The organism is Rhizobium sp. NFR03, assembly GCF_900111275.1.
Classification (GTDB): Bacteria; Pseudomonadota; Alphaproteobacteria; order Rhizobiales; family Rhizobiaceae; genus Ferranicluibacter.
In genome coordinates this window covers 1-176,470 of record NZ_FOGR01000008.1, presented here as the reverse complement: position 1 = coordinate 176,470, position 176,470 = coordinate 1, and the positions used below count along the sequence as shown (strand labels likewise).

Here is a 176,470-nt window from a genome sequence, read left to right as displayed (position 1 = left end):
AGTCCGATCGATAACAACATTCTGGAGCGTGACATCAGGGTCTTTGCGACAGGAAGAAAAACGTGGTTGTTCAGCGACACCGCTGACGGAGCCAAGGCCAGCGCAGTGGTCTACAGTTTGATGCTGACTTGCCGCGCATGTGGCGTCGACCCACTCACCTGGCTGCGCTATGTGCTCACTGAGTTGCCGCAGCGGGACGAAGCGGCCGAAATCGACGACCTGCTGCCGTTCAACTACGCCACGACCACTGCGGCGTAATAGAGCTGGATATCAAAATCGGTGTGACGGCGGTTCAGCGCTGCCGCAGCCGTCAAGGTGCATCGAAAATTGCGCTTACCATGCGTCGAAGCGCAATGTCAGAGGGTCTTTTGGCGCATTACTCTTTGGACGTCCAAGTCCGCGTCGCGCAGCTTTGACGCCCTAGAAATGATGACGCCAAGACTTTTTTCTCTGGACGCATTTTCGAAGGCTCCGGAGCCATTAGTTCAGGGCTATGCGTTAGTGCCAAGAGTTCTTGCTTAAGATCGTCAGTTATTTCTGTCTCTATCGTTCACGCTGATGTGTTTGGTACACATGTGACCAAAGAGCGCGGCTCGGCTGTGGGTCGTCGCTGATGGGACTAGGTTCGTTTAGCAGCAAACCCTTTTTGGTAACCCCACGAAGGTTGTGCCAGTTGAGCAAGCAGTCGGGAAACTCAAACGCTTCAAGCGCATAGCGCTAACTAAGATGCGAGAAGTCTAAAGGAACTTCGCCTCCATCGTCGCAATCGCCGTAGGATTCACATTGATCAAATCCGTCCACACTGCTTAGCCTTCCTCGCTCAAAAGCCCACCGACTCCTAGAAGTCGCTCCACCGTGTCATGCTCCCCGGCAAGCGCCTTTGGCGTTCCGCTCCAAGCCAGCCTGCCGCGTTCGAGAATGATCAGCTGCTCGGCGAAGTCCAGCGCGCTCTGGATACGTTGCTCGACCAGAAGGATTGTCATGTCGCCCGTTTTCGCTAGATCGGCGAAGGCCAGCATCAGTTCCTCGCAGATCACCGGAGCCAGCCCTTCCAGCGGTTCGTCCAGCAGCAGAACTGATGGGCGACCTAGGATGGAGCGGGCGGTGGAAAGCATTTGCTGTTCACCCCCCGACAACTGGTTGCCAAGATTGCGGCGGCGCTCCTTGAGGCGCGGAAACATCTGGTAAGCCTCTTCCAACCCCGATTTCGGCCGTCCTTTCAGGCCAACGAACAGATTTTCCTCCACAGTGAGCGTCGGAAACACGCAACGCGCCTGCGGCACATAACCAAGGCCCGCATGGGCTCTAGAAGCGCTCGGCGAGGTCGTGATGTCCGTGCTACCAAGTCGGATGCGTCCGTCATAGCGTTTGGTCTGGCCGGCGAGCGTGGCGAGCAATGTCGTCTTGCCCATACCGTTACGGCCAAGCACGGCAAGACGCTGGCCAGCAGGCACAGAGAAGGAAACGTCTTCCAGCACCTTCGTCTGGCCGTATCCGGCAGAGAGGTTTTCGACCTCAAGCGACGTGGCTGGCATCGGCATAGCTCCCTAGATACGCTTCCCGCACGCGGGCATCCTTGGTGACATCAGCGGGCAGGCCATCGAAGATAACGGCTCCCGTTGCCAGAACGATAACGCGTTTCGCAAATCGGAAGACCAGATCCATGTCATGCTCGATCATCAGCACCGCAAGATCGGTTGGCAGGTCCGCAAGCGCCTGTTCGATACGGCCGGTATCACTTTGCGGCACGCCAGCAGCCGGTTCGTCGAGAAGCAGGACTTTCGGCTTTAGCGCCAGCGCCATGGCAAGTTCCAGAAGGCGTTGCTGCCCGTAGGCAATCTCGCTGACCCTGCGGTGCGCAAGATCGGCCAGACCGAGCTTTCCAAGCAGCGCCGCGACTTCGGCCATGACATCGGGCATCGTCAGAAAATTGCCGAACAAGCGAGTAGCGCGTCCGTCGCGTTGCAGCACTGCAAGTGCCACATGTTCAGCAGGCGTCATGTCCTGAAACAGCCGGGTGACCTGAAAGGAGCGCACGAGACCACGCCTGACGCGGCCCGTGGCGCCGATTTTCGTGACGTTCTCCCCGTTAAGGCGCACATCTCCGGAGTTTGGCTGAAGATTGCCGGCAACGAGGTTGACGAACGTGGTCTTGCCCGCGCCGTTAGGCCCGATCAGGGCGACACGGTCGCCCGGCATCATGGAAAGTGAGACGTTGTCGGTGACAGTCAGGCCACCAAACGTCTTCTTAAGGTTGCTGACCTCGAACACTGCGCTCATGGCTTTGCCTTCCGACGCAGCGCAAAGTAATCGGCAGCAGTTCCATAAATCCCCTTCGGCGCGAACAGGACAACGGCGATCAGCAACGCGCCAACCATCGTCAGCCAGTGAAAGGGATTGGCGGCCGAAACGTAATCCTCAAACAGCATGAAGATCAGCGTTCCGGTCAATGCGCCGAACAGCGATCCGGTCCCGCCGAGCACCAGCATGACCAGCGCTTCGGCAGACTGGGTGAAGGACAGCGTGTCGAGCGCGACGACCTGCGTCGAGATGGCGTTCAACGCGCCGCCGAGGCCTGCGACCGCGCCCGAGATGACATACATTCTGATCAGCACGGAGCTTGGGGATGCGCCCATGGCACGGACGCGCAGCTTATCCTGGCGAATACCGCGGCTGAGCATACCGAAAGGCGAACGAACGAGAATCCTTAGAGAAAGAAATACTATCAACAGAAGAGCCACGCCGAAAACATAGGCAGTCTGGCCATAGAGGTCGAACTCGAACATGCCGAACACCGGGTCTGGCGCAATACCTGCAAGTCCGTCGCTGCCGCCGGTCCAGGACGACATCTTGTTGGCAAGCTCGTGAAACAGATGGATCAGCGCAATCGACAGGACGAGCTGCGGCAATCCATGGGCGCGCAGCATGATCGCTCCACAAAGCAGACCAGAAGCGGCACCGCCGACGAGACCGGCCAATGTCATCAGAAACGGATCATTTATTCCGTAATGAGCCGAGAGAATACCCGCCGCATAGGCGCCCGCGCCGAACAGCGCGGCGTGACCAAGCGTCGCAACCCCGCAATATCCAGTGACAAGATCAAGTGCCAGAACGAGAAGAGCAATGGCGAGGATGCGCGTCAGGAGCGCCAGATTGTCCGGGAAAAGCAGATAGCCGATCACGGCGGCAACCACGATAACTGCGATGCCGATCAGGTCGCGCACCAGAGAGCCACGCGCTTTCACGCCAAGCAAGATGTCGCTGTTCACGCTGGAGGTCATTTTGACATGTTCCTTCTTCATTTGGCTCTTCCGGCAAGGCCGCGCGGAAACACGCAGATGATCGCGATCACCGCGAGGTAGAAGAAGAATTCTCCGAATTCCGGCATCAGGTAACGTCCGGTCGTATCGATCGCACCCAGCAGCAGACACGCCGCAAGAGCGCCCGGAATGGATCCCGCGCCACCGACGGAGACGACAACGAGAAACGTCACCATGTAGCGAAGTGCGTAATAGGGTTCTACCGGCAAAAGTTCCGCGCCGACGACCCCGCCGAAAGCGGCAAGACCGACCGCGATTGCAAAGCTGATCGCGTAAATGACCTCAGTGCGGACACCGAGCGCGGACGCCATGGCGGCGTCGTCCACAGACGCCCGCACCTTGACGCCAAAACTGGTCCTTTCGATCGCGAACCACAGACCGAGCGCTACGACGAGACCGCAGACGATGGCAAACAGGCGATGGACGGAAATGCTGCGGAAGCCAAGGTTGGCGGCGCCTTGCAGCGGGCCCGCCAACGGGATGGTCTTCAGCGTCGGTCCCATGACATAGTTGGCAATGCCGATGACACAGAAGGTGATGCCAATCGTCATCAGAACCTGCGTCAATTCGGGAGCACCATAGATGCGCCGATAAAGAAACCGCTCGATCGGGATGGCGATGATGATCGTCAACACAACAGCCGCGATCACTGCGACCGAATAGCCGAGGCCGAGATCGCGCGCCACATAGGATGCGATGTAACCGCCGATCATGGCGAAGGCGCCATGCGCCAGGTTGACGACGCGCATCAATCCCATCGTCACCGAAAGACCGATGGAAATGACGAACAGCACCATGCCATAGGCAAGGGCATCGATGGCTATGCTGAAGACTGTCTGCATGGAATATCCTGCTCAAATCGGCAGGTCATGGACCCACCGATGCTTCGAGGTTCTTGAGGCTTATCTCACGGCAGCGAGGCCTGGATCGCCCTGCTTTTCGAAGGTGCGGATTTCCTTATTGATATAGGTGCCGTCATCAGCTTTCACGACTTCGCGAAGGTAGATGTTCTGCGTGATGTGCCGGCTTTCCGGATCAATCGACACTGGTCCGCGCGGGCTGGTCCAAGACAGGCCCTTTACCGCGTCGACAGCCTTTTCCGCGTCCTGCTTGCCGCCCGTCGCCTCGATCATCTTGTAGATGACGTGCATGCCATCGAACGCGCCGACTGCCGGAAAGGAAAGCTCCGCTTTGTTGCCAATCGCCTTGGTGGCCGCCTCGACGAATGCCTTGTTTTCCGGCGAGTCATGCGAAACCGCGTAGTGGAAGGTGGTCTGGATGCCAAGCGCCGCATCGCCAAGTGCCGGCAGGTCGGATTCCTGCGTCAGGTCTCCAGGCGCGAAGAACTTCACGCCAGCCGCTTTCAAGCCGTTGTCATTGTAAGCCTTGACGAAGCCGAGTGTGGTTGGGCCGGATGGAAGAAAGGCGAAGACACCATCTGCGCCCGAATCCTTGATGCGTTGCATGATCGGGCTGAAATCATTGGTCGTCAGTGGCATGCGGATTGACTGTACGACCTCGCCGCCGGCTTTCACGAAGCCCGCCTTGAAGGCATTTTCCGCGTCGATGCCAGGACCGTAATCGCTGACCACGGAGATCATCTTCTTGACGCCAGCCTCGAATGCCACGGTCGCGATCGGGGTCGACGTCTGCCAAGTGGTGAACGACGTGCGCACGACCAGCGGGCTTGTCTTCATGATCGCAGACGTCGCGGCATTCATGATGACCATCGGCACCTTTGCCTGCTTCAGGATCGGTGTCACCGCCATGGCATCCGGGGTGAAGTAGAACCCCGCCAGATATTGCACCTTCTCCTTGACGACCAATTCCTGACCAAGCGCCTTGGACTGGGCCGGATCTGCCTGCGGCACGTCGCGATAGATGATCTCAACCGTGTCATCACCGATCTTGTTGCCGTTGATCGCCATATAAGCGTCGATCCCGGCCTTGAAGTTCTTGCCCTGCAAGGCAAACGGACCCGAGAACGGACCCACCACGCCAACCTTGATGACGTCTGCATACGCCGTGCCGCTCAGTGCCGCGGCTGCGATAGCCGCGAGAATGATTTTCCTCATGATCTAGTCCTCCCATTTTGGTGCGCACCTCCCGGGCTTTGCACCGTTTCAAATTGCATTTTCAACGCATGTCGCTGGGTCCGCACACCATATTCACACTCCGTCAGTATGGCAGACCCACATAATTTTCGGCGAGCGCCGTGGATGCTGCCAGCGACTGCGTGAGATAATCGAGTTCTGCCTCCTGGATCTTCTGGTCGAAGTCACCGGTATCCGGAAACCGATGCATCATGGTGGTCATCCACCACGAGAAACGCACTGCCTTCCAGACGCGGGCGAGCGCCTTTTCTGAATAGGCATCAAGATCGGCATCCGAACGATCCCTGTAATGCTCTCTCAGTCCGCTGAAGAGATAATGTACGTCGCTGGCGGCTAGGTTAAGGCCCTTGGCACCGGTTGGCGGCACTATATGGGCGGCGTCACCGACAAGAAACAGCGTACCGAACCGCATCGGTTCGGCGACAAAGGAGCGCAGAGGCGCAATTGATTTCTCAAACGACGGCGCCGTCAGCAGAGCCTGCGCATGATGGACCGGCAAGCGGCGCCTCAATTCATCCCAGAAACGGTCGTCGCTCCAATCCTCGATCTTTTCCTCCAGAGGGCACTGAAGATAATAGCGGCTGCGGGTTTCTGAGCGCATGGAACAGAGCGCGAAGCCGCGCGGATGGTTGGCATAAACCAGTTCATGGCTCACCGGCGCGACATCGGCCAGAATACCCAACCAGCCAAAGGGATAGATTTTTTCGAATTTCTTAATCGCATTCGGTGGCACCGCCTTGCGGCTCGCGCCGTGGAACCCATCGCATCCAGCGATGAAATCGCAATCGAGCCGGTGGGTCGCACCATCTTTCTCGTAGATTATGAACGGCGACGCGGTGTCGAAACCCTGCGGTTGGACGTTAGAGGCATCGTAGATAGTAACCGCACCTCCTGCTTCGCGACACTCCATCAGGTCGCGGGTAACCTCGGTCTGGCCATAGACCATGACGCGCTTGCCGCCCGTCAGTGCCGCCAAGTCGATACGGTGGTCGCGACCATCGAATGCGAGCGAAAACCCACCATGCGGAAGCCCCTCCGCATGCATGCGCGCACCGGCTTTCGCCTTGTCGAGAAGATCGACCGTGCCCTCTTCCAGCACGCCAGCACGCACACGGCCGAGAATATATTCTTTCGAGACGCGATCGAGGATAACGTTATCGATGCCTACCTCGGTCAAAAGCTGACCGAGCAGAAGGCCGGATGGTCCGGATCCTATAATAGCAACCTGGGTTCTCAATGCTTTCCTCCCCGATCGCAGTTGATAGTGCAAGTGTGATGAGCTTCGACCCTGTCCGCAATGGACATTTCAGCCGGATGCTTGCACTATCTGAACATTCTGGCGGGAGAAGAAGTGCAGTGCAGTCCGTTCCTACATACATGCTCTACGGTGAGAATGCGCGCGAAGAGCCTGATTTTTGGGTGCATTGCGAAACAATCGAGACGCGAAGCAGCCGTTATGGATGGGAAATTCGGCTTCACCGACATGAATATTTCTTTCAGATATTGTACCTCGAAAGTGGATCGGGCGATGCCTTGCTCGACGATCGAATCGTGCCGATTTCCCCGCCCTCGGTGGTCATCGTACCAGCCCGGTTCAATCACGGGTTTCGCTTCTCGCGCAACGTAAAGGGCCTCGTGCTAACGATCCTCAACACCCATCTCGGCCATGGTCCTGGCGAACGCGGCGGAATGCTTTCGGCACCGCAGGTCACGCGGCTCGACATCAACCACGCGGACGCGGCCTATGTGGCGCAAACGCTGACAAGACTTGCCGACGAGTTCGACAATCGTCGCATTGGGCGCGGCAACCTTATGGCAGCCTATATCTCTTCGACATTACAGCTGCTCACCCGAATTTCATCTGCCCAGGATGCAAGCCCGCAATTCGCTGCGGACAAGCGACGCCGTATCGATGCGCTTCGAGCCCTGATACAGGAGCATTTCCGCGCGCATAAGCCAGTCGCCTTCTATGCGGAAGCGTTGGGCGTGTCGCCCACCCACCTCAATCGCATCGTCCGCTCGGCGCTGGGATGCACGGCGCATGACCTAATCGCGGAAAAACTGATGGAAGAATCGAAGGCGCAGCTGTTGTTTTCAACAGCGCCCGCCAGCGAGGTTGCGGCTCATCTGGGCTTTGCAGATCCAGCATATTTTTCCCGCTTCTTTTTCAGCCGCAGCGGTGAAGCACCACGCGCATGGCGCCTGCGCGAACAGGCACGTCTCGAGAATAGTTAAGCTGCGGAATTACCGGACCGTTAGGGGACCTCAGACCATGCAAAGCGAAACGTAGCGCGCCGCTCACCTTCCGATTTCCGCTCCGAAGCGTTATGCTTTGTGCGTCGCAGGTCGAAATGATCGGTGAAAAATCAAGTGGCCGCAGATGTGCTTCACAATGCGCTGCTTTAGGACGCCAAGGGCAACCCCATCCAGCAGGACCACAAAGTCATGTCTGACGACTGGGATGAGATCAAGGACTGGTCGACCAAGGTCTATGTGCCCTACGAAGTTACACTGATCGTTCGCTTCGACCGACCGGTGTCTACGATGCATTCCGCAAAGATCGGGCGGATCACCGTCAAACGTTTTGCATATGGCATTCCCGTTACTATTCAGTGAACCACCGCAAGAAATACAACGCTTCCGCGACACCTCAAGAAAAGCTCTCGAGCACAGCCAGAAACGTATGCCGATCACCCTGTCCTTCGGTCAGGCGAACGCGCGCTTCGATGTCGGCGAGGTGATGGTCCATAAGGTCCTGAGCTTTGCGAAGGTCCTTTGCCTTCAGGGCGGCGACGATGAGGCGATGGTGATCGGCGCCGCAGTCGTCCTTGCGTTCCTCCTCATAGAGCGACATGACGAGGGAGAGGCGGGCAACGATCTTGGCGAGCATTTCGGTAAGCACCGGGTTGCCGGATAGCTCCGCAAGGACAATGTGGAACTTGCCGGACAGGACGGTCTTCGACTTCTCGTCACCATGGTGATGGATATGCTCTTCCTCGTCGGTCAGTCTCTGCAATGCGTCTAGCTCCTCCGTCGTCGCACGCGTGATGACGAGGTCTAGGAGGAGGTGCTCCAGCTTGCGACGGGCCTCGAAAAGGTTCTTCGCCTGCTCGATGCTCGGCTCTGCAACGAAGGTGCCGCGGTTGCGCTTGCGCTCCAGCAAGTGGTCGCTTTCAAGGACTCCGAGGGCGCCGCGCACGACGGTGCGGCTCACGCCGAAGTGCTCGGCGATCGCCTCCTCAAGAATTTTGGTGCCAGGCTTCAGCGCGCCTTCGCCGATGGCGGCGGCCAGCGTGTTGCGGATGCGCTCCGATACGTCGTCGTTGCCGGTATCCAACGTTTCCACAATACCGCTGGTGCCCGACGGGACTTTCGTGTTTTGCCGGCGCGGCTTTCTCATGGTGGTCTCCATATTACCTTTGGAACAGCTTGCCGAAGTGCAACACCCTCCGTTCCCAGATATCTCTATGCCGTAATAATTTCCATATGAATGTTCCTGCGCATGTCGCGTCACACAGATGAACGTTGCAGGTGTCGGATAATGTTCGTGCGTCCGACACCCTCTCATGGATCAGGCCGCGTGCCGCTTCGCCTCCGAGAAAGCAAGCTCAATGCCCTTGTCCCGGCAGATCGAACGAATGTGATCGGCCGACTGCTGGATGAAGCCAATGGCAGCATCGAAGCCGTAGGACTGGTTCTTATAGGTCGGATAGCCGTACTGGCTGGCTTCATAGTCCTCCCAATCCGGCACGCCGCCCGACTTTACGCGTGCCTCGTAGGAAACCACCATCGCCATGTAAGCTGTGAGCTCATTCTCTGTCAGATCGGGATGGCCAGCACGCCAGGTCGGGTCATCGATCTCGATGCACTGACGCGGATTGGCGCGGCGCGGCTTGTCCTCCACCGATTGGGCGACTTCCAGCGAGAGGTTGAGGGTCGGGTTGGCTTTGCCGAGGATTGGCAAGATCGTGGCGAAATCGACAATGCCGCCGCCGCAGGGCCGTGTCTGGAAATCGAGGCCGCCGGGTGCCCGGCCGACATAGGCATCCTTGATGTGCGTCTGACGGATATACGGCGCAAGGCGTCGGGCGGCATAGACCGGATGCTCGCCACGCTGGAGGCCGTTTGCCGTGTCGAACACCACACCGACGCAGTCCTCGCCGACCTTCTCGATCAGTCGCAGGATCTCGAAGGACGTAATCTCGTCATGGGTCTCGATGTTCATGTGCGCGCCATAGGCGCGGGCGACGGGCGCGAGTTTCCGCAAAACCTTCTCCGTACCGTCCAACTGGTCCTGCCAGCTTACATCGGTGCGGAATCGGTCGTTCGCCAAGCGGCCGCGGTATTCGGATTTGAAGTTGCCCGGCGCGACCCAGAGCTCGAAACAACCGATCGCGGCGCTTGCCTCGATCATGCGCGTGAAGCCGGCGATGATGTCGCCGCCGCCGGCTGCCCGAAGGGCTGGTTCCTCCGCGCTGCAATAGGGGTTGATCTTGCCGATGCCGCTTTCGAGGTAAAGGCCGAGGTCGTCGGCCTTTGCGCGGATGTCGCGGAGCGCGCCGGGGTCGAGCGTCGGGCTCATGTCCAGCGCTGTGCTGAAGAAGATACCAGCAAGGCCCAGCTCCTTAACGTGATCGAGGCTGGCGAGCGGTCCGCGCGTCTTCGATTGTGGCAGCTTGATGCTGTCGATTCCCAGTTTCATGTCGAACGTCCTTTTCGTGTTTCCGGATATGACGCACTTCGCTGGCGTCTTGGGTGTCATGGATGAGGTAGGTTAAGGCGCTCGGCTCCGCACCGGCGCGGCTGTCGCGCTACGGTTCTTCGGCTGGAGGCTTTTCTCGAGGTAGTGCTGTCCCACCGACGCGACGGTGGTGATGGCGAGGTACCAGATGGAGGCGACGAACAGGAGCTCGATGACGAGAAAGGTGCGGGCGTAGATCGCCTGCGCCTGTGTCAGCAAGTCCTGCATGCCGATGACGGAGACGATAGCGCTCGCCTTCAGCATACCGATGGCCTGATTGCCGGTCGGTGGGACGATGAGGCGCGCCGCCTGTGGCAGGATGACAGTCTGGAACGTCTGACGGGGCTTCAGCCCGAGGGCGGTTGCCGCTTCGCGTTGCCCCTTGTCGACGGCGACCAGTCCTGCGCGGATGATCTCCGACATGTTGGCAGCCTCATGCAGGCCGAGCGCCAGAAAGCCGGCGAACGCAGGGGTGACGAGATCGTTGATCGAAATGCTGAAGTCGCCGATCCCGACCTGCGGGATGAAGAGAGCGATGTTGAACCAGAAGAAGATCTGCACGATCAGCGGCACGCCCCGGAACCACCAGACGAATGCCGCGGCGATGACCTTCAGAACGAGATTTCTGGAGGTCGCCATTAGCGCGAGGATGCAGCCAAGCGCGATGCCGAAGATCATAGCCCCCGCCGTCAGTTGCAACGTCAGCAGCACCCCCCGCAAAATCGAGGGGTGAACGAGGTAGCGCGGGATCTCGGCCCACTGGATGCTCTGGCTCTGCGCGACGATCATCGCGAAGAAGGCCAGAACGAGGATCGCGCTGGTCCCTGTGAGAAGCTGCCCCCATCGGATCGACCTGACGACCGGGGGTGCAAGGTGAAGGGATGTGGAGGGAGCGACAAACAGGGACATGGGCTCATTCCACCGGCATGTTGGCGGCATCGTTGACCTTGACGGTCTTCACCGCGAGAGGTCCGAGGCCCCATTTCGTCATGATGGACTGGTAGGCCCCGCTGTCGACCATCTGCTGCAGGGCCGCGACAACGGTGTCGCGCAGTTCCGGATTGTCCTTCGCCGTCAGCATGCCGAGATAGCCGACGGCGAGCCGGATGTCTGGAAGCGCCTGAAGACCCTTGCCTTTGCCGGTCTGGTTGGCCGTTGTATAGACGCTGGTGGCATAGCCGTTGACGGTCGCATCCGCCCGGCCAGTGCGCACCGCCTGGAGAACGTCCGGCATTTTGGGAATGGACATGATGTTCATCGGCGTTGCGCATTTTGCGGAGGCCGCCTCGACCAGCCTGCCCTGAAACGTGCCGACGGGAACCGCGACCTTCCTGCCGCAGAGATCGCTCATGTCCTTGATGCCGAGCGGGTTGTCCTTGATGGTCATGATCGTCGTCGCGTCGAACATGTAGTCGATGACATCGACCTGCTTCTGCAGTTCCGGATCGTCATTGATGCCGGAGATCGAGATGTCGAACCGCTTCGACAGGATCGACGGCACGATGGCCGCACCGGCACCCACATCCGTCATCTGGATCTCAACACCGAGGATAACGCCGAGAGCCGCCGCCAGATCCGCGTCTATGCCGACAAGCTTGCCTTCGTCGCTGTGGAAGCTGATCGGCGGGGTCAGGTCGGTCGCGACCTTGAGAACGCCGGACTTCTTGATACCTGACGGCAGACCATCAGCCAGTTTCTGTGAGAGGGCCACCCCCGGAAGTTTCGCGATGTCCGTCTCCGGCACCATCTTCACGGCCGCGCCTTCTGCGGCCAGCGCGGAGGCTGCTGTAAGCGACATCATCCCGCATGCCAGGCCTGCCTTCATAAGTCTCTGCACGTTCTTCATGGGATGCCCTTTGACGTTTCGTTGGGGGAAGTCTCGCCGGCATCTACGCAAGTGCCGTGCCAGTCTGGCTGTACGGACGCAAGGGATTGAATAAGCTAGGTATGTTCAAGGCTGATGCGCTTCCAAAACATCTGCGAAGGTTTATCCGCATATATTTCCGCATAAACTATGCGCATTTTTTGATCGGCAATGCTCTTTTTAGAGCAAGGCGGCATGTTCGCCGGCATCCGTGCATATTCCGTCTACTCACCTTCCTCTTTGATGGGCAAATCTGGGCATCCTGAACTTTTTCACTTCAGGTTAGCATGGCCGTCTTGCTGCTCACGAAATGCACAAACGCAGATTATTTGTGCGGATAGATATTCGCAAATTTATTCGAACATACATTTTTCGTGTTCTCGGAATGTGCATTCGCACGAAATAATAGAACGACCTCAGATAGATAAGCGATGCGCACTGCCATCCGCTTAAGTTGGCACACGCTTTGCAACAGCCCTTACATGAACATGATTGAAGCACAACGCCCGTCGCAGACGCCCTTATGCGCAGCGAGCGCGCGAAACAGCCTTTCGATCATCGAAACGCAAAAACAGGGAAGCCCGATGCCGGACATTGCAACAGTGGCAGATCGCAAAAGGCTCAGCGTTCGCGGGGTGACCCACAGCTATGGCGGCCAGAACGCCGTGAGCGAGATCTCGTTCGATGTCGAGGCAGGCGAGATTGTCGCTCTGCTCGGTCCCAGCGGCTGCGGTAAATCGACCGTACTGCGCGCCATTGCCGGGCTCATCCAGCCGAAGGCCGGCAGGATCGTTCTCGGCGATGACGATCTCGCCCATATCTCGGCGCGCTCGCGCGGCATTGGCATGGTCTTCCAGAACTACGCGCTCTTCCCGCACCTGACGGTCTCGGAAAACATAGCATACCCCCTGGCCTGCCAGAAGGTGCCACGCGGCGAGCGCAAGGCGCGCGTCGAGGAGATGCTGGCTTTGGTCCGGCTCGGTGATTACGGCAACCGGCTGCCGCGCGAGCTCTCAGGCGGTCAGCAGCAGCGCGTGGCGGTGGCCCGCGCAATCGCGGCGCGTCCCTCGCTGCTGCTGCTCGACGAGCCATTCGGCGCGCTCGACCGTGCCCTTCGCTTCGACCTGCAGGTCGAGCTTCTCCACCTGCAGAAGACGCTGGGTATCACGACACTTATCGTCACCCACGATCAGGAAGAGGCGCAGAGTCTCGCCAATCGTCTGGTGCTGATGAACAAGGGCAATGTCGAGCAGATCGACACGCCAATGGCAGTCTACGACCGGCCGAAAACCCTGTTCGTCAACACCTTTATCGGTCAGGCCAACATGCTTCACGGCACGTTCACGGAGTTGCAGACCGCCAGTACGAACATCGCCCTCGACAACGGTTTTCCGCTCAACCTGCCGCGCCGTCTGAACTTCACCGTCGGTTCCAAGGTCACGGTCACCGTCCGTCCGGAAGAGGTTCGTCTCTCGTCGCAGCCGGGCGAAAATACTCTGCCAGCGACCGTCACCGTTTCCGTGCCGCTGGGGCCGACACTGGTCCACGACATGGTGCTCGCTGACGGCTCAGGCCTTCGCGCTTCCGAAGTTCGCGGTCCTTCCACCCTCATCCCCGAGCCGGGGATGACGATCTTTGCCGAGATCGACACCGCAAGGTGTCACGTCTTTCCGGCGGTGCCGGAATCCATGCCGTCGACAGAACGATAATCAACAGAGGTGAACATCATGCATGACTTCAAACTCAGCCGCCGCCATTTTGGCATGCTTGCCGCGGGCGTTGCCGCATCCGCCGCCCTGCCGTTCTCCGCCCGCGCCGCGGGCGGTACGGCCATCGCGGCGACCTTTCCCGGCAACTGGGAAGACGCATATCGCAAAGCGCTGACGCCCATCCTCGAGGCGGAAGGCTTCGGCCTCACGATTGCTCCCGCCATGGCCCAGGACCAGCTCGCCAAGGTCATGGCAAGTCCCGGCAACCCACCTTTCGACACACTCCTGATGTCGCCGGGCCAGATGGCCATCGCCATCGAAAAGGACCTGATCCAGAAGATCGACCCCAGCCGGTTGAAGAACTGGAACATGCTCGACCCCGCTTTCCAGGGGGAATACGGGCCGACGGTCACCATCGAGGTCAACGGCATCGCCTACAATCCCGACATGGTGCCGAAGCCCAAGGGCTACCGTGACCTGTTCGAGAACCCGGCCTACCAGGGCAAGGTGTCGTGGACCGGCTTTGCCTCCAACACCGCCGTCATGGCCTATACCGAGATGGCAAAAATCTTCGGTTCGGGACCTGATGACATGGATGCCGTCTTCAAGCTCTTCAAGGAGCATCCCGAGCAGCTTCAGGGCGTGGTCGACAGCACCAACCACCAGATGACGCTCTTCCAGCAGGGGGAAATCGCCGTGTTCATGTGCTCGACTGGCAATGTCGCGCGACTGAAATCGCTCGGCATGAATGCGGAATTCGTGCAGCCCGAAACGGGTTCTCCGGCCGCCCCCGTCAACATCCACCTGACAAAGGGCGCCAAGAACCTCGACGCGGCTTATGCCTATATGGATGCCGCGATTTCCAAGGCCGCGCAAGATATCCTGAAGATGCCGCCGACGGAGATGTTCCCGACCAACAAGGACGTCGCCCTGACGCCGGGCATCGAAGCCTACGTCACCCGCGATCAGCTCTCCAAGATGGTCTACCCGGATTGGGCGGCAATCAACAAGAACCGCGCGGAATGGATCCGCGCGTTCGACGCTCTGGTTGCCGGCTGAGGAGCAAAGACCATGAAGGCGAGCGGTTTTCCTTATGTCGTGCCGATGCTCATGCTATCGGTGGCGTTCTTCGCAACGCCGCTCGCCGTCCTCGTGGGCTTCAGCTTTTCCGGGCCGGGAGGAGCGACCGTCGAACATTACGGGCGCTTCTTCGGCGACGCGTTCAATTTCCGGGTGCTCGTCTCCACGGCGCGGCTCGGGCTGGAAACAGTGGTGGGAACGACCTTGCTCGGCGTGCCCATCGCGCTCCTCTACTGGCACAGCGGCCGTACCACCCGCCAGGTCATCATCTTCCTGACACTCATTCCTATGCTCACGAGCAACGTCGTGCGCACTTTCGCATGGATCGTCATTCTGGGGCGACAGGGGCCGATCAGCGAGGCGTTGATGGCGCTGGGCCTGACCGGCAGCCCGATCAGCCTGATGTTCACGGAGTTCGGGCTGCTGTTGGCCATGTGCCAGATCGACCTGCCGCTGATCATTCTGCCGTTGGTCGCCATCCTCTCGCGCACACCCGTGCAGTTCACCGAGGCAGCGCAGGTCTCGGGCGCGGGTCCGTGGCGCATTCTCGTCACCGTGCTTCTGCCCTTGATGCTACCGGGTCTGCTTGCCGGGTGGATCCTGGTCTTTGCCAGCACCAGCAGCTCCTTCGTGACGCAGGCCGTCATCGGCGGGGCGCGAAATGTCTATGTGCCGCAGCTCATCTACCGCGAGGTCGGCACGCTGTTCGACTGGCCGCTTGCCTCTGCCATCGCGGTCGTCCTTCTCGTTTCCACCGGCTGCCTTCTGGTCGCCATGACGATGATATCCCGCCACAGGAGGCTGGTCGGCCATGCGTGACATGAAGGAAAATCCGGTCCCGGCTCTGCTCTACAAGGTCTTCGTGTTCGGCTTCGGCAGCCTGTGCGTTGTCTATCTGGTGGCGCCTATCGTCATCGCGCTGACGATGTCGTTCACCTCGGGACAGACGCTCAAATATCCGCCGGAAGGCTTTTCGTTCCGCTGGTACGAGGCACTGCTCGATCCGGTCCGCTCGGCGACCGAACACGCCGCCGCGTGGAACTCCCTTAAGATCGCCGGGCTTGCTGTCCTTGGTGCACTCCTCTTTGCCGTGCCTGCCACCATCGGCATGACGCGGATGCGGCGCAGCATGGTCGGCACCATCGAGCCTCTGCTGCTGGCGCCCCTCGTTCTGCCGAGCCTTGTCTATGGTCTGGCCGCCCTCATCGTCGCGAACTTCGTCGGCCTCCAGCCCTCCCTCTGGCTGACGGTGACCGGCCATGTCGTGGTATTCGGGCCGCTGATGTACCGCGCGGCATCCGTCGTGGCTCAAGGCCTCAACCCATCGCTCGCGGAAGCATCCACCGTGATGGGCGCGACGTGGTTCACGACGCTGCGCCGGGTGACGATCCCGCTTCTGATGCCGGGTATTCTCGCCGGCGCCTTCCTCGTCTTCATCCAGTCGCTCGACAACGTCTCAGTCTCGCTTTTTCTCGCCGACGCTCAGACGACTGTGCTGCCGCTCAGAATGTTCGCGCTCATCGAGGAATCTCTCGACGTCCGCGTCGCCGCCATCTCCGGCATCCTCATCGGCCTGACCCTCGTGGTGATGCTCGTTGCGCGGCGCGTGCTTGCGCCGCCGAAACAAGCCTGACCCAGCCCTCTCAAACTTTGCCAAACGCTCAAGGACATCGCTCATGAACATGCGTCCGACCCAGACAGGCGCCCACCGCATCGGATCGCTGCTTGCGGATTTCGCGCCCGATTTCGTTTTCTCAGCACCCCTGCCGCTGCCCGTCGAGGAGTTCGAAGAGCGCCTGCGCCGCATTCGCCGACAGGCCGTGGAAGCCGGCCACGATGCGCTCATCGTCCACACCGGCGGGGTTGGCTGGTTCCACACCTCGAATGCCTATCTCCGCTATATCTGCGACTGGATGCGTGAAGGTGTGCTCATCATCCCGACGGATGAAGACAAGCCGATGGTCCTCCTCTCGTTCTTCACCCAGTCCGTTCTTCTGCCCCCAGGCGGCGAGCCTGTCCTTGTCGAAGACATCTGGCAGATCGGTCCGATCGGCCGCGAATATGCCGACCGCCCCGGCGACAGCGTCATCAAGACGGCGGAGAAGTGCGCAGAATTGCTCGGCAGCCTTGGCCTGTCCAAAGGCCAGATCGGCCGCATCGGCGACCGGACCTCGCTGACATTTTGGGCCGGACTTGAGGACCTGCTGCCCAAGGCGAAGTTCATCGCCGACAACGCCATTCTCGATCGCCTGCAGAAAGTCCGCTCGCCCCGCGAGATCGAAATGTTTCGCGCCGCAGCCCAGCTTGCCAGCATCGGCACGCAGGCCGCCTATCATGTCGCGAGACCCGGCGTGACCGACCACGAAATCTACGCCGCCTTCAGCGTCGCGCAGATGGCGCTCGGCGGCGAAACAGGCGACGGCTACCAGATCGGCATCAATGAGTTCGGTACCCATTGCGGAAAGCCCTATGGCCATATCGTCCGCCCCGGCGACCTCATCAACCTCTACATCTCCAACGTCACCTATCGCGGCTATACCGCGCAGACGGCCCGCATGATCGCGGTCGGCGACATCACGCCTCGTCAGGAAGAAGTGCTTGCGGCCTGCACGGATGGTGTGAAGTGCGCGGAAAAGCTGATCCGTCCGGGCGCCCTGATGCGCGACATCAACAATGCCGCCTTCGAGCCGATGATCGAGCGCGGCATGCTAACTTCGCCTGAGGCGCGCGGCATGCCGTATAACTGGGCGCCGATGGAGGACGGGAGCGCCCGCCTCGTGCCCCGCCAGTACGTGAAGAATATCGACTGGGAGGCACAGGGGCGCACGCTCATGCACCTCTACCCGGCGACCGAAGGTCCGCACAATCCGAACCTCGGCCACTCCGTCGGCATGGCCGGCGGGCAGAACAGCTTCAACATCTCCTCCCACAATTACGACAGACTGGAAGAAGGCATGGTGTTCGTGATGCACACGCAATGGCTGGAGCCGCTTTCTGCCGGTTGCAACATCGGCGACATGTATGTCGTGACCAAGGATGGCTTCGAGAACCTCAGCCGCCACACGCCGCTCGAAACCCATCGCATCGGCGCAGGTGCCTGATATGACCGATAACAAGCACCACACGCATTTCGATTTCGCAAAGCTCACCGAGCGCGAGCGCTACAAGATCCTGATCGGCACGGTCATTCCGCGTCCGATCGCCTTGGTAACGACGGTGAACAAGGAATGCAGGCCGAATGCTGGCCCGTTCAGCTTCTTCAATGTGCTGACCCACGATCCTGCCATCGTCGCCATCGGCGTCGAGAACTATTCCGACATGCGCTTCAAGGACACCGCCCGCAACATCCGCGAGACGGGTGAGTTTACGGTTCATATCTGCGACGATGCCTTGGTTGCGCAAATGGAAATTTGCGCCATCAAGTTCGGTCCCGAGGTCGATGAGTTGACGGAAGCTGGCCTGGAAACGGTGCCGGGTAACATGGTCCGCAGTCCTCGCATCCTCGCCGCACCCGCAGCGCTGGAATGCCGCCGTCACACGACCCTCCAGGTCGGCCCGGCTCGTGAGATCATCCTCGGAGAGGTCGTCGGCGTCTTTGTCCGCAGCGATGCAGTCAATCCTGACAACCTCCACATCGACCAGCAAATGATGGATGCTGTCGGCCGCATGGGCGGACATACCTATGCCCGGACACGAGATCAGTTCGATATCAAAACGCGGACGCCCGATGAGTGGGCATCCGCGACGAAAGTCAGTCAGTCAGTCGCGCAGCGTTTGATAGTCGGAAGGGTGGTTTCCTCGTGCGGTAGATAGGCATGAAGATACCCCTCACTGCTGGTCGGATGACTCATTAACCGTTACCACCGAAGCCAGAACCGCCCCATCAAACCGCCGAGTGCCGTACACAGTACAATGCCGAGACTGTACCACAGGGCAACGAAGGGGAGGCCGTTTTCTATGCAACCCCAGCTATAGATCCATGCACCGAGCGCACCGGCGCTGAAGCCCGCGACGGTTCCGGCCAGGATGGGCGCGGTGGGCGCACCTTTGCGCAGGAACCAGAAGGTCGCCGCCATAGGCGGGATACCAGTCGCGAGTATGATTAGAGGGCAGAACCAGGCGGAAATGCCCATGACGAGCCGGTGGCTTTCCTCCGAAGAGGAGGCATCTCGCATTTGGAGTAAGGCAAGGGCTGCGAGCAGCGCATAGACGATCGTGACCTTCAGCACGCTGCCAAGCGGCCGGCCACCGGGCCGCGCGACGGCGAGCAGGGCACCGAGGCCGATGAGGCCGAGCAGCAGCGGATAGGCGGACTTGACCCAGAAGGCGGGAACGAAGACGGCCGCGCCGAGATCCGGCCGCAGCCCGTGGCCGAACAGAATGAGGCAAGCCGAGAGGGCCATTCCGGGCACCAACGCGCGGGCGAGAAGGCCTGCGAGCGCGTGCCTGCGCACCGGCCGGAGATCGCGCACGAGGTCCTCGATCAGTTCATTCGTCTTTGTCATGATCACCTCTCAATCTTGCCGCCAGCGCCTTGATCCCTCTGTGAATGCCGACCTTGACCATGCTTTCGGACCGTCCCGCATGCAGCGCGGCCTCGGTGATCGACCGGCCGTCGAGCCGCACCTGCCGGATCGCCTCCGCCTGCCAGGCGGGAAGACCGGCAAGCAGCCGCTGAATGTCCATCTGCGCGGACACCGCATCCTCGCGGTAGCCGTCCGGCATCTCGTCCACCGCCTCGAGCCCCACATGGCCGCGACCGCCCGTCCTGCGGTGATGATCCACCAGCTTGTGGCGGGCGATGGTGAAGAACCAGGCCGTGAACGGCCGGTCGCGATCATAGGTGATCCGCCGCTGGTGCAGCGCCAGCAGCGTCTCCTGCACCAGATCGTCCACTTCGCTCCTGTCCGACCGTCCGAGGCGCCGTCCGTAGTAGCGCTCCAGCAGGTCTCGCAGCACGTCGAGCAGGCAACGATAAGCCGCCTCGTCCCCGTCGAGGGACAAGAGCATCAGCACCTTCAGCTCGGACTCGGTCACATCTTGCATGTCTCTGATGGGCTTATACGAGGAAACGTCGAAACGGTTACAGCGCTTCTCAAATAAAGCGAGCGGAATAGCGGGTCGATCACGTCCGCGTGATGGCTGTAACCGGATCGGCTGCCGCCCGAATGAGCTTCCCGTGAGCATCGACGCAGCCCGCGTCCTGCACCCCAAGAGGAGATTCATCATGACCCATCGCATTTTTGCCACCACCGCCGCCGTCGTTCTTGGCCTCGCTCTCTCGTTCGGCGCGGCGCAGGCGCAGACCGCCAACGACGCCATGAAGAAGCCGGACGCGATGAAGACGGACAGCATGAAGACCGACCCGATGCAGCCCGATGCCATGAAACATGACGCCATGAAGGGGACCAAGGCCGACTGCGCCCATAAGGCCGGGATGGAGAAGAACAGCATGAAGAAGGCCGACATGATGAAGGGCTGCGACGCGATGTAGGCATCGCCGCCGCAGTGATCCTCGTCGTTTCCCGGTTCGTACAAGATATCGAGAGCCGGGGAACGACGGTTTTGGGTTCGCCTTCACATTCGCAAGGCAGGTCCCGGATATCGTCCCGATATCGCCGACCTCGGAGGGAACGTCATGTTCGGCTCATCTTCCACCCCATCCGGCCAGCGGACGCTGATCCGCCGTCACAGCCTCACCGTGCGCCTGTCGCACTGGCTGAACGTGCTCGCCATGACGGTGCTGCTCTTCAGCGGATTGCAGATCTTCAATGCGCATCCCTCGCTCTACTGGGGCCAGTACGGTGCCGACGACGATCCGGCCGTGCTCGCGCTGCAGGCCGTCGACGATAACGGCGCGCTGAAGGGCGTGACGCGCATCGGCAGTCTCTCGTTCGACACCACGGGCGTGCTCGGCGTGTCCACTGTCGATGGCGAGCCGATCGCGCGCGGTTTTCCGGCCTGGATCACGCTTCCGAGCTATCAGGATCTCGCGACCGGCCGGCGCTGGCATTTCTTCTTCGCATGGGCCTTCGTCATCAACGGTCTGGTCTATCTAGCCTATGGTCTCTTCTCGCGCCATTTCCGGCGCGACCTCGTGCCGACCAAAGCCGAGCTGGCGCCATCCCATCTCGGGCACGAGATCGCCGATCATGCCCGGCTGCGGTTTCCCAAGGGCGAAAACGCGCGGCATTACAATGCGCTTCAGAAGCTCACCTATCTCGCTGTCATTTTTGTGATGCTTCCGGGCATGATCCTGACCGGGCTGACCATGTCGCCGGGCTTCAACGCCTTTGCGCCATGGCTACTCGATCTCTTCGGCGGTCGGCAGTCCGCCCGCACGCTCCACTTCATCTTCGCCACCTCGCTTGTCGCCTTTGTTCTCGTCCATATCGCGATGGTGATGGCATCCGGCGTATTGAACAACATGCGCTCGATGATCACCGGCCGCTACGCGATCAGCACAGAACCATCGTCGGCATCCTCGTTAACGGCATCGGAGATCGCGCCATGACCAGCCTTCTGACGCGCCGCAGGTTTCTGATCGGCTCCACCCTGACCGCTTCGGCACTGGGCCTCACCGGCTGCGACGGGCTCGTGGAGAACGGAAACGTTCAATCCGTGATCAAGATGGCAGAAAGCTTAACTATGCGGACGCAGCGGCTTCTGATCGGTGACACGGCGCTCGCGAGGGAGTTTAGCGCGGGCGAGATCTCGCCGACGTTTCGTGCCAACGGCACCGCCATGCCGGACAGTGCCGAATACCAGTCGCTTCTCGCCGGCCGCTTTACGCAGTGGCAGTTGCAGGTCGGAGGCCTGGTCGAACGTCCCGCCAGCCTGTCTCTCGCCGCCTTGAAGGCGATGCCAGCGCGCACGCAGATCACCCGGCACGATTGCGTCGAGGGCTGGAGCGCCATCGGCCAGTGGACAGGTGTACCGCTTGGCAATGTCTTGAAGGCAGCGGGCCTGAAGAATGACGCCCGCTACATCGTCTTCCACTGCGCCGACGAGTACGAGAAGACGCTGGATGGCAGCGGCTGGTACTACGAGAGCATCGATCTGGTCGATGCCTTCCACCCCCAGACCATCCTTGCCTATGCCATGAACGGACGCGACCTCGAGGTGCCGCACGGTGCGCCTTTGCGGCTGAGGGTCGAGCGACAGCTCGGTTACAAGCAGGCGAAATATCTCATGCGCATCGAGGCCGTCGCCGATCTCTCGACCTTCCATGGCGGCAATGGCGGCTTCTGGGAGGATCGCGGCTACGAATGGTACGCCGGGATCTGAGGTTCGGTGGCCGGTCCTTAAAGATCGGCTCCGCAAAGACCGGCGGATTTCATCCCGCATTCGCCGGACGTGAACACAGGGTAATAAGCAAGGAAACACGCATGTCCTATCTTCTGAAAACCGGCATCATGGTGCTAACTGGCACCTTGATGGTCTCAACGCTCGGTACGGCCGTTCAGGCGGCTGACCAGATCCGGGTGCGCGGCACAGTGGAAAGCCTCGATGGAAACACGCTTTCGGTGAAGACCCGCGAGGGGACCGACGCGACGATCCTTTTGAAGGACGGCTGGAAGGTTTCGAGCGTCGCCAAGGCCTCGATCGACGACATCAAGACCGGCGACTTCGTCGGCATCGCCTCGCTGCCGACGGCCGAGGGCGGTGACGGCGCGCTGGAAGTGCTGATCTTCCCCGCAGCCATGAAGGGCACGGGCGAGGGGAGCTATGCCTGGGATCTCAAGCCGAACAGCTCAATGACCAATGCTACCGTTGCCAACGCGGTGAAGGCGGTCGATGGCCAGACGGTGACCGTGACCTACAAAGGCAAGGAAAAGAAGATTTCGATTCCCGCAGGCACGCCGGTCGTCACCTTTGCGCCGGCTGTGGAGGCGGACCTGAAGAGCGGAGCCACGGTGTTCGTGCCCTCCGAAAAAGCCGCTGACGGTACAATCTCCAGCAGCCGCGTCGTCGTCGGCACCAACGGTGTTCAGCCGCCGATGTGAAACAGGAAAATAGCCCGCCGCGAGTATTGCTGGCGACAGCCACCGGTAGTCGCGGGAACGACAAGGCGTAGCCTCGGTCTTTCTAAGCCGGAGCGCCGGTGGCCGTAGCTTTGGAAGGCGGACTGGGCGCAAGCTTCGTTGCAAATCGATCTTGTTGGCTGAAGGACGTTGTCGGACCTTGCAGTAGCTTTCGCCATAGTATTGGCGAAAGCTCGGCATTCACTCATGCCTGTAGCCAGCAGTTCAAAAACGATTGGACGCAACATCTCGTCGGACTTTTCTGTGACGCTCTTAAATCGCGTTACCGTCGGAAGATTTGAGACGAAAACTTCAAGCTGATTCCGCCATTGCCTTTGGCAGAAGAGCTGGCTTGCCGATGAGGTATCCCTGAATAGTGTCACAGCCTATCGAGCGCATGAGCTCTCGTTGCCCACTGGTCTCCACGCCCTCTGCGAGGATGGAGATTTGAAGATCATGGCCAATCTGCGCGACCCCCCGCAATACGGCAAGCGAGCTCCTGTCAGTTTCCGCCGAAGCTACGATCGATATCGATCCGGTACAGTGGAAATTTCGTCAGATGCACCAACGACGAGTAACCGGTGCCAAAGTCGTCCATTGCAATCTTCACGCCCATCTCATGTATTGAGGCACGTGTTTGGGCCACCTACCGATGCCCGCCCGAACCAGCACCGGGCGCGATGGTTCTCCGTTTCGAGCGAGTTTTTCCACGGCGCGATGTTGACGATGGGGCAGCACGCAGTCCCGTTGCCCTCCAGTCGATCTTTCAACGCGGGGTAAATGCAGTGAGGCACGGAACCCAAAGTTCGGGAGGAAGTTCGGCATCGAATTCTGGAAATGGAGGACATGATGTCATTCAATGCTCCACCGTTCGCGCCTCGCATCCCGCACCTTTCGGTCGCCGCCCATCGTACCATCGTTGTGGTGCGACAAGTACTGCAACTAACGTCCGTCGGCGTCACAAGACGATCCGAGCGGTACCATCTTTTATTGTTACGTGAGAACCAAACGACAGAGATTGGTCCTGAAACCGCTTCAAGATCCTCTCGGCGTCAGAGCCGTGAGCGAGATGCGGCATAAGACGTTCTTCCAACATGGTGCGTTGCCCGCTGGAGGTTGCGCCGATGACGACAGGATGGAAATCTATAGCGGTAAGCTCTCCGGCTTCATTGAAGGCGCATAACCCGATGATGCTCTCCCAGATCTCCGGTGCGGTCCACTGCGATGTCTCAGATTTCACATGAAAGATGAAGTTGCCAAGGCTGTAGAAGATCGGTCGGTTTCGATAGATCTCCACCGGCTGGAGAACCGGGGCGCCATGGCTGACGAACATCGCTGCGCCGGCATCGATGCAGGCTTTTGCGACATCCCCGACCCAGCTCGACACCTGATACCAGTCAGAGGCCCAATGGTGATGATGAAGGTAGGCGATGACGAGGCCACCGTCCTCGGTTGCGCTGCGGATCTCCGACAAATGTCTGGTTAGACTGGCCTGATCGATCTTGACACGTCTTCCGAAATGCTCGGCGCGTCTGAAGATTGCGCGGGCGATGCAAATTTCGTGCTCAGGATCGACAGGCGGTCGGTCGTCCGGCTGGCTGTCATTGCCGAGGTCCATGTCGGTGTAGCCGATGCGGTCGCGGATCAGGCGAAGGTAGTCGAATGCCTCTGCATCGACGTCAACGACCTTCGTCAGGTGTAGCCGGTTCACGCCCGGACGCTCCGGTCGATCCTTCGCTGCGTCCCCGGCGTACATGAAATCTGGTCCCGGCCCCGCATCCATGGCCACAAGTGCAACTTTCCGGCCGTTAAATGACCCCTTGCCTGCCCGAGCGGCCATGGTCTGGTTGCGCCCGATGCCGGCATGCAGGAACCCGCGCCTCTCCACTTCCTCCAGCGTCGAAAGGATCCCCGAGGGCCCAAGGTCGAAAGCGTGATTGTTCGACAGCGAAAGACCGTGAAAACCCAGGTCCTTCAAACTGTCGAGAACGACAGGCTGACTGCTGCCGAAGAAGGACCCCTTCAGCGGCCATCCCCCATGCTGACCATCGATCGTGCTCTCGAAGTTCGTGAAGGCGAAATCGGCCTTTCCAAGCAAGTCCCGTACACTCTGGAATGCCAGTTCGTCGGTGTTGCGAATGTCGTGCTTGATCAAGGACTGCCCGGTCACGGCGATCGTGAATGTCTTAGTCATGGGAATGCTCCTGCGCTCCGAAAGGTGCTCAGCTGACTGAGGAAAACGAGGGGATAGAAGGCTCTGTTGAGATACACCGCCGTCAGATGGTGAAACGCTCCGGGCGAGCGTCGATCAGGCAACGCGTGTAGGCATTCGTCGAACGGCCGAATATGAACTCCGGTGAACCGCCATCGACGACGCTGCCGTTCTGGAAAATGTAGATCGAACTGCAGAGGGCCTGCACGAGCGCAAGATCGTGCGATATGAACAACATGGAGATGCCATCCTGCGAGACGGCTTGCCCGAGGAGTTCCACGATCTCGGCCTGCACGGAGACATCAAGGGCTGATGTCGGTTCGTCAGCAATGATGATGCGCGGTTTGGCGAGAAGAGCGCGTGCAATGCAGACACGCTGTTTCTGTCCTCCCGACAGTTGGTGCGGGTATCGGGTCAAAAACGTCAACGGCAATCCCAGGCGATCCATGATGACGTTGATGGCCAATCTTTCGTCCATCGACGGCGCACTGCCAAACCTGACGCTCTCCGCCAAGGTGTCACCGATCGGCAGGCGGGGGTTGAGGGACATTGCAGGGTCCTGAAAGATCATCTGAACTCGCCCCAGCATGCCGCCAGGCTGTCTCCTGCGTGTCACGTCAACGTGCGCTCCGTCGATAACAATCTCGCCCTCGCATGCTATCTCAAGACCCGCAATGATCCGCCCAAGCGTGCTCTTGCCACTCCCGCTTTCGCCAACGACGCCGGTGATGGCGCCGGGCTCGAGTTCAAGCGAGATATCCTGCAAAGCAAGCTTGCGCGGTTTGCGGCTCCAGCCGAAGCTCGTCCTGCCGAAGGCTTTGGTTACGCCCGACACAACGAGGATCGCCGCGCGTTTCGCCGGTTCCTCATCATCATCCCCCGAAGCATTGTTCGCGCCAGCGAACGCTGGATCAGCGCGCTTCCCGCTCGATATGCGAAGTCTTGGAACGGCGGCGAGAAGGTCACGCGTATAGGGTTCCACCGGATGATCGAGGAGCGTCGCTGTCGAGCCTTGCTCCACGACGTTTCCGTCCCGCATGACGACCACCGTATCCGCAATCTCCGAAATCACACCCATGTCGTGGGTTACCAGAATGATCGAGACGCCGGTTTCCGCGACGAGTTCACGCAAGAGCTGCAGGATCTGCTTCTGGATTGTCGCGTCCAGAGCTGAGGTGGGTTCGTCCGCGACGATGATGTCGGGCGTTCCCGAAAGGGCGATCGCGATGACGACACGCTGCCGTTGGCCGCCGGATAACTGGTGGGGATAACTGTGATACCGTTCCCTCGGGCTTTCGATCCCGACACGGGTCAACAGTTCGATCGATCGACCGCGCGTCTGTTTGCCGGAAAGATCGGGGCAGGCGGCCCGGATCGCTTCCGTCAGCTGAGCACCGATGCTCATCAAGGGATCGAGCGACATCGTGTGGTCCTGAAAGATGGCAGCGATCCTGCGGCATCGAAGTGCGTCTCGCTCCTGCTCGTCCATCGCCTCCAGAGCACGACCCTTAAACAGGATCGATCCGGACGTTTGAACGAACTCCGGCGCGAGCAGCCCGATGATCGCGTTTCCGACTGTCGATTTGCCTGCGCCGGACTCGCCGATAAGCCCGAGGATCTCACCGTGGCGAAGGCTCAGATCGACGTTGCGCAAGACAGGCCTCGTCTGAGACCTTGACCGGTAGCTGATCGTCAGCTTCTTAAGCTCCAGTAGCGGTTTCTGCGTGATATCCTTGGTCATAGGGATCTGCTCCTTGGATCCAGTTTGGAACGCGTGTCTTCTCCGACGAAATTGATCGCGGCGATTAGGCCCAGAAGAGCGAGACCTGGGAACAGGCTGATCCAGTATTGGCCAGTCATAAGATATTGGAATCCGGCAGCCACTGTGGAGCCGAGGGACGGCTTGTCGATGGGAACGCCCAGCCCGAGAAAAGACAGGGTTGCCTCGAGCGCGATCGCGTGCCCGAGCTCGATGGGAATGAGAGTGAGTGCTGGAGCGATGCTGTTGGGCATAACGTGCCGAAGGAGAATGCGCCTCTTTGGGAGACGGAGAAGCCGGACCGCGTCCAGATAGGACTTTCCGATCTCGCTCAGCGCGACGGCTCGGGTGACTCTGGCATATGTCGCCCATTGAACGATGATGATCGCCAATATGATGCGATCGATCCCTGGCCCAAGGGTGACGATGGCGATCAGCGCGACAAGGATCGTCGGAAGGCTGAGCTGGAGGTCCACGATGCGCATGACGAGGGCATCGACCCAGCCGCCGAAATAGGCTGCAACGACGCCTGCCGTGACGCCGACCAAGGCTGCAATAGCTGTACTGACGATGGACACCAGCAAGCTGATGCGCAGGCCGTAGAGGATCGTGCTGACGATGTCTCGCCCAAGTCCGTCGGTTCCCAGCCAATAGATATAGCCATCGCCCCCGATCGTCCCTGGAGCCGCTGAGGCCTCCCATCCGCGGATCTGGAGGAGATCGTAGGGATTTTGAGGCGCGATAATCGGTGCCGCCAAGGCAACGAGGATGTAGGTGCCGAGCAACGCCTTGGAAATAGGGATGCTGCCCGTTGGCATGCGCCTTCGGAGCGTCTCGATGAAATCTGTCGACATGAAAGATCCTTACGTGGAGAGGCGCACGCGCGGGTCGAGCACGGCATAGAGAAGATCCACAACAGCGTTTAGCGCGATGAAGGCGATGGAGATGAAGGTGAGCGTGGCCATCACGACCGGGCGATCAAGAAGCTGGATGGAGTCGATGAGCAGCTTTCCGATGCCCGGCCATGCGAAGATCGTTTCCACAACGACCGCAAAGGCCAGCATGCCGCCGAACTGCATCCCGATAATCGTCACCAGGGGAATGCTGATGTTCGGCAATGTGTGGCGGAACAGAATACGTCTGCTCGAGAGGCCCTTGGCTCGACAGAACCTGATGAAGTCCTGCCGTTCGACCTCGATGGTTCCGGCTCGCGCAAGTCTTGCGATGAGCGCGACGTTGGGAAGAGCAAGGGCGAGCGCCGGTAGGAACACGTGCCGTAGGCCGTCGAGGGTCAGGACGCTCCAATCCTGTCCGGCAAACGAAAGCGTGGCACCGCGACCGCCCGATGGAAACCATCCCGTCAGCAGCGCGCCGGCCAGGATGAGCATCATGCTCAACCAGAAGGACGGAATGCTCAAGGCCAGAACACTGCCGCGCAGGATGGCGCGATCGGCTGCCCCGCCCTGATGTCGTCCAGCCCACAGGCCGAGCAGGACGCCTCCGGGAGCTGCCAGCGCCATAGCGATGACCGCAAGTTCCAGCGTTGCCGGCAGCTTGCTTATCAGCAGCTTGAAGGCCGGCTGATGGTAGACGTAGGAGGTGCCGAAATCGCCGGTGACGACGTTTCCCATAAAAAGCACGTACTGTCGCCATAGGGGCTGATCCAGCCCAAGGGCGATCGTCGCGTTTCGGATGTCCTCGACGGTCGCTGTTTCGATGTTGACGACATTGAAGACGGGGTTGCCGACGCTGTGGATTCCGACAAACCCGATCAATGACATGACGAGGAGAAGCAGAAGGGCTTGGGAGACCCTTCGGGTGACAATGCTCAACATCAGCCGATCCCTTACTCTGCAGAAGGCAGGGCCTGCATGGCAGTGGTCCATCCGCGCGGATGGACAGCGTAGGACGACACCCTTTGCCCGTGGCCGACGATCAGATGGAAATGGTAGAGAGGGATGATGGGATCGTCGGCCATGACGAACTCGGTGGCTTCTGCAAGAGCCGCCTCGCGAGCAGGCCCATCCTCAAGGGCGGTGGCTTTCGCGAGCATCGCATCGAACGCCGGATTTTGATATTGTCCGTAGTTGATCGAGCCCGTCCCAAGGTCTGGATCCGGAGACGCGAGCACGGCCTTTAGGCAGAACGTGACAGCTTCACCCGAGCAGCCTCCGTACCAGACCGGATAGGCGCCGTTGGATCGCTGTGTGGCGAAAACCGAGAAGGGCGCGACGACGGGTTGAGTGGCAACGCCGATCCTGGCCCAATTCTGCGCAACCGCTTGCAGGGACTCGCTGTCGCCGGGATACCGCCCGGTCGGGCCGGCGAGCACGACGTGAAAGCCATCTGGAAAACCTGCTTCCGAGAGGAGTGCTTTCGCGGCTTCGTAATTGGGCCGCTCGACAGCGAGCTTTTCGGATGTGCCCGACAAGCCCGCCGGAAAGAGCTGCGAAGCCGCCGTTCCAAATCCGAGCAAGATCTTGTCTGTGATAAAGGGCCGGTCGGTGGCCATCCGCAGGGCCTCGCGGACCCGCTTGTCCTTGAATGGATTCTTGATCGGGTTCCCAGCATTGTCGGTGACCCCCGGAAGCTGCTCGCGTCCGACGTCGAATTGCAGGAAGTTGGATCTGGCAGCGCTGGTGCTGTCGATCGTCAGGCCACGGCCTTTTAGACCGGCGACATCACGCGCCGGGATATAGTCTGCAATATCGAGGTCGCCCGTGCTCAATGCGGCAACGCGCGCGGCGGGGCTTTCGATCACCCGGAAGGAGACATCCGACCAGGCAGGTATTCCACCCCAGTATTGCGCGTTTCGCGTCAGCTTGAGCCCTTCGCCCGACTGCTAGCTCTGAAATTTGTAAGGCCCTGTGCCGACGGGCTGCGATCCGGAGTTCAGATTCTCGGTCGTTGCAAAGCCGTCCTTCTGTTCATGCATGATGAAAATGGACGTCAGAGACAGCGGCAGAGTTGGGGCGTCGTCGGTCGTCTCGATGACGACGGTGAGGGGATCCGGGGCCGTGACCGATTTGATGTTCTGGGTATAGTTCTGAAAGCCGCCGCTTGGAGGCTTCAGAAACGACTGGATACGATTGATCGAATAGATGACGTCCTGAGCTGTAAACGCCGCGCCGTCATGGAACCGAACGCCCTCCCGCAGCTTGAACGCCCAGCTGTTCTCTGAGATGCGCGTCCAGGAAACGGCCAGGCCAGGCTGCGGGTTCAATGACGCGTCCTGATTGACGAGACGCTCATAGATGTGAGCAAGCAACGAGTTGTTCTCGTTCAGGTCTGCATAGTGCGGGTCGAGCGTCATGAGTTTGAGCTGGGTGCCGATCCGCAGCTCGACCGCCGCAGCGGTTGTGCAAAATAATCCGGCCGACAGTGCGACTGCAATGCAGCTCGCGACGAGCCGTCTGCGAGGTTGATCGAGGACTGACATGATTTTCGTTCCCTTCGTTTTCTTGTTTTGCCATGCGGATTTATGACGAGCTCGATCACGAGGTCGTCGCACTGGTCGGTATGGCGGCCGCACAGATTGTCAGGCCGACGTGTCGCGGAAAACTGAGGGAGGGTTTCTTAGGGTGAATGCAGACAAAGTTCTGCTATTCTCAGAATCAGCCATGATCCGAGCTCCCAACAGCTTGATTGCGGTTAGGCTGTCCCCAATGCTCCAACATCGGGGATAGCCGCCCAAACAGTAATTTGAGCAAGCCACGACATATCAAACATTATCGAGATGATCAATTTGAAATCACATGATTTGAAAGAAATCACCGGCGCACAAATCAGAGCCGCTCGAGCTCTGGTGCGTTGGAGCGCGAAGGAACTTGCTCAAGCCGCGGAAATAGGAGTTGCAACCGTAAGCCGTGCGGAAGTGGACGAAGGCCGAGCCACTGTTACCACAGCGAATTTGAAGGCTATCCGATTAGCCTTGGAAGGCGCCGGTATAGAGTTCATTGCAGAAAACGGAGGTGGGGTCGGCGTCCGCTTTAAGGATCCGATGTGAAATGCCCCACAGCATGCCCAAAGTTTTCCGCGTAATGACGCACGCGCCTTGCGTCAGCTATCGGATTAGACCCAGCGCCATTCATCCTGATTGTGGATGCGTTCGCCGGACGCCAAGCGCCTCGATATCTCGGCCCAGATGGGGTCCCGGGTGAAAGCTGACAACTCGCCGCTGGTCTCGACAAGCGTTTTTTCGGCATAGCGTGCCAAAAGTGTCGTAGTGCTTTCAGCCGCCTCGATCTCTCGGTACGAGTCGCTCCCATCGGGTGCGATCACACGATGCCCCCACATGCCAGGTAAGGTGTCTCGCCTCATGTCATCGAGGAGGTCGTTCGCACCCGACAGCCGGAAGCCGACGGCGGCGAGGTGACGCATCAGAGGTAGATAAACGATCTGGCGGCATCCACCCAGCACCCGCACGCCCGGCAGGATCGACATCACCAGGAAGGCAGTCAGGAGGCTTGGAAGAATCTCGCGCTTTCGCAGCGCGCTTGCGAGATGAGACGGCGCGAACGTCAGCTGGAAGTCCGGGTCGCCGCCACTTCTGAGGACGCCCGCCTCAAGACGCAAGGGGATGATCCTGTCGCGTTCCAATCGCCAGAACAGATCGGTCGTCCGGCGGACCCATCCTGCCCACGGACCGCTGTTCAAGCGGTCGATTTCTCTCAGCACCGCCGCCGCAACGTCTGTATTCCCGGCAAATCCGGTCGCCAGCCATGAGTGTTCATCTTCGAAATGATCAGCCAGAAGGTCGGCGATGTCGAAGTCATCGAGTTGGAGCAGTTTTGCCTGACCCGAAAACCGGCCGTTCCAGAGGTGCTGATTGGCGACCTTGATGGCTTCGGCCGCCGACGAATAGGAGGCGGACGGCAGTTCACCCAACAGTCGAACTGCGGAAGCGTTCGGGGCGATGTTGCCTGCAGAATCTTTAAGAGCGAAGCGGTATGGCCCGTTGAGGCATCCGATACTGGATCTGTCGATCCGGCTGCGGGGAAGCCCGAAGAGATTGAGGGGTGTGCCGTCGAGGCGCAGCCATCCGGCACCCTTTTTGGCGCTCTCACTGAAACTCGTCGTCGAGACGCAATAGGTGATGTGCCAGTCTCGCTCGTGCGCCTGAAGACCCATTAGGCTGAACAAATGGGTGTAGAAGGCATCCGGTTCGAACAGCAGCAGGCAGTGTGGGCCTGTTTGCAGCACAGGCTTTTTCGTTAACTCCGCTGCAGCGGCCCTGGCCTCACAGGTATCATATCCGGACCGAAGCGCTGCAGCCTCCACCCGCCTTTGGAGGAGGGTCATCGCATGCGCGCGGATCGGATTGTTCGCAGCGAAGGGCGCAGTTCTGTAGGCGAAAGCGGCATAGTCTTTAATCGGGCGTGACCAGAAGCGCGCGGTGGACGGCATGAGGTTTGTCAAGCAACGCCGCACCTCATCTGCACTGGCGGCGGCGCGGGCGTCCTCTGCCGCTGTCGAGGTCATCTACGCTGCCGTCCTGTGAGATGCATGGCCGACGTCTCCACGCCAGTGAAGCACGGCTCCAATCGGATCGGAGCTCGTGTCGACGAGCACGAGAGGAAGTTCGGCATAGCAATAGGCCGGAGGCAGCGCAGGTCTTTTCAGGAGAGAGGTGAACGCGAGGATGGATGAGCGGGAATTCGACGAGACGATGGTATAGAAATTCCCGCTGTTCCATGTGGCGACCGAATAGCGGAAGAAGGACCTCAGCGCGTTCGTGGTTGCCTCAAGATCCACCTGAAAATCGACCATCGTGTCGAGGATCTCGCTTTTCTTTCCCGAGATATTCGCACGCGAGAAATAGCGCGGCTTGAAGAGGTCGTCTTTCTGTCGCTCGCGGGCGTCATAGAGATCACGGTCCGGGTGAGACAGCTTCTGGACCTGGATTAGCAGGCCCCCGTCGCGGATCCTCGGCATGATGAAGTCGAGTTGCTGCACCCTGTCAGAGCCGTACATCTGGAATGTCGTGTCCTCCAGAAGAATGTCGAAGCCTTCGCTAAAGGGCTCGAGGGCATCGTCGCTGGCATAGCGCGCGTCGTCAAGTTCGAAAAACGGTCCCAGGAAGAAGTGCGCATGCTCGCTGCCACGCCGCCTGTTGAATGCCGTCTGGTTGGCGGCCGTCGGGCTGCAGCAGAGCGTCTTGATACGCCCGCCGCCGAGGACGCCAAGCGTTCGGGCGAGGCACCCCGTTCCCGCGCCTAATGTGTAGAGCGTTGCGGGGGACGATTTCGACATCCAACGGTTCAGCGCGAAAGAGAGCGTCGCAGCGCCCAGTCTGCATTCCTCTTCCAGTCTGAAGGGAATGCTGGCGAAGTAGTGGCTGTCGAAGGCGCCCCACAAGGCCTTCTGGGTGTCGAAGAAAACAGCACACTCGACATCGAAATCCAGCATGCTCAGATCTGGCCGCGGAACTGCGACATCTGGCATGCCGTCGAGCCCGCCGGCGGTTCGGTCGAAGAACGCCGAAAAGGACGTCAGTCGTGGAGCCTGTCGCCAACCATCGATCGTGCTCGCGTTAGCCATCATCGCCTCCTTCAGAAGGGTTGGAAAGCTCGGCCGGCTGCAGACTTGGCTTCATACCATCGTTTCCGCCGTTGTTCGAACCTGTTGGACGGAGTTTCGCCTTGAAGCTGGACCGCGGCAATCTGACGGATTCTTCAGGTTGCACATCTGCCTCAAAGACCTTTTGATCGAGGCAGCCGGGTTCGTGATGGGGAGGGAGGTCCGCTAGATGTTGATCAGATCAAGGATCGTGGCTCGGGCAACCGCGTGATGGCTGGTGAGCGCGCCAAGCTTGTGCCGCGCCGTCCTCAAATACAAGCGGACGGAACTTTCCGAAATCTCCAAGCTGGCCGCGATCTGTTTGTGGATCTGTCCGGCTGCGAGCAGTTCAAGACACTGCTTTTCTCGCCGTGATAAAGCCTTGCTCCGGACCACCGGACGCAGGCCTGTAACGCCAAGGATCGTCTCGTGAAGGTAGTAGGATAGAACATGGAGGTCGTTAATGATCAGGGCCCTGAGGTCTGCCCAGTCCGGCTGCGTGAGATGGGAAGAAACGGAGAAAAATGCCCGTTCCCCGTAGGGGCCGCGAATAGGAAAGGTGAGGCCATTCGGACCGATACCGTGCGACAGGGCCTCTTCGAAAAAAAGAGACACTTTGCGGTCGGTTCGATCCACGGATTCCCAGTCGACCGGCAGAAGGCCGGCAAGACTGACCGCGATCAGTGGGTCGAGTTCGAAGAAATTACGAGCGACATAGGTGTCTACCCAAGCTTTGGGATAGGTTGTGAAGTAGAAGGGGTCGTGCTTCGACGACGATTTGGATCTCAACGCGAGAAACGTCGCGTGGGAGACGTCGTAACGCGCGCAGGTTACGCGCAGTAAGCTTTCGATTTCACCACGATGTTTTGTGTCTCTGATGTCCTCAAGCGATAGGTGAAGGCGCAATCTTACTCCGATCGAGACGAGGTCTTATGTCTCGTGACCATAGTCCAATTGGGCATGCACTGACAGCTTCGCATACCTGTCATATCCGACAATCCCGATGGTGGTTTGCCGATACAAGGTGAGAGAAATGGCAGAACCCGAAGCCAGCAAGGACCGTATTCCCCCGGGTGTGCTTCTCCTGACGGTGGGGACTGGTTTCGTAACCCTTACGCGCGCCATGACGCTTTCCTTCCTTGCCTTGAAACTTCAGCAGGCCTTTGGGTTGACGCCGATGATGATCGGATTCTTGCTCGGATTTGGTTCGCTTACGGGCGCGATCGCCGGACCTTTTGCTGGAGCGCTCTCGGATCGAACCGGTCGGAAGGTGATGTTGTCGCTCGTGCTGGGCACACTTTCCATCTCAACACTGGTTTTGGGACTGGCGGAAAGCGTTCTTCTGTTCAGCGTCGCGCAATGTGTCGCGGCGACGGCGATGTCCCTCTACGGCCCGCTCTCGCGGGCGTTGATGAGCGATCTCTGCCCCGAGCGGACACGGCTGAAATACTTCTCCTGGCGGTACACGGCATCGAATGCCGGTTGGGTTGTCGGTCCTCTCATCGGCATCGGTGCCGGCTTGGCGTCAACACCCCTCTTTATCGTCGGGGCATGCGTTTACGGGGCGATGGCGCTCCTTCTGTATCGCTCATATCGGCCAGCCACGGTCGATCCGGACGAGCCAAAAGCATTAAGGCCAAGTGTCATCGCGAGTATCCGGGAGGCGTTCGGCAACAGCGCTTTGGTCTATTTTACCTTAGGCAGCACGTTGTTCGTTGCCGTGTATGGCCAGTGGTCGGCAACGCTAGCTCCCTATCTCGTTGAAAACATGAAGGATGGTGCAACCATCTACGCATACCTGTTGTCCATCAATGGTCTCGTCGTGCTCACGGCAAGCGCTTTCACCCGACACATGATCGAGCGGGTCGGACCATTACGGGCACTGGTCCTGGGATCCGGCTTACTCGTCGTAAGTCAGCTTTGTTTTTCCGTATCGGATGGATTGGCGGGTTTTGCCGCCTCTATGGTGGTCTTCACCCTTGGCGAGATTCTCGTGGTGCCCGCCGAGTACATGCTCGTCGACAGCATATCATGCGCCAAGAACCGCGGACGCTCCTTCGGGACGCATTCCCTCTCGGCCGTCGGTGGCTTTATCGGGCCGACCTTCGGTGGCGCGGCCCTGGAACTGCTGGGAGGTTCAGCAATGTTTCTCCTCTTTGCAGCCTTCATAATTTTGGGGACATTTTTCTTATTTGCCGGCGTGGGAAAGCAGCGCTAATCACCCTTGAGTGTCGAAGTTCTGACAGCAGTGATACTCATCCATTCCGGCCTCCTGACAAGAGGCGGTCGCTTTGTCGTCCCGATGTCAAATCCGTCGAAGGAACAAGAAGCGGACCCGCTCGCCGGGGGCTGTCGGTCCCGGTTTCCGACGGTGTCGGCGCTATGCTAAACCTCCTGCGGCAACCCTTTATCCGGTCTCACGGGAGGCGAACGGCTTTCGCGCAAAGCGCTGCAGCTGGTATGCCCTCTTCTCGGCTGATCCTAAGACATGGGCGGTTGTGCTTGCTTCCCGCAACGATCAGTCCGATACCTGCCATCGTTGCCGAGACAATGCCACCGCGGTGTCGACTCGGCCTTCGCGCTGGCCGGGGTTGCGAGGACGATCTCCATCGTCGTGCCCGCATTTTGAGGAGAATGCTTCGCGCGTGCCCCGATCAATCGAGCGGCTCCGCTGACGCCAGCATCGGCCCGCAGACGTTCGACCTCATCCTTTTCATGTCTCGACATGACGATGAGATAGGCATCTGATCCGGCCAAGCCAACGCAACGAGTCTACACCTTCGATGGTGCCAGTTCACGCTGGTGTCTATACGTCGGCGGCATCGAGGAGAACAAGCCGATCATCCGGTAGCGAACGCTGCAGCGATTTTGCTTCCTGCCAGGGTAACGTCAGCCACGCCTCGACCTCATCTTGTGTCATCAGGATCACCGGCATCGCCTTGGGATGGATCGGCCCGACGACCGCATTCGGCGGGCAGGTAAGGAAGGCATAATAGTCCGCGGTGATCAGCCCTTCCTTGACCTTGCGCACGCTCGTCCAGTCCTTGACCCAGATCCCGGCGAAGAACATCAGCGGTTCGCTCACATCGCCAGCAAACCAGGCATTCGGCGTGCGTCCGCCTTCGACTTTCCCAGCGGGGTTCGGCTCGGCAAAGCGGGTCAGCGGCACAACGCAGCGGTTCTCGATGCCCAGCCAGCGCGTCCAGTGGCGACTTGCGGTATTGCGCACATTGGTCGTGCCACCGTCCGGCTCCTGTTTGAGGAGCGCGTCGAAGTCCACGTCCTTGCCCTTGGCCCGCAGCTTGTCCGCCCGCTTGGTCGCGGCCTCGTACAGCGCCTGGCTTGAGCTCGGCATGCCCCATCGCACCGACGCGAGCTCGCGCGCCCCGTCGGCTGCATTGCGCACGATCGGCGCCATCCGATCGGGGTAGACATCCAGCGACGGCTCCATGTTGCCGATGATGTCACGGGCAGCATTGGCAAAGGCGCGGATCGCTTCCTGGTTCGTCGTGATGTTGTAGAGGTTGCACATCTGTTGCTTCCCATGGGAACGGCTGGTCGAGAGGCCGGGTCGGACGATCCTAGCATGCGGACGCGATTTTGCGAGCAACCACCCCTGTGGAAGGTTGCGGCGACGCTCCTCCACAGGCCGACGCATTTCCTGTTGATGATCCGGAAGGTGGTCCGCGACTTACCATTCTGAATCAAAAGCGGATTCCTCACAGAACGTCCGCCTCCGACTATTTTCCTATCGGACGCGGACTTGACTCCTATCGCGAAAAGAACAAGTCATGAACATCAACTTCGTAAGCGGCATGATGCCGCGCTTGTAACCCGCAAATCTTGAGAGGAGTGCGTGATCGATGACGGCTGCCCGCGCACAGGTTCTCACCGAGCTTCGCGACCGGATCGCAACGCTGGAGCGCAGCGTTCCGCGTCAGGCCGGCTGGCTGCCCTTCGGCGTGGTGGCCATCGATGCCGTGCTGCCGGGCGGCGGTCTTGCCCGTGGCGCGCTGCACGAGATCGCCGGCGGCGGATCGGGCACGGTCGACGGCGCGGCGGCAGCCCTGTTTGCTGCGGGGATTGCCGCGCGCACGAAAGGCAAGGTCGTCTGGTGCCTCACGCGGCCGGACCTGTTCTTCCCGGCACTCGCCCAGGTCGGCCTCGATGCCAATCGTGTCGTGTTCGTCGAGGTCGATCGCGAGGAGGACGTACTGGCCTCCATGGAAGAAGGCCTGTCGCATGGCGGTCTCGGCGCCGTGGTCGGCGAGCTCGTGCGCCTGCCGATGACCGCCTCGCGCCGGCTCCAGCTTGCCGCCGAGAAGTCCGGCACGCTCGGCCTGGTGGTGCGGCGATGGCGACGTCAGACAGAGGCCAACGACTTCGGTCAACCGACGGCATCCACCACGCGGTGGCGGGTCAGCGTGCTGCCGTCGGTGGCGCTGCCGGTTCCCGGTGTCGGCCGACCGCAGTGGTTCCTGGAGCTGATGCGGGTCAAGTCGGGAGAATGCGCGGAATTTACTGTCGGAGCCTGTGATGCCCAGGGTCGTATCCATCTATCTGCCGACGCTGCCGACCGATCGCATCCGTCGCGACGATCCGGATATTCCGCCTGAGCAGCCGGTGGTGGTGATCGCGCGAAGCGGTGCCAGGCGCTGGGTGTCGTCAGCGGACACGGCAGCCGTTACGGCCGGCGTGCGCGTCGGCATGGCTGCCGCCAAGGCGCAGGCCTTGTTCTGCGGGCTGATGATGGTGGATGCCGATCCGGTTGCCGACGCGAAGGCTCTTCAGCGTCTGTCGCTCTGGGCGCTGAAGATCTACTCGCCCGTCGTTGCCGTGGATGGCGCGGATGGCATCGTCCTCGACACGGAAGGCGCCGATCATCTGCAGGGCGGCGAGGCGATGATGATCTCCGGCATCGCCAACCGCTTCCGCCCCAAGGGCCTCACCGCACGCGTCGCCATCGCCGACACATGGGGGGCAGCCCACGCCTGTGCCCGCACCATCTCGCGTGAGACGGTGATCGTGCCTGCGGGCCAGACGGTAAAGGCCGTCGAGCGTCTGCCGATCTCGCGGCTGCGACTGCCCGAGAAGACCGTGTCCGATCTTCGCACGCTCGGCTTCCGCACGCTCGGCGAACTCTCCGCCACGCCGCGGGCGCCGCTGGCGCTGCGCTTCGGCCCGGAGATCGGCCGCCGGCTCGACCAGATGTTCGGCCGGGTGTCGGAGCCGATCGATCCTGTCCGCACACCTGACCTCATCGTCGTCTCGCGATCCTTTGCCGAACCCATCGGGGCTGCCGAGACCATCGATAAATATGTCGGGCGTCTGGTCGTGGAGCTCGTGGAGAAGCTGCAGGAGAGGGGCCTCGGCATCCGGCGTGCCGATCTCCTTGTCGAGAAGGTGGACGGCACGAGGCAGGCAATCCGGGCCGGTACGGCAAAGCCCGCGCGCGACATCGCCTGGCTGACAAAGCTCTTCCGCGACCGCACCGAGAAGATCGAGCCGGGCTTCGGTATCGAGAAGCTGTCGTTGGCCGCCGTCATGGCGGAGCCGCTGGAGGAGACGCAGAGCGTATCAACGCTCGTCGATGACACCGATCGCGACATCACGCCTTTGATCGACATCTTCGGCAATCGCGGTCACAGGGTCTATCGCTACGCCGCTGTTGCAAGCGACGTTCCGGAACGCAGCGTGCGCCGGATAGCGGCCACTGCCGCCGATGTGCTGGAGACCTGGACCCTGCACTGGCCGCGCCCGACGCGTCTTCTGGCCCACCCCGACCCGATCGACGTCATCGCGCTCCTGCCCGACCAGCCACCGGTCTCTTTTACCTGGCGGGGCAAGCGGAGACGCGTCAAGCGGGCGGACGGGCCGGAGCGTGTGTTTGGCGAATGGTGGAAGCGCGACAGCGAGAGTGCGGCTGTGCGCGACTACTTCACGCTGGAGGACGAGGCAGGCGAGCGCTTCTGGGTGTTCCGCAGTGGCGACGGGGAAAACCTTGAGACCGGCTCGCACCGCTGGTTCCTGCACGGGATCTTCGCATGAGATGCGCCGCATGAGATATGCCGAGCTCCAGGTCACGACCCACTTCTCGTTCCTGCGCGGCGCGTCCTCAGCAGAAGAGCTGTTTGCAACCGCCCATGCGCTCGGCATCGAGGCGCTGGGCATCGTCGACCGCAACTCGCTCGCCGGCATCGTGCGGGCGCTCGAGGCCTCGCGCACAACCGGCATCCGCCTCGTGGTCGGCTGCCGGCTCGATCTCGCCGATGGCATGTCAGTGCTGGTCTATCCGACCGACCGCGCCGCCTATTCCCGTCTGACGCGTCTTCTAACGCTCGGCAAGGGCCGTGGCGGCAAGGGCAACTGCATCCTGTCGTTCGAGGATCTCGAACTCTATGCCGAGGGCCTCATCGCCGTGCTCGTGCCCGATCTGCCTGACGAGACCTGCGCGGTGCAGCTCCGCAAGCTGTCGGGTGCCTTCGGTGATCGTGCCTATCTCGCTCTGTCCCTGCGCCGCCGGCCGAACGACCAGATGCGGCTGCATGATCTGGAGATCCTTGCCCAGCGATATCGGGTGCGCACCGTGGTGACCAACGACGTGCTTTTCCACGAGCCGGGCCGTCGGCAGCTCCAGGACATCGTCACCTGCATCCGCAACAACACCACCATCGACGCGGTCGGCTTCGAACGCGAGCGCCATGCCGACCGCTACCTGAAGCCACCGCATGAGATGGAGCGTCTGTTCCCACGCCACCGCGAGGCACTCGCCCGAACGATGGAGATCGTGTCCCGCTGCACCTTCAGTCTGGAAGAGCTGACCTACCAATATCCGGAAGAAGCGATCATTCCGGGCAAGACACCGCAGGCATCGCTCGAGCAATATGTCTGGGAATGTATACCAGACCGCTATCCGGAAGGTCTGCCACCGAGTGTCCTGAAGACCTTGCGCCATGAGCTCGATCTCATCCGCACCATGCGCTATGCGCCCTACTTCCTCACCGTCTTCTCGATCGTGCGTTTTGCCCGCTCGCAAGGCATCCTCTGCCAGGGACGGGGATCGGCTGCCAACTCCGCCGTCTGCTACATCCTCGGCATCACCTCGATCGATCCGGAGACCAATGATCTCCTGTTCGAGCGCTTCGTCAGCCAGGAGCGGGACGAGCCGCCGGATATCGATGTCGACTTCGAGCATGAGCGGCGCGAAGAGGTTATCCAGTGGATCTACAAGACCTACACGCATCAGAAGGCAGCGCTCTGTTCCACCGTCACGCGCTATAGGGCAAAGGGCGCGATCCGCGATGTCGGCAAGGCGCTGGGCCTGCCGGAGGATCTGATCAAGGCGCTGTCGTCGGGCATGTGGTCATGGTCGGAGGCGGTGAGCGAGAGGAACGTCAAGGAGCTGAACCTCAACCCGGACGATCGGCGGCTGGTGCTGACGCTGTCGCTCGCCCAACAGCTCATGGGTGCGCCGCGACATCTCGGCCAGCATCCGGGTGGCTTCGTGCTGACCCATGATCGCCTGGATGATCTCGTGCCCATCGAGCCGGCGAGCATGGCCGACCGGCAGATCATCGAGTGGGACAAGGACGATGTCGAGGCGCTCAAGATGATGAAGGTCGACGTGCTCGCGCTTGGCATGCTCACCTGCATGTCCAAGGCCTTCGACCTCATCCGCGAGCACAAGCACGAAGACCTCGATCTCGGCAGCCTCCCTCAGGAGGATGCAGCGACCTATGCGATGATCCGCAAGGCCGACACGCTCGGCACCTTCCAGATCGAAAGCCGGGCGCAGATGGCCATGCTGCCACGGCTCAAGCCCCGGACGTTCTATGATCTTGTCGTCCAGGTGGCGATCGTGCGGCCCGGTCCCATCCAGGGCGACATGGTGCATCCCTATCTCCGGCGCCGGGAAGGCAAGGAGAAGGTCGAATACCCGACCCCCGAGCTCGAGTCCGTACTCGGCAAGACACTCGGCGTGCCGCTCTTCCAGGAAAGTGCCATGCGGGTCGCCATGGTCTGCGCGGGCTTTACCGGTGGCGAGGCCGATCAGCTCCGAAAGAGCATGGCCACATTTAAGTTCACCGGCGGAGTGAGCCGGTTCAAGGGCAAGCTGGTCTCGGGCATGGTGAAGAACGGCTACTCACCGGAGTTCGCCGAAAAGACCTTCAGCCAGCTCGAAGGCTTCGGCTCCTACGGCTTTCCCGAAAGCCATGCCGCGTCCTTTGCGCTCATCGCCTACGCCTCCAACTTCGTGAAGTGCCATCATCCCGACGCCTTCTGTGCGGCCCTCCTCAACTCCCAGCCGATGGGCTTCTATGCACCGGCGCAGATCGTCGGGGATGCGCGTACCCATGGGGTCGAGATCCGCCCGGTCTGCGTCAACCGCTCCCGTTGGGACTGCACGCTCGAAAAGGTGCCGGGGACGAAAATGCGGGCCGTGCGCCTCGGCATGCGGATGGTGCGGGGGCTCGCTGCCACCGATGCCGCCCGGATCGTTGCCGCCCGCATGGACGAGCCCTTCGAGAGCGTCGACGATATGTGGCGGCGCTCCGGCGTGCCGGCGGCATCTCTGGTCGAGTTGGCGGAGGCCGATGCCTTCCTGCCCAGTCTCAAGCTCGAGCGGCGGGACGCGCTCTGGGCGATCAAGGCGCTGCGCGACGAGCCGCTCCCGCTGTTTGCTGCCGCCGCCGAGCGCGAGATGAAGGCGATTGCCGAACAGCAGGAGCCGGAGGTGGCGCTGCGCCAGATGACGGAGGGGCACAATGTCGTTGAGGACTATGGCCATGTCGGGCTGACGCTGCGGGAACATCCGGTCGCGTTTCTGCGGAAAGAACTCACCAAGCGCAGCATGGTGACCTGTGAGGAAGCGATGGCAGGCCGGGACGGGCGCTGGGTCTATACCGCCGGCCTCGTGCTCGTCCGCCAGAAGCCTGGATCGGCGAAGGGCGTGATGTTCATCACCATCGAGGACGAGACGGGGGCGGCCAATATCGTGGTCTGGTCGAGCCTGTTTGAGAAGCGCCGGCGCGTGGTACTGGGGGCGTCCATGATGGCGATCAACGGGCGCATTCAGCGGGAAGGGGAGGTCGTTCACCTGGTGGCGCAGCAGCTCTTCGATCTCTCGGGCGACCTGTCCGCGCTGGCCGACATGGATGCGGCGTTCAAGGTCACTTCAGGCCGGGGCGACGAGTTCGCGCATGGGTCAGTGGGTGGCGGCGATGCGCGGGATCGGCCGAAGAAAGTGCCGCAGCCAAGGGACATCTTCGTACCCGATCTGCATATCGATACGCTGAAGGTGAAGGCGCGGAACTTCCAGTAACAGATTAAGGTACGCGAACGCCGGCAAATGAGACGATGAGTCCGTGGACGATTAGGACGCCTTGGCATCGAATTTAGCGATGCACAACTACCGCCAGATCGTAGCTCGTAACGTTCGGTCCGCCCGTCTGGCGCTGAAACTTTCCCAGGAAGCCTTTGCACACGAATGCAAAGTCGATCGGACATATATCTCGGGCATCGAACGTGGACTACGGAATCCGTCACTCGACATGATCGTCAAGATTGCGCTGAAGCTCAATCTGACGCCAGGCATGCTGTTCGATACCGCGGCCTCGAAAGCCCCGGTGAACCAACAAGACCATAAGCCTCCCACCGCGTCATGACCTTGGACAAGTTGGACCAACCGAACGCCTATCTTATCTATGAAACGGCTGTTGGTCACGTCGAGAAGGTGAGAGCGGAGGACGAGATTGCCGAGCTCTTTTCCAAGATCTCGATTTTGTATGATTTGAAGAATATCGCATATCTCGCGGTGAATATCCCCGGCATGCCGATCAATGATCCTTATCTTGCTGTTACATACTCATCGGAATGGGTGAAGCACTACCGGAAAAATCGCTACGTCGAGATTGACCCGACGATCCGTAAGGGGTTCTCGGAAATGTTGCCGTTTGACTGGCATCACCTCCCAACCTCACAGTCGCCGAGGCTTGAGCATTTCTTCGGAGAAGCGTCCGACTTCGGAGTCGGTCGGCAGGGATTAACGGTCCCCGTTCGGGGGCAGCTCGGCGAACGTGCCATCTTCTCGATCGCCAGTGATCTGCCGTTACGCGCCTGGGAGAACGTTCGCGGTCTCTACATGAGAGACTTCCAGGTACTGGCAACACATTTTCATCAGATGATGCTTCGTCTTCAGGGCATAGAGCGAGACGAGGCAATGCTCGCACGGCGTGAGATCGAGTGCCTGTTCTGGACATCGGAAGGAAAATCGGCCGAGGAATGCGCGATGATCCTGGGTCTATCAGCCCGGACCGTTCGGGCCTATCTCGAGAACGCGCGTCGAAAGCTCGACGTCGTCACAACAACGCAAGCCGTTGCCAAGGCGTTGAAACTGGATCTCCTGTCGCCCCAGCTGTAAACCCGGCAAATCCGCCGTATGTTCATCATCGCTCAATAAGATGTAACTTCTGTGCCGAACCATTTGGAGAGGCACTATGATCAGAATTGTAAACCCTTCTCAAAAAGACAAGCATCGAGACGAGCTCGATCAAATGCATCGTATTCGAGCAGCCGTTTTTCATGAACGGCTTGGATGGGATGTAACTGTCGTGGACGGCCGGGAAGTCGATCATTTCGACGATGAAGATCCTGTCTACGTCTTATCTATCGATCCTGTTACGGGAGCGGTCCAGGGCTCGGTCCGCCTCCTCATGACGACCGGCCCGAATATGCTCCGGGATGTATTTCCTCAGCTTCTTCCCCAGGGTCAGGTTGTTGACAGCCCGATCATTTGGGAGAGCTCACGGTTCTCCATCGACCCGCAGCTCGCAAACCGCAGCAGTCCGGAAAGCAGAAACAAACGTCTCAACATCGTTACGCTGGAGTTGCTCTGCGGGATCGTCGAGGTTTGCCAGGCAGCCGGTATTCAATTCGTCGTATCTGTCTACGACGCCAGAATGGCCCGGATCTTCAAGGCAGCCAACTGTGCCGCTGAGATCATTGGAGAGCCTCAGCGGATCGGAAAAGTCATGACCTACGCTGGACTGTTTGCAACTGATGACGAGATGCTTCAGCGACTTCGGCTGGCGGGTAACCTTCCCGTCTCTGTGCTTGAAGAAGCGCATGGCAAGATCGAAAAGGCCGCTTGATCCTGGTGGTGGCCGCCTTGAACGCCACCTTCCATAGCTGTCACTCGCCATCATCGTTAGCATTCTATGCCAGAGCATGTCATGAAAAATTACCGAGGCACGCTGCAGCCAGCCGGCGCCGATGATGGTTTCATGGCACCGCTGATCGACCTGATGCAACAGCGTCTTCCCAGCGATGTCGACCTTCCCGCCGTGCTCGGCCTCTTTCTGGTAATGATCGAACTGTCGCGAACGACAGGCACATTCACGCTGCTTGCATTGCAAGAAGTTGTTGGTCCCCTCGATCAAATCAGGGTGCATATTGATGCATTGGAGCGCTCGGGATTCATCTCGATCAGGGATGATGACGGGGGCTCCAGCCATGAGAATGGTGTTGTGATGATCTCAGATCGAGGTTTGCCGGAAGCTTGGCAGGAGGTGCGGAAGCCGCTTTAAACAGGCGAGCATGGCGTCCGATCTGGTCAGGCAGTAGCCCCGCGTTGCGCCGGAATGGGGCGAGCTCGGCGTGTCGATCCGAAAGAGCTTGTCCGGCTGCCGGGACGATGATGACAAGACAAAAACAGCGTTGGGCTGCTACAAACTCTCCGCGTCTTTGCGATCGGGAGAATGGCAGTATGCTGGGTTTCTTGAGAGAATGGAGGGCCAGGCGTCGCCTGAGACAACGCCGTATCCGTGTTGATGCCCAACGCCTTTCGGCATCTAACCCAAAAGACGCCTACTATGAGGCTCATCGTCACTTTGCCAAGGCTCGATCAGCAGGCGATCCCGCCGCAATGCTGCACTGGGCATCTGTTGCAGCCGAGGTTGCGCGGATCGAACCCAGAGCGGAAATGGACTTCGGTGTCGTGCTGGCCATCGACGATGCCGAAAAACAAGCGCACACGCGATTGTAACCCTCATCGAACACCGACACAGCAGCTTTGACAGTCCCCTGCGGGCGTGACGCCGTGCCGGAGATGCATATCGCGTTCGGCGTTCATCGGCGATACCGTGCCGGGACTGCGACCGGGAAAGGCGTGCAGCTGCATTGGACACCTCGCAAGCGAGCCCGACCCGCTCTTTGTGGATGGCTTTCCTGGTCCTTTCCCGGCCTTCCACGATCAACCCGCTTCGGGGTCCGCTACGCGAGCGTGCGGCCGCTTGGGGCTTCGCCGTCGCGGTGATCGCAGCCGGGCAAGAACACTGACGGAGCCATCGAGCGGGGATCGGCCTCGCTTTCCAAGGTGGAGCCCTCAGATGTCGCACGATCTCTCCCTCGCACAGTCCCACGCCCTCGCACTTGCCCGCATCCTCATGGTGCCGGTCACGCTCTTCAGGGTCGACGGCGAATTCGCCGTCCTGCCGAGCGACGAGCTCGGCAGCGCCGACGTCGATACGCTCGCCGAGTACGATCCTTTCGACTTCGGCCCGGCTCATTGAGCCGGGTTCGCCCTTCCGAGCGTATGCCGCGAGCGCCCGGACGGCCGCAAGGGAGGCTTCGCCGCGGGCCGGGCGGTTCCCGCCCGCCTTGCCTGCCCGCGCCCTTGCCCCCGTCCGCTCGCCGCGGCGGGAAGGAGCGGTTTCCGCGATCCTGCGGAAGGATAAGCTTTGAAGGAAAGGAGGCCGGGCCCGAAGAGCACCGGTAAACGCCATGGAGACAAGGGATATTGAAGATTTGCGCGGCCGGGTGGCCTGCGCTGCCGTGCTGGAGAAAGCCGGCTTCACCATCGATCTGAAGGAAAGCACCCGGCGCGCAGTCAAGCACCGGCGCGGCGGCGAGATTATCATTGTCATTCATGACGGGCGCGGCTGGTTCGACCCGTTGTCCGACGCCAAGGGCGACCTGTTCTCGCTGGTCATGCACCTCGATCGCATCGACTTCGCGGAGGCCGTGACGCGGGTCGTCGATCTCATCGGCTTCGTAGCGAGCGAGCCGGCCTGGACACGCCAGTCCCGAACGAGCGATCCTGAGGCCTCTGTTCCCGACCGCTGGAAGACACGTCGCAAGCCTTGGTCCGGTTCGGCGACCTGGCGCTACCTCTCGGAGACACGGCTTCTCCAGGATGCAATCATCCGCGCAGCGCTCACCCAGGACATCCTTCGCGAAGGACCCAAGGGTTCCATGTGGGCGGCACATACCGACGAGGCAGGCGGCGTGACCGGCTGGGAGGAGCGCGGTCCCGACTGGCGCGGCTTTGCGAGCGGCGGCGCAAAGACGCTGTTCCGGCTCGGTTCCCCTGACGTCGAGCGCTTCTGCGTGACGGAAGCGGCGATCGACGCCATGAGCCTTGCCGCGATCGAAGGGATGCGGGAGGGCACGCTCTATCTCAGCACGGGCGGCGGCTGGTCACCGGCGACGGATAGGGCCATTCGCGCGTTGGTCGCCCGGCCAGGCGCGCAGCTTGTGGCGGCCACCGACGCCAACAGCCAGGGCGAGGCCTTCGCCGCCCGCTGCCAAGAGATAGCGGAAAGCGCGGATCGCGGCTGGCTGCGGTTGCGGCCGTCGGGCGAGGACTGGAATGCGGTGCTGAAGACCAAAGGGCTCGAGGAGCGGGAAAGACGAGGGGAGGGGCGGGAAAGAAGGGGAGTGGAAACCCGGCTGCCGCATGCCCGCCGGCCGCGTCAAGGGTGACGCTTCGCCCGGCTGCGCCGGCCCTTGACCCGGCCGGACGGAATGGCGGCCGCGGGGGAGGGGTCCGGAAGGGCTGAAGAGGAATGAGCGGTCAGGTGGATCGCTTGGCGCTTCTAGCCCGGACAGGCCGAAGGAGCCGCTCCCGATGCAAAGCCCGTCTTCCCGTTCCATCAAGATCTTCCACGGCGTCGCGACGCGCCATGAGATGTACCGTCTGTTCGATCGCCATGCACAGGACCCGGATACGGAACGCCGTCGCTCGGGCGCGCTTCATGCTGGCGAATGGTTCGAGATCGGCGAGGACGAGCATGACCATATGTTCGAGATCCTGCCTCCGCTCTGGATGCGCGGCGACATGTTCGCGATGCGCGAGTTTCTGACGGGCGATGTTACCAGTGTCTTCTTCACATTTAGCATCGACGGCCGCATCCGGTGGTTCCACGGCTATTGCGACCTCTCCGACAGAACCTCGCCGGACCGCATGAAATCCGTGATCGTCGAGCGCGAGACGAGGCCGGTCCGGGCGATGACGCGCGAGGAACGCCTCGAGCATATCTGGAGCGCCACGCATGACGACTATCGCGGGTACGCTGGCGCGCGCTGGCCGGAAGCCCTGCGCGGGACACGCACCGTGCTGCTGTATGCCGGCCGCGAGGGCACGTTTCTGAAGCGTCTCGACGATCTGACCGAGACCGAGATCGCCGCCAAGCTGCCGGTGCAATTCCGGCATCTGCCCGACGCCGTCGCCGCGTGAGAGGAGGGCACCATGGCGGATCGTTTCCGGACCGAGGCATGCGCGCCGATGCTGCGGAAACCCGTGTCCCGTTGTTATCGCTCGCAGCGTCTGCCGGCGGGGTCGGGTTTGCCTTAATCCTCTGATTGTTGCTTGAGCCGACGGGCGTGGGTGCCCAGCGCTCGGCGGCTATCTCGATCAACGGGCCTTCGTCGGGGCCGGCTGAGCCTCACGACCTTTCGATCCATCACCTCCAACCATCGCGCTTATCGCCTGCCGGTCTTGTCCGGCGGGACGACGATGCGCGCCTTCATTCCAGGAGATACTCCATGTTGCACGACGATCCCTTTACGCTCGACCTCTTCGGTAGCTCGTCGCTGTCCTCCGGCTTCGACCTCGGTGTCACGGCCTTCGCGCCGGGCCCCGGTTCCGCACCCGACGACAACGATCCGCCACCCGCATCTCCGGCGGCGGCGCTCACGCCTCCGGCGAGCCGACCCACGACGGTTGCCGTCTCACGCGAGCGCGGCGAGAACTTCCACCTCGCCGGCGCACGTGGCCTTGCCCGCTCGTGGAAGGCGCGTGCCCGCGATGCGCTGGCCGCTATACGGCTTGCCGCCGAGATCGAGGGCGAGGCGCGTCCGGCCACCCGAGCGGAGCAGGAGAGGCTGATCCGGTTCACGGGCCTCGACGCCTCGGAGCTTGCCACCCGCATCTTCCGTCGCCCCGGCGAGGAGGCGTTTGCCAAGGGCTGGGAGGAGCTCGGTTCGGAACTGGAGACTGCGGTCTCGGCTGCGGACTATGCCTCGCTCGCCCGCTGCACCCAGTATGCCCATTTTACGCCGGAGTTCATCGTACGCGCGATCTGGGCTGGGCTCCAGCGGCTGGGATGGCGGGGAGGGCGGGTGCTGGAGCCGGGGATCGGCACGGGCCTCTTCCCGGCGCTGATGCCGAAAGAGCTACGATCGGTCAGCCACGTTACTGGCGTCGAACTCGATCCGGTGACCGCGCGGATCGCCCGGCTTCTCCAGCCGCGTGCGCGCATCCTTGCTGCCGACTTTGCCCGCATCGACCTGCCGGCGACGTTCGATCTCGCGATCGGCAACCCGCCCTTCTCCGACCGAACCGTTCGCAGCGACCCTGCCTTCCGGACGCTCGGCCTCCGGCTGCATGACTACTTCATCGTCAAGGCCATCGACCGGCTGAAACCCGGCGGGCTTGCCGCCTTCGTCACATCGAGTGGTACGATGGACAAGGCGGATGCCCGCGCTCACGAAGCGATCGCGTGCCAAGCCGATCTCGTCGGCGCGATCCGTCTGCCGGAAGGTGCGTTCCGGGCAGACGCCGGCACGGATGTCGTGGTGGACATCCTGTTCTTCCGCAAACGCCAGGCTGGTGAGCCCAAGGGCGATCAGACATGGCTCGACAGCGACGAGGTCCGCGCCGCGACCGGCGAAGAGGGCGCGATCCGCGTGAATCGCTGGTTTGCGCGGCATCCGGATTTCGTACTTGGCGACCACGCGCTGACGTCGGGTCCATTTGGCGAGACCTACACCTGCCAACCCCGACCGGACGCCGATCTGGCAACCATCCTCGACGTCGCGATCCTCTCTCTTCCGGAAGCCCTTTACGACGGCGAGCCCGAGCCCATCGATGCCGAAGACGCCGACGTCACCGAGCCCGTCCACATCGGCACGGTCGCCGATGGGGCGACGATCCGCGAGGGTAGCTACCTCGTCGATATCAGACACGGGCTGATGCAGATCGTCGACGGCATCCCCGTCGCCGTTCCCACACGCCGCGGCCGAAGCGGCGACGGCCTGCCGGAAAAGCATGTGCGGATCGTCCAGAAGCTGATCCCGATCCGCGACGCCGTGCGCGAGGTATTAAAAGCCCAGGAGCTGGATCGGCCATGGCGCGATGCGCAGGTCCGGCTTCGCATCGCCTGGAGTGCGTTCGTGCGCAGCTTCGGCCCGATCAACCTGACGGTGGTGTCGAGCAGCGAGGACGCGGAGACCGGCGAGGTGCGCGAGACGCACCGCCAGCCGAACCTCATACCCTTCCGCGACGATCCCGACTGCTGGCTGGTCGCCTCCATCGAGGAGTACGACCTCGAGACGAACACGGCCAAGCCCGGACCGATCTTCACCGAGCGGGTGATCGCGCCGCCCGCGCCGCCGGTCATCACGTCGGCCGCCGACGCGCTTGCCGTGGTGCTCAACGAACGCGGCCATGTCGATCCCGATCATATCGCCGAACTGCTGCATCGGCCCGTCGAGGACGTCGTCGCGGAGCTTGGAAGCGCCATCTTTCGCGACCCGTCTGGCGGACCCTGGCAGACGGCCGACGCGTATCTCTCTGGCCCCGTCCGCGACAAGCTGAAGACAGCGGAAGCCGCTGCGGCACTCGATCCGGACTTCGCGCGCAATGTAATGGCTCTCCAGGCCGTGCAGCCTGCGGACCTCCGGCCATCCGACATCACCGCCCGCCTCGGTGCGCCGTGGATACCGGCCGCCGACATCGTCACCTTCGTCACCGAGACGATGGGGGCGGACATCCGCATTCATCACATGCCGGAGCTTGCGTCCTGGACGGTCGATGCGCGGCAGCTCGGATACAGCGCCGCCGGCACGTCGGAATGGGGCACCGACCGCCGCCATGCCGGTCAGCTTCTTTCAGACGCACTGAACTCGTCCGTGCCGCAGATCTTCGACGTGGTGAGGGATGGCGACAGCGAGAAGCGGGTGCTGAACGTTGTTGATACCGAGGCGGCGAAGGAGAAGCTCTCGAAGATCAAGACGGCGTTCCAGTCCTGGGTCTGGTCCGATCCGGACCGGACCGACCGGCTTGCCCGGATCTACAACGACCGCTTTAACAACATCGCCCCGCGTGCCTTCGATGGGTCACATCTGCAGCTGCCCGGCGCCAGCGGCGCCTTCCAGCTCTACGGCCATCAGAAGCGCGGGATCTGGCGGATCGTCTCGGCGGGCTCGACCTATCTGGCGCATGCGGTCGGCGCGGGAAAGACGATGACGATGGCGGCCGCCATCATGGAGCAGCGTCGGCTCGGCCTGATCGCCAAGGCGATGCTGGTCGTGCCCGGCCATTGCCTGGCGCAGGCTGCCCGCGAGTTTCTGGCGCTTTATCCGAACGCCCGCATTCTCGTCGCCGACGAGACGAACTTCACGAAGGACAAGCGGGCGCGGTTCCTCAGCCGGGCGGCGACCGCCACCTGGGATGCGATCGTCATCACCCATTCGGCCTTCCGCTTCATCGCCGTTCCCTCCGCCTTCGAGCAACAGATGATCCAGGACGAGCTGGAGCTCTATGAAAGCCTGATGGCGAAGGTCGACAGCGAGGATCGCGTCTCACGCAAGCGCCTGGAGCGTCTGAAGGAAGGCCTGAAAGAGCGTCTGACCGATCTCGCCACGCGCAAGGACGATCTCCTGACCATCGGCGAGATCGGGGTCGACCAGATCATCGTCGACGAGGCGCAGGAGTTCCGCAAGCTCTCCTTCGCCACGAACATGTCGACGCTGAAGGGCGTCGATCCCGGCGGCTCGCAGCGCGCCTGGGACCTGTTCGTCAAATCCCGCTTCGTGGAAACGAAAAATCCCGGTCGGGCGCTGGTGCTCGCCTCCGGCACGCCGATCACCAACACGCTCGGCGAGATGTTCACGGCGCAGCGGCTGATGGACGGGCAGGCGCTCGCCGCGCGTGGCCTGCATGAGTTCGACGCCTGGGCGAGCACGTTCGGCGACACCGCGACCGAACTCGAGCTCCAGCCGTCCGGCAAGTACAAGCCCGTCACCCGCTTCAGCCAGTTCGTCAACGTGCCCGAGCTGATCGCCATGTTCCGCTCCTTCGCCGACGTGGTGATGCCGCAGGACCTGCGCCAGTATGTAAAGGTGCCTGATGTCTCGACCGGCAGCCGGCGGATCGTCACCGCGGAGGCGACACCGGCGTTCAGGGACTATCAGCGCCGGCTCGACGCGCGGATCACCGCCATCGAGGAGCGCGACCGGCCGCCACAGCCGGGCGACGATATCCTTCTCTCCGTCATCACCGACGGACGCCACGCGGCCATCGACCTCCGTCTGGTGGATCCCGATGAGGACAACGAGCCGGACAACAAGCTGAACCTGCTCGTCGCCAATACTTTCCGCATCTGGCAGGAGACGGCGGACAACGTCTACCTCCGAGCAGACGGCCGGTCTTACGACCTGCCCGGCGCGGCGCAGATGATCTTCTCCGATCTCGGCACGCTCGGCGTTGAGAAGAGCCGGGGCTTCTCGGCCTACCGCTGGATCCGTGACGAGCTCGTCCGGCTAGGCATCCCGGCATCCGAAATCGCGTTCATGCAGGACTTCAAGAAGTCCGAAGCCAAGCAGCGGCTGTTCGGCGATGTCAGGGCCGGCAGGGTGCGCGTGCTGATCGGCTCGTCCGAGACCATGGGCACCGGCGTCAACGCGCAACTTCGGCTGAAGGCACTGCATCATCTCGACGTGCCGTGGCTGCCCTCGCAGATCGAGCAGCGGGAAGGCCGCATCATCCGTCAGGGCAACCAGCATGAGGAGATCGACATCTTCGCCTATGCGACGCTCGGATCGATGGATGCGCAGATGTGGCAGAACAACGAGCGCAAGGCGCGCTTCATCGCGGCTGCCCTGTCCGGCGACACCTCGATCCGGCGGCTGGAGGACATGGGCGAGGGGCAGGCCAGCCAGTTCGCCATGGCCAAGGCCATTGCGTCGGGCGACAAGCGGTTAATGCGCAAGGCAGGGCTGGAGGCGGAGATCGCCCACCTCGAACGGCTACGTGCGGCCCATGACGACGACCAGTTCGCCATCCGCCGCCAGATCCGCGATGCGGAACGCGACATCGAGCATGCAACCCGGCGCATCGCCGAAATCGGCGAGGATCTCGAACGGCTGGTTCCGACCGCGGGCGATGCCTTCGCGATGACCGTGACGGGCAAGCGCTACACCGAGCGCAAGCTTGCCGGACGGGCGCTGATGAAGGAGATCCTGACGCTCGTGCAGCTTCAGCAGGAACGTGAGATCGTCATCGCCTCGGTCGGCGGCTTCGACCTCGTCTTTTCCGGCAAGCGGTTCGGGCGCGACGGCTATCGCTACGAGACGGTGCTGCGGCGCATCGGCGCGGATCATGAGGTTGATCTCGACATGACGATCACGCCGCTCGGCGCGATCTCGCGGCTGGAGCATGCCCTGTCGAACTTCGAGGGCGAACGTGAGGGCCATCGATCGCGGCTTGGCGAGGCGACGCGCCGGCTGTCGTCCTACCGAACCCGGATCGGGGAGGCCTTCGCCTATTCCGGGGAACTGAAGATGAAGCGAGAGCAGCTGGCAGAGGTCGAGACGTCTCTGGCGGATGAGACAGGCAATGCGACATCGGAGCCGCCGATGGCGGCCTGAGTCACAGGACATCGCCCTTGAAAGCCAAGCGGAGGCGATGCCCGGCTATCGGACCGTTTCGAGATCGGTCCGGGAAAAGTCTTGGCTGTGCAGCCGGCCCCCTTGCGATCCCGGCCCGTCGTCCAGCGCGGGGCGCTGCTCAGCTCAACTCCTCAATCAGTTCGGGATGCCTGTCCAGAATGCGGATCAACTTGCTGTTGGGCCCGCTTAGCTCGACCAGCCCCCGCTCGTATTCGAAGGCGTTCTCTTTCACCTTCAGCAGGCTACCCGCTTCCCGATGCGACAGCTATAGCTTGACCCTAATCCGCCGTATCGTTGCTGGCGACGGAGCCCCTCTACCGTTTCTTTCAAATGGCGCAGTGCCACATCCGCGACCGCCATGTCATCGCCGACATGAACACTGTCATTGCCTTCCGTCGAATAATAACCGAGTAGCGCAACGGTAATGGCCTCTTGTCTGTAACGACGAAAGGCAGCACAGCACGGTGCAAGGTCTCCCTAGTTTCCGGCGAGACCGTCGTCTCCGGCAAAACCTGTTTTGCGGCTGCCATATTCATTTCGGCCCCATTTCGATCTTCTCCGCGAGCCATGTCTTGATCAGGGATTGGTAGGGTACATCGCGCTTGTTGGCCGCAATCTTGATCCGTTCAAGCAATGCGTTGGGGAGCCTCAGCGATATCGACGTCGAGGAGGGTTTGAGGTTTGGAAGGCGCACAGCCTCGGCTTTGCTCCAATCGATGTGATCGGTGGAGTCATTTGATTCCCAGAACATCCGCTCTTCGGTTTCGCTTGCGAACGTGGGAGCAGGCTTGAACGTCTTAGTCATAGTAGCTCCGCTCCTTGCGGTTCATATCACGGGCCGAGATGACCCGAATCCTTGTTTCGTCGTGGCGAAGTGTGAACGTGACGTGGAGCCGGCGTCCGTCGTCTGTTCGACCCAATGCGTGGATCCTGCGCTCATTGGCGCTGTGTTTGTGGTCGGGAACGACCAGCAATGGTTCGTTGAAGAAGACCTGCTCTGCCTCGGCCTGACTGACATCGTGCTTTTCGGCATTCTTGCGCGCATTTCCACTATCCCAGTCGAAGCCGGATATTCGTTCCCAATCCATCATCGATGTATATTGCCATGATATACATCTTAGAGAAAGGGGACGGAAGTGGATAGAGAAGGAAAAAAGGAAACCTCCTCGCAGACCGGCTTCGCCGCCGCCGCTGACGCTCAACCGTCGGCCTCGCGATCCCGGCCCGTCGTCCGGCGCAGGGCTTTGGCCCCGCTGGTCCGGCCGGGCAGGGATGCTCGGTCTTCAGGTTGCGGCGGCGCATGCCGGCCTGCGGTTCGGGGGATGTCTTCGGAAAGAAGATAAGGAAGGGCCGCCAGAGGCGGTCCGGAAACCCCGGACAGGAGAGCAAGTCATGCATCTGATAAAGGTCGATCCGCGCGCGCTGAAGGAAAACCCCGACCGCGCCCGCCAGACGAAATCCAACCCGCAGGCCGACGCGCTGATGCTGGCGACGATCAAGGCCGTCGGCATCGTGCAGCCGCCGCTGATTTCGCCGGAAACCGGCGGCGGCAACGGCTACATCATCGATGCCGGCCACAGGCGCGTCAGACTGGCGATTGCCGCGGGCCTCGACGAGATCGAGGTCCTCGTCGCGGAGGCGGCCAACGACAACGGCGCGATGCGCTCGATGGTGGAGAACATCGCCCGCGAGCCGCTGAACCCGATCGACCAGTGGCGCGCGATCGAGCGGCTGGTCGCGCTTGGCTGGACCGAGGAGGCGATCGGCGTGGCGCTCGGCTTCCCTGTGCGCCAGATCCGCAAGTTGCTGCTTCTCGCCAACGTGCTGCCGGCGATGCTTGATCAGATGGCCAAGGGCGACATGCCGAACGAGCAGCAGCTTCGCACGATTGCCGCCGCCTCGCGCGAGGAGCAGGCCGAGGTCTGGAAGAAGCACAAGCCGAAGAAGGGCGATCCCCAGGTGACGTGGTGGAGCGTCGCGCAGGCACTGACGAAGACGCGCATGCTGGCGAAGGATGCGAGCTTCGACGAGGAGCTGGCGAAAGCCTACGGTATCACCTGGCAGGAGGACCTGTTCGCGCCTGCCGATCAGGACAGCCGCTACACGACCGACGTCGAAGCCTTCCTCGGCGCACAGAACGAGTGGATGGCGAACCATCTGCCCAAGCGCGGCGCGATCGCCGAGACGACGCAATGGGGTGAGGTGAAGCTGCCGCCCAAGGCCGAGCGTATTTACGGCAAGCCGGCCAAGGCCGACCACAGCGCCTGGTATCTCGACCGTGACGGCAAGGTCCAGTCGGTCGCCTACCGCCTGCCGGAGCCGAAGGCGTCGAAGGGCAAGGCGGCAAACGGCGGCGAAAATGCGGTGGCCGACGATCCTACCGCGACCAAGCCGCGGCCCGACGTGACGCAGAACGGCCGCAGCATGATCGGGGACTTCCAGACCGATGCGCTGCACGAGGCGCTGGCCCGCGCGCCGATCGAGGACGACACGCTGATGGGGCTGCTGGTGCTGGCCTTCACGGGCCTGAACGTCTCGGTCCAGTCGGGCTCGGGCGCCACGAGCTACGGCAGCAAGCGTCTCGCGCGCCACGCGGTGCAGCTGGTCGGGGAGGACGGTTCGCTCTCCTTCGATCCCGATACGCTGCGTGTCGCGGCACGGTCGATGCTGATCGACGTGCTTTCGGCCCGCGTGAACCAGACGAACAGTGGCATCGTCGCGCAGATCGCTGGCAATGCGATCGGGGCCGCATCGTTCCTGCCGAACATGGGCACGGAGGCGTTTCTGTCCTGCCTGTCGCGTGGCGCGCTCGAAGGCTCTTGCAAGGACACGCCTGTCCAGCCGCGTGCCCGGGTCCGCGACACGCGCGCGGCTCTGGTGGAGCATTTCGGGGAGGCGTCGTTCGTCCACCCGTCCGCGCTCTTTGCGCCGGACGCGGAGGCGCTCGCCGACTGGATGGCGCGGAACCCCGCATCGGACGACGGAGAGGACAGCGCGGGGGACGATGCCGACGGCCTGTCGGACGATCCGGCCGAAATCGACGGCATCGACGCTGCGGACGAGGAGGGCGCGAACGATGTCGGCATCGTCACCGACCACGACGAACAAGATGGCACGGAGGCATCCGGCGAGGATGAGGCCTTCCGGGAAGCCGCCGAGTAGGCGCGCGTTTCCTTCTCCTTCTTTCCGAACGAATACCCGCCGCCGGCCGCAAGCCGGCGGCGGTTTCGTTTCAACCGTCATCGACAGGAGGACCTCATGTCCGCACAGCACATCCACGACCTCGCGCCGCTCGGCGCGATCATCCGCTACGCCGACGGCACGGCAAGACCGCCCGCGCATCACAGGCGCAAGCTGGCGCTCTGGGAGAACACCAACAATGCCGGCCGTCTGATCCGCAAACAGCCAGGAGGTCGCCGCGGGATCGAGGGGTTTGCGGCGACGTTCACCCTCCACAAGGGCGATTTCGGTCAGGGCGGGGTCATCCTCGTCCGGGTGCACCAGACCTTCGACATCCGCAGCCGCCTGACCTTCACGATCATTGAGCGTCCCCGGATCGGTACGGTGCGCGTTCTTTCCGGCGAAGGCGACGATCGGGAGCTTCTGCATCTCGCCGACGATCTCATCGCGGCGGAGCGGTGGCACGAGCTCAATGGCTATCGCGATGCGGTGCTCGAGCCGGTCACGGCCGACGAGCATGCCGCCGATGTTGTCGAGGGGAGGGCGGTCGCATGACCGCCGCAACGTTGGACGCCGCTTCCGACGCGGTCGTTACCTTCGGGCAGACGGCCGACGGGCTGCTAGCCGCCCGCATCGGCGACGACGCCTTCGTCATGGCTCCCCGCCGGAACGGCGGCTTTTACCTTGCCACCGGCTGGCGGCTTTCCGGGGCCATCGAGACGTGGACACGGTCCGACGTCTATGGCCATGCCGGCGATCTCGCTGACGAAGCCGACTTCCGCCTTCATCTCGACCGGCATCTCGAAGATCGCCGCGAGCGCCTAGCGCTCGGTCGACGCGACGTTCGCACCCCGGCGAGCACGCCATGGGGCGCGTCGCAGGGCGCCACGATCTATGCCGAGGGCGTGATCTGCCATTCGACTGCAGGACATGGCGGTTTCCATCTCTCCGCCGAGCGCAATGGCAAAGTGCCGGCCGTGCTGCGCTCTTCCAGCGGATGGTATGAGCATGACTGCGAATGGGCGATCGTCGCCCTGGCCTTCCCGGATCTGTTCACGACCCGGGAGCGGCAGCTTGCCGACCGGACGGTGCGCGACCGTTGGCCGGACGCCTGGGAACGCCTCTCGGGACGAACCCTCCAGCCGGGAGAGTCCACCGTGAAGGACCGTCGTGCCTTCGAACGCTTGCATGCCGGAGATTGGATCGTGATCTCGGCAATCCGATCGGACCATGCGCCGGGGATGACCGAGGTGATCGCCACCATCGGCGGCAGGCGAACGTCGAACGTCCACGAGCGTCGGTTTCTCGTTCCGTCGGACGAGTACGGCGGAACCGGCGGACGCTTCGGCTTCGTCATCGATGAACAGCGCCATCGCGTCTATGACGGGCCGTCCGGATTCGTTGGATGGCAGGGGAGGTGCGCGCCATGATGCGGCACCATCCTCACCCCGGACGGTTCGATCCCGGCGCGCTCGCCCGAATGGAGGAGGCACGCCGGCAGACCCGGCGCCAGCTGGATGTGATCGAGCGACAGATCGCTCGCGCCATGACCGTAGCAGTGCCGGTGCTGCGCGACAGACGCCGGCGTTCCTGTCGCGACAGATCGCCCGATCCGTCCGCCTCCATGCGGCGCTATCGTGAAGTCCTCGCCGCCATCACGGCCGAGCGGCAACCCGAGATCGATGCGCTCTCCCGCAAGCTCGCCCGGCAGGAGCAAACCCACGAGCATTAGCGACGTCGCCTGCTGTCAGCGCAGCACGCCGCGTGAAGCCGTGCGATCTGACCTCCGTCGTTGGACAGATCCGACGGAAGGACATCACGCCGGTCCCGACGATCGAGACGACCGGTTGCCTTGTGCCAGAGCCGAGGCCGGTCAGCATCGGGCGGTGGGTGGCCTGCGCTGGCCTTGTCGGCGCCCTATCTTCCGACTCCACCATCTCGACCGGCATTGTGGAAGCGTCGCGTACGCCCGATCGCGGCGGGACAGCGGCCTCCGAGCGAGGCGGGTTGGCGCGAAGGTCAGATCGACTAGACCTTGATGACCTTTTTTGCGCGCGACTGCCCGAGGCGGCTGGCAGCGGCGAGCAGCGCCGTGACCACGCCTTGGTGTGATCCCTTCTCGATCCCGGCTTCCCGTTCCCGGCCCATGTCGGTCTCCCCTTCGGTTTGTTGCGGTCTGAACTGGCGGCCGTGGACTTCAAGGCCGCGTGCCGCGCCGCGGGGCGGCCGGGTCCCGCCGATCTCGCAAAGCGCACCCGCGTCCCGCGCGAAGGGCTCGAAGAGCCCTGCTTGGCCGCAAGCCCGCTTCGCTCGCTCAGGCAGAACCCGGACCCTGAAGCCCCCGTTTTCCGCCGGTTCCTGTTGACCGCACCGAAGGGAAGACCGGCAAGGGCCGGAGCCGCTTCGGAGACGACCCTCGAAAGGATCACACCATGGCCAAGGCCGCACGCTCCACAGCTTCTTCCAACGCCCGCGTCGTCCAGCTGCGCAAGGGCACGACCCTCGAAATGGTCCGGCTCGCCTGCCCGGACGCAAACCAAGCCAGCCTCATCTCGGAAAGCTTCGGCCTGCCTCTCCTCGACAGCGACGGCATCCGCGACCTGCACGAGCGCCTGCTGATCGAGACTGCCGAGGCGATGCGCGAGGGCATCAGCGACCGGGCGATGCAGATCCACCTCCAGCGCATCGTCGGCGCATATGTCGGCTCGGCCCACGGCGCCGGCCTTTTCTACTCCCGCGCCGTCACGGAGGCCCGCGACCTCACCGCCAAGCTCGCCAACGACACACGCGACGAGGATCTCGACGGTCCCGCCGGCTTCCAGAGCGCCGCCCAGCGCAAGCGTGAGTTCGCCGCCGACATGGCGCTTCAGTCCCACAGCCTGCGCATGGCCGCCGAGGGCGTGGTCGCGGCCTACGAGCAGATCGTCGGCGAGCGCTGGAAGCCCTTCGAGCGCCAGATCGAAAACGCCGGCGCGACCATCGATCGCAAGGCCGCCGATCTGCAGATGGCGGCGCTCGGCTGAACCAAGCTTGCGGGCGGGGCTTCGGCCTCGCCTGTCCGCCTTGCGTACCGTGCTGGAAAAGCCCGCAAGCTCCCGCATCCTTGGCAGTGTAGATGTGATCATCTACATTGAGCTATCCATTTATCTACATAGAGGGCTTGATGCCGATCAACGTCAACAATCTAGAGGCTGACGCGCAAATTCGCGCAGATGGCGGGCCTCAGCATCACAGAGGCGATCGTCATCGCCATGAAAGAGGCGATCGAGCGCCGACGCAACAGCGAGACGCCGCTTCAGACGGCCGCGCGGCTGCGCGAGAAGCATGGCGTCGCTCTGACGGACGAGGCACGCAAGCCGCTCGACAGCCAAGCCCTCGACGAGATGTGGGAGGGCCACTGATGTATGTCGACGCCTGCGCGATCATCGCGCTCCTGTCCGACGAGCCGGAGGCGGAGCGGGTGTCCGCCGCGCTGGCGAGCGCCGCCAAACGCGTCACATCGCCGGTCGCTATCCTCGAAGCCGTTCTCGGCCTCGCCCGTCCCGACAAGTTCGGCCTTGGTGCCGAGGCGGTGGAGACGATCGTCCTCGAGTTCCTGGAGGCGCGCGGCATCGAGATCCGGGACCTGCCGCCGGCCAGCGCACGGTCGCCTTGTCTCTTTCGGCCGCGCATCGCTATCGCGCCGGGTATGGTCTCAATCTCGGCGACTGCCTGCATTATGCCTGCGCCAAATACTATCGCGTGCCGATCCTGGCGACGGCCGACGCGTTCAGAAAGACCGATTTGGACGTCGTGCCGTAGACAGCAGCCCAGGTATCCTTGCGCTTTGCGGCTTATTGGCTCTCGTCGAAGGTCTGATCGGGACGTTGACGGGCTCGTGACGCGACCCGCGCGCTCCGCATCCTCCTCCAGCGAGGTATGGCGCGCTCCTGCAAGACGGACGGAAGCAACCGCATCCACCGTTTTCCTGCCGGCAGGTCTGACGCCGGCACTCTGCGCGTCTTCTGCGGCTTGCCCGGCTGCAGCGTTCCAGAAAGGGTGACGGTATCCTCCGTCACCTCCGATGCGGGAGCGTCTGTGACGGATGCGTCATCTGTCTTTACAGATACTGCTATCGCACTCGTGACCTCCTTCCCTTCCGGCAGCCAATGCTCGACCGGCCCCCGAGGGGCATCGGCCGTCTGGGACACAGCAGCCATGGGCGACAGCACCGGCAGGATACGTGCCTGTCCGGCGGTTCGTGGCGCAAATAGCCTTTCGGCCATGGCGCGGGTATCGTGATCCGACGATGCACCAGCTCGTGTTCCAAGGTCGTCGCGCGGCTCTGTCCCTTGGAGCGCGCTTTCCGTGATCCAGCTTGCCTTCGGTATCGCCGACCTGTTGAGCAGATGCCGTTTCGGCCGCTTCAATTCGACGGTGAAGCCTCCCTTCGCGCGTGACATTCGGTCCTGGAATTCCTGTTTGCAGACGTGGAGGTGGCGATCGTTTGAAATGTCGCCCTGGACGCCGCCGGGCCTGCCGCTCTGCCGTCCCCGATGGAACTTGGAGCGATGTTGGAGCCAGCGGGGACGGGACGGATGGAAGTAACGAACGGAACCACGGTGCTTTGCGGCGCGCGGCTTCGAGCGATTCACCTGAACGTAGTCGTCGCGTGTGCGTCCAGCAAGCATGTCTTTAGGCGATAGACCTGCATCCCAAGTAAAAATCAGAAGAGGAACAGAACGGAAAAGAAGCCGTGCCCGCTTCGCGGCCCCGTCCCGGCGGGCGGTCCTGCCGGGGCCGGCCGCCCTCGCAACGGCTTCGCCGTCCTCCTCTTCGTTCCGGCCCTTCGCGTCCTTCGTTGCGCTCGGCCGCGTTCGGATGCGTCATCTCCCTGAATGCCCCAGCTGACGGACCTCCGTGACGGGGCCGCGATCGGCGCGGCCTCCAGACGGAGGTTCAGGATATGAAGAAGAAACAGGATGAAGCCGGACGCGTCGATATTTACGCGCGGATCACCGACCGCATCGTCGCGGATCTGGAAAAGGGCGTCAAACCCTGGATGCAGCCGTGGAGCGCGGCGAACGCCTCTGGCCGCATCACCCGGCCGCTGCGCCACAACGGCGAGCCCTATTCGGGCATGAACGTTCTCCTGCTCTGGTCGGAGGCGATCGCACGCGGCTTCTCGTCGCCGATCTGGATGACGTTCAAGCAGGCGGTCGAACTCGGCGCTCATGTCCGCAAGGGCGAGAGCGGCGCGACCGTGGTTTTCGCCAGCCGGTTCAAAAAGACGGAAGGCGACGGCGACGGCGGCGAGGTGGAACGGGACATCCCGTTCATGCGCGCCTACACCGTCTTCAACGTCGAGCAGATCGACGGGCTGCCCGAGCGCTATCATGCCCTGGCCGAGCCTGTCCTCGATCCCGTCGCCCGGATCGCGCATGCCGATCGCTTCTTCGCCCAGACGGGCGCGGTGATCCGCCATGGCGGCACGAAGGCCTTCTTCGCGCCGGACACTGACACCATCCAGATGCCGCCCTTCGAGGCTTTCCAGGACGCGGCGTCTTTCGTCGCCGTCCTCAGCCATGAGGCCACCCACTGGACGGCGCCAGCTCACCGCGTCGGCCGTGATCTCTCGCGCTACCACAAGGACCGCAGCGAACGCGCGCGCGAGGAACTCGTGGCCGAGCTCGGAAGCTGCTTCCTCTGCGCCGATCTCGGCATCGTGCCGGAACTTGAACCTCGCGAGGATCATGCAAGCTACCTCGATAGCTGGCTGAAGGTTCTGTCCGGCGACCGAAAGGCGATCTTTCAGGCGGCCGCCCATGCGCAGCGCGCCGTCGCCTTCCTGCACGGGCTTCAGCCCGCCGTCGTCGAAGAGCGGGAGGCCGCCTGATGTCCATCGTCTCCTCCCGTCGCCTTCTCATTCTTGCCTGCTCGGCGACCAAGCGCGATGGTCCCGCGTATATGCCGGCGATCGAACGGTATGACGGGCCGTTATGGCGAACCTTACGCACGGTCGATCCCAACGGTTCCAAGGCAAAAGTGGCCTTCTTGTCGGCCCGGCTCGGCTTTCGGGCCGCCGATACGCCGATCGAAACCTATGACGTGCGCATGACCCCCGACGTCGCCGATGCGATGAAGGCCGGGGGGCTTGGAACGCGATGGCCGCGAGCAAAACCCAGCGCCGGGTCATGGCATCCGGAGAGCACCCGGGCATGCATATCCACTCGCTGCGCGAATGCGGCAGCCGGCTCGCGTTCGAGGACGTCGCCTTCGTCGGCGGCCGCCTCTACCTCGACGTCATGCGTCATTTCGTGCGCCTCTTTCGCGAGGACGGATACGTGACGACCGACGTCCGGGTCACCGAGATCAACGGTCCGATCGGGTATATGCGCCGCGATCTTCGGCTCTGGCTGAACGGCGGCGGGGAGGGGCGGTGATGCTGCATGTCTCCGCATTCGACAGCGATCCCGACGCGCACGCGACAAACCGCCTGCGCGTTCTCAGCCTCGGCGCCGGCGTGCAATCGACCACGCTCGCCCTGATGGCGGCTCATGGCGAGGTCGGGCCTATGCCCGATTGCGCCATCTTCGCCGATACCGGCTGGGAGCCCAAGGCGGTCTACGATCACCTCGCTTGGCTGATCTCGCCGAACGTCCTGCCGTTTCCAGTCCATATCGTCTCGGCCGGCAACATCCGCGACAGCCTCATGGAGGCAGCAACCGGCCGACGCTGGGCGTCGATCCCGGCCTTCACGAAGATCGTGACGCCGGCGGGAACCGAGGTGCCGGTCCTCGACGAGGACGAGGACGGCGAACTCGTCGAGGTTTCCACACGGCGCACGGCGACCGAGACGATTTCCATCGGCATGATCCGCCGCCAGTGCACGGGCGATCTCAAGATCGTGCCGATCCGCAGGAAGGTCCGCGAGCTTGCGGGCCTCACGCGCCGGCGCTCGCCCAGGCATCCCGTCGTCGAGCAGTGGCTCGGGATTTCGCAAGACGAGGTCGCGCGCATGAAACCGTCGCGCGAGGCCTGGCAGGTCAACCGATGGCCGCTGATAGAGCGACGCATGACCCGGCACGATTGCCTGCGCTGGCTCGACCGGCACGGTTATCCCCGCCCGCCGAAGAGCGCCTGCATCGGCTGACCGTTCCACTCCGACGCCGTCTGGCGGGCGATGCGCGATGAGGATCCCGAAGCCTGGCTCGATGCCGTCGCGGTCGATCGGGCGATCCGCACCGGCCTGCGCGGCATCCGTGGCGAGGTCTACCTCCACCGCTCGGCCGTACCCCTGGACGAGGCCGACCTGTCGACCGCCGCCGATCGCGGGCAACTCGATCTCTTGCCGAACGAATGCGAGGGCCTGTGCGGTGTCTAACCCCGTTCTTGCGAAATTACATGAATTATGTATAGTAGGTACTTTCTTGGAGGCTACATGAAGCAGTTCACCTTTTCCGATATGAACCGGGCGTCCGGTGAAATCCTCGAAGCCGCGCTCATCGAACCTGTCGCCCTGACCAAACATGGCAAGGAAAAGCTGGTGATCATGACGGCCGAGCGCTACGGCCAGCTCGTCGGGGATCCGCACACGGTCGCCTATGGATTGGACGACGCGCCTCAATCCGTTCACGACGAGCTCATGACCGGTCTCGACGCCCTGCTTGCCGGCGAAGACCGTCATGCTTGAGCCCGGCGACATCGTTCGTTTCTATTATCTCTGGAAGCGCCAAGCCGACATGGGCGAGGAATCTGGCCGCAAGGCTCGCCCCGTCTGCGTCGTCGTCCGCACACCGGATCGACCCGGAAAAGTCTTCCTGTTTCCGATCACGTCGCAGCATCCCGACCCTTCACGTGTGAGCCTTGCCATCAGCCCGATGGAGTGCCGCCGCGCCGGCCTCGGCTTTCCTTGCTGGATGATCCTCGACGAGTACAATCGTGTCGATCTCGACAAGGCCTTCGATTTCGAGTCCACCGCACCGGTCGGAGCTTTGAGTCATGCCTTTCTGAAAACCGTCGCGGCCGCGATCAGGCAAGCCGCCGCCAGCCGCTCCATATCCAGCGTCACTCGTTCCTGAACCACCCCACCCTGACGGCGGAGCCTCGCGCTGTCAGGCGCCCGGCTGGACCTTGGGAGCGAGCGACATCGTCGGTCTCGGCCTCGTTCACGGCCAGTCGATGATGGGCAGAAGACACGAATCCCGGCGAACGAGCTTGCGAGGCTGGCGCGCTCAAGGGCTTTCCGGGGCTTTGTTCTCGCCGGCGATTGTCCGAATTTCGGCGTCGGCGGTGCGATCGATGGGGGTTGAGGTCAACGGTCGTGCGACGGTAGCAACGGTCTGCACCAATATCGGTATTGCCGCTGGCTGCGTGTCAAACCATCGATGATAGGCACGCCATGGCCGGGATCCCTCCGATTTCCATGATCGGCGCGCCCCGGCACGTCCTCGATGTATGGGTGTGACCGCGGGACGACTTGCGTCTCGATCGCCTGACCGCAACGGCCTCCACGACTTTCTTCCCCTGCTCGCTGCGCTCCCATTCCGCGCGGTTCAAGAAAGCCGCTCCCGGCCGTCCTTCATGTCATTTCGGCCCCTTCGGGATGCGGTCGCGATCGCCAGCGGTCTTCGACACCCCATCGAGGTCGCGCAGGGGCGCGGCCCGAGGAAACCGAAAGGAAAACGACTATGGCAGTCATCGGCGAATTCACAACCAGCGGCAACACCATCCTAGGCACCGTCCGCACTCTCACCGTCGGCTTCAAGGCCCGCCTCAACCCCATCGATCGGACCTCGCGCGACGCGCCCGACTTCCGGGTCATGAGCGGCATGGCCGAGGTGGGCGCCGCCTGGAAGGCCACCTCGAGCGACGGCGAGCCCTACATCTCGGTCAAGCTGGACGATCCGAGCTTCCCGGCCCCGATCACCGCAGCCCTCTGGCCGGCAGAGACGGACGGTGACTACGCCCTCGTCTGGTCCCGCCAAAAGCGTGACGCCTGACATCGCAGAGGCCTCGCCCGCGAGGGCGGGGCCACCCTCTCAAGGACCGGCAACCGGAGCATCGACATGGCCGAACCATCCACATCCATCCGTACCCTGAACGCCGAGGACATCGCCTCCTGGCCCGATGGCGACTGGATCCTCATCTCACGGAGATCATGATCGAGTCTTTAAGTGGCGCCGCTTCGCGTCGCGGGGTGCTGACGGGTGCCACACTGGACCTTTCCCTCCCTGATAGAGCGGCAGTGTACGGCTCGGCGTCGCGCCTCAAGGACACACGGTTCCCCCAAAATGCTGCCGCATTTCGGCTCCCCCATGAGCCGGCTCCGCCGGTCGCGTGACCGCGATCCTTGACCCCCTTCCTTCTCACACGTCGCCGGACCTCCTTATCAACAAAGGAGCTTCCCATGACTTACGACATCTTCCTCGACATCGCTGAACTGCGCGCCGAACTGGCTTCCTGCTACCTTACCAAGCGCGAGCGCGCCGAGAGCCTGAAGCGCCTCGCGATCCTCATCGAACAGGCGAAGGAGGCGGAGGCGTAAGCCTCCCTTTCTCGGTGGGCGCTGGAGACGGGAACCGCGGCCCGGTTTCCTGGTTCGGCCTGCTCATTCGAGCGGAGCTGTTATGACCCACTCCTCCTTCCATATCCGCAGACATGACGTGCTTGAGCAGGACCTGGAAGGTGCCGAATTCAACGCCTTGGACGAGGCTTACGAGGAAGGTTGCAACGCTGTCACAGAGATCCTCGCTGGGATGCTGTTGGCCGATGACGTTGTTGACGGAAGCTGCTTCGAGATCACAACTGAGGATGGCATCGTTGTGCGCGAGGTTCCGTTCAAGTCCGTTATCCGGTTCACCTAAACCCCACGCATCAGCGTGGGCGAGGGTATTCCGACCCTGGAGAAGTGGCTCACCAATACCCGCGCCGGCGTTTGGCGTTCTCGATACGGCTGCGAGCACCGGCTGCGGCATCGCCGTCGTCGTAGGTCTCGATCTTTGCCTGTCCCTGAGTGCCGATCCGGCCCCAGTTGCGGATGACAGAGACGCCGCCGAACAGCGTCGGCTGCAGCGCGAGCATGTAGAAGCGCGCCATGTTGCGTGCGGGATCCACTCGGGTCAGGTGAAGCGGCGTGTCGTCGTGCTGGGTCATGAGCCCGAGTCTCGTTTTGTTCTCGTCTCGTGTCCAACGACAGTTTTGAATCGGTGATGGCGGATCGATTCAACCGCGTGAAGGATGGCATGGTGCCGCGAGCCCGCATTCCGGTCGTCAAATTCGCAGGCAGGTCGGGATAGGCTGTCAGAACAGCGACCGTGACGCCATCTCGATCCCGAGGAGTTGCAGGAAGACGAGGAACACGCGGCGGAAGACGAGCGGACTGATACGGGTCCGGATCACCTGACCGACCTGCATTCCGATGAGAGCCGGAATGACCGCGAGGCTGGAGGCAAGCCAGCCACCGCTTGCGATGCCGCCATTCCATCCAAGGCCGATCGCCAATGCAATCGTCGACACCGTGAAGGATAAGCCGAGCGCCTGGACCAGATCTTCCTTATCGAGCCCGAGGGATTGAAGGTAGGGAACGGCGGGAATGACGAAGACGCCGGTCCCCCCTGTCACGAGCCCGGTGATAAAGCCAATGATGGGCGAGACGATGCTTTCCAACCGTTCGGATATGCAAAGCGGACGGGCAAAGAGCGTGTAGGTCGCGTAGACGAAAAGGGCGATGCCGAGCGCCGTCGTCGTGACCTGAGTACTTCCCCCGGTCAGGAGCGACGAGCCCGAAACCGTCCCGATGACAATCGCCAGCATCATCGGCCAAAGGCGGCAGACCAGTGATCCGAAGCGCGGACCAGCAAGGAGCTGCAAGACGTTCGTTACGAAAGACGGCACGAGGAGAAGCGAGGCGGCCGCCAAGGGGGACAGGAAGGCGCCGAGCACCCCCATCGCCACGGTAGGCAGTCCCATGCCGGTCACGCCCTTGACAAGGCCGGCGGCGAAGAATGTTGCGGTGATCGCGGCAAGAAGCGGGAGGTTCTGGTTCATATGGCCATTCAACGCGTGGCGCTCGTCAAGGCAATTCGGAAGAAGGAGCATCATCCTTCGGCTGGTCCGAAGCCTCGGCCCATGTCACACTGGGTAATGCGCTTCGATCTTCCAGACCTGCGATTGTTCCTTGCCATTGTAGACGCCGGCAGCATCACGCATGGGGCAAGCGCGGCGAATCTGTCTCTCGCAGCGGCGAGCGAACGGCTGCGGGACATGGAGATCGCGTCCGGCGTTTCCCTTCTTCTGCGCAATCGGCGCGGTGTCGTTCCGACACGAGCGGGCGACACGCTTGCGCACCATGCACGTCTCGTCCTGCGACAGGTCGGCGCGATGCAGGCCGAATTGTCGGACCATGCGAGGGGGTTCAGGGGGTCTGTGCGTGTGCTGGCGAACTCGGCGGCTGCCGCCGGCCTGTTGCCGGAGCGTCTGGGTGCCTTCATGGCTCGGCATCCAGGCATGGACGTCGATCTGGCTGAGCGTCCGAGCCCCGAGATCGTCAAGGCGGTGGCGGCCGGGTTGGCGGAGATCGGTATCGTGTCGGATGCGGCCGATACGAGCGGAATCGAGACGTTGCCGTTCGCGACTGACCGGCTGGTCCTCGTCGTGGCTCGCGAGCATCCGCTTGCCGGCGCAAGACGTGTCGCGTACGCAGAGGTCGCCGGAGAACCGATGATCGGGTTCGACGGCGCCCTTCAGGCTCAACTCCGGGATCAGGCCGAGCACATCGGCATCCGCCTGCGTCCGCGCGTGCTTCTGCGGACCTTCGACAGCGTTGCCCGGGTGGTTGCAGATGGCGCGGGGATCGGCATCATGCCTGAGTTCGCCGCCCGTCAGGCCCGACGGTCCGTATCTCTGTCCTGTCTGAGATTGACGGATCAGTGGGCGACCCGGCGTCTGGTTCTCTGCACGGCCGAGCGAACCAGGCTTGAACCGTTGGCTTTAAGCCTCCTCCAACATCTGGCATCAGCCGTAGACCCGGCATGATCCGCAGAAAGGCTAGAGTGGGGACAGCCGGCTACTTTTGGACCTGCCAGCGGCGTCGTAAATGTGGGCATGGGTCGTGTCGTGCTGATCGGCGAGCGATCGCTACCCGGGCAGGTCCGGCATGGCGCCGTCCCTGACATTCCACACCCAGGATGCCATCCCGCTCTCTTCTGCAAGGGCGTCGCGAGCCCGGCCATAGGTCTCGTCCGCATCGTCGGGCGCGATGTACATGGCGATCGGCGGCGCGCGGTCGGGACGCAGCGCGAGGCTGGCCATCGGCGTGGAGCGCGGCTGGTTGTAGCGCAGGCTTTTCACGAAGCTCGCCCCGCGCAGCGTCAAGGCGTCGAGCAGTGCCAGATCGTAACGGCTATCGAACGGTATCCAACGATCAGTGACGACCATCAGCGCGATCTCCTCGACACTGGCAATGCCTGCGGCATCGACGCCGAAGGATGCCGCGGCGATCAGGTGACTACCTTCCGTCGCATTCCACAGGGCCAGTTCCGTTTCGAAGACCCGGTTCATGCGGCGATGAAGGTCGTCCGGCAGCATGAACGGGAAGCGCGGCGCGTGTTTAACCGTCATGCGGGCGCCGACCCGTGCCGCAGCGACCTCCTTCACCTCGCCGATCAGCAACGCCAGGGACCGGCGCTTGCCTTGCGACTGGACGGTCTTGCTGAGGAACGTGTCGCGGCGCGCGACGATCTCGGTCTCCTTCTCGGCGTCGAAGAACTCCGGGATGTAGAGCATGTCCCCCAGCCCCTTGCCCTTGGCGGTTTTGCCTTCGGCCGCCTGCAGGAGGTACTTCCGGACGACCGCCCAGTTGCGGCGTTTCTCCATGGCCGGCCGCCAGCGATTGAACTCCGCCTGCTCCCAGAGAAAGTGGAGGAGGGCGCGCAGGGACAGGCGCGAGCCGTCGGTCTTCACGCTGTCGGCTTCGACCGCATTGCGCGCAGCCTCGGATGCGTTGCGCCCGGTCAGCTTCGTCAAACTGAACCCGAGCTTCAACTGCGTCTCGCCGGTCTCCTCGCTCTCGACGATGGCCTTGCCATCGAGCTCGCCGAGCCCCGACAAAGCTGCCGGCACTTCGTAGGAGTCGCAGTCGATGCCATGACGGGCGCCGCTCCCCGGCATCCGCTTCAGGACATGAGCTTTGCCGCGGCGGGCGACATACATCGGCACGCCGTCCGGCTGGCAGAGGCAGAGAGGACGCTCGCCCTTGTCGAACGCTTCGCTCAGCCGCCTGGCGAAGTCGTTCGCGTCCGCCGTCACATCCGATCCCCCGATCCTGATATTTCTCATCCTCTTGCCCTTCTCCACGTCTTCACGATCCGCCACCGTCGCACCAACGGAATCCCGATCCGTCCCAACGCCGCGCCAGACCTTCCTCGACGAGCGTCTCCCCGAGCGACTTTTCCGAGCGAACGACATTGCGCAGCTTGCGTCCGTAGCGATCCTGATCCCGCCAGCCCGAGGTCATCGAGAACGGTCCGGCATTCAGCAGGGTAACGAGGCGGTCACGCGCTGCTTCCCCGGCCCGTCTTTCCTCCGGGCATTCCGGCTCGGAGATCTCCGGCACGTTGATATCCGCGATCCGGACTTTCTCCCCCTTGAACCAGAACGTATCGCCGTCGATGACGCAGTTGACGCGAACCGGACCGGCGCAGAGCGAGAAGGTCGCGGCGTACGGATCCGATCGCGCCAGTCGGATCGGGATCGTCTGAAACTCTTCCTCCCGTTCCACGATTTTGTGCGGCCGACCGAAGCCGTCGTCGTAGCTGATCCAGACGCCGCCGAGCGCGGCCAGGGTGACGACGGCGAAAGCGATAGACCTCGTTCTCATGATCTTCCTTCCGGATGGAATCTGTTGCGTCCGACGAGCGGTTTCATGTCCTTGCGGCGGAACCAGATCGCGCGCCCGCAGCGTAGCGGTCCGTGGCCCTGGATGATGACGATCTGCTCGTCCTTGCGCATGGACTGGGTGATCTCGTGCGGCATGATCAGGGGCCGGCGCTGGAAGTTGACGCTCTCGGACTTTCCCGATCCCTTGCCGGTGTTCCAGCCGACATTGCGCGAGCGGCCCTCGACCTCCACCGTCATCTCGCCGCATTGGGCCGAGACGTTGCGGGCTGTGTCGAGCGCCTTGATCGCGGCGTAGGATGCGAAGGCGCAGCCGTCGATCCAGGAGGTCGCACCGTCACGGCCGAAATGCTTTTCGAGCTGGCCGACGGACTGGTACATCAGCATCAGCGTGATGCCGTATTTGCGGCCGCGATCGCGCGCCTCCTCCAGAATGCGCATGTAGCCGAGGAGGTCGACCTCATCGAGCATGAAGAGCGCGCGGCGATCGAAATGCCCGTCGGCTTGCGTCATCGCGTTGATCAGCGAGCCGATGATGACGCGACCGATACCGGGATAGCTGCGCAGGATGGACGCCGGGATGTTGAGGAAGACATCGACGTTCTTCGTGACGATGTCGGAGGACCTGAAAGCTGCGCCGCAAACGAGCGCGGCGTAGTTCTCCAGCGACAGCCACTGGGTGTCCTTGGAGGCGGTCGAGTAGACGCCGGAGAAGGTCTGCTCGGTCATGTTGGTGAACACGCCGAGCGTCTCGCGAATGAACGCGCTTTGCGACGTTTCCTGGATGTCGCGCAGCATGGCAAGGACGGACGGCTCAGGCTCGGAGACGATCTGGCGCAGGCTTCGCAGTGTGCGTAGGCCGTCGTATTCCGGGGAGAGCATGACGTGCGCGAGAAGTCCGGTTAGGAGATTGTGCGCCTGGTTCTGGAAGTAGGAGCCGGTGGAGCTTTCGATGCGCGAGCTTTCCGAGAGCAGCATATGCGCGACGGCGACGATATCCTCCTCCTTGGTCTTCGACGTCTCGATCCAGTCGAGGACGTTGAAACCCATGACAGGGTTCGCGGGGTCGAGCACCTTGCAGTCGCGCTTGAGGGTGCGGTTTCGGTGTTCCACGACCATCGGCGCAACCTCGGTCGAGGGATCGAGGCAGATGACGGGGCCGGTGTAGCGTAGCGCCGTCGGCACGACGTTGCTCGTTGTCTTGAAACCGCCGGAGCCAGCGAAGAACAGCATGTGCGTGGAGTCGAAATCCTGTTTGAAGGTCAGCAGGCGCCCCGTGCCGCCCTTGCCCCAAGTCGCGCGATCCGCGGGATCGAACGGCACGTCACGGATGGTCTCGCGATCGACGCGGGCGCGTTCGCCGACGACGATCTCGCCATCGGGCGGGAACACGCGCGCGGCCTCGCGCAGGGTCATCCAGTCCGCATCGCCGAAGATGCCTCGACGGGCGCGTTTGACCGGGTCGGGAACGACGACGGAGAGACGGGTCGTCAGCGCGACGATCATGAACCCGGCGATGGTGCCTGTGACCGCGAAGGCATCGAGATAGGGAAGAACATCCGACCACGGCATGCCGCGGTCGATGACGGATGGTGAGAGTCGCCCGAACTCGCGAAGCGCATAGAAACCCGCAACACCCATCCAGCAAAGGAGCGTCACCATGGCGACGGCTCTGCGTCTGTGAAGCGGCAGAACGAGGACCGTCAGAAGACCGGCGATCGACCCGAACAGAAGGTTCGGCAGGGGCGCGGCTCGCTGGAACCAATAGGAGGTCTGTGGCTCGAACCCGGCTGACAACGTCTCCCATCGCGTCGCAGTGATGCCAAGCGTCGTGGCGGTCACCAGCAGCGGCACCAACGCGGTCGCAACGGCCACCAGCGCTTGTCGCTTGAGCCTCCAACGCCGCATCACACCCCTTCCTTTCCGGAAGCCTTCTTCTTTTCACTTTCCGCATTCTCCAGCGTGTCCGCGTGAAACGCTTTGCGCCCGACAGCCGAAAGCCGCCGATGCGCCGCCGTGTCCGTCCCGATGGCCGCGGCTTCCATGAGAACGCCGAGCAAAAAGGCGCGATCGGCCTCGCGCAATCCCGCTTTCACGACCAGTCCCCCGAGGGTGATCTTCTCGCGTGCATCGCGCTTGCGCTCGTCAGTCATCATGTGGCGGCGCTTGCGTTCGAGGTGGAGAATACGCCTCTCAATGCGGATCACCGGATACGGCGGGAGCCTTGGCTCCACCTTTGCGAAACCGTGCGGCCATCTCGGCGAAAGCGGCATCAAGCGCATCGTCTGGAATGTCGAGTTCGACCAGGCCCGCCTTGATGGCCGCCCGGGCAAAGCGCTCGTTGTCTTTCAAGATGACTTGTTTCCGACGTTCTCGAAGCCGTTCAATTTCTGCGTCGATATCGGAAACCTTTAATGCGCGGCGTGATGGCTTGGTCTGCATGGCAATTCTGTCCAGTTTTGTTGATTTTAAGAGACCGGAATGAGATAGTAAAAATCGGCGAAATCTGCAAGAGATTAGCTCGCTGCAGATGGTCGAGCCCGAACGGGCTCTTCCCGAGAGCGGCATCGGCCCTTCGGTCCGATCTGTTCGAGGGCGCAATATACGTCGGCGTGGCCGACATCTTTTGGAGGTGCGATCGCGTGGCGATCATGTTCGTCAGAGCACAGGTGATCGGACGGGGAACGGGACGCAGCGTCGTCTCGGCCGCCGCCTATCGTCACCGCACCCGGATGATGGACGAACGGGCCGGCACGCAGTTTCGCTACGAGGGCGGTGCGGCCGAGCTGATCCACGAGGAACTGGCGCTGCCGGCGGAGACGCCGGCCTGGCTGCGCAAGGCGATCGACGGGCGATCTGTTGCCGGTGCCAGCGAGGCGCTGTGGAATGCGGTCGAGGCGTTCGAGACACGCGTGGACGCGCAGCTAGCACGCGAGATGATCTTCGCTCTGCCGGAGGAGCTGTCACGGAAGGAGAACATCGCGCTGGTGCGCGAGTTCGTCGAACAGAACCTGACGCGTCACGGCATGGTCGCCGACTGGGTCTATCACGACAAGGACGCCAACCCGCATATCCATGTCATGACCACGCTACGGCCGCTGACAAAGGAGGGGTTCGGCGCGAAGAAGGTCGCTGTGACGGGCGAGGACGGCAAGCCGCTGCGGGTGGTCACGCCAGTTCGTCCGAACGGCAAGATCGTCTACCGGCTCTGGGCGGGCGATGCCGAGACGATGAAGGGGTGGAAACTCGCCTGGGCGGAAACCGCCAACCGGCATCTGGCGCTCGCCGGCCACGACATTCGCATCGACGGGCGTTCCTACAAGGAGCAGGGCCTGGAGGGTCTCGCCGGCAGGCATCTCGGTTCGGCGCGCGCGGTGCTGAAGCGCGACGGTCGTCTGGCCTTTTCCGCGCCCGCCGAGATGGCCCGACGCTTTGCGGTTGCCGATCAGATTGCCGCCGATCCTGGCATTCTTCTGAAGCAGCTTTCCGGCGAGCGCTCGACTTTCGACGAGCGCGACATCGCGCGTGCCTTGCATCGCCATATCGACGATCCCGCGACCTTCGCCAATGTCCGCGCCGGGCTGATGGCATCTGGCGATCTCGTGACCTTGCGTCCGGCCGAGCGTGAGCTGGAGACCGGCAAGGTCGTGACGCCTGCAGTGTTCACGACGAAGCATATGCTGCGCACCGAGTTCGAGATGGGGCGCTCGGCAGACACGCTGTCGAAGCGCGGCGGCTTCGCCGTCTCGAACAGGACGGTCGCGCGCGCGGTCGCGGAGGTCGAGACGCGCGATCCCGACCGTCCGTTCCGGTTCGATGCCGAACAGGTCGATGCCGTGCGTCACGTTACGGGCAAGGCTGCGATCGCCACCGTCGTCGGTCTTGCGGGCGCCGGCAAATCGACGCTTCTCGATGCCGCTCGGATCGCCTGGGAGGCCGATGGCGGGCGTGTCATCGGCGCGGCGCTGGCGGGCAAGGCGGCGGAGTCGCTGGAGCAGAGTTCGGGCATTGCCTCGCGCACGCTCGCCTCGTGGGAGCGGTCTTGGTCGAATGGCCGCGATCTTCTCGGTAAGGGCGATGTTCTCGTCATCGACGAGGCCGGCATGATCGCCTCCGAGCAGATGGCACGGTTCCTGAAGATCGCTGAGGAAGCACAGGCGAAGATCGTTCTCGTCGGCGACGCGATGCAGCTCCAGCCGATCCAGGCGGGAGCGGCATTCCGTGCCGTGGCGGCGCGTGTCGGACACACGGAGCTCAGCGGTGTCCACCGTCAACGCGAGGACTGGGCGCGTGAAGCGACCAGAGCGTTCGCGCGCGGCGATGTCGAGTGCGGGCTCGCCCATTATAGCGAGCAGGGCCATCTCATCGAGACCGATACGCGCGAAAATGCCGTCGCCCGGATCGTCGCGGACTGGTCGAGTGCCTGGGACGAGGCGAAGGCGAAAGCCGCGCGTGAGGACCGGCCGCCGACAGGCGATGCGCTTCTTGTTCTGGCCCATACCAACGACGAGGTGAAGGCGCTGAACGCCGCCATTCGCAATGTGCGGATCGAACAGGAGGAACTGACCGCATCTCGCACCTTCGCAACGGAGCGAGGCGCCCGCGACTTCGCGATCGGCGACCGGCTAATCTTCCTGGAGAATGCCCGCTTCCTTGAGCCGACCGTGCAACATCTGGGCTTGCAGACCGTCAAGAACGGCATGCTCGGGACGGTTCTGTCGACCGGTGACGACAAGCGCGCCGATCTCCTGACCGTGCGGCTCGACAGCGGGCGTGATGTGACCTTCTCGACGCAGACCTATCGCAACATCGACCACGGCTATGCCGCGACGGTTCACAAGAGCCAGGGCGCGACCGTCGATCGCACCTTCGTGCTGGCGACCGGCGGCATGGACAGGCATCTCGCCTATGTCGCGATGTCCAGGCACCGTGATCGCGCCGATCTCTACGCGGCGGTGGAGGACTTCCCGGCTGATGCGGTTCGAGGAGGAACACAGCGTCCCGATCACGCCGCTGGCGTTACCGGCGTTCTCGTCGAAACCGGCCTGGCAAAGTTCCGCGACGATCCCGACGTCGAACCGTCGTCCTATGCGGATCTGAAGCTCCCCGACGGACGCAGTAATCGTCTGTGGGGCGTTAGTTTGCCGGACGCCTTGGACAGGGAAGGCGTCGAGGTCGGCGACACCGTCACCCTCACCAAGGATGGCACGGAGACGGTCGTGAAGAACGTGCCGGTCACCGACGAAGAGACCGGCGCCAAGCGGTTCGAGAAGCGCACCGTCGAGCGAAACGTCTGGAGTGCGGTCCTCGTCGAGAAGGGATCGAAAGACGTCGTCCCCTCGACGGCTGCGGACGCCGTTGCGCATCCGAAAATCTTCCAGCCGCTCGTCGATCGTCTCGGTCGATCCGGCGAGAAGTCCACCACGCTCGACTTCGAGAACGAGGACACATATCGCGCCCTGATCCGCGACTATGCCGACCGGCGCGGCGTCGATCAGGTGATCGACCTCGCCCGTCATGTCGAGGACGGCATCCGGGTGCAGGTTGGTCGGCTCACGGTCGATCCCGGACAGGGGCCTGGAGAGTCCGCTGTCGTGTCACCGCTCGGCTCGGGATCGTCGATGCCAATATCGACGTCGGCATCTGCGTCAGCGCCGATCGGCGGGCCAGCGGCCAGCGGTGCGGTCGCGGCACTGTCGGCGAAAGGGCGTCCGGAAGGGGAGGGTGCGGAGATGACGGAAGGCGCCGCCTATCTGCTGGCGCCGATGATCCGCTTCGAGCGGAGCGTGGAAGACGATGCGCGCGCAGCGCAACGCGAGGCACCCGCCTGGAAGGAGCGGGAGGCTGTTCTGTTGCCGTTGCTCGCCCGGCTCTATGCCGAGCCGGAGGCGGCGCTCACCCGTCTGGGCGATCTGGCGGCGCGGCCGGAGACCGATCCGCGCGCGCTCGGCGAGCAGATGTCCGCCAAACCGGTGATCCTCGGTGTGCTTAGGACGGACGTGGCATCTAAGGAGCGCGCCTCGGTCGTTACAGACCTTGCGGTTTCGGCAAGGGCGCTCGCGACCACCTTCCGTGCCGACGAGGGGCGCTTCATCGCACGCGAGGAGCGTCGGCGCAGCCATATGGCGATCGGCGTGCCGGCGCTGTCCGAGGCAGCGGCCGACCGTCTTGACGAGATCGAGGCGATCGGTCGGGCTGGAGGTGCGGGCGCCTACCGGACTGCTTTCACACTTGCTACCGAGGATCGGCGTATCGTGCAGGAGATCAAGGCCGTCGCCGAGGCGCTGACCGCCCGTTTCGGCTGGAGCGCCTTCACCGACAAGGCCGACGAAACGTCGAAACGGGTCGTTGCCGAGCGCATGCCCGATTTGCCTGAAGCGGACAGGACCGAGCTCGAGGAGCGGTTCACTGCGGTTCGGCGTTTTGCGGCCGAGCAGCATTTTGCCGAGAAGCGCGACCCCTCCCGCGTCGTGGTGGCCGCTGCGCACGATCCTCGTGCTCTGCGTGACGACGGCAGCACCGCCGCGCTTCTCCTTCCGGCCGTCACCGCCTTCCCGGCGAGTGCCGAGGAGGAGGCGAGGGATCGTGTGTCGGCATCGCCGCTCTATCGTGCCGAGCGTGATGCCTTGGCCACGGCTGCCACTCGCATCTGGCGCGATCCGCAGGCGGCCGTCCTCGTCATCGAGGAGAAGGTGCGCGCAGGCACCAGCGCGACCGCGATAGAGACCGACATGGCCGCGCGCCCGGCGACGTTCGGCGCCTTGCGCGGTTCGGATCGCCTGATCGACCGGCTGACGGGGCAGGGACGAGAGCGCAAGATGGCCGTCGCTTGCGCGAAGGAGGATGCCTGGAAGGCTCGCTCGCTGGCCCAGGCCTTCACAACCGTGGTCGCCAGTGAGATTAAGGCGATCGAGTCCGAGCGGAGCCGCATGGGTGTGCCGGTTCCAGGTCTCACCCGTACGGCAGAGGCCGAGTTGAAGCGGCTTGTCACGCTCCTGTCCCGGCAGCCCAAGAGCTTCGATGCGGCGGTTCTGGCGTTGACGCCCACCATCAAGGTGGAGTTCGCCGCGGTTTCCAAGGCGCTCGACGCCCGCTTCGGCCGCGGCGCTATCGGCCGCGACGAGAAGACCGTGACCGCCACGGTTCCGCCGGCGCAGCAGGCTGCCTTCAAGGCTTTGCAGCCGCAGCTCAGGGCGATCCAGCGCGCGGTGGCCGCGGACATCGGGCAGGCGATCGCGAGCGAGCGGAGGCAGCGCGCGATCAATCAGGCGCGAGGCATCGATCGATGATCGGTGCCCCGAAAACCCTCGGCCAAGCCGAAGACCGTGAACTTAAACCAGGGACACACCCATGACGGAACAGGCAGCAGATTTCTACGCGATCGTGCGGGCTGACCTAGCGATCGAGATCATGAACCGGGGACGGAGCCTCCTATCGGTCCGGCTGCACGACATCGGCGACCGCGATCTGGTCGAAGCCGAGCGGCTAAGGTCGCGCCGGCGTGACCTGCTCGGGCTTCAGCACGGCGTTGTCGTCGGGATGCCCGAGACCGTCGAGCCGCTGATCGCGGAGTGGGGGCCGAAGGTCCGGGATGAGGAGCTGCTCTGGCGGGAGCTCTGAGCCATGTCGGAGCCTCGCGAAACCCATATCCTGACCCCGGTCGAAAACGAGCGCATATTTCGCGCCGACATCGCTCGGACTACCTGCCGGGCCATCTCGCGCGGGCGGCGCGGCCGACGCTGATCGTGGTCGGCGGGTAGCCCGGCGATTAGTCGGACTCAGTATCAACTGAGAGCCCGAGATCAGCGCACCTCTACGCCATCCGTTGGCGCGGGATTGGCGATTTCCGCAACCTCATATTGCAGACGTTTCAGCGTTTCGCGGCAATAGACGGCGTCGTGATGCGACAAGGACTGGTAGTTCAGCATGATGTCTTCGGCACCCGGCACCGTGATGACGAAATTGACACCTGCCGCACAGAGTAGCGTCAACAGCGTATCCATGTCTTCCTGGTCGGCATCCGCATGATTGGTGTAACAGACGTCGACCCGCATCGGCAGACCCAGAAGCTTGCCGCAGAAATGATCCTCGATGCCGGCACGGATGATCTGCTTGCCGTTGAACAGATATTCCGGGCCGAAGAACCCGACCACGGTATTGACCAGGAGCGGATCGAACTCGCGGGCCACGGCATAGGCGCGTGTCTCCATCGTCTGCTGATCGACGCCGAAATGCGCATCCGCCGAAAGTGCAGCGCCCTGTCCCGTCTCGAAATACATGACACTGGAGCCCGGCATGCCACGATTAAGCGATCTCCCCGCCTCATGCGCCTCTTTCAGCAGCGAAATATCGACGCCGAAACCGCGATTGGCCTTTTCCGATCCGGCCACCGACTGGAAGACGAGATCGACCGGCGCGCCGCGTTCGATCGCCTGGATCGCCGTCGTCACAGGGCCGAGGCAGCAAGTCTGGGTCGGGATCGCCAGTTTCTCGCGCGATTCGTCAAGCAGCGAAACGATGCGGATATAATCCTTGGTGCTGTCGGTTGCCGGATTGATGCCGATCACCGCGTCACCCGATCCCATCAACAGCCCGTCGATGGCGGACGCGATGATGCCGCGGCTGTCATCTGTCGGTTGGTTCCGCTGGTTGCGGGTGGAAATCCGGCCTGCGAGACCAATTGTATTGCGGAACCGGGTGACCACACGACGCTTGGTGGATACCGCTATCATGTCCTGCAGCGGCATGATCTTTGACACGGCCGCGACCATTTCCGGGGTCAGACCCCAGGTGACGGCCTCCAGCCGGTCATGAGCAGTTTCCGGGCGCAGCAGCCATTCGCGGAGTTCGCCGACCGTCAAAGATGAGATCGGTGCAAACGCTGCCGGGTCATGCCGGGCTGCAATCTGCCGCGAGACCTCGTCATCGTCCGATGAAATTAGCTCCTCTCCGAGAAACGCTTTCAGCGGCAAGTCGGCCAGCGCCATCTGCGCAGCCAGCCGCTCAAGCGGGCCATCAGCAGCAATGCCCGCCATCTGGTCCCGCTACCGCTCCGGCGTCGCCTTCGCCAGCAGATCCTTCAGGTCGGAAAACCGTCTGCTCGATCGTCGTCGTGTAGGACATGGTGCCTGTTACCGGTTGAGGAGCGACAGCGCTTCATCATGGAGTGCCCGTGTGGCAGACGCCAGCACTCGTCCGTCCGAATGAATCGATAACGCTTCCCCCTGCCAGTCGGTGATGCAGCCACCGGCACCTGTGACGACCGGCACAAGGGCCATGTAGTCATAGGGCTGCAAGCCGGTTTCGAGCGCGATGTCGCAATGGCCGGACGCGATCAAGCCATAGATATAACAATCTCCTCCGAAGCGCCGGAGCCTCGCCTTCCGTGACAGGAGGTCGAAATGATCGGCCTCGTCGCCGGAAAACATGTCAGGCGAGGTCGTATAGAAACGTGCCTCGGACAGGGTCCCGCAGGTGCTGGTGCGGGCAGCCTTGTCGGCAAAGAGTGTCGCTGCCGGCTTGCCAATCCAACGTTCGCCGGTTGCCGGGATATCGATCAGGCCGCAGAATGGCATTTCCTGATAAGCAAGCGAAATCAGCGTGCCGAACAGCGGAAAGCCGGTGATGAAGCTTTTGGTTCCGTCGATCGGGTCCAGCACCCAGGTGAAGGCATTGCCGTCTTTAACGCCGAACTCCTCGCCATGGATGCCGTGGTCGGGAAAGCGGTCTTCGATCACCTCGCGAAGCCGCTTTTCGATCGTCCGGTCGGCGATCGTCACCGGACTTTCGTCGAGTTTCGAAATCACCTCGAGCGGCGTCCTGAAATAGGAAAGCGCCAGCGGCCTTGCCACATCTGCAAGCTCGGCTGCAAAGGCGAGATAGGCCTCGGTCTCATGCGGTTGGATATCGGAAAGGGGCATTAGAGGGCTTTCAGGAACAGGGGCCAACGGGGATCGTGGATGATCGAGCGGGCGCGCATGTGCTTCCAAATCCCGTATTTGTAAAAGTCGAAATCCAGCGTCGAAATGCGGTTCTGCACCATCGCCCAGGTGCTCCACTTGATGTCGGCCAATGCCTTGTGGACGGTGAAGCGCGCGTGATGCGCCTTATCGTAGCGGCCGAAATATTCCTCGATGATCGCGCAGTCTGTGTCTTCCGAATAAAACATCTCGCCGCTCCAGATCGCGAGGTCGTAGAGCCTTTCATTGTTCGACGCATATTCGAAATCGATCAGCTTGATCGACTTGTCGGCGCCGATCAGAAAATTGCCCGGCATCGGATCGTTAAAGCAGGGGACGAGATCGAGCCCGGAGGCTTCCAGCGCTTCGCGCGCCTGCAGATAGGACCGATAGAGAAATGCGTGATCGAGCGGCCAGTAACCGCCGAGGTCCCGGACCTGGCCGAAATGTTCCTCGATCATGTCGAACACGGTTTTGGTCAGCGGTAGGGCAGGGGCCTCGTGAAACTGTCGGTAGACGCGCACCGCTTCGTTGCGGATGATGGGGTCGGCAAAATCCTCGTGGGTCGAGGGGCGGCGGCCATCGATAAATTCAGCAATCTCGATGTCGAGGTGATTGAGATAGTCGAATGTCTTCGGACCGACGCCGATCGCTTCCGCCTGCTTGCTGGCGGCGGCTGCAGCCTTGCGGTCGATGAACATCTCGGTGCCGCGGCCGGGGATCTTAAGGAAATATCCAAGATTGTGTCCTTCGACATCGATGCGGAAATTCGTGTTGCTGATACCGCCGGAAACCGGGCGGTAACGCAGCCGCCGTCCGCTCCAGGGTTCCACCTGGACGATCGCCGCTTCGACCGCCCGTTCGGCATCCGATCGTGCCATTCCCAGTTCGTTCATCGCCTTGTTCCCGTTTCTTTTTATGATCGTCTTCAGAGAGACCGCAACCGTGCCTCGAAGTCCGGATGGCTAAGAAGCATGCGGCATCGGAGGAATCGCCAGCTGGCATATTTCAAGAATTCCACGCCCTTCGGCGGCGAACGGAGCTCCAGCACGAGGCTGCGCAGCGCCCAGTAGAGATCATCTGCGGCGGCATAGGCGCGGCAGCGGTTGAAGGCCTTTTCGCTGAATGCGCCATCATGCATTTCGAGCAGCAGCCGCATCTGGGTTTCGAACTGGTAGAGTTCGTTCATCTGCACGCCGAGTTGGTAATATGGGTCGATATCGGCCGCCATGTCGAAATCGACAAGCTGAAGTGCGCCATCGGTCCCAAGCATCACGTTGGACGAATGCGGGTCGCCATGAGCAGGTCTCAGATCAATGCCGGCCGCTAAAATCGCCTCGCGGATCGGCACCATCCAGGACAGCATCCAGTCGGCATCGCCGGGCAGGCTTGTGTCGCCGGCGGCAACGATCGGCCACAATTGGACGATGCCGTCGAAGACGGACCAGGTCCGGCCGAACTTGGCGGAGGCTGCGATCGCCTTCTGCATGTCGATCAGACGGGCAACGGCTGCCGGCTGCATCAGATCGTCGATCTTTGCCGCCCGCCAACCGTCGCCGAGCCGGGCAAACAGGGTAGCGCCGTTCGCGGCATCGTAGCCAAAAGGCTGCGGTGAAAACCCGAGCTGGTGAAAACGTAGTGCTGCCGTAAAGGCCGCTTCTCCATCCACGAGATCGGCGACTTCATCGGCACCGAGACGCAGGAAGTAATCAGCCTCGCCACCAGCCGTCGCGACCGCGAAGCTGCAGGATTCGACGGCGTGATACGACGGCGATGCGACCGCTGCCGTCGCCGGCGCATAAGACGGCGTTTCACCGAGCACGGAAGAGAAGGCGACAAGCGCGGTCTCCGCGCGGGTTTCCATCGGGGTTTCTGGAGAGCCCGCTATCTTCATTCGGCAGCCTCGCTCACTTCCGCAGCCTGCAGCCCTTCGCAGGCAATCTTGTAAAGCATGTCCGCCAATATCTGTGTGCCGAGTGCCTGGTCTTCTGGGGAGGTATATTCGGTCGGATGATGGATCACGCCGTCGCGGCTCCGCACTGCCAGAACCACGGCCGGGCAGACATCGGAGACGGCGACCGCATCATGGCCGCCGATTGTATCGAGGCGGCGGGCGGTCTGGCCGAGACGCGCCGCGGCATTTTCTGCCAGCGCAATTAGGCCCGGCGCGAAAGGTCCTGCCTTGCGGCGGTCGATCGAGCGGACTTCCGAGGTTACACCGGCTTTTAGCGCCGCCTCGTCGATCTTGATCTTTATCTTGCGCTCCGCCTCGGCCAGGATTTCCGGCGAGCCCGAGCGCAGTTCGATAAAGAGCACGGCTTCGGCAGGCACGACATTCGGGGAGTTGGGATAGACTTCCAGGCGGCCGACGGACGTGTGCAGGTCGAGACCGTGTTCTGTCGAGATCTGCTTGAGATCGGCCATCAGATAGGCGGCGGCAAGCAGCGCATCCTTGCGGTCTGCCATCGGGGTGGCACCCGTATGGGCCTGCCGCCCCAAGAAGGCGAGGCGGTATTTCGTGGCACCCCAGAAGCGGGTGAAGATGCCGAACCTTTCGCCAGCGCGGCTCAACGTCGTATCGCCCTCGATATGCAGCTCGATCAGCGCGTCGGGGATCTCTACCTTGTCCTTCCCGGCATAACCGATCTCTTCCAGCGACTGGCGTACAGAAATGCCGTCGCCATCGGTGCGGTCCAGCGCCCATTCGAGGTCGGCCGCGCCGGTAAAGACGCTGCTGCCCAGAAGGCTCGGCTGGAAACGGGCACCTTCCTCGTTCGTCCAGTTGACGATCTGGAAATTGCAGGCGGACAGCCGATCTTCCGCCTTCAGTCTTTCGGTGACTGAGACGACCGCCTCGCAGGCCGCGACGACGCCGAGTGCGCCATCGAAGCGGCCGCCATTCGGCTGGCTGTCGATATGGGAGCCGACCATGACGACCGGCGCGTTGGCACCGGCCAGCGTCATCTTGCCGAACTGGTTGCCGATCGCATCGACGGCCTGCTCGAAACCGTTTTCGGCAAACCAGCGACCCAGCCAGTCGCGCGCCATGCCGTCTTCCCTGGACAGCGTGAGACGGGTCATCGAACCATCCGGCCCGCCGCCAAAGGTGGAGACCGCCTCCATCAGCGATTGAAGCCGTTCAGCGTTGATCGGGGCAGAAAAAGGGGTGGGGACGTCAGGCATTTATGATTTCCACATTGGATTGTTTGAATTGGTCTGAAAATTCTCGGGCGATCACGCCGCTCGTTACCACCGCGTCGATCTCGCTCAGGCCGAAAGTATGGATAGAGCCGAGGCGGCCGAACTTGGAACTGTCGGCGACGATGATCGACCGCTTGGCCTGGGCCTTGGCGACACGGCGCAGGACCGCCTCGTCCTCACCGAAATCCATGAAGCCGCGTTCCGAATGAATGGCGCTGATGGCAATGATCGCCAGATCGAAGAAATGCTCCTTCAGCGCCGCCACCGTTTCATGGCCGTAGGTCGCCTGGTAGTCGGAGCGCATGCGGCCGCCGAGAACCCGTACGCTTGCTTGCGGCAGATGGAAGAAATGCGCCGCCACGGCCAGCGAATTGCTGACGACGGTAATGTCCTTGCGGGTTTCAAGATGTCTCAGGCAGGCGATCGTCGTGGTGCCGGTATCGATGAAGACCTTCATCCCGTCCTTGACAAGCGCCGCAGCTGCCTCGCCGATTCTTGCCTTTTCGCGGGCGCTGACGCGCAGACGGTCGTTGAATGGCTGGTCGCTCTCTTGCTGATCGAGCACGGCGCCGCCATAGACGCGACGGGCATAGCCGCGTGTCTCAAGCTCCTTGAGGTCGCGCCGGATCGATTCCTGGCTGACCTGCAGATGATCGGCAAGCTCCTTCACATTGACGCGCTTGGTCTGTTTCAGCATGTCGAGGATGAGCTTGAGGCGATGTTCGGTGAAACTCATAAATGGACCTTGAATTATGGCGATCGTTACGGCCCCTTCGACAAGGGCCGCAACCATGTTCAGGCCAGCGCCATCTGGCGGGTTTCAGCCCCGCCGGAGGCGGGCGGCTGGATCAAATGGCAGGCAGCGAAATCCTGGCTACCGCGCACGGTAAGCGTCGGCTGCAGGCTGCCGCATTTCTCCATCGCATGCGGACAGCGCGACTTGAAGCTGCAACCGGGCGGAACGTCGATGGGGCTCGGCGGCTCACCTTCGAGCAGGCAATCCTCCGGCTGATAGCGCCGTTGTTCAAGGGTCGGCATCGCGCTCAAAAGCGCCATCGTGTAGGGGTGGCCGGGATCGAAGAACAGCCGCTCGTTGTCGGCAAGCTCAAAGACCTCGCCGAGATACATCACCGCCACTCGGTTGCAGACCTTTCGAACCATCGCAAGGTCATGGGAGATGAAGATATAGGTGAGGTCGTATTCCTTCTGCAGCTTCTGGAAGAGATCGAGAAGCTTGAACTGTTCCGTCTGGTCGAGGGCCGATAGCGTCTCGTCCATGATCAGGATTTCCGGTTCCAGAACCAACGCGCGGGCGACATTGATGCGCTGGCGCTGTCCGGCGCTGAGGCCCAGCGGCAATTCCTCGTAGAGATCGGCAGACAGGCCGACTTCGCCCATCACCTTCAGCACCCGCTCGCGGATCTTGGTACTGTCCTTCCAGCCATGGGTACGCAGCGGCCCTTCCAGCATCTTGCCGACTGCCGTGCGCGGCGGCAGGGAGCCGAACGGATCCTGCAGCACCATCTGCAGCTTCTTGCGGAAGGTCAAAAGGTTCTTACCGCCGAGCCTTGCGATATCATCGCCGCCGCACAGGACCTGACCCGAGCTTGGCAGTTCCAGCCGGCTCAAAAGCCGCATCAGTGTCGACTTGCCGCAACCGGATTCACCGACGATGCCAAAGCTGTCGCCGCGGCGGACATCGAAAGTGACGTTGCGCACGGCGCGCACCTGGTTGAAGCCACCGAAGCCGGTCTTTTTCTTCACTTTATAAATCTGTGAGGCGTCGCGCAGGCTCAACACGACATCGCGCTTGTCGTTGAGGCGCGGCATCTCGGTCTTCTCGATCCAGATTTTCGGCGTCTGCTCGACGAGTTCCTTCGTGTATGCGTGAATGGGGCTGGCGATCAGCCGCTCGGTTTCCTGCTCTTCGACGATACGGCCTTGCTCCATCACCAGAATGCGGTTGCAGGCTTCGCGGGCAATCGGCAGGGAGGAAGAAACGAACAGAACCGCCGTATCGAAGCTGGCGGTCAGCTCTTTCATTAGCCGGATGACCTGGGCGGCGACGGTGACGTCGAGCGGCTGGGTGACATTATCGGCGATCAAAAGCGCCGGATTGGTGACCAGCGCATCGACGATCAGCGCACGCTGCATCATGCCGCCGGAAAACTGCGACGGATAATCGCTGAACCGGCTGCGGGCGGAGGGAATGCGCACCGCCTCAAGCAGTTCGATCGTGCGTTTTTCGGCGTCCTTCCAGGATGTGCCCGGAATAACGGCACGCAGCTTTTCGACGATCTGTGCGCCGACGGGAAGCGTCGGATCAAGCGCGCCCATCGGGTTGGCACCGACATAGGCTACCCGGCGGCGCAAGGTGCGCATGTCGGTTTCGGACAGGCCGTATATGTCCTTGCCTTCGAACAGGACGCTGCCGGACCGCAAGGCGAGGGGAGCCTCCAGCCAGTTGACGACGGCCTTGGACAGCACCGTCTTGCCGGCACCACTGGCACCGACGACGCCGACGATTTCACGCGGGGCGAGGGCGAAGGAAATGTCGTTGAGGATGGTCTTCGCCGTATCCGTTCGTCCGGCGGTGACCGTCAGGTTTTTCAGTTGAAGAAGCGGCTGGCTCATCATTCGGACCCTCCGTGGATGGTATTGCGGGCACGCTCCAGCGAGGCACCGATGAGGTTGATGCTCGTCAGCGTCAGGCCGAGGAAAATGCCGGGCATGGTGGCGATCCACCAGGCATTGAGAAGATATTTGCGGCCATCGGCGATGATGTTGCCGAAGGTCGGCGTTGGCGGCTGAACCCCGAGACCGAGGAAGCCGAGAGTCGATTCGAAGATCATCATGCGCGCCACATCGAGTACCGAGGTGAAGATCACCGGCGGTAGGAGGAGCGGTAGCAGCAGGCTGATGATGATGCGGATATCTGTCGAGCCGCCGAGCTTTGCGGCGCGCACATATTCCCGCTGCCTTTCCGTCATCACGATGCTGCGCATGATGCGCGCATAGACCGGCCAGCTTGAAAGCCCGAGCACCAGCACAATGGCCGGAATGGTGGGGCGCGAGACACCGAGAACGGCGATCGCCAGAATGATCATCGGGATCGACAGCTGCGCATCTGTGAGGCGCATGATCAGCATGTCGATACGACCGCCGAAATAACCAGCGATGGTACCGAGTGCGCAGCCGATGATCAGCGTGACGGCGACCGACGCAATGCCGATCAGGAAGGAATAACGCAGGCCGACAAGCGAGCGCACCAACATGTCGCGGCCGATCTGGTCGGTGCCGAGCGGATGACCCCAGCTCCATTTTTCACCGAAAAAGAGCGGCGGCAAAAGGCGGGCCTTCACATCCATCTTGGTCGGGTCGATGCCGCTGATTTCAGGGTAGAGCGCTGCGGCGATCGCCAGCAGCAGGAAGATCGCAAGGCCGCTGCGGAAACCGGGTGTCGATGCGGCGCGATCGAAGATGCGCCTCGCAATCGAGCGGCTCGCCGCCTTCGAAACGATCGGGGTGTCGAGTGCGGATGTGATGGACATCAGTATTCAAGCCTCGGATCGATGGTGGTTGCGATGAGATCGACAACGATGTTGATCAGCACGAAGATGGCGCTGGTGACGATGGCGATCCCCTGAATTAGCGGAAAGTCGCGCTGCAGCACGGCATTGATGGTCAACAGGCCAAGGCCGGGATAATCGAAAATGTATTCGACGATGATGACCCCGCCGAGCAGGCTGGAGAACTGCACGCCGAGCAGGTTGAGGAGCGGTACCGATGCGTTGCGCAATGCGTGGTTGGAGATGATCCGCGAGCGGCTGAGGCCGCGCACGCGGCCGACGGACACGTATGGCTCCATCATCTGGGCGGACACGGAACTGACCAGCGTGCGGATGAGGACCGGTGACAGTTCTACCGCAAGCACGATGGCCGGCAGGATCGTGTAGGCGAAACCCTGATAACCGATTGCCGGCAGCCAGCCGAGCTTGACCGAAAACAGCAGCGCCAGCACGATGCCGAGCCAGAAATTCGGCAGCGAAATGAAGATCGAGGAAATGTAGAAGGCAAGCTTGTCAGGCCATCTGCCAATCGAGAGGCCACCGGCGATGCCAACGATCGCGGAAAAGACCAATGCGATGACCAGCGTGACGCCGGCCAGCTGAAGTGTCATCGGCAGGGCATCGAAGATCAGGTCGAAGACTTTTGCCCGTTCGCCGCGTGTCGTGTCGTTGAATGTCGAGCCGCCGGTCGAGGCGCCGTTTGCGGGCCTGACGAAGGACTGACCGAGGTCGCCGTGAACCACGCCTCCCATGTAGCGGCCGAATTGCACCAGGATCGGATCGCGCAGGCCCATATCGGTTGCGATCTTCTCGATCAGCGCTTCCGGTGCCATGCCGCCTGCCATCAGGCGAACCGGGTCACCCGGCACCACCCGCAGAAGGGTGAAGATCAGCAAGGACACGAGGAATATGATGATGACGCCCTGAACCAGGCGCCGCATCAGGAAATTCACGGCAAACATTCAGTCACTCCGCTGGGGTATGTCACGGGCAATCCGCACGCCGCTTGGGGGTAAACGGCGTGCGGCTGATCACGCTCAGGCGGCGGGTTTGGCTGCGTCGATCGATCCGTCGGGATAGATGTACATGCCCTCGAAATCCTTCTGCATGGCGTGGATCATCACGGATGTGAACAGCGAGAGTGCCGGCATCTTGGAGGCGATGAGCGGCATGGTCTCTTCCTGGAGGATCTTTTTGCGCTCCTCCAGCGTCGACGCGTTGCGTTCCTTGTCGAGGCTGGCATCGATCTCCTTGTCCTCGATGCCGCAGATGCGGTGCGAGGACGAATGGAAATGGGTGCGCAGGACAAGATCCGGTTCCGGCGAGGCAGTCGACCAGCCGCAATCGACCATGTGGCCGGGGCCGCCGCCGGGGCGATGGTAAAGCTGCTCATTCCAGGCGGCTGGCTCAAGCACCGTCAGGCTAATGTTGAAACCCTGTTCCTGAAGCATGGCGGTGACCATTTCGCCATATTCCTTGGTCTTCGGGTAGAAGCCGACGGAGGTTATGTATTCGAGCTGCGGCAAGCCCTTGCCGTTCGGGAAGCCGGCTTCGGCGAGTAGCGCCTGTGCTTTTTCCGGATCGAATTGCGGGTAGTTCGGCAGGTCCGTATAGCCGAATTTGACGGGCGACACGAAGTTCGACGAGGCATGGCCGGCCGATCCCATCAGTTCCATTATCATGTCGCGATCGATCGAATGGCAGGCGGCGAGGCGGATGCGCGGGTCGTCGAAGGGCGCCTTGGAGCAGCGGAACCACAGATACTTGTTTTCCACCGAAACCACATTGTTGATGTAGATCGCCGGATTATCCTTGATCGAATCCACCTGTTCCGGTTCCAGCCGCTCGACGATCGAGGCCTGGCCATTCATCAGCGACAGCATGCGGGTGGTGGAATCGCCGGTGAAGGTGAAATTGATGCCGGGGATCGCAGGCTTGCCCTTGAAGTAGCCGTCATAGGCCGCCATCACTGTGTCGTTGCCGCGCTGTTCGACGAACTTGAACGGGCCGGTGCCATTGAGGCGTTGAGAGAGTGGGCCGCCGGGCCCGCCGGCGACATCCTTGGCCGACATGATCGGCAGGAAGGATGCGAGGAAGATGAAGAGATGGGCCGGATAGCCGCCCTTCGACGTGTCGACGATGACGGTGTGATCGTCCGGTGTCTCAATCGTTAGCGTTTCAGTCGGGCCTGGATACCACTGGGCCGGGCGATCGGCCCTTGACCCGTATTCGAAGGTCGCCTTGACGTCCTCGGACTTGAATGGCTTGCCGTCGTGGAAAACAATGCCTTTGCGCAGCTTGATTTGCAGGCGATGCGCATCGAGAAGCTTGATGTCGGTCGCCAGTTCGTAGACGACCGCGCCGGGATCCTCGAGCTTCATCGGGGTACGGGTGAGGAATCCCATGACGAAGCCTTCAATATTCTTCTGCGACAGCGTCGTGTGGGCGGTCGGATCCCAGTTACCGGTGATGTTCTCGGCCGACAGGAAGGTCATGGTCTTGCCGGTCTGCGCGTAGGCCGACGAGATGAAGAAGTCAGGATTGATCTGCATGTAACCGGCAAGGGCGGCTGCGCCTGCGGATCCCTGCAGGAAGCGACGACGACTGAATTCCGAACCCATCGAGTTCCCCTTTTCTATATTGGACAAACCGTCAAATCAGGCAAAACGGTCACATCAGTCAAAAGCAAAGCGCGTGCCAGTTCTTAATACCTCGCTGAGGAAAGGCGTTTTTGGGTAATGTAGCTGTGGGATTTGACCATTTGTTGATCGAATGGGCACGAAATGAGCGAAGGGTGCCGCAATCATCGGCGAAACCCAACGTTTCAACTCGAGCAATCTGAGGCCGATATCTCCGGTTTGAACACTTTGTCGATGACCAGACTCCGCTCAAGAGGTAAAAAGCGCCTGCCAGCTCTCAGGCGCGCCTCTATTTCCGCACCTGAGAGGCAGTCTCGTTTGGTTTCATAAGCGGCTTCACAGACCTCGTTCACGATCTTAGCGGCGGGCGTCGAGGCTGTAACGACCCGCGCCGAACGCCACGACCTGCAGCAGACCGCCGGCCATTGCGATGTTCTTGAAGAAGTGGATGAACTGGTTCAGGTCGCTGAGGTTGTTGTGGAACGTCAGTGCCGTGGCAACGCTGAACAGGGCAAGGATCAGAGCGACGATGCGGGTCTGGAAACCGAGGATCAGGGCAATGCTGCCCAGGAGTTCAGTCACGACCGCTGCGCCATAGGACAGCTGCGGGAAGGGCAGGCCAACCATATTGATATAGCCGATCGTCCCAGCTGGATCAGAGATCTTGCTGATACCGGACAGAAGGAAGATTGCCGCCAGCAGGACACGGCCGGTGAGAGGCGTGACGCCGTTGATGAGGGCCGAATGGGAGAGAGTTTCAACGCGCTGGGCGATTGCATCGGAATAAGACATGGACGTTCTTCCTTAAGTTTGGGGCGTAGCCACCGTGGCTGCGTCGTGAGGAGAAATTGCCACCATCCGAGCGAACGAAAAAGCTGGATAATATCGCAGATTATCGTCGAAAAAATCGAACGGTGGAGGCAAAGAAAAACCCGCGCTTTTGAGGGCGCGGGTCCGACTGGAGGGTCGATAAATCAGATAACGGAGAGCAGTCCTCCATCCACGAGGAGCGCGGTACCAGACACATAGCTCGACAGGTCCGAGCCAAGGAAAGCCACGGCGTCTCCGACTTCCGCCGGTTTGCGAAGCCGGCGAAGCGGCGTCCTCTGGCGAAAGCCCTCGGAGGCCTGGGCGATACCGGGGCTCGTGCGAAGAAGCTCGGTGTCGATGGTGCCGGGTGCGACTGCATTGACGCGGATACGGTCGGGGCCAAGAGCGTCGGCCAATGATTTGGCCATCAGCACAACGCCGCCCTTGCTGGTCGAGTAGGCGACGGTGATGCCGGCGCCAGAGATCCCGCCCATGCTTGCCATGAGGACAATGCTGCCCTGCTTGTTGAGTGCTTTCATCTGACGCGCAGCTGCCTGCACGCCAAACAGCGGGCCATCGAGATTGACAGACATCAGGCGGCGGTAATCGTCTTCGGGAACCTCCGCCCCGTCTGTCTTCAGCGTAATGCCTGCATTTGCTACCATGACATCGACGCCGCCGAATTCTTCTGCCGCCGCAACGAGGGCGTCGTTGTCAGCCTTGCGGCTGACGTCTGCTTTCACGAAGACGGATTTGGCCCCCCGTTTTCTGATCTCGGAGGCAGTCGGTTCACCGCCTTCGCGCGGTGCTTCCACGACGTCCGAGACGATAACTGCTTTGGCGCCATGTTCGGCAGCCCGGATGGCAATCGCACGTCCAATGCCGCTCGATGCGCCGGTTACGATGACGACCTTGTCGTCGAGAATGTTACTGTTGCTCATTGTGGTGATCCCTAATGTTCCGGCACTTTGGGGGCCGAGGAGGGCAGGGCGTCGAGTTGCTGCAGAAGATAATAGAGGTTGGCGACACCCCAGTGTTCGGCGATTTTGCCGTTGCGAATGCGCATGGCATCGACAGTTTCGAACTTGATCTGGCGGCCCGTTGGTGCGATCCCAAGGACGACGCCCTTATGTGTGCCGTGATAGGTCTTGAAAGTCGTCACGATGTCGCCATCGACCGCTTGCCAGTGAATTTCCGCGCGGAAGTCGGGGAAGGCTTCGCGCAGCGCGTGGTAAAGACGACGCGCTCCTTCCTTGTCTGGCGTCCCGCCTGGCTGCGGTGTGTGGTCCAGAAAATCGTCGGCGAAAAGCTCGTCGAAAAGTTCGAAGTTGCCGCCGGACTGCACCTCGAGTGTGTTGCGGCGGACGATTGCTTTCAATGCTTCAGGTTGGTCTGACATGGGATTTTCCTTTCGAGGTTCGGTGTCAGAGTTCAAAACCACCGATGGTCATGCCGCCGTCGACGGTCAGCATGTGTCCGGTGACATAGGAGGCGGCGTCGGAGGCAAGCCAGATTGCCGCGGCCGCGATTTCCTCCGGCTTGCCGCCGCGTTTGGCAGGAATGGCGTTTTGAGCGAGTGCCACAAACGCCGGGTTCTGGTGGCTGTTTGCCGCGACCATTGGCGTTTCAGTCCAGCCAGGCGCGATCGCGTTGACGCGGATGCCGTGCGCTGCATTCTCCATCGCGACAACCCGGGTCAGGCCCTGCACCCCGTGCTTGGAAGCAGCGTAGGCACTCATGCCTCCCGGTCCCGTCAAAGCGGCGACGGAAGCCGTGTTCACGATAGAGCCACCACCACTGCGCTTGATCAGCGGGATCTGGTACTTCATCCCGAGAAAGACACTCTGGAGATTGACGGCGATGACCCGCTGAAAGTCTTCTAATGGATAATCTTGAATCCGTTTTGCAGGGCCGGTTATCCCGGCATTGTTGAAAGCCGCGTCGAGCCGACCGGATGCGGCATCGATCTGTTCGATCCATCCGACGACCTGAAGTTCGCTCGCGACATCGAGCTCGGTTGTGAATGCCCGGCCATCTTCGGTGCGGATGAGCTCTGCCGTTTGTGTGAGACCCTCGGCATCGCGATCAGCCAGATGCACTGTCGCGCCGTCGCGAGCGAGCCCAAGTGCTATCGCCCGACCGATCCCGGAGCCTGCACCGGTGACCGCGACGACCTTGTTTGAGAAAAGCGAGGACATGATTTCTCCTTGCCAGCCGATCGCAATCGGCTGGTCTGTTTGGAGCTGCATTTTAGGAGTGGGTCGGGCGGGTTTAGTTGCGGGCTGCGACAAGAGCCGCTGCAGTGCGGGCGACGATCTCGCCCTGATGGAAGGCACCGGCGAGATCGATCTGCGAAGGCTGGCGCGACCCGTCGCCACCGGCAACCGTTGTTGCCCCGTAAGGAGCGCCACCAACAATTTCTTCAGTGCTCGTCTGGCCCTGGTGGCTGTAGGGCAGGCCGACGATGATCATGCCAAAGTGCATGAGGTTGGTGATGATCGAAAACAGGGTGGTTTCCTGTCCGCCGTGCTGGGTGCCCGTCGAGGCGAACGCTGCGCCAACTTTGCCGTTGAGAGCACCCCGTGCCCACAGGCCACCGGCCTGGTCGAGGAAGGCCGCCATCTGCGACGACATCCGCCCGAAGCGTGTGCCGGTACCGACGATGATCGCGTCATAGTCGGCGAGTTCCGCGACGGTCGCAATCGGTGCCTCCTGGTTGATCTTGAAATGAGCCTTTTCGGCAATTTCGAGCGGGACAGTTTCCGGGACACGCTTGATCGTAACGTCGGCGCCGGCGCTTCTTGCGCCTTCAGCGATTGAGCCTGCCATTGTCTCGATGTGGCCGTAGGACGAGTAGTAGAGAACGAGAACTTTGGTCATTTCGGTAACTCCGTGAGGATGTTGGTGTCGATGAATGCAACATCTGCTTTTTCATCATTCGATAAAACCTGCATAGGTTGGTTCATTACATTCGACTTTATCGACCGATTTTGCGTCTCAGTCTTTCAGCAGGTTGAGCGCGACCAGCGGCTGCCCGAAATGCTGAAGTGAACCGGAGGCTTTGAAACTGCCAAGGTCGGACGGCGCAAAGCCCAGACGAGCGATCAGGTCCGCTACCTTCTTGCTGGCCTCCGGGAAATTACCGGATAGAAAGAGAACGCGCTTTCCGCTCGCTTTCACCGGATCGGCAGCCAGGACAGCGGCCGGGAGGGTGTTGAACGCTTTCACGAGCTGAGCGCCAGGGAAGAGATCGGAGACGATTTCCGAAGACAACCGGCCACCAAGGTCACGTGGTTTGAAAGCAGGAAAGTCGATAGCGTTCGTCGCGTCGACGATGGTGCGGCCTTCCCAGGCTGCTTTTTTGCCAGCGACTTCCGGTACGGCGTCATAAGGCACAGCCAGAATAAGAACGTCGGATTGAAGAGCCTGATCGAGTTCGACGGCGTTCACCGTGCTGCCGAACTTGTCGGTGACAGGCTGAAGCGAGCCCGGACCGCGTGTGTTGGCGATAACGGCGTCAACGCCTGCAGCATGGAAGCGTTCAGCAAGTGCAGAGCCGATCGCACCGGAACCGATGATTGCATAGGTCGTCATTGTACTTCTCCTTGATTAGATGGGGTTTCAGTTGAAGTTGTCGGGGAGGGGAATGAACTCGTCGTCGCCCGGCACGCCGGGGAATTGCCGTTCGCGCCACTGGTTGGCAGCATGGCGAATGCGCTCCTGGTCCGTGGCCACGAAATTCCAGCGGATGAACCGTTTTTCAGGAAGCGGCTCGCCTCCGAAGGCAAGAAACCGCGCTGGCTCGTTCGCCTTTACAACGATCTCTGCGCCGGGCTTGAACACGATCAGACGATCCGGCCCGTAGATACCGTCTTGCCCCATGATCTCGATCGCACCGCTGACGACGAAGATCGCTCGCTCGATATGCTCCCCGTCGATCCTGTAGCGTACTCCAGCCTTGAGCTGGATCTCTGCAGAGAAGAGGTCAGAGAAGATACTGGCAGGTGATCGACGTCCGTGCAGCGTGCCGGCAAGAAGCTTCATATTGATGCCCTCACCATTGGTCGTTGGTAGTTCATGGGCGCCGATGTGCTGAAAAAGCGGTGCAGTCTCTTCCTTTTGTTTGGGAAGCGCGATCCAGCTCTGCAGGCCCGTGAGCTTGCCCCCGTCCTTGCGGATATGTTCCGGAGTCCGCTCGGAGTGAACAATGCCGGAACCGGCGACCATCAGATTGACTTCCCCGGGGCTGATCGACTGCACATAGCTCTCGCTGTCACGATGCAGCAACTCACCGTCGAGAAGGTAGGTCAGTGTTGAAAGACCGATATGGGGGTGAGGGCGGGTATCAATTCCTTCGCCAGCACCGAACCGCACTGGCCCAAAACTGTCGAGAAATATGAAGGGCCCGACCATCTGGCGCATGGCTGCAGGCAATGCCCGGCGAACGGAGAAGCCTCCGAGGTCACGGGTTGAGGGCAGGATAACTTGCTCGATGTCAGCGTTAGACAAATAGGACATTGTCAGCTCCGGCGGTTGAACTCGATGGATTGAAGGTAGGCCCACTGGACGTTTCGGAAAACTCAGATAATTTCGGCGAAAACGATCGAGGAATTAGAAATGTTAGATCCCGGACAGCCGACGCTGGATCAGCTTAAAGTCTTCATTACCGTGGTTGAGACCGGCAGCTTCGCGGCGGCTTCGAGGAAGCTCAACCGTGCTACGTCTGTGATCAGCTACACGATCGCCAACCTCGAAACGCAATTGGGTGTCACGCTCTTCGATCGGCTTTCGACGAAGAAGCCGCAGCTAACTTTGGAAGGAAGAACGGTCCTTGCCGAGGCCAAGAGCGTGGCCCATGGCATCGACAATCTTCGGGCCAAGGTAAAAAGTATGCTTCGTGGTGTAGAGCCGGAGGTGCACCTGGCACTGGACGTCATGCTACCGGCGGCACGCGTGATGGATGCGCTGAAGGCGTTTCGGAAGGAATTTCCGAGCGTTTCCCTTCGGCTTTATGTCGAAGCCTTGGGTGCCGTGACGCAGATCGTGCTCAACCGAACCGCGGCGATCGGCATCAGTGGCCCCCTTGATGTTGAGATCGCGGGCCTCGAGCGCATCGGAGTAGGTTTCGTCAAACTCATCCCCGTCGCCTCACCGGATCACCCGTTGGCTGGTGGATCTCACCCGCCGGGCGCGGCACGAGGACATATCCAACTGGTCCTGACCGACAGATCGCCCCTTACCCAGGGCCACGAGTTCGCTGTCGTCGGAAACCATACCTGGCGGCTCGCCGATCTGGGCGCCAAGCACATGCTGCTCAAGGAGGGTATCGGCTGGGGCAATATGCCAGAGCCGATGGTGAGAGACGACATAGAATCTGGGCGCCTCGTGCAGCTCGATCTTCCGGACTGCAAAGGCGGCCCCTACCGCCTTCAGGCCGTCTACCGCACCGATACACCGCCAGGACCAGCCGCACGCTTCTTGATTGATCATTTCCAAAGCCAGGACATTGATGATCCGATAGCGGCCGGCTAGACCTCGGAAAACAAACCTGCATGCTTCATGATCGCGATCCGCCGGGCCAAGACGGTGAGGAAGTGTACAACACGGCGCTCACCACAACATTTCGACAATATCAAACGCTTAGCGGATCTGGAGAGGGTTAGTATCTCTTCAACAGCGCGGCACAGTTGGCACGTCGGAAAGGCAAAATATCTCTGTGCCAGACTTGCCACGACGAATGCCTTAGTGGCTTACACGACGGCCCATGTTGTCGCCAAGTCAACACCGTGGAGTAAAGCGTCCGTCGCGCCGAGCACCTCCATCGTGACGATCACGCAGATGAAGCCGATCTATTTCGAGTTCACACTTCCAGAAACTGAAATCGATCTTCTCCGCACATCGCTGCCGGCCTGCACGCTCAGCGTCCGGATTTCGCTGATCCTTACGAATAGTGGCATGACCTATACCAGGCCGATCGTCTTCATCGACCATGCCGACGCCGCCTTGTAGCCGGGGCAGGCACTCGACGTTACCGTTCAGGAACGCGAAACGCCTGATCTCGTCATCGTATCGACTGTCGCGCGCAGCCCCAAGCCGACGGCCCCGTGTGTTTTCTCGTTGCCGACGGCAAGACCGTCACACTGCGCGAGGTTGAGGTATCCGCGAAGGTTGACGATATGGTCGGCCTGTCCAGCGGGCTGAAGGCGGCGAAACCATCCTCACCGGGGAGCAATCCGGCCAATGGAAGGAGCGCATCTCTCCGTCGCAGATACACCCGAAGCAGCTCCACCAAGGAACGGGAAAGATACCGGGCCGTCAAATCACCATCTCCGAATCTTCATTCGCTGCCCGGTCGCGGGCTTAGATCGAGCAGCGAGACGCTGCCGCTGGACAGATGAAGGCCGCCGGAATGTCCACGGCGGCCTTGAAGTCAGCAGTTTCTGGGTTCGGCCGAGCTTATCCGGCGGTCACGTCGAGCGTGTCGAAGCGAACGGAATCTTCCAACTGCTTCAGCTCCGCATTCGCCTCGTAGTACTTCCCTTCCTTGATCAAGCTTGCCGCGTCACCTGCCGTCGTGATCGTCTTGTCGAGAGGCACAACGGCCATGGTGAAGCTTACATCGATATCAGCGGCCTTCAATGTCTCAGTTGCGGTCTTGCGGTCCCCGGCTTGCAGATGCTGGTTTGCCTTCTTCACGGCAGCCTGCTTTTTAGGCGTCGAGACCAGATCCTCGCCCAGGACAAGTTGTCCATCGATCGGAAGCCATGCGATCTCCTCACCCGCCGGCTTCGGTGTCGGGGTTGGGTTTGCATCGGGCTTTGCCGTATTTACAGAGCGAGGCGCGGCGACCAAGTCGCCATCGGCCTTCAGGTATGCCGTGTCATCCGCTTTGGCAGCCTTCAGCGATGCTTGCGCCTTCTCGATGAGAGATTTGGCTTTGCCGGGCTCTGCGTCGAAGATGGCAATTCGCGCCAGACGAATGTCGCGGAACGCAGTCGCACCATCGGTGGAGAGCCTGCCAAGTTCCTTGCCCACTTTCGTTTCCTGAGCGGTCGACTTGTCCGGGTCGGCAGCATAAGCGGCTGCGCCGATCGAGCTCGATGCCATGAGAGCGGCGAGGACGATGTGCGTGAGTTTCATGATAGTCTCCGATTCGTAATATGCCGTGATCGTGATCGCTCGCTTGAACGCACGTCTCATCAGCGAACTGAAGTCTAATTTAGGTTAATGTCTGCGGTCAGTTGCAGCTGCGGGTCCGATACATGTCGCCCCAGGCATTCTGGTGCCACACCGTTCTACAGGCCGGATACGCTTCCACGACAGGCGGATAAACGGGCTCGTAGACTGTCGATGGATAGACAGGTGCAGCGTAAACAGGTCTGTCAAGTGCTCCCGCGAGCAGGGCGCCGCCGACGGCACCGGCCGCAAGCCCGACACCGAACCGGTTTCGGGCCTCAGCCTGCGGTGCGGTGGCCATCGCGGCACCTGTGATGGTTACGGCGATCAACCCGGTTGTGAAGAGAGATTTTGCGTTGATCCACATGATCGTTTCCTTTGTTCGTCCATGGAGCTTGAAGGCCCTGCTGGACACATGTAGAAAATATGCTGCTCAACCTTTCCTTTTGGTGGCCGGAAGATTAAAAAAATCTAATGGTTATTTTTCTGATGGACATCTTGACGAGGCGACCCGCGTCTAGGCGCCGCGAAGTGTAGACGAGATTTCCGAAGCATCGCACCAGTCTCCCTTTTCCGTCCTTGAGAGAAGCGGTGTCGAGAAAACGCCAAGCGTGCGGGCTCGAATGTCCTCTCCAGCGTCTGCCAGCGCAACGTCCCATCGGCGTGACTGCAGCATGGCCGCACCGACAGCCACGGGCTTGACGTTCACCCGTGCCAGAAGCGAAAGACCGGCGCGGATGGAGGTGCCGCTGGAAATGACGTCATCGACAAGCACGACGCGCCGTCCCTCCAGCAGCGCCAGCATGCGCGGATCGAGGTAGAGCCGCTTCTCTATGCCCGGGGTCGTGATGGAGGACATCGGTTCGGAGAGATCGTCGCGATACCAGAACTTGCGCGAGGTTCCGAGAGGCACGTAGCGCGAATGGCCGAGCATGCGCGCGGCGGCGCCTGCAAGCGTCAATCCGAGGGTCGGCAGTCCGACGACGATATCAGGTGCAAACGGCGCAAGCAGATCGGCGAGTTGCCCGGCCAGCGCATCCTGAACGGTAAAACTTGCCTGATTGATAATCAGCGACGCGAGCGCATGCCGGCCATCGGCGAGGGGTCGTATCGGCAGGAGAAGCTGGCGGCCATCGCGAAGCGTGGCCGGGTAAACGGTCTCGTGGGGTCCACCGGGATCGAAAGACCCCGGCTGGTAGATCGTCTGCCAGAGATCATGCGGCTGCATCGCGACGTCCTTGTCTGGGGTTTTGGATAAAGAACTTTCTGCGGTATAGGGTCATTCGATCTTTCCCTCCACGCAAGGGCCTGCGACCCCGCCATGATACTGCCTCCCGATATCGCCGCCGACCTGCCTTTTCTGACCGATCTCAGGCAGGACCTTCATGCCTATCCGGAGCTCGGCTTCGAGGAAGTGCGAACGAGCGCGATTGTCGCAAGGCTTCTGGAGGAGGCAGGGGTCACCGTGACACGGGGTCTCGGAGGCACCGGTGTCGTCGGCACCCTGAAGATCGGAGACGGTGCGCGCCGCATCGGGCTGCGAGCGGACATGGACGCGCTCGCCATGCCTGAAACGGCCGACCGTCCCTATCGCTCGACGGTTCCCGGGACAATGCATGCTTGCGGTCACGACGGACACACGGTGCTTCTTCTGGGCGCGGCGCGCCATCTCGCCCGCAGCCGCGCCTTTTCCGGAACGGTGCACTTCATCTTCCAGCCGGCCGAGGAAGGGCGCGGCGGCGCCCGGCGCATGGTCGAGGACGGTCTTTTCGACCGGTTTCCTTGCGATGCCGTCTATGGCCTTCACAACATGCCGGGCCTTCAGACCGATGAGATCGCCGTCGTCGCAGGGCCCCAGCTTGCCTCGTCCGACAGCTGGCGCGTGACCTTTCGCGGTACGGGAACACATGGCGCGAAACCGCATCTCGGCCGCGACCCCATAACGGCGGCCGCGAGCTTTCTGGCGGCGCTCCAGACCCTTGTCGGCCGTGTGATCGACCCCCTTCAACCGGCCGTCGTCAGCGCCTGCTCCGTACAGGCGGGCGATCCCAGGGCCTTGAACGTCATTCCCGACGTCGTGGAGATCGGCGGTACGGCACGCGCCTATGTGCCGGAGGTGCGCGATCAGCTTGAAACGGGAATCCGCCAGCTGGCCGAAGGCACCGCCGTGATGTTCGGCATTGCCGCCGACTATGCGTTCGAGCGGCGCATCCCGCCCGTCGTCAACGATGCCGATGCCGCGGCCCGCGCTCTCGCTGCGGCACGGTCCGTGTTCGGCGAGAAGGTCCGCACGGCCTTTCCCCCATCGACGGCCGGCGACGATTTCGCCTTCTTCGCCGGGCGCGCGCCGGGCTGTTATGTCTGGCTCGGCAATGGACCGGCGGTGGATGGCGCGCTGCATCACAACACCGCCTATGATTTCAACGACGACGCCATCGGGCCGGGCGTTCGTTTCTGGGTGACGCTGGTCGAGCAGGAATTGCACGGCTGATTATCGGTCGGTCAGAACAGGCGTTTCCAGAAGACGACCGGTTTCCACATCGGCAATGCCTCTGTCCGTCTGATGAGGGCCGGCATTGCAGGCGAGCGTCGCCCCGAAACAGGCCTTGAAAACGAGATAGGGCGGCTGCCAGTCGATGATGCGGTCCATGGCCGCCCGGACGGCCGTGAAGGCCTGCGCGACGTCGGGCAACGCCGCATCGGAAACGAGCCCCGAGAGGGGAAGCGGCAGACAGGCATCGACGCCGCCCTTGCTCGCCACCGCCATGCCGCCTCCTGCTGCAATCACGGCATTGGCCGCTGCCGCCATATCGGCCGGATTGCTGCCGAACACCGTCAGATTGTGGCTGTCATGCGATACGGTGGTTGCGAACGCCCCGCGCCACGTTCCCCATTCGCGCAGGAAGCCGACACACGGTCTGCTGTCCGCCCGGCCATGGCGGTGAGCGACGGCGATGAGGGTGACGTCATCCGGCGGAACGACGAAACCATCGTGAACCTGGGCGCTGACGTCGCCCCAGCGCGTGAACCTCGGCCGGTCGATGGTCGCGATACGCACCCGGTCGAGATCTGAACGGATCCTGAAATCGTCGGGTTCGAGCGGAGCAATCTTCATCGAATGCCGCAAGGCGGTGGTGTCGGCTGGCGGGATCGTCCCGTCAAGGCAACCGTTCCGGCCGACGATCCGGCCGCTGGCGATGACGACCTTCGCCTGGAAATCATCGAGATCCGGGGCGATCACGATATCGGCGCGGCGTCCTGCGGCGATCAGGCCGAGATCGCGCCGGCCAAGCCGTTGAGCCGCATTGAGCGTGGCGGCGCGCAAGGCCCATTCGGGCCTCAGCCCGTATCGCACCAGCCGCCGCACCACATCGTCGATACCGCCTCTTTCCATCAGGTCGTCGGGAAAGACGTCGTCGGAGCAAAGCGTGACGGTCTGCGGAAGATGACCGAGCCGATTGATCGTTTCCACGAATTCGGGCAGCAGATGATCGTGAGAGCCGCGCAGCTCGATGATCAGCCCCGCACGCAGTTTCGCAAGGAGATCCGGGCCGGAAACGAGTTCGTGATCGGACTCGATACCGGCCGTCATGAATGCGGCGAGGTCTGCGCCCTCGAGACCGCGTGCATGTCCGCAAACGGGCTTGCCGGCTGCAAGTCCAGCCTGAACGATCCCCTGCATGGTCGGCTCGCCATTGATGACGCCCCGCATGTTCATGACTTCCGCGACTCCGTGTATGTCCGGCATCGCCAGCAGGCGCGCCATCGTTCCGGCATCGACCTCCGCGCCGGCCAGCTCGAAGCCAGGTGCGGAAGGCACGCAGGACGGCGCCAGCAGGAGGGTGCGCAAGGCCAGCGTCCGCGTCGCCTCGATTGCAAAGCGGATACCGTCCATCCCGTGAACATTCGCAAGTTCGTGAGGGTCCCAGACGATGGTGGTAACGCCCCTTGGCAGGACGGCGCGAGCATAGGTCGCGGGCGTGACCATGGAGCTTTCGATATGCATATGCGTGTCGATCAGGCCGGGCGTCACGAACCCGCCCGCTGTGTCGAGGATATCGGCAGCATCCCGCCGGACTCCGGGCGGATGGACCGAGGCGATCAGCGGGCCGACGGTTCCGATGTCTGCCGCCCGGCGCTCACCTGTGACCATGTCGACCAGAATACCGCCGACGATCATCCTGTCGAATGGCGCATCGCCGCGTGCGGCAGCGATGGCGCGCTTACGAAGCGCGAAATCGTTGAGATCGTCGGGTTCGCGGTTGCGGTCCGTCATCTCGCGGCCTCCCGGCTCAATGCTTCGAGGATCGTTGCGCGCATGTCAGGAGCATCGCCATTCGCCGCGAAATGCGCGTTGAAGACGCCATGGCTCGCTCGCGTTTCCACGACGGTGCGCCCGCGCGTCAGCCGGCCGGCAAGCTCTATTTCGATCCGCGCCGGCTGAAAGGTGACGCAGTCACGGTCGATGAAGGCGCAGGCGGCCACCGCATCGTAGAGCGCCATGCCCGATCTCTGCCGCGTCGTGGCGATGTCGATGAAACCGGCAAGGAGATCCGCAAGCAGAGCCGCATTCTCTCCGCCAGCCTGCCGGATCGGCTCGACATCGGATGGATAGGCAAGCACCGTACGGCACAGATCGAGATCCACCATCCGCAACGCAGTGCTGCCCGCCAGCACGATGGCGGCGGCCTCGGGGTCCGCATAGGCATTGAACTCGGCAGATGCCGTGTGGTTGCCGCGCGTCACGCCGCCCCCCATCCATGTGAGATTGTCGATCCGGCTGGCGAGGTCAGGGCGGGCAAGCACGACGGCTGCAATGTTGGTAAGCGGCCCGAGCGCAAGGATACGGCGGGGGGAGGGGGCGGTCTCAAGCCAGGCGCACAGAGCCGCGAAGGCATTGCCCGCGACAGGATCGGGCGCTTCAAGATCGGGCGCTTCGGGCAGCTTGAGGCCCGCTGTCGGGATGCCGATGTCCCCGAGAATGGATTGCGCCGTTTCCAGCTGACCGAGAACCGGCAGGCTTCGCCCCGCATGGAAAGGGAAACGCCAGCCGAAGGCGCGTGAAGCGCCCGCAGCGTTGCGCCGCACCTGCTCCATCGGCGCGTTGCCGAATACGAGGGACACGCCGTCGATCTCCAGCCCGCCATGCCGCACCACCAGAATGGCTGCAATGTCATCAAAGCCCATATCCGTATCGATCCATACCCCCATGCCGGATCACGCAAACCGCTGGAGAGGAGCGGCGGCCGAGATCGGAAGATCGAAGGCGATCTCGTCGCCCAGAGCGTGCGCGGTGAGGGACGCATCGGCTTCCGCCTTGACGGGGCCGAGTGGGGTCTCGAGCACGTATTCGCGGGTGCCGCCCGCAAAGGAGACCCCCTTGACGATACCACGCATCGGCCCCGTCCCAAGCTCGACGCCTTTCGGGCGCCAGGCAAGACCGGCGGCGTCCGCTGGCGCATCGGGAAAGGGCATCTCCCCTGTCGATGTCACCAGCCGGCCGGCATTGAGCGCAAACACCGTCTCGAAACCGACGAAATCCGCCACGAAGCGCGAGACCGGACGATTGTAGATCTCTTCGGGCGTACCGATCTGTTCGATGGCGCCGTTTTTCATCACGACGATGCGGTCAGCGAGGGCGAGCGCCTCCACCTGATCATGCGTGACGAAGATCATGGTCACGCCGGTCTGCTTCTGGACGCGCTGAAGCTCGGTACGCATGTCGAGGCGAAGGCGCGCATCCAGATTGGAGAGGGGCTCGTCCAGAAGGAGGACTTTGGGCTCCATCACCATGGACCGTGCAAGCGCGACGCGCTGCTGCTGCCCTCCGGAAAGCTCCGGAACCTTGCGGCTCGAGAAATCCGACAGGCCAACCGATGCAAGGCCCCTGGCGACCCGGTCGTCGAGCGCTGCTCCGGCCATGCCCTTCAGACGCAATCCGAAGGCGACATTCTCGAACACGGTGAGGTGCGGAAAGAGAGCGTAGGACTGGAACATCAGCCCGACCTGACGCCTGTTGGCGGCCAGGCGCGTTATATCGGCGCCGTCGAGCCGGATATGTCCGCTCACGGGGCGCATGAGGCCGGCAATGGCGCGCATGGTGGTCGTCTTGCCGCAGCCGGACGGGCCGAGAAGCGCCAGAAGCTCTCCCTTGCGGATATCGAGATCGAGGTCGCGGACGGCAAGCGTCTTGCCATAGCCGAGAGTGAGCTTGTCGAGAGAGAGATAGGCACGGTCAGACATAGCGGGAAAACCCCAGAAAACGCTCGGCGAGGAAAACGATGCCGATGGACAGGAATGCCAGGAGCGACGACAGCGCGGCGATGGAAGGATCGAACACGATCTCCATGTAACCGAGCATGTCGATGGGCAGCGTGCGCACGCCCGGCCCGGACAGGAAAAGCGATACGGGAACCTGGTTGAAGCTCGTCACGAAGCCGAGGATGAACGCCGAGAGAATGCCGCCGCTGATATTCGGCAGCACCACCCGGAAGAACGCGCCCAGCCGGGAGGACCCGAGGAGCACGGCTGCTTCCTCGATGTCCGAGCGCAGATTGGCAAGGCTGGCCGACACCACCCGGACGGCATAGGGCAGAACCAGAGCCGTATGCGCCAGAAACAGCGCGAGCACGACGGGGATGCCGGCGGGAACGACGACATAACGCAGCAGCGCCAGGCCGACGATGATGCCGGGAACGATGATCGGCGCGGAAACGACGGTCCGAACCGTCTCCGCGCCGGGCAGTCTGTAACGCGACATCGCATAGGCCGCCGGGATCCCCAGCACCAGTGCCGCACCCGTTCCGCCGATGGCGAGGAACATGGACATGGCGAAGCTCTCGCGGAAGCTTTCGACCGTGAAGACCTTGGCGATCCACTTGAGCGAGAAGCCCTGCGGCGGAAAAGCAAGCGAGTCACCGGCGGAAAAGGACGCAGCGACGATGATCAGGAATGGCCCGATGAGAAAGACCATCACCAGAAACAGGATGATCGCGGAAACGGATCTGCTGCTCATCGCGCAGTCCTCGCTACGCCCAGCCGCTTGAGGAGACTGTTGGCGGCAAAACTCATGACGATCAGGATAAGAGCGATGATGCTGGCCGATACGAAATTATTGGCGGTCGTCACCTGCTGGTAGAGCAGTGTTTCCAGCATGAGAACCTTCGAGCCGCCGAGAATGGCGGGGGTGATATAGGCCGTCATGGAGCCCGTGAAGACAAGGGTTCCCCCGACGACCAGCCCCTCCCGCGTCAATGGGAGGATGACCTTCCAGAATACCTGCAAGGGGTTGGCGCCCAGAACGCGCGCTGCCGGCACGACGTCGCGCGGCAGGTTTTCAAGCGCGCTGATCAACGAGATCACCATCAGCGGCAGGAACAATTGCAGCAGGCCGATGAAGACAGCCGTTTCCGAGAAGAGGATGCGAACGGGCGCATCGGTAAGCCCGAGCCCTGTGAGCGCCTGATTGACGATGCCGGTGCGCCCGAGAATGACGATCCAGGCATAGGTTCGCGCCACGGGCGAAACCATCAGCGGCAGAATGACCAGACCGATCATCCGGCCCTTCGCGCCGGGCGGCAGGGCGACGATGGCGATGGCCGTGGCATAGCCGATCAGCGCGGCGGCGAGCGTGACCAGCGCACCGAGCTTCAGGGTGCGCAGGAAAACGGTGCGGTTGAGCGGCTGCGAGAAGAAATCGGCGTAGGCGGACAGCGACCAGCTGCCGCTGACGCGAAATCCTTCCGACAGGAGCAGGACGACCGGCACGAGGAAGACGAGGCCGGCAAAGAGCGCCGCAGGCAGGGCGAGGGCCAAGGCCTCGGTGCGATTTTGAAACATGGGTCTCGTCTCCTGTGCCGCTTGGGGCCAGCTGCCGGGCTTGCAGCCGGTCCGTCGCGGCGCACTTTGCCGTCTACTGCCCGACCTTGGCGTTCCATTCCGACAACCAGGCATCTCGGTTGTCGAGGGCGACGGCGGACGGGATCAGTTTCAGCGATTTTGCGGTGTCCTCGCCATAGGTAATGTTGCCCGCAACGGTGTCGGACACCTTGACGAGCTTGTTGGCGGGGCTGTCGATCATCTTTTCCGCAAGCTTCGTCTGCACCTCTGTCGACAGCCAGAAGTCCATGAACTGCAAGGCAAGATCCTTGTTCTTGGACCCCTTCGTCAGGATCATCACGTTCATGCCGCCTGTCTGCCCTTCTTTCGGCGTTGCCCAGCCGAGCGGGAGATCGAGTTTGGTAAAGGGCGCCCAGGAGAACCGGCCGATGGGGGCGGCCCAGATCTCCTCCTGCTGCATCAGCTGCACGAGCTGCGAAGACTTGACGTAGAACGTCACGATGTCGTCCTTCTTCTCGCCCAGCGCTTCGATCGCGCCTTTGAGATCCGGCGTATTGTTGCCGAGCGCCTCGCCGAGCATATAGAGCGCCGGCGGCCCCTGATTGGTGGTCACATTGGGAAAGGCGACATGGCCGGCATATTCCGGCTTGAGAAGATCGGCCCAGGACTCCACCTTCATCTTGTCGGTGCGGTAGACGATCGAGGTTGCATAGAAGGTGTAGCCGACGCTCATGCCGTCGCCGTTCGGATCCTTGGCAATATCGTAAAGCGCGTCGAAGCTGGAAAGGCTGGCCGGATCTATTGCCTCGGTCAGTCCGCTCCGCGCGGCGGAAAGCGCGTCCGCCATCGAAACGACCGCCATGTCGATGACGGGCGAAGCCTTGTTGGCTTCCATTTTTGCAAGCCGCTCGACGCTGTTGCCGGTCTCGACCACCAGCTTGCAGCCACACCTGGCCTCGAAAGGGTCGTAGACCAGTTCCTTGAATTCGTCCTGCGCGAAGGCATAGACCGAAATCGTCAGCGTCTTGTCCTGCGCCTGTGCTGCACCGGCAGCCAGCAATGCGACGGTAGAGAGAAGGATACTCGATTTCTGCATGGCGGTCTCCTTGAGGAACGGTTGATCAGTCTGCTGCCGGATGCCCGGGCGGGTGTGCGGATGTCTGGCGAATGACGAGATGCATGGGGACGCCACTCGAACCCGTAGCGGGGACGGCGTCGAGGTCTATGGCCTGAACAAGGGCATCGACAGCGGTTCGCGCGATCCTTGGCAGATCCATCCGGACAGTGGTGAGGGCGGGGGTGACGGCCGCGGAAAAGGCAAGGTCGTCGAAGCCGGTGATGCTGACCTCTTCCGGTACGCGCACGCCCGCGCGCTGAAGTTCCGTGAGCGCCCGCAGCGCCAGAAGGTCGGAGACGCAGGCAAAGGCGGTCACACCCGATGCGACCCTGGTCGCAAGACCGAGAGAGGAGGCTGCGCCATGTTCGGCATCGTGTTTTTCCACCCAGAGAACCTCCGCCGACACTCCAGCGGGAAGGCGGGAGCGGATGCCTCCGATCCTGTCGTTCTGAACGTTGGAAAGAGGGTTGTTGCCGATCAGCAGGAAAGCCCGGTGTCCGAGCGACACCAGATGGTCTGCAACCTGCTGGCCGCCTTGCCAATGATCGGCGGAAACCGTGTTTCCGGGGGTCGACGGACTGTCGATGACAGCCATGGGGCACCCGATATCGACGATCCGGGTTCCAAGCCGCGGAATGATGACGATGCCGTCCACGCCACGCTCGATCAGCCGGTAGATCGCATCGGTCTGAAGGGCCGTGTCGCCGCGCGAATCCGCGATCAGCACACCGTATCCCGCAGTGCTGGCGGCATGCTCGATAGCCTGTGCGATCTGTGGAAAAAGCGGATGAGATATGTCCGGCAGAACGAGGCCGAGAACGCCCGAGCGTCCGGTGCGAAGAGCGCGCGCGGCCTGGCTCGGCATGTAGCCCGCCGCGTCCGCGACCGCCCTGATGCGGTTCGCCACCTCGGCCGAGACACGCCCCTTGCCGGAAAGCGCATTCGATACCGTCGCCGGGGACACTCCGAGCGATGCCGCGATCCGGCTCAGATTGGGTGTTGCGCGACCAGCCGACATTGCGTTCTACCAGCTTGCTTAAACGATTAAGCAAGACTACCCTCAACATTGCACGCTGTCTACTGCCCCGTTGCATTCGCGTTTTCGGTGTCGATGCGAAGCGTCTCTTCGGATCCGCGTGGCGAAAGACCGGGGCGTCGAATTCAATGAAAAGCTTATTCTTTGGGCGACGGTGAAAAATTGTTCAACACTGTGGACATCATTGTTCTACTTCAATAGCCTCAAGCTGCGAACCGGGTCTGTTCCGATAGACGTGCCCTGCCTCGCAGCGAGCGGCGTCCCCACTATCACACATCGCCGATCGACACCTTGAGCAGATGACGCAGCTGCCGCCGGAGACGAAGGAATGACGGACCAATCCCCCATAATCGCCCCGCTCCTGTCCATCGAGGGGCTGAGTGTCGCGTTCGGGACGACCCGGGCGGTTGACGACCTCTCCTTTTCGGTCAAAGCGGGCGACACGGTCGCAATCGTGGGCGAGTCGGGGTCGGGGAAATCGGTCACGTCGTTGTCGACGATGAGACTGGCCGACATGATGGGAGCGACCTATCCGGCCGGTCGCATTCTGTTTGAAGGCCGTGACCTGCTCCGCCTTTCGCAAAAAGACATGCGCTCCATTCGTGGCAAGCATATCGCCATGATTTTTCAGGAGCCGATGACCTCGCTCAATCCGGTTTTCACGGTCGGAGACCAGATCCGGGAAGTGCTGGTGCTCCACGAAAAGCTGGGCGACGCAGCAGCGACGGCAGAGGCGCGAAGGCTTCTGGAGATGGTGCGGCTGCCGGATGCCACGGCATTGTTGGGCCGCTATCCGCATCAGCTCTCGGGCGGAATGCGTCAACGCGTCATGATAGCGATGGCGCTCGCCTGTCGCCCCAGGCTCCTGATCGCTGACGAGCCGACCACCGCTCTTGATGTCACCATCCAGGCCCAGATCCTCACCATCATGCGCGATCTTCAGAAAGACCTCGGGATGGCCATGGTCTTCATCACCCATGACATGGGCGTCGTCGCGGAAATGGCGGACGATGTCGTCGTGATGTGGAAGGGCAGGAAGATCGAAGATGGCCCGGTCCGGCAGATATTTGCGGCCCCCCGTCATGGCTACACCCGCATGCTCCTGTCGGCCGTTCCGCGACTTGGCAGCATGACGGGCGAGGCGTTTCCCATGCGCCAGCCGCTGACGGTGCTGGAAGACGGAGAGCCGAAAACCGTCGGGGAAGAGCGGGTCCAGAACACGGCAGATTACGGAGCCTCCGCGCTTCTGTCCGTTCGCGATCTTGTGGTCCGTTTCGACATCCGCAAAAATCTCTTTGGCAAGGCCACCCACCGGCTCAGCGCGGTCCAGAAGGTGAGCTTCGATATCTATCCCGGCGAAACGCTGGCGCTCGTCGGAGAGTCGGGCTCCGGCAAGTCGACCATCGGCCGCGCGATCCAGCAGCTTCAGGGCTCGGAAGGCGGCGAGATCGCGTTTGAAGGTCGCCCCTATTCGTCCATGTCGTCTCGGGATCGCTTCCGGATGCGTCAGGAGGTTCAGTACATCTTCCAGGATCCGTTCGCGTCGCTCGATCCGCGAAAGACGGTCGGCTTCTCGATTGCGGAGCCGATCAACACACATGGCTTGATCTCCGGCACGCAGGCAGTGCGCAGGCGGGTGGACGAACTGCTCGAACGCGTCGGACTGAGTTCCGCCGTCGCGGATCGGTATCCGCACGAGTTCTCCGGCGGCCAGCGCCAGCGCGTTTGCATCGCGCGCGCGCTGGCCTCCGATCCGAAGCTCATCATCGCGGACGAGGCCCTGTCGGCCCTCGACGTGTCCATCCAGGCGCAGATCATCAACCTCTTCATGGACTTGCAGTCCGAACGCGGACTTGCCTACCTGTTCATCAGTCATGACATGGCGGTGGTTGAAAAGATCAGTCACCGCGTCGCTGTGCTGTATCTGGGCCAGATCGTGGAACTGGGAACGCGCCGGCAGGTTTTCGAAACGCCGCAGCATGATTACACCCGCCGGCTGCTGTCCGCCGTTCCCGTTGCCGATCCGACCGTCGCGCGGCGCAGCGAAATGATCGAGGGCGAGATCCCCAACCCCGTCCGGCGCGTGGGCGACGAGCCTGCGGTCCTCCTTCACGATGAAATCCATCCCGGCCATTTCGTTGCGAGAACGGCCTGAACACGTCCGAAGATCGCCCCCACATTGAGAGGAAAAAACCGATGACGAGAACACAAGCAGGGACAAAATCGCATTCAGGAGCGGCGGCCCTCGTCGCCCTCGCCCTCACCAGCGTCGCCTTGCCGGCCGCACCCGCACTTGCAGCCGGCAAGATGACCATCTCCACGCCGCAGGATCCCGGCAGCTGGGATCCTGTCGATACATTTCTCGTGCAGTGGGCAGCCGTCGCGACCAATGTTTTCGACGGGCTTACCTATCGCGGCCCGGATCTGAAACTCGTACCGGGTCTGGCTGAATCCTGGGAAGAACTTGACGAAGGCAAGCGCATCCGCTTCAAGCTTCGTCAGAACGTCAAATTCCACAATGGCGAGCCTTTCAACGCGGAAGCCGTGAAATTCACGTTCGACCGCCTCCTCGGCGAGCAGGGTGCAAAGGGGCCGCAACGGTCGAACTACACGGCCATCGAGAGTGTCGAGATCATCGATGACACCACGGTGGACATGAAGCTCAAGGCGCCGGATCCGGTTCTTCTAACCAAGCTTGCAGGCTATGGCGCAATGATCGTGCCGCCCAAATACATCCAGGAAAACGGCGAGGACAATTTCAATCTTCATCCGGTCGGCACGGGCGCCTTCAAATTCGTGTCCTACGCGCCGAAGGTCAACATCGCGCTCGCCGCCAACCCCGACTACTGGGGCGGAGCGCCAAAGCTGTCTGAACTCGACTACCGCTTCATCACCGAGCCGGCGACCGCCGTTGCCGAACTCCAGGCCGGGCGCGTCGATCTCGTCATCCCGCCGACCATTCCCATCGGCATGCTGCCGGTGATCGAAGCCGACAGCAATCTCCAGATCGTGAGCGTTCCCGGCCCAACCGTGGATGCACTGCGCTTCAACACGCGGGACGGCATCACGGCCGACCCGAGGGTCCGCAAGGCGATCATCATGGCGGTGGATCGGGCGACCATCGTTCAGTCGATTCTTGCCGGGCAGGGGTCGGAGATCGCAAACTTCCAGGGTGCGCTTTCCTTCGGCTACGATCCCGAGCTGAAGCCGCTCCCCTACGATCCCGAGGGTGCAAAGAAGCTTCTCGCGGAGGCCGGCGTGAAGCCGGGCTCGACGCTTCAGATTGATATCCGCGGCAATGACACGACGATGAACGAAGTGACGCAGGTTATTGCCAGCTACCTGCAGATGGTCGGTATCACGGCCACGATCAAGCCATACGAGACCAACGTTCTGCTGAACGACATCATTCCGCAGGGCAAGACCGGCGCCATGTTCCAGCAGAAATGGGGTGGATGGACGTTCGACTACGATAACACCGCCTACTCGATGTACCATTCGGGAGAGAAGTGGAACCCGTACGAGAAGGACGCAGAACTCGACAGACTGCTGGAATCCCAGCGTCCCCTCACGGACCGCGCGGAGCGGGAGCGCATCCTGAAAGACATCGGCAAATATACGGCCGAGAAGGCCTACGAGGTACCGCTCTATAATACCAACGCGATCTACGGCGTCAGCAAGAAGGTCAAGGGCTTCATAGCACCCCCGGACAACCGGCTGAAACTGACCGACGTCACTGTCGAGTAACAAGCGTTCGACGCCGCCCTTCCGAGGCGGCGTCGACCCTCTGCTGTCGAAGGAAAAAACGTGGTCGGCTTCCTCATCAAACGATTGCTCCAGGCAATTTTCGTCGTGATCGCAATCACTCTGCTCGTTTCATTTGCGGTGCGCCTGACGGGCGATCCTGCTGTCACGATGTTTCAGGGCGGCGGGAGCATGACGGAGGAGGATCTGATGCGCATTCGGGTCGCGCTCGGTACCGATCAGCCCTTCTTCGTTCAGTACATGAACTTCCTCAAAGGCCTCGTCACGCTGGACCTCGGAAAGAGCTTCACGGGGGGAACGCCGGTTTCCCGGCTTATCGGCGATGCCTTGCCGGCCACCCTGATGCTGGCCTTCATTTCCATGGCCGTATCGATTGTGCTGTCCATCCCGCTCGGCATCAAGGCGGCGACATCGAAGGGCAAGGGCGTCGATCAGGCTATCCGGATCTTCTCCCTTCTCGGCCTCTCGTTCCCGAATTTCTGGCTCGCCCTCATGCTCGTGCTGCTGTTTTCGATTACGCTCGGCTGGCTGCCGCCCAGCGGCATGGGCGGCGTCGAAAGCTACATCATGCCGGCCGTGACGATGGGCGTCATTTTGACGGCGACGAATGTTCGACTGGTCCGCACGGCGATGCTCGACACGTTGAACGCCCAATATATCATGGTTGCGCGGGCCAAGGGCCTGAGCGAAAGCAAGGTTCTCTACAAGCACGCGCTGCGCAACTGCGCCATCCCGCTGATCACCTATTTCGGCCTTCAGTTCGGCGGGTTGCTCGGAGGGATCGTGGTTATCGAACGGGTCTTCAACTGGCCCGGCATGGGGTCGCTGGCCTTCGATGCCGTCGGCGCGCGCGATTATCCGGTCTTGCAGGCCGTGATCACGGTGCTGTCCCTGTTGATCGTCGGCATCAATCTGCTGGTCGATATCGCCTACGGCCTGGTCGATCCCCGCATCCGAACCGAGTAAGAGACATGGCTTTCCGAACCTTCCGTCTTTCCCGCTTCAACAGTCTCGAGTTCGTGCTCGGCGCCACCCTGACAATCGTCATTTGCGTAGCCGTGCTTCTGTCCGACGTGCTGTTTCCGGGCGGCGCGGAGAAGATCGACTTGATGGCGCGCCTCGCCCGACCCTTCACGACCACAGCCCATCCGTTCGGCACGGATCCGCTCGGCCGCGACGTGTTGGCGCGGGTGGTGGCAGGAGGCAGGATTTCGCTTCTTGTCGGCTTCACATCCGTTATCGGCGCTGTCGTTTTCGGCGTGCTGATGGGGCTGGTGGCCGGCTACTATCGCGGCTTCTGGGATATGGTCGTCATGCGCTTTGCCGATATCCAGCTTGCGATGCCGTTCATCCTCCTTGCAATCACCTTCATCGCAATCGTGGGCGGAAGCCTGACCAATACCATCCTCCTGCTGATCGTGTCGCAATGGGTGCAGTATGCGCGGCTTGTGCGCGGTTCGGTTCTTACCCTGCGGGAGCGCGAGTTCATCCTATCGGCCCGCGCAATCGGCGTGAAGGACTGGCGCATCGTCTTCCAGCACCTGCTGCCCAACCTGATCGGTCCGGTCATCGTGTTGATGACGCTCAACGTGGCCAACAACATCCTGCTGGAAAGCAGTCTGACATTCCTTGGCATGGGCGTCGATCCGACGATACCGAGCTGGGGCGGGATGCTGGCGGACGGTCGAACCTACCTGCAGATCGCGTGGTGGGTCAGTGTCTTCCCGGGTCTTGCGATCCTGTTGACGGTGCTGGGTCTCAATCTCCTGGGCGACTGGCTGCGCGACAGCCTCGACCCCACCGGTCGCACAGCAAGGTAACGGAACATGCGCGAAATCTTCACCCGAGACTTCCAGCGCACCCTCGACGCAATGGTCGAGCAGGCGACATTGGGCCAGTCCTTCGAGGCATGGACCTTCGACGATCTCCAGAGCCGCAGAAGAGCGGAACAGCGTCTCGCCGCGAAAGGCGTCACAGCCCGGATCCGGAGTGCTTACAAGCCTCTGTTGCACGCCTTTCTGGAGGAGATCGATCTTGAAGGTGCGGAGCGGATAGAAATCCACTATCCGGTTCACGCCCGCGCCGCTGAAAACCGCTTTCGGCTGGAAGCCTATCCGCTGGCTGCGCTGGTCGGCAATGCTGAATTGACGTTTACGCCTCGCCGCGACGACGCGTTTCGGTACGACGTGCTGCTGACGCGCGCTCGGGGAACCGAAGGGCTGACGATCCTTGCGCCCAATCACGTTCATGTCGATGCAATCGGCCAAACGGTCGTCTCCCCCACCGGCTGGATGAGGGAGCATGACAGGGCCGTGGGTGAACGTCTGGAAACGGACTACGAGTGTCTTTTTGGCGACACTATCAAGGCCATCGAGACATATGCATGGGGTGAGGAAGAGCCTTACTTCGAGGAGCTGAACATAAGCATCCACCATCCCGCAGAGGATTTTCCGCTCTCCGTCGGGGATGAGGTCATCAGCCTGCGCGAAGCGTTGCACGAGGACATCTACTTCTCGCTCCTTGAAATCTTCCAGAAGAAATCCGGTCGGCCGCTTGGCGATCGTGGCCTCAAGCCCGGCCAGATCGTGCCCGAGATCCTGCGGAGCGAAGGGGTGATTTCCGTCCGTGTGGAAGAACGCCCGCTTCGAAACGACTTTCTGGATTGTCCGGATGACCGCATCGATGAAGCAGCCGCGCCTCTGTCTGCCGATCAAATCTCACGATTTCTCTCCGGCCTCGGCGGTGAGGAATTCACGGCGGTATCACGCTCCGGCCGACAAGTCACTGCCCGCTATATCGAGGGAACGGACGCCGCGGTCATGATCAGCGGCGGCCAGCACCCGAATGAAACCACCGGCATCGTCGGAGCGCTCCGCGCAGCCTCCAGACTTCGTGCGCAGGCAAACGCCCACTTTACGGTCTCGCCTCTGGAAAATCCCGATGGCTACGCCGTGCACCAGCGTTTGCGGGTAGACAATCCCCGACACATGCATCACGCGGCGCGCTATACAGCACTTGGGGACGATCTCGAATATCGAACGCGCGAGACGTCCGGCGCCCCTCTCTACGAGAAAGACATTCGCTTCAAAGCCCAGGAACTGAGCGCTTCCGCGTTGCATCTGAACCTGCACGGATATCCGTCCCACGAATGGACACGCCCTTTGTCGGGCTATCTGCCGCGCGGTTTCGAGATGTGGACGCTGCCGAAAGGGTTCTTCCTCATCGTGCGGCATCATGAAGGCTGGGTAGAACAGGCGGAAGCACTGCTCGACAGGGTCACCCGCGATCTCGGCGCGGTCCCCGGGCTCCTCGACTATAACCGTTGCCAGATCGCGCTTTACGAGGTGCATGCCGGTGAGACCGGCTTCCGGATCATCAACGGGTTTCCATGCCTGTCATCCGTCGATGACAGGCATGGCGTTCCCATAACGCTGATCACGGAATATCCCGACGAGACGATCTACGGAGCGGATTTCGTAGCAGGACACACGGCGCAGATGACACTGGTTCTGTCAGCCTATCAGGCCTGGCAGGACATTATGTCTTCAGGAATGAGCTGATACTTTGCTCGGCCGTTCGGGCTGTGCGCGCTAGCAAATGAACGTTCTGCTCGTCTACTGCCTCATTGAGGTTGCGGGCTCTCTGGTTTGAGATGCTGGCTTGGCCCAAGGGGTGATCGGGGTTTATATGAGTGCATGCTGGGTCTATCCGCTGCCGCTTGGCCATCATGCCAAACGACCTTGATCAGATCGCCGCGTTCGCCCCTGAAGCAGAACAGATGGTCGCCCAGCGGGTCATGCTTCAGCACCTCCTGCACCCGCAGCGCCAGAGATGGAAAGCCGCACCGCATATGCGTATAGCCCGTCGCCAGCCACACCTGGACCCCTGGCGGGATCGGGATCATCGCAACGTCTCCAGCCCGCGCAGGATGCGCAGCAGCGCATCGACGTCACGGTCGACAATGACGCGTCGGCCGTTCGTGCTCAGCACCTCCATGCGACCGCTACCCACTACCGGAAGCGATGGAGAAGAAGCGGGCGTAGGCACGTCCGGTGTGATCACTGCGGGCACGAAGCCCTCAATCTGATTGCGGCAAAGACTGCCAGACTGCGCCGACTGACGACAACGGTACAGTTGTGAGCGGGAAACCCCGTGCTTCTCAGCCGTCGCGGAGACCTGGCGACCATCGCCAGAAAAGCCTCCCTCGATAATTTGAACTTGGCCGCGGCCGTAAAGCGCCGCCAACGCCCTGTGTCGATGATTTCAAGCCAGCTCACCGGTGTCCGAAAACTGTCCTTATGCCTGTCCATAGCGACAAAACGACAGATTCAACTCAACCGCTCAAGGCGGGGCTTCTCGGATGCTTACGAAAATCTGTCGCAAATATCAGGTGCAAAAGTTAGACTTGTGCGACTGAGTTTTGCGATAGACTGGACGGCGTGAAGGGGCGAAGGATCTGGAACGTGCGGCCGACGCCGAGGCGGATGCGCTGCTTGGGACGATCCTGAGACGCATCGCGACCTGCGATACGGATCTCGCCGGACGTCGGCTTGAGATTGCCGGAAATCAGATTGAAGAGCGTGGTCTCTCCCGCACCGTTAGGGCCGATCAGCCCGACCATTTCACCCCTGGCGAGCCGCAGCGACATGCCGGCCACCGCAGTCATTGCATCGAACCGCTTCACCAGATCGCGCGCGTCGATGACGGCAGCACCTTGTCGTCTATCAGGTCTGGATGTGAAAGTGCAGGCAAAATAGCTTCGATACCCTGAGAGTACAGCTTGCCCGGCAGAGAATGCAGACCAGAACACGTAAGTCAGTTACCATGGACATTTTCGCCGGGCCAGCGTCCCTGCGCGACGACCGGGATGAACGGCCCCATAAGGGCGGCGGTGTTGCCCGGTTTCCACAGATCCTTGCGCGGGGGTTCGGTCGCGCATGTCGCGCATGGACCGGGTGCGGTGTGATCCATAATTTTATTCGCTATTCAACAATACGACCTTTGAAAAATCTGTATTCTTTCCACAACAAAACGAAGCCGGAAAACCGGGCCATCAGGGGAATGTCGAGAGATGAGATATGTTGTCGATAGCATCGACGGCGTTGCCGGAGGCGATTCCTGGCAGGCAGCCGTTACCGAGACGTACTTTCCGCTGGATACGGACTACCGCAACCGTCTGGAATTCCGGGGCGAGCTTGAAACCTGGTCGCTCGGGCTCATCGGCGTCTCGCGCATGCGCTGCAACGCCGTCAGCTACCACCGGCACCGGCGGCATTTCCTCAACGAGCGCGAGGCCAGCCTGCTCGTCTCCATTCCCGAGGTGAGCGACGTCAACTTCTCGCAAGGGTCGCGCAGCGTCAAATGCGAGCCGGGCGGTTTCATCGTCGAACAGGGCGATGCGCCTTACGAATTCTGGCACGGACGGCCGAATTCGCTCTGGGTTCTCAAGGTTCCCTCCGCAAGCGTGCGCTCGCGCATCGGCTCGACGGACAGGTTCAGTGCTCTCAGTTTCGACGCGACGAAGGGCGTGGCCGCGCTCTTCCTCGACATGGTGCGCACGACCGTCAGCCACGTCGCCGATATCGACGAGGCCGCCCGCGAGATGACGGGCCGGCATATCCTTGAAATGCTGTGCCTTTCCATCGTCAGCGACGACCGCGTGCTCGACAGCAACATCTCCTCCATCCGTGCCGGACACCTGCATCGCGCCGAGCAGTTCATCCGCGACAATGTGAAGAGCCGGTCCCTTTCGCCGCAGTCGGTTGCCGATGCCGGAGGCATTTCGCTGCGCTATCTCCAGGGCCTTTTTCAGGAGAGCAACACGTCGATCAACGGTTTCATCCGCGACAGCCGTCTCGACCAGTGCTCCGAGGAATTGAGATCCGTGACCTGCACGGTGACCATCGCGGAGATCGCCTACCGCTGGGGTTTTTCCGACCAGTCCCAGTTCTGCCGACATTATCGCGCCCGGTTCGGCTGTTCTCCGGGCGACACTCGCCGCAAGGCAGCGCTCCGGGCAATCGAGCTGCCGGATATGCCGGGACGCCACTAGGGCGCGGCCGGTAAAGCACGCGCGCTCCATCTGAGAACGCGCCGGTCCAAAAACCGACCGGCCGCTGGCACGCACTCTGCAGACGCCGAACGCCGCCCGCAATACGGGCAGCGAAGGAGCCCCCGTGTTCGATAAGGATCAGACCATGACGAGGATAGAAGCATGACGAGGACGCGCGTGGCCGTGGATGTCGGAGGCACCTTCACCGATATCTGCATCATGGACGAAGACACCGGCGCCATCCGGATCGAGAAGACCGGATCGACCCCCGACGATCCCATGCGCGCCATCCTCAACGGCGTCGAGCAGGCCGGCATCGACCTTTCCGAGGTGACGATGTTCTCGCACGGGACGACCGTTGCCACCAATGCCCTCATAACCCGGCGTCTGCCGCGCACCGCGATGATCTGCACCGAGGGCTTCCGCGATGTCGTGGAGATCCGGCGCGCGAACAAGGAGGATCTCTGGGATACCTACAAGGATGTCGCCAAGCCCTACATTCCCCGTCGCGACCGGCTGACCGTCAGCGAGCGTATCGATGCCGAAGGCACGGTGCTTCAGGCGCTCGACGAGACGCAGGCGCACCGGGTGGCCGATATTCTCAGGCGGCGCGAGGTCAGGTCCGCTGCCGTCTGCTTCATGAATTCCTACGTTAACGGCGCGAACGAACGCCGTATGCGCGATATCCTGAAGGAGGTCATGCCGGACCTGCCGGTGTCGATATCCTCGGAGGTCATGCCGGAGATCTTCGAGCATGAACGGTTCTCGACCACGATGGCGAATGCCGTCTGCGCGCCCGTGGTGGTCGATTATGTCTCGCGTCTCGGAGAGACGCTCGCCGCGCGCGGATATCATCGAGACCTGCTGCTGCTGCATTCCGGCGGCGGGGTCATGACGCCGGCAAGCGTGCGCGAATTCTCGGCGCGGCTTGCCGGTTCGGGAATCGCGGCGGGCGCGCTTGCCAGCCGGTTCATCGGCAATCTCTGCGGCTTTCCCAATTCCATCGGCTTTGACATGGGGGGAACGAGTACCGACGTGTCGCTCGCCTTTAACGGCGTGTCCCGCATCACCAAGGACTGGTATATCGAATTTGGCTATCCCATTCGCTTTCCCTCCATCGAGGTCCTGACGATCGGCGCCGGTGGCGGTTCGCTCGCGTGGAAAGACGAGGGGGGATCGCTGCGCAACGGTCCCCAATCGGCCGGGGCTCATCCCGGTCCCGCCTGCTACCGCAACGGCAATGCGACCGCCACGAATACGGATGCGAATGTCGTGTTGGGGCGGCTCGGCACCCGTCTTGCCGGCGGCAAGATCAGGCTCGATCCGGCGCTTGCCGCGCGGGCGGTTCTCGATACCGTCGCCACGCCCTTCGGCATGGAACTGCACGCCGCCGCCGAAGCCATCATCGCCGTCGCCAATGCCAACATGGCCAATGCTGTGCGGCTGCTCTCGATCAGCCGGGGCTACGACCCGCGCGACTTCGCACTCGTCGCCTTTGGCGGTGCCGGAGCCCTGCATGGCGCAGCCGTCGCCCGCGAACTCTCCATCCCCACAGTCATCGTCCCTCCCAATCCCGGCGTCACATCGGCGCTCGGCTGCCTGCTGGTCGATGTCCAGCACGACTTTTCCGAAAGCTTCATGACGGATGCATCCATCGTCGCGCCGGCCGATATGGAGGCTGCTTTCGCTGCGATGGAGAGCCAGGCGGCGGAGCGGCTCGCCCATGAAGGCATCGCGCCGGCCGATATGGCGCTCCAGCGGTCGGTCGAGATGATGTATCAGGGCCAGTGGCGGTCGCTCGCCGTCAATGCCCCTCATCGTATCGACAGTATTGCCGACCTGATCGAGGCTTTCCACGCCGAGCATGAGCGCGAATTCAATTACCGTCGCGACGAGGCGCCGGTCTCCATCTTCCGCATCGCCATCAAGGCGGTAGGCATCGTGCCGAAAGCCGACCTGCCAAGGCACGAGGAGAGAGAGCACGTGCCGGAGCCGGTCGCCCGGCGGCCGGTCTGGTTCGATGGCGTCTCGCACGATGCAGCCGTCTACCAGCGCGAGGTGCTTGAGGCCGGTGCAGTGTTCCAGGGGCCGGCTATCGTCGAGCAGTTCGACTCCACCACCGTGGTTCCGCCCGACATGGCGGCGCGGGTCGATGCATTTCTCAATATTCTTATCGGAACGAAAGGCTAGAACATGACCAGGCTCATGAGTGCCGGGCAGCTCGACCCGGTCACGTTCGAGGTGCTGAAGAACTCCTTCATCACCACCGTCGACCAGATGGCGGAGCAGATGCTGCGCACCTGCTATTCCTTCGTCATCTACAACCGGGATTTTTCCAATGCGCTGCACGACGCGGATGGAAACTCGGTCGCGCAGGGCAACTACGATATCGCCGTCCATGTCGGCACCCTGCACAACACCTGCAAGGAGGTCATCCGGGTGTTCGAGGGCGACATGGCGCCGGGCGATGTCTACGCCATCAACGATCCCTATGCCGGCGGCACGCACTTCAGCGATGTGCGGCTGGTGCGACCGATCTTCGATGAAGACAAGCTGATCGGCTTTGCCCAGTCGAACGGTCACTGGTCGGACCTCGGCGGTTCGGTGCCGGGCTCGTTCGACGTGACGGCGCGCGACATGTTTCGCGAGGGACTGCGGATCACGCCGGTGCGGCTGTTTCGCACCGGTCGCTTCTGTTCCGATGTCGCCAACCTGATTGCCGCCAACACGCGCGATCCCGCGTCCATCATCGGGGATATCCACTCCCAGGCGCAGGCGACGCAGGCGGCGGAGCGCGAATTGCTGCGGCTGGTGCGCAAGTACGGTCGCGATACGGTAACGCGCGGCATGGAGGAAGTGCAGGATTACGTCGAGCGCGCGGTTCGCAAGCGCCTGTCCGAGCTGCCGGACGGCACCTGGGAAACGGTCGACTACATCGACCGCGATCTCGGCGGCGGCGAGGGAATGATCCCGATCCGCATCAAGATGACGATCTCCGGCGACAGCGTGCATTATGACTTCACCGGAAGCCATGCCACCATTGCCTCGATGTATAATTCCGCGCCGGGCGCAACCTTCTCGGCCGTGGTCGCAGGCATGAAGACCTTCTTCCCCGACCTGCCGCTCAACAGCGGCTTCTACCGGATGATCCGGGTCAGCGCGCCGAAGAACAGCGTCGTCAGCGCGGAATGGCCCGTTGCCGTCACCGGGTTTCTGATGCCGTTCGAGAAGATCATGAATGCGATCTTCGAGATGTGGTCGAAGATCATGCCGGAACGAGCCATCGCCTGTGCGTTCAATCTGGAATATCTCCTGGCCGGCGGCCGGGATGCGCGCAAGCCGGAAAAGCCGATCTTCATGTTCTACGAATGGCTTCCCGGCGGCTGGGGCGGCCGCAACGGCAAGGACGGCGCCGATGTGACGACGGCCTGCTTCGGGACCGGGCTGATGTCCCAGCCGAACGAGGGTAATGAGCGCGTCAATCCGACCCGTACGCTGGAATTCCAGATCGGCCGCGATTCCGCCGGTCCCGGCAAATGGCGCGGCGGTGTCGGCGTGCAGAAAACCTCCGTGCTGCTGGACGCCGAAGATGCTGTCATGTCCTACATCTGCGACCGGGAGCGGGCGGTTGTCTGGGGTGTCGAAGGCGGGCTGCCGTCCATGCCGCACGGGCTGACGATCCGGCGGGCCGGCGAGGACACCGATACCTGGCTCGGCTCCGTTTTTTCCGATTACGCCGTTTCGACGGGCGACCAGTTTGCGCGCCCGACAGCCGGTGGCGGCGGCTTCGGCGATCCGCTGGAGCGCGATCCGCTCCATGTGCTGGAAGACGTGATCGACGATTACGTCTCCATCGCCCGGGCAGTCCTCGACTATGGCGTGGTGATCCTCGAGATCGACCGCGACCTCTGCGCCTTTAAGGTGGATACGGCGGCAACGGAAGCGGCGCGGGCCGAGATCCGCAGCGAGCGCAAGGGCTGGGCCAGATGCGACCCTCGCGATATCTCGATCCGCTACAAGGCGGGCGAGATAAACGCTCTCGACGCCGTCCGCCGCTTTGCCGTTATTCTCGACTGGGAAAGCGGCGAGGTGCTGGAGAAGACCACGATGCAGTTTCGCGAGAGTTTCGAGAAGCGAAGTGTTGCGCACTGGGCCTGACGACCGGCTCGCAAACCCGCCGGTCGGGTATCTGTTTTCCCGATAAGACTTTCCCGAAATGCGTATTTCACAGGACGGCCGGGTTCGGACACTATGCTGCAACGCCGCATCGCGCGGCACAGAGGACGCGAAATGGGGGACGCGAAACAGGGGACGCGAACATGACGGTCGATCTCGAAGAGCGCTCGCTGATGCTGCCAGAAACCGTCGAGGGCGCGCTGGCCGCTCGTCTCGACGGCGCGACGATCCTTGCCGGCGGGACATGGCTGATGCGCGCGCCCCTGCGGCGGGAGAGCATTACACGCGCACTGGTGTCGCTACAGGCCATTCCGGGGCTTGGCGACATCGCTATCGGTACGGACCGGGTCCGTATCGGGGCATCGGTCACGCACGAGGCGCTTGCCCGGTCTCTGGCCGGCATCGCCGGTCTCGAGGCTGTGGCGACGGCTGCATCCGGTGCGGCCAATCCGGCGATCCGCCGTGTGGCGACAGTCGGGGGCAATCTCTGCACGCGGGACTTTGCCGCCGCCGATCTTCTGCCGGCGTTTCTGGCGACGGAAGCCATTGTCGAACTTCGGACGCGCGCCGGCGCGGAGCAGTTGCCGATCGCTGTATTTCTGGACGACAGGGCGCGGTACCTGACCGACACTCTTCTTGTCAGCGTGATCCTGCCCCGCAATCTCGTCGCCAGCACCCATATGAGACTGCCGCTTCGCAAGGCCGGCGATTATCCCGTTGCGATCCTTTCCGTGGCGCGAGATCGGGACCGGCGGCTTCGTTTTGCCGTGGGATCTGTCGAGCCCGTCGCTCGTCGCTGGCACGCGCTGGAAGAGGCGCTTGCGCCCGACCGTGGGGACATGCCTCTCGACCCGGAGCGCACAGCAGCGCTTGCTGCTTCCTGCAATGATTTCAAGGGTCGCGACGGGCCTGAAGCGGATGGCTGGTATCGCCGGCAGGTCCTTCCGGCGCTTGCGCGGCGGGCGGCGGTGGCGCTTGCTCGACAGGAGGGGATACGATGACCGTCACGTTGACCATCAACGGCTCCGCCTGCCGTTTTACCGGTGATCCGATGACGCCGCTGGTCGATGTGCTCCGGCGGGAGCGTTTTCTGACGGGCACCAAGGCCGTCTGCCGCGAGGGTTTTTGCGGTGCCTGCACGGTCGAGGTCGATGGCATGGCCGTGATGTCCTGCCTTCGTCCCATCGGCCTGCTGCAAGGCGCGGCCGTCACCTCCATCGAGGCCATGTCCACCGGCGATGGTCCGCTTCATCCGCTGGCGGCTGCGCTGGAGGCGGCCGATGTCGTGCAATGCGGCATGTGCTTTCCCGGAATGGTCATGAGCCTTTCGTCCTTTCTGCGAGACAGTCCGGCTCCCACCCGCACGGATGTGAAGGCGGCTATGGCGGGCAACATCTGTCGGTGCACCGGCTATGAGCGGATCGTCGATGCCGTGATGGAATTCGTCGGGCATCGGCAGGGAGTACGCTCATGACGGACGATCTGGCAGCGACCGTGATGGATCTTCCCCGTCGGGATGCGCGCGACAAGCTGCGCGGGCGAACCCGCTATACCAACGATCGCGCACGGCCGGATATGCTTCAGGCCGTGCTTTTCCGCGCAACGGTGCCGGCCGGCCGGATCGTGCGGCTGGACCTGTCAGAGGCGCTGAAATGTCCCGGCGTTCGTGGCATCGTGACCGCAGCGGATGCGCCCGGACAGTATGGCATCGGCATTGCCGACCACCCGCTCTTTGCAGCTGAGGTCATCCGGTATCACGGCGAGCCTATCGCGGCCATTGCGGCAGATACGCTTGAAGACGCACGTGCGGCTCTTGCCGCCATCGTTCTGGAGGTCGAGCCGGTTGCGCCTCTCCTCACCATGGCCGACGCGCTGGCGACCGATGCCCGGCCGGTGCATGAGGACTGGCGCAGCTACGACGTGCTGACCGAAGGCGGTGCGCGATCCGGCAATATCGCCTGGGAGGCAAAGTCCGTGCGGGGCGATGTCGATCAGGCTTTTGCGAGGGCCGATGTCACCATCGTCGAGAGCCGATTCGAGGTGGGGCGGCAGAGCCACGTCCCCTTCGAGCCAAGGGTGGCCATCGGCCGGTGGGAGGATGGGCGCGCGCATATCGAAGCGTCCACGCAGGTGCCATGGACCGTCCGCAACGTGACGGGGCGGGTGATGCAGCTGCCACCCGGCCGCGTCCGTGTGACGGTGCCGCCGGTCGGAGGCGGCTTCGGGCTGAAATTCGATGCATCGATCGAGCCGGTGACGGCGCTCCTTGCCCGTATGACGGGGCTGCCCGTGATGCTCGAAAACAACAGGCAGGAGGAGATGGCGACCTGTCTCTGCCGGGAAAACGCCGAGATCGTAATCCGCTCCGCCGTAACGGCGGACGGGGAGATCGCGGCCCGCGAGGCTGTGGTGCTGATGGATTGCGGTGCCTATGGCGGCGAGCAGGTATTCCTCACCACCATGACATCTCATACGCTCGCTGGCAATTACCGGCTTGGCGCCGTCCGGGTGGTCAGTCGCGCCGTCTACACCAATACGCCGCCCAATGGCGCGTTCCGGGCCTGCAACGGCGTCTACAACAGCTTTGCCGTCGAACGTCATACCGACGAGATCTGCGCCGCCATCGACATGGATCCGATTGCGTTTCGAAAGCGCAACGTTCTGCGCGATGGCGATCCCGGTCCGACCGGCCAGATCTTCGAGGGCGATGTTCTCGGTCCCATGCTGGAGCGAATGGACGCGCTACGGGCAAAAACCGGCACGCTGAAGGAGAGGGCCGACGGCCGGCTCTACGGTCGGGCTATGGCAGTTGGCACATGGTTCATCTTCGTCGGCCCCTCCGCCGCGACCATCAACCTCAACGCCGACGGCAGCGCGACACTCGTGACGTCAGGTGTGGAAATCGGTTCGGGAACGATGATGCAGTCACTGCCGCAGATCGTTGCGGGACAGCTTGGCCTGCGTCCGGACCAGATCGTGGTGCGCGAGGCGGATACGGATGCGTCGGGGCTCGATGTCGGGGTCGGCGGCGGGCGGACCACCGTCTCCATCGGGGCGGCGAGCATGGGCGCATCGGCGGAAGTGCGCGAGAAGCTGTTGCGGTCGGCCGGTGAAATGCTGCAGACGGCACCGCGCGATCTGGTGCTGCGCGATGGCCGCGTCGAGATTGCCGGCCGGCCGGGATCGGGTGTCGGCATTCCCGAAGTGGTGTCCTATGCGCAGTCCACCACAGGGCCGATCAGCGGCACGGGCAGCTTCACCGCGAAGAACACGCCGGCGATGTCCGGCTGCGCCATGGGGCACTTCATCGATGCGCTCGATATTCCCGTGTTCGTGGTGCACGAGGCTGAAGTGGCGGTCGATCCCGAGACAGGCCATGTCGAGGTGCTCGCCTATAGGGTCGTGCAGGATGTCGGCCGCGCGCTCAACCGCCGGGCCATCATGGGCCAGATTCAGGGCGGGGTGGTGCAGGGGCTCGGCTATGCCTTGCATGAAGAAGTCACGATCACCGGGGACGGCCGGATCGCGCAGGATAGTTTCGAGACCTACCGGGTGCCGCTGGCGCAGGATGTCGTTCCGGTCGTCGCTGATCTCTACGAAGGCGCGCCCTCCATCGGTCCGCTCGGCACCAAGGGTGCAGGCGAGGTTCCTATTCTGGCCGTGGGCGCAGCCATCGCCTGCGCCGTTGCGCGTGCCATCGGCAAGCCGGTTTCCCGCCTTCCGCTGACGCCTCCCCGCGTTCTCCGGCTGCTCCACGATATCGAACCGGCGCCCGCCCTGTCGCATGTCGCGAGGGACTGGCGCGCGAATACTCTGATACCATGAAGCGTTTGCACCATGACGCACCCTGACGCACATTAAGGAATGACGGCCGGTTCGATGAGGATCGGTCAGACGCAATCGGGCACACGAAGGCCATCGGGATGCTCACCACCAGTTCCAGCCCCCGCGAGAAAGACATGACCATGCTCTCCAATTCGCTTGCCGACGCCGACATCGCGAACACGATGCACCCCAATACCAATATGCGCCAGCATGAGAGAACCGGGCCTCTGGTGATCGACCGGGGCGAGGGGATCCGCGTCTACGACGACCGCGGCAAGGAATATATCGAAGGTCTGGCCGGCCTCTGGTCCGTGGCTGTCGGCTTTTCGGAGCCGCGCCTCGCGGAAGCCGCCTACAAGCAGATGCTCAAGCTGCCTTATTACCACACGTTCTCCTCCAAGGCTCACGAGCCGTCGATCCGGCTTGCCGAAAAGCTGGTGGACATGACGCCGCCAAACATTTCCAGGGCATTCTTCACCTCCTCCGGCTCGGAGGCGAACGATACGATCGTGAAAATGGTCTGGTACATGAACAACGCGCTGGGCCGGCCGAAAAAGAAGAAATTTCTCTCCCGTATCAAGGGCTATCACGGCATTACCGTCGCCTCCGGCAGCCTGACGGGCCTGCCCACCAATCACCGTGATTTCGACCTGCCGGCCATTCCGGTGCACCATCTGACCTGCCCGCATTTCTACCGGTTCGGTGCTGCCGGCGAGGACGAGGCAACGTTTACGGCCCGGCTTCTGGCGGAACTCGAAAGCGTGATCGCCGACGAGGGCGCCGACACCATCGCCGCCTTTATCGGCGAGCCGCTGATGGCAGCCGGCGGTGTGATGCCGCCACCTGCCGGCTACTGGGAAGGCGTCGAGCGGATCTGCCGCGCCAACGATATTCTGATCGTTTCCGACGAAGTCATCTGCGGCTTCGGTCGCCTAGGAACGCCGTTCGGCTGCCAGAAGTACAATTTCACACCGGACATCATGACGCTGTCGAAACAGATTACCTCGTCCTACATGCCGCTTGCCGCCGTCATGTTCTCCGATCCGATCTATCAGGTCATCGCCGACAATTCGGAAAAGATGGGTGTCTTCGGCCACGGCTATACTGCCTCCGGCCACCCCGTCGCCTCGGCCGTGGCTCTGGAAAACCTCGCGATCATCGAGGAGCGTGACCTGATGGGCAATGCCGCCCGGCTGGAAGCGCCGTTCCAGGCCGGCCTTCAGGCGTTCGCGGATCATCCGCTTGTCGGCGAGGCGCGCGGTGCGGGCCTGATCGGCGCGCTCGAACTGGTGGCCGACAAGACGACCCGCAAGGCCTTCGATAAACTTGGCCGGGCAGGTGCCATCGCCTCCGCGATCGGCCATGAGGAAGGCATCATCTTCCGGTCGATCGGCGACCAGCTCGCCCTCTGCCCACCCCTGATCGCCACCGAGGACGACGTTGCCGACATCATGACCCGCATGGGCCGGACGCTCGAACGGCTGACCGGCGCGGTTGCCGCAGAAGGGCTGGCATAACGCCGGAAGCATATTCCAAGGCGTCATCAAAGCCTCGGATGACGCCTCGGCCTGACATTCAGCGATGCGGCGTGTGGACGGCCGGATCCTTGGATACCTCGCCGGAGCGGTGGAACTGCGCCGCCTGATCGAGGATCCACACGGCGAAACGGGCTGCGGGGCCGTAATCCACGCGGTCAAGCGGTCGCACGACATAGTAGGATGACGGGCTCTGGATGCGCCAGTCATAGGCTTCGACAAGCTGTCCCGCTTCCATCTCCGCGGCAATGAGGAAAGTTGGCATCAACGCCACGCCCAGTCCTTCTATGCAGGCCTGCGCGACGCTCGAGAATTGCTCGAACGACATGCGCTGGCGATGCGAAACGGGAATACCGAGGCTTGCAAACCAGTGCTGCCAGGCACCGGGCCGCGAGGCCATGTCGATGAGCGGGGCGGACAGGAGATCCCTCGGGCCACGGACGGGGTGCTGCTGCCGGAATGCCGGGCTGCAGACGGGAACAACCGTCTCGTGCATCAGAAACTGACAGTCGGCCGCAGGCCAGTCCGGCCGTCCGACATGGATCGCCGCATCGATGGACGCGGAGCGGAAGTCGAACTGGCCGATGCGCGTCGCGAAATTGATGGTGATGCCGGGGTTCCGCCGGATGAAGTCCGGCATGCGCGGCATCAGCCATCTCGTGCCGAATGTGGGTAGGATGGCCAGTTTCAGCAAGCCCTTGGCATCGCTCGCCATGGTTTCGAGCGAGAGTGTGCGGATGCGGTTGATAATGTCGGAGACGCCTGCGGCATAGTGTTCGCCCTTCGCCGTAAGGACGACGCCCTTGTTGGTCCGTTCGAAAAGCCTGACGCCCAGCTGTCCCTCCAGCAGCGCGACCTGCCGGCTGACCGCGCCCTGAGTCAGGTTGAGGCCCTGCGCGGCAGCCGAAAAACTGCCGAGCTTCGCCACGGCGTCGAACGCCGTGAGGGCGGATGTCGAGGGAACGAGCTGACGGGGAAGGGCGGCCATCCGCTATGACTAAAGCGAATGGCGGCATGAGTAAATATGGTTTTGCGAAGCGGTCGCGCCGACCGCATGATCCTTGCACACGGAGAGCTCGATATGACCGACATGGCACCCTTTTCCTGGAACGATCCTTTCCTGCTCGACGATCAGTTGAGCGACGAGGAGCGGATGATCCGGGATGCCGCGCAAGCTTTCGCCCGCACGGAGCTCGCGCCCCGGATCAGGGATGCCTATCTGAAAGAGACGACCGATACGGGCCTCTTCAGGGCGATGGGGCAGGCCGGGCTGCTTGGCGTGACGCTGCCGGAAAAATACGGCGCCGCCGGTGCGAGCTACGTCTCCTACGGGCTGGTTGCGCGCGAAATCGAGCGCGTGGATTCCGGCTACAGGTCGATGATGAGCGTGCAGAGTTCGCTGGTGATCTTCCCGATCCATGCCTATGGCAGCGAGGCGCAGAAGGACAGGTTTCTGCCCGGTCTCGTCTCCGGCGACCGGATCGGCTGCTTCGGACTGACGGAGCCGGATGCGGGGTCGGATCCCGGCGGCATGAAGACGCGTGCCGAAAAGACGGCCACCGGTTACCGGCTGCACGGGGCCAAGACGTGGATCTCCAATTCGCCGATCGCCGATGTCTTCGTCGTCTGGGCAAAATCCGCAGCGCATGACGATTCTATAAGGGGCTTCATTCTGGAGAAGGGAATGAAGGGCCTGTCGGCACCGAAGATCGGGGGCAAGCTCAGTCTGCGCGCTTCGATCACCGGCGAGATCGTCATTGACGGTGTCGAGGTCGGCGAGGACGCGCTGCTTCCCGGCGTCTCCGGGCTTAAAGGCCCGTTCGGCTGTCTGAACAGGGCGCGATACGGCATTTCCTGGGGTGTCATGGGAGCGGCGGAAGATTGCTGGGAGCGTACCCGCGCTTACGGTCTCGACCGCGTACAGTTCGGCCGGCCGCTGGCGGCGACCCAGCTGTTCCAGAAGAAGCTGGCGGATATGCAGACGGAAATCGCGCTCGGCTTGCAGGCGTCGCTCCGCGTCGGGCGCTTGATGGACGGGCACCGGTTTGCGCCCGAGATGATCTCGCTGATCAAGCGCAACAATTGCGGCAAGGCGCTCGATATTGCCCGAAATGCGCGCGACATGCATGGCGGAAACGGGATCCAGATCGAGTACCACGTGATGCGCCACGCGCAGAACCTCGAGACCGTCAACACGTATGAGGGCACGCATGACGTTCACGCCCTCATTCTCGGCCGCGCGCAGACAGGCCTGCAAGCCTTTTTCTGACGCTGCGCCCGAACACGCCGCAACCGGGGAACCTCACAATGTCCGCGCCGCTCGAAGGCATTCGCGTCATCGAACTCGCCCGTATTCTGGCCGGTCCCTGGATCGGGCAGACGCTGGCCGATCTCGGCGCCGACGTGATCAAGGTGGAAAGCCCTGATGGGGACGACACGCGACGCTGGGGGCCGCCCTATGTCGATGACGGCGAGACATCCTCGGCCGCCTATTTTCATGCTTGCAACCGTGGCAAGCGCGGGATCGTGCTGGACTTCACGACGCCCGAGGGGCAGGCGGCGGTCAAGGCGCTGATCCTCACCGCCGATGTCGTGGTCGAGAATTTCAAGGTTGGCGGTCTTGCAAAATACGGTCTGGATTATGCAAGCCTTGCGGAACATCAGCCGGGCCTGATCTACTGCTCCATCACCGGCTTCGGCCAGACGGGGCCGCAGGCGCACCGGGCCGGTTATGATTTCATGGTGCAGGGCATTGCCGGCATCATGGATCTCACGGGGGAGCCGCAAGGATCGCCGCAGAAGATCGGCGTCGCCTTTGCCGATATCTTCAGCGGGCTCTATGGCGTTGTTGGTATCCAGTCAGCGCTGTTACAACGCGCCCGCACGGGCAGGGGTCAGCAGATCGACATTTCGCTTCTCGACTGCATGGGCGGCGTTCTCGCGAATCAGGCGATGAACTATCTGGCGACCGGCGTGGTGCCCCGCAGGATGGGAAACGCGCATCCGAATATCGCGCCTTACCAGACGGTGGCAGTGTCCGATGGCCACATCATCATCGCCTGCGGCAACGACGCGCAATTTGCCCGGCTGGCGATCTCGCTCGATCTGGCGGACCTTGCGCTGGACGAACGCTTCGCGACCAATGCCGCGCGGGTTCGCCATCGCCTCCTGCTGACCGAAACCATCGAGGCGAAGACACGGCTCTGGGCGAAGGACGCCCTGCTGGCAAGGCTCGAAACGATTGTCGTTCCCGCCGGCCCGATCAACACCATGAGCGAGCTTTTCAACGATCCGCAGTTCGTGTCTCGCGGCATGCAGATCGAGGTCGAAGGCGTTCCTGGCGTCCGCACGCCGCTGACATTCTCGGAGGCCGAACTCGTTCTGGCCCGTCGCTCTCCGCGCCTCGGCGAGCATACGCAGGAGATCCTGCGCGACATCGGGTGCGACTTCGACCAGCTCTAGCCGCCACCGCCCATGGTCACCGACATGAAGGCGCGGAAGGTGGCCGCGGCGGATTCGATCGGGCGGGAGCGCGCCCAGGCAAGGCCGACATCCATGCTGGGGATCGGCTCCACCAGTCGTCGCAGCTCGATGCGCTGGCCGTCGAGCGACCAGGGCCGGTAGACCATGTCGGAGAGGATCGTCACGCCGACGCCCGCCGAGACCAGCGAGCGAACGGCTTCGACCGAACTGGTGGTCAGCACGGTGCGGGGACGAAGCCCCGCCTGTTCCCAGTAGCGTGTTGCCGTCTTGCTTGCCTCATCGACGGTCAGCATGACGTAATCCTCCAGCGCCACGTCCGCGAGGCGGATTTCGGTACGGGACAGAAGGTGATGGTCGGCCGGAAGCCACAGTCTGCGGCTGGATCGCAGCAGAAGCTCCTGCTCAAGCGCATCCGAATTCTGAAGATTGGACACCAGCATCAGTGCGATTGCTATGTCGCCCCGCGCCAGCTGTCGCTCCAGCGCCTCGCGTGACAGTTCCTTGATCTCGACGCTGATGTGCGGATAGGTCTTGCGGAAGCGGGCATAGTATTTCGACATGAAGTAACCGGTGACCGTGTACGTCATGCCGATGCTCAGGCGTCCCGTCTGCCCGCTTCTTTCGCGCAGCGGCGTATGCACGGCGGCGGCGACCGCGCCGGTAATGATGCGGGCATGATCGAGGAACCGCGCGCCCTCCATCGTCAGCCTGACACCCGAATGTGTGCGTTCCAGCAAACGGACGCCGAGTTCCTCCTCGAGCGACTTGATGGCCGCGGTGACGGCCGATTGCGAAATATTCAGGTTGAACGCTGCTTGACTGACCTGCCCGCTTTCTGCCGACGCAATAAAATAATCCAGTTGTTTCAATGTAATACTCATGCCGTTTTGCCCTCTGAAGCATTATCGTTTTTTTGAATATTACATTCGAGAAATAACTATTTCACAAGCGCAAAAACGTCAGACATCAATTGTGCAACGCCGCAAAGACGGCAGCTTAACGAGGGGTACTGAAATGCACGTCACGCTCAATTGTGACATGGGCGAAAGCTTTGGCCTTTACAGGCTGGGCGACGATGCCGGCCTGATGCCGCTCATCGACGTTGCCAATGTCGCCTGCGGCTTCCATGCTTCCGATCCCGATCACATGCGCTCCACGGTGCGCAGCGCGAAGGCGCAGGGTGTCAGGGTGGGCGCCCATCCATCCCTGCCGGATCTGCAGGGTTTCGGCCGGCGCGAGATGAAGATGAGCCGTGAGGAAATCGCCAATTCGGTGCTTTATCAGGTTGGCGCGCTCGTCGGCTTCCTCAGGGCGGAGGGGATGGAACTCAACCACATCAAGCCGCATGGCAGCCTTTACGGCATGGCCTCAAGGCAGGAAGCGATCGCGCACGGCATCTGTGATGCGGCGGAGATCTTCGGCGTGCCGCTGTTCGGCATGACAGGCACGCTGCACGAAACGATCTACAAGGAGCGCGGCATCGGCTTCGTTCCCGAATTCTACGCCGATCTCGACTACGATCCGGGTGGCGTGCTGATCGTGACGCGCGAACACGAGGCGAAGGATCCGGCCTTGATGACGGAACGATGCCTGCGTGCGATCAACGAACGTCAGGGAACCGCGACAGACGGCAGCCATTTTCCGGTTACCTGCGAAACCATCTGCATTCATTCCGACACGCCGAACGCTATCGATATCGCCAGGGCGGTCCGTGCCGCAATCGCCGCGTGAAGACGACCGGAACGACCGCCCAGCGCCGTTCATGCCAGCATTTAGAGCCTGTCTCGCAAGCCTGACGTTGCATTCCCGGTATCGGAGACCCATGCCATGACACAGATCCTTTCGCCCCTTCCCGGAACCTTCTACCGGAGTGCCGCGCCCGGCCAGCCGCCTCTCAAAGCCGACGGAGACGATGTGGCTGTCGGCGACGTCATCGGACTTATCGAGGTGATGAAGTCGTTCCACGAGGTGCGGGCCGAGGTCGCCGGCACCGCCATCGCCTTCCTCATCGACAATGAGGATCCCGTCATGGCCGGCGCGCCTCTGGCGGACCTTGGCTGATGTTGAAGAAGCTGCTCATTGCCAACAGAGGCGAAATCGCCGTCAGGGTGATCCGGGCGGCACAGGATCTCGGCATCGCGACAGTGGCCGTCTATTCCGCGGCCGATGCCGACGCACTGCACGTGAAGATCGCCGACGAAGCCGTCCATATCGGACCGCCCGCGGCAAAGAAATCCTATCTCGACATGAACGCCCTGCTGGAAGCTGCGAGATCGACAGGGTGCGACAGCATTCATCCCGGTTATGGTTTTCTTGCCGAAAACGCGGATTTTTCGGACGCGGTCACGGCTACGGGCCTCGTCTTCGTCGGCCCCTCCGGCCGCGCGATCCGCCTGATGGGCGACAAGGTTTCGGCGCGTTCGGCCGCCGCCGCCGCCGGTGTGCCCGTGGTGCCCGGCTCGGCCGGTCGCGTGGAAAGCATAGAGGCCGCGCGCGCCGTGCTTGAGGAAACGGGCTTTCCTGTCATGATCAAGGCCGCTGCTGGCGGCGGCGGGCGCGGTATCCGCATCGCAAATTCGCTGGACGAGTTCGATCAGGCCTTTCCGCAGGCACAGGCCGAGGCGCTCGCCGCCTTCGGCGATGGCGGCCTCTATATGGAGAAAGTCATCGGCCGGGCGCGTCATATCGAGGTGCAGATTCTGGCCGATGGCCGCGATGCGGTGCACTGCTTCGAGCGGGAGTGTTCGTTGCAGCGCCGTCGCCAGAAGGTCTGGGAAGAGGCGCCGTCCCGCGCGCTGTCGGATGCGTTGCGGGCCGAGCTTTGCGCCTCAGCCGTCGCGCTGGCGAAGGCCGTTTCCTATTCTGGCGCCGGCACCGTCGAGTATCTCTACGACGATGCGGCCGACCGGTTCTACTTCATCGAAATGAACACCCGCATTCAGGTCGAGCATCCGGTGACCGAGGCGATCACCGGTATCGATTTGGTCGCCGAAATGCTGCGCATTGCAGGCGGCGAGCCGCTGCGGCTCTCTCAGGGCAACATCAGGGTCAAGGGACATGCCATCGAGGTCCGGCTCAATGCGGAAGATCCTGCGCGTGATTTCGCACCGTTTCCGGGGAAGGTCGGCGATCTCCGCATTCCCGGCGGACCAGGCGTGCGGTTCGATTCCATGCTTTACAGCGGCTACGACGTTCCGCCCTTCTATGACTCGCTGCTTGCCAAGCTGATCGTGCACGGGGAAACGCGGGAGGCGGCCATCGCGCGTCTGGTCCGGGCTCTGCGGGAACTTGAGATTGCCGGGATGAAGACGACGAAGCCGCTTTTTCTCGCCCTTGCCGCCGATCCCGCCGTGCTGGCCGGAGACGTTCACACCCGCTGGCTGGAAGGCTGGCTGACCGACAACGCAGCGGCGCTGGCCGGCTGAGAAGGAGAACGGATGTCGATACACTTCAACTTCGGCGGAGACGAACATATTTTCGGAGAGGTCTCCGAGGACATGTCGCTCGCCTCGTTCTTCACCGGCCTCTCGATGATCAATGCGGTGCGCGAGGCTGGAATTCGCGGCGTGACCGAGACGTGTCCCGCCAATGCGAGCTTCCAGATCCGCTTTGATCCCGACATCATCTCGCCGCAGGATCTCCTCAAGGAACTGGCGTCGATGGAGCACGCGGCCTCCACGTCAGATGCGTCGCTGAAGACGCGCATCATCGAGCTTCCGGTCTATTTTCAGGACCCCTGGACGCACGAGACCGGCATGCGCTTTCGCGAGCGGCATCAGGACCCGAGCGCCACGGATCTTGAATATTCCGCCCGCATCAATGGTTATGCGACGGTCGAGGCGTTCATAGCCGCCTATTCCGGCCAGCCCTGGTTCGTCTCGATGGTCGGTTTCGTCGCCGGCCTGCCATGGCTTTACCAGATGGTCGAGCGCAAGAAGCAGATCGAGGCGCCGAAGTATCTGCGGCCGCGAACCGACACGCCCAAGCTGACGGTCGGCCATGGCGGCTGCTTTGCGGCGATATACTCCGTGCGCGGCGCTGGCGGCTATCAGATGTATGGCGTGACCCCCGCGCCGATCTACGATCCCACCCGCACGGTGCGCTATCTCTCCGATGAGATGTGCCTGTTCAAGCCGGGCGATATCGTCAAGTTCAAGGCAATTACGAAGGACGAATACGACGCGACGCTGGAGGAGATTGCCGCCAACCGCTGGCAGCCTGCGGTCCGCGACTGCAGCTTCAACCTCACCCGGTTCAACAGCGACATTTACGGCACCAACGCCAAACTGATGGAGCTTCTCGATGGCCGTTAAGGTAATTTCGCCCGGCCTTGCCACATCCGTGCAGGATCTCGGTCGCCCCGGCTACTATCATGTCGGCATCCCCGAAGGCGGCGGCATGGACCGGTTCGCAACGAGGATCGCCAACCTGCTCGTCGGTAACGATCCGAATGCGGCCGTCCTCGAAGCGACCTTCATGGGTCCGGAACTGGAGTTCGAGGCCGCCGCGACCGTTGCCGTGACCGGCGGCGAGCTGCCGCCGAAGGTCAATGGCGATGAGCGTCCGACCTGGGAGAGTTTTCCCGTCAAGGCCGGCGACCGCCTCTCCTTCGGCTATCTCAAGGGCGGCGCGCGCGCCTACATCGCCGTGTCCGGCGGTATCGACGTTCCCGTCGTTCTCGGCTCCCGTTCGACCTATGTGCTCGGCACGCTCGGCGGGTTCGAGGGGCGGGTGCTGAAGGCGGGAGACGTCCTTCCGGTCGGGGACGGCTCTCATGCAGGGGCAGGGGTGGCCGGTCGTTCGCTGCCTCCCGAATTGCGCGGTATCGGCGCATCGCCCGCCGAACTCCGCATGCTTCCCGGCATCTACTGGCACCGCATCACCGAGGCGGCCGGCAAGCGCTTCTTCGAGGATACCTGGAAGGTTGCGCCCGAGGCCGACCGGATCGGCTACCGGTTCCGGGGCGGCACGCCGCTCGATTTCATGCCGCGCGAACAACCGTTCGGTGCCGGCTCGGATCCATCGAACATCGTCGATGCCTGCTATCCCTACGGTTCGGTTCAGGTGCCGAGCGGCACCGAGCCGATCGTCCTTCACCGCGACGCGGTTTCGGGCGGCGGCTACATGATGCTCGGCGTCGTCATCTCCGCCGACATGGACCGCATCGCGCAAATGCAGCCGCACATGCCGGCGCGCTTCGTGCCGGTAACGCTCAAGCAGGCACTGTCGGCACGGGCCGACCGCCGGGCCGCCCTGTCGAGGGCAGAGGAATACCTGTCCGCCTGATGGCGGACGGATCTGACCGGCTGCCGCGAGGCGACCGGCGATGCCCCGGAGGAGGAACCGGGATCAGGGAGGGTACGGTCGGCCAAAGCCGGCCCTTCGCTCGCGCCAGGTGACCACATCGGGCGCGCGCATCGACAAGACGAAGCCGGAAAACGGCGTGACTTTGGCACACCGGACGATCCGCAGAGATCGCCGGAACCGATGGGGAACTTCACTGACATTCACAGGCCGGACACGGCCTGATGTCGCGTGCCCTGTCCTTCGGCAACATATGGGAACAGCGGCATGGGTCAACTCAGCGCGAAAAACGTCTCGGTCGCCTTCGCGGGCCTCAAGGCGCTGTCGTCGGTTACGCTCGACATCACGCCTGGTCATATCAGCGGCCTGATCGGCCCGAACGGGGCGGGCAAGACGACGCTCGTCAATGTTCTCACCGGCTTTCAGATGCCGACGGAGGGCGCCGTCGAACTCGATGGACACTCTCTCGACCGGCTGAAGCCGCATCAGGTGCGCCGTCGCGGCATCGCCCGGACATTCCAGGGCGGCCGGCTGTTTCGCGACCTGGCCGTTATAGACAATCTGGAGGTGACCGGCGTCGGCCTCGGCATGAGCCGGCGGTCGGCCGTGGCCGAGGCTGCGGCCATGCTCGACTGGATCGGCATCAGCGCTCTGGGTGATCGCATCGCGGGCACGCTGCCCTATACGGACGAGCGCCGTGTCGCCATCGGCCGCGCGCTGATGGGCCAGCCGGCCTATATCCTTCTCGATGAACCGGCCGCTGGCATGAGCAGCCATGAAGCCGGCGATCTTTCCGCCCTCATACGCCGCATCGCCCGCGAACGCGGCTGCGGCGTGCTTCTGATCGAGCACAATGTCGGGCTCGTTCTCGGGCTATGCGATCACATCGTGGTGCTCGACAGCGGCGCTGTCATCGAGGAGGGAACGCCCGCCGCCATCCGCGACAGCGAAAAGGTGCGGCACGCCTATATGGGCACCGCCGTCGATACGGATCTTCCCGTTCTGGAGGCCCTGCAATGAGCGTCCTTGCCGTTTCCGACATCACGATCCGCTATGGCCGCCTGACCGCCGTTCGCGGCGTGTCCTTCTCCATGAACGAGGGCGAGATCGTCTTTGTCACCGGCCCGAACGGGGCCGGGAAATCGTCGCTGATGCGCACCATTGCCGGCGTCACACCGGCAGCATCCGGCAGGATTTCCTTTGTCGGGGACGACATTACCGGCAGGGCGCCGGAAGATATCGCCCGGCTCGGCTTCTCCATGGTGCCGGAAGGTCGCGAGGTGTTCGGGTCGCTGACCATCGAGGAGAACCTCATGGTGGGAACCGGCATGCGGGCGAAAGAGCGTGGCTGGAAAGCCCGCGCCGCCACGGAACTCGAAGCCGTCTACGAGACGTTCCCGATCCTGAAGGAGCGCCGTAACGGGCAGGCCGGCCTTCTTTCCGGCGGCCAGCAGCAGATGCTGGTCATCGGGCGGGCGCTGATGACCAGCCCCCGCCTGATCGCCATCGACGAGCCTTCGCTCGGCCTTGCGCCCAATATCACCGATCAGGTCTATGAGTGCCTAATCGCGCTGCGCTCGCAGCGCCGGCTGACCTTGCTGATCGTCGAGCAGAGTTCGGCCCGCGCCGTGATGATCGGCGGTCGCATGATCCTCATGCGTGGCGGCGAGATCGTGCTGGACGGCGATGCCCGCTCGCTCGGCAACAGCGAGGCCATTCAGGCGGCCTATTTCGGATATGAGGATCATTGAGATGTTGCAGATCGTCTTCGACGGACTCTCCCTCGGCTCGCTCTATGCGCTCGGCGCGCTGGGCATCGCCCTCATCTTCGGCGTCATGCGGCTGGTCAATTTCGCCCATGGCGACGTCATCGCCTTCTGCATCTTCGCGCTGCTCTGGCCATCGACCGATGCCATGGCGGTGGTGTTCGCCGGGCAACTGCCCTGGTATTTGCTGGTGCCGCTGGTTCTCGTCGTCGGGGCGGGCCTGTCCGTCCTTTGCGAGATCCTGGTCTTCCGGCGGTTCCGCCGTGCAAGTCCGGCGACAATGATGATCGCGTCCTTCGCGCTCGGCTTCGTCATCCGTTACTTCCTGCTGATGCTTTTCACGAGCCGTCCGAAATCCATTTCGCTGCTGCCGATGCTGTCGCAGCCGGTCGAGATCTTCGGTGCGCGGTTGCCCCTGTTGCAACTGATCACCATCGTCGCCACCGTCGTCATCCTCATAGGTCTCTCCCTGTTTCTCCGCCGGACCCGCTTCGGTCTGGAAATGCGGGCGGCGGCTGAAAACTTCTCCATGGCCCGCATGCTGGGCGTGCGCGCCAACCGCGTGATCATGGGTGCTTTTGCGCTCTCAGGCGCCCTGGCCGGCGCCATCGCGCTGATCTTCGGCAGCCAGACCGGCACGGCCGATATCCAGATGGGCGCGTCGATCATGCTGATGGCCTTCATCGCCACCGTTATCGGTGGGCTGGGAAGTCTGGCGGGTGCGGTGCTTGCCGGCTTTCTGCTCGGCGGGGCCTCCGTGGTCATGCAGGTCGTGCTGCCGGTGGATGCGCGCCCCTTCCGCGATGCCTTCGTCTATGGCGCGGTCATCCTCATTCTCCTCTTCCGTCCCCAGGGACTGATCGCCGCGCGCGGCACCAAGGAAAGGGTCTGATCCGATGACCACCGCCACCGTTTCCCCGCTTCCCGCCGATCTTCTGTCGTCCCGCAAGCCCGCGCCGTTTTCGCTGGCCAGACGGACGATCATGACCCCGGTGCTTCTGTCCCTGCTGATCCTCGCCATCGCCGGCCTTACCGTTCTCAGCGGGTCAAAACCGTTCAACCAGGCCGTCATCGATGTTTTCGTGCGGGTGACGCTTGTCGTCGGCCTTTATATTTTCATCGGCAATTCGGGCGTCCTCAGCTTCGGTCATATCGGCTTTACCTGCATGGGGGCGTACGCGGCGGCGTGGCTGACGATCAACCCGATCATGAAGAAAAGCGCGCTTCCCGGCTTGCCGCAGTGGCTGCTCGAAACGCGCTTGCCCTACTGGCAATCGGCGTTTCTCGCGGCGCTGTTCGCAGGCGTCGCTGCTCTCGTGTTCGGCCGGGTGCTAATGCGCCTGTCCGGCATCGCCGCGTCGATTGCCACATTCGCGATGCTGGCGATGATCAACACGATCTATTCCAACTGGGAGGATGTGACCGGGGCAACGTCGTCCGTCGTCGGCATTCCCATCGTCCGGACGATCTGGCCCTATGTCGGCGCGGCCATCATCTCGATCTTCATCGCCTGGGGTCACGCGATCTCCCGAGCCGGGCTTGCGCTTCGGGCCGCCCGCGACGAGCCGACAGCGGCTGCGGCCTCCGGCGTCGATATTCCTCGCGCGCGGCTGGTCGCCTTCACCATCTCGGGCGCAGTCATGGGGCTTGGCGGCGCATTGATGGCCCACTCCATCGGCGTCGTCACGCCGGATACGTTCTATCTCGGCCTGACCTTCATCACCTTGTCCATGCTGGTCGTCGGCGGCATGGGCAGCCTTTCGGGCGCGGTGATCGGCGTCGTTCTTCTCTCGGCGCTTATCCAGGCCTTGCGATGGCTCGAGGCGGGCGTCGCCATCGGCAGCACCACCTTCGGCCTGCCGAAAGGCCTGCAGGAAATCGCGCTCGGGGTCATCATGATCGTCATTCTCGCGCTCCGGCCCGCCGGGCTGATCGGCAATCGCGAGATCACGTCGTTTCGTCGCAGTTCCAGAAAACAGTCATCCCAACAATAGCCGGCGGAGAGGAAACCGACCGGTAAAAAAGGAGCAGCCAATGCCTAGAATGACAAGAATGCTTGCAGCCCTTCTGACCACGACGATGGCCGCCTATCCGGCCTTCGCCGATGACGAGCGGATCGTGGTCGGGTTTGCCACGGGAGCCTCCGGCTTCATGGAGGCCTATGACAAGCCGGCGCAGGACGCGGCGATGATCCGCATCGATGAGATCAACGCGGCCGGCGGCCTGCTCGGCAAGAAGATCGAGGTCGTCAGCGCCGACACCAAGTCCGACCGCGCCGAAGGCGCAAAGGCCGGCCTGTCCGTGATCGACGAGGGCGCCGATCTCGTGGTCGTCTCGTGCGATTACGACTTCGGCGCGCCGGCAGCGCTTGCAGCCGAAGATGCGGGGCTCGTCTCTTTCTTCCTCTGCGCGGAATCGGTCAAGGCCGGCATTCAGGGCGTCGGTCCGCACAGCTTCTCGGCGTCGGTTCTCGCCGCCGTGCAGGGCGCGACTATGGCGGAGTGGGCCTTCAAGGAGAAAAAAGCCAAGACCTTCTATCGCCTGCTCGATACCTGGACGGAATATAACAAGGGGATCTGCGACGGTTTCGACTGGATGATGCCGAAGCTGGAAGCGGAAGGCGCCAAGCTGGTCGGGGAAGACACGTTCAAGAACGAGGATGCCTCGATTGCCGCGCAGATCAGCCGTATCAAGGCGCTGCCGCAGGAGCCGGACGCAATCATGCTCTGCACCATGATGCCCGGCGCCGTCTCCGCCATCAAGCAGATCCGCGCCGCCGGCATCAACGCCATGATCCTCAATGGTTCGGGTGTCGATGGAAGCTACTGGCTATCGGCTGTGCCGGATCTCTCCAACTTCTTCACGCCTGTGCAGGGCTCCATCTACGGCGACGACCCCAACCCCGACGTCAACACGTTCAACGCCGTCTACAAGAAAAAGACCGGCTCAGACCCGTCGAGCCAGTATGTCTATCCCGGCTATTCGATGATCGACGTCTGGGCCAAGGCCGTCGAACGTGCCAAGACGACCGAAGCCGGTGCTGTCGTTGCGGAACTCGAGAAGATGAAGGGCGAGCCGACGCTTTTTGGCCCGCGTACATTCACGCCCGAACTGCACCACCAGAACCAGGCCCGCTACCTGATCGTAGAGACGAACAAGGGCAAGCCGGGCGTGGTCGGAAACTGGACCATCTCTGAGCCAGTGCCGCTCGAAGCTGTGGTCAAGTAAGCAGGCTCCTTTTTCGAGCCGATAAACCGGCCGGCCGGTCGCCGCAGGCGGCCGGCTTTCCCGTTTCACATCTGATATGAAATTACTTATTCCATAACGAGGCGGCTCCCTCGGATGATACTGCACCTTCCGACGAGACCAAGCCCTGATTCAAAACGGCCCGCTTTGAACGTGGGCCTTTCGTTCGGTACGACAGTGACGCCGCGCGGCTTCAGGCGGCGAGGGGGCGGGCATGACTCACCTTTTGGCTCGTCTAGCCCCAGAAAAGGGCCGGATATGCCGATCGCAGCGCGGCCTTTCCCGACACGCCGACTCTTGCCAAGCCCTATCATCTGGGCGAAAGGGCACAAGCGCTCATGAAGATCACAACGGCTGACCGATAAGCCTGGTCTATCTACACTAACGGAAGACCGAAAGCCGGTTGTCCCAAGAGGCCGCAGACCGTTTCGAACAGCATCCTCGCGCCTGAAATCGAATGTTCCGGTTCGACATATTCGTCCTCGTTATGGCTCAACCCATCCCGGCAGGGGACGAAGATCATGGCTGTGGGGGCGATCCGGGAAATATAGAGGGCGTCGTGGAAAGCGCCCGAGATCATGTGCCGGAATGGCAGGCCGAGGCGGCGTGCGGCGCGCTCCGATTCCCGGATGATATTTTCAGCAAAGATCGTCGGCGCAACATCAAAGGTTCTGCGCGTATCAAGCGTGCAGCCGTTTGCGTGAGACGAAGACTGGAAGAGGGCGATGATCAGGGCTTCGATTTCGCTGAGCCGTTTGGCATCGGGATGGCGCAGGTCGATGGTGAGCCTGAGCAAGCCGGGGATCGCGTTGATCGAGTCGGGCTCTACTGACAGACGGCCGACAGTAAAGCGCGCCTCCGGGTCGTCCGGCATGATACTGGCATAGAGCGCATTGAGTGCGCTTGTCGCAGCAACGACGGGATCGCGGCGATGATCAAGAGGGGTAGTGCCGGCATGAGCAGCTTGACCGGTCACTCGGATTTCCAGCCAGCGGGTACCCTGAACACCCGTCACGATGCCGATGGGAACCCCTTCACGTTCTAGGGTTGGCGCTTGCTCGATGTGGAGTTCGAGATAGCCGGCAACTGGCATTCCAAGCGCGCGCAGTTCAGCCGCAGGCAGTGCCGCGAGTGTTTCGGCTATAGCATCTTGAAGCTTCGTTCCTTGTGCGTCCCGGATGTCCTTCCATACATCGGGCATGTGGCTCAGTGAAAAAGCCATGGAACCCATGACGCCCGGCACGAAGCGGCTACCCTCTTCGTTCGTCCATGCAACGACCTCGACCGGCCCATCCGTGACAACGGCATGATCCTGCAGCGTTTCAAGAACCTCGAACGCTGCAAGCGTGCCGAGTGCGCCGTCGAACCGACCGCCGGTCGGTTGGCTGTCAAGGTGACTGCCGATCATGAACGGAGGCAGATCGTCGTGCGTCCCGTCGCGGCGAATGAAGAGGTTTGCAACCGGGTCCTGATAGACGCGGAATCCTCGTTCGATCGCTAGTTCCGCAAGCAGCGCTCGCGCTTGCCGGTCCTCGATGCTTAGGGCCTGCCGGTTGACGCCACCTGCCCGCGTTGCGCCTAGCGCCGCGAATGCATCAAGCCGTCGCAAAAGACGCGCACCGTTTATGTCAATCGAGCGCGTCGTCATCCCTTAAGGCCGTCGATGAAGGCGATGACGCGGGCTTTGTCGACATGGTTCCACCATACGCCATCGTATTTCAGCGAACTTGCAACGATCACGCCATCGACGATGTCGAGAATATCGCGCGCGTTTTCGGGCGTGACTCCGCTGCCGACCAGCGTTGGCAACCCGCCTGCTTCCTTGATCATTCTGATGTAACCGAGATCGGCCGCGTGACCGGTGCGCTGTCCTGTGGCGATGATGGCATCGGCGTCGAAGAAGACGAGGTCTTTGACCTGCTCCTCGACGGGTCTGTCGGAAACAATGGCGTGCGCACCATGTTTCACATGTGCATCGGCGAAGATACGGATGCCCTGCGCCCTCAGCTTTGCGCGGTAACGCATGGCCCGCGCTGCTTCGCCTTCGATGAAACCTTCATTGGCGACATAGGCATTGGCCCATTGATTGACCCGCACGAAGCCGGCGCCCGCAGCGCTTGCGATCGCAAGGGCCGGAATCGCGGCATTGGCAAGAACGTTGATGCCGATCGGACGCCCGAGTTCGCGGCGGATGCGATCGGAGATCACCGACATGTATGCGGAGGTTTCCGGACCGATATCGTCGGGCTTGGAGAAGGGAATGTCCCCGTGGTTCTCGATGATGACGCCGTCGCAACCGCCTTCCAGATAGGCGCGGGCATCGTCCAGGCCTTGCTGATAGACATCCTCGATAGCCTCGCCCTTGTACCGTGGCGCGCCGGGGAGCGCTGTGAGATGGACGACGCCGATGACGGCCTTGCTCTTGCCGAACAATGCGGTGATCGCATCGCCGGTGCCCGGTCCAACGGGTTTCGCAACCTCTGTCATATCTCTTCCAATCCTGTTGTTTTTAGTATGCTGGCAAGATCGGCCGCCGACGGGCAGGATGCCATCGTGCCTTGCCTCGTCACGGCGAGTGCCGCGGCTTGTACCGCCATCGCCAAAGCCGCAAGCGGCGACAAGCCCATCGATACGTAACCTGCAAACACGCCACAGAGCACGTCTCCCGCCCCGCTCGAATCGACGACTTTTACTGCGGGCGCCGCCATGACGATCGACTCGGACTGCGCGTGCGGAAGAAAAAGACATCCGCGAGCGCCGAGTGTGATGACGGCGGACCGGGCACCACGTTCCAGTAGGATAGTGGCGGCCTCCTGCGCTGTCTGCATGCCGGAGATCGACAGGGCTTCGCCTTCGTTGACGATGACGACATCGACGCAGGCAAGTTCGACCACAGCACCGACCGCAAGCGGGCTGGCGTTGAAAATCGTTTTTGCCCCAGCGGCCCGCGCCAGGGTCAGACACGCGTTCGTCGCATCGGAAGATAGGTTGCCCTGCAGCACGACGACGTCGAACGGTCTGACCTCCGTTGCAAGCGCAGTCTGGCGGATGGGGTCGAACGCCTCCGCGCAGGCCACACCGCTCAGGACGAAGTTTTCACCGGCTGCATCCACGGCAATCGTCGAGCAATCGCTCGGAAGGTTGAACTCCGTCGCTCGGAGCGCGGCAATCTCGCCGGCCAGCATGTCGCTTATCCGGCGCCCGTCCCCGTCGCGTCCGATGGCTGTCCAAAGCGCGACGACTGCCCCGGTTCGCGCAGCCGCCACGGCCTGGTTCGCGCCCTTGCCGCCGAGGCCCTTGAAATGGCTGCTCGCGTTCAGCGTCTCCCCGGCGAGGGCAAATCGGGGGAGACGGAATGTCGTGTCGATACAGGCATTGCCAACGACGTGCACGGTCATGGTTCAGGCCTTGGATGTCGCCCAGGACAGCATCTGTTCGAACAACGTTTTGTAGCCCGGCCAGGCGATGAAGGAGGACGGAAGCCAGTGCGGGCCGACATCCGATGTCCAGGCGACGGTGCGCCCCTTGCCGTAGGTGCCGGTGACGAGCAGCGGCTGGGAGCCATAGTCGGTGGAAACAGTTGCCAGAACCTCGGCTCCGTCCTTCACCGTTACTTCGTTGTATCCCAGCAGGATCGGCCAGTCGGTGCCTAACCCTTTCAGGATCGGGTGGCCAGTATCGCCCGTCACGACCGGCGCGAAGCCCTCGGGCACCTCGACGCGGTCGTCTGCGGACAGGCAGTCGACTGGCAATACCTCTTCCACGGGGGTCTTGCGATAGCGGGCGCCGCCATTGATGCCCTGAAAGCTGTAATAGCCGCCGAACATCAGCAGCGCGCCGCCTTCGCGGACGTAGTCGCGTAACAGGCGCAGGCGGTTCGGCGTCGTCTTCGAGTGGATCCAGGTATCCGGATGCAGCAACAGCGTGTTCGCGCCGATATCCGACAAGATGATCGCATCATAAGCCTGCAGTGCTTCCAGCGACTGCGGAAAATCCCGCTGCGCCTCGTGTGCTGGCATGAACTGCACGTCGAACGGGCCCTGTTTCAAAGCAGCGAGTAGCTCGTCGGCGCCGGTGTGATACGTCACGGTCGGAAACTGGTCGAAACCCTTGATATGAGTTGCGGTAGACACCCAGGATTCGCCTGCGAGAAGAACTTTGGACTTTAAAGTGGACGGTGACATGGAGGCTCCTGAAAGTTTGGTGGACGCTCAGCGCGGGCTGGCGAAGACAGATCTAGGATTGTCGATCAGCATACAGTCGATGGCGGCCTGATCGACGCCGTGGCGCTTCAGCCGCGGCAGGAAGTGCTTGAGGATGAAACCGTAGCCGAAGCCGCCATAGCGGGTCAGCATGATCTTGAGAAAGACATCCTGCGACAGGAGGATGCGGTCGGCGTAGCCCATATCAATGAGCGACCGGATGGCACGCGCATTCTGCTCATCGGATGGCGACTGCGCATCCTGGTCGGCATAGTAGAAGTCCATTCCAATCATGTCGTATTCGAGAAACGCTCCGCGTTCGGCCAGTGCCTTCTGGTACGGAATGTCTTCGTGGCTCGGGTTCATATGGCAAAGCACGGTATGCCGGAGATCGGCGCCTTCGTCCTCCACGATGTCGAGAACCTCATGGGCAAGGCGCTCCCAGCCGGGCAGATGGATGGAGAGCGGCACGCCGGTGATCTTCGAGGCTCGTGCTGCGCCGCGCAACGACTTCCGCTCCTCCGCCGTAAAATCCTTGCTGACGCCGATCTCGCCGATGATGCCGGCCATGACGTCGGGCTGCGTCTCGCCACCGCCGACATCGTCGACGATGAAGCGGGCGACGTCGTCCACATCCATCGCCTTTAGCCATTCCGGATGGCTAAACTCAAGATAGAAACCGGTGCCAATGATGATCTTCAGGCCGGACATGCGGGCGATGCGCGCGAGCTTTGCCGGCTCCCGGCCGATGCCGATATTCGTGGTGTCGACGACCGTGTGACCCCCGAGCGCCTGGAAGCGCTTGAGTTCAGAGAGAGCGAGGTCGCTGTCATCCAGCGAGACATTGTCGCGGTTCATATAGGGGTTCATCCGCAATTCGCCGATGATCTCCATGCTGACGGGCTGCGTGCCGATCGCCTGGGCTTCCGGATGGCAAGGGCAGCGCCAGGATTTCGCGCCATCGAGAAGGATGTGCTCGTGCATCAGCGTGACACCCATCTCGCTGACGGGGATCGGTCCGAGCACGGTCATCACCGTTCCAGAGGTAACGCCGATCTGCGCACGCTCGCGGGGTGCCGACCCGAACAGGTGGTCCATGGTCATCGCCCTTTCCCCGCGCCGCGGAACAGGCGGAAATTGAGCCAAACGGCGATCAGGATGATGGTGCCGGTGACGATTGGCGTCAGGAACGGCGACATATGAGCAAGGATGAGGCCGTTGGCGATAACGGCCACGGTAAGCGCTCCAAGGATCGTTCCGATGATGGTGCCGCGGCCACCGAAGAGGCTGGTACCGCCGAGCACGACAGCGGCGATGACCTCGAGTTCGAAGCCTTGTCCGGCATTGGACGAGCCGGAGCCGAGGCGGGCGGTGACGATGATGCCGGCAAGTGCTGCTGCGCTGCTGGAAAGAATATAGACGAACAGCGTCGTGAAGCGCGTGTCGATGCCCGCCCGGCGCACGGCTTCCGCGTTCGCGCCGATGCCGGTCACATAGCGGCCGAAGGGCGTACGGTTGAAGACGACGTAGGCGATGCCAAGAACGACCAGTGCAATCAGAGCCGGCACGGGCACGCCGAGGAACCAGGCGCGACCGATGAGGGTGAAGGTGCTGGAGGGATCGACGGGGATCGAGTAGCCACCTGTGATCAGGAGAGCCAGCCCCCGAATGATCGATAGACCCGCCAGGGTGACGATGAACGACGGTATCTTCTCGTAGGCGATGAAGAAGCCGTGGATCGCACCGATCGCCGCGCCGAGCGTGAGCATCAGGACGATGACCAGCGGCCAGGGCAGTCCCGCCTGCAAAGCTGTCGCCGACAAGGTCGCCACCAGCGCCAGAACGGAGCCGACCGAAAGGTCGATGCCGCCGGTTGTGATTACGAAGGTCATCGCGGCTGCCACGATCAGAAGCGGCGCGCACTGCCGGATGATGTTCAGGATGTTCGGCGCCGAGAGGAACGCGCCGGTGATGACGGAGAAGACGACGCAGACGACGACGAAGAAAAGGGCGATGGAGACGACGCTGCCGTTTTCGAGAAGCTTGTCCCAAAGACCCGATTTGCGGTGGCGAGGGCCGGCAGCATGCGCACCGGCATGAGCGGAGCCAGCCGAAGAGGATGCGGGAGGAGGCAAGGGGTTCATGCGGAAACTCCCGTTTCGGTATCGCGGTCGAGCCTGTGCCTTGCAGAGCGCGCGGAGAATTTGCGGCCGACGATGAGGTTGACGACCTCCTCGATGCTGGTGTCCTCGATCCGCCGCTCGGCAACGTTGCGGCCTTCGTACATAACCTGGATCCGGTCGCAGACGAGGAACAGATCCTGCAGGCGGTGGGTGATGAGGATGACGCTGACGCCGCGCGCGCTGACCGTGCGGATTAGTTCCAGCACCGCCTCGACCTCAGCCACGGCCAGGGCGGCAGTGGGTTCGTCCATGATAAGCACCTTCGGCTCGAAGGAGGCGGCTCGGCCGATGGCGATGGACTGGCGCTGGCCGCCCGAGAGGTTTTCGACCTTCAGGCGCGTGTCGGCGATGACGATGCCGAGGCGATCGAGCATAGCGCGGGTCTGTGCGTGCATGGTCTTGGTATCGAGGAAGGGCACGCCGAGCACGCGGCGGCGCGGTTCGCGCCCGAGAAAGAGGTTGCCCGCCACATCGACCGTGTCGCAGAGCGAAAGGTCCTGATAGACCATCTCCACATGCGCGCCACGCGCATCCGCGGGAGACGAGAAGGAGACGCGCTCGCCGTCGATTTCGATCGTCCCGCTGTCGGGTATGACCGCACCGGACAAAACCTTGCTCAGCGTCGATTTTCCCGCTCCATTGTCACCGACGAGTCCGAGAACCTCGCCCGGCTTCAGCGTGAGTGTCACATTGTCGAGCGTCTGAATGGGATTGTAGCGTTTGGAGATGCCTGTCATCCGGACGCGGTAGGGGTGACCGTCGGTCATGATGGAGTGTCCTTAAAGAGAGGGCGGGTACCACAGCCGGCATGGGGGACCTGCTGCGGCCGCGCACACGGATATCCCGGCCCGACGGCGGGTCGGTGCACGGGAGCCCGGCGGAAACGCTGCCTTACTTGAACATGTCCTTGAACTGAGCGACGTTGCCCTTGGTGACGATGGTCACGGGGACGTTGATGACGGGCTCGATGGTCTCGCCCCTCTTCAGCTTGACCAAGGCCTCAACGGCCGCCTTGCCTTCGCCGGCCGGATCCTGCTGGACGACGGCCGTGACCCAGCCTTCCTCGATGCCCTTGACGGCCTGAGCGGTCAGGTCCCAACCGAAGACCTTTACGTCCTTCTGGCGGCCCTGGCTTTCTACCGCGGAGACAGCGCCGATGAGCTGGGGCTCGCCCGTGGCGTAGATCGCCGTCATGTCGGGATTGGCTGTCATCAGGTTTTCGGCGGCACCGAGCGCGACGTCCTGCTGGTTCTGCCCGTCGACTGTGTCGAGAAATGTCACACCGTCCCCGCCTGCAACCGCCGCCTTCTTGAAGCCGTCCAGACGCTGGTTCTGGATGAAGGAGTTGAGCGCGCCGACGATGCCGGTCTTCGCCGATCCCGACATGTCGGACTTGACGTAATCGGCGAAGAACTTGCCGATATCTTCGCCGGCCTTGGCATTGTCGACGCCGATGAAGGAGACGTTGTCGCCGCCTGGGATCTGCGCATCGATGGCGATGACCGGGATGCCGGCCGTCTTGGCTGTCGTGATGGCGGGCTTCACGCCGTTGACGTCGATTGCGACGAGGATGATGCCGTCGACCTTCTGCGTGATATATGTCTCGATCGCGTCGTTCTGCGCGGCCGGCACGTTGTTGGCGTTGAAGATGACGAGGTCGGCACCGGCAGCCTTTGCAGCCTTCTGGGCTCCGTCATTGATCTGGTTGAAGAACAGGGCCTGCTGGTTGATTGTGACGAGAGCGAAGGTCTCCGCGCTGGCGGATGCCGCGCCGAGGACGAATGTCAGTGCCATGGCCGCAGCGCTACTGCTCAGAATTTTTGAAAGGCGCATTCGGGTTCCCCTTGTTTTGGGGAGGCTCCATGAACCTCCCTCTCTTTAAGCGCATCAACATAATTCAAGAGACTTGAATAACTGTCAACAGGCATGAACAAGATTCTTTAGGTTCTGACTTGCGCAATGGCTAGAAGGTCGCAGGCGTATTGACCCAGAAGATGCTGGCTCGTTCCCTGCCCATGTTGCGGTAATGGTGCGGGAGTTCCGAGTTAAAAACAAAGGCATCCCCAGCCGAGAGGCGAAAGCTCTTGCCGTCAACGATTAACTCTATATCGCCAGCCAGGAGATAGCCGACCTCTTCGCCCGCATGCTGGATGGGGCCTGCGCTTTCACCGTCTTCTTCGATATGGTGGATGTTGCACTGGAGAAGATGGCCGGCGGAATAGGGAATGATCCGCTCCAGGGAGATACCTTCCCCGCGGCGCAAGGGATCAAGAGCGATCATCGGGCGTGTTCCGGCCCTGAAAATAATGCCTTCCTCGCCGTCGGATTCTTCGAACATCCACCCGATATTCGTGTCGAGAGCGCCTACCAGGCGATGAAGCATCGGGAGGGACGGTGACGCCTTACCATTTTCAATCTTGGAGAGCAGGCTCTCGGAGCAGTGTGCGGCCTCCGCAAGGGCCTTCAACGTCATTCCCCGCGTCTGCCGCGACAGTCGCAACCGCATGCCAAGTCTGGATGGGTTTGGGAGCGGCCGATCGGTCTGGTCAGGCTTTTCGGCGGTCACATTCAATCCCTTAGGCTATCAGGCGCTTTAGAGGTACTCAGCGAGAGTTCCCAAGTTGTTGAATGTTTAGCATCCGAGTTTTCTGAGGATCAAGTGCCTTGAAAGATAGTCTTGTGAGCTCTTGAGCGTGAAGATGGCCGGGCGCGTAGTCAACGCTCACGTCCAACTTCCTTTGATGTCGCTGGCGATGCGGTAGTGTCTTCTCTATGGGAATTCCGTGAATATCGTCGCCGGTTTCGCAGATTTGCGGCGTCCATTGGCGACCCTCGGGGTGGCACGAGTTCACTTCGTTTCAAGGGGTGGAAAGCGAAGTGGTTGAGGTGTGACATTTGTCGCGAGCCTCTTCAGTCTGTTCGAAGCCGCGACAGAAAATACCGTCCGGCGAGGTATCACCTATCGCGCGAAGGATCGTTACGCGAATGCGCTGCAACCGCCAGGGTTCGGTGGAGCCGGCATCGCAGGCAGAATAGGCCCGGTCTGCTGGATGCGCCGCACTCGACATTGGCGATGGCACAAAGCTGTGCCGATCTGTCGTTGTGCGAGACTGATCGATAGGGTTCTGGTCGAGTGTCCTATGGCCATAAAACACGGCCCCTTGGGCTTTATGCTTCATTAACGCGTGCAAAGCCCGGTAAGTGACCTCATCCACGCGCCAGTTCGATCAGCAAGTTTGCGGCCCGCGAACGGCGACGCACCGGCGACGCCTTCAAGCCGAAGTGGCGGCACAAAGACGGATCGAGCCGTGTGGTCCTCAAGCCTTTCCGTCTCTCGGGCAGCGTCGATTCCGGCACGAGGCTGACACCCACACCTTCCCTGACCAGCGCAATCGCGCTGGTCCAGTCCCGCACCTCCATTCGCACGTCCGCGAGCGACAGGCCGGCGGCCTCGGCGAGCGTTCGCGCATGGACGTGGCACCCGCCGGTCGCGAGCACGAAGGGTTCGGCCGCCAGTTCGGCAAAGGAGAGTGTGCCACGTCGTCCTAGGCGGTGCGCCGTTGGCAGAACGGCGACCCACGCGTCCTGTCCGATCGGAACAGCATCGCTGTCCGGCGACGGGTTGAGAACGACGCCGAGATCGATGGCCCCGGCATTCAGCCAGGCCTCGACCTCCCGGTCGTCCGTTTCGAGCACAACCAGCTCAATGCCCGGATGGAGAGCGCGGAAGCGTCGCAGAAGCGGCGGCAACACCGTGGCAAAGATGCTGGGAAATGCCGCGATCCGCACCGATCCGGCTTCCTCGCCGGTCGCCTCCGCCGCTTCTTTCCGGATCGCCTCCAGATGCAGGAGCGCCGCACGAGCATGGTCCAACGCCCTCTCTCCGAAGGCGGTGAGTTCGACGCCGTGCCGCTGGCGCGCCAACAGCTTTACGCCCAGGCTTTCTTCCAGCGCCGCCAGCGCCTGGCTCATGCCGGACTGCGTGACGCCGACACTCGTCGCGGCGGCGGTGAAGCTACCCGCATCGGCAACGGCGACCAGGCTGCGGAGTTGTGTGAGGTTCATAGTACGCGAGCTTATATCATAAATCTTCGTCAGTAATTTTCCTTATTCTCGTGTCTGCGTCAATGTCAAAGGTGACATCCATCGACCGCGGAGCCTTCCTCATGAAACTCTATTTCGCCCCTGCCACCTGCTCCCTATCGCCCCATATCGTTCTTCAGGAGTTGGGGTTGCCCTACGATCTCGTGCGGGTCGACAACCGTACGAAGCGTACGTCGGAGGGTGGCGATTTTCTCTCCACCAATCCGAAGGGCTATGTTGCGGCACTCGTGCTCGACACGGGAGACGTGCTGACGGAGGGGCCGGCTATCGTCCAGTATCTGGCGGATCTGAAGCTGTATTCAGGACTGGCTCCAGCCAACGGCACCCTGGAACGTGTGCGGCTTCAGGAGTGGCTCAACTACATCACCAGCGAAATCCACTCCGGATCGAGCCCGCTCTTCAATCAAGACCTGCCGAAGACGGTGCGGGATCTCTTCACGACGAAGCTATCGCGCCGCTTTGACCTCATCGAAACCGGTCTAGCGACGCAAGACTATCTGATGGGCAACCACTTCACGGTGGCAGATGCTTACCTCTTCACGGTCCTTGGTTGGATGAAGGGCTTTGGCATTGATCTCGGTCGCTGGCCGAGGGTCGCAGCCTACATGCGCAGGGTAGAGGTTCGCCCCTCGGTCGCGGCGGCACTGGAACGGGAAGCAGCAGTCCCGCCAGTTGCCTGAGCAATGTCCGCGTTGGGGCTGGGTCGTGCCGGCTCGACGAGGTGCCTAGTGCGGCTGCAGATGCTCGGCCATGCAGTCGATGAATGCCCTCAGTTTTGGCGTTATCTGGCGGCTGGCCGGCCAGAGAACATTGAACTGATCGGTTTCGGTTACCCACTGGTCCAGGATGGACACGAGACGGCCGTCAGCGATCTCGCCACGGATCGCAAAAGGCGGCAGACAGGCAATGCCCAGCCCCTCAATCGCCAACGCGATCAGAGGATCGACCGCCGTCGCGCTCATCCGTTCGGGCAGGACAATCTTTGCCTGCCCTTCCCCGCGAGCAAACGGCCAGGGACGAATCTTGCCGGTACTCGGCGACCGTTGGTGAAGACATTGATGCTGCTCCAGATCGTCAGGGTTTTCAGGCACGCCGCATCGCGTCAGATAGTCGGGTGAGGCAACGATCTTCACTTTGAACCGGCCGACATTGCGGCTCATCAACCTGCTGTCCGATGGTGGCCCGGTGCGAATGACGGCATCGAACCCTTCCTCGACAACGTCCACCAGCCGATCGCTGAAATCCAGGTCGAGCTGCACCTCTGGCCAGGCGCGCATAAACTTGGCCATCACTGGCGTCAACAGCATGCCGACCAGGGGCAGACTGACCCGCAGCCTCCCTCGCGGCGTCCGATTGGATCGGGCAAGCTCGGCTTCCGCGGCCTCGACCTCCTCGAAGATGCGACGGCAGCGTTCAAGGAACAGCCGCCCTTCCTCCGTCAGGGTCATATTGCGCGTGTTGCGGTGGAACAGGCTGACGTTCAGTCGGCGTTCAAGCCGCACCACTGCCTTGCCGACCGCAGAGGCGGAAAGACCGAGCTTGCGGCCAGCCGCAACGAAGCTGCCGGTTTCAGCCGATTGCACGAAGGCGTCGAACGCCGTGAGTTTGTCCATGCGCTAATTCTTACAGGAATATTAATCCGCAGTCATCGGAACAACGGCCCATTTTTCCGGTGCTGTGCGACCGCTATCCCTTAGGCTTCCGAAACCAAGGAGACGCACATGATCCCCACCTTCACGATCCAGCCCGCCCGGACGACTTTCATCGTCAACGTGATTCACGTTCACCCCGGCAAACAGGAGGAGGCGTTTCGGCTGATTCAAGATGTCGTCCACTATGTCGCCGAGCGGAAGCCGGGCTTTCTTTGGAGCAACCTCGCCAAGAGCACCGATGGGCTCACCGTTGTGAATATTGAGGCGATCTCCGACCCCGGCGACGTCGAGATCTTCTTTTCCGATCCGGTATTTCTCGAAAAGTTCCGCAAGCTCGACACCGTCTCGTCGAGCGAGTTTCACACCTACACCGTTGGTGACCTGGTGCTGCCGGAGGCCTTCGTGTGACGACGCAGGTCGAACGGCTGCCGGTAGCGGGGCTATGCGCACTCGCGGTGGCCGGCTTCGTCACCATCCTGACGGAGGCCCTCCCGGCCGGTCTGCTTCCGCAGATCGGAGGGGCGCTTGACGTGAGCGACGCCATGGCGGGACAATGGATCAGTATCTATGCGCTGGGATCGCTGCTCGCAGCGATCCCGCTAACGGCAGCAACGCGAAGCTGGCGTAGGCGACCGCTCCTGCTCAGCGCCATCATCGGTTTCGCTATCGCCAATCTGTTCACGGCGCTGACGGCGAGTTTCATCGTCGCAATGGCAGCACGTTTCGTCGGCGGTGTTTCAGCCGGCCTGCTGTGGGCGTTGCTGGCCGGCTATGCTGTTCGCATGGCGCCGCCCTGCCTCGCAGGCCGGGCAATGGCCATTGCAATGGCGGGGACGCCGTTGGCGCTGTCCATCGGTATCCCGGCCGGCACATTTATCGGCAACCTCGCCGGTTGGCGGCTGACCTTCGGTCTGCTCAGCGTGATCGCGCTGCTGTTGGTTGGCTGGATCATCGCGAAGGTGCCTGATTTCCCCGGCGAACCTGAAACGCAACGCCCTTCCTTGACCCAGGTCTTCGTGGTTCCGGGCGTGCGCCCGGTGCTGGCGGTGACGCTCTGCTTCGTCCTGGCCCATAATTTCCTCTACACCTACATCGCACCCCTTCTGGCCAGCCATCGCATGACGGGCCAAATCGACAGTGTCCTTCTTGTCTTCGGGGGTTCCGCACTTGTCAGTATTGGTCTGACGGGCGTGTTGATCGACAAATGGCTGCGACCATTGACCTTCACCGGGATCGGCCTGTTTCTTGTGGCGGTCTTGATACTAGCGGTGACGACGGGAGCATCGTCGGCAATCTACGGGGCCGCAATTATCTGGGGACTGGCTTTCGGCGGGTCGGCGACGGTCTTTCAGACCGCATCGGCGCGTGCTGCCGGTCCTGCGGCCGACGTGGCCCAGGCGATGATCGTCACGGCATGGAATATCGCCATTTTTGGCGGAGCCGTCATGGGTGGCGTCGTTCTCCAAACCGCAGGAGCAGGCGGGCTGCCGTGGGCAGGTATCGCCCTGCTTTTGGGCGCTGCTGGATCAGCACTGTGCGTGAAACGCTGATCCAGCAGCCTGCGCGCAATTTATATTCCGCGAGCGCTTTGCGGTGAGAACCTCATGGCCACGGCCATGAGAACGACCACGCTCGACGCCATCAGAACCCAGGCTTGGGAAAGATCGGCAGAGCGGTCTCGTATGATTCCCGCAATGAGAGGCATTGCACTTGCGATCATATAGCCCCCGCCCTGAACGAAGGCCGCCAGGTCGCCGGCCACAGCCGGATCGTCGGCGTGGTCCAGAGTGACGATCAGCGACAGCGGAAACAGAGCGCCAATACCCATGCCAAGCATGAGGACGGCCGCCAGCGCCAGTGAAACGGGCGCCAGGAGCAGGCATGCAAGGCCCGCAAGCAGGCAAAGCAGCGCAGTGAGCAAGGGACCACGGCGATCCGGAAACCGGCCGATCATGGTTGAGACCCCCAGTCCGGCCACCACCTCGGTGAGGGTCAGTCCGGCCAGCAGATAGCCACTCATCTCGCGGCTCTGACCAAGCCCGATGTAGAATGGCGGAAACCACGCGAGAACCAGCGTGTAGGCGCCCGTGCCGATCCCGAAGAACAGCATCAACGACCAAGCCCTGCGAGAACACCAGAATGAGGTGCGGACACTTCCATGTTTGGGCTGCACGGGCATTTCAGGGGCAGGAAATGCCAGCCAACAGACCAGTGTGGCAACCGCCGGGATTGACCAGACTGCCAATGTGGCTTGCCATCCCATCATGCGGGCGAAGCCGGCGGCGGTTGCCGCGGCCAAGGCAGCACCACCCATGATGCCTGTGGTGTAAAGACCCATCGCTCGCCCGGTTGCTTCGCCAAACCACTGCTTGATGATGCCGGGAACCAGGGCTTGCACGATCGCGATGCCAAAGCCGGCAATCGCCGCGGTCAGGAACATGCCGTTCGCATCGTGCCAGAAGAACCGGCTGGCGCAGGCTGCGGCGACCAAGGCGATGCCCAGTGCTCCCCCCCGACGCTGGCCGAGGAGCACACGAATTTGCCGCCCCGCGAAGGCACCAAGACCCATGAGAAAGACGGGTAGGGTTGTGAGCATCCCGGCGCCGGCCGAACTGATCCCCGTGGACTGCTCAATGAGGTCCAGCAAGGGACCAAGTGCGGCCATGGCCGGCCGCAGATTCAGCGCCACCAGCACGATGACCACGAGAGCGAGGGCTTGGCGTTGCGTCATTTCCCCCTCCTGCTGACGAGCACGATGCCGACAAGAATGAGCAAAAACGCTGGTGGAAGGATTGCATGGATCACCTCTCCAAGACAGGCAACGGCCAGAAGCTTTCCGGTTGCCGCGCCGATCCAGCCGATCTGGCCGAGTCCTACCGGACCATTCAGTTTCTGGAGCACGAAATAGAGCGCATAGGTGCCGGCGATGATCGCCATTTGCATCATCAGCAGCACCATAACGCTGCGATCCCAGATCGCAGGAGTGAACGGCACATGGGCGAGAGTAGCGTAGAGTCCAATGATCATGGCCGCCGTCAGCACCATGGCTGGCGCCAACAGTCGGGGCGAGGCCTGCTCTGGCCAGGCGACGGTACGGTAGATGTTGCCGGTCGCTATGATGAATGGAACCAGGAGAACGACCCCTGTCCACATCCAGCCGTCACCACCGGCGGCGGGCTTGGACGCCGCAAGCAGCACGGCGCCGCCAAACCCGAAAGCCATGCCGACGACCGCCCCGGCCGAGAACCGATCCAGACCAAGCGGCAACGCCAGCCCATAGGTCAGCAATGGCGGAAAGGCCAGGCAGAGCGCAACAAAGCCCGCACCGACATGTGGGATAGCGACGAATGACAGCATGTTCGGCAGTGCGAAGCTCAGCAGACCCGACAGCAGGGCATAGCGAAACAGCGCGAGGGAAGCTTTCGGACGCTCTCCGCTCATGAATGCTATAATAGCTAGCAGCAAACCTCCGCCCAGCGCCGACCAGAAGAGGAAAGCAACGGGATGCCAGCCCGCCCGGATAGCAAGGCCGGCAATCACGGTGGTCATGCCAAGCAGGGCACCCGTCGACAAAAGGCAAAGGAGAGGTTTCAGCGCGGTGGACGCAGGGGCGCCTGCCGTGCCGCGGAGCGGCGCGTTCATCATTTTTTCTCGATCTTGATCTTGCAAGCACGTCAAAGGCGGTTGCCATCGAGCGTCACGATGCTTACTATCTTTATATAAAGTATCTTAATGTCAAGGTAAAAATATGACCAAGCCGGTTGTCCATGAGGATCGCGCCGCCGTTGCCGCCAGCCAGTGGCGGAACGAATGCCCGGGCATCGACACTTTTCCGATGGAAGTTCTCGGCCGTCTCACCGAGTTAGCGCAGATCGTCACACGCGATCGGCTGAATCCGCTCTTTGCCGAGTTCGGATTGCAGAATGGTGAGTTCGATGTGCTGGCTACGCTGCGCCGGTCGGGAGGGGCTTGTGCGCTCACCCCCACGGCGCTTTACGAAGCGGCGATGATCTCGTCGGGAGGGATGACAGCACGGATCGACAGGCTCGAAAAGACGGGGCTCATAGAGCGCCGCAAGCATCCAACGGACCGGCGTGGCACACTTGTCGCGCTGACGGATAAGGGAAAGGTGCTCATCGACGACGTGCTACCGGCCCATGTCGAGAATGAACGCGCAATTCTTGCGGCGCTGTCCGAAACCGAGCAGCACGCGCTGAACAGCCTGCTCACAAAGCTGCTAAGGGGGCTCTCGTGAGACCGCTGGACGGGGTCTGGACAGCTAGCATAGACGTCGTGCTGATCATCGGCCCTCGCAACGCGCCATCGCCGTCGATCCTAACAGTGGCACGATATTCTACGCCATAGCTTCGAAAACACTGCCGAAAACTTTACGCCGCGGCGAGGCAGAATTGAGCATTAGCAAAGGAGGGTGTCCGAGAGCCAAGAGCTTTGAAAATCAGGTGGGCTTAAGGTTGAACGACCTGCCGATGGCGGTAAGCGATGTTGCCGCCACGGAACAACACGGGCGAGTAGGGGTTTCGGGAACATGAGCATAACGGTCCCTACTTCTGTTAACGAGCGGCTTGAATGGCGCAAGGCCAACCCGATTAGTCATGGCGATTTTAAGGGCCTAGACGGAGATAAGGTTGTCGCGCGTATCTAACTCGCAGTCTCCGACATCAGCTTGAATGAGAATTGGTATTGGGAGTTGACGGTACTCCATAATGGCCTCGCCGCAGACGATGTAGCGGGCCAAGCGCCCTCACATATCGCCGCGGCAGATGCCGCAGAGCAAGCGTATGCGCGAATTTTACTTTGTACTCCCGTGGAGAGAAAAAACTCAGATTCTGAATACGTTCCAAGCGAAACAGAGCGCTTACCGCAGTGACCGCTTCGGCCGCAAGCGATTTTTGACACAACAGCTACCAGTCATTCGGCGGTATAAGCCTGAACGCTTTCTCTTCAAAACGAAGCCTTATGGCGGGTGCCGCGCTGTATGATCCGATCATCGATATCCGACACCTCATCGATCTTGAATGGAGCAATGGTGTCGAGCTTGTCACTGGTTGCCACAAGGGTTGTAGGTTCGAATCCGGTCAAGTGCTTCATAGAGCTGAACGGTCCCGCCTTGCGGTTCTAATGAGAGGCTTGCGCATCTAGATGAAGCGCTGCGCCGACTTTTTGTGCTGCGGCCGCCAGGCGCTTATCTCTTGTCCACAAACTAGACCGTTTGTCCAGCAGTGTTGAAGTCAACAAGTGCGCATCCGTGTAACCGATCCCCATGCTGAATATCGAATGGCGATCGATTATCGTCATTACCTCCGCATGGGTCGCTATCATTGCTTCGCGTTGAGCTGCCAGGAAAGCAAGAACTGCATCGCGTTCTCGCAGGCTACCAAGCGCCAGTTCGCCGACAATGAAAGGGTGGCAGAGCAAACTGTCATCATCGATGATTTTTCGTAGCTCTGCGTCTCCGTATCGAAAATGATCTAGCCAGATTGAGGTGTCTACCAGGATCACTTGGCGACGTCGCTCCGCCGGCGAGGCGATGCCTTAGCCTCAGGCATAGAGCCGCCAAGCGCGATCAGCCTTTTGCCGGATTCCACACGCACCAGCGTCTCCAGCGCTTGTCGAACAAGAGCTGCTGTCTCCTTCGTGCCTGTGAGCAACTTGGCCCGTTCCATGAGATTGTCGTCGAGATTAATGGTAGATCGCATATCTAGCTCCCGCAGATGAGTGGCTGATCTAGCACCATTTGGTGCTAAAATCTACGACTCGTTCAGTGTGGCTGCTGTCTTCGTGTTTTGCGGATCGTAGGTTCGATTGGTTCAAGGCGAAGCACCGTCGAGCAACCGCACTAAACTCCTGATCTATACGTAATAACGGAATTTTTTATATAAAACACCCCCGCACTGCGCCAACGCAGGCGCGGTGAACTCCGGCGCGAAAATCCTATGCTGCGGCGGTGCAAAAGTCGGTCGCGAAATTGAAATTTAATCGGGAGATTGGCGACACCGGACACAGCAGATAGACAGTGAGAGCATGATCGACGAAGCGGCCCGCATCATAGACCTTTATCGTCGCCATGCTGACGCGTGGACAAACGTGCGCGGTACGGTGCTGTCAGAGCGCGTGTGGGTCGAGCGGTTTGCCGACATGGTGCAGCAAGGGGCAACGGTGCTCGATATTGGATGCGGATCTGGCGAGCCTATCGCTCGTTACCTTGTCGGCAGAGGTCATCGGGTGACCGGCGTGGACGGTTCGCCCGAGATGGTTGCCTTATTCCGGGCCAACCTGCCCGGCGAGACATCGGAAGTGGCGGATATGCGCTCGCTGAAACTGGATCGGAAATATGGCGGACTGATCGCCTGGGACAGCTTCTTTCACCTTGCGCCTCACGATCAGCGCATGATGTTCCCCATCTTCCGCGACCATCTCGAACCGGAAGCACCATTGCTGTTCACGAGCGGTCCCTCCGTTGGAGAAGCCATAGGCACGTTGGAAGGAGAACCCCTCTATCACGCCAGCCTCGGCCCCGACGAATACCGCCTGCTGCTCGACCGAAACGGCTTTGAAGTTGTGGCCCACGTTGCGGAAGACCCTGACTGTGGCGGGCACACGGTCTGGCTGGCGCGTCAGCGGGAGCCGTGAGGTTATCGCCGAAGTCCTGGATTTCGGACGCTGCGAGTGTTGGGATTTCGCGACAACCTATCTCCTCCAGACTTCTACACTCCCACGATCTACCTTGATGCCGTGGCAGACCTGAAATTGCATCAGTTCACATGTACTAGCAGGTCGCATCCCGCCCACAGCCAGCGGTGGGATCTTGGGGATCAGGTCACCAACGCTTTGCGAGCTTCCATGCCATTGACGACGATTATCGAGCGCAATTCGGCAGGTCGAACGGGCTTGGACAAAATAGGAATGTCGGGCGAACCCAGATCCTCCCTCACTCGCGCCTCGTCATGGCCGCTCATGACGACGACCGGAACCTGTCGTCCGGCCCGCTTCCTGACAAGATGAATGCACTCCGTTCCAGTTACGCCGCCGCCAAGGTCAAAATCTGTTATCAGGAGATCGCACTCGGCCACCTGTTCTGGTATCGCCAGTTCAGCCTGAACCTCGCATCCCCATTTGCGCAGAAGGCTGGCCGTGGCAGCCAATACCGCCTCATCGTCTTCCACCAGCAGGACCCGTAGCCCGCCGACCGACGTCGGTTCTGTTGGGACTTTTACACCAGCGGAAGTGACTTTGCGAGCGATCTGCAAGTTCCCCAAGGTCACGCAGGTTCCTTTGCCCGGCACTGATCGGAGCGTGACGTTCACATCGAGGAGATGGGAAAGACGCCTTACGATAGGCAAGCCGAGGCCTACACCCTCTACGTCTTTATCGCCACGTTCGCGAACCTGATAGAACTCGTTGAACACCTTCGACTGGTGCTCGAACGGAATACCCGGACCCCGATCGTACACCTGAACTGCCAAGCGCTGTCTGGAGGTACGTCGGCATCCGATAACGATAACCTGGCCCGCAGCATACTTCACTGCATTGTTGACGATGTTCTGAAGCATGGTCGTGAACAGAGCCCGGTCGATTTCGACAACGGCGCTACAGGTCGCGACGCGCAGTTCGACACCACTCAGTTGTGCCGTCTCGTAATTTTGGCGTACGACATCGTCGATCACCTCCGCGATCGCGATCTTTTCCAACTTCGGCGTAACTCTGCCGCTGTCGAGTGTCGAAATATCCAGAAGAGACTTGAACAGGCGCGATACGCTCTGCAGCGATCGGTCGATGTTCTCGACCATCTGCAACTCTTTTGGTTGCAGACTTGCATCACGCAGGCAGGCCGTAAAAAGACTGATGGCGTGGATTGGCTGACGCAAGTCGTGGCTCGCCTGCGCAAGGAATCGGGATTTTGATAAGCTCGCTTCCTGTGCCGCCTCGTACGCTTTACGGAGCCGACCGAGCAGCACGTAAATATAGGCTGGAACAAGCAGCGTCGTCAGTGCGAAGGTCAGGACCATGAACGGGTTTTGTTGCCAATACGGATTGGCGTAGGTAATCGCCGCGATGCCTGACAGCGTGGCAGCTGTTGAGGCCTTGAGGTAAGCGGGCCCGAAGCGAAGTCCGTTCCCCACAGTGATCCACAGCATGATGGCGAAGAGCGGAAGAAACGTCGCGCCTCCCATTGCAACCGTGAATGTCAGCGCCCCAAGATCGTGCGTGATCGTAATGGTGCGGCGCAGCCTGTTCTCGCCAGGCCGACGGGCAATCCACAGATAGGCCGCAAGCGAGAATGGGAAGTAATAGATGAGAAGAGGCACTACACCCCAAGCTTCGGTGGGCGTGGCTCCCATCAATATCGACGGCAGCACGTAGCTAATTGCTCCCGTGACGATGATGATCCGCACAAGTGCCTGCGCCTTCTCCGTATCGAACTCTCCGTCGGACTGGCCATGCCGATTCAGCTTCAAAAGACGAAAACCTCTTATAAATCGCGACAAGAAATCAGGTCTTCCTATCAATAATGCATCTAAAATTATACCCTTGGTAGCAGGCACAGGAATTCGATCCATCTTCTCGAAAAGCGAACCGTGTCCGGGTTCCTGATTCGTATGTCCGTTTTGGATCTCCACCAGCGCCAAAATGGCTTTCAGCCTTCGCTCATCGCCTTACGTCGGAGCGCGAATGTGGGTGGCTGCAACCTCCGGAGTGGATCAGTTCCAGACGCCGATCTAGCGGTGTTCACCAGGTTTATTATCAGGCTGGGTTGCATTAGAAGGAGTAGCTTCAGCCCGATTCAAGACGACGCGGCCCTTAACCTCGTTGCGAACGGGTACACTCAAAGTCTTGGTCAGTTGCCTGCCCCGGATTGTGGATTGGCTTTCCTCGACACCGATGACGATTTCACCCGTCCTCTCATCGACGTATCGGCTATGTCCACCGGGGAGTAGGCGCTCAGGGGTGAGCGGGCACTTGGAATACGCAAGCATCGAGAAACTGAAATCCATCGACGCAGAAAGGGGAATTCGCTGACGAAGCTGACAATTGCCGGGGACTGCTAATCCGGTGATTGCTGAACCGGTCATCGGCGCAAGCCGCGCTTATCAACTGACCGATACGCTTGCGGCTATTGAGCTGACGCTTGATCCCTCACTCAAGGCCAAGTTGGGAGGGGCAACGGGGAGTACCGACGGGGCGACGCCGCGTGCTGATTATTAGCAGTAGGAGGGCCCGTCGCAGCATCAACTCCCTGTGACTTGAGGGCACCGATGCAGTGCCAAACTTTCCAGTAGCGACTGTGGAGCCACTAGGGCAGCAGTCCGTTTTTCCGATATGTCGCAATGATCTCCTCATACAGCGAGACGTCGTTTCGGGTGTGCGCGATTAGCTGCGCTCCTTGGACGGCGGCGTATATTCTGCGACAGGTTGTGGAAACGCCTGACGGCGGAAAGTACCTCTCACTCGCGGTACAGGTTACAAAGCGGTCAGGCGGGTTTCTTGGACAGGACATAGCCTATGCGCTGGCATTCGGATGCGAAATGAGCAGCGCCGACACTTTTGTCTACGCAGACGAGTTTCTCGATACACCGCGGCCGACGTTCCAGCCCATAGGAATATCGTGTCGGATCTGCGAACGAACCGCCTGCGCGAGCCGAGCTTGGCCCCCTATGAAGGGACGGATCGGCGTTGATCACAACCAGAGAACAATCGTGCCGTATGACATACGATGAAGGCTTTGCCTGTTGTACCCAATGAGATGGAATGCCCGGTGCATGCGCGTTGTCTCCCCGGCGCGATCCATGATCTAGTCAACGACCGCGTCATCATAAACATGGAGGCGACGTCATCGGTACAGCGTTGATATGGCCAACATCGATCTTGACACATAGACATAAACTTGTCACCTTACCTAAACGATTAGGTTGGCGGTTCGAGGAGGTTGGATCGCCGGGAGGAAGCCTTTGGCTCGCTTGACAATGCGCGATATCAGTCATGCCACCGGCTTCTCGGTGTTCACGGTATCCCGTGCGCTGAGCGGTGGTGATGGTGTTTCCGAACAGAGCAGGGAACAGATCCTGAAAGCCGCGCAGGAGCTTGGCTACGTGGTCAACCGCGCAGCACAGGAACTGCGGCGGGCGAACCGCGATACTGTGGCTGTCGTTACGGCAGGAACGTCCAACTCCTACTATCTCGACCTGATGGCCGGCATCCAGCGGGCGCTCGATCCGTCGGCATGGACTGTTATCATCGGTGATGTGGCTGTCGATGGAGCCTATGATGCGCGGCTGGAGGCCCGCATCGTCCAGCGCCTGATCGAGTCGCGGACAGCGGGTGTTATTTCCGCGTTGACGCTTCAGCCGGAACACACGGAGCTTCTGGCCAAATGGGACATTCCGATCGTCTTCGTCGACTCGTCGCCGGAAGCGGCGCATTTCCCGAGCATTACAACGAACAATCACGATGCCAGCCTGATGGTCGGTCAGCACCTAGCCGAGCACGGCTATCGCGAATGGCTTTTTCTCGTCTATCCCACGAAGTGGTCGTCCCGCTTTGGTCGCGAGAGCGGTCTTCGCGAGGCTGCCCGTCTTGCCGGTGCAAATCTCGTTGTGCTTGAGACCGCGAACGATGCGGCGTCCGCCCGGACCGCGTTGGCGCACCATCTCGATGACTCCGCCACATCGCCACATGTGCTGATTGCCGGGAACAATCCGCTGCTGCTCGGCGCAATGGGTCTCCTTCGGCAGCGGATGATCCGTATACCCGAGGATATGGCCGTCGTAGCATATGATGAGTTCGCCTGGTCTGCACTGACCGATCCGCCGATTACAGTGCTCAACGAGCACAGCGAGGAGGTTGGTCGACGCGCAGCCATGATGTTGCGCGGGATCATCGAGGAGCAAGAGGAAGCTCAGCGCAAGGGCCAGTCCTCCAGCCCACGCTATCTGCCTGAACATCAGCAGCAGGTGCCTGCGCGATTGATGCTGCGCGGATCGTGCGGCTGTGCTGCAGGCAGCGTCTTAGATGGCGCTTTAGTCAAGTCGGCATAACGAGGAAGCGCATGCCGAAGAAAATTACGTCATCCCGAACCTAAACGATTAGGCCCGGGGTAACGGAAAGAAATCGCGGTGATCGTCGCGATCACGAAGGGTGAGGAGGCTCCCCGCCACATCACGGCGCGCGAGCGAATGGAGGAAACCATGCAATACAAAACAAACGTCCGGCTTGCCATTACGGCGTCCGTTATCGCTATCGGTTCCGTCTTTGCCGTTCAGCCGGCAGCGGCTGAGGACGCGAAGAAGATCGAGAAAATCGGTCTGATGGTGCAGGACATGTCGAACCCGTTCTTCTCGGCAATGACAAAGGGCGCGGAAGATGCCGCCCGCGCGATCGGTGCGACCGTCAATACACAGGACGCCCAGCTCGACCTCGCTAATCAGAACACGCAGATCGACGCTTTCATTCAACAGGGCGTCAACCTCATCGTCATCTCCGCCGTCGATGAAGCAGGAATCGAGCCCGCCATTGTGCGGGCGAAAGAAGCCGGCGTTATTGTGATCGCCGTAGATACCCCGGCCAAAGGGGCGGATGCGGTCATCATGACCAATGCGGTGCAGGCTGGTGAACGCTCATGCGACTATCTGTTCACGCAGATGGGCGGCAAGGGTGAGGTTCTCCTGGTGGACGGCACGCCGATCCAGACGATCATAGACCGTATCGCCGGCTGTAAGGCCGTCGCCAAGAACTATCCGGGCATCAAGATCGTCGGCCAGCAGGCGTCTAAAAACGACCGCGCGTCGGGCCTTGCGGTGACCACGGACATGTTGACCGCCAACCCCGATGTCACCGGCATTTTTGGTATGAACGACCCGTCCGCCCTTGGCGCCGTTCTCGCGGTCGAACAGGCCGGCAAGGCCGGGCGGATCAAGGTCACCGGTGTGGACGGCAGCCCGGAAGCGGTCGACGAGCTGAAGCGCGACGGCTCGCCCTTTATCGGAACGGCAACGCAGAATCCCGCCGAGATGGTCCGTCAGGCGGTAAAGGTCGCCGAAGCCATCGCTGCGGGCAAACCGCCAGCCGACAAGACGATCCTGATCGAGAGCGTGCTCGTCGATCGCCAGAACGTCGCCCAGTACACCGGCTGGTAAGGCCGAAACCGTCCTGAGCCTCTGCCGGCGGAGCCCGTTCGTGCCGCTGCCGGAGAGGGTATCGGCAACACCGGGTTAGAGCCCTTCGGCAAACGCCTGTTCACCGGGAGGGCTCGCCCGGCGGGAAGCGGCAACTCCCCCGCTTCCCGCCACCCATGCGAGATCTACGACCATGTCCCTGTTACATCTTGAAGGCATTTCCAAACGGTTCGGCGCGACGATGGCGCTGAACAACGTGCGTTTCGATCTGAACGCCGGCGAGGTACACGCGCTGATGGGCGAAAACGGTGCCGGCAAGTCGACGCTGATGAAGATCCTTGCCGGCAATATCGAGCGGGATGCCGGGTCCATCCGCATCGATGGAGCCGAGGCCGACATCCGCTCGCCGCGCGATGCAGCGCGACACGGCATCGCGATCATTCACCAGGAACTGAACACGGTGCCGGATATGACCGTTGCCGAAAATCTGTCGCTCGGCCGCGAGCCGACAACCCGTTTCGGCACGCTCGACAGGGCGATGATGGACACTCTGGCGCGCGAGAAGCTGGGGCGGATCCATTCGACCATCGATCCGCGCCGAAAGCTCGGTTCGCTCAGTGTGGGCATGCAGCAGATGGTGGAGATCGCCCGGGCCGTCAGCGAGAATGCGCGCGTGCTGGTGCTCGACGAACCGACGGCGGCGCTTTCGCGCGCGGAAGCGCTGGAGCTTTACAAGGTGATCGCGCAGATGCGCGCCGCAGGCGTCGGCATGATCTACATTTCCCACCGGATGGAGGAAGTGTGGCAGCTTGCGGATCGCGTCACTGTGTTTCGCGACGGAACCTATGTCGGCACGGGCAGGCTTTCGGAGATCGGGCCGGCCGACGTCGTCCGCATGATGGTCGGGCGAACCGTTGCCGACCTCTACCACCACGAGCCGCGACAGGCGGGACGCCCTCTGCTGACGGTCAGGGGGCTTGCCGGACCGCTCGTCGGCCCTGTTGATCTCGATGTCCGCGCCGGGGAGGTCGTCTGCATGGCAGGTCTCATCGGTTCCGGGCGCACCGAGGTGGCGCGGCTGATTTTCGGGGCGGATGATCGCACGCAAGGCCATGTCAACATCGACGGGCGTCCGAGCATGCCGTCGGATCCGGCCGGGGCAATCGCCGACGGCGTGGGTCTCGTCCCGGAAAACCGCAAGGAGCAGGGCCTGTTTCTCGACCATAGCGTCGAAGACAATGTCGCCATCAGCTCGCTCGACCGGTTCGTGTCCCGTGGCGTCATCCGGCGAAAGGAAAGGCGCGCTGCGGTGCTTGCCGAAATGGGGCGGCTGCGGCTGCGGCTCAACGCCGTGGACCTGCCGGTCAAGGCACTGTCGGGCGGCAACCAGCAGAAGGCGGCCCTTGCGCGCTGGCTGCTGCGCGATTGCGGTGTGCTGATCCTCGATGAGCCGACGCGTGGTGTGGATATCGGTGCCAAGCGCGAAATCTACGAGCAGATCGACAATCTCGCCCGAGCGGGCAAGGCGATCCTGGTCATTTCCTCCGACCTGCCGGAAGCGATCGGTATCAGCGACCGCCTTCTCGTCATGCGGGAGGGGCGCATCGTCGCCGAGTTGAAATCCTCTCAAACCTCAGAAGAAGAAGTGATGCTGTACGCCACCGGTACGATGGCGACCGCAGCCAATACGGGAGCTCCAGCATGAGCAACAACGAAAACGGCGCGGCGGATCCCGCGAAGCCGGCTCGCGAGCCGTTCGATTTCGCGCGGTGGTGGGACCGGGTCGGCATTCTGATGGTCCTGGTCGCGCTCGTCCTGTTGATGGCCGCCATCGCCCCCAACTTCAACCGCGTCGACAATCTCCTGAACATTGCCCGCGCAATCTCGATCAATGCCATCCTCGCCGCCGGCATGACGGTCGTCATCCTGACCGGCGGAATCGATCTTTCCGTCGGTTCGACCATCGCCGTCTCCGGCGTCGTCGCCGTGATCGTGGCCATGACCGGCGTGCCCGCCCCTCTCGCCGTCCTGGTCGGCATGGGAGCAGGGGCACTTTGCGGCCTCGTCAATGGCTGGCTTACCGCTTATCTGTCGCTCGCGCCCTTCATCGTGACGCTGGGCACCATGACCTTTTTGCGAGGGCTGGCCTACACGATCACCGATGGCCAGCCGATCGTCTCCTCCAGCCTCAATTTCCGCAATCTCGGAAACGGCTATCTCGGGCCGATCCCCGTACCGGTCATCGTGATGGTCGCCGTCTATGTCGTGGTCTGGTTTATCCTGGAGCGCACGCGCTATGGCCGCCACATCTATGCGGTCGGCGGCAATGCCGAGGCGGCAAAGCTGGCCGGCGTGCGTGTCAAGCGGGTCGTCACCTCCGTCTATGTGCTCGCGGGCGCCTGCGCCGGGCTCGCGGGTGTGATCTTCTCGGCCCGCGTGATCTCTGCGCAGCCAACGGCCGGCACGGGATACGAACTCGATGCCATCGCGGCCGTCGTGCTGGGCGGCACCAGTCTTGCCGGCGGTCGCGGCCGCATCGTGGGCACACTGATCGGGTCCATCATCCTCGGCGTGCTGAGCACTGGCCTCATTCTGCTCAACGTGCCGTTCTTCACCCAGTTGCTCATCAAGGGCGTGGTGATCATCCTCGCTGTCGCCATCGACAGCCTCAAGCAGCGCCCGCTTTACCTGCGCTTCGGGCAGGCAAATACGCCCCGCAAACCCTGACCTCTTTGCCGGCACGCTTCACCGTACGGGCGTCCCTTCATCGTATATTCGGAGACATATCCATGGCGCATTCCATCCTGATCAGTGATCCGCTCGAAGGCTCGCGAGACTTTGAACCGGTCGTGTTCTCCGTCGGCCAAGATCTCCGCGAGGCCCTCTGGTGGGCGCGCGACGACGCCGGCGACAGGGTGCTGTGCCAGCGCCTCGAAAGCGGTGCGGTCGCCGGCGAAACACGGTTTATCGCTTGTGTCAGCTTCACCGGAACCCGCCGCCTGACGCTGGAGAGGCCATGCGATGCCGCAAGCGAAGCACCCTCTGGTATTGTCGCGCGTGACGGCAAGGAGGCCGACTGCTTCGTCCGTCTGGATACCGGCGCCTTCGACCTGGAACTTTGCTCGGGTACAGCCGAAGGTCTAGGTTCCTCTAAATGGGGTATCCGTCATTTCAAGGCGCTGGCCGATGGTTTCGAGCTGCTTCCTTCCGGGAACAACGCCATAGGTGGCTTCTACGGCCCGTTCTTCACGCCGGAGAACGGGTTGATCAATCCGCCCGAGCACACCACCGTGCGGATCGAGACGGTCGAATGCGGGCCGGTCCTGCACCATTATCGTATGCATGGCAAAGTTCCGGACGGTCTTCTGGATGAGCTTAAAGGGAAATTTTTCACGATCGACTGGAAATTCACCTACCGCACGCCTTACTTCCAGCGGCGCTATGACGTGGACCCGTTCCAGACGGTGATTAACGGACGTTCGGTTACGAACAAGATCACCGTCGGAGACGAGTTTGAAGGCGGTAAGGGGGAACTTGTCTTTGATCGCTTCGCAGCCTTCGACGGCACCCGCTACCGTTCGGGCGATCCGTATGCTGGCGAGCTCGTTGACATGGTGGCCGATGCCATTGCGAACTCGACAAACCGAAGCCCCAAGTTCGAGGCCTTCCGAACATATCTGGCCGATATCGAGTCCGCGCACTGGGACCTCTACTGGCGCCTGTTCTGTGTCTGGGAAGGCGTTCTGGACGAGGCAGAGCTGCGCGAACGCCTGGCAAGGGTGCGTGCCGCTGCGCATGTGTCGGCCGACCTCGAAGATCGGCCCTGGATTCTCACAAACGCGCCGGTCGACGTCTCTGCCGTTCCCCATGCAACCATTTTCCCTGGCCCGGCCGACAAGACGGTCGAGTATCACCAGGAAAGCGGACGGGCGATGATCTGGTGGACGTCAAAACCTTCGGGCGCTTTCCAGATCGTACAGCGTCGCCAGTCCGGCTGGGTGAACTGGGGCAGTAATGGAGAGAACGAGTGCCCGGAACTCGCGATCGGAGTCGACATCAAGACCGCCTATGGGCCGTTCGCCGACCGGTGGGAGCAGATCGCACTGCAACTCGAGTCTCCACCGGAGGTTACGCCGCTTGCCTGACATTTAGTATCCAAGTTTTTTGGTGGCAGGCAAGTAAGCAATCGGGGTGAAGCATCGGCGGTCCATATCGGTTCAAGGCGTGTTACATCATTTGGACCAAACTACTCTCCGTAAGGTCCTCTCGCGGTGCTTTAGTTAGCCCTGCGGCTAAGTTTGGGCCCTGGATGTACGCTTCGGGCTAAACCGGATCAAGCTGAGGATCTCGAACAGAATATGGGCGCCGGCATGGGCTGTATTGGGGCTTGTGTCATATTGTGGGCCACTTCGACTACATCGCCGCCCACGAACATCACCCCCTTCAGTTTGTGAAGAATGTCGAGGGCCTGCCGGCTGGTGAGGCCATCGGTTCGGGCGTTCCGGTACCCGGTGCGAAGGCCGGATCCATGCTATCGATATCGAACGACAGATAGGTTGGCCCTTCACCGACCACGGCGCGTGCTTTCTCGATGATGGCGTCAATGCCCATCCTGCCGGGATCTTCAGCGTGAATAACCGTCATCCCGCTTTCGTAGGAAAATTCCAGAGATACTCAGTTGCACCGCGGATGCCGATCTGGACGACGCGGGTGGAATCGAGGACGCCGTCGAGAACCGCGTTACGGAATGGCCCACCATGCTGGAACTTTTACGGCGACGAAGGGTGCTGTGGCGAACCTCACCAATGGCATGGCGACGGACTAGGCGCGATACGGCCTCCAGTGCAATGCGATCGCGCCCGGCTATTTCGAGACGCCGCTGAACGTAGCTCTGGTCGCGGACCCGGACTTCTTGGCCTGGCTCGGCAGACGCACGCCGGCCAGGCGATGGGGGCAGGTAGACGAACTGGTCGGCGCCTGCGTGTTCCTATCATCCGCCGCATCCTCTTTCGTCAACGGCCATATCCGCTATGTCGGTGGCGGCATTACCGCCTCGCTCTGAGACCTTCAGGCAGCGGGTTGCACGCGCCGAAACGCCCGGACAAAAAAATATAAGGATCTGCTGAAGATTGCCGCAATCATGGGGATGTCTGGCGTAGAGTTCGGCCTATGTCCGTTCCGTCGCCTCTGGAGATCCCACGTGTCCCATATCCGCCATGTCCTGCCCGCGGTCCTGTTCGGTGCGCTCTTCGCCCTTGCCGGATGCAACGAGAAGACCGAGCAGAAGACTGCGAACGCGCCGGCTGTGAAGCCCGAGGTCAGCGTGATGACGCTGCACCCGACCTCCGTCGCCATCACGGCGCTTCTGCCGGGACGCACGGCCGCATCGCTGATCGCCGAAGTCCGGCCGCAGGTCGGCGGGATCGTGCGCAAGCGGAATTTCCAGGAGGGCGGATCGGTCAAGGAAGGCGATGTGCTTTACGAGATCGACCCCGCGACCTATCAGGCGGCCTATGACAGCGCGGTCGCTGCCGTCGCCAAGGCGAACGGCGCGGTGCCGAGTGCGCAGGCGAAGGTCGATCGCTATAAGGGCCTCAGCCGCAGCGATGCGGTGAGCCAGCAGGATCTCGACGAGGCGCAGGGCGCCCTGGCGCAGGCCAATGCCGATGTCGCCTCGGCGAAGGCGGCGCTCGAGACGGCCCGCATCAACCTCGATTATACCAAGATTCGTGCGCCGATCGGCGGTCGCGTCGGGGCGTCCACCGTCACGGTCGGGGCACTGGTGACCGCCGACCAGACGACGTCGCTGACCACGATCCGCCAGATCGACCCGATCAATGTCGATGTGACCCAATCGAGCGCCAACCTCCTGAAGTTGCGGCGCGCCATCGAGGACGGGCGCCTGAAGACGACGGGCGCCAATGTCAGCGTCAAGCTGAAGCTGGAGGACGGCTCCGATTATGACCAGACCGGCCGGATCGAATTTCTCGATGCCGCCGTCGAGGAGACCACGGGCTCGGTCACCGTCAGGGCGGAGTTTCCCAATCCCCAGCAACTGCTCCTGCCGGGCGTCTATGTCCGCGCCATGATTCAGGAGGGCATCCGTCAGAACAGCTATCTGGTGCCGCAGCGCGCCGTGTCGCGCAACACCAAGGGCGAGGCAATGGCCTTGTTCGTCTCCCCGGAGGGAAAGGTGGAGCAGCGCGTGCTGACGGTCGATCGCAGCATCGGCAACAGCTGGCTGGTCGCCGAGGGCATCAAGGACGGCGAGAACGTGGTGGTCGAGGGGGGCCAGCGCGTGCGTGCCGGCCAGGACGTGACGACATCGAACGTCATCGTCAACGACGCCACCGGCGAACTCGAACAGGCCCAGAAGACCGGAGGGCCGACGCCCGTCAAGGCCGAGGCCGGTTCGACGGCCGCCGCGCCGGCGAAAGAGGCCTCCGCTGCTCCCGTCCTGCCTGCTGCAAAGAATTGAGGTCGGCCCATGTCCCGTTTCTTCATTGACAGGCCGATCTTCGCCTGGGTCATTTCCATCTGCATCATGCTGGCGGGCGTCCTCGCCATCACCACGCTGTCGATCTCGCAATATCCGCAGATCGCCCCGACATCGGTGCGCATCAGCGCCAACTATGCCGGGGCAGACGCGCAGACGGTCGAGAACTCGGTGACCAAGGTCATCGAGCAGGGCATGACCGGGATCGACAATCTCGATTATATGACCTCGACCTCGCAATCGACGGGCTCGGCGACGATCTCGCTCACCTTCACCAATGCCGCCGACCCGGATGTCGCGCAGATGCAGGTGCAGAACAAGCTCCAGCTCGTGGAATCGCAGCTGCCGCAAAGCGTGCAGTCGAGTGGCATCACGGTCGCCAAGGCCTCCACCGGCTTCCTGATGGTCGTCGCCCTGGTCTCCACCGATAACAGCCTCTCCTCGCTCGACCTGTCCGATTACATCGACAGCACGCTGAACGACACGATCAAGCGCGTGCCCGGTGTCGGCGATACGCGCATCTTCGGTTCCGGCTATGCGATGCGCATCTGGCTCGATCCCGCCAAGCTGGTGAAGTACAGCCTGATGGCGAGCGACGTTTCGAGCGCCATCGAGGCGCAGAACACGCAGGTTTCGGCCGGGCAGCTCGGCGGCCTGCCGCAGCGCCAGGGCCAGCAACTGAATGCGACCGTGACCGCCAAGAGCCGGCTGCAGACGCCCGAGCAGTTCGAGAATATCATCATCAAGAGCCTCCCCGACGGTTCGCTGGTCCGTCTGAACGACGTCGCCCGCGTCGAGCTCGGCGCCGAGAGCTACGACACGTCCGGCATGTATAATGGCAAGAACGCCTCCGGCCTCGGCATCTATCTCGCCGCCAACGCCAATGCGCTGGACACGGCAGAGGCGGTGACGACCGCCATCGACAATCTGCGCGAGACGCTGCCGCAGAATGTCGAGGTCGCCTATGCCAACGACACCACGCCCTTCGTCCGGCTGTCGATCAAGGATGTGATCAAGACGCTGATCGAGGCGATCGTGCTGGTCTTCGTGGTCATGCTGGTGTTTCTCCAGAGTTTTCGCGCCACGCTCATCCCGACGCTCGCGGTGCCCGTCGTTCTGCTCGGTACGTTCGGAGTTCTCTCCGCCTTCGGCTACTCGATCAACACGCTCACCATGTTCGCCATGGTGCTGGCCATCGGGCTTCTGGTCGACGACGCCATCGTCGTCGTCGAGAATGTCGAGCGCATCATGGAAGAGGATGGGCTGGAGCCGCGCGAGGCGACCATCAAGTCCATGAACGAGATCACCGGCGCGCTGGTCGGCATCGCCACGGTGCTGTCGGCCGTCTTCATTCCGATGGCGTTCTTTTCCGGCTCGGTCGGCATCATCTATCGGCAGTTCTCGGTGACGATCGTCTCGGCCATGGTCCTGTCCGTCGTCGTGGCGCTGACGCTGACGCCGGCGCTGTGCGCAACCCTTTTGAAGAAGCCGAAGGAGGGGGCGAAGAAAAAGGGGCTTTCCGGGGTCTTCAACCGGGGCTTCGACCGCACGACCAATGGCTATCAGCGCAGCATTTCCGGCATGATCCGCCGACCGTTCGCCTTCCTCCTCGTGTTCTTCCTCATTATCGGCGCCGTCGTCTATCTCTTCAACCGGCTGCCGAGCTCGTTCCTGCCCGAAGAAGACCAGGGCATCCTCATCACCAGCGTCCAGCTGCCACCGGGCGCCACGCAGGACCGCACCATCAAGGTCATGCGGCAGGTGACGGATTACTACCTCAATCAGGAGAAGGCCTATGTCGACGGCGTGTTCGGTGCTGCGGGCTTCGGCTTCGGCGGACAGGGACAGAATGTCGGCCTCACCTTCGTTCGGCTGAAGGGTTTCGATCAGCGGACCGATCCCAATGGCAGTGCGTCCGCCATCGTCGCCCGGGCGCGGAAAGCCTTCTCGAAAATCCAGGACGGTTCCGTTACCGCGCTTGCGCCCCCCGCCATTCCGGGCTTCGGCAACTCCGGCGGCTTCGACGTCTATCTCCAGGACATCAACGGCGAAGGGCATGAGGCGCTGATCGCGATGCGCAACAAGCTGCTGGCCGCCGCCAGGCAGAGCCCGCTGCTACAGGGAACCCGGCCGAACGGGCAGGAGGACCAGACACAGTATCAGGTGAACATCGACCAGGAAAAGGCAAGCGCCCTCAATCTCGGCCTGTCCGATATCGATACGACCTTGTCTACGGCCTGGGGCGGGAAATATATCAACGATTTCATCGATCGCGGACGGGTGAAGCCGGTCTATCTGCAAGGGGACCAGAATTTCCGCATGCAGCCGGAAGACTTCGATACCTGGTATGTCCGCAACTCCGACAATGCCATGGTGCCGTTCTCCGCCTTTTCGAGCGGCAGCTGGTCGTTCGGCTCACCACGTCTCGAGCGCTATAACGGCTCGTCCGCGGTGGAGATCCAGGGCTCGGCCGCACCCGGCGTCAGTTCCGGCGACGCCATGAACGTCATCGATACGATCATGGCGGAGCAGGGCGCGGGATTTGCCCATGAATGGACAGGGCTCTCGGCGCAGGAGCGGCTGTCGGGCAGCCAGGCAACGCAATTGTACCTGATCTCCGGCCTCGTCGTGTTCCTCGCGCTCGCCGCGCTCTACGAGAGCTGGTCTATCCCCTTCGCCGTCATGCTCGCCGTGCCGATCGGCATTTTCGGGGCGCTGTTTGCCGCCACCATCATGGGGGAATCCAACGACGTCTATTTCAAGGTCGGACTTCTGACGACCATCGGGCTCGCGGCGAAAAATGCGATCCTGATCGTCGAATTCGCCATGGAGCAGCAGGCCCATGGGAAGGATCTCGTCTCGGCGACGATGGAAGCGTCCCGCCAGCGCCTTCGCCCGATCCTGATGACCTCGCTCGCCTTCATCCTCGGCGTCACGCCGCTGGCGATCGCGAGCGGCGCCGGTTCGGGCGCGCAGAACTCGATCGGCATCGGCGTCATGGGCGGCATGATCGCGGCGACCTTTATCGGGATCTTCTTCATTCCGCTGCTGTTCGTCACCGTGCGCCGCATCTTCAAGGGCCGCCATTCGAAGCCCGGCGAGGAAGCGCCGGTGCCGGCCGCGACTTAGGCCGGATCTACATTCAGCGGAGCCAGATCAGGGCGGCGGCGAGATGAACGAAGCCGGTGAAGTGGACGGTGCGGCGGTCGTAGCGGGTAGCGAAGCGACGGAAATGCTTGAGGCGGCTGAAGCTGGAGAAGCTAACCCAAGTGCATCATGCCTGATTTGCAGGATATTGGATCAGCTGCCTTCCTGCAAATGCGCTGTAAACACTTCCGTTGGCGTCCGGTATACAGGTGAGTTCAAGGCGAACCGCGACTTGCGGGCTGGCAGAAGCTAACCGGTGCGCCGGATTTGGGCGAGGAGTTTCTGGCGAAAGACTTCGGCGGGTGTTTTGTAGCCGAGGCATTTGAGTGTTGTCGTGTTCAGGTGGTTGCAGATCCGGGTAGATCATGGTCGCTGAGAGACAGTGGATCCACCTCTCTCGAAAGCCATTTCCGGGCTCGTCTGTTGGTGTTTTCAACAGTACCTTTCTGCCAGGGAGATCGTGGATCGCAAAACCATGACTGCGTTCCGATGCTCGCCTGCAAGTAGGGCCAGTCAGTGAACTCCGTTCCGCGGTCGAAGGTGATCGAACGGCGGGCGAGGTGAGGCAGAGACTGGAAAACCTGGATCAGCCTGTCCATCACCAGCCGCGATTGTCGGTCATTGTTGCGCAGGAAGACGGCGAAGCGACTGACCCGTTCGACCAGCGACGTGACGTTGGCCTTCCCGAACGTCTTGCGAAACTGCATGAGATCGCATTCCCAATGCCCAAACTGCTTGCGTTCGGCGACGACATCCGGCCGGTTGAGAATGTTGACGTCCGAGCTGAAACGTCTGCCATGGCGGCGCCTGGCATGCTGTGGCCTGCGTCTGGCACGATGCTCCGGCAGATGTCGCCACAGCTCGATCGCCTGTCCGTCCGGTGAATAGGCGAACTTGTAGATCGTCTCGTGGCTGACGGAGATCGGATGGCGCTCCAGTCGCATCCGGCCAGCAATCTGCTGCGGCGACCAGCCATGCAGGATGTGGTCGATAACCGACTGACGCAAATGCGAGAACCGCGCGAGCTTACGTCGTTTGGCACGTCGCTCACTTGCCATCGAATTCGCCGTCATGCAGTAGTAGCCGTTGAGGTCCGGCATCTGCTGATCCTCGAACGTATTGCGTCTAAGTTCGCCGAAAATTGTCGAGCGATGCCGTCCGAGTTTCTCGGCAATCACCTCGACACCGATGCCGGCCATTCGCCAACGAGCAATCTTGCGGCGTTCATCCATATCGATCTGGGAGTAGGTGCGCTTCATGGGCCGTTTCGTTGCAACTGATAAGCCACTGTTATCTATCGGAAGTCGCACTTCATCCTTGAACTCACCCCGCTACACCCGCCTGTCAAAGCTGATTAGGGGTGCGACGTCGGTAGCCATTTAGAAACGCGACACTGGCTCTGGTGGTCAGCCCCCGATCCGACCGGCTGGTCCGGGTTGCAAGGGAGGAGCGGGGGCGGATTGTTGGCGCCTGTTCGGCTTCAGCTTTGAGGCTGGCCCAGTCATTCTGCCGCCTCCATCCGCGCTAAGGCCTTCTGCCTTTTGGCGATGACGTCCGGATCGTTCATGAAATCCGTCCTTCGCCCCGGCTTGCGGCCACGCTTCTGGTAGCCGTTGGCTGTGCTGCCGTCTCGAATGCCAAACATATGATCCTTCTGTCCGGTGCGTCGGG

The 176,470-nt window shown here is 61.9% G+C and carries 160 protein-coding genes and 8 pseudogenes; 85 read left to right on the top strand and 83 right to left on the bottom strand.

Annotated features, from left to right (window positions below):
• On the top strand, positions 1-258 hold a 258-nt coding region (locus tag BSG19_RS20965), incomplete at its 5' end, for a transposase domain-containing protein (protein WP_139274803.1).
• A 548-nt stretch (positions 259-806) separates the two neighbouring features.
• Here the strand turns inward: BSG19_RS20965 and BSG19_RS20960 are convergent.
• The 6 genes from BSG19_RS20960 to pobA all read right to left on the bottom strand — a co-directional run bounded on the left by BSG19_RS20960 (position 807) and on the right by pobA (position 6,671).
• On the bottom strand, positions 807-1,535 hold the full coding sequence (locus BSG19_RS20960; protein ID WP_092989980.1) for an ABC transporter ATP-binding protein: 729 nt from the start codon (positions 1,533-1,535) through the stop codon (positions 807-809).
• Positions 1,516-2,280 (bottom strand): ABC transporter ATP-binding protein, encoded by a 765-nt coding sequence (locus tag BSG19_RS20955; RefSeq protein ID WP_092989960.1) that lies wholly within the window; start codon positions 2,278-2,280, stop codon positions 1,516-1,518. The genes BSG19_RS20960 and BSG19_RS20955 overlap by 20 nt, the downstream gene beginning before the upstream one ends.
• Positions 2,277-3,281, bottom strand: a complete 1,005-nt coding sequence (locus BSG19_RS20950) for a branched-chain amino acid ABC transporter permease (protein ID WP_092989979.1) — start codon at positions 3,279-3,281, stop codon at positions 2,277-2,279. The genes BSG19_RS20955 and BSG19_RS20950 overlap by 4 nt, the downstream gene beginning before the upstream one ends.
• Positions 3,282-3,298: 17 nt before the next feature.
• Positions 3,299-4,162 carry a branched-chain amino acid ABC transporter permease gene (locus BSG19_RS20945; RefSeq protein WP_092989959.1) on the bottom strand — a complete coding sequence of 288 codons (864 nt, stop codon included), beginning with the start codon at positions 4,160-4,162 and terminating at the stop codon, positions 3,299-3,301.
• Between the two features lie 60 nt (positions 4,163-4,222).
• A complete protein-coding gene (locus BSG19_RS20940; protein WP_092989958.1) occupies positions 4,223-5,395 on the bottom strand; it encodes an ABC transporter substrate-binding protein in 1,173 nt (390 codons plus the stop codon).
• A gap of 103 nt (positions 5,396-5,498) precedes the next feature.
• Positions 5,499-6,671 (bottom strand): 4-hydroxybenzoate 3-monooxygenase, encoded by a 1,173-nt coding sequence (gene pobA / locus BSG19_RS20935; RefSeq protein ID WP_092989957.1) that lies wholly within the window; start codon positions 6,669-6,671, stop codon positions 5,499-5,501.
• A 77-nt stretch (positions 6,672-6,748) separates the two neighbouring features.
• On the opposite strand from pobA, the gene BSG19_RS20930 reads away from it, so the two are divergent.
• On the top strand, positions 6,749-7,669 hold the full coding sequence (locus tag BSG19_RS20930) for a helix-turn-helix domain-containing protein (protein ID WP_092989978.1): 921 nt from the start codon (positions 6,749-6,751) through the stop codon (positions 7,667-7,669).
• Between the two features lie 210 nt (positions 7,670-7,879).
• A complete protein-coding gene (locus BSG19_RS26170; RefSeq protein ID WP_170866057.1) occupies positions 7,880-8,050 on the top strand; it encodes a hypothetical protein in 171 nt (56 codons plus the stop codon).
• 34 nt (positions 8,051-8,084) lie between these two features.
• Here the strand turns inward: BSG19_RS26170 and BSG19_RS20925 are convergent, their stop codons facing one another.
• The 4 genes from BSG19_RS20925 to BSG19_RS20910 form a co-directional block, all read right to left on the bottom strand.
• Positions 8,085-8,834: a GntR family transcriptional regulator gene (locus BSG19_RS20925; protein WP_092989956.1), complete on the bottom strand. Its 750-nt coding sequence runs from the start codon at positions 8,832-8,834 to the stop codon at positions 8,085-8,087.
• A gap of 171 nt (positions 8,835-9,005) precedes the next feature.
• A complete protein-coding gene (locus BSG19_RS20920; RefSeq protein ID WP_092989955.1) occupies positions 9,006-10,136 on the bottom strand; it encodes a sugar phosphate isomerase/epimerase family protein in 1,131 nt (376 codons plus the stop codon).
• A 72-nt stretch (positions 10,137-10,208) separates the two neighbouring features.
• Positions 10,209-11,084, bottom strand: coding sequence for an amino acid ABC transporter permease (locus BSG19_RS20915; RefSeq protein WP_092989954.1), 876 nt, complete (start codon positions 11,082-11,084; stop codon positions 10,209-10,211).
• Between the two features lie 4 nt (positions 11,085-11,088).
• The gene (locus BSG19_RS20910) at positions 11,089-12,021 is read right to left on the bottom strand and encodes an ABC transporter substrate-binding protein (RefSeq protein WP_092989953.1); all 933 of its coding nucleotides are present in this window, start codon (positions 12,019-12,021) and stop codon (positions 11,089-11,091) included.
• 602 nt (positions 12,022-12,623) lie between these two features.
• On the opposite strand from BSG19_RS20910, the gene BSG19_RS20905 reads away from it, so the two are divergent.
• The 6 genes from BSG19_RS20905 to BSG19_RS20880 are packed head-to-tail and all read left to right on the top strand — an operon-like array spanning position 12,624 to position 18,641.
• A complete protein-coding gene (locus tag BSG19_RS20905) occupies positions 12,624-13,748 on the top strand; it encodes an ABC transporter ATP-binding protein (RefSeq protein ID WP_244529356.1) in 1,125 nt (374 codons plus the stop codon).
• Positions 13,749-13,766: 18 nt separating this feature from the next.
• The gene (locus BSG19_RS20900; protein WP_092989977.1) at positions 13,767-14,807 is read left to right on the top strand and encodes an extracellular solute-binding protein; all 1,041 of its coding nucleotides are present in this window, start codon (positions 13,767-13,769) and stop codon (positions 14,805-14,807) included.
• A gap of 12 nt (positions 14,808-14,819) precedes the next feature.
• A complete protein-coding gene (locus BSG19_RS20895) occupies positions 14,820-15,647 on the top strand; it encodes an ABC transporter permease (protein WP_092989951.1) in 828 nt (275 codons plus the stop codon).
• Entirely contained in the window at positions 15,640-16,461 is an 822-nt protein-coding gene (locus tag BSG19_RS20890; RefSeq protein WP_092989950.1) for an ABC transporter permease, read from the top strand. Before BSG19_RS20895 ends, BSG19_RS20890 begins: the two co-directional genes overlap by 8 nt.
• 43 nt (positions 16,462-16,504) lie before the next feature.
• Positions 16,505-17,929, top strand: a complete 1,425-nt coding sequence (locus BSG19_RS20885; protein ID WP_092989949.1) for a M24 family metallopeptidase — start codon at positions 16,505-16,507, stop codon at positions 17,927-17,929.
• A gap of 1 nt (position 17,930) precedes the next feature.
• Positions 17,931-18,641, top strand: coding sequence for a flavin reductase family protein (locus BSG19_RS20880; protein WP_092989948.1), 711 nt, complete (start codon positions 17,931-17,933; stop codon positions 18,639-18,641).
• Between the two features lie 44 nt (positions 18,642-18,685).
• Here BSG19_RS20880 and BSG19_RS20875 read toward each other — a convergent pair whose 3' ends face one another.
• Positions 18,686-19,333 (bottom strand): NrsF family protein, encoded by a 648-nt coding sequence (locus tag BSG19_RS20875; RefSeq protein ID WP_092989947.1) that lies wholly within the window; start codon positions 19,331-19,333, stop codon positions 18,686-18,688.
• Positions 19,317-19,874 carry a sigma-70 family RNA polymerase sigma factor gene (locus BSG19_RS20870; RefSeq protein WP_092989946.1) on the bottom strand — a complete coding sequence of 186 codons (558 nt, stop codon included), beginning with the start codon at positions 19,872-19,874 and terminating at the stop codon, positions 19,317-19,319. The genes BSG19_RS20875 and BSG19_RS20870 overlap by 17 nt, the downstream gene beginning before the upstream one ends.
• Positions 19,875-20,055: 181 nt before the next feature.
• Here BSG19_RS20870 and BSG19_RS20865 point away from each other — a divergent pair, with 181 nt between their 5' ends.
• From BSG19_RS20865 to BSG19_RS20850, 4 genes are all read left to right on the top strand, one after another.
• The gene (locus BSG19_RS20865; RefSeq protein ID WP_092989945.1) at positions 20,056-20,322 is read left to right on the top strand and encodes a pentapeptide MXKDX repeat protein; all 267 of its coding nucleotides are present in this window, start codon (positions 20,056-20,058) and stop codon (positions 20,320-20,322) included.
• Positions 20,323-20,466: 144 nt separating this feature from the next.
• The gene (locus tag BSG19_RS20860; RefSeq protein ID WP_092989944.1) at positions 20,467-21,342 is read left to right on the top strand and encodes a cytochrome b/b6 domain-containing protein; all 876 of its coding nucleotides are present in this window, start codon (positions 20,467-20,469) and stop codon (positions 21,340-21,342) included.
• Positions 21,339-22,115 (top strand): molybdopterin-binding protein, encoded by a 777-nt coding sequence (locus BSG19_RS20855; protein ID WP_092989943.1) that lies wholly within the window; start codon positions 21,339-21,341, stop codon positions 22,113-22,115. Before BSG19_RS20860 ends, BSG19_RS20855 begins: the two co-directional genes overlap by 4 nt.
• Before the next feature lie 101 nt (positions 22,116-22,216).
• Positions 22,217-22,834: a hypothetical protein gene (locus tag BSG19_RS20850; RefSeq protein ID WP_092989942.1), complete on the top strand. Its 618-nt coding sequence runs from the start codon at positions 22,217-22,219 to the stop codon at positions 22,832-22,834.
• A gap of 330 nt (positions 22,835-23,164) precedes the next feature.
• Here the strand turns inward: BSG19_RS20850 and BSG19_RS20845 are convergent.
• The 6 genes and pseudogenes from BSG19_RS20845 to BSG19_RS20820 all read right to left on the bottom strand — a co-directional run bounded on the left by BSG19_RS20845 (position 23,165) and on the right by BSG19_RS20820 (position 30,262).
• Positions 23,165-23,450 (bottom strand): annotated as a pseudogene (locus tag BSG19_RS20845) (EAL domain-containing protein).
• Positions 23,451-23,810: 360 nt separating this feature from the next.
• Complete coding sequence (locus BSG19_RS20840; RefSeq protein WP_092989941.1) at positions 23,811-25,046, bottom strand: CapA family protein; 1,236 nt, start codon at positions 25,044-25,046, stop codon at positions 23,811-23,813.
• Between the two features lie 82 nt (positions 25,047-25,128).
• On the bottom strand, positions 25,129-26,805 hold the full coding sequence (locus BSG19_RS20835) for a dipeptide ABC transporter ATP-binding protein (protein WP_092989940.1): 1,677 nt from the start codon (positions 26,803-26,805) through the stop codon (positions 25,129-25,131).
• Entirely contained in the window at positions 26,802-27,677 is an 876-nt protein-coding gene (locus BSG19_RS20830) for an ABC transporter permease (protein ID WP_092989939.1), read from the bottom strand. The genes BSG19_RS20835 and BSG19_RS20830 overlap by 4 nt, the downstream gene beginning before the upstream one ends.
• 9 nt (positions 27,678-27,686) lie before the next feature.
• Positions 27,687-28,658 (bottom strand): ABC transporter permease, encoded by a 972-nt coding sequence (locus BSG19_RS20825; protein WP_092989938.1) that lies wholly within the window; start codon positions 28,656-28,658, stop codon positions 27,687-27,689.
• A gap of 11 nt (positions 28,659-28,669) precedes the next feature.
• Positions 28,670-30,262 (bottom strand): annotated as a pseudogene (locus tag BSG19_RS20820) (ABC transporter substrate-binding protein).
• 297 nt (positions 30,263-30,559) lie between these two features.
• Here BSG19_RS20820 and BSG19_RS20815 point away from each other — a divergent pair.
• On the top strand, positions 30,560-30,829 hold the full coding sequence (locus BSG19_RS20815) for a helix-turn-helix domain-containing protein (protein WP_244529355.1): 270 nt from the start codon (positions 30,560-30,562) through the stop codon (positions 30,827-30,829).
• Positions 30,830-30,894: 65 nt separating this feature from the next.
• Here BSG19_RS20815 and BSG19_RS20810 read toward each other — a convergent pair whose 3' ends face one another.
• From BSG19_RS20810 to BSG19_RS20800, 3 genes are all read right to left on the bottom strand, one after another.
• A complete protein-coding gene (locus BSG19_RS20810) occupies positions 30,895-32,304 on the bottom strand; it encodes a hypothetical protein (RefSeq protein WP_092989937.1) in 1,410 nt (469 codons plus the stop codon).
• Complete coding sequence (locus BSG19_RS20805; protein ID WP_092989936.1) at positions 32,305-33,363, bottom strand: class I SAM-dependent methyltransferase; 1,059 nt, start codon at positions 33,361-33,363, stop codon at positions 32,305-32,307. It abuts the gene before it with no gap.
• Between the two features lie 204 nt (positions 33,364-33,567).
• The gene (locus BSG19_RS20800) at positions 33,568-34,287 is read right to left on the bottom strand and encodes a helix-turn-helix transcriptional regulator (protein ID WP_244529354.1); all 720 of its coding nucleotides are present in this window, start codon (positions 34,285-34,287) and stop codon (positions 33,568-33,570) included.
• Positions 34,288-34,414: 127 nt separating this feature from the next.
• On the opposite strand from BSG19_RS20800, the gene BSG19_RS20795 reads away from it, so the two are divergent.
• Positions 34,415-35,599 (top strand): MFS transporter, encoded by a 1,185-nt coding sequence (locus BSG19_RS20795; protein WP_170866056.1) that lies wholly within the window; start codon positions 34,415-34,417, stop codon positions 35,597-35,599.
• A gap of 588 nt (positions 35,600-36,187) precedes the next feature.
• Here the strand turns inward: BSG19_RS20795 and BSG19_RS20790 are convergent.
• Complete coding sequence (locus BSG19_RS20790; RefSeq protein WP_092989933.1) at positions 36,188-36,913, bottom strand: SOS response-associated peptidase; 726 nt, start codon at positions 36,911-36,913, stop codon at positions 36,188-36,190.
• Between the two features lie 331 nt (positions 36,914-37,244).
• On the opposite strand from BSG19_RS20790, the gene BSG19_RS20785 reads away from it, so the two are divergent.
• The 12 genes from BSG19_RS20785 to BSG19_RS20730 all read left to right on the top strand — a co-directional run bounded on the left by BSG19_RS20785 (position 37,245) and on the right by BSG19_RS20730 (position 53,310).
• Entirely contained in the window at positions 37,245-37,997 is a 753-nt protein-coding gene (locus BSG19_RS20785) for an ImuA family protein (protein WP_092989932.1), read from the top strand.
• Positions 37,918-39,429 carry a Y-family DNA polymerase gene (locus BSG19_RS20780; protein ID WP_092989931.1) on the top strand — a complete coding sequence of 504 codons (1,512 nt, stop codon included), beginning with the start codon at positions 37,918-37,920 and terminating at the stop codon, positions 39,427-39,429. Before BSG19_RS20785 ends, BSG19_RS20780 begins: the two co-directional genes overlap by 80 nt.
• 10 nt (positions 39,430-39,439) lie before the next feature.
• Positions 39,440-42,703 (top strand): error-prone DNA polymerase, encoded by a 3,264-nt coding sequence (locus BSG19_RS20775; protein WP_092989975.1) that lies wholly within the window; start codon positions 39,440-39,442, stop codon positions 42,701-42,703.
• Between the two features lie 61 nt (positions 42,704-42,764).
• On the top strand, positions 42,765-43,046 hold the full coding sequence (locus BSG19_RS20770; RefSeq protein ID WP_348272150.1) for a helix-turn-helix domain-containing protein: 282 nt from the start codon (positions 42,765-42,767) through the stop codon (positions 43,044-43,046).
• Complete coding sequence (locus BSG19_RS20765; protein ID WP_092989929.1) at positions 43,043-43,801, top strand: helix-turn-helix transcriptional regulator; 759 nt, start codon at positions 43,043-43,045, stop codon at positions 43,799-43,801. Before BSG19_RS20770 ends, BSG19_RS20765 begins: the two co-directional genes overlap by 4 nt.
• A gap of 76 nt (positions 43,802-43,877) precedes the next feature.
• Positions 43,878-44,531 carry an acyl-homoserine-lactone synthase gene (locus tag BSG19_RS20760; RefSeq protein ID WP_092989928.1) on the top strand — a complete coding sequence of 218 codons (654 nt, stop codon included), beginning with the start codon at positions 43,878-43,880 and terminating at the stop codon, positions 44,529-44,531.
• An 81-nt stretch (positions 44,532-44,612) separates the two neighbouring features.
• Entirely contained in the window at positions 44,613-44,966 is a 354-nt protein-coding gene (locus tag BSG19_RS20755; protein WP_092989927.1) for a hypothetical protein, read from the top strand.
• Positions 44,967-45,145: 179 nt separating this feature from the next.
• Entirely contained in the window at positions 45,146-45,424 is a 279-nt protein-coding gene (locus BSG19_RS20750; protein ID WP_092989926.1) for a hypothetical protein, read from the top strand.
• A gap of 343 nt (positions 45,425-45,767) precedes the next feature.
• The gene (locus BSG19_RS20745) at positions 45,768-45,950 is read left to right on the top strand and encodes a hypothetical protein (RefSeq protein ID WP_092989925.1); all 183 of its coding nucleotides are present in this window, start codon (positions 45,768-45,770) and stop codon (positions 45,948-45,950) included.
• 211 nt (positions 45,951-46,161) lie between these two features.
• Entirely contained in the window at positions 46,162-47,142 is a 981-nt protein-coding gene (locus BSG19_RS20740) for a DUF3991 and toprim domain-containing protein (protein WP_092989924.1), read from the top strand.
• A gap of 145 nt (positions 47,143-47,287) precedes the next feature.
• Positions 47,288-47,896 (top strand): DUF1419 domain-containing protein, encoded by a 609-nt coding sequence (locus tag BSG19_RS20735; protein ID WP_092989923.1) that lies wholly within the window; start codon positions 47,288-47,290, stop codon positions 47,894-47,896.
• 308 nt (positions 47,897-48,204) lie between these two features.
• Entirely contained in the window at positions 48,205-53,310 is a 5,106-nt protein-coding gene (locus tag BSG19_RS20730; protein ID WP_092989922.1) for an N-6 DNA methylase, read from the top strand.
• Positions 53,311-53,449: 139 nt separating this feature from the next.
• On the opposite strand, the gene BSG19_RS26440 is transcribed toward BSG19_RS20730, so the two are convergent.
• From BSG19_RS26440 to BSG19_RS20715, 3 genes are all read right to left on the bottom strand, one after another.
• Entirely contained in the window at positions 53,450-53,563 is a 114-nt protein-coding gene (locus BSG19_RS26440) for a type II toxin-antitoxin system MqsA family antitoxin (protein ID WP_244529353.1), read from the bottom strand.
• A gap of 300 nt (positions 53,564-53,863) precedes the next feature.
• The gene (locus BSG19_RS20720; protein ID WP_092989921.1) at positions 53,864-54,136 is read right to left on the bottom strand and encodes a BrnA antitoxin family protein; all 273 of its coding nucleotides are present in this window, start codon (positions 54,134-54,136) and stop codon (positions 53,864-53,866) included.
• Complete coding sequence (locus BSG19_RS20715; RefSeq protein WP_092989920.1) at positions 54,129-54,422, bottom strand: BrnT family toxin; 294 nt, start codon at positions 54,420-54,422, stop codon at positions 54,129-54,131. Before BSG19_RS20715 ends, BSG19_RS20720 begins: the two co-directional genes overlap by 8 nt.
• Before the next feature lie 301 nt (positions 54,423-54,723).
• Here BSG19_RS20715 and BSG19_RS20710 point away from each other — a divergent pair, with 301 nt between their 5' ends.
• From BSG19_RS20710 to BSG19_RS20640, 15 genes and pseudogenes are all read left to right on the top strand, one after another.
• Positions 54,724-56,493: a ParB/RepB/Spo0J family partition protein gene (locus BSG19_RS20710; RefSeq protein ID WP_092989919.1), complete on the top strand. Its 1,770-nt coding sequence runs from the start codon at positions 54,724-54,726 to the stop codon at positions 56,491-56,493.
• Positions 56,494-56,589: 96 nt separating this feature from the next.
• Positions 56,590-57,066: a hypothetical protein gene (locus BSG19_RS20705; protein WP_092989918.1), complete on the top strand. Its 477-nt coding sequence runs from the start codon at positions 56,590-56,592 to the stop codon at positions 57,064-57,066.
• On the top strand, positions 57,063-57,941 hold the full coding sequence (locus BSG19_RS20700) for a DUF7007 domain-containing protein (RefSeq protein WP_092989917.1): 879 nt from the start codon (positions 57,063-57,065) through the stop codon (positions 57,939-57,941). Before BSG19_RS20705 ends, BSG19_RS20700 begins: the two co-directional genes overlap by 4 nt.
• Entirely contained in the window at positions 57,938-58,243 is a 306-nt protein-coding gene (locus BSG19_RS20695; protein WP_348272149.1) for a hypothetical protein, read from the top strand. The genes BSG19_RS20700 and BSG19_RS20695 overlap by 4 nt, the downstream gene beginning before the upstream one ends.
• A 700-nt stretch (positions 58,244-58,943) precedes the next feature.
• Positions 58,944-59,534 (top strand): hypothetical protein, encoded by a 591-nt coding sequence (locus tag BSG19_RS20690; protein WP_092989916.1) that lies wholly within the window; start codon positions 58,944-58,946, stop codon positions 59,532-59,534.
• Positions 59,535-59,723: 189 nt separating this feature from the next.
• Complete coding sequence (locus tag BSG19_RS20685; RefSeq protein ID WP_244529352.1) at positions 59,724-59,912, top strand: type II toxin-antitoxin system VapB family antitoxin; 189 nt, start codon at positions 59,724-59,726, stop codon at positions 59,910-59,912.
• The gene (locus BSG19_RS26435; protein WP_244529351.1) at positions 59,912-60,553 is read left to right on the top strand and encodes a type II toxin-antitoxin system VapC family toxin; all 642 of its coding nucleotides are present in this window, start codon (positions 59,912-59,914) and stop codon (positions 60,551-60,553) included. Before BSG19_RS20685 ends, BSG19_RS26435 begins: the two co-directional genes overlap by 1 nt.
• Positions 60,554-61,456: 903 nt before the next feature.
• Complete coding sequence (locus BSG19_RS20670; protein ID WP_092989914.1) at positions 61,457-62,386, top strand: ArdC family protein; 930 nt, start codon at positions 61,457-61,459, stop codon at positions 62,384-62,386.
• Between the two features lie 268 nt (positions 62,387-62,654).
• Positions 62,655-62,933 carry a hypothetical protein gene (locus BSG19_RS26430; RefSeq protein ID WP_244529350.1) on the top strand — a complete coding sequence of 93 codons (279 nt, stop codon included), beginning with the start codon at positions 62,655-62,657 and terminating at the stop codon, positions 62,931-62,933.
• Positions 62,933-63,874, top strand: a pseudogene (locus BSG19_RS20660) (hypothetical protein). Before BSG19_RS26430 ends, BSG19_RS20660 begins: the two are co-directional and overlap by 1 nt.
• A gap of 57 nt (positions 63,875-63,931) precedes the next feature.
• Positions 63,932-64,183 (top strand): type II toxin-antitoxin system Phd/YefM family antitoxin, encoded by a 252-nt coding sequence (locus BSG19_RS20655; protein ID WP_092989913.1) that lies wholly within the window; start codon positions 63,932-63,934, stop codon positions 64,181-64,183.
• Complete coding sequence (locus tag BSG19_RS20650; protein WP_092989912.1) at positions 64,176-64,571, top strand: type II toxin-antitoxin system PemK/MazF family toxin; 396 nt, start codon at positions 64,176-64,178, stop codon at positions 64,569-64,571. The genes BSG19_RS20655 and BSG19_RS20650 overlap by 8 nt, the downstream gene beginning before the upstream one ends.
• Positions 64,572-65,180: 609 nt before the next feature.
• The gene (locus BSG19_RS20645; protein ID WP_092989911.1) at positions 65,181-65,492 is read left to right on the top strand and encodes a DUF736 domain-containing protein; all 312 of its coding nucleotides are present in this window, start codon (positions 65,181-65,183) and stop codon (positions 65,490-65,492) included.
• Between the two features lie 407 nt (positions 65,493-65,899).
• Positions 65,900-66,037 (top strand): hypothetical protein, encoded by a 138-nt coding sequence (locus BSG19_RS26165; protein ID WP_170866055.1) that lies wholly within the window; start codon positions 65,900-65,902, stop codon positions 66,035-66,037.
• 82 nt (positions 66,038-66,119) lie between these two features.
• Positions 66,120-66,356 (top strand): DUF6894 family protein, encoded by a 237-nt coding sequence (locus BSG19_RS20640; protein WP_092989910.1) that lies wholly within the window; start codon positions 66,120-66,122, stop codon positions 66,354-66,356.
• A gap of 49 nt (positions 66,357-66,405) precedes the next feature.
• On the opposite strand, the gene BSG19_RS20635 is transcribed toward BSG19_RS20640, so the two are convergent.
• The gene (locus BSG19_RS20635; protein WP_092989909.1) at positions 66,406-66,645 is read right to left on the bottom strand and encodes a WGR domain-containing protein; all 240 of its coding nucleotides are present in this window, start codon (positions 66,643-66,645) and stop codon (positions 66,406-66,408) included.
• Positions 66,646-66,792: 147 nt separating this feature from the next.
• Complete coding sequence (locus BSG19_RS20630; protein ID WP_092989908.1) at positions 66,793-67,539, bottom strand: sulfite exporter TauE/SafE family protein; 747 nt, start codon at positions 67,537-67,539, stop codon at positions 66,793-66,795.
• Between the two features lie 81 nt (positions 67,540-67,620).
• Between BSG19_RS20630 and BSG19_RS20625 the strand changes: the two genes are divergently transcribed.
• The gene (locus BSG19_RS20625; protein WP_244529349.1) at positions 67,621-68,526 is read left to right on the top strand and encodes a LysR substrate-binding domain-containing protein; all 906 of its coding nucleotides are present in this window, start codon (positions 67,621-67,623) and stop codon (positions 68,524-68,526) included.
• 102 nt (positions 68,527-68,628) lie between these two features.
• Here BSG19_RS20625 and BSG19_RS20620 read toward each other — a convergent pair whose 3' ends face one another.
• Genes BSG19_RS20620 through BSG19_RS20600 form a run of 5 tightly spaced genes read right to left on the bottom strand, consistent with a single transcriptional unit; the run spans position 68,629 to position 72,828 of the window.
• Entirely contained in the window at positions 68,629-69,828 is a 1,200-nt protein-coding gene (locus BSG19_RS20620; RefSeq protein WP_092989907.1) for a DUF1173 domain-containing protein, read from the bottom strand.
• Positions 69,829-69,850: 22 nt separating this feature from the next.
• Positions 69,851-70,369 (bottom strand): thermonuclease family protein, encoded by a 519-nt coding sequence (locus BSG19_RS20615; RefSeq protein ID WP_092989906.1) that lies wholly within the window; start codon positions 70,367-70,369, stop codon positions 69,851-69,853.
• Positions 70,366-72,294 (bottom strand): Ti-type conjugative transfer system protein TraG, encoded by a 1,929-nt coding sequence (gene traG, locus BSG19_RS20610; protein WP_092989905.1) that lies wholly within the window; start codon positions 72,292-72,294, stop codon positions 70,366-70,368. Before traG ends, BSG19_RS20615 begins: the two co-directional genes overlap by 4 nt.
• The gene (locus BSG19_RS20605) at positions 72,294-72,539 is read right to left on the bottom strand and encodes a conjugal transfer protein TraD (protein ID WP_092989972.1); all 246 of its coding nucleotides are present in this window, start codon (positions 72,537-72,539) and stop codon (positions 72,294-72,296) included. The genes traG and BSG19_RS20605 overlap by 1 nt, the downstream gene beginning before the upstream one ends.
• 40 nt (positions 72,540-72,579) lie before the next feature.
• The gene (locus tag BSG19_RS20600; protein ID WP_092989904.1) at positions 72,580-72,828 is read right to left on the bottom strand and encodes a TraC family protein; all 249 of its coding nucleotides are present in this window, start codon (positions 72,826-72,828) and stop codon (positions 72,580-72,582) included.
• Positions 72,829-73,028: 200 nt separating this feature from the next.
• Between BSG19_RS20600 and traA the strand changes: the two genes are divergently transcribed.
• Together traA and BSG19_RS20590 are read left to right on the top strand one after the other, a co-directional pair.
• Positions 73,029-77,675: a Ti-type conjugative transfer relaxase TraA gene (gene traA / locus BSG19_RS20595; protein ID WP_092989903.1), complete on the top strand. Its 4,647-nt coding sequence runs from the start codon at positions 73,029-73,031 to the stop codon at positions 77,673-77,675.
• A 61-nt stretch (positions 77,676-77,736) separates the two neighbouring features.
• Entirely contained in the window at positions 77,737-78,006 is a 270-nt protein-coding gene (locus BSG19_RS20590) for a hypothetical protein (protein WP_092989902.1), read from the top strand.
• A 182-nt stretch (positions 78,007-78,188) separates the two neighbouring features.
• On the opposite strand, the gene BSG19_RS20585 is transcribed toward BSG19_RS20590, so the two are convergent.
• The 17 genes from BSG19_RS20585 to BSG19_RS20505 all read right to left on the bottom strand — a co-directional run bounded on the left by BSG19_RS20585 (position 78,189) and on the right by BSG19_RS20505 (position 95,082).
• Positions 78,189-79,421, bottom strand: a complete 1,233-nt coding sequence (locus tag BSG19_RS20585; protein WP_244529348.1) for an ethanolamine ammonia-lyase subunit EutB — start codon at positions 79,419-79,421, stop codon at positions 78,189-78,191.
• Between the two features lie 96 nt (positions 79,422-79,517).
• A complete protein-coding gene (gene hisN, locus BSG19_RS20580) occupies positions 79,518-80,306 on the bottom strand; it encodes a histidinol-phosphatase (protein ID WP_092989901.1) in 789 nt (262 codons plus the stop codon).
• Positions 80,306-81,241, bottom strand: coding sequence for a choline/ethanolamine kinase family protein (locus tag BSG19_RS20575; RefSeq protein WP_092989900.1), 936 nt, complete (start codon positions 81,239-81,241; stop codon positions 80,306-80,308). The genes hisN and BSG19_RS20575 overlap by 1 nt, the downstream gene beginning before the upstream one ends.
• 32 nt (positions 81,242-81,273) lie before the next feature.
• Positions 81,274-82,209: a phosphotransferase gene (locus BSG19_RS20570; RefSeq protein WP_092989899.1), complete on the bottom strand. Its 936-nt coding sequence runs from the start codon at positions 82,207-82,209 to the stop codon at positions 81,274-81,276.
• Positions 82,210-82,235: 26 nt separating this feature from the next.
• Positions 82,236-83,528 carry a Zn-dependent hydrolase gene (locus tag BSG19_RS20565; RefSeq protein ID WP_092989898.1) on the bottom strand — a complete coding sequence of 431 codons (1,293 nt, stop codon included), beginning with the start codon at positions 83,526-83,528 and terminating at the stop codon, positions 82,236-82,238.
• Complete coding sequence (locus tag BSG19_RS20560; protein WP_092989971.1) at positions 83,521-84,282, bottom strand: DeoR/GlpR family DNA-binding transcription regulator; 762 nt, start codon at positions 84,280-84,282, stop codon at positions 83,521-83,523. The genes BSG19_RS20565 and BSG19_RS20560 overlap by 8 nt, the downstream gene beginning before the upstream one ends.
• A gap of 59 nt (positions 84,283-84,341) precedes the next feature.
• Entirely contained in the window at positions 84,342-86,180 is a 1,839-nt protein-coding gene (locus BSG19_RS20555) for a dipeptide ABC transporter ATP-binding protein (RefSeq protein ID WP_092989970.1), read from the bottom strand.
• Positions 86,180-87,097 (bottom strand): ABC transporter permease, encoded by a 918-nt coding sequence (locus BSG19_RS20550; protein WP_092989897.1) that lies wholly within the window; start codon positions 87,095-87,097, stop codon positions 86,180-86,182. Before BSG19_RS20550 ends, BSG19_RS20555 begins: the two co-directional genes overlap by 1 nt.
• Positions 87,097-88,077: an ABC transporter permease gene (locus tag BSG19_RS20545; RefSeq protein WP_092989896.1), complete on the bottom strand. Its 981-nt coding sequence runs from the start codon at positions 88,075-88,077 to the stop codon at positions 87,097-87,099. The genes BSG19_RS20550 and BSG19_RS20545 overlap by 1 nt, the downstream gene beginning before the upstream one ends.
• 75 nt (positions 88,078-88,152) lie before the next feature.
• Entirely contained in the window at positions 88,153-89,736 is a 1,584-nt protein-coding gene (locus tag BSG19_RS20540) for an ABC transporter substrate-binding protein (protein ID WP_092989895.1), read from the bottom strand.
• A 375-nt stretch (positions 89,737-90,111) separates the two neighbouring features.
• Positions 90,112-90,546, bottom strand: coding sequence for a DoxX family protein (locus BSG19_RS20535; RefSeq protein WP_092989894.1), 435 nt, complete (start codon positions 90,544-90,546; stop codon positions 90,112-90,114).
• A gap of 182 nt (positions 90,547-90,728) precedes the next feature.
• Positions 90,729-91,505 (bottom strand): SDR family oxidoreductase, encoded by a 777-nt coding sequence (locus BSG19_RS20530; RefSeq protein WP_092989893.1) that lies wholly within the window; start codon positions 91,503-91,505, stop codon positions 90,729-90,731.
• Between the two features lie 11 nt (positions 91,506-91,516).
• On the bottom strand, positions 91,517-91,963 hold the full coding sequence (locus BSG19_RS20525) for an ester cyclase (RefSeq protein WP_092989892.1): 447 nt from the start codon (positions 91,961-91,963) through the stop codon (positions 91,517-91,519).
• Positions 91,964-91,988: 25 nt separating this feature from the next.
• Positions 91,989-92,762, bottom strand: a complete 774-nt coding sequence (locus BSG19_RS20520) for an SDR family NAD(P)-dependent oxidoreductase (RefSeq protein WP_092989891.1) — start codon at positions 92,760-92,762, stop codon at positions 91,989-91,991.
• 73 nt (positions 92,763-92,835) lie between these two features.
• Positions 92,836-93,444: an NAD(P)H:quinone oxidoreductase gene (gene wrbA, locus BSG19_RS20515; RefSeq protein WP_092989890.1), complete on the bottom strand. Its 609-nt coding sequence runs from the start codon at positions 93,442-93,444 to the stop codon at positions 92,836-92,838.
• A 117-nt stretch (positions 93,445-93,561) separates the two neighbouring features.
• Complete coding sequence (locus BSG19_RS20510; protein ID WP_092989889.1) at positions 93,562-94,158, bottom strand: NADPH-dependent F420 reductase; 597 nt, start codon at positions 94,156-94,158, stop codon at positions 93,562-93,564.
• 27 nt (positions 94,159-94,185) lie between these two features.
• Complete coding sequence (locus BSG19_RS20505; RefSeq protein ID WP_092989888.1) at positions 94,186-95,082, bottom strand: pirin family protein; 897 nt, start codon at positions 95,080-95,082, stop codon at positions 94,186-94,188.
• A 99-nt stretch (positions 95,083-95,181) separates the two neighbouring features.
• Here BSG19_RS20505 and BSG19_RS20500 point away from each other — a divergent pair, with 99 nt between their 5' ends.
• Together BSG19_RS20500 and BSG19_RS25805 are read left to right on the top strand one after the other, a co-directional pair.
• On the top strand, positions 95,182-96,096 hold the full coding sequence (locus tag BSG19_RS20500) for a LysR family transcriptional regulator (protein ID WP_092989887.1): 915 nt from the start codon (positions 95,182-95,184) through the stop codon (positions 96,094-96,096).
• Positions 96,097-96,123: 27 nt separating this feature from the next.
• A complete protein-coding gene (locus tag BSG19_RS25805) occupies positions 96,124-96,573 on the top strand; it encodes an efflux RND transporter periplasmic adaptor subunit (protein ID WP_139274802.1) in 450 nt (149 codons plus the stop codon).
• 447 nt (positions 96,574-97,020) lie between these two features.
• On the opposite strand, the gene BSG19_RS20490 is transcribed toward BSG19_RS25805, so the two are convergent.
• The 3 genes from BSG19_RS20490 to BSG19_RS20480 all read right to left on the bottom strand — a co-directional run bounded on the left by BSG19_RS20490 (position 97,021) and on the right by BSG19_RS20480 (position 98,968).
• Positions 97,021-97,704 (bottom strand): YfdX family protein, encoded by a 684-nt coding sequence (locus BSG19_RS20490; protein ID WP_170866053.1) that lies wholly within the window; start codon positions 97,702-97,704, stop codon positions 97,021-97,023.
• A 97-nt stretch (positions 97,705-97,801) separates the two neighbouring features.
• On the bottom strand, positions 97,802-98,107 hold the full coding sequence (locus BSG19_RS20485) for a hypothetical protein (protein ID WP_092989884.1): 306 nt from the start codon (positions 98,105-98,107) through the stop codon (positions 97,802-97,804).
• A 150-nt stretch (positions 98,108-98,257) separates the two neighbouring features.
• Positions 98,258-98,968: a phosphoribosyltransferase gene (locus BSG19_RS20480; RefSeq protein ID WP_092989883.1), complete on the bottom strand. Its 711-nt coding sequence runs from the start codon at positions 98,966-98,968 to the stop codon at positions 98,258-98,260.
• 93 nt (positions 98,969-99,061) lie between these two features.
• On the opposite strand from BSG19_RS20480, the gene BSG19_RS20475 reads away from it, so the two are divergent.
• The gene (locus BSG19_RS20475; protein WP_092989882.1) at positions 99,062-100,231 is read left to right on the top strand and encodes a M20 aminoacylase family protein; all 1,170 of its coding nucleotides are present in this window, start codon (positions 99,062-99,064) and stop codon (positions 100,229-100,231) included.
• Here the strand turns inward: BSG19_RS20475 and BSG19_RS20470 are convergent, their stop codons facing one another.
• From BSG19_RS20470 to BSG19_RS20440, 7 genes are all read right to left on the bottom strand, one after another.
• Positions 100,232-102,016: an adenine deaminase gene (locus BSG19_RS20470; RefSeq protein ID WP_092989881.1), complete on the bottom strand. Its 1,785-nt coding sequence runs from the start codon at positions 102,014-102,016 to the stop codon at positions 100,232-100,234.
• Positions 102,013-102,951, bottom strand: a complete 939-nt coding sequence (locus BSG19_RS20465) for a nucleoside hydrolase (protein WP_092989880.1) — start codon at positions 102,949-102,951, stop codon at positions 102,013-102,015. Before BSG19_RS20465 ends, BSG19_RS20470 begins: the two co-directional genes overlap by 4 nt.
• Positions 102,952-102,957: 6 nt before the next feature.
• On the bottom strand, positions 102,958-103,983 hold the full coding sequence (locus tag BSG19_RS20460; protein ID WP_092989879.1) for an ABC transporter ATP-binding protein: 1,026 nt from the start codon (positions 103,981-103,983) through the stop codon (positions 102,958-102,960).
• The gene (locus BSG19_RS20455; RefSeq protein WP_092989878.1) at positions 103,976-104,755 is read right to left on the bottom strand and encodes an ABC transporter permease; all 780 of its coding nucleotides are present in this window, start codon (positions 104,753-104,755) and stop codon (positions 103,976-103,978) included. Before BSG19_RS20455 ends, BSG19_RS20460 begins: the two co-directional genes overlap by 8 nt.
• Positions 104,752-105,579 carry an ABC transporter permease gene (locus BSG19_RS20450; protein WP_092989877.1) on the bottom strand — a complete coding sequence of 276 codons (828 nt, stop codon included), beginning with the start codon at positions 105,577-105,579 and terminating at the stop codon, positions 104,752-104,754. Before BSG19_RS20450 ends, BSG19_RS20455 begins: the two co-directional genes overlap by 4 nt.
• A 73-nt stretch (positions 105,580-105,652) precedes the next feature.
• Entirely contained in the window at positions 105,653-106,675 is a 1,023-nt protein-coding gene (locus BSG19_RS20445) for an ABC transporter substrate-binding protein (RefSeq protein ID WP_092989876.1), read from the bottom strand.
• Between the two features lie 25 nt (positions 106,676-106,700).
• Complete coding sequence (locus BSG19_RS20440) at positions 106,701-107,714, bottom strand: LacI family DNA-binding transcriptional regulator (RefSeq protein ID WP_092989875.1); 1,014 nt, start codon at positions 107,712-107,714, stop codon at positions 106,701-106,703.
• Between the two features lie 346 nt (positions 107,715-108,060).
• Here BSG19_RS20440 and BSG19_RS20435 point away from each other — a divergent pair, with 346 nt between their 5' ends.
• The 5 genes from BSG19_RS20435 to BSG19_RS20415 are packed head-to-tail and all read left to right on the top strand — an operon-like array spanning position 108,061 to position 115,057.
• Entirely contained in the window at positions 108,061-109,887 is a 1,827-nt protein-coding gene (locus BSG19_RS20435; RefSeq protein WP_092989874.1) for an ABC transporter ATP-binding protein, read from the top strand.
• Positions 109,888-109,928: 41 nt separating this feature from the next.
• A complete protein-coding gene (locus BSG19_RS20430) occupies positions 109,929-111,479 on the top strand; it encodes an ABC transporter substrate-binding protein (RefSeq protein ID WP_092989873.1) in 1,551 nt (516 codons plus the stop codon).
• A gap of 60 nt (positions 111,480-111,539) precedes the next feature.
• Positions 111,540-112,463 (top strand): ABC transporter permease, encoded by a 924-nt coding sequence (locus tag BSG19_RS20425; RefSeq protein WP_170866052.1) that lies wholly within the window; start codon positions 111,540-111,542, stop codon positions 112,461-112,463.
• A 5-nt stretch (positions 112,464-112,468) separates the two neighbouring features.
• A complete protein-coding gene (locus BSG19_RS20420; RefSeq protein WP_092989872.1) occupies positions 112,469-113,317 on the top strand; it encodes an ABC transporter permease in 849 nt (282 codons plus the stop codon).
• 6 nt (positions 113,318-113,323) lie between these two features.
• Positions 113,324-115,057 (top strand): M14 family metallopeptidase, encoded by a 1,734-nt coding sequence (locus BSG19_RS20415; RefSeq protein ID WP_092989871.1) that lies wholly within the window; start codon positions 113,324-113,326, stop codon positions 115,055-115,057.
• Between the two features lie 340 nt (positions 115,058-115,397).
• Here the strand turns inward: BSG19_RS20415 and BSG19_RS26160 are convergent, their stop codons facing one another.
• Entirely contained in the window at positions 115,398-115,742 is a 345-nt protein-coding gene (locus BSG19_RS26160) for a transposase (protein ID WP_244529346.1), read from the bottom strand.
• A gap of 154 nt (positions 115,743-115,896) precedes the next feature.
• Complete coding sequence (locus BSG19_RS20400) at positions 115,897-116,163, bottom strand: ATP-binding cassette domain-containing protein (RefSeq protein WP_092989967.1); 267 nt, start codon at positions 116,161-116,163, stop codon at positions 115,897-115,899.
• Between the two features lie 405 nt (positions 116,164-116,568).
• On the opposite strand from BSG19_RS20400, the gene BSG19_RS20395 reads away from it, so the two are divergent.
• The 7 genes from BSG19_RS20395 to BSG19_RS20365 all read left to right on the top strand — a co-directional run bounded on the left by BSG19_RS20395 (position 116,569) and on the right by BSG19_RS20365 (position 127,067).
• Entirely contained in the window at positions 116,569-117,549 is a 981-nt protein-coding gene (locus BSG19_RS20395) for an AraC-like ligand-binding domain-containing protein (RefSeq protein ID WP_092989869.1), read from the top strand.
• Positions 117,550-117,711: 162 nt separating this feature from the next.
• Complete coding sequence (locus BSG19_RS20390; protein WP_092989868.1) at positions 117,712-119,739, top strand: hydantoinase/oxoprolinase family protein; 2,028 nt, start codon at positions 117,712-117,714, stop codon at positions 119,737-119,739.
• Positions 119,740-119,742: 3 nt separating this feature from the next.
• Positions 119,743-121,707 (top strand): hydantoinase B/oxoprolinase family protein, encoded by a 1,965-nt coding sequence (locus BSG19_RS20385; RefSeq protein ID WP_092989867.1) that lies wholly within the window; start codon positions 119,743-119,745, stop codon positions 121,705-121,707.
• A gap of 161 nt (positions 121,708-121,868) precedes the next feature.
• The gene (locus tag BSG19_RS20380; protein ID WP_170866051.1) at positions 121,869-122,726 is read left to right on the top strand and encodes an FAD binding domain-containing protein; all 858 of its coding nucleotides are present in this window, start codon (positions 121,869-121,871) and stop codon (positions 122,724-122,726) included.
• Positions 122,723-123,199 carry a (2Fe-2S)-binding protein gene (locus BSG19_RS20375; RefSeq protein WP_092989866.1) on the top strand — a complete coding sequence of 159 codons (477 nt, stop codon included), beginning with the start codon at positions 122,723-122,725 and terminating at the stop codon, positions 123,197-123,199. The genes BSG19_RS20380 and BSG19_RS20375 overlap by 4 nt, the downstream gene beginning before the upstream one ends.
• Complete coding sequence (locus tag BSG19_RS20370) at positions 123,196-125,550, top strand: xanthine dehydrogenase family protein molybdopterin-binding subunit (protein ID WP_092989865.1); 2,355 nt, start codon at positions 123,196-123,198, stop codon at positions 125,548-125,550. The genes BSG19_RS20375 and BSG19_RS20370 overlap by 4 nt, the downstream gene beginning before the upstream one ends.
• A 134-nt stretch (positions 125,551-125,684) precedes the next feature.
• The gene (locus BSG19_RS20365) at positions 125,685-127,067 is read left to right on the top strand and encodes an aspartate aminotransferase family protein (RefSeq protein ID WP_092989864.1); all 1,383 of its coding nucleotides are present in this window, start codon (positions 125,685-125,687) and stop codon (positions 127,065-127,067) included.
• Between the two features lie 58 nt (positions 127,068-127,125).
• On the opposite strand, the gene BSG19_RS20360 is transcribed toward BSG19_RS20365, so the two are convergent.
• Positions 127,126-128,073 carry a LysR family transcriptional regulator gene (locus BSG19_RS20360; RefSeq protein WP_092989863.1) on the bottom strand — a complete coding sequence of 316 codons (948 nt, stop codon included), beginning with the start codon at positions 128,071-128,073 and terminating at the stop codon, positions 127,126-127,128.
• A 93-nt stretch (positions 128,074-128,166) separates the two neighbouring features.
• Between BSG19_RS20360 and BSG19_RS20355 the strand changes: the two genes are divergently transcribed.
• Both BSG19_RS20355 and BSG19_RS20350 read left to right on the top strand, forming a co-directional pair.
• Positions 128,167-129,354 carry an acyl-CoA dehydrogenase gene (locus BSG19_RS20355; protein ID WP_092989965.1) on the top strand — a complete coding sequence of 396 codons (1,188 nt, stop codon included), beginning with the start codon at positions 128,167-128,169 and terminating at the stop codon, positions 129,352-129,354.
• A 38-nt stretch (positions 129,355-129,392) separates the two neighbouring features.
• Positions 129,393-130,547, top strand: coding sequence for a CaiB/BaiF CoA transferase family protein (locus BSG19_RS20350; protein ID WP_092989862.1), 1,155 nt, complete (start codon positions 129,393-129,395; stop codon positions 130,545-130,547).
• Here BSG19_RS20350 and BSG19_RS20345 read toward each other — a convergent pair.
• A complete protein-coding gene (locus BSG19_RS20345; RefSeq protein ID WP_092989861.1) occupies positions 130,544-131,449 on the bottom strand; it encodes a LysR family transcriptional regulator in 906 nt (301 codons plus the stop codon). The two genes, BSG19_RS20350 and BSG19_RS20345, sit on opposite strands and share 4 nt — an antisense overlap.
• 133 nt (positions 131,450-131,582) lie before the next feature.
• Here BSG19_RS20345 and BSG19_RS20340 point away from each other — a divergent pair, with 133 nt between their 5' ends.
• The 10 genes from BSG19_RS20340 to BSG19_RS20295 all read left to right on the top strand — a co-directional run bounded on the left by BSG19_RS20340 (position 131,583) and on the right by BSG19_RS20295 (position 140,866).
• A complete protein-coding gene (locus BSG19_RS20340) occupies positions 131,583-132,299 on the top strand; it encodes a LamB/YcsF family protein (RefSeq protein ID WP_092989860.1) in 717 nt (238 codons plus the stop codon).
• A 96-nt stretch (positions 132,300-132,395) separates the two neighbouring features.
• Positions 132,396-132,629 (top strand): acetyl-CoA carboxylase, encoded by a 234-nt coding sequence (locus BSG19_RS20335; RefSeq protein ID WP_092989859.1) that lies wholly within the window; start codon positions 132,396-132,398, stop codon positions 132,627-132,629.
• Positions 132,629-133,993, top strand: coding sequence for an acetyl-CoA carboxylase biotin carboxylase subunit (locus BSG19_RS20330; RefSeq protein WP_092989858.1), 1,365 nt, complete (start codon positions 132,629-132,631; stop codon positions 133,991-133,993). Before BSG19_RS20335 ends, BSG19_RS20330 begins: the two co-directional genes overlap by 1 nt.
• 12 nt (positions 133,994-134,005) lie before the next feature.
• Positions 134,006-134,881 (top strand): 5-oxoprolinase subunit B family protein, encoded by an 876-nt coding sequence (locus BSG19_RS20325; protein ID WP_092989857.1) that lies wholly within the window; start codon positions 134,006-134,008, stop codon positions 134,879-134,881.
• Positions 134,871-135,854 (top strand): 5-oxoprolinase subunit C family protein, encoded by a 984-nt coding sequence (locus tag BSG19_RS20320; RefSeq protein ID WP_092989856.1) that lies wholly within the window; start codon positions 134,871-134,873, stop codon positions 135,852-135,854. Before BSG19_RS20325 ends, BSG19_RS20320 begins: the two co-directional genes overlap by 11 nt.
• Before the next feature lie 285 nt (positions 135,855-136,139).
• Complete coding sequence (locus BSG19_RS20315; RefSeq protein WP_092989855.1) at positions 136,140-136,892, top strand: ABC transporter ATP-binding protein; 753 nt, start codon at positions 136,140-136,142, stop codon at positions 136,890-136,892.
• Positions 136,889-137,623: an ABC transporter ATP-binding protein gene (locus BSG19_RS20310; protein WP_092989854.1), complete on the top strand. Its 735-nt coding sequence runs from the start codon at positions 136,889-136,891 to the stop codon at positions 137,621-137,623. The genes BSG19_RS20315 and BSG19_RS20310 overlap by 4 nt, the downstream gene beginning before the upstream one ends.
• A gap of 1 nt (position 137,624) precedes the next feature.
• Positions 137,625-138,530, top strand: coding sequence for a branched-chain amino acid ABC transporter permease (locus BSG19_RS20305; protein ID WP_092989853.1), 906 nt, complete (start codon positions 137,625-137,627; stop codon positions 138,528-138,530).
• A gap of 4 nt (positions 138,531-138,534) precedes the next feature.
• Positions 138,535-139,632, top strand: a complete 1,098-nt coding sequence (locus BSG19_RS20300) for a branched-chain amino acid ABC transporter permease (RefSeq protein WP_092989852.1) — start codon at positions 138,535-138,537, stop codon at positions 139,630-139,632.
• Positions 139,633-139,681: 49 nt separating this feature from the next.
• Positions 139,682-140,866 (top strand): ABC transporter substrate-binding protein, encoded by a 1,185-nt coding sequence (locus BSG19_RS20295; protein ID WP_244529345.1) that lies wholly within the window; start codon positions 139,682-139,684, stop codon positions 140,864-140,866.
• Positions 140,867-141,260: 394 nt separating this feature from the next.
• On the opposite strand, the gene BSG19_RS20290 is transcribed toward BSG19_RS20295, so the two are convergent.
• From BSG19_RS20290 to BSG19_RS20245, 10 genes are all read right to left on the bottom strand, one after another.
• On the bottom strand, positions 141,261-142,532 hold the full coding sequence (locus tag BSG19_RS20290; RefSeq protein ID WP_092989850.1) for a Zn-dependent hydrolase: 1,272 nt from the start codon (positions 142,530-142,532) through the stop codon (positions 141,261-141,263).
• Positions 142,529-143,371 (bottom strand): BtpA family protein, encoded by an 843-nt coding sequence (locus BSG19_RS20285; protein WP_092989849.1) that lies wholly within the window; start codon positions 143,369-143,371, stop codon positions 142,529-142,531. Before BSG19_RS20285 ends, BSG19_RS20290 begins: the two co-directional genes overlap by 4 nt.
• Positions 143,368-144,282, bottom strand: coding sequence for a PfkB family carbohydrate kinase (locus BSG19_RS20280; protein ID WP_092989848.1), 915 nt, complete (start codon positions 144,280-144,282; stop codon positions 143,368-143,370). The genes BSG19_RS20285 and BSG19_RS20280 overlap by 4 nt, the downstream gene beginning before the upstream one ends.
• Positions 144,283-144,285: 3 nt before the next feature.
• The gene (locus BSG19_RS20275; protein WP_092989847.1) at positions 144,286-145,068 is read right to left on the bottom strand and encodes a glutamine amidotransferase; all 783 of its coding nucleotides are present in this window, start codon (positions 145,066-145,068) and stop codon (positions 144,286-144,288) included.
• Positions 145,069-145,095: 27 nt separating this feature from the next.
• A complete protein-coding gene (locus tag BSG19_RS20270) occupies positions 145,096-146,184 on the bottom strand; it encodes a phosphotriesterase family protein (protein WP_092989964.1) in 1,089 nt (362 codons plus the stop codon).
• Between the two features lie 2 nt (positions 146,185-146,186).
• A complete protein-coding gene (locus tag BSG19_RS20265; protein WP_092989846.1) occupies positions 146,187-147,230 on the bottom strand; it encodes an ABC transporter permease in 1,044 nt (347 codons plus the stop codon).
• Complete coding sequence (locus BSG19_RS20260; protein ID WP_244529358.1) at positions 147,227-148,006, bottom strand: ATP-binding cassette domain-containing protein; 780 nt, start codon at positions 148,004-148,006, stop codon at positions 147,227-147,229. Before BSG19_RS20260 ends, BSG19_RS20265 begins: the two co-directional genes overlap by 4 nt.
• 154 nt (positions 148,007-148,160) lie before the next feature.
• Positions 148,161-149,102 carry an ABC transporter substrate-binding protein gene (locus tag BSG19_RS20255; protein ID WP_092989844.1) on the bottom strand — a complete coding sequence of 314 codons (942 nt, stop codon included), beginning with the start codon at positions 149,100-149,102 and terminating at the stop codon, positions 148,161-148,163.
• Positions 149,103-149,232: 130 nt separating this feature from the next.
• A complete protein-coding gene (locus BSG19_RS20250) occupies positions 149,233-149,841 on the bottom strand; it encodes a cupin domain-containing protein (RefSeq protein ID WP_348272148.1) in 609 nt (202 codons plus the stop codon).
• Between the two features lie 635 nt (positions 149,842-150,476).
• Positions 150,477-151,334 carry a LysR family transcriptional regulator gene (locus tag BSG19_RS20245; protein WP_092989843.1) on the bottom strand — a complete coding sequence of 286 codons (858 nt, stop codon included), beginning with the start codon at positions 151,332-151,334 and terminating at the stop codon, positions 150,477-150,479.
• 101 nt (positions 151,335-151,435) lie between these two features.
• Between BSG19_RS20245 and gstA the strand changes: the two genes are divergently transcribed.
• Entirely contained in the window at positions 151,436-152,053 is a 618-nt protein-coding gene (gstA, locus tag BSG19_RS20240; RefSeq protein WP_092989842.1) for a glutathione transferase GstA, read from the top strand.
• A 45-nt stretch (positions 152,054-152,098) separates the two neighbouring features.
• Here the strand turns inward: gstA and BSG19_RS20235 are convergent, their stop codons facing one another.
• Entirely contained in the window at positions 152,099-152,986 is an 888-nt protein-coding gene (locus BSG19_RS20235; protein WP_092989841.1) for a LysR family transcriptional regulator, read from the bottom strand.
• Positions 152,987-153,094: 108 nt separating this feature from the next.
• Here BSG19_RS20235 and BSG19_RS20230 point away from each other — a divergent pair, with 108 nt between their 5' ends.
• Both BSG19_RS20230 and BSG19_RS20225 read left to right on the top strand, forming a co-directional pair.
• On the top strand, positions 153,095-153,433 hold the full coding sequence (locus BSG19_RS20230) for an antibiotic biosynthesis monooxygenase (RefSeq protein ID WP_092989840.1): 339 nt from the start codon (positions 153,095-153,097) through the stop codon (positions 153,431-153,433).
• Positions 153,430-154,575 (top strand): MFS transporter, encoded by a 1,146-nt coding sequence (locus BSG19_RS20225; RefSeq protein WP_092989839.1) that lies wholly within the window; start codon positions 153,430-153,432, stop codon positions 154,573-154,575. Before BSG19_RS20230 ends, BSG19_RS20225 begins: the two co-directional genes overlap by 4 nt.
• Positions 154,576-154,595: 20 nt before the next feature.
• On the opposite strand, the gene BSG19_RS20220 is transcribed toward BSG19_RS20225, so the two are convergent.
• On the bottom strand, positions 154,596-155,756 hold the full coding sequence (locus BSG19_RS20220; protein WP_092989838.1) for an MFS transporter: 1,161 nt from the start codon (positions 155,754-155,756) through the stop codon (positions 154,596-154,598).
• The gene (locus BSG19_RS20215; protein WP_280142426.1) at positions 155,753-156,619 is read right to left on the bottom strand and encodes a DMT family transporter; all 867 of its coding nucleotides are present in this window, start codon (positions 156,617-156,619) and stop codon (positions 155,753-155,755) included. The genes BSG19_RS20220 and BSG19_RS20215 overlap by 4 nt, the downstream gene beginning before the upstream one ends.
• 154 nt (positions 156,620-156,773) lie before the next feature.
• On the opposite strand from BSG19_RS20215, the gene BSG19_RS20210 reads away from it, so the two are divergent.
• Positions 156,774-157,280: a MarR family winged helix-turn-helix transcriptional regulator gene (locus tag BSG19_RS20210; RefSeq protein ID WP_092989837.1), complete on the top strand. Its 507-nt coding sequence runs from the start codon at positions 156,774-156,776 to the stop codon at positions 157,278-157,280.
• 881 nt (positions 157,281-158,161) lie between these two features.
• Here the strand turns inward: BSG19_RS20210 and BSG19_RS20205 are convergent.
• Entirely contained in the window at positions 158,162-158,545 is a 384-nt protein-coding gene (locus tag BSG19_RS20205) for a type II toxin-antitoxin system VapC family toxin (protein ID WP_092989836.1), read from the bottom strand.
• The gene (locus BSG19_RS20200) at positions 158,542-158,742 is read right to left on the bottom strand and encodes a type II toxin-antitoxin system VapB family antitoxin (RefSeq protein WP_092989835.1); all 201 of its coding nucleotides are present in this window, start codon (positions 158,740-158,742) and stop codon (positions 158,542-158,544) included. Before BSG19_RS20200 ends, BSG19_RS20205 begins: the two co-directional genes overlap by 4 nt.
• A 325-nt stretch (positions 158,743-159,067) precedes the next feature.
• On the opposite strand from BSG19_RS20200, the gene BSG19_RS20195 reads away from it, so the two are divergent.
• Positions 159,068-159,676 carry a class I SAM-dependent DNA methyltransferase gene (locus tag BSG19_RS20195; RefSeq protein WP_092989834.1) on the top strand — a complete coding sequence of 203 codons (609 nt, stop codon included), beginning with the start codon at positions 159,068-159,070 and terminating at the stop codon, positions 159,674-159,676.
• Between the two features lie 182 nt (positions 159,677-159,858).
• Here BSG19_RS20195 and BSG19_RS20190 read toward each other — a convergent pair whose 3' ends face one another.
• Positions 159,859-161,664: a hybrid sensor histidine kinase/response regulator gene (locus tag BSG19_RS20190; protein ID WP_244529357.1), complete on the bottom strand. Its 1,806-nt coding sequence runs from the start codon at positions 161,662-161,664 to the stop codon at positions 159,859-159,861.
• A 1,329-nt stretch (positions 161,665-162,993) separates the two neighbouring features.
• Here BSG19_RS20190 and BSG19_RS20175 point away from each other — a divergent pair.
• The 5 genes from BSG19_RS20175 (at position 162,994) to BSG19_RS20155 (ending at position 169,301) form a co-directional block, all read left to right on the top strand.
• The gene (locus BSG19_RS20175; RefSeq protein WP_092989830.1) at positions 162,994-164,079 is read left to right on the top strand and encodes a LacI family DNA-binding transcriptional regulator; all 1,086 of its coding nucleotides are present in this window, start codon (positions 162,994-162,996) and stop codon (positions 164,077-164,079) included.
• A gap of 150 nt (positions 164,080-164,229) precedes the next feature.
• Positions 164,230-165,177 carry an ABC transporter substrate-binding protein gene (locus BSG19_RS20170; RefSeq protein ID WP_092989961.1) on the top strand — a complete coding sequence of 316 codons (948 nt, stop codon included), beginning with the start codon at positions 164,230-164,232 and terminating at the stop codon, positions 165,175-165,177.
• 172 nt (positions 165,178-165,349) lie between these two features.
• Positions 165,350-166,861, top strand: coding sequence for a sugar ABC transporter ATP-binding protein (locus BSG19_RS20165; RefSeq protein ID WP_092989829.1), 1,512 nt, complete (start codon positions 165,350-165,352; stop codon positions 166,859-166,861).
• On the top strand, positions 166,858-167,883 hold the full coding sequence (locus BSG19_RS20160; protein ID WP_092989828.1) for an ABC transporter permease: 1,026 nt from the start codon (positions 166,858-166,860) through the stop codon (positions 167,881-167,883). Before BSG19_RS20165 ends, BSG19_RS20160 begins: the two co-directional genes overlap by 4 nt.
• A 62-nt stretch (positions 167,884-167,945) precedes the next feature.
• Positions 167,946-169,301, top strand: coding sequence for a hypothetical protein (locus BSG19_RS20155; RefSeq protein ID WP_092989827.1), 1,356 nt, complete (start codon positions 167,946-167,948; stop codon positions 169,299-169,301).
• A gap of 147 nt (positions 169,302-169,448) precedes the next feature.
• On the opposite strand, the pseudogene BSG19_RS20150 reads toward BSG19_RS20155, so the two are convergent.
• Positions 169,449-169,925, bottom strand: a pseudogene (locus BSG19_RS20150) (arginase family protein); the annotation flags it as partial.
• Here BSG19_RS20150 and BSG19_RS20145 point away from each other — a divergent pair.
• The 3 genes and pseudogenes from BSG19_RS20145 to BSG19_RS20135 all read left to right on the top strand — a co-directional run.
• Positions 169,925-170,218: pseudogene (locus tag BSG19_RS20145) on the top strand (SDR family oxidoreductase); the annotation flags it as partial. The pseudogenes BSG19_RS20150 and BSG19_RS20145 sit on opposite strands and share 1 nt — an antisense overlap.
• A 138-nt stretch (positions 170,219-170,356) precedes the next feature.
• Complete coding sequence (locus BSG19_RS20140) at positions 170,357-171,634, top strand: efflux RND transporter periplasmic adaptor subunit (protein ID WP_244529342.1); 1,278 nt, start codon at positions 170,357-170,359, stop codon at positions 171,632-171,634.
• Between the two features lie 9 nt (positions 171,635-171,643).
• Positions 171,644-174,781 (top strand): efflux RND transporter permease subunit, encoded by a 3,138-nt coding sequence (locus BSG19_RS20135; RefSeq protein ID WP_092989825.1) that lies wholly within the window; start codon positions 171,644-171,646, stop codon positions 174,779-174,781.
• Positions 174,782-174,794: 13 nt separating this feature from the next.
• Here the strand turns inward: BSG19_RS20135 and BSG19_RS25800 are convergent.
• The 3 pseudogenes from BSG19_RS25800 to BSG19_RS25795 form a co-directional block, all read right to left on the bottom strand.
• Positions 174,795-174,902, bottom strand: a pseudogene (locus BSG19_RS25800) (IS5/IS1182 family transposase); the annotation flags it as partial.
• Positions 174,903-175,048: 146 nt separating this feature from the next.
• Positions 175,049-176,058 (bottom strand): annotated as a pseudogene (locus BSG19_RS20130) (IS30 family transposase).
• Positions 176,059-176,300: 242 nt separating this feature from the next.
• Positions 176,301-176,470: pseudogene (locus tag BSG19_RS25795) on the bottom strand (ISNCY family transposase); the annotation flags it as partial.

What these genes read in the sequence shown, in the direction of transcription:
- BSG19_RS20485 (WP_092989884.1), bottom strand. Translation starts at nt 98,107, where the DNA reads ATGTGGATCAACGCAAAATCTCTCTTCACAACCGGGTTGATCGCCGTA.
- BSG19_RS20905 (WP_244529356.1), top strand. Translation starts at nt 12,624, where the DNA reads ATGCCGGACATTGCAACAGTGGCAGATCGCAAAAGGCTCAGCGTTCGC.
- BSG19_RS20345 (WP_092989861.1), bottom strand. Translation starts at nt 131,449, where the DNA reads ATGAGTATTACATTGAAACAACTGGATTATTTTATTGCGTCGGCAGAA.
- BSG19_RS20915 (WP_092989954.1), bottom strand. Translation starts at nt 11,084, where the DNA reads ATGTCCCTGTTTGTCGCTCCCTCCACATCCCTTCACCTTGCACCCCCG.
- BSG19_RS20440 (WP_092989875.1), bottom strand. Translation starts at nt 107,714, where the DNA reads ATGTCGGCTGGTCGCGCAACACCCAATCTGAGCCGGATCGCGGCATCG.
- BSG19_RS20615 (WP_092989906.1), bottom strand. Translation starts at nt 70,369, where the DNA reads ATGAGAACGAGGTCTATCGCTTTCGCCGTCGTCACCCTGGCCGCGCTC.
- BSG19_RS20335 (WP_092989859.1), top strand. Translation starts at nt 132,396, where the DNA reads ATGACACAGATCCTTTCGCCCCTTCCCGGAACCTTCTACCGGAGTGCC.
- BSG19_RS20350 (WP_092989862.1), top strand. Translation starts at nt 129,393, where the DNA reads ATGTCCGCGCCGCTCGAAGGCATTCGCGTCATCGAACTCGCCCGTATT.
- BSG19_RS20890 (WP_092989950.1), top strand. Translation starts at nt 15,640, where the DNA reads ATGCGTGACATGAAGGAAAATCCGGTCCCGGCTCTGCTCTACAAGGTC.
- BSG19_RS20220 (WP_092989838.1), bottom strand. Translation starts at nt 155,756, where the DNA reads ATGACGCAACGCCAAGCCCTCGCTCTCGTGGTCATCGTGCTGGTGGCG.
- BSG19_RS20445 (WP_092989876.1), bottom strand. Translation starts at nt 106,675, where the DNA reads ATGCAGAAATCGAGTATCCTTCTCTCTACCGTCGCATTGCTGGCTGCC.
- BSG19_RS20480 (WP_092989883.1), bottom strand. Translation starts at nt 98,968, where the DNA reads ATGCAGCCGCATGATCTCTGGCAGACGATCTACCAGCCGGGGTCTTTC.
- BSG19_RS20400 (WP_092989967.1), bottom strand. Translation starts at nt 116,163, where the DNA reads ATGACTGCGGTGGCCGGCATGTCGCTGCGGCTCGCCAGGGGTGAAATG.
- BSG19_RS20790 (WP_092989933.1), bottom strand. Translation starts at nt 36,913, where the DNA reads ATGTGCAACCTCTACAACATCACGACGAACCAGGAAGCGATCCGCGCC.
- BSG19_RS26170 (WP_170866057.1), top strand. Translation starts at nt 7,880, where the DNA reads ATGTCTGACGACTGGGATGAGATCAAGGACTGGTCGACCAAGGTCTAT.
- BSG19_RS20775 (WP_092989975.1), top strand. Translation starts at nt 39,440, where the DNA reads ATGAGATATGCCGAGCTCCAGGTCACGACCCACTTCTCGTTCCTGCGC.
- BSG19_RS20510 (WP_092989889.1), bottom strand. Translation starts at nt 94,158, where the DNA reads ATGACGACCTATGCAATCATCGGTTCCGGTGCGATCGGCTCTGCACTT.
- BSG19_RS20795 (WP_170866056.1), top strand. Translation starts at nt 34,415, where the DNA reads ATGGCAGAACCCGAAGCCAGCAAGGACCGTATTCCCCCGGGTGTGCTT.
- BSG19_RS20540 (WP_092989895.1), bottom strand. Translation starts at nt 89,736, where the DNA reads ATGGGTTCGGAATTCAGTCGTCGTCGCTTCCTGCAGGGATCCGCAGGC.
- BSG19_RS20310 (WP_092989854.1), top strand. Translation starts at nt 136,889, where the DNA reads ATGAGCGTCCTTGCCGTTTCCGACATCACGATCCGCTATGGCCGCCTG.
- BSG19_RS20740 (WP_092989924.1), top strand. Translation starts at nt 46,162, where the DNA reads ATGGAGACAAGGGATATTGAAGATTTGCGCGGCCGGGTGGCCTGCGCT.
- BSG19_RS20635 (WP_092989909.1), bottom strand. Translation starts at nt 66,645, where the DNA reads ATGACCCAGCACGACGACACGCCGCTTCACCTGACCCGAGTGGATCCC.
- wrbA (WP_092989890.1), bottom strand. Translation starts at nt 93,444, where the DNA reads ATGACCAAAGTTCTCGTTCTCTACTACTCGTCCTACGGCCACATCGAG.
- BSG19_RS20720 (WP_092989921.1), bottom strand. Translation starts at nt 54,136, where the DNA reads ATGACTAAGACGTTCAAGCCTGCTCCCACGTTCGCAAGCGAAACCGAA.
- BSG19_RS20620 (WP_092989907.1), bottom strand. Translation starts at nt 69,828, where the DNA reads ATGAGAAATATCAGGATCGGGGGATCGGATGTGACGGCGGACGCGAAC.
- BSG19_RS20670 (WP_092989914.1), top strand. Translation starts at nt 61,457, where the DNA reads ATGAAGAAGAAACAGGATGAAGCCGGACGCGTCGATATTTACGCGCGG.
- BSG19_RS20860 (WP_092989944.1), top strand. Translation starts at nt 20,467, where the DNA reads ATGTTCGGCTCATCTTCCACCCCATCCGGCCAGCGGACGCTGATCCGC.
- BSG19_RS20300 (WP_092989852.1), top strand. Translation starts at nt 138,535, where the DNA reads ATGACCACCGCCACCGTTTCCCCGCTTCCCGCCGATCTTCTGTCGTCC.
- BSG19_RS20940 (WP_092989958.1), bottom strand. Translation starts at nt 5,395, where the DNA reads ATGAGGAAAATCATTCTCGCGGCTATCGCAGCCGCGGCACTGAGCGGC.
- BSG19_RS20360 (WP_092989863.1), bottom strand. Translation starts at nt 128,073, where the DNA reads ATGGCCGCCCTTCCCCGTCAGCTCGTTCCCTCGACATCCGCCCTCACG.
- BSG19_RS20900 (WP_092989977.1), top strand. Translation starts at nt 13,767, where the DNA reads ATGCATGACTTCAAACTCAGCCGCCGCCATTTTGGCATGCTTGCCGCG.
- BSG19_RS20370 (WP_092989865.1), top strand. Translation starts at nt 123,196, where the DNA reads ATGACGGACGATCTGGCAGCGACCGTGATGGATCTTCCCCGTCGGGAT.
- BSG19_RS20880 (WP_092989948.1), top strand. Translation starts at nt 17,931, where the DNA reads ATGACCGATAACAAGCACCACACGCATTTCGATTTCGCAAAGCTCACC.
- BSG19_RS26435 (WP_244529351.1), top strand. Translation starts at nt 59,912, where the DNA reads ATGTATGTCGACGCCTGCGCGATCATCGCGCTCCTGTCCGACGAGCCG.
- BSG19_RS20500 (WP_092989887.1), top strand. Translation starts at nt 95,182, where the DNA reads ATGTTAGATCCCGGACAGCCGACGCTGGATCAGCTTAAAGTCTTCATT.
- BSG19_RS20415 (WP_092989871.1), top strand. Translation starts at nt 113,324, where the DNA reads ATGCGCGAAATCTTCACCCGAGACTTCCAGCGCACCCTCGACGCAATG.
- BSG19_RS20715 (WP_092989920.1), bottom strand. Translation starts at nt 54,422, where the DNA reads ATGATGGATTGGGAACGAATATCCGGCTTCGACTGGGATAGTGGAAAT.
- BSG19_RS20815 (WP_244529355.1), top strand. Translation starts at nt 30,560, where the DNA reads ATGATCAATTTGAAATCACATGATTTGAAAGAAATCACCGGCGCACAA.
- BSG19_RS20735 (WP_092989923.1), top strand. Translation starts at nt 47,288, where the DNA reads ATGCAAAGCCCGTCTTCCCGTTCCATCAAGATCTTCCACGGCGTCGCG.
- BSG19_RS20235 (WP_092989841.1), bottom strand. Translation starts at nt 152,986, where the DNA reads ATGGACAAACTCACGGCGTTCGACGCCTTCGTGCAATCGGCTGAAACC.
- BSG19_RS20810 (WP_092989937.1), bottom strand. Translation starts at nt 32,304, where the DNA reads ATGACCTCGACAGCGGCAGAGGACGCCCGCGCCGCCGCCAGTGCAGAT.
- BSG19_RS20330 (WP_092989858.1), top strand. Translation starts at nt 132,629, where the DNA reads ATGTTGAAGAAGCTGCTCATTGCCAACAGAGGCGAAATCGCCGTCAGG.
- BSG19_RS20200 (WP_092989835.1), bottom strand. Translation starts at nt 158,742, where the DNA reads ATGCGATCTACCATTAATCTCGACGACAATCTCATGGAACGGGCCAAG.
- BSG19_RS20685 (WP_244529352.1), top strand. Translation starts at nt 59,724, where the DNA reads ATGGCGGGCCTCAGCATCACAGAGGCGATCGTCATCGCCATGAAAGAG.
- BSG19_RS20265 (WP_092989846.1), bottom strand. Translation starts at nt 147,230, where the DNA reads ATGAACCCCTTGCCTCCTCCCGCATCCTCTTCGGCTGGCTCCGCTCAT.
- BSG19_RS20290 (WP_092989850.1), bottom strand. Translation starts at nt 142,532, where the DNA reads ATGACGACGCGCTCGATTGACATAAACGGTGCGCGTCTTTTGCGACGG.
- BSG19_RS20275 (WP_092989847.1), bottom strand. Translation starts at nt 145,068, where the DNA reads ATGTCACCGTCCACTTTAAAGTCCAAAGTTCTTCTCGCAGGCGAATCC.
- BSG19_RS20630 (WP_092989908.1), bottom strand. Translation starts at nt 67,539, where the DNA reads ATGAACCAGAACCTCCCGCTTCTTGCCGCGATCACCGCAACATTCTTC.
- BSG19_RS20525 (WP_092989892.1), bottom strand. Translation starts at nt 91,963, where the DNA reads ATGTCAGACCAACCTGAAGCATTGAAAGCAATCGTCCGCCGCAACACA.
- BSG19_RS20875 (WP_092989947.1), bottom strand. Translation starts at nt 19,333, where the DNA reads ATGACAAAGACGAATGAACTGATCGAGGACCTCGTGCGCGATCTCCGG.
- BSG19_RS20910 (WP_092989953.1), bottom strand. Translation starts at nt 12,021, where the DNA reads ATGAAGAACGTGCAGAGACTTATGAAGGCAGGCCTGGCATGCGGGATG.
- BSG19_RS20650 (WP_092989912.1), top strand. Translation starts at nt 64,176, where the DNA reads ATGCTTGAGCCCGGCGACATCGTTCGTTTCTATTATCTCTGGAAGCGC.
- BSG19_RS20920 (WP_092989955.1), bottom strand. Translation starts at nt 10,136, where the DNA reads ATGAAACTGGGAATCGACAGCATCAAGCTGCCACAATCGAAGACGCGC.
- BSG19_RS25805 (WP_139274802.1), top strand. Translation starts at nt 96,124, where the DNA reads ATGATCGCGATCCGCCGGGCCAAGACGGTGAGGAAGTGTACAACACGG.
- BSG19_RS20590 (WP_092989902.1), top strand. Translation starts at nt 77,737, where the DNA reads ATGACGGAACAGGCAGCAGATTTCTACGCGATCGTGCGGGCTGACCTA.
- BSG19_RS20255 (WP_092989844.1), bottom strand. Translation starts at nt 149,102, where the DNA reads ATGCGCCTTTCAAAAATTCTGAGCAGTAGCGCTGCGGCCATGGCACTG.
- BSG19_RS26165 (WP_170866055.1), top strand. Translation starts at nt 65,900, where the DNA reads ATGACTTACGACATCTTCCTCGACATCGCTGAACTGCGCGCCGAACTG.
- BSG19_RS20195 (WP_092989834.1), top strand. Translation starts at nt 159,068, where the DNA reads ATGATCGACGAAGCGGCCCGCATCATAGACCTTTATCGTCGCCATGCT.
- BSG19_RS20390 (WP_092989868.1), top strand. Translation starts at nt 117,712, where the DNA reads ATGACGAGGACGCGCGTGGCCGTGGATGTCGGAGGCACCTTCACCGAT.
- BSG19_RS20545 (WP_092989896.1), bottom strand. Translation starts at nt 88,077, where the DNA reads ATGTTTGCCGTGAATTTCCTGATGCGGCGCCTGGTTCAGGGCGTCATC.
- BSG19_RS20690 (WP_092989916.1), top strand. Translation starts at nt 58,944, where the DNA reads ATGGCCAAGGCCGCACGCTCCACAGCTTCTTCCAACGCCCGCGTCGTC.
- BSG19_RS20460 (WP_092989879.1), bottom strand. Translation starts at nt 103,983, where the DNA reads ATGTCTGACCGTGCCTATCTCTCTCTCGACAAGCTCACTCTCGGCTAT.
- BSG19_RS20355 (WP_092989965.1), top strand. Translation starts at nt 128,167, where the DNA reads ATGACCGACATGGCACCCTTTTCCTGGAACGATCCTTTCCTGCTCGAC.
- BSG19_RS20700 (WP_092989917.1), top strand. Translation starts at nt 57,063, where the DNA reads ATGACCGCCGCAACGTTGGACGCCGCTTCCGACGCGGTCGTTACCTTC.
- BSG19_RS20585 (WP_244529348.1), bottom strand. Translation starts at nt 79,421, where the DNA reads ATGGCGGGCATTGCTGCTGATGGCCCGCTTGAGCGGCTGGCTGCGCAG.
- BSG19_RS20520 (WP_092989891.1), bottom strand. Translation starts at nt 92,762, where the DNA reads ATGTCCTCGCTTTTCTCAAACAAGGTCGTCGCGGTCACCGGTGCAGGC.
- BSG19_RS20430 (WP_092989873.1), top strand. Translation starts at nt 109,929, where the DNA reads ATGACGAGAACACAAGCAGGGACAAAATCGCATTCAGGAGCGGCGGCC.
- BSG19_RS20705 (WP_092989918.1), top strand. Translation starts at nt 56,590, where the DNA reads ATGTCCGCACAGCACATCCACGACCTCGCGCCGCTCGGCGCGATCATC.
- BSG19_RS20870 (WP_092989946.1), bottom strand. Translation starts at nt 19,874, where the DNA reads ATGCAAGATGTGACCGAGTCCGAGCTGAAGGTGCTGATGCTCTTGTCC.
- BSG19_RS20305 (WP_092989853.1), top strand. Translation starts at nt 137,625, where the DNA reads ATGTTGCAGATCGTCTTCGACGGACTCTCCCTCGGCTCGCTCTATGCG.
- BSG19_RS20895 (WP_092989951.1), top strand. Translation starts at nt 14,820, where the DNA reads ATGAAGGCGAGCGGTTTTCCTTATGTCGTGCCGATGCTCATGCTATCG.
- BSG19_RS20930 (WP_092989978.1), top strand. Translation starts at nt 6,749, where the DNA reads ATGCTTGCACTATCTGAACATTCTGGCGGGAGAAGAAGTGCAGTGCAG.
- BSG19_RS20325 (WP_092989857.1), top strand. Translation starts at nt 134,006, where the DNA reads ATGTCGATACACTTCAACTTCGGCGGAGACGAACATATTTTCGGAGAG.
- BSG19_RS20160 (WP_092989828.1), top strand. Translation starts at nt 166,858, where the DNA reads ATGAGCAACAACGAAAACGGCGCGGCGGATCCCGCGAAGCCGGCTCGC.
- BSG19_RS20550 (WP_092989897.1), bottom strand. Translation starts at nt 87,097, where the DNA reads ATGTCCATCACATCCGCACTCGACACCCCGATCGTTTCGAAGGCGGCG.
- BSG19_RS26430 (WP_244529350.1), top strand. Translation starts at nt 62,655, where the DNA reads ATGGCCGCGAGCAAAACCCAGCGCCGGGTCATGGCATCCGGAGAGCAC.
- hisN (WP_092989901.1), bottom strand. Translation starts at nt 80,306, where the DNA reads ATGCCCCTTTCCGATATCCAACCGCATGAGACCGAGGCCTATCTCGCC.
- BSG19_RS20375 (WP_092989866.1), top strand. Translation starts at nt 122,723, where the DNA reads ATGACCGTCACGTTGACCATCAACGGCTCCGCCTGCCGTTTTACCGGT.
- BSG19_RS20640 (WP_092989910.1), top strand. Translation starts at nt 66,120, where the DNA reads ATGACCCACTCCTCCTTCCATATCCGCAGACATGACGTGCTTGAGCAG.
- BSG19_RS20280 (WP_092989848.1), bottom strand. Translation starts at nt 144,282, where the DNA reads ATGACCGTGCACGTCGTTGGCAATGCCTGTATCGACACGACATTCCGT.
- BSG19_RS20260 (WP_244529358.1), bottom strand. Translation starts at nt 148,006, where the DNA reads ATGACAGGCATCTCCAAACGCTACAATCCCATTCAGACGCTCGACAAT.
- BSG19_RS20730 (WP_092989922.1), top strand. Translation starts at nt 48,205, where the DNA reads ATGTTGCACGACGATCCCTTTACGCTCGACCTCTTCGGTAGCTCGTCG.
- BSG19_RS20320 (WP_092989856.1), top strand. Translation starts at nt 134,871, where the DNA reads ATGGCCGTTAAGGTAATTTCGCCCGGCCTTGCCACATCCGTGCAGGAT.
- BSG19_RS20340 (WP_092989860.1), top strand. Translation starts at nt 131,583, where the DNA reads ATGCACGTCACGCTCAATTGTGACATGGGCGAAAGCTTTGGCCTTTAC.
- BSG19_RS20780 (WP_092989931.1), top strand. Translation starts at nt 37,918, where the DNA reads ATGCCCAGGGTCGTATCCATCTATCTGCCGACGCTGCCGACCGATCGC.
- BSG19_RS20710 (WP_092989919.1), top strand. Translation starts at nt 54,724, where the DNA reads ATGCATCTGATAAAGGTCGATCCGCGCGCGCTGAAGGAAAACCCCGAC.
- BSG19_RS20760 (WP_092989928.1), top strand. Translation starts at nt 43,878, where the DNA reads ATGATCAGAATTGTAAACCCTTCTCAAAAAGACAAGCATCGAGACGAG.
- BSG19_RS20840 (WP_092989941.1), bottom strand. Translation starts at nt 25,046, where the DNA reads ATGACTAAGACATTCACGATCGCCGTGACCGGGCAGTCCTTGATCAAG.
- BSG19_RS20380 (WP_170866051.1), top strand. Translation starts at nt 121,869, where the DNA reads ATGACGGTCGATCTCGAAGAGCGCTCGCTGATGCTGCCAGAAACCGTC.
- BSG19_RS20745 (WP_092989925.1), top strand. Translation starts at nt 45,768, where the DNA reads ATGTCGCACGATCTCTCCCTCGCACAGTCCCACGCCCTCGCACTTGCC.
- BSG19_RS20420 (WP_092989872.1), top strand. Translation starts at nt 112,469, where the DNA reads ATGGCTTTCCGAACCTTCCGTCTTTCCCGCTTCAACAGTCTCGAGTTC.
- BSG19_RS20315 (WP_092989855.1), top strand. Translation starts at nt 136,140, where the DNA reads ATGGGTCAACTCAGCGCGAAAAACGTCTCGGTCGCCTTCGCGGGCCTC.
- BSG19_RS20170 (WP_092989961.1), top strand. Translation starts at nt 164,230, where the DNA reads ATGCAATACAAAACAAACGTCCGGCTTGCCATTACGGCGTCCGTTATC.
- BSG19_RS20865 (WP_092989945.1), top strand. Translation starts at nt 20,056, where the DNA reads ATGACCCATCGCATTTTTGCCACCACCGCCGCCGTCGTTCTTGGCCTC.
- BSG19_RS20960 (WP_092989980.1), bottom strand. Translation starts at nt 1,535, where the DNA reads ATGCCAGCCACGTCGCTTGAGGTCGAAAACCTCTCTGCCGGATACGGC.
- BSG19_RS20450 (WP_092989877.1), bottom strand. Translation starts at nt 105,579, where the DNA reads ATGTTTCAAAATCGCACCGAGGCCTTGGCCCTCGCCCTGCCTGCGGCG.
- BSG19_RS20560 (WP_092989971.1), bottom strand. Translation starts at nt 84,282, where the DNA reads ATGAGTTTCACCGAACATCGCCTCAAGCTCATCCTCGACATGCTGAAA.
- BSG19_RS20605 (WP_092989972.1), bottom strand. Translation starts at nt 72,539, where the DNA reads ATGACTGACGAGCGCAAGCGCGATGCACGCGAGAAGATCACCCTCGGG.
- BSG19_RS20850 (WP_092989942.1), top strand. Translation starts at nt 22,217, where the DNA reads ATGTCCTATCTTCTGAAAACCGGCATCATGGTGCTAACTGGCACCTTG.
- BSG19_RS20645 (WP_092989911.1), top strand. Translation starts at nt 65,181, where the DNA reads ATGGCAGTCATCGGCGAATTCACAACCAGCGGCAACACCATCCTAGGC.
- BSG19_RS20505 (WP_092989888.1), bottom strand. Translation starts at nt 95,082, where the DNA reads ATGTCCTATTTGTCTAACGCTGACATCGAGCAAGTTATCCTGCCCTCA.
- BSG19_RS20785 (WP_092989932.1), top strand. Translation starts at nt 37,245, where the DNA reads ATGACGGCTGCCCGCGCACAGGTTCTCACCGAGCTTCGCGACCGGATC.
- BSG19_RS20530 (WP_092989893.1), bottom strand. Translation starts at nt 91,505, where the DNA reads ATGAGCAACAGTAACATTCTCGACGACAAGGTCGTCATCGTAACCGGC.
- BSG19_RS20210 (WP_092989837.1), top strand. Translation starts at nt 156,774, where the DNA reads ATGACCAAGCCGGTTGTCCATGAGGATCGCGCCGCCGTTGCCGCCAGC.
- BSG19_RS20285 (WP_092989849.1), bottom strand. Translation starts at nt 143,371, where the DNA reads ATGACAGAGGTTGCGAAACCCGTTGGACCGGGCACCGGCGATGCGATC.
- BSG19_RS20765 (WP_092989929.1), top strand. Translation starts at nt 43,043, where the DNA reads ATGACCTTGGACAAGTTGGACCAACCGAACGCCTATCTTATCTATGAA.
- BSG19_RS20365 (WP_092989864.1), top strand. Translation starts at nt 125,685, where the DNA reads ATGACCATGCTCTCCAATTCGCTTGCCGACGCCGACATCGCGAACACG.
- BSG19_RS20295 (WP_244529345.1), top strand. Translation starts at nt 139,682, where the DNA reads ATGACAAGAATGCTTGCAGCCCTTCTGACCACGACGATGGCCGCCTAT.
- traG (WP_092989905.1), bottom strand. Translation starts at nt 72,294, where the DNA reads ATGCGGCGTTGGAGGCTCAAGCGACAAGCGCTGGTGGCCGTTGCGACC.
- BSG19_RS20435 (WP_092989874.1), top strand. Translation starts at nt 108,061, where the DNA reads ATGACGGACCAATCCCCCATAATCGCCCCGCTCCTGTCCATCGAGGGG.
- BSG19_RS20465 (WP_092989880.1), bottom strand. Translation starts at nt 102,951, where the DNA reads ATGGGGGTATGGATCGATACGGATATGGGCTTTGATGACATTGCAGCC.
- BSG19_RS20695 (WP_348272149.1), top strand. Translation starts at nt 57,938, where the DNA reads ATGATGCGGCACCATCCTCACCCCGGACGGTTCGATCCCGGCGCGCTC.
- BSG19_RS20535 (WP_092989894.1), bottom strand. Translation starts at nt 90,546, where the DNA reads ATGTCTTATTCCGATGCAATCGCCCAGCGCGTTGAAACTCTCTCCCAT.
- BSG19_RS20135 (WP_092989825.1), top strand. Translation starts at nt 171,644, where the DNA reads ATGTCCCGTTTCTTCATTGACAGGCCGATCTTCGCCTGGGTCATTTCC.
- BSG19_RS20835 (WP_092989940.1), bottom strand. Translation starts at nt 26,805, where the DNA reads ATGACCAAGGATATCACGCAGAAACCGCTACTGGAGCTTAAGAAGCTG.
- BSG19_RS20885 (WP_092989949.1), top strand. Translation starts at nt 16,505, where the DNA reads ATGAACATGCGTCCGACCCAGACAGGCGCCCACCGCATCGGATCGCTG.
- BSG19_RS20825 (WP_092989938.1), bottom strand. Translation starts at nt 28,658, where the DNA reads ATGTTGAGCATTGTCACCCGAAGGGTCTCCCAAGCCCTTCTGCTTCTC.
- BSG19_RS20625 (WP_244529349.1), top strand. Translation starts at nt 67,621, where the DNA reads ATGTCACACTGGGTAATGCGCTTCGATCTTCCAGACCTGCGATTGTTC.
- BSG19_RS20245 (WP_092989843.1), bottom strand. Translation starts at nt 151,334, where the DNA reads ATGAACCTCACACAACTCCGCAGCCTGGTCGCCGTTGCCGATGCGGGT.
- BSG19_RS20155 (WP_092989827.1), top strand. Translation starts at nt 167,946, where the DNA reads ATGGCGCATTCCATCCTGATCAGTGATCCGCTCGAAGGCTCGCGAGAC.
- BSG19_RS20455 (WP_092989878.1), bottom strand. Translation starts at nt 104,755, where the DNA reads ATGAGCAGCAGATCCGTTTCCGCGATCATCCTGTTTCTGGTGATGGTC.
- BSG19_RS20470 (WP_092989881.1), bottom strand. Translation starts at nt 102,016, where the DNA reads ATGACGGACCGCAACCGCGAACCCGACGATCTCAACGATTTCGCGCTT.
- BSG19_RS20565 (WP_092989898.1), bottom strand. Translation starts at nt 83,528, where the DNA reads ATGCCTGACGTCCCCACCCCTTTTTCTGCCCCGATCAACGCTGAACGG.
- BSG19_RS20925 (WP_092989956.1), bottom strand. Translation starts at nt 8,834, where the DNA reads ATGAGAAAGCCGCGCCGGCAAAACACGAAAGTCCCGTCGGGCACCAGC.
- BSG19_RS20830 (WP_092989939.1), bottom strand. Translation starts at nt 27,677, where the DNA reads ATGTCGACAGATTTCATCGAGACGCTCCGAAGGCGCATGCCAACGGGC.
- BSG19_RS20575 (WP_092989900.1), bottom strand. Translation starts at nt 81,241, where the DNA reads ATGAACGAACTGGGAATGGCACGATCGGATGCCGAACGGGCGGTCGAA.
- BSG19_RS20395 (WP_092989869.1), top strand. Translation starts at nt 116,569, where the DNA reads ATGAGATATGTTGTCGATAGCATCGACGGCGTTGCCGGAGGCGATTCC.
- BSG19_RS20805 (WP_092989936.1), bottom strand. Translation starts at nt 33,363, where the DNA reads ATGGCTAACGCGAGCACGATCGATGGTTGGCGACAGGCTCCACGACTG.
- BSG19_RS20950 (WP_092989979.1), bottom strand. Translation starts at nt 3,281, where the DNA reads ATGACCTCCAGCGTGAACAGCGACATCTTGCTTGGCGTGAAAGCGCGT.
- BSG19_RS20490 (WP_170866053.1), bottom strand. Translation starts at nt 97,704, where the DNA reads ATGAAACTCACGCACATCGTCCTCGCCGCTCTCATGGCATCGAGCTCG.
- BSG19_RS20270 (WP_092989964.1), bottom strand. Translation starts at nt 146,184, where the DNA reads ATGGACCACCTGTTCGGGTCGGCACCCCGCGAGCGTGCGCAGATCGGC.
- BSG19_RS20165 (WP_092989829.1), top strand. Translation starts at nt 165,350, where the DNA reads ATGTCCCTGTTACATCTTGAAGGCATTTCCAAACGGTTCGGCGCGACG.
- BSG19_RS20750 (WP_092989926.1), top strand. Translation starts at nt 45,146, where the DNA reads ATGCTGGGTTTCTTGAGAGAATGGAGGGCCAGGCGTCGCCTGAGACAA.
- BSG19_RS20555 (WP_092989970.1), bottom strand. Translation starts at nt 86,180, where the DNA reads ATGAGCCAGCCGCTTCTTCAACTGAAAAACCTGACGGTCACCGCCGGA.
- BSG19_RS20385 (WP_092989867.1), top strand. Translation starts at nt 119,743, where the DNA reads ATGACCAGGCTCATGAGTGCCGGGCAGCTCGACCCGGTCACGTTCGAG.
- BSG19_RS20230 (WP_092989840.1), top strand. Translation starts at nt 153,095, where the DNA reads ATGATCCCCACCTTCACGATCCAGCCCGCCCGGACGACTTTCATCGTC.
- BSG19_RS20475 (WP_092989882.1), top strand. Translation starts at nt 99,062, where the DNA reads ATGATACTGCCTCCCGATATCGCCGCCGACCTGCCTTTTCTGACCGAT.
- gstA (WP_092989842.1), top strand. Translation starts at nt 151,436, where the DNA reads ATGAAACTCTATTTCGCCCCTGCCACCTGCTCCCTATCGCCCCATATC.
- BSG19_RS20655 (WP_092989913.1), top strand. Translation starts at nt 63,932, where the DNA reads ATGAAGCAGTTCACCTTTTCCGATATGAACCGGGCGTCCGGTGAAATC.
- BSG19_RS20755 (WP_092989927.1), top strand. Translation starts at nt 44,613, where the DNA reads ATGAAAAATTACCGAGGCACGCTGCAGCCAGCCGGCGCCGATGATGGT.
- BSG19_RS20945 (WP_092989959.1), bottom strand. Translation starts at nt 4,162, where the DNA reads ATGCAGACAGTCTTCAGCATAGCCATCGATGCCCTTGCCTATGGCATG.
- BSG19_RS20955 (WP_092989960.1), bottom strand. Translation starts at nt 2,280, where the DNA reads ATGAGCGCAGTGTTCGAGGTCAGCAACCTTAAGAAGACGTTTGGTGGC.
- BSG19_RS20600 (WP_092989904.1), bottom strand. Translation starts at nt 72,828, where the DNA reads ATGCAGACCAAGCCATCACGCCGCGCATTAAAGGTTTCCGATATCGAC.
- BSG19_RS20855 (WP_092989943.1), top strand. Translation starts at nt 21,339, where the DNA reads ATGACCAGCCTTCTGACGCGCCGCAGGTTTCTGATCGGCTCCACCCTG.
- BSG19_RS20570 (WP_092989899.1), bottom strand. Translation starts at nt 82,209, where the DNA reads ATGGAAACCCGCGCGGAGACCGCGCTTGTCGCCTTCTCTTCCGTGCTC.